Source organism: Pleurocapsa minor HA4230-MV1 (assembly GCA_019359095.1).
In the GTDB taxonomy this organism is placed as follows: Bacteria; Cyanobacteriota; Cyanobacteriia; order Cyanobacteriales; family Xenococcaceae; genus Waterburya; species Waterburya minor.
In genome coordinates this window covers 115,343-346,028 of sequence record JAHHHZ010000011.1, presented here as the reverse complement: position 1 = coordinate 346,028, position 230,686 = coordinate 115,343, and the positions used below count along the sequence as shown (strand labels likewise).

The following is a 230,686-nucleotide window of genomic DNA, read 5'->3' as shown; positions in this document are numbered from 1 at the left end:
ATGCTCGCCCTGAAGCGGTATCCAATCTACAAAAATCATTAATTCTCCAAGAAATAGCGAAAAAAGAAGCACTAGAACCCGATCAAGGGGCGATCGATGCCAAAATCACTGAAATAAGACCACAACTGGCAGGACAAGAAGTAGACGAGGAACGTTTACTAGAAATGGTCACAAGCGATTTACTCACTGAAAACACTTATAAGTTTTTACGCGATAAAGCTCAAATAGAGCTGGTTCCTGAAGGTTCTCTCCAAAAAGCTCAAGAAGCTCAAGCAGAACAAGAAGATTCTGAGACGGAAATAAAAACTGTTGAGGCAGAAGTGGTCGCTGATTCTGAGTAACGCTAAATGAGTTAAATTGCTAATGAAGAACTAAAAAAGCAGAATTATAATTAAGTTTTAAGTTGCCCTATTTTTTTTTCATTAGCATTCTTGGTTGGCAATCCCTACTATTCATCATTGTTAGTTGAGTCATAATAAATATAAGGAGCCTCAGCAATTAACTATAATTGTTTCCAGCCCATAACATATTCAAAATAGTGACAAATTTTTGGCAAAAACCTATGCTAGAATCGCATTCAGCCTATAGCTTCCTCGTTAGCAAAAACCTGCCTCAAGTTAGCTCAATGCTGACAGAAGTGAATGTCATACCGATGGTGGTAGAACAGTCAGGTCTAGGGGAACGCGCCTTTGATATCTACTCTCGTCTGTTACGAGAGCGCATTATCTTTTTAGGGACAGCTATTGACGATAAGGTGGCTGATTCTGTAGTTGCTCAGTTACTATATCTCGAAGCAGAAGATCCTGAAAAAGACATTCAAATTTACATTAACTCTCCTGGCGGTTCAGTCTACTCAGGGCTGGCGATGTATGACACCATGCAGCAAATTCAACCAGATGTGGTAACAATCTGTTATGGTATTGCTGCTAGCATGGGCGCTTTCTTGTTATCTGGTGGTACTAAAGGAAAGCGGATGGCTCTACCTAGCTCACGAATTATGATTCACCAACCTTTAGGGGGTGCGCAGGGGCAGGCTACTGATATTGAAATTCAGGCAAAAGAAATCCTTTATATTAAGCAAAGACTTAATGAACTGATCGCAGGACATACTGGTCAACCTTTTGATAAGATAGCTGCCGATACAGAGAGAGATTTCTATATGTCTTCCGAAGATGCTGTGGAATATGGCTTAATCGATAAAGTTATTACTAAATCGTCAGCGACTCTCACACCTACTACCTAAAAAGCTCTACTAGTCAGAGGTCTATATGTCTAAATACGACTCCCATCTAAAATGTTCGTTTTGCGGAAAATCTCAAGAACAGGTCAGAAAATTAATTGCTGGCCCTGGAGTATATATTTGTGACGAATGTGTCGAACTGTGCAACGAAATTCTAGATGAGGAGTTAATCGAAGAGGGGGCAATAGTCTCTTCTCCTGCTGTGTCTGGTAATTCAGAAGCCAAGCCACCCAAGAAACGAAAAGCTAGAGTGGGTGGTATTGCTTTTGGCGATATTCCCAAGCCAATTGAAATTAAGAAGTGTTTGGATGAACACGTCATTGGTCAGGAAGAAGCCAAGAAGGTTCTCTCAGTCGGGGTTTACAATCATTACAAGCGTCTGAGCATAGCAAATAAAGCTAAAGACGCAGAAGATTCTGTCGAACTACAGAAATCCAACGTCCTGTTAATTGGGCCTACTGGCTGCGGTAAGACTTTATTGGCACAGACTTTGGCTAAAGTTTTACAAGTTCCCTTTGCAGTAGCTGATGCCACTACTCTGACTGAAGCAGGATATGTAGGAGAAGATGTTGAGAATATCTTACTACGACTCTTGCAGGTAGCCGATTTAGATGTAGAAGAAGCCCAACGAGGTATTATCTATATTGACGAGATTGATAAGATTGCCCGTAAGAGTGAAAATGCCTCGATTACTCGCGATGTTTCGGGAGAAGGTGTACAGCAGGCGCTACTAAAAATGCTGGAAGGAACAGTGGCTAATGTACCGCCCCAAGGTGGTCGCAAGCATCCCTACCAAGATTGTATTCAGATAGATACTAAAAATATTCTGTTTATCTGTGGCGGTGCATTTGTTGGTCTAGATAAGGTGGTTGAGCGTCGTTTGGGTAAAAAGTCAATTGGGTTTATCCAGAAAGGAGAGCGATCTGGATTAAAAGAAAAGCGTACTGCCGACGTTTTACAGAAATTAGAGTTAGACGATCTAGTCAAGTTTGGCATGATTCCTGAATTTGTCGGACGAATTCCTGTTACCGCAGCCTTAGAGCCTCTGGATGAAGAAACTTTAGTCCAGATTTTGACTCAACCCCGTAACGCCATTGTCAAGCAATATCAAAAGCTGTTGAGAATGGACAACATTGAGCTAGAGTTCACTGAAGGAGCAATTAAAGCTTTAGCTAAAGAAGCTTTTCGTCGCAAGACTGGTGCTAGAGCCTTAAGAGGCATTGTTGAGGAATTGATGCTGGAGGTGATGTATGAGATTCCTTCCCGCGAAGATGTTTATCAATGTATTATTACCGAAGAAATGGTAGAAAAACGTTCTACGGCTGAATTGATTGTTCATCCTGCTTCCTATCGCAAGCCAGAATCGGCTTAGTTTGACGATCGGACTGTAGTTTTTCTTAGTTAATCAAAACCTTAGTTCATATTCAATCAGTCCTCTAGTGCCATCTTCTTGGAAATTACTCGAACCCCGCAGGACAAAGTTGTCGTTGAGGCGATAGCGAAAACCAAATTGAGCAGGAGTGTCATTGTTTAAAATTTTCAGCACAGAGAAAGAAAGATCTTTAATTAAGTCAAAGGCGATTTCTCCTGCTAGGCCATCTCCTTGATTATCTCGATTCTCATCAATGATGGGGGTAGGAAACAGCCTTAGTTCACCAATGGGAAAAATGTTATTAAATTCTGCATTTAAACTACCAAAGAGTGCTGAACCAGCTAAGGTAGCCAATCCAGCAGTACCATTGCTGTTTGCTAAAGCTTCGACAAAACCCCCTCCTAATAAGACCGCAATTTCATCTGGACTACGAGGCGGACTACTGGTAAGCTCAATTTTGTTATTGTTAGTGATTTGACTGGCAAGTCCCTTTACCTTGGCGGAGACTCGAATAGTTTCGAGGGTGGTTAAGCCAAAATCGGGAATTTCGGTTGGCGATAACTCACTAGGAATGTTGCGGTTGCTGGCTTCGATCGCTGAACCAATTAATAAAATATCTAAGAAAGGATCGATCCCATTATTGCTGGAAAAACGAGCCGTGTTTTGATAGTCTCGCGATAAGTTTAATTGAGTGGTAAAGAGGTTAAGCTGACCGCGTTTCAACCTAATCGTACCGTTGGGACTGGGTTGGAGAAAAGTACCATTGATGTCTAGATTTCCCGTAGCTGTGAAGGTAAAGAGTGGCTGTTGACTAATCTGAATGTCTTTACCTAAACGTAATTTAAGATTTTTATATTGAGTGATGGCGGCAATTCCCTGCTCGGCAGCATCAGGTCTGGCAATGGCATTGAGGCGATCGCTAAAATCCGTAGATTTAGATTTAGCTTCATCACTATCGCTGTCATCGTTCAGCAGAATTGTACCGTCAAAGAGAGTTAAATCACCAGTGACATTGGGTTCGGTTGCCTTACCTAATATTTGTAGGCTTCCTCTCACGCCTCCGTTATATAGTTTGGGGATTGCAACTGTTTGAATGTCATTGAAGTTGATGGTCAAAGGATTAAGGGGGACTGTTTCACTAAAGGGAATAGTGCCAGTTGCGGTAATTTTGCCCCCGCCAAAATCTCCTTCAAAGTTATTGACACGCACATTATCTAGATCGAAAAATACCTGACTGTTGATTTTGGTAAGCAAATTCTTGGGTAAACTCTTGGCTGAGATGGTCGCATTTTTAAGATTGACTATTCCCTGAGCCGATAACTTACGTGGTAGTTTTTGCTGTTGGTCGAGAATTCCTGTAATATCTAGGGCAATGTTGCCTGCACCGTCAATCCACTTGAGTTCTCCCCGCGAAAAGATATCTAGTAGAGCCAAGCCTTTATCTTTAACGTTAAGCTGTAGTTCTAGGCGATCGCTTTGGGGTTTAGCTTGGGCGAAAGGTAGTTGATAGGGAACGCTACCTCGAAGAATCAAAGGATCGGCATTGGTGGCAATTATGCTGCTGGCGGAAAATTCTAAACGAGATTGTTTATAGTTAAAGCTGCCTTTGGTTGATTGGATGGAGGTATCGTTTAACGAAGCATTATCAATGCTAATCTCTCCCCTGGCTTGAGGGTTATCTTTGCTGCCTGCAATACTGGCAGTAGCATTAATTAGACCATCTACAGCTGGTTCTGAAGGTAAGGAAAATAGCTGTTCGATTAATTTCATCGGCATGTCTACTAGTCTCAATTGTCCCGATTGGGTTGAACCACCAAAAGTACCTGTAAATAGAAGGGTTGGCGAAATATTATTTTGAACATTAGATTTAGTCAGATCTTGAAGTTGTACCGAAATAGGTAGTAAAGTCAAAATCCCTTCCCGCAGACTTCCCTGGGCGATAATTTTTTCACCAGTTAAATTACCCCAGCGCCATTCTTGACCGATGAAATCAAATTCTGAAGTGATGCCTTTTTTTAAAGAGCCAAACAGGTTAATTTCGCCATTGAAAGTTCCCCGTAGGTTTTTCAGGTCGGGAACTAAAGCCGTTTGTCTTTCTTCCTGTGCTGAGGCTAGCCAGGCTTGAATTGCAGCTAATAACTGAAGCTGGTCGATCACAGGCGCATTTTTTAAACCCAGATCGAATAAAGCTTGTTTCTGAGGGGAAGTTGCTGGCTGATATAGATCGGTAGCTTTACCATAAGCGCGATCGCTAAATATACGAGCAAAGTCCGTCAGTTCAAAAATTTGCAGGGCAACTAAGATATCCTGAATCTGTCCTCCATTAACGCTAACTTGACCATCTAGCTCTAGATCATCTGGTTTTTGACGTAGATTACCCGTTAGTTTATAAATGCTGTCTCTTTGCTTAAATTCAGCATCCTGAACGGCGAAATAACCATCAACGTATTGAAAATCTCCTGCTAAGCGATCGCCTCTGATACTGGCTAAAGCTGGGTTTTCAATGACCACATCTGTACCAGTAGTGGCTAAAGTCTTCAGATTAAAGGTAAAATCTCCCGACAGATTGCCTTTGACTGGTTGCAGCGCGAGATTTTTGGATACGGCAAACTCTTCGCTTTTTAGTGCCATAGTTTTGAGCAGTTCGATCGGCACATTCGCTGTAGTCAGGTTGAGAATGTCTTGTTCCCCTGTTCCCGTTACTTGAAAATAGTCTTGTGCGATCGCTAAACTCACAGGCGAAAAATCAGGATTTAAAACCAATTTAATCCGATCTAGAGGTCGAGATGGCTGATTAGAGTCGCCCGTAGCAGGTAATAATGGGGTAGTTAAAGCTTCTTGGAGATTAAGTTGCACCCCTTCAGGTGATACTTGGACGTTACCCGCGAGGAAAGGCGCAAAATCTAGACCCTCAACGCGAAAATCCTGAAGACCTAAATTACCGTTAATTTTCAGAGCAGAAGGCACTCCGCTAAGATTGCCTGAGAAGTCTGCTTTCCCTGTGTAGTCTAAGTTTGTTGCCCAACTAGGTAATGGTAGACGCAGCTTTTTCAGCTCGATCCTGCGGGCTTGGGGAACGTCAAATTCAAAATACTCTACCGCAGCCAACTTATCGGGAATAGTGCTAAAAAACGATTTGTTTAGCACTATATAGCCCTGAGCATCTAAACCATCACCTGTAGCTTGCAGTACGTTTAGGCGTTTCCCATCCCAAGCAATAGCCGTAGATAGAGGCTGTTCTAATAGATCAATTCCTTGACTAAAGCTCAGATTCCCCTTGGCGGTTACGGCGCTGGGAGTCAAATTATCTACTTTACCCGCAACTGTTAGATTGCCCCCCAGTTTTCCCTTAAGTTCGAGTTCATTAGAATTAGGATCGGCAAATAGACTCAAATCTACTTGTTGGGGCGTTACTTGAGCGTTAAATTTACCGTTGGCGATCGCCAGTTGTTGAGCTTGAAATACGCCTTCTGGTAGGGTCAAACTACCATTCCCTGTGGCTTTAATCCCTTCAGGGGTAATATTATCTGTCGTTCCAGCGAGCTTTACTCTACCGTTAACCAGTCCAGCAAACTGATCGGGAGTGCTTGAGCTTAATTCCTTCAGCTTAAGATTAGTACCTTGGGCGATCGCTGTCCAGTCTCGATCGACAATTTTTAAATCATCTACCTTAACTTGCCCCTGGGCTAAAGCTAAATCGCCAAAACCGTTAATCAAGGTTTGAGGCTGCGCCCGATCGGGAATATTACCCGTGAGATAAAATTTTCCGCTCAGGTTATCGTTAAATTCGTCAGGTAAGTCGGGAAATAAACGCTGTAGCTTTAAGTTCTTAGTCTTAGTATCTGCCGTCCATTTGCCCTGATTAATCGCAATTTTAGGTATAGAAACTTTTCCACCAACGGTATTAAGGTTTGCTTGACCCTTTGCTTTAACCTGATTTAAATTACCAAAATTTTTCGTTCCTGAAACGTCGAGGACACCAGTGACTAAACCTTGGGCAATAGTTGGCGCACTACCTTTGCCAATCGGCAAACTGCCAAACTCTACACTAGAAGCCGTCAGCTTTGATGACCAAACACCCTCGCCATAGTCTAGATTATCTACCTCAACTATACCGTTACCGAGGTCAAAATTAGCTTTGCCGTTACGAAAACGGAGAGTCGAGAGATCTGTTGCTTGGGCTGATATATTCGTTTGACCAGAAATTTGACCAATATCTACAGATAGCTGACTATTATAACCACGGGCGATCGCTTTAGCCGAAACTCCCGCTGCCTGGACGTTAAAGGCTAGGTTTTGCAATCCGTCTAGCTGAAACTGACCATTGCCGACAATTGTTCCCCCACCTTTAGGCGAGGAGGTAAACTGCCTAACGTTTAAAGTTGTACCGATTAACTCTAAATCAGCATTAATTGCTTGGAAATCTACTCGATCTATGCGACTAGGGCTAGTAGTAGCCAGATCGAACTGGACAACAGGAGCTTCTAGGCTACCTCTAACTGCTAAATTTCCGCCTATTTTGCCTTGAATTGGTACAGGAGCATCAAGTTCTAAAGCATCAATGACTTTTTGCGCTGTCACTGGCTTAACCTGCGTATCGATCTGGTAATTTCCTGCCTCTGCTAAATTTAACGAGCCAGAAGCAAGTCCTGAAACTTCACCAAAATTGGTCGCAATACGATTTAATTCAACCGTTGAACCCTTAAAACGCAGTTTGCCTTCACTACCGCTAAAAGGCTTAACTAAACCAGGGATTTGTAGGCTCACATTATCTAGATCTAATGCTCCTTGTAATTGAGGAATCGGCTCATCTTTTGTGAGAGTTATACCCAGCTTGCCATCAAGGTTACCCTGCTCCAACTCGATAGGTAACGCCAGCAAATTACTTACTTCAGATGCTTTTAACTGCCGTGCGATCAAATCTAAGTCAATAATTCCCGTCTTGCTATAACCTTTGCCATCAACCGTAAATTTGCCCCCTTGAATCAGTTCGGCTGTGGCATCAAACTTAATGGCATCATCCTGGGGACGAATAGTAATCTCGTCTATATTGGCAATTACCGCAGGATTTAAATTATTAGTCTGAGAATTATAGGCGACTAGAGAAAGCTGTCCTCCATCTAGTTGAATCGATTTAACCTCAACCTTAATTTTTCCCTTCGATTCTTTGCCTGAGCCAAAATCCGTAGGAGTCCACAGTTTAGATTCAGCTTGCTCTATATAGACATCAGGCTTAACTAGAGTCAGATCTAGTTTCAATTCCTTTTGACGGAGAAAATGCAAAGGTGCAAAATTAACCTTTACTTCCTGTGTTTTGACAAAATCAGGATTTTCTGAGGTAGAAGGTAAAGCACTCTTGCCAAAACTAGCTCCCGTGAAAGAGATGGATTTTAATTCCCCCAACTCTAGAGGACGATGGAGATAATCACCTGCTTCGGTTTCAATTAGAGGAATTAACTTACGCTGAATCAGATACCAACCATAGATTAAGCCCAATCCAGTACCACTCACAAGCAACAGAGAAACTGCCATGACTATCTCGCGCCATTTCCGATGAGACTTTACTGGGCGATCGCCAGAATTAGCTATTTTATCTGAATGATACTCAGAATCTTGGTTCATCTGATTGTTATGTTTTATAGCTGAAACTGCCAGTAAAGACAAAATTTTTCAGCTGTAGGCTGTAGTATCTTGGTTCAATCTATAGATATAGAAGAAAAGAGTTGCTAAATAGTTTCCTCTATTTAAGATTTTTTTAACAATGACCAGTATAACTATGATTTTATTTTATAGCGCTAAATAATAGTTAGATTGTTTATCTAATTAAATCTAATAAAAATGAAAATTTAGATTAAGGTTAAAGTAATTTCTAAGGAACACAAAATATTAGAGTTAAAAGATGGTGGCTGTGAACTTCTTACACGGATTCTTAAAAGTAAAAAAAGACTTAGTAGGTTGGGTTAAACGATAGTGCAACCCAACAAAAGTTATAGATGTTAGTTTTTGTGCCTCAACCCAACCTATACATTTCAAAGCTTATCTATTTAGCTAGTTTCGAGAAATAGTATTAGCTCTTTAAAGTTCAACTCATGTATTCTACTAAACTGCAAATTGCAGTAAAATATTGACAAAAAAATATCAAGTGACTCACGCTTAAATTCAGATTAAGTATGGTTTGACTAGTAAGCAAAAGCTAGTGATACCATTTCTTCTTAAGGTTGCACTTAATATTTTAAGTTTAAATCTCGCGCCAAGACGCAAAGACGCAAAGACGCAAAGGGAGCATCCCGCTTAGTTTGGGGCAAAGGGGTTAAATTAAATTTAGTGTCTTGTTATAGAGAATTGGTGTAAAAATTCACTAATTAGATTTTGTTGGTATTTAATCAGATGGTCGCAAATTCCGCTTAACTATTTTATGCTTTAGTAATAGCTTGTACTTGAGCAACTATTGTTTGATGAATCTGTTGCTGGTCTTGAGTTCCATCAATAGCGATCGCTTTACCCTCGTAAGCAGCAAATATCTGCTGATATTGTTCTTTAACTTTAGTTAATTTAGCTTTTGTCTCATATATTTCTTGTAAAGAACGTTCTTGTAATCTGGCTAAAGAAACTTCAATTGGGATGTCTAGATAAATTGTTAAATCTGGATTAGGAAAGCGATCGTTTAGTTTTTGAATAAAATTAAATTGTTTTACAGTATCGCAATTATATGCCAAAGAAGAGAAGTAATATCTAGTACTAATAACATGGTAATTATCTTTAATTAATTTAAAAACTCCATCTACATCATTATATAAATGATCGTGGCGATCGGCAGCGAATAGATAAGCCATTTGCCGATCAAATAAATCTTGTTCTTTACTAAAGATAATTCTTTTTTTTAAGGCTTGGCGAATTAAATTACCGATAATACCATTAGAAGGCTCTGGACTAATTACAGCTTGTTGTTGGTTGGCAATTAAGCTATTTTTTAACAACTCAGCCTGAGTAGTTTTACCTGAACTATCGATTCCTTCAAAAACAATAAACAATCTTTTATCCATTATTTAAAATAACAATAGTTAGTAATCAGTAATCAGTAATTAGTAATTAGTAATCATCGATGCCATTCTTGGCGGAGGGAAAACCAACTTCGGAGACGATTTAATAATCGCGGATGGCGCTGGAGTTTTTGCTGATAATAATTATTCCAGACGCGCTGCCAGATTTCAGACTGACTCAAATAAGTAGTTGGTAAGGATAAAGAAGTTAATCCGCGCATGGGGTTTTGCTCTAGTTTAATTTTATTCTGAATCATTAAGGCGATCGCCGTAATTAATTCTTCTGCGCGATCGCCTATTAAACTACAGCCGACAATTTCGCCATTTTCTCTAATTAACACCTTGCACATTCCCGTAGTATAGTTGGCTATTGGCGATCGCTCTAAATCAGCAAAATATTCTGTGACTAGATATAAATCTTTGCCGTATTGCTGTTGAGCTTGTTGAGTCGTTAAACCAACTCTAGCAAAATTAGGCTGAGTTGAAATTACCCAAGGTAGAGCATGATAATTCACCCGATACCAGGGCAAAAATAAGGTGTTTTTCAGAATTATATTAGCTTCATAGCGAGCAAAATTAGGCAGGCTATAACCACCAATGATATCCCCACAGGCGTAAATATTGGGGTTGGTTGTTTGCAATTTACGATTAACATAAACCCTCTGGCGATCGTATTTAACCCCTACCCCTGCTAAGTTCAAACCTGCAATATTAGGCTGTCGGACATCAGCGATAATAATTTGCTCGGCAGTCAAAGCGCGATCGCCTGCCTGTAACCATTTTTGTCCATCAATAGTTTTGATCTGACTCATCGGCGAATCTAAATAAAGCTTAATTCCTTCTGCTTCCAACTGCGCTTGTAGCAATAAAGCAAATTCAGGATCTTCTTGGGGTAAAATTCTCGACTGTGCCGTAACTAAAGTGATAGTTTTCTCAAACCTAGCTAAAGTTTGTGCTAATTCCAAAGCAGCAGGATCGCCACCCACAATAATAATCTTTTGCCCTAAACTTGCCAGATCTGTCTGCCATAAATCACGTAAAGTCAGGTAATTATTAACACCGTGCTGATCGACAAATTCTGAAGCATAATTAGCACCTGTAGCTAAGAGAAAAGCACGCGATCGCAATTTACGTTTAGCAGTCTGTAAAGCCAGGTGAGGCAAACGACAAAACTCTCCCTTCCCTGTAATCACATCAACCCCTAAAGCTGCTAAATTAGCCAACGAATTCTTGGTTTGGATTGTCGAAGTAACTCTGTTCAGGCAATCTTTAGCTGCTGTGAGAGAAATGGCTGAAACTTTAGTAACAGGATTATTTGCTAGTCGATCATTCCAGCATCCAACTTCACTAAGGATATTATTCACTAAGGCATCATTAGGCAAAAACAATTCATCACAGCTTGTCACCAAAGCAACCCGAGCCTGAAGTTGCACTGCCTTCTGCGCGGCATAAATACCCACCCAACTACTACCAATTACTACCAAGTCATAATCTACCGCCATGCTAATTTTTCACTATAGAAGATTGGGGGATTGGGGAATTGAGGAATTGGGGAATTGGGGAATTGGGGAATTAGGGAACATTAATAATTCATTTTTTTGTTAACATCCATTTATCGGCACTATTAATCATAGTGACAATTAATGCCAAAATTTGATTATATTGGCTATAGAGCTTTCTTCCCGAATCTATATTTAAATATTGGCATTTAACTGCAAACTTTAGCCAAACCTGAGTTTCTGCCGCTTTATGCGAAGCGGTATCCTTTAGGGCCGCCTCTGCATCATTCAACCTGAGTATAAATGAACCCTTATACCTTCTTCTTCGCCATGCTTCAGATAAATTAGCGCACACTGAACGAGAAGAACGTCTAATTTGATCGGTTAAAGAATATTTTTCCTCAAGAGGAAAATTTTTAGAAAGTTCAAATATTTCCATAGCAGTCTCGAAGGCAATTTTATAGACTTCTAAGTCTTCATGGTTACTAATAAATTTTGGTTGATTTCGCTGCATTTTCTATATTCCCTAATTCCCTAATTCCCTAATTCCCTAATAGCCTCGGTTAAAGCATCATTCTCTGGGGGTAAACGTACTGCAATTCGGAAATAGCGATCGCCCAATTCAGGAAAGCTGAGACAGTCGCGAATTACAATTTGATAATTTCTGAGCAATTGCTCTTGTAACTTGGTTGCTGAAAGTTCTGTCTTTACCAACAGATAATTTGCTACACCCTGTAGAGGATCGAGTCCAGGAATGGCCTCTAGCTGCTCAAATAAACGCGATCGCGCAGGAGTTAACCAATTCCAAGTTTGCTGCTGAAATTTCTTGTCTTGTAAGGCTGCTGCCGTTGCTGCTGCTGCTAGGGTATTAACTGACCAAGGATCGCGCCACTGCTGCCATTTTTTCAATCTATCGGGATGGGCGATCGCATAACCAATCCGTAGCCCAGGCAAACTATAAAACTTAGTCAAAGAGCGTAGAATTACCAAATTAGGATATTCGGCAACCCAAGGAATCAAGCTTTGCTCTTGAGCGGGCGTTAGAAAGTCCATAAAGGCTTCATCAATCACCACGAGGTTAAATTGCTTTAAATGAGGTAAAATCTCCTCTCTTGTCCACAATTTGCCCGTAGGGTTATGGGGATTGTTTAACAACAACCCTGATTGAGGCTGAGGTGACTGGGGAATGGGCAAGGAATCGAACAGTGTAGGGGCGAACTTGGTAAGGGCGAACGGCCGTTCGCCCCTACATGGTAATATTTTTCCGCCAAAGGCGTTTAATGCCCTGGCATAATCGCTAAAAGCGGGAGTAATTAGATACGTAAAATTTTGTTGTGCTAACTCTCTGCCTGCCCAGGTGAGCAACTCCGCTGAACCATTACCAGGCAAGATAAACTGAGGATCGATCTGATGATGGTTCGCTAAATGCGATCGCAATTCAGTATATTCAGGATCGGGATAAGCGCTTAGCTGGGGTGTATTGCTAATAATCGCGGCGATCGCACTTTGGGGAGTACCCAACGGGTTAATGCTGGCGGAAAAATCCGTTAAAGCAGAAACTGGGCAACCAGCAATTCTGGCCGCCCAATTCAAATTTCCACCGTGATGTGGTCGGTTCAAGATAAATTAGTTATCTAAAACTACTTCTTGCCAGGGGCTACTTTTTCTTTGAATAGTTTTCCTGCTGAGAAAGCGGGAACTTTAGTCGCGGGAATGGACATTTTTTCACCAGTTTTGGGGTTACGTCCTTCTCTTTCCTTGCGATCGCGACGTTCAAAAGAACCAAATCCTACTAGGGTTACTTTATCTCCATCAGAGACAGCTTCCATGATAGTTTCGATAGCTGCGGATAGTACAGCATCAGCTTGCTTCTTAGTTACAGTCGCTTTTTGTGAAATGCGATCGACTAGTTCTCCTTTGTTCATGGTAATTTCCTGATTATTATTTACTTATGGTTTGTGTGTTTTGTGTTTTGTTCTCCACAGGAGAGAACTTAGAATTTGCCTGAGAAGTCTTACTTTACTAGCTTTGATCCCCCCTAGCCCCCCTTATTTAAGGGGGGAATAAGTCTTAAAGTCCTCCTTATCAAGGGGGGAATAAGTCTTAAAGTCCTCCTTATTAAGGGGGGAATAAGTCTTAAAGTCCCCCTTATTAAGGGGGATTTAGGGGGATCTGGTACTTTTCAGACGTTCTCTTTAGATTTAGAAAATGGATTAACCAAGGTTCACAGGGATTTCCGCCATTAATGACGAAAATAATTTGTGACCAGCCTAATTTATAGCATCAGAGTTCAAAAACCCCACAACATTTTATAGACTTTTCTTTAGTTACAGTCACGGTATCGGTCACTGACCATAGCCAGATTAATCCGTGACTGCCTTATTCTAAGCTCTACTTGGCAAATATGGATCGTTGAAAGCATTAATTTATCTAGATTTCAACAATTTTTCCACTTTCGCCTCGCCAAAACCAGCCTAAAAACCAGTAAAATACTCTACTTACCAAGCGCTCCAACACCTTGTTTCTGAAGCATTTCACGGCTTTCCTTACTAGGCTTAAAGTTACTTGCCAACCCCGCATCCTCTTCCACAATTTCAGGAGTTAACAAAACTATTACTTCTGCCCTTTCGTTGGTCTTATCGGTACTTCTGAACAAAGAACCAAGTAAAGGAATATCTCCCAAGATAGGTACTTTAGAAATAGTAGTTCTCTCTTGGTCTTGAATAATCCCTGATAAAATTAAGGTTTGACCATCTCGTAAACGTACTAAACCAGAACTAACTTCCCGTTCACTCAATAGGTTGAGTATATTCTCTGCTCCACCGCCACTATCAAAGTTTTGGGTAGCGCCAACCGAACTAACCTTGGGGCTAACAGACATGGATATAAAGCCGTTGTCATCAATTCTTTCTACATTTACAGTTAATGAAAGTCCAGCTTCTCCTATTTGTGGTGTGATAGTTCTTGCTCCTGAATCTCCATCAATTTCCGTTTTGACGCTTTCTACAATTTTTTGTATTAGTTTAACCGTACCTTGTTGCCCTTCTTGAACCATCAAAGTTGGATCAGTCAAGATTTTGGCATTCCCACTAGTAACTTTTGCCTCTAGTAAAGCTAAGAATTTATCAGGATACTGAAAGAGACTTGGTAATCCAGAAGTAGCTGTACCATTTGTTCCAGCGACAGTATCTCTTGTTCCATCACTATTGATGGTAATTGTATCATCTGTTGCCAAAGTTACATCTGTGATTCCTGTTGTAAAAGGATCTCCAGAAACACCTGCAATTCGATTAAAAAATGTTATTGCACCTTTTTCGGAGTTTCTCGTAACATTTCCAGAAGCATCGATGGTTACTGTGCCTGGAGTAGTCCCTCCAATAGTTACTCCAGCACCGTCTATATCTAGAAATGTGTTGGCACTAGCAAACGGATTGTTAATAATAGGCGGATTAGAAATTCTTCCACCAGGACTATTTAACTCAGCATTCGTAGGAGGAGCTGATTCCCCAAATCTTAAAGATGCCGAACCTTTATCTTGGCTGAAAAAGCTATCATTTACGCCAAAGGAAAAGCTACTGTTAAAAATATCTTGATTAAGCAAGTTGACATCCAGAACCTTGACATTAACTGATACCTGACGGCGACGAGCATCTAGTTGAGTCAAAAACGAAGTTGCTACTTCCACTTTACGTGGTTCGCCTACCAAAGTAATTGAGTTCAATCTACCATCGGTGGAAACCTGTAATCCTGTAAGCATGAGTGCTTGAGTGCCAGTTTCATCTTCGCTGCCACCATCTAAATCGCTTAATTCTGGGTTGGTTTCTTTTCTCTGGACAACTTTACCAGTTTCAGGGTCAATAATTTCTTCAACTTCGTTAGTGAGCCTCTTACCTTTGGCACCTTGACTCGCTAGATACAAAGCTGCGTTTTCTGCTGTGACTTGATTTAAGCGAATAGTACGGCTAACCAAATTACGCGCTTGAGCAGGTAATTGTTCACCAACGTAGATGATATTTCCTCGGCGGTTAGCGTCTAAACCTGAAATAAGCAATACGGAGTTGAATACTTCCTGCACAGGTTGATTGTCTAAATCTAGGGAGATGGTTGGGCCAGTTTCTTCACCGCCATTGTCTTGATTGGCTTGATCGCCAGCGTTATCTCCACCCGCGTATACCAGGCTTAAATTGGCAGTCTTAGCGAGCATAGATAAGACTTCTCTAACAGGGGCATCGCGCAATACCAAGTTAGAAACTAAAGCGCTAGAACCAAGATCTACCATATCAGGCATGGTATTGATGTTAGAAACCGCCATATCCCCCACAGGAGGAGCAGCAGCACGGGGTAAAGTTGCTGGAGCGGTAGAATCGTTTAATTCGGTTTCGCTATTTTGAGCGGTGAAAACCTTTTCTTTGACTTCATTAACGCGATTGTCTTGAATTACGACTTCAGGATTAGGAATTAAGATATCTGAATCTGTGTCACCTTTGTTAGAATCTTCGTCTATTTTTTCGTTATCTTTGTCTTTTGTCTGACCCAATGCTGACTTATAAGTTTGCTTGAGATTAGTCACAGTTTTTTGACCAAACTCTTTGATTTCTTGTTTCAAAGTATCAGCTTTTGTTACTTGATTGAGAGTGAGAATTAAATCATCTCCCTCTTGTTTGAACAAGGATTTTACTGGGGTATTCGCTTCAGTAGAAATTAGAATTTGGGTATGTTCGTTGTCAATCTGATTAATTTCTAGAGCTTTAATCCCAGCCATCGGATTATCTTCTTTGAAAGAATTTCCTTCTGGTAAATCTAAACTAGTATTAAGTATATTAGCTTCAATCGTATTATCACCACGGAGAGTATAAAAAGAAGCATCAGCCTGATTAGTTGCTGATAGTTTCAATTCCAGTTGATTGTTACTTTTAGCAATTTTTAGATCGGTAATTTTATTCTCGGCAGCCATCGAAGGAGCTGCGGTTAACATAACCGTTAGTGCGGTCAAAAAACCAAGGCGATCACAATAATTTTTCACTGTTTAATCCTCAACCTATACAGTTAGTAAATAAAGTAAATAATATTTTGCTAGTAGGGGCGAACGGCCGTTCGCCCCTACTCACTTTTACGTTCACGTCTACCCTTACGCTGATCTGTTTGTTCATTTAACATTGCTTGCTCATCTGTCTTTTGCGCTTGTTCGAGTTCTCCTTGACTCATGGGCAAAATAGCATCCAGCTTGATCTGAGTTGTTAACACAGCCTCTTTCTGTGGCACGATTGAGCTATTGCCACCAGTTAAAATAGCTGTAGGCTTGTCTTTCACCGTCGAATTAATCGTCTGTACCATTAGTAATGGTTGTAAACGTTCTAAATCTTGAAGAATCTTTTTAGTTTCATTAAATGTTCCTTCAAAAGTCATCGCAATGCTTTTCTTTTTGAGTTTTCCTTGAATTTCTGCACCCAGGCTCGCATCACTCACAGTGATCACCTCAGCTTCAGGTTGAAACTGAGTTAAATTACCCTGATTTGTGGCGATAAAACCGTTTAAATCTATCAGTAATGTTTCGAGATCATTTTCACTAGTAAACATTGCCAAAACACGAGACTTAAGTACTTTTTCTGCTGCTAGATCGGACTCCACTTGAGCCAGTTTTAACTGCAAATCTCCAGTTTTAATACTGTTTAATTGTGCTTGTAAGGTTTCTTTTTGAGTCAAAGCCTCTTTATATGTTTTTTGAGCAGGCTGGACATATTTAACAAAACCATATATGGCTAAAGTAATCCCCGCAACGGCGATCGCTACACCCATAATTACAGGTGTAAAAGTAATCCCGAAGGCAGTAGGATAGTCTCCCTCCAGTGATTGTTCTTCCGTGGCAAAATCATCAGCAAAGGTCATTTAAAAGTCGCTCCTTTACGTTCTAAGGTGTTTAATCTCGTAGCTAAACCAATTGAGCCTTTTTTCTCAATTTCTTCTTTGAGTTGAGAAGCAGGGGCGTTGTTTAGTTGGGCGGAGATGGTAAATTTAATGCCTTCAGGAATTTCCAATGTGGCATTTTGGGGCAAGTTATCTTTGTTTTCAACTTCCACAGGAAAAGCAGTCAAACTGGCATCATTAATGCGAACTTGTTGACGATTAAAAAATGGCGATCGCTGAAGAAATAAGACAAAATCATTAACATCTTCATAGGAACGAGCCACTCCAGCCAAATTAATACCCAGATCTGAAGCAGTTGGTGCAGCTTGAGCAGCGGGGGCATCCTTATCCGTTGGTGCAGGTGCAGGTGCAGCTGTTGCAGTCGTACCAGTTTGTTGCATGGATTCAACCAAGACTCCTGGGGGAGTGCGATCGCTTACTTCCTGCATAATTGCTGCCCAAGGCTTAATTTTTTCAAATACGCCAACCAAAGCAGCGGTTTCTTTTTGGACTTTTGCTAGTTCTGCATTAGCAGCCTCAATTTTTTTGTTTTGATTACCTAAATCAGCAATTTCACTCTCAATTTGCTTAATTTCTGACTGTACAGTTACTGTACTTGCCTGCACATTTTTCAAGTACATAAAAGTAATTGCAGGAGTTAAAATAAAGACAAATGCCCCCAAAGCTAACGGAATTTTATCAGCTAAAGTGGGTTCTTTCTTTTGAGCAAAATCACGACTGAGATCGATAGATTGATTGGGATTTCTCTCTCGCAGAAAATTAATATCTAAGTTATACATAAAACCATACGAATTGGGAAATAACTAATATATTTATTGGCTATATTACAGTTCCCTGATGTACTAATAAATGCAACATCAGGCTTGATTTATTGCTCTCTCATTCCTAGCCCTAATACAATTCCTAAACCTGGACGATATTTAGGAGCTATTTCTTGACTAGTATCTAAACCTAAAGCAGCTACAGGGTCTATTTTTGCCGTGGGCAAATTAAGTTTTTGGGTGAAAAAATCATCAACCTGACTAATCCCAGCTCCTGGCCCTGCTAATAATAATTGGGCAATTTCTAAGTCTTCACTTTGATTAATATAAAAATTAATTGAACGACTCAACTCTTCAGTTAATTCTCCTAAAATTTTTAATAGTGCTGTTTGTCCAGATTCCATTTGCGACGCATCTATTTCCCCTGAGTCTTCAATTCCATCTAGTAAGTTTAAATCATGAAGCATTACCGAATCCCCAGTAGCTGGTAAATTCATGGCTTCAGATAAAGCAGACAGCATTTGATGAGTACCAATTGGCACAGTACGGGAAAACTGAGGCACTCCTTCCACCACGATCGCAATTTCGGTATTGTCGAATTCTAAATCGACTAAAACCACGGCTTCTTTAGAACCAAACTGACGTAATTGTTCTCTCAGGGTTCTAATTAAAGCAAAGCTATTAACTTCTAAAATATTAATTTCCAGATCTGCTTGCGCAAAAATTTCCGTATAAAGATCTGTAACTTCTTTTTTAGTTGCTACTAATAAGACATTGACTTTTTCAATACCATCTTCATCCATAAAATATCCTAGTTTGGCGTAGTCTAAATCAACTTCTTCTCTAGGATAAGGAAGATACATTCCTGCTTCATGAACCAAAACCATATCTTTTAGTTCAGCTTCGTCTAATTCTGCGGGAACAGGAATAACTCGAATAATAGCCTCCCGCATTGGTACGGCACTAGTGACTTTTTTGGCACTAATTTTATTAGTTTTAAGAGTATCTTTAATTAGCTCTGACAAAGCCAAAGAATCCACAATTTTGCTATCTTCATATATACCTTCAGGAATATCTGCTGACACATGTTTAATCAGCTTATATTGCTGTCCTTGTTTAGCTATTTGCGCAATATTTATCTTGTGAGCATTAATTTCAATGCCGACGCGATCGCCTTTTTTGGCAAATATATTAGTTAGATTTTTCAGCATACTCTTTCACCAAGTAGTATTTCAAAATTTGTACTCCACATTAGCGATAACAATCTATTTTTTAGATTCAGTTTTGTATCATGCCGAATAAATACTAGATATTTTTAATTGGGTTAATAGCTTAAAAATCTTTAATAAAATAGTTAAGCAAATTATTAATCATAAATTGATCGATATTAATCAATTTAACGGTGATCTTAGTCACATCGGATATTGTAGCTGCTACTAAGAGTTATCTTGATAAGTGGTAGTACCGAAAAAAGTAAATTCACTATTTAAAGAGTAGTTAAAATTACGGATGGATATTGCCATTTACATTCATTGGTAATATCTTTTGTTTGATTGTTTATTAATTGGCTAAGTTATGCAAAAAATCACCTCAATGACGAAGTTAAGTACAAAGTTAAGTCTGTGTCTCTTGCTAGGAATGATTTTAGGTGGACTCTCTGGCTGTAATCCGCAAAAAAAAGCTAACTCTAACCAGCTAGAATTTTGGACAATGCAGCTTAAACCCACCTTCGATCAATATTTCGCAGGCATCAATCAAACTTTTGAAGAGCAAAATAAAACAGTTAAGTTGCGCTGGATTGATGTTTCTTGGTCAGCGATGGAAAACAAAATCTTAACCTCAATCTCGGCTAAAACAGCACCAGATGTTGTTAATCTCAATCCTAAATTTGCTTCCCAGTTAGCGACGCGCAATGCTTGGTTGGATCTTGAGTCTAGTGTCACTCCTGAAGTAAAAGCTACCTACCTACCTAAAATCTGGCAGGCTAGCACGATTGAAGTGTGCCAAGAAAGTAAGTGTAATCAGCAAACCTTTGGTCTTCCCTGGTATCTCACAACTACGATCACTATTTATAATCAAGAACTTTTAACCGCAGCAAATCTGACTCAAGCACCTCAAACATATGCCGAGTTAGCTCAAGCAGCTCAAAAAATTAAAGCTCAAACAGGGAAGTATGCCTTTTTCATCTCCTTTGTTCCTAATGATTCAGCAGATGTTTTAGAATCTTTGGTCAAGATGGGCGTAAATTTAATCGATGAGTCGGGTAAGGCGGCTTTTAATACTCCTGAAGGTAAAGCTGCTTTTCAATATTGGGTCGATTTATATCAACAACAGCTGCTTCCTCCAGATGTCTTAACTCAAGGGCATCGTCGAGGAGTTGAGCTATATCAAGCGGGAGAAATTGCCCTGCTATCCTCTGGTGCTGAGTTTATTGACAGCATTAACAACAATGCGCCGACTGTAGCTCAAGTTTCTGCTGTTGCACCACAAATCACTGGTGAAAATGAGAAAAAGAGTGTTGCAGTCATGAATCTAGTTATTCCCCGTGATAGTGATAAATCTGCTGAGGCACTTAAGTATGCTTTGTTTGTCACTAATACCAAAAATCAACTAGCTTTTGCTCAAGAGTCGAATGTTCTTCCTTCTACCACTGAAGCAGTAGAGCAATATATCAAAAATATAGAACAGCAACCCAAGAGCTTAAAAGAACAAGCCAAAAAAGTTAGCGCCAGTCAGCTAGAGAATGCCGAAATTCTCATTCCTGTTACCAAGAATATACATATTTTGCAAAAAACAATCTATGAAAACCTACAAGCTGCTATGTTAAAAGAGAAAAGCGTCGAGCAAGCAGTTCAAGATGCTGCTGAAGAATGGAATAGTCTCAAAGATAATTGATCTATAGTATGTATATATAACTAAACTTTATTGCAAAGGCTGCTTAAAAATCTTATTATTGTCAATAAGCAGCAAACAATTGATAAAAGACTGGTATGGCTCACTACACGGCATCTTCTTTAAAAGCCGAACTTAACTCTAGGGGTTGGCGCATGACACCCCAAAGAGAAAAAATTCTGCACGTCTTCCAAAACTTACCTAAAGGTGATCACCTCAGCGCAGAAGAACTATACGATTTACTAGAGCAGCGCCGAGAATCTATTAGTCTATCTACTATCTACCGTAGCGTAAAACTAATGGCACGGATGGGTATTCTGCGTGAACTAGAACTGGCCGAAGGACATAAGCACTACGAACTAAATCAACCCTATCCCCACCATCATCATCACGTAGTTTGTATTCAATGCAATAATACAATCGAATTTAGAGATGATACAATTCTCAAACACAGTTTAAAGCAGTGCAAAAAAGAAGGCTTTCAGCTAATTGATTGTCAACTCACAGTAATGACTATTTGCCCTGAAGCAATTCGCATGGGTTGGCCATCAGCTTTACCCACTGACTGGTGCTGTACTCGCATCATCTCGGAACAAGCGACGAAAAAGAAAAGATAACAGTATTACAAATAAGCACAGTTGCCTTTGCTATCTACCTAATTTATTTAGCTTGATCTAAGTTAAAGTTTAAAGCCTTTTGCTTCATCATTTGAAAAATATTAAAGAAGCCATTGGCACGGGAAGGTGTGAGACTAACTTTCAAGCCAGTATCTTCGATGAAACTAGGTTCAATCTGGGCAATTTCTGCTGGTGGTAGATCGTTTAAGCCTTCAATCAAAAAAGCAACCAATCCTTTAACTAACTGAGCGTCAGCATCTCCTTGGTACTGAACTTTACCATCTTCTAAAGTAGCAGTAATATATACCTGAGAAACACAACCCTTGACTTTATTGGCTTCAGTTTTGTCAGCTTCGGACATAGCTGGTAATTTTTGCCCATACCACAGCAACTGCTTATATTTTTGTTTAGAGTCAGAACGGCGTTGAAAACGCTCAACGATCTTTGCTAACTTCGGTGGAAGAGAGGTTTCGGTTGATGACATTGAGTAATAAAAGTGGTTTTAAAATAACGATTTTTCTGGAAAATTAAGCTATCTCCAAGCTAGGCGTAAAGCATCGCTTATATTACATTCACTTAATACTTTAGCAAAAGTAATTCTTTTCCTTCTAATTTTGCTGAATCTGTCCCTCATTCGGATAAACTTTATTTTGAGAGGCACAGCCATTCACGAGGTTTTTAAGAAGTGAAAAGAGTATTAGGTATCATTCTAGGAGGCGGTGCAGGTACTCGTTTGTATCCCCTCACTAAGCTAAGAGCCAAACCAGCAGTCCCCTTAGCCGGTAAATATCGTTTAATCGATATTCCCGTCAGTAACTGTATTAATTCTGAGATTCTCAAAATATACGTTCTGACTCAGTTTAATTCTGCTTCTCTCAATCGTCATCTAAATCGCAGTTACAATTTTTCTGGCTTTAGAGAAGGGTTCGTAGAGGTACTGTCAGCACAGCAAACCAAAGATAACTCTGGTTGGTTTCAGGGAACGGCTGATGCGGTTCGTCAATATATTGACTCCATCAAGGCTTGGGATGTTGATGAGGTCATCATCCTTTCTGGCGATCACCTCTATCGTATGGATTACAGCAAGTTTATCGAGCATCATCGCGAAAGCAAGGCAGATATTACTTTGTCTGTAGTCCCAATTGACGACAAGAGAGCTTCCAGTTTTGGTCTAATGAAAATTGATGATCGAGGCAGAATTATCGACTTTGCGGAAAAGCCAAAAGGCGAAGAATTGAAGCAAATGCAGGTAGACACGACTGTATTAGGTTTAACTCCTGAACAAGCTAGACAAAGCCCTTACATAGCTTCTATGGGCATCTATGTGTTCAAAAAGGATGTTTTAATCAATCTATTAGAAAAGAACTTTGACCAGACTGATTTTGGCAACGAAATTATTCCTGGTGCAGCCAAAGATCATAATCTTCAGGCTTACTTATTCAAGGGTTACTGGGAAGACATTGGTACGATTGAATCATTTTATCAAGCAAATTTAGCCCTGACGAAGCAGCCATTGCCAGACTTTAGCTTCTATGACGAAAAAGCGCCAATTTATACGCGATCGCGCTATTTGCCACCTACAAAACTGCTTAATTGTCAAGTAAGTGAATCGATGATTGGAGAGGGCTGTATCTTAAAAGATTGTCGCATCAATCATTCTGTAATTGGTGTCAGGACTCGAATTGAAGAAAACTGTACCATAGAAGATAGTTTAATTATGGGAGCAGATTTTTACGAACCTTTTGCGGAAAGGCAGTCTGGGCTGCATAACGCAGCTGTTCCTGTTGGTATTGGTGAAGGATGTACAATTCGTCATGCTATTGTGGATAAAAATGCTCGTATTGGTCGTAATGTCCAAATTCTTAACAAGGAGCGAGTGGAAGAAGCTCAAAGAGAAGATGCAGGATTTTATATTCGTAGTGGCATTGTAGTTATTTTGAAAAATGCCTTGATTCAAGATAACACCTTGATCTAAACCGTTTATTATCTATTAGCTGACATTATCAAGGTTAATTTACCAAACACTAGCTTAAGATCACTTAACCTAAGATTAAAATTAAATATTCTCTGGGGGCTAGTTCAATTTACTAGCCCTTTTACTTTGACCATCTGTAACTAATTATTAGTATTTGAGCAAAGACTACAGATTAATTGCTTAAGCAAATTTTGGAGTGAAACTTTAAAGAAGATTGCTAAAATAATCTTCTGTTCCTTTCATTTTTATGATTAATCGGATTAAAATTAGCTAAACTTTTTAGGAAAATTTTTAATGTCTTCTGCCGAATTTAAAGATTACTACGCTACTTTAGGAGTTAGAAAAACAGCGAATATTAGCGAGATTAAAAAGAAGTTTCGTCAACTAGCTTTAAAGTATCATCCCGATCGCAATCAGGGAAATAAAGTTGCTGAGGCGAAATTCAAAGAAATTAGTGAAGCCTATGACGTGTTGTCTGATGAAGACAAGCGCACAAAATACCATCACTTTGGACAATATTGGCAAAAAGATGTAAGCACAGAACACACTACTGCTCGAAGTACTAATAATCACAGTAGTACTAACTCTAAAGTTGATTTCAACAGTACTGATTTTAGCCAATATGGTAATTTTGATGAATTTATCAATGAACTTTTAGGCCGTTTTTCTACTCCGAGTAGTAGCAGTACTTCATCAGCAAACTCATCTCAAGGTAGTAATTTTTCAGGTTTTAGTCAGGCTGAAACATCTAGTTTTGTTGATGATGAAACTAGCATCAATTTAACTTATGCTGAAGCTTTTAGAGGTATAACCAAAAAGCTTAACTTAGAACAAGAAATAGTGGAGATACGTATTCCTGCGGGAGTGAAACCTAATTCTCAGATTCGTGTAGCAGGGAAAGGAAAACCTAGTATTTCTGGAGTATCAAGCGATTTATATCTCAAAATCAAATTAAATCCTCATGCTTTTTTTAGTTTTGAGGGCGATGATTTACTTTGTGAAGTACCTATCACTCCTGATGAAGCAGTTTTAGGTTCATCAATTAATGTTCCTACTCCTGATGGGATGGTAAGCATGAAAATTCCTGCGGGTATAAATTCAGGTCAAGTATTGCGTTTGCGGGACAAAGGCTGGATTTCTCCTCAAGGAAACAGAACAGACCAATTAGTCAAAATTGTCGTGGAAACTCCACAAAAGATTAATGCTCAAGAAAGAGAATATTACGAAAAAATTCGCGATTTACGTCTGGAAAATCCTCGTAGTAACCTAGAGAGAATAAGCCTTTGAACAATGAACAATGAACAATGAGTAGTAATTAGTAATCAGTTAGCCAAATTTATTTTTTTTTGCCTGGTAAGTTACGGGGTGGAGTTTCTTTGCCCAAATAGAATTTCGATTCGATTTTGTTGAGTTGCCACCAAATTAAGCTAAACACTAGCAATGTGCCAGATAAGCCTACTGCGATTAAATTACTAGGTAAGGTGATAAATATCGACAGTAAAGGAATAATTGCCCAGGTTAAAATAGGAATGGCGATCGCAATTTGTTTAATTTGTTTAATCACCCCCAAAGCCTGACTACAGCTACGACAGTTTTTGGTATGGGAATGATAGCGATCTAGTAGTAGTTCTTTTGATAATGCGGGGGGTAGATCTTGATGGGGAAAAGGATCGGCATTGTAAAGATTGACCCACTGGCGTAACTCGGATACATATAAATCTGCTTTGGTGGGCAAGTAAAACGCTTTGCTATAGTTATCACTACCACCCAAAGCCTCAAGGTAGCGTTCTTGATGATGCAGAAAAATCTGATCGTCTTCCAATACGCCATTTTGATTGAGGTGAGAATACCAAGTTGGAGCAAGCTTAATCAAAAAGCGAGGCAAAGGAGATGCAAACTTAAAGGGGAAACGAGCAAATAAGCGACATTTTCCTTTACTAATCGGCGTAGCATAGACCACTGTTAGAGTGCGTCCAAACTGCTTGGAGGTCAAATCGTGCCAGATTAAGCAGGGAGCGGTAAAAGTTGTGTATTGCGTCCCTAATTGACCCTTGCGAGGGCCTTCTTGCCAGATACCTTTGAATCCTTGTTTACTCGACTCGGTGACCTCTAATTCCACAGGTGCAACATTGGAGCGATTTCCCACAGTCTTATGGTGAGTATAGGGAATGTGGCTGGCATCAATAACGTTTTCGAGTAGAGTATGAGCATCATAAGGAAGATCACGGAAGATATTCATGCAAACCCAAGCATCAGGATCTTCTTCCATCGGTTCAATAATCGGTACAGGAGTTATAGCAGCGTTTTCCTTAATACCAGGATAAACAAATAATAGTCCTTGGGCGATCGCCGTGGGATAAGATCTAACACAAGCTCTAGCAGAAGTATGAGCCATTCCTTCTGGTTGCTGTTGGGGAATTACTTCGCAGTCACCATTACCCGAAAATGCCCAGCCATGATAGGGACATTCTAAGAAACCGTCTTCGTTAACTCTGCCCTCACTCAAAGATGCCAGACGATGAGGACATTTATCCTCAAATACCTGCCAAGTCTCAGCGGATTTATCCCACCAGATAACTAAATCTGTATTGAGTAAAGTAAATCGAGTTAGTTTACGCCGAGCTAAATCATCAACAAAGTAGATAGGATACCAGGCTTCTTGCGGATCAAAAACAGTGGAGTCACTACCCCCAGGTAATATTGCTGTACTTGAACTATTTGAAGTTGTGGTCATACCCAGAAATCTTTAATTATTTGTTTTGTAAATAATTGTGACACAAGATTTTGGATAACTGCTGACCAAATGTTATTCAGCAGATTTTACTAGTTTTTCCTTAGATTGAATTTGCCAAGGAATCTCTTGATGATCTTGAGGCGCACCCCAAAATTGCTCTAATGTTGGGCCATTAGTAACACGCATTCAAATGTAATAAGTTTTCCAAAGCTAAGAAGCTAAAAGCTAAGAGCTGGTAAATTAGAACGAAGATAACTCACCTTAAGCATTAAATATTAACTTTAGCCAAACTTTAATAATCAAAGTGTTTTGATTAACTTTAGATTAATTGAGCTTAAAAATACCTCAAAAGCAAAAAATACGTATTATTCTAGGTAATAATATCTAAATGAATATACTGAAAAAACTTTTTAAGGTTTATGCTCGATCATATATTTTCTGCAAAACTGTTAAATGTAGTCATCGTTGAACCCAATCGACAACAGGGGAAGCAGCTATACCAACTGATTAAAACTCAAAGACCCAATCTTAATTTAATTTTGCTGGATAATTCCGAGCAGGTTTTCTCCTTAATGTATGGAGAGATGAAAATCGATCTTTTATTCTTTGATATTGAATCAGAATCAGATACTGATAACTTAGCTTTGTTCAAGGCGATCGCTCCTGATAGCAGTGTGATTCATTGGAGTGACTATCGGCATCCTGAAGTAATTGAGCTATTGTATTCGATGGGCGTAAATTCTTTTTGTACTAAAGAAAGTGATGCCGAGATAGTTTTAGAGGCGATCGATCTAGCCCTCAGCTATCCTCAGTCTCTTTATTTGGATCAAAAGCTGCATAAATGTCTTCCGTTGCTGCGAAGCTAGGATAATCAAAACCCGCGATAATATATAAGTTAAGTTACGTCTGCCGATCAATTATCATCATGAGCGATCTATTTGCCGAACATAAAAATAGACTGACTGAACTAATCTCTAAATATCGCGATCGCGTTGACTTTCTGACCATTCGTCTAGAACAAGCAGCAGAAACCAATATTTTCTTGCGTCAGAGTAAGATTGAAACTCTCAGTGAGAGCATCGCTTTGGGTGGACAGGTGAGAGCTTGTTACCGTGGAGGCTGGGGATTTTCGGCGTTTGACGACTTGAGCAGTTTGGTTGAGAGAATTGAAGAAGCGATCGCTGCTGCTAAAATAGTTGGCGATTCAGAAACAATCCTTGCAACCGTTGAGCCAATTCAAACGATTTGCCATGTCCCCTTGAAGGGAAGCGATCCCAGGAATATCTCTTTAGCCGATAAAAAAGCCTTGTGCGATCGCTATGATCAGATTCTGCGTGGTTATCATGACTGTCTGACCACTACTACCGTTAGCTATGGCGATAGCTCTCAAAGGATAATTCTGGCAACTTCTGAAGGTAGTTTAATTGAACAATCCTGGTCAGATATGGAAATGCGCTTTTCGGCAACAGCGAGAAAAGATGATGCGATTCAAACAGGAAGGGAAACTACAGGCTCTCGTCAGGCTTATGAAGATTTGACGAATTTAGATCGACAGGTAATTGGCGCTGCACAAAGAGCGGTTGATGCTCTATCTTTACCCAAAATTAAGGGTGATATCTACACCGTCGTGATCGATCCAATTTTAACTGGATTATTTGTCCACGAAGCTTTTGGACATCTATCGGAAGCAGATATGGCTTATGAAAACCCCGACTTATTAGAAGTGATGAGTATGGGTAAGCGTTTTGGCTCACCAGAGCTACAGATTTTTGATGGTGCTGCCCCAATTGCCTCAGAAGATAATTATGTTCATCGCGGTAGCTACTTCTATGATGACGAGGGGACTCCCGCCACTACTACCCAGTTAATTAAAGATGGTGTTTTGGTTGGTAGACTCCATTCGCGAGAAACAGCGGGCAAGTTAGAAGAAGCCCCGACAGGTAATGCTCGCTGTTTAGATTATCATCATTCTCCCATTGTGCGCATGACTAATACCTGGATTGCCAGAGGAAAAACTCCTGTAAAAGATTTAATCAAAGATGTTAGTGAGGGTGTATATGCTCGTAACTGGCTAGGAGGAATGACTAACGGCGAAATGTTTACCTTTAGCGCTGGGGAAGCTTGGATGATTTGGCAAGGTGAATTAGCCGAACCCGTTAAGGATGTAACTCTTTCAGGCAATGTATTTAAAACCCTGGCAAATATTGAAGCGATCGGCGATGATTTTTATTGGGATGAGTCAGGCGGTTGTGGTAAAGGAGGGCAGTCAGGACTAGCCGTTGGTTGCGGAGGGCCTAGTCTCAGAATCAAAGATGTGACTATTGGCGGCAATGCTGAGTAAAATATTAGGTTCGGTTGAACAGTTAAGTACTTGTAAGTATTTGGGGAATTAGGGAATTAGGGACAGCTTTATTCCAACTAATTACGCGAACTTGATGTAATTTAAACTCGCTTCGCGGTTAACCAGGCTTAGAGCTTAGAGCTTTTAAAAAGTCAGAAAAAAACCCAGTTGTATAACTGGGTTCTGGAGCAAGACTAGATATGATTAGCTAGAGGTGAAGTGATACCTTGGCTTCATCAGGAAATATTTTTATTATTTATTTAACTCTAAAATTAATCATCTCTTCAAAAAAGCTGAAGCACAACCGTATTTTTACTAAAATTTTGTTTTCATTAATTATGGGAACTCTTAGTTATTTCTACGGAAAAAAATCATCAGATCAAGAGCTAAAATTAGCCAGGATGTCACCAGGGGCAATCTAGCTTGAAACGATTGCTGTGTAAGGGTTTACAAATCAGATTTTAGCGATGACCGAAGATGATAATTTTTGCAGTCTTTGGCTAATCTCTGCAAAATTAGGAATTTTTTGGAAAAGAGCTAAATTCCTGGATTACTTGTGCTGCATAGATTATAGCGATTATGCTTTAAAAGCAATTTTAACTATCTCAAACACTAAAAGCTGCAATATTTTCGCTTACTACCTCGCATAACTTCTTCGTTAGTTTTAGTCCCACTAATTAGTTAGTAATACTTTTTGAACGAAAAAAAACCGCTCTTACTAGAAGCGATTTTTCACATAGCATATAAATAAATAATTTCATTTTTTAGTTAGAAATTATTCACATGCTTTAGCTATCAAATATATTCCTCCACCAATTAAAGCACCAGTAAGAGCCACTGGAGCGCAGGCAGCAATACAGGCTGTACCAAGAAAAGTACCACCAGCAGTAGCAGCAGTAGCAGCAGTGGTATGTATGATTCCTGTGGCTATACCCGCGTGTACCGCTGTATGAGCCAAAGCAGCAGAAGCACCAGATGTACTTACTGCTTCAACAACCGTTTTACCATAATCGGTTTGTCTATAATTAGATGCAAGAGTCATGTTCCTTCCCACATTATGTTGTGATAATAAGAATCATTATGAAAATGACACCATAAGTATATGACGTTTTAATGTTTTAACGGCACCATCGTAATATTATGTTACATAATAAGCAGTTTTAGCCTAGATTGCCCCTGGTGACAGCTTGGCTAGATCTCCCCCATCAAACCAAAAAATTTATTAATAACTTGAACTTTTATTACCATGACAGATATGCCTCAAGTTGGACAGACAGCCTCAGATTTCTCCGCCAAAGATCAACATGACTTAGTTGTTAGCCTGGCAGATTATTCAGGACGGTGGTTAGTGCTATATTTTTATCCCAAGGACAATACTCCTGGTTGCACTACCGAAGCGAAGGATTTTACCGCCTATGCCCAAGCTTTCCAGGAACTAGGGGCGGATATTCTCGGTGTGAGTCCAGATTCCCCCCAGTCTCACTGTAAGTTTATTGATAAGCAAGATTTATCTTTAAAGCTATTAAGCGATCCTCAGCATGTCGTGATTGAGGCTTATGGTGCATGGCGCTTAAAGAAATTCATGGGCAAAGAATATATGGGAGTCGTGCGTTCTACTTTTTTAATTTCCCCCGATCGCAAAATTGTTCAAGTTTGGGACAAAGTTCGAGTCAAAGCTCATGCTGAGAAGGTTTTGCAGGAATTAAAGACTCAGGTGAGTTAGGTAAGTTAATTGAGACTATTCCAGACTGGCTGATTTAATTCTTCTAAAGATTTTAAGATTAGATCGGCGATCGCCAACTGGGGATTCTTCTGCTGTATTGCTTCGGGAATAGCGATACACTTCATGTCGGCAGCTTTGGCAGCTAATACGCCGTTTAACGAGTCTTCTAAAGCCAGACAAGATTGAGGAGGAACATTCAATTTCTGGGCAGTAGTTAAGTAGACTCCTGGGTGAGGTTTGCCTAAAACTTCAAATTCTGCTGAATAGATCTCGGCAAACACTTCGGTTAAATTGAGCTTTTGTAAAGCAGCTTGAATAATTTTTAATGCTGAAGAAGAAGCTAAAGCAATTTTGACATTCTGGTTTTTGACGAAAGCGATTGCCTGATGGACTCCTGGAAGGGGTTGACCCTTGAGGTGAATTAATTCGATTACTTTGCTCACAATTAGCTTTTCAACTTCCAGCTTGCTTAAATTAGTCCAAGGATATTGACGATACCAATAGTCTACTACTTCATCTATTCTTAAACCTTGAGTTTGCCGACATAGTTCACTAGTCAGCAGCAAATTTACTTGTTTAAATACCAGGATCTCTGCTTCTTGCCACAGAGGTTCAGAATCGATTAATAAGCCATCGAGATCAAAAATTACGGCTTCAATCATTTTTAATTATTTTTCATCAGCTTAATTTCTCTTTTAATTCTGCTGGCGAGGCTTTAAACCCAACTAATACCGCCTGATTATCTTTAGTAAACAAAGGTCGTTTAAGCAACATAGCATCTTGAGCAAAAAGATCGATCCACTCTCGATCGCTAAAGGTGTTTCGTGATTCGCCTAAAGCGCGATAAGATTTCCCTGAAGTATTGCGCATTGCTTTACTACCTAATGCTTTGACCCAACTAGTAATCATTTTTCGATCGGGAGGATGATCTTTAGTATTAATAAATTCATATTCCAGATTATTTTCCTGTAGCCAGGCGATCGCTTTTTTACAAGTCCCACAATTAGGAATACCGTAAACTTTAATAGTCATATTTACCTCAGTCGGATTAAATATTCTCTTTCATCACCAAATTATTACGATGCACTACTGTATCTACGCTGTCGTAACCTAAGATTGCTGCAATCTTGGTTGAATGATGTCCTTTGATTTGTTCAATTTCACTATTGTTATAGTTAACCAAACCTCGACCTAATTCAATACCTTCTTGGTTACACAGCAGCACCGCATCGGTGGCTGAAAATTCTCCTTCAACCGCCACGATTCCCGCAGGAAGCAAGGATTTTCCTTTACTGATGATAGCTTTGACTGCACCACTATCTAAATAGAGCTTACCCATCGGAATCAAACCGTAGCTAATCCAGCGTTTGCGTGCATTATCAGTCTGGGGTTGGGGTTCAAACTGAGTTCCTAAATCTTTGCCTTGCAAGATCTCTAAAATATTTTGTGGCTCTTTCCCCTGAGTAATCACGGTTCTAACTCCCGTGCTTGTAGCAATACGTGCTGCGGCAAGTTTAGTTGCCATACCGCCAGTACCCCACTGTGAACCACTAGATCCTGCATCAACCTGAAGTTGATTAAGCTCGTCACTACTTACTAGTTTAATTGGTTGAGCATGGGGAAAAGTTTTGGGATCGGCCGAATACATGCGATCTACATCAGTTAAGAGAAATAACCAGTCTGCTTTAACTAAGCTCGCAACTAAAGCCGAAAGGGTATCGTTATCACCAAATTTTAGTTCGTCTACTGCCACGGTATCGTTTTCGTTGACGATGGGAATTACCCCTAAGTCTAGTAGTTCTCGAAAAGTATTGGAGACATTGACATAGGTGTTGCGTTCAACTAATTCCCGCCTGGTTAATAACACCTGAGCGATCGCCTGTTGTAAATTACTAAACAGATCGTCGTAGATGCGCATTAAACGTCCCTGTCCAACTGCTGCTACAGCCTGTTTTAAAGCCATTTTTCGCGGTCTTTCCGCTAAATTTAGTCTGGCACAGCCAATACCCACAGCACCAGAGGAAACTAAGACAACTCTGTGTCCCTGAGAGCGTAAATAACTTAAAGTTTCGACCAAAGAAGCAATAGTGGCGATCGCAATTTGCCCTGTCGGTTGCGTCAGACTAGAAGTGCCAATTTTAACGACGATGGTTTGAAAGTTGCTCATTAACTAAATATTATTTGTTCTAGACAAAATCAGGCTTTACTATGATCGATTTGCATTGATTCCATTCCCACTCTACATCTGCAAAGTTATTGGTGCTTTATGCTACCAGTATGAGTTGAAAATCAAATAATAATTAAAACTAGATTAAAGTTTTGAAAACTATTTTTTTTGAGCAATTTATAATTTTATTGATGGTGATAGCGATCGCGTGACTTATATTAAACCAGAAACAGCAGCGAATCAATCTTTGGTTAAAGTAATATTGGAACAGGCACTCAAGGCAGCACAAACACAAAATTGGTTAGAGGTAAGCAATCAGCTTCAACAACTACCACAAAGTAAATCTGCCAATCATAAGCAGTTAGTTTTAAACCCAGAGGATTGGCAGACGGTCTTTAATATTGCCTTAGAAATGTTAATTAAAGCCGATTTTCAGCATAAATGGTCAATTACTAAACTTTTTCCCCTCTTGGGTCACAAAATAATTACACCCCTCAATACTTTAGCTTTAGATGAAACAGTAGAAGCAGAAGTACGTTGGTTTATCTGTCAAATTCTCGGCAATTTTCCCGAACAGTCAGTTGTCTTAACTTTAGTGCAGCTACTACAGCAATCTAACGACAATGAATTAATTACTATCGCTGGCAAAACTTTAATTCAAATTGGCGATCGCGCTATTGATGCTTTAGTAGATTTATTATCAGAGCCAAAATATTGTTTTTTGGCAACTAATGCTTTATCTTACATTCGTTCTGCCTCGACTATTTCGCCACTGTTAACCATCACCACTCACGAGAAGGCAGAATTACGCGCCATTGCTATTAATGCTTTAGGTAGCTTCCACGATCGCCGTATCCCGCCTGTATTGATTACCGCCTTGCAAGATCGAGCCAGTACAGTTAGAAAAGAAGCGGCGATCGCTCTAGGTTTTCGTCCCGATCTCTGTCAATCAATGGACTTGGTTAAACACCTACAACCTCTACTCTACGATTTAAACCTCGAAGTTTGTAGCCAAGCAGCAATTTCTTTAGGCAGAATGCAGCAACCAAACGCTACTACTGCTCTGTTTGAAGTATTGCAAGTCGATACTACGCCTGTAGCCCTCAAATTAGATTTAGTCAAAGCTTTAGGCTGGAGCAAACTTAGTTCAGGAATCACTTATCTAGAACAGGCTCTAACCAACTCCAGTGAACTAATTATCCAGGAGATTATTATCATTTTGGGGCGAAATGGTACGTTAGAACTAAAGCATCAGTCAGCTCAGGTATTAATCGCTTTTTGGCAACGGCAACAATCATTGTCAGCCTCCATTAGACAAGCCTTAGCCACTTCTTTGGGTGAATTAGGCGATCGCTCTGCTATCCCAGTCTTAGAACAACTTGCCACAGATAGCGATCGCAAAGTCCAACTTCATGCTCTTTCTGCTTTGAAAAAATTAGCACAGTGATTACTGATTACTGATCATGCTACTTGCCGACAAAAAAAGCTCACCGCAGCGAGCCTCATTAGATTAAATCTTTTAGCTTAATTTATTAATTGATTAAATCGTCGATTGTGGAAACTTGAATTGTAGTTTTGGGTATTTCCTGAGTGATGACAGTCGAGTGTAGAATCGGCGTACTGGCAACTGAACTAGCACTTAAAGTAAACAGGGGATTGGATAAAATTCCAGCCAGAGAAGTAATAATTGCTGAAGCGACAATTCCTACCTGTAGAGGACGCATTCCTGGAAGCTTCCAGTTGATTTTGGGGTAGTTTTTGACGGATTCAGACATTTCTTGGGGTTCTTTGACTACCATCATTTTGACCACTCGAATGTAGTAGTAAATTGAGATGACACTGGTGATTAAGCCAAGTAATACGAGTCCATATAGTCCAGCTTGCCAACCTGCCCAAAATAGGTAAATTTTGCCGAAGAAGCCAGCCATGGGAGGAATACCACCGAGAGAAAGCAAACAAATACTTAAACACAGGGTAAGCAAGGGATCTTTTTGATATAAGCCCGCGTATTCACTAATTTGATCTGTTCCCGTACGTAGAGAGAAGAGAATAATACAGCTAAACGCTCCTAAGTTCATAAATAAGTAAATAAACAGATAGAAGATCATGCTGGAATAGCCATTATCTGTCCCTGCAATTAAACCAATCATCACAAACCCAGCTTGGGCGATGGAAGAATAAGCCAACATCCGCTTAATACTGGTTTGGGCGAGGGCTACTACGTTACCCAATACCATACTGAGAATTGCTAGGGCGGTAAAAATAAAGTGCCACTGTTCGGTAAGTGAACCAAAGGCAGTGGTCAAGAGACGGATTGCCAGGGCAAAACCCGCAGCTTTTGAGCCAACAGAGAGGAAAGCAACTACAGGAGTGGGAGAACCTTCGTAAACATCTGGTGTCCACTGGTGGAAAGGAACAGCCGAGATCTTAAAGGCAATACCCGCAATGATAAATACCAAAGAGATAGCTAAACCAAGAGACTCTACACCATTAACAGCCGTGACCTTAGCGGAGATACTGTTAAGATTTGTTTCTCCTCCCGACAAACCATAAAGTAAAGACATGCCATACAGGAAGATTGCCGAGCTAGAAGCTCCAATTAGTAGGTACTTGAGGGCAGCTTCATTAGAACGGGGATCGCGCTTCATGTAGCCCGTCATCAAGTAGGAAGAAATACTCAACATTTCTAGAGAGATAAACACCATCGTTAACTCATTCGCTCCACAGAGGAACATACCTCCTAGAGTAGCGGTGAGCATAATGGCAATAAATTCTGCCAAAGATGTTCCCGATTGCTGAATATAGCGAATAGACATGGGAATTGTAACCAGTGCCGAGAGGGCAACTATGCCCCGAAAGACAATGCTAAGATTATCTCCATTAAACGATCCCAAAAAAGCGATCGCATTGGGATTACTCCATTGAAAAAAGAGAGCTACAAGGGTATTGAATAATCCGAAGATAGCTAGATAGGGCAACCAGCGGGAGGAGCTACGCCCAAAGATTAAATCGCCAATGAGAACAGCTATGAGCGTCACGGTCACAATACCTTCGGGTACAATTGTCGCTGCATGAAGCTGAGAGGCTACAGTGCTAGAAAAATCCATAGATTTAGATACAGTCAGATATAAATACAGTTGAAAAATTGCTGTAGGAGCTATACAAAGGATTGTAACTCTCTATCCCGATCCTGTTTCAGCTTATTATGTTTTGGCTATTTAACAAACGGAAGATTAACTAGAGGTTAATTTAGGTTATGGTAAAAACCAGGCTAAAGCTGAGTAGGCTAATTGATTCACCAATTCTGCTCTGCAATCAATCAACAAAGATATTTGTCGTTTAAGGGAATATAACTATAGATTAGAAAAATAGATCAAAAAAATCTCTAGAGAAAATTCATCCCAGCTATCTTACTGCGTTAATCCCATCTCATATGTCAACATTAGTTATTGTCGAGTCTCCTACCAAAGCGCGTACTATTCGTAATTATCTGCCCTCTGGCTATCAGGTTGAGGCATCAATGGGTCATGTCCGAGATTTGCCCCCCTCAGCCAAAGAGATTCCTCCTGCCTTTAAAGATAAGAAGTGGGCTACTTTAGGCATCAACATCGAAGATGAGTTCCAACCGATCTACGTTGTGCCTGATAAGAAAAAGAAGGTAGTTAAAGAATTAAAGACCGCCCTGAAAAACGCAGACGAGCTAATTCTGGCGACGGATGAAGATCGTGAAGGGGAAAGCATTAGCTGGCATTTATTGGAGATTTTGAAGCCTAAAGTGCCAGTCAAACGCATGGTATTTCATGAGATTACCAAAGAGGCAATTCAAAAAGCTTTACTAGACTGTCGTGAGGTGGATCAAGATCTCGTACACGCTCAAGAAACACGCCGTATTTTAGACCGCCTGGTAGGTTATACTGTTTCCCCTCTATTGTGGAAAAAGATTTCTTGGGGTTTATCCGCAGGACGAGTTCAATCGGTAGCAGTGCGCTTAACTGTTCTCAGGGAAAGAGAACGTCGGGCGTTTCAGTCTGGAGGTTATTGGGATCTCAAAGCAGATTTGGAACAGAATAAAGAGCCGTTTGAAGCCAAACTAATTACTTTAGATGGCAAGAGATTAGCCACGGGTAGCGACTTCGACCCTGATACAGGCAAGATCGCCGAAGGTCGAGATGTGGTGCTGCTGAATGAGACAGAAGCCAACAAGCTCAAAGAGCGAGTGATCGACCAGACTTGGACAGTAACTAATCGAGAAGAAAAGGCTTCTAAGCGTAAGCCTTATGCTCCTTTTACCACTTCCACCCTACAGATTGACTCCAATCGTAAATTAGGTCTATCTGCCAGGGAAACCATGAGCGTAGCCCAAAAGCTCTATGAAAAAGGCTTTATTACCTATATGCGAACCGATTCAGTACATTTGTCCCAACAGGCGATCGCCGCTGCACGGGAATGTATTGAGCAGAAATATGGTAAGGAATATCTTAGCTCTAAGCCTCGTCAATACAGCACTAGCAGTAAGGGCGCACAGGAAGCCCACGAAGCCATCCGTCCTGCGGGAGAGTCTTTTCGTACTCCCAGCGAAACCAAGCTCAAAGATCGGGAATTTAAGCTTTACGACCTAATTTGGAAGCGTACTGTCGCCTGTCAAATGGCAGATGCGCGCTTGACCCAAATTGCCGTTGATGTCACGGTGGACAATGCTGTATTCCGCGCCAACGGTAAAAAAATTGATTTTCCTGGTTTCTTCCGCGCCTATGTCGAGGGTTCAGATAATCCTGATGTCGCTTTAGAAGATCAAGCCGTTCCTCTACCTCCTCTTAAAAAGGGAGACAAGCCTGAATGTAAAGAATTAGAAGCCATTGGACATGAAACCCAACCCCCTGCTAGATACACCGAAGCATCTTTGGTTAAAACTTTAGAAAAAGAAGGTATTGGTCGTCCAAGTACCTATGCTACCGTCATGGGAACGATTGTCGATCGCGGTTATGTTCAAATGCGGGGTAAAGCTTTAATTCCCACCTTTACTGCCTTTGCCGTGACGGCGCTGTTGGAAGAACACTTTCCCGATTTGGTCAACACCGAGTTTACTTCCAAAATGGAGCAGACTCTAGATGAAATTGCCCGTGGTGGTGCAGAATGGATTCCCTACCTCAAAAAGTTCTATCAGGGAGAAACAGGTCTAAAAACCCAAATTGATGTCAAAACAGAAGAGATCGAACCAGCGATCGCCAAGACAATTCATCTAGAAAATCTGGATGCGATCGTCCGTATTGGTAAATATGGCCCATACATCGAAATAATTGCCGAAGATGGAACCAGCGAAGTTATCAAGGTATCCATTCCCGACGATTTGACTCCAGCGGATCTCAATCCAGAGCAAATTGAAGCTTTAATTCGCCAGAAAAAAGAAGGGCCCGAAAAAGTTGGTCTTCACCCTGAAACTGGGGAACCAATCTACTTCAAGGTCGGTAAGTATGGCCCTTACGTCCAGTTGGGGGATAAAACTGAAGAGAATCCTAAGCCCAAAATGAGTTCGATCCCGAAAAAGGATAGTAAAACTGATGCCACTAAAGATGATGTGACTTTAGAAATGGCAGTTGGGTTATTATCTCTACCCCGCCTATTGGGACAGCACCCTGCAACAGAAGGGAAAATCAAAGCTGCTCTCGGTCGTTTTGGCCCTTATGTAGTTCACGAGTTTAAAGGCCCAGAGGACACCAAATTACAGCGAGACTACCGATCGCTTAAAGCAGAAGATGATGTGCTGACTGTTACCCTGGAACGTGCTTTGGAACTACTGGCACAACCTAAACGTGGTCGTGGTGGCAGCAAAAAGACTCCTTTACGGGAATTAGGTGTGCATCCAGGGGATAAAGAGCCAATTAACATCTATCAAGGGCCTTACGGTAACTATATCAAGTATGGCAAGATTAACGTCGGCTTACCTGAAGGGGAAACTGTAGAAGAAATAACTTTAGAAAAAGCGTTGGAGTTGTTGGACGAAAAAGCAGCAACGAAAAAGACTAGCACCACGAAAAAGAAAACTACCACAGCTAAGAAAAAGACTAGCACCACGAAAAAGAAAACTACTACAGCTAAGAAAAAAACTACTGCTAAAAAAGAAGCTTCTTAAATCCTGTTGGGATACAACATTTAAAAGTTGAGCAAAGGTAATGGGTAATAGGCATTGGTGACAAGTTAAGCAAAAGAGCTAGTTGTCAACTGAGTAACGAGTAACGAGTAACAAGTAACAAGTAACGATTGAATTGCTGACAACTAAAATATGGATTAAAGCTAGACTAAATTCGCGCTCGCCACTCTTTGAAGAAGCTTTCCTTCAAAATCCCTCAAAAGCTAGAGGCTAGAAGCTAGAAGCTAAAAACGATTGACAAACAACGTAGTCCCTTAACTTGTCACCAATGGGTAATGGGTAATGGGTAATAAAGTTTCAGCGGAATTAAACTGTTTACCACAAAGTTATTGTTGAGAATCGGATTTAGTATGAGATGGCGATCGCATTTTTATCTTGGCGATCGCCATTTTTTCTAGCTCGCGATCGAGGCTTAAAGCAACGATTTTCAACAATTTCAATTTATTAACATTAGTTGTGATAGCTTAATACAGTCTCAACAGCATGGTTGGATATGCGCGGTCAGCCCACGCATCCCCCAAGCTCAATTTCTGCGGTTATCTTGACAAGACTAGCAAAGCAATATCAAAGCAATATGGTACGTAGCTCCTTACAGTTAAACAGCGAATGGATACCGAAAGTCGAAGAATCTCTAGCAATCAAGCAATTAACTCAACGTTCTCTTGCCGAACGTCTAGAAGTATCCCGTTCTTCAGTTTCTAAATTTATCAACTGTAAGCCTGTAGCTCTAAATACCTTCATTCGCCTGTGTCAAGAATTAAATCTCGACTGGAATAGCGCTTCTCAACCAGAAAGAGAATGGAACGATCAAATTGAGAGCTTTAAGTTTAAACGAGAAGATTTTAAAGCCAATCCAGGGGGACAAATTGCTCCAGATGAAATTGTCGGCAGAGAAGAGTTAATTGAGCGTCTTTGGTCACATCTGCAACAGCAAAGTCTAATTTTTAGCGGTGAGCGCAGAATTGGGAAAAGCAGCATCCTCAAGAAAATGACGGCTGAAGCCAAAGCCGATATGCTGCCAATCTATCGAGACTTAGAAGGAATTAGAACACCGATTGAATTTGTCGAAGCAGTTTGGCAAGATACCGAGACATATTTGAGGGATGTTGGTACAGCCAGAAGAGTCCGAGAATATCTGAGTCAACTAACAGGAAGTTACTTTGACGGCTATCAATTTCCTGAAGTAGCAGCCGAACATTGGAAAATTCTCTTGACTAAAACTATTGAAGATTTAGTTACTCTCCAAGACAAACAAATTGTCTTAATTTGGGATGAGATGCCGCATATGTTGGGCAACTTTAGCGACGAAACAGCTATGGAAATTTTAGATAGTTTGCGATCGCTCCGTCAAACTTATCCCGATGTGCGGATGGTATTTTCTGGCTCAATTGGGTTGCACCATATTATTAAAAACCTTCAGAAAGCAGGTTATAGCAACGATCCGACTAACGATATGTATCCGATTGAGGGACAACCATTATCCCTGGAGGAAGCGACTCAACTGACTATTAATCTGTTGCAAGGGGAAGACATACCTGTAGTTGATTTACAGCAAACTGCTGAGAATATAGCCTTGGCTGCCGACTGTATTCCTTTTTACATCCATCACTTAATCAATCAATTTAAAGCTGTAGAGAGCGAAATTGACTCAGAAGTTATTGCCAGAACGGTCAATGAATGTCTGCGTAGCTCATTAAATCTCTGGAAAATGGATCACTATCGTGAGCGGATCGACAACTACTACAGTGAAGAGCAAAAACCTTACGCCTTAGAAATTTTAGATATCCTATCGATCAATCCTGCCACTTCTTTTTCGCGACTTTGGCAATATCTCAAAAGTGAACCCGAAACCAAAGATAAGGAAATGGCGCGCACAGTTTTACGCCTGTTGCTCAAAGACTATTATCTCGTGCAAGAAGATAATCTTTCAGGCAGTATGTATACTTTCCGCTATCAGTTGGTGCAAAAATACTGGCAAATATCGAGAGGATTATAAAGGGCTACTTTTGGAGCTATCAGCTATTAGCTACCTATAGCAGTCCTATTTGATTCATGAAACTACATTGATTGGTTTTTAGGTAGTAGAAATTTCTCATTTCATTTAGGATTGCTATAGCTGTTTACTGAGGTAATCTTTAGAGCTAAAAGCTAATAACTAAAAGCTCAAAGCTTTTTTGGTAAATTATTTTGCTCGTTTTACTCCCAACAGGGTTTTTAGTTTTGCTAGCTTCAAGCGGAAGGAGGAAATATTAGATTATTCGTTGTAAACTAGTCTTTGCTTACGATTAGAAGGGTAATTATGGAGATAGAATATCCAGAAGACTTAAAATATCTAGATAGTCACGAATATGTTCGTTTTGATGGCGAAGTTGCCACCATTGGAGTTAGTGCTTTTGCTCTCGATCAGTTAGGAGATGTCGTTTTTCTAGAGCTTCCTGAAGTTGGTGATGCAGTGGAAGTTGGCGAAACTATCGGCACTATCGAATCTGTTAAGGCAGTTGAAGATTTATATCCTCCCGTTTCAGGGACAGTTGTAGAGCGCAACGAAGTCGCCATTGATGCTCCAGAAACCCTTGCCCAAGATCCCTATGGCGAAGGTTGGTTAATCAAGGTCAAAGTTGACGATCCTGACGCTGAACTGGAAGATGCCCTTTCTGCTGCTGAATATCGCGCTCAGGTAGAAGGAGTGGAAGAATAAACTGTATGTTTTCAGTAGCACGGCAATAAATATTTGAATTATTGACAAATTGGCTACTCCTTAAAATGAGTAGAGTTTGTTACTATTTATTACAAATCGTTGTTAATAGTGGTTGAGCTAACTTATTGGCAATAAGCCACCCTTTTTTTATCTAAAAATCTAATTTTAAAGCTTGTATGGTTAACTTAAATTTGGCAGCAGAATCTCAAATTGCTACAGGTTCAGTAAATTCGAGCGCTCAAAGTGCTGTAAACCAATCTACTGCTATTTTTGCTCAACGGCATATTGGTGTAAATGAGCAGCAAATTAACCAGATGCTGCAAATATTGGGGGTTGATAGTTTAGACGCGCTGATTGAACAAACTGTCCCCGCAGCAATTCGCCTTAATAAACCATTACAGTTGCCAGTTGCCCAAAGTGAGTCTGCTGCTTTAGCTAGGTTAAAAGCGATCGCCAAGCAAAATCAAGTATACCGTTCTTTTATTGGCAGGGGTTACTCTAACTGCATTACTCCTGCGGTAATTTTACGTAACGTTTTAGAAAATCCTGGCTGGTACACTTCCTACACTCCCTACCAGGCGGAAATTGCCCAAGGAAGACTAGAAGCACTACTCAATTATCAGACGATGATTGTGGACTTGACTGGTTTAGAAATTGCCAACTCTTCTTTGCTGGATGAAGGGACAGCCGCCGCTGAAGCCATGAGCCTGAGTTATGGAGCGTGCAAAACTAAAGCTAATGCTTTCTTTATTGATGCAGGTTGCCATCCTCAAACTATCGAGGTCGTTAAAACTCGCGCCTTACCTCTAGGTATTCAGGTGATAATTGATAATTACACTAATTTTGACTTTTCTACGCCGATTTTTGGTGCTTTACTTCAGTATCCTGCTACAGATGGCACAATCAATGACTATGGTTCTTTTATCGAACAGGTTCATGAAGCTGGCGCATTAGCCACCGTAGCAGCAGATATTCTCAGTCTGACACTATTGACTCCTCCTGGAGAATTTGGCGCAGATATCGCTGTCGGCAGCACTCAAAGATTTGGTGTTCCCTTGGGTTATGGAGGGCCGCATGCAGCCTATTTTGCGACTAAAGAAAAATATCAGCGTCAAGTACCTGGTCGTATTGTCGGGGTTTCTCAAGACGTACACGGCAAGCCTGCATTACGTTTAGCACTACAGACCAGAGAGCAACATATCCGCCGAGAAAAAGCTACCAGTAACATCTGTACCGCTCAAGTTTTATTAGCAGTAATCGCCTCAATGTATGGAGTGTATCACGGTGCTGCGGGAATTAAGGCGATCGCCACCAGAATTCATCTACTCACGGCTACTTTAGCTACAGGTTTAAGGCAATTAGGTTATGAAGTTACCAACCAGTCTTTCTTTGATACCATTAGGGTCAATACAGGGGAAAACAGCGCAGCAGATCTGGTGCAAATTGCAGCGAGTAATCACATCAATTTACGCTGGCTTGATACCAATGCGATCGGTATTTCCCTAGATGAAACCACTACCGAGCAAGACTTGGTCGATCTTTGGCGGATCTTTGCTGGCAGTCAGGATTTACCTTTTGATTGTGAATTAATCGATGCTCAGTCCGTAACAATTAAACCAGAACAGCTACGCACCAGCTCGTATTTAACCGACGAGGTATTTAACCGCTATCATTCGGAAACAGAACTACTACGCTATTTACATCAGCTAGAAACCAAGGACTTATCTCTAACTACCTCGATGATTCCTTTGGGTTCATGTACGATGAAGCTTAACGCCACAGCAGAAATGATTCCCGTAACTTGGGCGGAATTTGGCAATATTCATCCCTTTGCGCCTTTAGAGCAAACTCAGGGTTATCAAAAGCTCTTTAATGAGCTGGAAACATGGCTGGGAGAAATTACAGGTTTTGCTGGGATCTCCTTACAGCCCAATGCTGGCTCACAAGGAGAGTATGCAGGACTACAGGTCATCCGCCAATATCATCTTTCCAGAGGAGAAGGACACCGCAATGTCTGTCTGATTCCCGAATCCGCTCACGGGACAAACCCTGCCAGTGCCGTAATGTGTGGGATGAAAGTTGTAGCAGTAAAATGCGATCGCGATGGCAATATCGACCTGAAAGACCTCCAGGCTAAAGCCGAGAAACACAAAGACAAGTTATCAGCCTTGATGGTGACTTATCCTTCAACTCATGGAGTATTTGAAGCAGAAATCAAAAGCATCTGTGCGATCGTGCATCAATATGACGGACAGGTTTACATGGACGGGGCAAACATGAATGCTCAAGTTGGCTTATGTCGTCCTGGAGACTTTGGTGCAGATGTCTGTCATTTAAATCTACATAAAACCTTCTGTATTCCCCACGGTGGCGGTGGGCCAGGAGTAGGCCCGATTGGTGTAATGCCTCATTTAGTACCCTTTTTACCTGCTACCCCTAGCACACCAAAAGATGCTCAACCAATTGGCGCTATTTCCGCTGCACCCTGGGGAAGTGCCAGTATTCTGGTGATCTCCTGGATGTATATTGCCATGATGGGAGAGGCTGGTTTAACTCAAGCGACTAAAGTTGCCATTCTCAACGCTAATTATATGGCAAAACGTCTTGAACCCTGTTACTCGGTACTGTTTAAAGGAGAATCAGGTTTTGTCGCTCACGAATGTATTATCGATTTGCGTCCCTTGAAAAAAATGGCGCGGGTAGAAGTAGACGACGTAGCCAAAAGACTAATGGACTTTGGTTTCCATGCGCCTACAGTATCTTGGCCCGTAATTGGTACGGTCATGATTGAACCTACCGAAAGCGAATCCAAAGAGCAACTAGACCGCTATTGTGATGCCATGCTAGCGATCTATCAAGAAGCACAAGCGATCGCCGATGGTTCGATTGACCCCGAAGATAATCCGCTCAAAAATGCCCCTCATACAGCAGAATCAATTATCTGTGGCGACTGGTCGCATCCCTATAGCCGTGAGCAGGCAGCTTATCCAGCACCCTGGACTAAAGAACACAAATTCTGGACTACTGTAGGTAGAATCAATAATGCCTATGGCGATCGCAACTTGATCTGTTCTTGTACAGGAATGGCGGCTTATAAATAGAAATAGGAAGTAGGAAATAGGAAATAGGAAGTTATACAACCTATTTCCTGTAGAATTGCTTTGACTATAATTCGATGATTCGGATGAATAATAATACCTATATACAAGACAGAACTAGAGCTTTTGGAGTTCGAGTAATTAAAGCTTATTGTGAGTTAAATAAAAGGCATTTTGATGACGCAGCAAAAGTTTTGTCAAAACAATTTCTTAGAAGCGGTACGAGCATTGGTGCGAACTGCGCAGAGGCTAGATTCGCTCAGTCAACAGCCGATTATCTTTCAAAATACTATATCGCCTTAAAAGAAGCCAGTGAAACATTTGGCGCAGCCAAATCGCCAGCGAAGCTGTCGGAATGCTCCAGCATTCACTGGATTAAGATAATGATTGAATCAGATGTTATTTCAAAGCAAAAATTCGACTTGCTTCTTCAAGAATTAAACGAAATAATTAGTATTTTGGTAGCCACCACACAAAAGATCAAAACCAAATCTAAATCTTAATTTCCTATTTCCTATTTCCTATTTCCTATTTTCTCCAGTCAATTTTGATATTTACTTAAAATTCCCTGGACAATAGATGCCACTTCATCAGGTGCTTCAATCATACCCAAGTGACCGCAATTATCAATTTGAAAGACATTGCTATCCTCCGAAGCAAATAAACTGTGAAAACTGGCAAGATGCTTGACATACTTAATTTCCATCACGCGATCGCGATCGCCAGCAATAAAATAAACTGGTTGTTGTAAACGAGAAACTAACTGAGGTAATAAATGTACTTCAGTCTCGGTAGTAGATTCGAGTAATGCCCCCATCGCAGCTTGTTCATCAGCCTGAATAAAATCCAGCACTCTTTGACGACCCCATTCCAGCGGGAGAGGACGTGCCACCATCATCCGAGAAAATATTAAGTTAAGAAAAGGAACATAAGACAGCCAGCGTGGGCGAAATTTAACTAGCTGTTGACCTGCATTGCGGAAACGCTCAAATTCTTCCTTAAGATAAATACCGCCACCCGCATTAAGACAAACTACCCCCTTAACTACTTCAGGATAAAGTTCGGCTGCCCACAAGGCGACACTTCCTCCCAATGAATGTCCTATTACCCAGGCATGTTTAATTGACAAACTTTCCAGTAAATAACCGAGATCTTCTGCATAAGCTCTCAAACTATATTTTTTAGGGTCTAACAACTCACCCGCAGTAACAGTAGAATGCTGAAGAGTGACAATTGACGGAGATTCAGCTAAATGGTTTAGTTGAGACTCCCCAAAGCCTCTAGCATCGTAAATTAAACATTGATATTCAGATTGTAAAAGATGTACCAACGGCTGCCAATAGCGACGACTGAGCAGCCAACCATGCACAAATACCAGTACAGGTCGTTTCGAGTCGACGACAGGTGCAGTTAGCTCATAGATATGAGGTGTCGTTAGTATGGTTATGGATGGCATTTTTCTATCGTATCATTACAGTCCAGCAGAATTCTAAATACAATCAGCTGGACATTGGCGAGATCAATTTCGACGGTTCAAATCTTTCTCTGCTTGTCAGTAAAAAACTTAGTTTACCTTTGTCATCATGAGTTTTTCTGCTCAGAAATGATTTTGCGTCAAAAAATAGATTAATATAACAGACATATCATATTAAAAACCACAAATCATTAAAGCCACATCGGCATGGTCTTTTGGAAAAAACTATTTAACAGTTCAGACGCAGTTAACACTGCTGAAAGTACTGGACTCAAAGAAGATTTATTTGACTTAGAAAACAATAATAGTTCTCAACCTCAAATTATTTTTAGTACAGATAAAGATATCGACTTTTATGAACTAGAAGAACTTTGCGATCGCGTTGGTTGGGCGCGTCGTCCTTTACGCAAGGTAAAAAAAGCGATTGAACATAGTTTTTTAGTGGTTTCAATGTGGGAAGTTACTGGCAAAAAACGCCGTTTAATTGGATTTGCTAGGGCTACTTCCGATCATGCTTTTAACGCGACGATTTGGGATGTGGTTGTTGACCCTAAGTTTCAAAGTCAAGGCTTGGGTAAAGCAATGATGAAATACGCGATCGCTCAGCTTCGTAGTGCAGACATTAGCAACATTACTCTGTTTGCCGATCCCCAAGTAGTCAAGTTTTATCAGAGACTGGGCTTTATCTTAGACCCTGAAGGAATCAAAGGCATGTTTTGGTATCCAGACTAGAGCAATGAACAATGAGCAGTGAGCAATGAGCAATGAGCAATGAGTAATGAGTAATCAGTCATCAGTAATTAGTAATCAGTCATTAGTAATCAGTCATCAGTAATCAGTAATCATAAAAATACGACTTTGGGCTGCTGAATAAAAAATCAAACCTGCGTTACAATCCGTAATCAAGGAATTATTTAGTTTTTAGGATTATGACAACGGCTTTAATTACTGGGGCATCAATGGGAATTGGCGAGAAATTTGCCAGAGAATTAGCATCTAGACAAACTAACTTGGTTTTAGTAGCGCGATCGCAAGCTAAGTTAGATAACTTAGCCACAGAATTAAGCAATCAATACCAAATCAAAACGACCGTAATTGCGCAAGATTTGACCACAGCAGGCGCAAGACAAGCCGTATTTGACAAGGTTCAGGCACAGGGTTTAACTATTGATTTATTGATTAATAATGCGGGATTTGGCGATTATGGTGCTTTTAGCGATCGCTCTTTAAGCAAGATGATGGACATGGTGCAGCTGAATATCGCTGCTGTAGTTGAACTGACAGGCTTGTTTTTACCTCTGATGCAAGAGAGAAGAGACGGGGCTATTATTAATGTCTCGTCGATCGCTGCTTTTCAGCCCATTCCCTATATGTCTGTTTATGCAGCAAGCAAAGCCTTTATCTTGAATTTTAGTGAGGCATTGTGGGCCGAAAACAAAGATTTGGGAGTCAAGGTTTTAGCGGTCTGTCCTGGCCCAACGGAATCAGAATTTTACGAGCGGGCAAATTTTCCTGATTCAGCAACAGCATTAAACAAAACGACCACGGCTTCGGCAGAGAGAGTTGTTCAAGAGAGCTTGAAAGCTTTGGCAAAAAATCATTCTACCGCTGTAGTAGGTGGCTTTACCAACCAAATTATTGTCAATTTACCCAGACTGATGCCAAGAGATTTGCTAGTCAATGTAGTGGGTAAGCAATTTAAAAATATTTGAGCTGAGGTAGGAAGTAGGAAGTAGGAAGTAGGAAGTAGGAGGTGGGGAGATAATTAATTATTGCCCCAAGTCCCTAAATTTTAAACAACAATTGTTAACTGAACAGCTTATACCAATCTACAGATTGTCAGGCTGATTAATTTTTCTCTAGAATTTTAAGAGAGAAGTTAAGAAAGAAGTATTTTTCCTGCTCATAGCTTATTACCGAGATCAAACAATAGGTGTATTAATGTATTTAGTTACTGGCGCAACGGGATCATTGGGACGTAGAATTGTCAGACAATTAAGAGAAGATGGAGAGCCAGTTAGAGCTTTTGTGCGTTTATCATCCCATTTTGGCGAATTGGAAGATCGTGGCGCGGAGATTTTTATTGGCGATCTCAAAATTGAACGAGACATTATTAAAGCCTGTGAAGGAGTCAAATACATCATTAGTAGTCATGGTGGTACTGATGCTCAAGCCATCGACTATCGAGCAAATATTGACTTAATCGATAGAGCGATCGCCAATAACGTCGAACATTTTGTCTTTATTTCGGTGTTGGGAGTAGATCGCGGTTATCAAGATTCAGCCACGTTTAAAGCCAAGCGAGAAGTTGAAAAATACTTAATCAATAGCGGTCTAAACTATACAATTTTACGCCCTTCTGGGTTTGCCAATAATTTAATCCCTTTAGCCGAGAGATTTCGTGATACGGGAATTTACTTTTCCATTGGTGAACAGGAAAATCGTTCTTCAATTATTAGTACAGATGACCTAGCTAAAATAGCGATCGCCTCTACTAAAATTGAGGCAGCTAAAAATCAGATCTTTGCTGTGGGTGGGCCAGATATTTTGAAGCGAGAAGATATTCCCCGTATTTTCGCTCGTTTATTTAACCAAGAGCCAGTTGTAATCAATCCTCCGCTGCAACTTTTTGATGGTTTACGGTTTACTGTTGGTTTGATTAATCCTCAGTTAAACAAATCCTTGGGAACTTTACGCACCCTATTAGCTCATGAATTTTTCTGCACTAGAGATGAAATTGCTCTTCTAGAATCTACCTTTAATCTCAAACTAGAATCATTAGAAAGTTTCTTACGGCGTTATGTAGGGCATTAAAGGGCTTCGCCCTAACTTTTTTTGGTAAAAAATTAATTGACTGTGAGCTAAATCTAACTGCTGTTAGCTGGTTTAATGTTTAAAATGTACTGGCGCTAATCAGTTTGCCGAGACATTTAATGAACATATTGCTCACTTCGATTAAAAAGTATTGGATATTCTCCAGTTTGTTTATCTTGACCTTAATTACTATTCTTTCACTTCGGCCCTTACCGACATTACCTCCTGTACCTGGGACAGATAAGACTCATCATTTGATCGCCTATGCTATCTTGATGCTGCCTACTGCTCTAAGACAACCGAAATATTGGCTCGCAATTGCTCTTTTCTTTATTGCCTGTAGTGGCGCGATCGAATTACTTCAACCCTACGTCAATCGATACTGTGAATTTAAAGATTTGTTGGCGAATATTGCTGGTTTAGTCTGTGGATTTATTATTGCTAAAATTTTAAAACGATTATTTTCCCTTGATACTCAGCAGTCTTAAAGTCAAAATAAAAGTCATCAGTAATTAGTAATTATTAGTAATCAGCACGCGAATAATTTTATAATCGATAAATTAGTTTTACTGATTTTTAAAAATAGCTAAAATGACCAAAGCCGTAGTTAAATTTTCTTCAGAAGACTGTGGAACGTGCCACAAGATGTCTTTTTATGATGCTAAGGTGGCACAAGAACTAGAGCTAGAATTTATTGATGTCAAGATGCAGGATACTGCTACCTATCGTAAGTATCGTCAAATTTTGATGGCGCAATATCCTGATAAGAAAGACATGGGATGGCCAACCTATATTGTCTGCGAATCTCCTGATGATGACTTTAAAATTATGGGAGAAGTTAAAGGAGGACATCCTAAAGGTGAGTTTCGTAAACGCTTACAGACAATACTGGAAGGATAAAGGTGTAAATCTAAATAACAGCTTATTAAGCTTATTAGTTGTTACTGCTCAACACCGCCAAGATTAAACAAAAAAGGAACACCTGCTTGCTCTTTTCCTCCCATTACTAAGACTTTGGGCATTTGAGAACCACCTTCTCTCCAGGCTTGAATTGCCTCTTTTTGCAATACTAGTTGACCACCTTCAGCTTTGAGGGTTTCAGCTAGTAACCTTTGAGCTTCAGCTCTTCCCGTAGCGCGGTTAATGTCAGCTTGTGCCGTTTGTTCTGCTTCTTGAGCCACATAAACAGCTCTTTTAGATCTTTGTTCGGCGATTTGTTTTTCTTCTACTGCTTTGGCAAACTCTGGGGAAAAGTCTAAATCGACTACACTGGTATCGAGTACGATAATTCCATATTTTTCAAGTCTTTCACTCAAAGCATCATCAAAGTCTTGCTTAAGTTCATTTCTTTTAGTGATAGCTTCTTCAACTGTTCTTCTGGCAGCAGCAATTTTAAAAGATTCTTGAGTTTGAGGGGCAATGATATTGGAGACAATATTAGCTAATGTTCCCTGTTTTCTAAGTATTTCAACTACCTGAATAGGATCGAGTCGAAAGTTAATTGCAAAACGCGCTGATAAATCCTGAAGATCTTTAGTGGAGCTTTGTCCTGGCACTTCAAATTTTTGCACTGTTAGATCGTAAGTGTCTACAGTGGAAACTAAAGGTGGTTTAAAATGAATTCCCTCAAGTAAAACTCCATCTTTGGCTTTTCCTAGGATGCTGATTACTCCAGCCTGTCCAGGATTGAGAATGACAAAGCTATTAAACCCAACGAAGAGGATCAATATGATCAAGCTGATGGGTATTATCAGTCGATCGCTTAGAGAAAATTGTTTTTTCAAGTTTTTCTTTCCAAAAGATTAATTGATGATCAGCAAAAATTTTCAGTAGTTAATATCTAGTTCTTAATGAGAATATCTTGAAGTAATTAACCGCAATCAATCGGATATTTAGCCTTTTTCCAAGCAGGTAAACCACCAAGTAGTTCAGAAACTTTTTGATAACCAGCCTGACGTAGTTTGGTTGCCGCTAAAGCAGTTTGCGCGTCTGTTTCTGCATAAACATAGATATCTCGGTTCAATTCGAGATTAGAAAGAGTGAGATAGGCAGGTTCATCTATTGGCATAGGAATAGAACCCGTTATATGAGTACTATTGAACAGTACTCTAGACCTAACATCAATGATAGTTAGGGCAGGTTTACCCCAATCAAGGCATTTTTTTAGAGTATTAACACTAGACTTATTCTGAATTGGTTCGGGAATGGGAATGAGTTGAGAAAATATAGTCATGAGTTTCCTGTCGCGATGTTTAGATAATGGCTAAACCTTAAATACTTGCAAAGTAGATTTAATTAGAAATTGCTTCAACATACACAAGCGTAAAGAAGGGTTTGTCCTTGTGTAATGTTGACTAAGACACTAAATGTCAAGCAGGGAAAAATTCTGTTTCATCTTCATTTAAAGACTTGTTTGAATTTAGGTTCCATTCTTGCTGGATCAGATGTTGATATATTTTTTCCTTAATGATCATTTGCCGATGAAGCTCAATTAAAAATTCCTGAGCTTGTGCTTGAGACATACGCTGCACTTGAGCAGCAAAGCTTTTGAGGTGAAATTCTTGTTCTATAGATAAGCTAGTTGATTGATTCATTCTTTGCTCCTTTGCTAATACTTACAAACGATATTCAGAACATTGTTGCTCCTAGCTAGATATTTTTAGATTGGAACGAAATATCTAGCTCTAGTTAGCTTTAGCTGACTGTAAATGCGATCGCTAATAAGACAGTAACAAACAACGTAGCCCCTATTCCTAGGAAGATATAACGTTTTTGCTGTTCTGGGGATGGATAGTTTGCTAAGGACGTATTAGGTTCGGCTGCATAGTTATTAATGATCCCTTCATCATCAACGGTATAACCAGCTTTCAATGATTTATTCTGACGTTGATTGAGTTCTTCTCTGGTACCTGCTCGTACCTCAGCGGGGATTAATTCACTTCCATCACTAGTATGATGCGCTATTACCTTATCTTCAAGGGTGATGGTATTGGAAATGTTTAATTTGTTCATGTTTAAATCTTAACATTCTTTAATAATTCTTGCCTAAAATACAAACATTTGATATAGCCGCTTTTCAGATGAGAAGATTGCTCAAGCTTGAAGAAGGTCAGCATTCTGAGGTTAGATAACATTCACATTACCTCTTACCTTGGAAAACCATAGGTACTCCCTTTTTTGGTGCAAGGGTAACACCTCGTCTGGCAGGAATTTCAGGGCGACCGCTATTTAATTCCAAATTATATTCAGTCACAATTGTTGCCAATACCAGCTTCAATTCCAACATGGCTAGAGCTTCGCCGATACAGCGACGTTTACCACCACCAAAGGGGAAAAACTCATAAGAGTCAAATTCTCGCTCTAAAAAGCGTTCTGGCTTAAACTGATGGTGTTCGGGATAAACATCTTCTCTATGGTGCATCAGATAAATACAACCCATCAATACCTGTCCTATTTCCAGCTTGTATCCCATCAGTTCTGTAGGTTCTAAGACAGTTCTGGGAAAGGTCAACATTGCCACAGGATATATTCTTAGGGTTTCTTGGCAAACGGCAGTGAGATAGGGTAATTTAGCGATCGCCATTGGGTCAGGATTTGCTCCCAAACTAGCTATTTCTGCCTGTAACTTCGCTTTAATCTCAGGATAACGATGTAACCAGTATAATCCCCAAGCGATCGCCGTAGCGGTGGTCTCATGTCCTGCCAGCATCAGGGTCATTAATTCATCCCGCAGTTCATAATCTTTCATCGCTTCCCCCGACTCATCCCGCGCCGACATCATCAGCGAAAGAATATCCTGACGTTGACTACAATCTTCCGTTCTTCTAGTGGCAATTTTCTGATAAATCGCTTCATCAATCGCTTTTTGCTGACGCATAAGATTACCCCAGGGACTCCAAGCACCTAAGTCTTTCTGTACCCAAGGAAAAAATAAAAAGGCGGAGGTGAGGGGGGATTCAAAAATATTAGCCAGCCTAGTAATGCGTTGCTTGAATTCTGAAGAGCGTAGCGAAGCCATGCCGTTAGGCTTATCGCTATCCTGCAAACCATAAACAGCTTCGAGAATTATTTGTAAGGATATTTCTTGAGTTACGTGTCTAGCAACAAAAGTTTGATTTGGTTCTAATCGATCGATAATCTTGCGAGTCAAATTACAGATTAACTCACCATAAGCCTGCATTCTTTCCCCATGAAAGGGAGGTAATAATAGTTTACGCCGTTGCTTATGGCGATCGCCTTCAATCATTAAGAGAGAATTATCTCCTACCAAAGGCTGTAACAGAGCGTTATCCTTGCTAGACGCAAAATATTTAGAGCGATCGCTAGTAACAATCTGTCGCATTGCTTCAGGATGATTAACAAAGACATACCCATCTCCCCCCGCAATATCCGCCAGAAATATATCAGGAGCTTGCTCAGCTGCCGAATCCATATATTTATCGGGTTGAGCGATCCACTGTAGTCTCTGCTTTAAAGACGATTGTTTGAGCCTGGGGATTAATTTCATGACCTTAGATTAAGAATAATTAAGCAAATTACTTATAGTTTAATGAGTTTTCTCTTAAACCTGCATACTGACATTGCACCCTTGGAGTATTAACGATTATCTTGGGTGCTTTAACCGTGGTAATCAGTAATTAGTAATCAGTAATCACTAATCACTACTACCCTTTAAACCGCTTACCAATTAATTCCCCGACAGCAATTCCCGACAATACTGCCCCCTCAATGTTAGGTGAGACAAAACCATCTCCTGCCATTAACAAAGGAATTTCCGACAAAGCCAAATAAGGTTCAGGATGAAAAGTTTTAGGCAGACTATAACGCCAGCGATGTACCTGATATTTAATTACGGGAGAATCTAAATAATCGGCTGCTGCGGACAGTAACTTATAAGCAATTTCTGCATCATCACTATCCCAATAATCATCGCTAAAACTAGGATTAGCGTGCAGGGTTACGGCATAACCATTAGGAGAAATGCCCTTTTGGTGATTATCAGCCAACCAAGTTAAATAGTTGTCTTCTAACGCTATTCCTCCAGGTGCAGGAATCTTACTGGGTTTTTCGAGCAAAGCCAACACAGTAATACAGCGATGGTAAGCAATATTTTCTAAAGCGAATCTCACATCTAATGGTAAAACCATTAAAGAAGCATCTAGTAAATCTAGAGTTTGAGGTATGGGAGGAGTCAGCAGCAACATCTCTGCTTGATATTGTTGTTCATCCTCTGTTTTGACTAACCAGACGCCATCATAGCCAATTTCAACTACTTTCGTATTGGTATGAACATTTAAACCTTGAGCTAGATATTCAGCAATACCGCGAGTGCCATTAACGCCACAATATCTTGGCTTACCGTCTATCTCGCCAAAACCCTGACACCACTCTTTAATTACGCCATGCTTTAACCAATCATTGACCCAAACCTGAAATTGGGGGTTTTTCGCGCTGAAATACTGAGTGCCATAATCAAACACGCCTTCCGTAGAATTTTCGTTACTTATACGCCGAGTTGCTAGACGCCCACCAATACCTTTGCCTTTATCTAGTACGGTGACATTAATTTCTCTGCGATGCAAAATCGTGGCGGCAATTAATCCCGTGATTCCTCCACCGACGATAATACAGGAGGTTATTGCTAAAGAGCGATCGCTACTATTAGTCATGCTTAAAGTTATTTATCAAGTTAATAGCTAACCCATTAAACCATCTTGGCATTCGTCTAGATCAGTCGATAGTTAAGATGGAAAATTATGGCATTGCGGATCTAAGCTACGAAACCAATGAGGAAACTGTTTATAGCTTTTAGCTCTTAGCTCTTAGCTCTTAGCTGTTTAAGAATTTTTAATAAATGATCTAAGTAGCGCAAAGTTGGGCAAAAAAACTTCCACCTAAAATGCGCATTTAATTTAATAGACGTTTAGTGCTAATTACTTGCCAAAGCCTTTAGCGCGATCGCTAGTTGGTAAACATACACAATTTTCGATTTGTTCTCTAATAGTTGCTTCATCGAGGTTTTGACCAATTAGAACCAGTTGATTTTTCTTTTCACCGCGCCACTCTTCGTCTTCTAGGGTAAAGCGTTTACCACTTAAATGGAATATATGACGTTGAGGACTTTCATCAAACCATAAAATTCCTTTGGCGCGGAAGATACTGTCTGAAAGCTGATTGTCTAAAAAGTACTGAAATTTACGAATGTTAAACGGTTTGTCAAACTGAAAAGAAATTGAGGTGAAACCATCGTTTTCTAAATGGTGGGAATGATCGTGATGTTCGTGATCGTGTCCATGATGGTCATGATTGTGGTGTTCATGCTCATGTTTATGCTCGTCGTGGTCATGATGTTCGTGCTGATGTTCGGTAGATTCTGTCTGCTCATAATATTTATCAGACTCAAATAAACCAACACTTAAAATCAAAGGTAGAGATACCTGTGACTTTTGTGTCCTTAGAATACGGGCATCTTTCTTGAGATCTCTGACTCGAACTTCTAGTGCATCAACATCAGCTTCGTCTACCAAATCGGTTTTGTTTAACACAATCACATCACCGTATTGGATCTGGCTTAAAGCTGCTTCACTATTAAACAAATCTAGACTAAAGTTAGCGCAGTCTACCATTGTGATAATTGAATCAAGACGAGTCATGTCGCGCAATTCTGTACCCAAAAAGGTCAAGGCTACAGGCAGGGGATCGGCTAATCCAGTGGTTTCTACCACCAAATAATCAATTTTTTCGCCTCGTTCCATAATTTTATAGACTGCATTGACCAAATCCTCATTGATGGTGCAGCAGATACAGCCGTTATTCAATTCCACCATGTTCTCGTCGGTAGAAACAATTAACTCATTATCAATACCTATTTCCCCAAACTCATTAACCAAAACTGCGGTTTTAATTCCTTCTTGGTTAGTCAAAATGTGGTTGAGTAGAGTAGTTTTACCGCTACCAAGAAAACCTGTGATGATAGTTACGGGTAGACCTTTTTTAGCAACATCCATTTCTGAGGATGCTGATGCTTGTTCAACAGTTGTCATGGCGATCGCTTTTATTGATGTTGTCAGACTGAATAGTTAATACTTATTGTAAATTATTACGTAATTAGTCCTAAAGGATAGCTTCGCAAATAATCAGTAATTAGTAATCAGTAATCAAACCACTTACTAACTTAGCTAATCTTTCGGCACTATCGTCAACGGCTAACGCCTTAGCTTTAACTGCCATGTCTTGTATTAATTCAGGCGATCGCAACCACTGAGAAACCTGTTCTCGTAATGTCTCCACCGTTAATTCTGCTTGTTGATAAACGACTCCTGCCCCCGCATCTTTGTATTCTTGAGCATTATAGGTTTGGTGATCTTCGGCGGCAAAGGGATAGGGAATTAGTACCGCAGGAGTGCCAGTAAAAGCTAGTTCGGTAATTGTGCCAGCACCCGCTCGACTAATGGCTAAATTTGCCCGTTGTAATAATCCCGCCATGTTATCGACAAAAGGCAAAGAGATATATTGCGGATGTTGTAAACTATCGGCTTCGGGATCGTTTTTCCCTGTCAGATGTACCACATAAGCACCAAGCTCGAACCAAGCAGGGGCAGCCTTACGGATCAGTTGATTAACTGCGATCGCTCCCTGTGAGCCACCTGCAACTAAAATTACCACGGCATCATCGGGAAGATCGAGATCTAAAGGCTGGGGGGTGAAAAATTGCGATCGCACTGGTGTACTAACATAAACTGTCTTGGCTTGAGGTAAATATTGGGCTGTTCCCGCAAAACCCAATGCCACAGCATCACACCAACGACTGAGAAACTTAGTCACTTTACCAGGAATATAGTTCGACTCATGAATGATGGCAGGTTTCTTTTGTAAACGGGCAGCTAAGATTGCTGGGGCAGCGATATAACCCCCTGTGGTGAACACTACATCAATTTGATGTTCTTTGATTAATTTTTGAGTCTGCCAGATCGACGTTAAAAAGCCCGCCATAATCTTGAGAGTGTTTAAGCTCAACTTCTGCTGAAATCCTTCGACAGAGATGGTATTGAGAGGATAGTCTTTGGGGACAAGACTGGTTTCTAAACGATTTGCCGTACCCAACCACTCTATTTTATAATCTGGTAGCTGTTGGGCTAAAGCGATCGCTGGAAATAAATGTCCCCCTGTACCACTAGCTGCTATCAATAGACGAGTTGGCGATCCCACAGATATTTGCTCCCAATTTTAACTAGACTGGAATCCCATAATAGATTAATTGTCTAAACCATTGGACATATAAATATTTAAAATAATTTAAAATAATATTTTATGACAATAAAAAGCTTCTGCATATTGTTCGGTCGCATTTGCTTCAATACCTCTTATTCTTAAAATTGCACTAAAAGTTTCTTCTGTAAACCACTGTTTGTTACTTTGAGTTTGAAAATAAGTCATAAGATGTTTAATTTTTTGTTGGCAGATAGACTTGCTCAAGTGAACAAAAAGATTGGGAGAACCCAAATCGCCATCATATTTAGGAATTTCATATTCCCAAATTGAATGATTGCGAAAAGTATTCCAAGTTAATTCTGAAATAATTCGATGATCTTGATGTAAATCTTTTCGGTAATGAGTCAAAATCAAATCGGGATTTACTTCTTTTTTGAGTTCTTCAAAGTAGTCTTTAATTTCGGCTCCAATATAGGGAAAAAAACCATCTTTAAATCCCTTAACAATGATCTTTTTTTTGGTAACAAAACTAAGAAAGTTTTCAGCACTTTTAAGCGCTTCTATTTCTCTTTCTCCTGTCGCACCAAAAACAACCCAAGTAATATTTACCATGGGATACATTTCTATTAGGTTTAAAATAGTACCACCACAACCAATCTCGATGTCATCACTATGCGCTCCAAGACATAAAACTTGTTGAAGTGAATTACCAAAATCAAGTTTAAGCATTTTCTCTTTTTAGAATGAATTAAATGAGCAAGTAACTAATAGAATTGTTGGCGCATAATCAATAAAAAAACTCTAAAAAAACTTTTTTATTTAAAATTTATAATTGCTCCAATTTTCTGAGTCAGATTGACATTAATTTTTTAATCCAATATACGAAGAACCATTTGGAGTAGTATAATATTTTGGATTTGACGATAATCTTTTATCTCGATCGGAGTTAGAATAAGATTCCCAAACAGCCCAAGGCATTTCTCCTTGCGTGTGCATCTCGTCAAACATCATTTTTTCTTTGAGAGTATCCATACATGCCCAAAAACCTGGATTTCTGTAGCCGATCAGTTCTTTTTTCGCGATTAAACGCTGAAAAGGTTCCATCACTAACTCCTCTCCAGGTTGAATATAATCAAAAATTTCTTTTTTGAAGACGAAAAAGCCGCCATTAATCCGCAAATCGGATTCGCTTGCAGGTTCGATTTTTTCTACTAGAGCATTATCTTCTACAGACACGACGTGAAAAGATTGGGAAGGTTGTACGCACAGAAAACTCGCAATCTTATTAGCCTTGTAGAAATGATCGAGATAGAGATTTAAATCTAAATCGGTTAACCCGTCGGCATAGTTAGCCATGAACACTTCTTCTTCTTCCAAATAAGGCTTCACTGCCATCAATCGCTGTCCGATATTATTTTGCAATCCTGTATCAATAAAGGAAATTCGCCAATCTTCGATGTCATTATTGTAAAGATGTATAGTTCTGCCACCATTTGAGAGAACAAAATTATTTGATAAACATTCGTTGTAATGAAGGAAATAGTTCTTGATATAGTCACCTCGATAACCCAGACACAAAATAAAATCTTTGTGTCCAAAATGAGCATAATAACGCATTAAATGCCAAATTACTGGTCTATAGCCGATATCTACCATCGGTTTGGGAATAGTTTCCGAATACTCTCTCAAGCGCGTTCCAAAACCACCACAAAACAGCACAACTTTCATCTGATTCTCCTCGTTTTAATTAAATTGCGGAAATTAATAAATTTTCACTTCAGGAATTGGTACGACAAATTGCCCGCCCCAGTCTCTAATTGATGACATTTGCTTGATAATTTCATCCTTAAAATTCCAAGGTAAAATCAAGACGTAATCGGGTTTAGTTTCTAAAATTTTGTCGGGATGATAGATGGGAATATGGGTTCCAGGCAAAAACTTGCCTTGTTTATAAGGGTTGCGATCGACTGTATAATCAATGAAATCAGCACGGATACCACAGTAGTTGAGTAAGGTGTTACCTTTACCTGGCGCTCCATAACCAACGACTGTTTTTCCTTCTCGTCTAACCTTAATTAAAAAATCTAATAATTTGCGTTTAGTTTCTTTTACCTGTTCGCCAAAGTTAGCATAGCAACTCATTTCAGTAAAACCAGCTTCTCGTTCACGTTTGAGTAACTCCATGGCGCGATCGCTAACTGTTTTGGATTTATCTTCTTGATGGCAGGCATAAATTCGCAATGAACCACCATGAGTTGATAGTTCTTCTACATCAAATAAAGTCAAACTATGAGCTGCAAAAATCTTTTGAGTGGTAATAAAACTAAAATAAGAAAAATGCTCGTGGTAGATCGTGTCAAACTGATTTTCTGCCATTAAGCACATCAGGTGAGGAAATTCTACGGTAATGACTCCTTCTGGTTTGAGGAGAATTTTCATACCAGCAACGAAGTCATTTACATCTGGAACTTGAGCTAAGACGTTATTACCTAATAACAAATCGGCTTGTTTTCCTTGCTCGACCAGTCTTAGAGCGCTTTTGACTCCAAAAAACTCGATTAAAGTAGGCACTCCTTTTTCGATCGCCACCTGGGCAACATTGGCTGCTGGTTCAATTCCCAAACAGGGAATCTGTTTTTCAACAAAATACTGCAATAGATAACCATCGTTACTAGCTAACTCAACAACATGACTTTGTTCGTTTAAGTGAAACCGTTCTATCATTAAATCTGTATAAGTTTTGGCGTGCTGTAACCAGGAGTCAGCATAAGAAGAAAAGTAAGCATATTCGGTAAAAATATGTTTTGGGGTTACATAGGCTTCCAGTTGCACCAGGAAACATCGATCGCATACATATACGTGAAGCGGATAAAACGGTTCCATCTGGTTGCGCTGTTCGGAACTTACGTAACTTTCACACAACGGCGACATGCCCAGATCGACAAACGTATGCTTGAGAGAAGTTCCGCAAAATCGACAATTCGAGCTGTGTTTTTGTGTGTTATCGCTTGTTGGGAATTCTTTGCTGTCTTTAATCGTTAGATCCATAAATTACCGATTTAGTAAATAAAATGTTCTTGCCAATCAAGGTTTAGCGATCGCCATAAGATGATGGCTTTCTAGTCCAAAAGAAATCGCGATCGATTTGCTGAGTGCGAATCAAATATTCTAATTGTTTTAAACGCGTAAACCCTTGGAAAAAGAAGGTTTCTTCAGACATATCAATTTGAGTAAACAGATCGAATAGTTGTTTTGCCCCGCGTTTAGCATCCCATTCGCACTTAAACCCAGGTAAAGTTTGGTTGATTTTCTCAAAGGAAACGCGATAACTGCGATTATCCGAGCCGTTATCGCCGAAACTAAGTTTACATCCTCTGAATACCTCAGCTACGATTTCCGCAATCTCTTTAACTTGATAGTTGTAAGCTGTGTCCCCCACATTAAAAATCTGATTGTGAACTAGATCGCGTGGCGATTCGAGTACGCAAACAATTGCTTTGCAAATATCTAATGCGTGAACTAATGGACGCCAAGGAGTACCGTCGCTAGTCATCTTGATTTCCTTAGTCGTCCAGGCATATCCCGCCAGATTGTTTAAAACAATGTCAAAACGCATTCTCGGAGAAGTGCCAAAAGCAGTTGCATTCCGCATAAAAGTTGGCGAAAAACTCTCATCCGCCATCAACTTAATATCCTTTTCTACCAAGGTTTTACAAATGGCATAAATGGTTTGGGGATTTACTGGAGAATCTTCAGTAATATCTCCTTCAGTGGCGACACCATAAACACTACAGGATGACATATAAACAAACCGACGCACGCCTGCTGCTTTTGCCAGATTTGCTAAGTAAACTGAGCCTTTGTGATTGATCTCGTAGGTAATATTAGGGGCTAGCTGTCCGACAGGATCGTTGGAAAGTTCAGCCATATGCACGACTGCATCAATTCCTTTGAGGTCTTCCGCCGTGAGTTGGCGGAGATCCTTATTCAGCGTTTTGGCAGTCAGTTCGGTGCCGTTGTACAACCAGCCTATTTTATAGAAGCCAGTATCTACCCCCAGGACTTCATATCCTTGCTCGATCAGAATTGGAGCTAGGAGCGATCCGAGATATCCTTCAGTTCCAGTAACTAACACTTTCATGATAATCTCTGCTCACAAAGAGGGCAAAAAAAATTTTTTATCTTGCTCCGTCTACTTCGCTGATTGGGCATAATATTTAAATTTTTAAATGCTCAAGTAAAAATGTTTGGTTTCCAATAAAAAACACCCTAAAAATTTATTTTTAAAGTATTTTATTTGAATATAAATTTTAAACTTTTTATTTATTTCAATCTTGATTTGTTTTAAAAATAAAGTTTGAAAAAAGAACAAAAGCTTACTTAACTAAAGCTATACTTATTGACCACAACAAATAGAAAAGTACAGTCTTAGTATTTTCTTCCTCATATTCATCGTAAATCAATTATATTGCTGCAAATGCTTCTATACGTAAATTTAATTTTATTACCTTAAAGCTATTATTTAGATGATTACATTATTGTATTTATAAAGTCAAGAAAAAATAACTTATAGTATGATAATAGTATATTTGTAAAGTTAAAAGAAAATACTATTGTATAAAAGTTGTTATTAAATCTGTAATTTACGTTACAAACTAAACAACTTTTAATATTATGAAGCAAAAATTACACCGCTTAGATTCTGAATCAGAATAAGATCGCCTTCTATAGCAGTCCTATTTGATTCATGAAACTACATTAATTTTTTAGGTAGTCCTAAAGGACGACGCGTAGCTAGTCCTAAAGGATAAGCTTCGCAAATAGGTAGTAGGTAGTAGAAATTTTTCATTTCATGTAGAATTAATATATACTACTTTTACTGTTTCCATTCGGGTTTAACAATCGAGATATAAGGTTGACTTAGATATTTATTAGCTACTTCCTGCACTTGTTCGGGAGTAATAGGCTCAATTGCGGCTTGAAAAGTACGATCAAACTCGACTCCTAGTCCAAGAGATTCATACCAACCATAGGTTTGAGCAATCTCGCTATTGGTTTGTTTTCCTAAAGCATATTGTCCTAATAGTTTATTTTTAGCCCCTTGAATTTCCTCAACGCTTAAAATTTCTTTAGTGAGTCTGGCGACTTCGGTACTCAAACCTTCAATGGCAATTTCCGTATTGCTTGGCGCTGTTCCCATGTAAGTAATAAACGGCGCTGTATCTAAACGAGTTGGGAAAAATGCCGAAACATCATAGGCTAGACCCCTTTTTTCTCGTAGTTCCACAAACAAACGGCTGGAAAGTCCACTGCCTAGATAAGTATTAATTAATTTTAAAACAGGGTAATCATCAAGATTTACTTTCGTGCCTAAATAACCCAGCATCACGATTGATTGTTGGGTGTCTTGAATAATTTCTTGTTGCGAGGGATTAAGCATCGGTGACTGTAGCTGAGAAATTGGTAAAGGTCGATCTGGGTTTTTCCAGTCGCCAAAGGCTCCAGCAATTAAATCTTGCCCTTGCGTTTGAGTAATCCTTCCTGATAGGCTGATGACTAAATTATCGGGGCGGAAATAAGTTTGATGATATTGCTGTAGCTGGTTGCAGGTTAAACTACTAACGCTCGCTTCTGTACCTAATACCGAGATCCCATAGGGATGTTGGGGATACATCTGCTGACGGAGTTGATTAAAAGCGACATTAAACGGCTGTTCTTTTTGAGAGCGAATACTCTGTAGGGTTAGCTTGCGCTCTAATTCTACTTCTGATTCGGGAAAAATTGGCGATCGCATAATCTCTCCCAAAAGCTGTAACATTGACGGGAAATCTGCCGATACAGTTTTTAAACTCAGAGAAAAATAGTCTGTTGAAGCATCTGTCCCCAAACTAGCTCCAATCGACTCGACTTTTTCGGCAATTTCTAAAGCTGATAAATTCTCCGTGCCTTTAGTGATTACTGCTGAGACTAAATTAGCTAATCCCGCTTGCTCTGGGGTTTCAATAATTGAGCCTGCACCTTTGAAAAAAAATCGACCTGAAATGATATCTGCTGCTTGGTTCTCGACAACTATAAGGGTAATGCCATTGGCTAATACTGAGCGATATAAGTTAGGAATAGCTAAAGTGGAATTGGAAGACATGTGTATATTATTAATGTGAATGTGGGATTGTATGGTCAGCCGATGAAACCCCCTCTATATTATCTAAGCAGCTTTTCTCTCGATGGATTAACCAGTTAAGAAAGAAATTAGCAACACTTCATTAATAAGTCACTGGTTTTATTGACTCCTCACCGCCCTAAAGGGATCGGTTAAGAGTAGGTTAAAGGTTAAAGGGAAAAGGGAAAAATTAATCCTTAGTAACACCACAACGTTACAACGTCAGTAATCAGTAATCAGTAATCAGTAATCATTTAGTATGTCTTCTTGGCGCAATATTGTTGGTTATTTTAGCAAGTATAAAGCGATCGCGATTTTTAGCATTGCTGCTTCTAGTCTGTTTGAAATTATCGATCTGATAGTTCCCTATACTATTGGACAAATTTTAAATGTACTGTCTTCACAGCCTTTAGATAAACCTTTGGCGCGTTTCATTACTGTGGTGCAAAACCTAGGGAATTTTCCGCCTGGCAAGTGGTTGTCCCTGGGTGTCTTGTTAGGCATAATTTTTGTGGTTACAGTAGTGCGATCGCCGATTCAGCCGTGGATTGGTGTGTGGCATCATTGGGCAATTGCCCTCAAAGCTAGGCGAGATAATTTTAATAAGGTGGTAGGCAAGATTCTCACCCTACCTCTAAGCTATTACGATGAGAATAATCCTGGGCGGATTGCAGGTAGAATTGCACGGGGAATCGAAAATCATACCTGGACGTATCCTGAAGTTGCGGGGCAGTTAATTCCCAAATTAGCGCGGATTCTGGGTATCTTTGTGATGATTTTATTTATTGACGCGAGAATTGCGATCGCTTTTTTTGCTTCTTTTGTCGTAATTTTGACCTACACCTTAAAAGATTTACGGGTTCTGATTGCCAAAGAAGAATTATTAGACAAACATCAGGAGAATACTGAAAGCCGTACCTCGGAAATTATTACCAATATTAAAACTGTTAAGTCTTTCGCTACGGAGGCTCAAGAGTATCAACGACAGCAACAACGTTTGGAGCGCGAGTTTAAATATGTCACCTATCGTATTCATCGGGGTTATGTTAATCTAATTACTTGGTCACGCACCGTAATTCAAACTTGTGTCTTTTTAATTTTGCTATTTACGCTGATCCCCACCGTGAGAGGCAATATTACCCTGGGACACTTTGTTACTACCCTGACGGTTTCCAGTATGGCTTATGCGGAACTTGAACCTATTAGCCAGTTAGCCGAAATATTTGCCCGTCGTTATGCCTCCATGCGCAGATTACACGACTTTATGCAGCTTGATGTTGGGGCAGATGCCGCCAGTTTAGTAATAGAAGATGCAGCAGATAATCCTTATCAGTTTGATGGCAAATTAGAATTTAGTCATCTTAGCTTTGGTTACAATCGCGATCGCCCAATTTTGCACGATATTAACCTATTAATAGAACCCTATCAAACTGTTGCTCTAGTGGGTCGTTCTGGCTCAGGAAAGTCTACTCTGGTTAAATTGCTATTTCGCTATTTTGAACCCCATCAGGGAGCGATTAAAATTGATGGCGAGAATATTGGCAACCTTGATATTGCTCGTTATCGTCGCCGTCTAGCAATTGTCCATCAGGACGTGGATATTTTTAACGGTACAGTTTGGGATAATCTCACCTATGGTAATCCCCAGGTAGATCGCGAACAGGTAAAACAAGCTTGTCTAATTGCCCGAGTTGATGAATTTATCCACGATCTACCTCAAGGTTACCTAACAATAGTTGGCGAACGTGGAGTCAGACTTTCGGGGGGACAAAAGCAGCGACTGGGTATTGCTAGAGCCTTAATCGTCGATCCTGATATTTTGATTTTTGATGAGGCGACATCTAGCTTAGATTACGAGTCGGAGCGTTCAATTCAGCTAGCAATGAAGTCAATTCTAGGTACTCGCACCACCATAATTATTGCTCATCGTCTTAGTACAATTCGCGAAGCAGATAAAATCGTGGTGTTGGATGCAGGTAAAATTATCGAAGTTGGCAGCCACGCCGAATTATTAAGTCAGGGTGGCATTTATCACCGTCTTCATTCTTTACAAGAGACAGGAGAAGTTTTTAACTAGTCACTAGCTTTGTTGTTCCCCAGAATCATCTTTACTATTTACCTTGGGTACAATATCAGGACGTTCCATATTTTCCCAACCCGCAGGACGTTTCGAGTTATACCAAGCAATTGAACCGATGGTAACCGCAGCGATAAATCCAACTGCATAAACTGCTACAAAATAGGTGGGAAATTCACCCGCTACTGCAAATAATAAATTCATATCTGGAAAAATAATTTTTAGCTATAATGCTCTGCAATCTTATCAAAGATCGCTGCATTCTTAAATACTAGCGCTCAAGTCTTCGATCGATTGCTGGATTATGACTTTGATGAAGCACAAATATTAGTCATTACATCCAAACTAAAAATTTTCTGTAGCAAAAGAATTCCAGCTAGCGATCGTCAAAGGAATAGCGACTAAAACCAACTTTAATAGCCAAGGAGCGCAAAGTAAGGCAACTAAAGAAAATGTTAACGCTGTAAACCGCATTGCTGCTTGAAAAACATCGTCATTAATTATGTAACTGACATATAGCGCGATCGCTGCTACGAACAGAGTGACCAATGAAAGAGTGAGCATGTTGTTATTCTTCTTGTGATTAGATTATGGCGTAGTTTCCACTTTTAATAAAAGTAGATTTGCCTAACCAAAAATATGCTTAAACAAAAATTAACCATAACTAATAAGATATTATAACTTTATTTTTTTTTGTCAATTCATAAGTAAACTTAAACATTCAAATTAGTTGAGTAATTATGATTGATGATTATTTTGCCGACTAAGGACAACCAAGGCTGATATTTAGTTCAGTTAAAACAATTAAATCATGACGCGATCGCAGATCATTTTTCCAGTATTGTCAAATAAGACAATTAAATAACCAATTAAAACATATGACTATATTTCTGACATTAGGTGTGGTGGTAGCCGCCTTAATTTGCTTTATTACTGAATGGCTACCAGTAGATATTACGGCTCTCTGTATCGCAGTAGTTCTAATTGTCTTGGGGTTGGTTACTCCTGATGAAGGTATTGCAGGATTTGGTAATTCTGCCACTATTACCGTGATGGCAATGTTTATTCTGAGCGCTGGCATTACGCGTACTGGAGTAGTTCAAGTTTTTCGCGATTTACTCCTAAAGTGGGGCGGGAAAAGTGTTACTCGTCAGATTCTAGTCATGGGGATACTGGTCGGGCCTATCTCAGCCTTTATTAACAATACGGCAGTAGTAGCGATCTTTCTGCCGATTGTCGAAGAATGGTGTAAAAAACGGGGTATATCTCCTTCTAAACTTTTAATGCCCTTATCTTTTGTCACAGTTTTAGGCGGGATGATTACTGTGATCGGAACATCAACTAACGTTTTAGCCAGTGGTATTGCTAAAGATTTGGGCTATGGAGAATTCGGTCTCTTTCAGTTTAGCGCCCTAGGTATTATCACCTTTCTCATCGGTTTAGCTTATCTGGCTTTGATTGCCCCACGTCTATTACCCAATCGCAAAAATCTGACAAGTGATTTGGTTAGTGAAGGTTATGGCTTAGAAGACTATGTAACTGAAGTGATTGTTTCTCCTACTTCTAAATTGATTGGTCAAACCTTTCGCTCGGCGCAATTACAGCGGGATTCTCAGGTAGATGTATTAGAAATCATTCGAGATCGAGAGCGTTTGCCTCAACCTGTAACCAGTCGAACTATTCGCGCCGAGGATATTCTGTTGGTGCGAGGTAAGACCGATGATGTGCTGAAAATTAGAGCAGAGCAAGGATTAGATATCTTACCCGATGTTAAATTCAATCAAAAAACCTTAGCCACAGAGTTAAATTCAAGTGATGAAGGAGTTGCCGAGGTTTTGATCTTGTCTAACTCTCGTTTGATCGGTTCAACTCTCAAAGATTTACGTTTTCGTCAGCGTTACAACCTGACAGTCTTAGCTCTGCGTCGTGGAGAAGAATTACTTAGAGAGAGATTAGGTAGAGTCCCACTAAAATTTGGCGATTTATTATTAGTCCAAGGAGACAAACAAAGTTTACTCGGTTTACAAACTACCAGAGAACTATTAGTTATCGAACAAAAAGAGCCAGAAGCAATTCGTCGTGATAAAGCCTGGCTGGCGATCGCGATCATTTTGGGAGTAGTTTTAATCGCTGCGTTTGACTTATTACCAATCTTGGTCAGTGCTTTAATGGGAGTTGTATTGATGATTGTAACAGGAGTTATCAAGCCTGGGGAAGTTTATGGTGCTGTACGTTGGGACGTAATTTTTCTCTTGGCTGGATTAATTCCTTTGGGTACAGCAATGGAAAACTCTGGGGCAACAAAATGGCTAGCGGATAATTTGATGGTATTAGGTGGTAATTTTAGCGGTTATTGGATTTTATTATTTTTCTATATAATTACTTCTTTGTTGACAGAAATACTTTCTAATAATGCCACTGTAGTGCTATTACTGCCGATCGCTGCCGAAGTAGCCAAAGCTCTCAGTCTTAGTCCGATATCATTGATGTTTGCCGTAACGTTTGCCGCTTCTAATAGCTTTATGACTCCTATTGGTTACCAGACCAATACTATGGTTTATGGCCCTGGTGGTTATAAATTTTGGGACTTTTTCCGCGTTGGCGCACCTTTGAATTTGCTCATGACAATTTTCACACCTTTACTAATTATGTGGCTCTATGGGCTGTAATAGTCAAAGTTAAATAAGCCTCGGGATGTATGCACTTTTATTGATAAGGCAATAGACTGTCTAAAGCGGCTAGTCACTCGTTTGTCTCAACTCTTGCCCCTCATTAATACATGGAATCCATCTCGGAAACGATACGAGAACCGATCTTTACCTTTGCTCTACTGTTAGCAATTATCTTAGTAGTACCACCAATTTTTGAAAAAATTAAGCTGCCTGGGCTAGTGGGCTTATTGGCGGCGGGAGTATTATTTGGCTCTAGTGGCTTGGGTTTACTCGACAGTAAATCAGAAACTATGATTTTGTTGGCAGACATCGGTAAAATTTATCTGATGTTTGTGGCAGGATTAGAAATTGACTTGGAACAGTTTCGACGTACCAAAAATCGCTCCCTAACCTTTGGTTTCGCTACCTTTGCCGTTCCTTTGATTGGAGGTATTTTAGTCGGACGAGTATTTGGTTTTAGTTGGAATACCGCTGTTTTAATCGGTTCTTTGTTGGCTTCTCATACCCTGCTGGCGTATCCCATTGTCAGGCGTTTAGGGGTAGTGAATAATGAAGCTGTTACGGTCACTATCGGCGCAACAATTTTTACCGATATCGGTGCGTTATTGGTTTTGGCGATCTGTTTGGGCGTAAATCAAGGAGATTTCAGCGCAGTAGATCTAGGCATCTTATTAGGCTCTTTGGCACTCTATACGTTAGTGGTGTTATTTGGCTTAGATCGTTTAGGAAGAGAGTTCTTCCGCCGTTCTAAAAATGACCAGAGTAATCAGTTTCTGTTTATCTTATTATCTTTATTTGTAGCTTCAGTAGGAGCAGAAGCGATCGGCATTGAGAAAATTGTCGGCGCATTTTTAACTGGTTTGGCAGTTAACGATGTGATTGGAGATGGTCCTGTAAAAGAAAAGGTGGAGTTTGTCGGTACGGTCTTATTTATTCCCATTTTCTTTGTTGATATGGGCTTGCTGCTCGATCTTAAGGCATTTAAAGATATTTTAGGAGCGATTGAGATTCCTCTGGCAATTTTGGCTGCTTTATTGCTGTGTAAATTTTTGGCAGCCTGTATCGCTAAATTAGTCTTTCGCTATAGTTGGACTGAGACTATAACCATGTGGTCGCTATCTTTGCCCCAAGTGGCTGCTACTTTGGCTGCTGCTTTAATTGCTTTTCAGGCAGAAATCATCAATGAACAGGTTTTTAACAGCGTTATTCTCTTAATGCTGGTGACTTCAATCGCTGGCCCTTTAATTACTGCTCGTTTTGCGCCTCAGTTAACTACTGGCGATCTGCCAGAGGCTGAACCAGAACCTGATTTGGCTCTCAAAATAAAAGACAAATATCGAGTTGTCGTCCCAATTTATAATCCGCAAACACAGCGTTATTTAATCGAGCTGGCATCTTTACTAGCCAAGAAAAATCAGGGCAAAATTGTCCCTCTAGCGATCGCCAAAGCAGAATCTCATCTAGATTCTCCACAACTTGAGCTTGATTTCCAGCGTTGCACTAAGCTACTAACTCAAGCAGAGTCAATCGCCGCCGAGCTTAATATTTCCGTTCAGCCTGAGTTAAGGGTGGAATATGATATTGCCCAGGGAATTACCCACGCTAGTCGCGAAGTCAACGCTGATTTAATTATTTTAGGATTTAGCCGTTTAACTGGTTTTCGTTCTCGCTTTTTTGGTTCGGTGACCGACAGTATCCTCTGGTCGGCTCACTGTTCCGTAGTTGTCGCTCGTTTTCAAACTTCACCCCTAGCCATTAGACGTATCCTTGTACCAGTAGAAAGTATTAATCCTGTTGGTTTACGTCCAGTACATTTTGTTAAAAACTTAATTATTAGCAAAGAAACCGAAATAACTCTACTTCATGTTTGTCCTGCTCGTACTGCTAAAGAGCGTAAAGCTAATCTTCACCAGCGTTTAGAGACAGTGGCAGACAAGTTTTTGGCACAAGCAACGGTCGATGTCAAAGTTACTGCGCAAAACAATTTTGTGAGAGAAATCTTGACTGCTAGTCGTACTCATGAACTAGTAATTTTGCGATCGCAGCGTCAGCGTGTTGGTGTAGATAGTTTGGCTTTGGGTGCGACAACTAAACCTTTGCTAGAGAATTTAAACTGCTCAATTATTTTATTAGGAGAACTCTAGAAGATCTAGTAACATTGCGATCGCTTTGTTTACTTTGATTTGAATTGACTCAGCTTGCTATAATGATCGAATGCTTTACCTAACTTTACATTTAACGAGTCTCAACTCAATATATGAAATGCACTATTAATCGCCGCGCTCAGTTTTCCGCGAGTCATCGCTACTGGTTGCCAGAATTAGACGAAGCTGAAAATAAGCGTCTTTTTGGCGCTTGTAGTCGTTTTCCTGGACATGGACATAATTATGTCATGTACGCATCTTTAGAAGGAGATTTGGACAAATATGGCATGGTAGAAAACTTATCTGTAGTAAAACAGGTAATCAAACGAGAAGTTACTAGCCAACTGAATTATTCTTATCTCAATGATGCTTGGCCAGAGTTTCAAACCACTTTGCCCACAACGGAAAATATCTCGCGGATTATTTGGCAAAGACTTGCCCCTCATCTACCTTTAGTCAACGTTAGATTATTTGAGCATCCCCAGCTTTGGACAGATTATCAAGGAAACAACATGGAAGCTACTTTAACAGTCAAAACTCACTTTAGCGCAGCTCATCGTTTGGCAATTCCTAGCCTGAGCTTTGAAGAAAATCAAGAAATTTACGGTAAGTGCGCTCGTCCGAATGGTCACGGACATAATTATCATTTAGAAGTCACTGTAGCGGGAGAAATCGATGCTCGTACAGGAATGCTAGTAGATTTGGGTGCGTTGCAAAATGTAATTGATGAATATGTTGTCGAGCCTTTCGATCACACTTTCTTAAATAAAGATATTGCCTATTTTGCTGAGGTTGTACCCACGGCGGAAAATATTGCCGTGAGAATTGCTGATTTATTGCGATCGCCAATTAAAGAAATTGGGGCTGAGTTAGATAAAATTAAGTTGATTGAAAGTCCTAATAACTCTTGTGAGATTAACTGTCGCACTTCTCAAGCCATAGTTGAACCAGCGAGTCAAGAAACGGTAATGGCATCCTAATCTTAAAATCAGCTAATTAAATCTTCTGGTTGATTTAATTTCCAATTAGTCGAGATACCTTATTAATTAGGAATAGGGTATCTTTTTTTTAATTGAGCTAGAATTACGGCTCAATATTGAGTAATCATTACCTCAATATTAAGGTGAAATTAAGATTAATCGACTATATCAGGTCTGTTAATGGTAGATAATATCCTTAATCTGCCTAAAATTAGCAATATATCGAATTAATCTCTATAATCTGACCTAGACCGACTACTATACTGTGAGAAGATATTTCGAGACTGTCAGTCATTGCTTTGAATAATCAGATCAACTGTAAAAAGTGTTTGATACTATGAGCAAAAGTATAGTCGTCATAATAGGTAACAGCAGTAGCTGACTAATACTCATATAAACAACAGGAGAGCAGAAAATATGGAATCAAATACTCCAGAAGTCATTGAAACTCAAGAAACCACTACAGGTTTAAATGGTGAATCCGCAGGCGTCATCACCCCTAATCCTGCTTTAAAACCATCACCAACAGATAATGCAGTGCAAGAATATTTAAACGTTGGGTCGAGATTTTTGAGTCAAATTTTTGATTATCTCAAAGAGTTTGTCGACAGCAATCAAAAATCACTAATTAACCTACTGTTAATATTTTTAGGCATTATTGCAGTCAAAGTAACTTTAGCCATCATTTCAGCGATTAACGATATTCCTCTGCTTGCGCCTACTTTCGAGCTAGTAGGTTTAGGTTACACTGGCTGGTTTGTTTATCGCTATCTGCTCACTAACTCTTCTCGCCAAGAGTTGGGTCAAGAATTCCAAGCTCTAAAAAATCAGGTTATGGGTCAAGAATAACTAGCCCAAATGACTTGAATATTCAGGTCTGATCTAGAGGTGCTGTAGCTTAAAATTAATAAATTAACAGGGTGGGCAATGCTCACCTTATTTTGTATCTGACTTCTTTATATATTTAATTGACCGAAAAAAAAGGGACATTCTAGTTTTGAACATCCCTAAACATTTTAATTTGAGTTGACTGCTTAAATTATTTAACAGTAACTTTAGCTCCAGCTTCTTCCAGCTTAGCTTTAGTTTCTTCTGCGTCTTCTTTAGCCACGCCTTCTTTCAAAGCTTTGGGTGTAGATTCAACCATTTCTTTAGCTTCTTTTAGACCTAAGCCAGTAATGGTACGTACCACTTTAAGAATGGCGATTTTCTTGTCTTTGGGTACATCTTCAAGAATAACGTCAAATTCAGTTTTCTCTTCAGCAGGTTCCCCAGCAGCAGCGCCAGGAGCAGCCATAACCACACCAGCAGAAGCAGCAGCACTTACGCCAAATGTTTCTTCAATTTGAGAAACAAGTTCAGAAGCTTCTAAAAGACTTAGAGACTTCAACTTTTCGAGAATTTCATCAGTTGCAGCAGACATATTTTACTCCGTGTATAGATAGATAATTAGTTGTGTAGATAGTTCCTAGCTATTTATTGTTCTCTTGCTCAGAAACAGCCTTGATCCCTCTGGCAAGTCCACTGGGAACTTCTTTAATACCCACAGCAAGCTTGGTTGCCAGAGCATTAATTGAGCCAGCAATTCTTGCATATAGCTCATCTTTGGTAGGCAAGTCACCTAACGCCTCAACCTGTTCTTTGGTTAAAGCTCGACCTTCCATTACGCCACCGCGCACCTCGGTTTTTTTGGTTTCTTTTTGGAATCCTTTATAGGCTTTGACAGCTGCACCAATCTCTTCTCCTGTGAGTAGAAAAGCGGTGGCAGTGCTTAAGAATTCTTCCATCGGCTGCCAATTTTCATCGCCACTAATGGCAATATTCATGAGGGTGTTTTTCGTAATTTTGCAGCTAGCACCAATAGGACGCAAGCGATTACGTAAATCAGTAATTTCTGCTACTGACAAACCCTCATAGTTAATGACGAAAGCCAACTGAGCATCACCAAGGCTTTCCTTAAGCTCAGCTACTATTTCTTGTTTATTGGCGAGGGTTCTCCCCATTGTGTATCACCTCCTATTGAATTTGGATCTTTTGGGTCTAACACGACAAAACCTCCAGCTTCTTGCCAGAGGTTGCCTATGTTTACGACCATTACCAACCGAAGAGGGTAAAGATCAAAAACAGATAGACATTGACCTCGGCAGGAAATTAAGTGAATTAACACACCCACTGTCTTCGGTGTTAGTCGTCTATGGATTCGATATTTGTTTGTAGTGTTCTTTGAGGAATTTTCGTTTAGGCTAGGTTAGTCAAACTTAAATCTTGTAAAGCACTGATATCAATCTGAATTGATGGACCCATCGAAGCGGAGACATAAAGAGTACGCCAGTAACGACCTTTCGCGCCAGAAGGGCGATTTCGTTCAATGGTTTCCTGCAAAGCTTTGAGATTTGCTAACAAATCTTCCGCTGAAAAAGATGCCTTACCAAACATAACATGAACGATGCCTGCTTTGTCAGCTCTAAATTCTAATTTACCAGCTTTAAAGGCTTCTACTGCTGATTGTAGATCGGTTGTAACCGTTCCTCCTTTTGGGGAAGGCATTAAACCTTTGGGGCCCAAAACGCGCCCTAGCTTTGCTACTTTGGGCATCATATCAGGAGTTGCAATTAGGATATCAAAATCCATCATGCCTTTTTGGATATCTTCAATTAGTTCTTCTGAACCATAAATTTCTGCTCCAGCCTCTTCTGCTTCTTTAACTTGTTCGCCACGAGCAATTACAGCAACTCTCACACTTTGCCCTGTCCCTTTGGGTAGGCTAACTGTAGTTCTTAACTGTTGGTCGGTGTATTTGGGGTCGATACCAAGCTTAATATGAGCTTCGGCAGTTTCATCAAATTTTGCTGTAGCTGTCTCTTTGAGAAGGTTTAGAGCTTCTAGAGGTTGATAAACTTGGTCTTGGTCTACTTTCTTAACTAGCTCGCGCATACGGCGAGACATTTTTGTTGCCATGATATTTTCCTTGGGTAACTAGCGAAGCAAATTGCTTCTCCCCATTAAAGTACTGAGTAATTGAGTAATGTTGGCTAATTTAATTCTGAGCCAGATTTTGCATCAGAACCACTGCTTATTCAGCGATCGCTACACCCATGTTTTTAGCGGTGCCAGCCACAATTTTCATGGCTGCCTCTAGGTCATTGGCATTGAGATCGGGCATTTTGGTTTGAGCAATCTCTTTAAGCTGATCTCTGGTGATGGTCGCAACTTTTTGTTTGTTGGGTTCATTTGCTCCTTTTTCGATGCCTGCTGCCTTCTTAATCAAGACAGATGCAGGAGGAGTTTTGAGAATAAAGGTAAAACTTCTATCTTCAAAGACAGAAATTTCGACAGGAATTACTAATCCTACTTTATCTGCTGTTTTGGCATTGTATTCTTTACAGAATGCCATGATGTTCACACCATGTTGACCCAATGCTGGGCCGACAGGAGGCGCTGGGTTAGCTTTCCCCGCAGGTAGAGCTAATTTGATTAAGGCTACAACTTTTCTAGGCATTTTTTAGTTTTGTTTTTCGACTTGATTGAACTCCAATTCTACAGGAGTATCCCGCCCAAAAATAGATAATAAAGCCTTAAGCTTACTTCTTTCTGGACTAACTTCAATTACTTCCCCTTCAAACTCTTTAAATGGGCCGGAGAGTACAGCAATTTTATCACCAATTTCCATGTCGATTTTAATGACTGGCTCTTGCTCTTCAGCTTGCTTAAAGATTCTTTCCACCTCAGTTCGGGATAGAGGCAATGGCTTTACGTGTCCCCGACCTCGACCGTAGCGACGCTTCTGCTCTGAGCCAACAAAGTTGATCACGTTGGGGGTGTTTTTGACCACCTGCCAAGCATCATCATCCATCAGCATCTTAACTAGAACATAGCCAGGAAAGACTTTTTCGTCACTGGTATAGCGAGAGCCATCTTTACGAATTTTGACGCTAGGGGTTTGAGGTATTCGCACCTGAATAATGCGATCGCTAAGATCGAGAGTCTGAATCCGCATATCAATATCGGTTTTGACGCGCTTTTCACAACCAGAAGCCACCTGTACCGCGTACCAACGAGCATTCCCTTTGGCTTTGACGTTTACCTGTACTTGTTCTGGTTGATTATTATCTTCAAACTGCCGAGCATCATTTTCAAAATCTTCAAACTGCTCTTCTTCTGGTATGTCTGCGGTATTAGTCATAGTTCATAGTTTAAAACACTTTTCCTGCTCCCCAGGCAAAGAATTTATCAATCAAATAAATAACTGTAGACACTAAAATAACCATCAAAATTACGGCTGCCGATTCACTAATTAACTGCTGGCGGGAGGGCCAGACAACCTTGCCTAATTCTTCCTTGGTCTCAATCGCAAACTCAGCAGCACTATTAGTCTTTACTGCTTCTTTGGTTACGGATTGTTCTTTATTTACTATATCTTTTTTAGCCAAAACTATTGCCTCGCGCGAGTATCCGCTTTGTATAATCTAAATGTTGCCTTCGTCGAAAAATGCCAACTACTATATGATTAGCTTAACTCTTTACTAATTATTAAGTAAATACCAACAGCTTATAAGATCGACCAAGATTTATCTGCTGGTTGCAGGTGGCAAAAGCAAATCAGATAGAGCAGTAAACCGTCAACGGACTAGACTGCCACGGTATAAGCTGCGCCTATGAGTAAGATTTGATAACGCGCCTTGAAGGACTTGAACCCTCGACATCCGGTTTTGGAGACCGACGTTCTACCAACTGAACTAAAGACGCACGCTGGCTTCGATTAAACTAATAAGTCAAAGCCTTATGTATTATACCGCATCATGGCATTTTTAGGGCATTTTTCCCGAAGTGATTTCTGGAAAAAGTTTTAAGTTATTTAATTGGCCGATCAAAACGTTGTTTGATTCTGGTAGCTTTACCAACGCGATCGCGAAGATAGTATAGTTTTGCACGACGCACCTTACCACGACGTTCGACTTTAATTTTATCAATCATGGGCGAGTGTAATAAAAATATTCTTTCTACTCCCACACCCTGAAAAACTTTACGTACAGTAATGGTTTCATTAATGCCACCGTTTTGTCTGGCGATTACAGTACCTTTGTAGGGCTGGATTCGCTCTTTATTTCCTTCGGTGATTCTGACTCCTACTTCTACCGTATCCCCTACATAAATGTTAGGGAGGTCGGATTTAAGATGTTCCGATTCTATCGAACGTATAATTGCTTCAGCATTCATGGCTAATATAAAAACTCACGATTTATCATAATAGCTTTTTTCCTGGCAATATTAAAGAAAAACTTTGGACACTTGCTATTTAATTGCTTATTGATAGTTATTTGAGCTGGCTTAAAATATAACCGAAACAAGCTATATTTCTGGAGTAGTTAGTCAATCGAGCAGCATAACTTTGACGGATTCCCCTGCTGGAATTAATTTTTGACCAACAGGTACGATCGCCAGTCCATTAGTTTGTGCCAGATTAATTAAATTCCCCGAACTATGACTACCCCCAGCTAAAGCAAATTCATAGTTGCCATCAGCTAAGTGTAATTGTCCCCAAAGATAAGTTTCCCTGCTACCTCCCGCTGATAAATTATGGCGAGTGGTGGCGTTGAGCAGATGGGGTTGGTAGTTGGTTTGTCCTGAAAGCTTTTTCAGGGCGGGTTGCACAAAGCGCCAGCAGCTAACCAGTGCTGATACAGGATTACCTGGAATGCCGAAATACAAACAGTTATTGTGATTAAAAGTAGCTACGGTTAAGGGTTTTCCTGGCTTTACGGCTACGCTACGAATGTGCAGCGTACCGCCTAATTCGGTCAGAATCCGATCCACATAGTCATAGTCACCGACAGATACCCCACCTGTAGATAAAACTAGATCGGCTGAGGTAATAGCTTCGGCGATCGCTTCAGTTAATTTTTGCGGATCATCAGGGACAATGCCTAACTTAATTGGGATTCCCCCGTTGTTTGCCACAAAACTAGCTAAAGCATATTGATTAGAATCGACAATTTGTCCTGGCTGCAAAGCTTGTTCTGGCGTGACTAACTCATCTCCTGTCGAGAGGATCGCCACCCTAGGGCGACGATAAACTGATAGCCGAGTACATTGGGCGGTAGCTAACACGGCAATTTCCGCTGCCCCGATTTTGATCCCTGGCTCTAGTAAAGGTGTTCCCGCTTGATAAAAAGCCCCTTGATGGCGCACAAATTCTTGTGATGCTGGTGCTTGGACAATGGAAATGCGATCGCGAAGCGTACCCGAAGGGTAATCGCCTTCTCTGTGGACATTTTCCTGGATTACAATCGTATCTGTCCCTGGCGGTAACATTGCTCCAGTAAAGATTCGGGCAGCTTGTCCTGAATTAATCTCAATTTGCGGGCGATCGCCTGCGGCAATTTCGCTCACCACCTCTAAAGTCACAGGATGTTCTGCGCTACAGTTTTTTACGTCTTGATAACGCACTGCATAACCATCCATTGCCGAATTATCCCAGTGAGGAATATCAAGTTTGCCAGTCACAGGCTGAGAGAGAATTCTACCGTTGACAGCTTCTAGCTCGACTATTTCTAAATCTTGATTAGAATTTAGACTTCTAACTAAATTGAGAATGATTGATTCAGCTTCTTTAACTGACAACATAAATTTAACAATGAGCAGTGAGCAGTAATCATTTTAAAGCCTTTGGCGATCGAGATATAGCAATACTAGACAATGTTAGGACTACCTATTACCTACTACCTACTACCTATATGCGAAGCGGTATCCTTTAGGACTACCTATAAAGCCGATCCTATCGCTAATGTTCGTACGGCTATACTGATACTTCTATCGCTCAAAAGTTAGAATAATATTGCCAATAGCCTCAAGCTGGGAGCTGAAGACTCGCAATATACTTAGTCTATATTCCTATGAGAATCAAACGTACATATTATGTATGACGATTACAAACCTGAATCTAATTTAAGAAGATATCCTAAAGTGCCGATGGATAGAAGAGTTGGCGCATTTGCGATCGACTTTCTGGTTGTCTGGTTTATTAGTGCTTTTTTTGCTTCTAACTTATTTGTTCAATGGATCGTATTTCTGTCTGTTTGGATCATTTGTCGGGTAGTAGTTGCCGAGAAAAATCACGGTCAAAGCTTGGGACGCTGGGCATTAGATACTCAAGTGATCGATTCTCGCTTCTCTCGTTTACCCGATCTGATGGCTTTAGGCAAGAGAGAACTGATTCTGGGTGGTGGTGCAGCTTTGGCGATCGCTGGTTTACAAATTAATTTTAGTAATGGTTTATCGATGCTATTACTCCTTGCTCCCTTGCTCATTGATTGCTCTTTGGCTTTGTTAGATGAAGAGAACAATTTGGCATTTCATGACCGCGTGGCTGAGACTTTAATGATCCAGACGGACAGAGGTTTTTCACTCGATTTAAGACTAAAAAAAATATTTGGTCAAATCCAGCGGAATATGCGAAGATAGTAAGCTGCGTGTCAATATAAGTATACGCACAAGTAATCCTGAGCAAAAGTTATGGCAAGCAAGAAAGGCGTTCGTATCGTTATCACATTGGAATGTACCGAGTGTCGCACTAACACCAATAAGCGTTCCCCTGGGGTATCTCGTTATACCACCATGAAAAACCGTCGCAATACCACTGGCAGAATGGAACTGAAGAAATTCTGTACACATTGCAATACCCACACTGTCCACAAAGAAATCAAGTAATAAAAGTAATCTCCAATCATGGCATATTATCGTAAGCGTCTTTCCCCCATTAAACCTAGCGATCCTATCGACTACAAAGATATTGAATTGCTACGTAAATTTATTACCGAGAGAGGCAAAATTTTACCTCGTCGCATCACTGGTTTAACTGCTCAACAGCAGCGAGATTTAACTGTAGCGGTTAAAAGAGCAAGAGCGATCGCTTTATTGCCTTTTGTGAATGCAGAAGGTTAAATAAAACACTATTTTTATAGTTCGGTGGAGATAATCAGCCAGCGAAAAGTAGACTGTAAGATAATGTTGTAAGCAATCGAGTGCAAAGCTGGTGGAACAAGGAAAGCTGATTGAATTCAGAGTGCAAGGAGAACGTCGTCTTGCAGTTGCCGACAGACCAGAAGGAAAAAAAGACTGGATCGTAATTGATGCAGGGGGACAGTCCCATAAGGTACGCCCCCAAAGAGTTGATTACACCGTTGAAGGTACTTATGAGTCTTTGGAAATTAATGGCTTTCTAGCAGAAGTTGAGTCTTATTTAGACCCCAGCAGCTTAGAAATCGCCTGGGAAATGTTAATTGAAGATAATGATACCGTCACTCCACAACAAATGGCGGAATTATTATTTTCAGAGCAAAGTCCTGTGGCTTGTTATGCGGCTCATTGTCTTCTGAGTCAGGACAAAATTTATTTCAAGCAAAAATCTGAGCATTACGAGCCTCGTCCTGCTGCCCAAGTAGAAGAAATTAAGCATCAGCTAGAAGTTCAAGCAGAGAAAGAATCAGAAAAAACTCAGTTTATTGTTCATCTCAAACAGGCGTTAGCAGGGGAGAAGATTCAATGGAGTGAAAGCGATCGCTTAAGATTAGAAGCGATCGAAAAAGTAGCTCTTGGGGGCAATAACGCTGGTAAACTAGCTCAAGAAATATTACAGTCAGCAGGCCGAAATTTTGATGCTCAAGGAGCTTGGCAACTACTAGTAGATATAGGATGGTGGAGCAGGCACGAAAATCTATTTTTGCGTCGCAGCTCTTATCCAACAACATTTTCTAAAAAGGTGCTTGATGTGGTGCAACCCCGTCTTCAATTCGATCCTGCTGAAGCTAATGATAACCGTTTAGATCTGACTCACCTCAAAGTTTGTACAATTGACGACGAAAGTACTACCGAGATTGACGATGGTTTGAGCGTTGAATATCTAAAAGACGGTACGGCTAAAATCTGGATTCATATCGCCGATCCCACTCGCCTAGTCGCTCCAGGAGACGAATTAGATTTAGAGGCTCGTCGTCGTAGTACTAGCTTGTACTTGCCCACAGGAATGGTTCCGATGTTTCCCCCAGAATTAGCGACAGGGCCGATGAGCCTAGTTGAAGGAAAAACCTGTTCTGCTCTTAGCTTTGGGGTTATTTTGGATCAGTCTGGAGCTATTCAAGAGTACGAAATCCACCCTAGTTTGATTAAGCCTACTTACCGTCTTACCTATGATGATGTAGATGAGATGTTGCAGTTGGGAGTGCAGAACGAACCCGAAATTGCCGATCTAGCTAAAAGTTCTTATCTGAGAAGAAGCTGGCGCAAAGACCAAGGAGCGATTCAAATTAAGATGCCTGAGTCGGTAATTAAGGTTCAGGATGAAGAAGTAACTATTGAACTGATTGATAGCTCTCCTTCCCGTCAGTTGGTGGCGGAAATGATGATTTTAGCTGGTCAGATTGGCGGCAGATACGGCACAGAAAATAATTTACCCCTACCTTATAGAGGTCAACCGCAACCAGAATTACCACCCGAAGAAGAATTACTCCAGTTGCCTGCTGGGCCTACTCGTTTTTGCGCTATCCGTAGCTGTATGCCTCGTAGCGAAATGAGCATGTCTCCAATTCGCCATGCCAGTTTAGGCTTAGAAAGTTATGTTCAAGTAACATCTCCCATTCGCCGTTACACAGATTTACTTTCCCATTTCCAAATTAAGGCTCATCTCAAAGGGTCAGAATTACCCTTTTCCCGCGAAGAACTTCAAGAGATCGTCTACAGCGTTAGTAGCTCATCTTATGAAGCAACTTTAGTCGAACGTCAAACAAACCGCTACTGGGGATTAGAATACCTCAGACGTAATTCTAAATGCGTGTGGGATGTAGTTGTTCTACGTTGGCTGAGAGAAGACGAAGATTTAGGCTTGATTTTAATTGAAGATCTGGGTATGGAATTGCCCCACCGCTTCGATCGCCCTGTAACTTTAGGGGAAAGGATGGAAATGCAAGTAACCCACGCCGATCCTCAACGGGATGAAGTGCGCTTAAGAGAGATAACTGAAGCAGAAATTCAGGCAACAACTTTTTAGTCTAGGAGAGTAGTAATCTGTCAAATATTAATTGATGGGTTGAGGTTATGTAGTAGGTAGTAGGTCAAAAACTCATTACTTATTACTCTCAACTTGCTCACCCATCATTAATTAATTGACAAAGTATTAGGTCAATTCTGCTAACCAAGGGTGAAACTTCCCATACCCTATTTTGCTATGTAGCGATCGCACTCATTAGACAGATAAGAAATAAACTCTGCTATAGATCCTTGGGCAAAAATGATCCCTGATGAGTTCTATACTGAGACTATAAAATAAACATATTTTAGTCAAAAAGTCAAAATTTAGTCCCAAAGTAACTAAATTCTGGCTTAAATGATTGGGGTTTGAGGAGCGATAAAATTTCGGTGTTTTTAGTAAAAATCGGAGGTGAAGATATGAATCTAACCGTGCAAACAGTTTTGCTTGTTGATGACTGTGTGGAAGACCGAATAACTTACCGTCGCTATTTATCCCGCGATCGACATCACTCTTATAGCATTTTAGAAGCCGAGACTGGAGAAGAGGCTCTTTTATTATGTAGGCAAAAGTTTCCTGATGTAATTTTGCTAGATTACTTGCTACCAGATATGGATGGACTAGAGTTTTTAGGCGAATTGAAAATTCAGTTTGGGCAAGCTAATTTTCCAGTTGTAATGTTAACAGGTCAGGGCAATGAACAGATAGCAGTACAGGCGCTCAAAAATGGTGCTGCTGAATATTTAATTAAACAAGATCTCATCCCAGAGAGTCTGCGTCTGGTGATTGAAAATGTGCGGGAAAAACAAGCTGCGCTAGATGCTCGCAAGCAGGCAGAGTCAGCTATGCAAGTTTATGCAGCAGAGTTAAAAATACGAGTAGAGGAACGCACGGCGGAGTTAGTTCAAGCAAATTTACAATTACAACAGGAAATTAAAGAACGTCAACAAGCAGAAGTAGCAGTGCAAGAGAGTGAGCGGAGACTGTCTACCTTGATTAATAACCTACCTGGTTATGTGTATAGAGTCGCTAACGATCGCAATTACACCCCAGAATTTATTAGTCAAGGTGTTTTTGCCATCACTGAATATAAGCAGGAAGAATATCTGGTTGAGCGCACTATTTCTTGTGGACAGGAGATCCACCCAGATGATGCTAATTGGCTTTGGGATAAAATTCAGCAAGCGATCGCAGCTCACAAGCCCTATGAATGTGAATATCGCATTATCACTAAATCGGGAACTCAAAAATGGCTTTGGGAACGCGGACAGGGGGTTTATGCAGAAGATAGGGAACAAGTATTTTTAGAAGGGTTTGTAACAGATATTAGCGATCGCAAAAGTGCAGAAATTGAACTGCGAGAAATGAGTGCTGTTTTAAGCAATGCCGTGGACGGAATTTCGCAGTTAAACTCTCAGGGTCGTTATCTGATGGTCAATCAAGCTTACGCTCAGGCAGTTGGTTATCAACCTGAAGAAATGATCGGTATGGAATGGCAGCGAACTGTCCATCCCGAAGACATCGAAATGGTGACGGCTGCCTATCAACAAATGCTGAATACAGGCAAAGTGGAAGTTGAGGCGAGGGGAATTCGTCAAGATGGCTCAATTTTTTACAAGCAACTTAACATGATTGCTGTATATAAAGAACAAGGGCAATTGACTGGACACTATTGCTTTATGAAAGATATCAGCGATCGCAAAAGTGCAGAACAGAAAATCCGCGAACAGGCAGCTTTACTCGATATCGCCTCTGATGCTATCTATGTCCGCGATCTAGAACATCGGGTCTTATTTTGGAACTCTGGAGCAGAACGTTTATATGGTTGGACAGTAGCAGAAACCCTTGGCAAGAAAACCAGCGAACTTATGTGCCGCCCAAACTCCTTTGAAATCCAAAAAGCTATCAAAACTGTCCTCGAAGTTGGTTTGTGGCAAGGAGAATTACAAAAATTAACCAAGTCTGGTCAAGAAGCGATCGTCAGTAGCAGAATGACCTTAGTGCGAGATGAAGCTGGACAATCAAAATCGATCCTCACCGTTGATACTGACATTACTGAGAAAAAACAAATTGAAGCACAGTTTTATCGGGCGCAACGCTTAGAGAGCCTTGGTACTCTAGCCAGCGGTATTGCTCATGACATCAATAATATCTTGACACCAATTATCGGATTCGCTCAACTGCTTCCTCTCCAACTTCCAAATCTAGATGCACGAAATAGGCAGATGTTAGAAATCATCGCAGATAACGCTAAACGCGGTGGAGAATTAGTCAAGCAAATTCTCTTATTTGCCCAGGGAGAGCCTGAAAAGCGAGTTGTGATACAGCTAAAAAACTTACTTAAAGAAATCGAGCATATTGCTAGGGAAACATTTCCCAATTCGATTGAAATCATCAGCAGTAAAGGGATTTCAGAGCTTTGGACAATTTCGGCAGATCCCACCCAAATATATCAGGTGTTAATCAACCTGTGTGTTAATGCTCGTGATGCCATGCCTGATGGAGGTATTTTAACTATTGCTGCTGAGAATCAATTTTTTGATCGAAACTACGTCAGAAAGAATTTGGAGGCAAAAATTGGTAACTATGTAGTTATCACTATATCAGATACGGGTTGTGGTATACCGCAAGAAATTAAAGAACGCATTTTTGAACCCTTTTTTACGACCAAAGGATCGGGCAAAGGTACTGGTTTAGGACTTTCTACAGTGATCGGCATCGTCAGAAACCACGATGGCTTTGTCAATCTTAAGAGTGAGATCGGCAAAGGTAGTCAATTTCAAGTGTGTTTACCAGCTATTGATATAAAAACAACCCAGTCAAATTTTGTTTCTCATTGACATACTCCCGCCACTCAACTTTTAGCCACGGAAAAGCCAAACAAACTTCGATCGCTTTCTGGGCATAGGAGTTGCGATCCATAAAATTAGTTCTAGCAGCCAGGGTGCAAAACGCTGACACAACAAAGCTATATAACTCTGCCAGCCAACATAAATTTCTTCTTTGCCTCGTTTTAACCCTGCAACCAAAGCCAAGGCAACTTTTTGGGCGGTCATCGGTTTTACTAGGCGAAATAGTTTGAGTCCCCGCACCATATCAGTATCGGTTAAGGTCGGCAGCAAAGAAACTACCTGCACATTTTCAGGAGCTAATTCGGCTCTTAATGCTTGGGTAAATCCGACTAAAGCAAATTTGGTAGCTGAATAAGTAGCCATTGTGGGGGCAGCAATTTTTCCCATCAGGCTAGAAACATTGACTATCGTTCCTTCTTGTTGATGAACCATGCGTTTGGCAATTAAACGAGTGATAGTATAAGTTCCCATTAAGTTAAGAGAAACCTCTGCCTCAATCTGTGCAGGGTTGGTTTGCAAAAAGCTACTTTGGTGTGCCACTCCTGCACAGTTAATTAGCAACTGAATTGGGCCATGTTGTCGCCAAGCTTTGATTACAGTCATATTTACTGCCTTAATTTGAGTTAAATCTAAAGGCAGGACAACAACTTCGATGCTGGATAAAGCTTGAATTTCTGTAGCTAATTCTGCTAATTTAGCGCGATCGCGAGCGACTAAGATTAGTGTTTTAAGTTCTTGTTGGGCTAAAGCTAGAGCGATCGCTCGCCCAATCCCGCGAGAAGCTCCAGTGATTAGAGCCGTTTTCTGTGATAACTTCATAGCAAAAATCTCTAATTAATAATGGTTGCAGTGATGTTTGAAAAGATAATGTGCAGCAGGTAAATCAGCGTAAAGACGTGAGCAAAAGAATTAAATTTTATGAAGAACAATTGACAAAAAACTTTCGCTTCGGTCGTAGCTTAACAAATATAATTTACAATTGGCAATATTTTTTTAGCTTACAAACTACTCAAAACGGGGATCACGCCTAACTGATTCAGTTTGCAGAGTCAAAATTTAAAATAAAAATCATCAGAAAAATCACAGTCATGCAACTTTCATTAAAACGACACACCAAAGTCATACAACATTATTATCTTAAAAAAATATTCTATAGTTTCTTTTTATAAAATTCACGGTGCAAGTTTATGTCAACTTCTCCCCAATATGATCGCGATCGCGATGTAATCATCAATAATTCTTCGCCTCGTCGTCGCCAAATATCTCGCAAATCAGTCACAGCTTTGGCTTTAGTTTTATTTGGTGCAGGACTTGGTGTAGGAGCAGACTATCTGTTGGCTCATAATAGTTTACTTTTAGGAACTTCCGCCGTGGCTGAATCTAATTCAGCTACACAATCAGCTACAGAATCAGTCACAGAAGCTAATAACCAAGTTACTGCCCAATCATCAGCGACTGCGACGAGCAATCCGATCGCGGCGATCGTTAAAGAGGTAGGGTCAGCGGTAGTACGCATTGATTCATCTCGCACAGTCGAGAATCCTAATGCTGAGATGTTTAATGACCCTTTTTTCCGTGACTTTTTTGGTTCTCAAGGGCCTCAAATGCCAGATACACGAGTTCAAAGGGGAATGGGATCTGGATTTATTATTAATAACAATGGCACGATTTTAACTAACGCCCATGTTGTCGCTGGGGCCCAAAAGGTTACGGTCACTCTCAAAGATGGTCGTACTTTTGAAGGTAGAGTAATGGGTAGAGATCCCGTTACCGATGTGGCAGTGGTTAAGGTAGATGCCCAAAATTTACCTGTAGTCAGAGTTGGTGATAGTCAAGCTCTACAGCCAGGGGAAACGGCGATCGCCATTGGTAATCCTTTGGGATTAGATAATACAGTTACAGAAGGTATTATTAGTGCTACGGGTCGTTCTTCGGGACAGGTGGGCATTCCCGATAAACGAGTTAATTTCATTCAAACCGATGCAGCCATTAATCCTGGTAATTCTGGTGGCCCTTTGCTCAACCAGCGAGGAGAAGTAATTGGGATCAATACCGCAATCATTCAAGGGGCGCAAGGACTGGGTTTTGCGATTCCGATCGATACCGCTCAAAGAATTTCTGACCAGTTAATTGCTTCAGGTAAAGTAGAACATCCTTTTTTAGGTATTCAAATGGCTACCCTTACTCCAGAGGTCAAACAAGAGATTAACTCGAACCCTAACAGTGGTTTAGTTGTAAATGATGACCAAGGAGTTTTGGTGATTAGAGTAGTACCAGATTCTCCTGCGGACAGAGCTGGCTTGAGAGCTGGGGACGTTATCAGCCAAATTAATGGTCAAGCAGTTAAAGACGCTGATACCTTGCAGCAAGTAGTAGAAAATAGCCAAGTGGGTAAAAATCTTCAGTTAGATTTAAAGCGCAATGGACAGGAGCTAAATTTAGCCGTTAAAGCAGGGGTATATCCCACCGCTCAAGCCGATCTAGAAAATCAAATACCTTAAAAACATTATCCTCTCTGGACTTGGGACTTATTTTTAACATTCTCATACCAAGCCATGAGAGGATACGCACTGATCCCATAAATAATGATCGACAACACTACAACTGTATAGGTAATCCAAGCAATTTGCTCGGCAGTTTCACCAGTAACTCCTTCGCCTAAAGCATAAGTTAGATAGTAAATTGAGCCTAAACCTTTGATCCCAAACCAACCCATGAGGTTGCGAGTATTTTTCGGTAAACCGCTTCCCAGCGTACTTAACCAGACTCCCAGAGGACGAATAACTAAAAATAATAATGCGGCAACGAGTAAAGATTGTCCTGCATACTTGAAGATCGGCTCAAATAGCAAAACAGTACCTAAGATGACAATTGCCGTAATTTCTAATAGCTTTTCCATCTGCTCGGTAAACTCCATCTGGGCAATGTGCTTTTCACGCTGAACCAAATGACTACGATGCACTACTATTCCAGCCACAAACACCGCCAAAAAACCATAGCCGTTAACTAATTCAGTTAGCGAGTAGGTAAGTAGGATAATGCTGAGGGCGACAAAATCTTTCATCAAATCGTCGACGGAACGTCGTTTTTGTGACTGATGATCAATCCAAACGACAACATTTGCCACTACAACACCCATGACGATTCCTGAAGCGATCGCCCACAGTAAATCTATCCCCACCCAGCTTTTCAGCCAATTATCCCAGTTAGAATCTTTGATGGCATAAATGCCAAAATAGACAAAAGGAAATGCTAAAGCGTCATTTAAACCTCCTTCAGAAGTTAGGGCAAAGCGCAACTCATCTTGATCTTCCACATCGCCCATCTGCACTTCAGAAGCTAACACAGGATCTGTGGGAGCCAGGATTGCTCCTAACAGGATCGCAGCACCCCAACCCATACCTAATGCATAGTGACCGATCACAGCTAAGGCGAAGATCGAAATCGGCATTAATAACCCAATTAATCTAATCGTCGATTGCCATGCCCAAAGCTTGAGCGGACGATTCATTTTTAGTCCACAGCCAAATACCGAAACAATGACCACAAATTCGCTTAATCTTTGCAAAAATTCAGCATCTGGTCTAATTTTGACTAAACCCATGCCATATGAACCTAATAAAACACCAACTACTAGATAAATTAAGGCATAGGAAAGAGGTAGGCGTTCAATCCAACCAGAACCCAATGTCACCCCCAGCAACAATGTTCCAATAACTAAAAGGCTGAGAATATAACTATCCATTATTTTTTTTTTTGATTGAGGCTGCCTCAATTTACCGCAACTACGCTGAAGGTAAAATCTATTAATAGTTGCATCGTGCTATTCAAACGATTAGTAGAAGAGTGTATCTTCAGCAGGATGCCAACAAATATTAAATCTTGAGTTAATAGTAAATTGAAATGTTAGTAAAGTCTTATATATAACAATGTCTTTTTTATCAAAAACTCAGCTTCGTAAGCTTGTGACTATTAGCTTAATTTTCTTAAGCGTATTTTTTGGTTTTACTTTAGGAATCGGTCATAGCGATCGCGTTTTGGCAGAGGTATTAAAAAGAGATGCAGTTGGTATTACCGAAGAAGGTTCTTTAAGTGAAGCCGAATATGAATCAGCTAAGGCAAATCGTAATCAAATTCAAGCAGAAAGATCTAAACAAGCCGCAGAAGATTTAGACAATAAAAAAGCAGCAGACAAACTTAATTTAGAGGAAATTGTTGTGCCTCCAGTAATTGAAAAAGCTTTAGATTTAGACGACTAGTACCGCTTCGCGGAAGTCAAAAGTCAAAAGTACCATATCCGAAGGTGTATCCTTTAGGACAAGGATATATAGTCATTCCAAATAAAAAACATACGATTTTGTAGTAGGGGCGATTCGCGAATCGCCCCTACGAGGATTATCGCTTTTCGCATCATCTACTAGCATACGGAAATTAATTGGAATGACTATAACATCAAAAGTTAAAAGCAATTAATCTTAAGGCTTTGCCATAAAAGTAATCACAGCAGTTGGCAACCAGGCGACCCGATTGTTGAACCTCAAGGAGCTTATCGTCTTGCTAATGGTAAGTTGGTGTTGAGCTTATTTACTGAGGTAAGAAGTTATGAATGCTTCAGTATAAGGGTTAACTAAATTCAAAACTTAGTACCTTTTGAAACAGAGAAATTATGGCAAGTAAAGAGAATTATTCGTTAATTGAGGCAATGCTAAAACGGCGATCGCGTCGCTTTGGCAAAGGAATGAAGCTAGGTGGAGCTTTAGATTATCAAAGTCAACATCAACCGCAGCCACTAACTCTCGAACAAGAAGCACTTTTAGGCTTTGCTGCTTCAGGAGTAACGGGTTATGCTTTAGCTGAGTTACCCTACGCAACCGCAGTTGAAAATTCGATAGGTAGCGGTGGCAATATTATGGTTAACTTTATCGGTCGTACTGTTGCCAGTGCGGATGCGATTCATGGGGTGGTTGTTTTTGTGATGAACGACCAAGGGACGTGGATGCTCAAGCGTCCTCAAGATTATCCTCGTACCGATATCCCTAGTTTAATCGATCTGTCCCAAAAGCAACAGTTTGTCGAGCTTTACGAGTGCAGTCGCGTAAAAATTGCCGACCGCCGAGTCGATCTTCCCCGACAACTTCCCTATTTGATGCCGTTTAATACCTGGGCTGCCAATATACTTGGTACTACCTATTTTTTGGCAGTTAATGACTTATCTGGCTTATATATTAATATTATGCTGGCAATGTTTAGTGAAGACATTGGCTTTTTTATGGTAGATGATCGCAACGGTTATAAACCGGCGGGAGTAGAAAAGTTTGGCAAATCTAAAGGCGGACATCTCGAAGATGACTTGACCAAAGAGTCATTTATGTACATAAGTGCAGCAGAAACTTTGCTGGCAGAATTTATCGCCTGGGAACAGGGTTCTATCCATCAGAATTTGGGCTTAATGGCTTCTATGTTAGGTTTAGGTGGCTATCCTCACTTCGCTGCCCACCCCTACATTTGGTTTGAGTCATTAGGCTTCCGTATGAATAAAATCCCCTTTACCAAGCTAAATGGAATGAATCCCTTGATGAGTAAAATCGTGCGATTGATGGGCAAAGACACCAATGTTCCCAACGCTGTCGGCTTAGAAAAAGATGGTGAGGTGCTGCTCAAAAATTACGCCCCCCCCTATTATCAGAATATGGAAGAAGCGGTACTTGCTTTTATCGACCATAAATACAATGCCAAACAGGGAACGTTTCGCGATGGAGGAGAGATAACAGGCTGGCAAGACGGTAAAGCAATACAGGCAGCAATTCCCCAATATTCCGACAGCGCGATCGCAGCTACTATCGCCTGCTGCGAATATATTTACAATCGTTACGGTCGTTTTCCTGCCACTACTGGCGCATTTCGCACTCTGCTAGCTTATCAGGCGCATCAACTCGATCTTGAGTTTTATCAGCGTTATTACCGTCCCGAAGCAGTTAATCTTCCTTGAATTACGGACAATGTGGTTCTGTTGCAAAAAATAGGAGTCGTCGTGTAGTATTTTATGCGTTAGCAATTAGACTCACAGCTTCGAGCCTAGTTCATGAATCAAATAGGACTGCTATAGACGGTTTAATTCTGACTGTTGAGCCGACTTAGGAAACTTTTTAGGCGATCGCATTGAGGATTGGTCAATATTTCTTTAGCGTCGCCTTCTTCTTCTACTACTCCTTGGTTGAGAAAAATTACGCGGTTGGCAACTTCACGGGCAAACTGCATCTCATGAGTAACTACCACCATTGTCATTCCTTCCTCAGCCAACTGTTTCATTACGCTTAAAACTTCCCCGACTAATTCTGGATCGAGTGCGCTAGTAGGTTCATCAAAGAGCATTATTTCAGGTTTCATACAGAGACTTCTGGCGATCGCTACTCGCTGTTTTTGCCCCCCAGAAAGCTGTTCGGGATAGGCATTCGCTTTACTACTCAAGCCTACTTTATCTAAATAGTGTAAGGCGCGATCGCGACACTCTAATTTTGATTCTTTTAATACTTGAGCAGGAGCTAACATCAAATTTTGCAATACATTCAGGTGCGGGAATAAATTAAACTGCTGAAAAACCATCCCTACTTTGGTTCTTAACTGCTTGAGCTTGTGTGAACTAATTTTTGCTTCAGATAAGTCAATATCCATTACCTTTAGCTTGCCACCATTAATAGTTTCCAAGCGATTGCAGCAGCGCAATAGAGTACTTTTTCCACAGCCAGAAGCACCAATTATAGAAACAACATCCTGTTTATAAAGTGAAGCAGTAATGCCTCTTAATACTTCTAAGGTACCGTAACTTTTTTTTAAATTATCAAAGGAAATAACAGGGGTAGAGGTAGACATAATTATGTATTTCATTTAGCTAATCTTTAGCTAAAATAAATGGGTTTTTCTTGTATATCTGTTAGATTGATTACATTAATTATCTTTGTTTGTAGTCATAATCTTTTCAACGGTAAAATAATATTATTAATCTTATAACTACCGATTCATCTTGTCTATATCTATAGATATACATCGCTAGATATATTTTAAAAAATAGCGTAAATTTTGTCTTGCGCAGCTAATTGAAATTGAATTAAATGAAATTTGCTCGAAGTTTACTATTGATAGTTTGAGCATATTTCTGTCGATCAAATTAATAATTATTGACATATTTAAACAATATTATGATTTTCAATTTTATTTTTTACTAGATAGTTTCAATTAAATACAATTTACAGATCAATTATGAATCAGAAAAAAATTCAATTTTGGTTGCAAAGGCTGAGCTTATGTTTAGTCGGGTTATTACTAGTAACCGGCCTCAACCATTATCTAATTTCTCCTTTAAATGCCCAAGGAGTTTTAAGAGTTGGCACAGAACCAGCCTTTCCGCCTTTTGAAATGCAGGCACCAGATGGCAAAGGTTTTACTGGGTTTGATATCGATTTATTTAAGGCAATTGGTGAAGAAGCGGGTTTAGAAATTCAATTTAAAAGTATGCCTTTTGATGGCTTAATTCCCGCATTACAATCAAAAACTATTGATGCAGCCATTAGCGGAATGACTATTACCGCCGAACGAGGACAGACAGTAGATTTTTCCCGTCCGTATTTCCAGTCTGGTTTAGCGATCGCTGTAAGAAAAGAGAACAAAGGAGAAATCACAAGTTTTGCTGATTTAGAAAACAAAAAAGTTGCCGTGGCGATCGGAACAACTGGCGCACAGGAAGCTGCAAAAATACCAGGAGTAGAATTATTTACTTTTGATAACTCGGCACTGGCTTTACAAGAGCTAAGTAATGGCAAGGTTGATGCCGTAGTTAACGATTCACCTGTAACTCTTTATGCAATTAAAGTTGGTAACCTGAATAATGTTGAAGTGGTGGGCGAGCTATTAACCGAAGAATATTATGGGATAGCATTTCCCAAAGGCTCCCCCAACGTTGCCAAAGTAAATGATGCCCTAGATGAACTACTCAAAACTGACAGATATCGCGATCTTTACCAAAAATGGTTCTCTGGAGAGCCGCCCAAACTACCGTTAGTTGCTCCAGCTTTAGAAGGAGAAACTGCTGCCTTTAGTATTGTTTCAATGTTCCCCACTTTATTGTATGGAGCAACCATCACCATCTTGCTGACAGCGTTTTCAGTCTTTTTTGGCACGATTGGCGGAACTTTATTGGCTACTGCCTCAATTTCAGATTTTAAGCCTTTGGGCTGGCTCTGTCGTATCTATGTCGATTTCTTTCGCGGTACGCCTCTATTGGTTCAAATCTTTATGATTTACTTTGGTTTACCATCGCTTTTGCAGGAAATAGGCGTAGATTTTAGCTTTAATCGTTTTGCTGCTGCGGTTACAGCTCTTAGTCTTAATTCTGCTGCTTATTTAGCTGAAATTATTCGCGGTGGTATTCAATCGATTGACCAAGGACAGTGGGAAGCTTCTCAATCGATGGGTATGGGATGGGTGCAAACCATGCGTCATATTATTTTTCCCCAGGCTTTTCGTCGCATGTTACCACCACTGGGTAATGAGTTTATCACCATGATTAAAGATACTAGCTTGGTGGCAATTATCGGTTTTGAAGAACTATTTCGTCAGGGACAGCTGATGGTAGCAACTACCTATCGCGCCTTTGAAATTTATGCAGCAGTGGCATTAATCTATCTATTTTTAACTTTTATCGCTTCTAGAGTCTTTAGCTGGTTGGAAAAACGTCTTAACCCAATGCGCCGTTCTCCTAAAAAAGCTGTAGCTCAAATAGATTCAACTCCAGAACAAATAGCAAGCTAACCAACTCAACAATTTTAAACACCAGAAATCAATTTAAAGTGAGGGGATAATGTCCAATTGTGTAATCAACTTGCTCCCTATGGGTGCAATAACTTGTGGTGTAATTTTTTGCTATTGTACTGAAGCGATCGCCCAGTCTACAAGTAGTTATCCTAATGATCTAGGTCAGGTCACAAACGTCAATCAATTGAGAGATATCGTCCCTACAGATTGGGCTTACGAAGCCTTGAGAAGCTTGGTAAATCGCTATGGTTGTATTTCAGGGTTTCCCGATCGAACCTATAAAGGTGGTCAACCTTTATCTCGTTATGAATTTGCAGCAGGTTTAAATAGCTGCTTAAATCAGATGGAACGTCTAATTGCTAGCTCAGAATCAGTATCCACCGAGGATCTGGCCACCATCGAAAGATTGAATCAGGAGTTTGCAGCGGAATTAACTACTTTGAGAGGTCGAGTTGATGAAATTGAAAGTCGGACGGCTGCATTAGAAGACAGTTCTTTTTCGACTACTACTAAGCTCAATGCAGAAATTGTCAACTATGTGTTGGGAACATTTGGCGATGCTAAGCCAGACGGTAGCGACATTGACAACGAAATAACTTTTAGCAGTCGGGTACGGCTTAATTTTGACAGTAGCTTTACGGGAGAAGATCGCTTAAGAGTTCGTTTACAGGCAAGAAACGTTACTAGTCCTGCAACCTCTGGCGGTACTAATTCCCTGGCGCTTAACTTTGAGGGAAATAATGACAATAATATTGAAATTAATGATCTGTATTATACTTTTCCTGTTACCGAAAAAATTTCCGCTTTAGTTGGTACTAATGGCGTAGATGTTGATGATTTCTTTAACGTTGTACCTACCATGGGAGTAACTTATGATAGTCTCTCGCTTTTTAGTGCCTACAACAACTTAATTTACAACAATGCTAATGGTGGTGGTGCTGCTCTCGGTCTGGATTACGATCTGTTAGAGTCGGTTAATTTAGCCGTGGGTTACTGGGCAACTAATCCCGCAGATCCTAGTGCTGGCAATGGTTTATTTAATGGTAACTATGCTGCTGGGGCAAACTTAAATATTGCCTTATTAGATGAGCGCTTAAACTTTGCTCTGGCTTATCTTCGCGCATATCAGGGTGCAGGAAGTGGCTATGATTTAGCTGGCTTTGCTGGGACTGATGCAGCGACAGATCCCTTTGATGATCGAGCCAATTCGGCGAATAATTATGGTCTTGCCAGTAGTTTTCAGGTTTTAGAAAAACTTGCTGTTGGAGGTTATGCAGGCTACACTACCGCGACCACAATTGATGATAATGCTGATGCCGATATTTTTAACTGGAGTGCTTATGCAACCTATATCGATCTATTAAAAGAAGGCTCGACTTTTATTGTTAGCTTTGGTCAACCACCTACTCTAGTAGGTTCTGGCGGAAACGCTGTAGCTGACGATCCTGATACACCCTATCTATTAAACGTGGAATATCAATATAGCTTCAACGATTTTATTCAGTTGACCCCTGGCGGCTATGCTTTATTTGATCCTAATGGTGATTCAGATAATAGCACTATCTATGTAGGCACTTTGCGAACTATTTTTAGATTTTAGTTATAGCAGTCGAAGTAAAGGTTAGGATAATAAAAATTTTATCTCGCGCAAAGACGCAAAGGCGCAAAGACGGACGCGAAGCTGACGCGAGCTTGCGAGCTAACCCTTTAGGGAATTTTTTAGGACAAAGACGTTTATCCCGCTTAGTTTGCGGCAAAGGCGCAAAGGGATTAGGAGTTAAAGCGGATATGCCAGTAGGTTGGGTTTAGGCACGAAACCCAACGATTAAAAGATTTTGTTGGGTTTCACTATCGTTCTACCCAACCTACTTAAATGAACTAATTAAAAACGTAGTCTATTCAAATGAAAATGGCTGTGATAGTGCCAATTTTATCTAGTAGGAGCTTCGTTCAGCGCTCTAGCAACTGCTTTCCAGGCTGGCTTTTGGTTATATTGACGATCGCGCAGTAAAGGACGTACCGGGGCCCCATCTTTTCTGGGAGCAAAATCGCTCAACCAAGTATAGCGGTCAGTTAATCCCCAATTAACTACGGTAGTGACAGCAGGCTCATCTAACACCACAGAAAGATATTCATAGTATGATTCCGCTACAATGCGATCGCGCACTTCAATGTTTTGTGGTAATTCTATATCGCTGACATCCAACTCAGTAATAATAATTTTTAAGCCCAAGCTGGCAACATCGCTCAAAAATTTACGGAACTTATTACCATCAAAATCTTTATTCAATCGAGCTAATAAATGGCTTTGAAGACCTAAAGCGTGAATTGGTGTTCCGTTAGCCTTTAATTTAGTCAGTAAAGCCAATAAGGCACTCCGTCGTTTTTCCCAATAGCTGTTTCCCAAAGCATTGCTATATTCTAGAGCGGTTTCATTTAAAATTAGCTTAGCACCAGGATCTGCTTCGTGGGCGAGGACAAAAGCTCGTTGAATATAGCCTGGGCCTAAAAACTTGAGCCAGGTAGGATATTTATCACCATTAAAACCACTCACCATCGTATCTCTTAAGCCATCTGGTCTACCATCTTCGACATTGATTACTTCATTAACCACATCCCAGGAATTTACCCTGCCTGCATATTTTTTGCCTAGAGTTGAAATATGAGTAGCAAAAATCTGCTCAATCTCCGCATTAGTAGTGTTAGCAGACTTAAACTTTTCTACTAACCAAGGGGAATTAAATTGATTCCAAATCATCGGATGACCACGGAAAGCCAAATTATTTTGTTGAGCAAAATTAAAGAAAGGGTCTATTTCATTAAAATTGTAATTGTCTGCACCAAATGGCCCTACTGTTACGCCAAAAAAACCACCTACTATTAGACCATAATCTTCAAGAAATGTACGCTGAAACTTTAGATCTTGGGCGAAATCACTAGGCGATCGCTGATGGAATCCACCATATAAGATCCCTTTACTAGCAGCTATTTGGCGTAAACTTTCTATGTCATTGGCTTTATTACTCTTACTGTTCAAATATTTACTATCCTGTTGGGCAAATACTGATTCACTGTTTAATTTGTGTAGCAGAGTGCCTATTCCTAAACCGCCTAAACTACCCAAACCAAGCAAAAAAGATCTTCGTCCACTGCTAGTTTTTTTTATACTCATAACACTACTAATAATTAATAATAAGGTTCAAATATCAACCTTCATCTTAACTTCACATCAATCTAGATGTCATAGATCTAAATCCAATTGAGATTTCAAGTAGGGATATTAATACGCTTAAAATAACTTCCTAAATACTCAACCTCATCGCCGAAATTGATGAATTTAAAGGGTTTTGGAAGGCTTTAGGAATGTTGGCCCCTGAACGGTTAGTAGCATTAATAAAAGTAACAACCATTGAAAGCATTGGTTGCTCAACTCGGATTGAAGGTGCCAGACTTAGCGATCGCCATTCCATCAAATCAGACTCATACCGCTTAGTTGAGGAAAAAATTGTTGCCACCTACCTAAATTAAGTAAATGTTTGATTTTGTCTGTTGGCAAAAGGGCGATCGCGTCGAGCAATTTAATGAGTATGTATGCTATGAAACCTAAGATTTATTTAGGATGTTCTTGCTCTGCATAAACCGTTAACGCCCTCGCTAGCGAATCAACCTTACAATCCTGACCAGGACATTGTTGCGTCACTTCCAATACTTTTCCCCAATTTTTCAGACTGGCTTCGGCTTCGGCGATCGCACTTAAGGCATAGGTTTTGTTAGTGGAATCTTGAATCTGGTTGGCAGAAGTTAGTGCTTTTGCCAGTAAATCAACCGCTTTTTCTGGTTGGTTAAGCTTGCTATAAGCTTCGGCGATCGCACTTAAGGCATAGGTTTTGTTAGTGGAATCTTGAATCTGGTTGGCAGAAGTTAGTGCTTTTGCCAGTAAATCAGCCGCTTTTTCTGGTTGGTTAAGCTTGCCAATAGCTTCGGCGATCGCACTTAAGGCATCGGCTTTGTCAGAGGAATCTTCAATCTGGTTGGCAGAGGTTAGTGCTTTTGCCAGTAAATCAGCCGCTTTTTCTGGTTGCTTAAGCTTGCCAATAGCTTCGGCGATCGCACTTAAGGTATTGGCTTTGAAATAGGAATCTTCAATCTGGTTGGCAGAGGTTAGTGCTTTTGCCAGCAAGTCAGCCGCTTTTTCTGGTTGGTTAAGCTTGCTATAAGCTTCGGCGATCGCACTTAAGGCAGAGGCTTTGTTAGAGGAATCCTTAATCTGGTTGGCAGAGGTTAGTGCTTTTGCCAGTAAATCAGCCGCTTTTTCTGGTTGGTTAAGCTTGCTAATAGCTTCGGCGATCGCTCTTAATGCAGAGGCTTTGTCAGAGGCTTTGTTAGAGGAATCTTCAATCTGGTTGGCAGAGGTTAGTGCTTTTGCCAGTAAATCAGCCGCTTTTTCTGGTTGCTTAAGCTTGCCAATAGCTTCGGCGATCGCACTTAAGGTATTGGTTTTGTCAGAGGAATCTTCAATCTGGTTGGCAGAGGTTAGTGCTTTTGCCAGTAAATCAGCCGCTTTTTCTGGTTGCTTAAGCTTGCCAATAGCTTCGGCGATCGCACTTAAGGCAGAGACTTTGAAATAGGAATTTTCAATCTGGTTGGCAGAGGTTAGTGTTTTTGCCAGCAAGTCAGCCGCTTTTTCTGGTTGGTTAAGCTTGCTATAAGCTTCGGCGATCGCACTTAAGGCAGAGACTTTGTCAGAGGCTTTGTTAGAGGAATCTTCAATCTGGTTGGCAGAAGTTAGTGCTTTTGCCAGTAAATCAGCCGCTTTTTCTGGTTGGTTAAGCTTGCCAATAGCTTCGGCGATCGCACTTAAGGCATCGGCTTTGTCAGAGGAATCTTCAATCTGGTTGGCAGAGGTTAGTGCTTTTGCCAGTAAATCAGCCGCTTTTTCTGGTTGCTTAAGCTTGCCAATAGCTTCGGCGATCGCACTTAAGGTATTGGCTTTGAAATAGGAATTTTCAATCTGGTTGGCAGAGGTTAGTGTTTTTGCCAGCAAGTCAGCCGCTTTTTCTGGTTGGTTAAGCTTGCTATAAGCTTCGGCGATCGCACTTAAGGCAGAGGCTTTGTTAGAGGAATCCTTAATCTGGTTGGCAGAGGTTAATGCTTTTGCCAGCAAGTCAGCCGCTTTTTCTGGTTGGTTAAGCTTGCTATAAGCTTCGGCGATCGCTCTTAAGGCAGAGTAATCCTTAATCTGGTTGGCAAGTTTAGAGGCTTGAGAGAAATTTTCATCTTTGGCAAAGGCTGCAACTGCTATAACTTTGTGTTCAGCATTACTGATTTGCTGGCTCACATCAGCCAACCTCCAACGAATTTGCGTCAGTTGTCCCCAAGGCGTATAGTTCAACCCTCCCCAAATTCCCATCCCCAACAACAGAACCCCGCCAAAACTTCCATATCTCCCATAAATTCGCCGTTTACTCTGTTCTAATAATTTTTGCTTTTGCTGTCTTTTACTTCCCCAAATTAAATAGGGTTTCTGCTGCTCGATCGACCACAATTCCTTAAGATTAAAAAGATAGCGAGAACTGCGATTGTTTCCCAGCCACTCATTCACCCGACGCTCTAATAACTGATTGGCGCGATATGCTTTGTCTTGTATTTGTTCTCCAGATCGAATAACAGCAGAAATCATTCCTTCGTGTGCTAATTCATAGCCTTTAATTCCATCTCTTTCGACAGCAGAAATTAATCCCACTCCTTGTAAATAAATGACTAAACTTTCTACTTCATTGGATGATACAATTCCTTTTACTTTGTCCTGTAATTGTGCCAAAGTTTTTACTTCAGCACGGGTTTGCTGCTCTAAATTGGTGAGGGAAACTAACACCTGAACGGCTAATTTTTTTCTTTCTGTACCCAAATCTTCGAGAATGCTTTCTAAAAAGCTGCGACGCAAGCCTTCAATTCCACCTAATCTTTGCAATGCTTTACGGTTGAACGATCGCGTTTCCGAAGTATTTTGCTGTTTAATTGTCTCGGCAATAATCTGCAAATCTACAGGAGAAATTAAGCGATCTGTCGGACTAGCTAAGTCTCGTTCTAGTATTTCTTGAATATAGGGACTATCAAAGCGTTCAACATCATTTTCTTCGATACCTAAATCTTCTTTTGCCATCACCGCTAGAATTATGCTTGCTTCTTCGGCAGAGAAGTTTTTGAGATAAAAAGAATTGCCTCCCATGTGGCTACCAGTTCTCAGGGTATAGTCTAAACTCTGCTGAATTTCGTCCATTCGAGCAAACCAATCTTCCCGAATCGATATCAAAATTTTGATTTTGTCTGTTAGTTCGTCATTGTTGTACCAAGTAGCTAAATCTTGAATAAATGCTTCTCGCCTTGCTTGGTCATCGGTATAGATAAAAAACTGTTCAAACTGATCGAAGATTAAGATCAGAGATTTAAAATTTTGGCAACTTTGAGAAGCTGCTTCCATCGCTTTATTTAGGAGTTCTAAAAAATTGAGGCTTTCGATTTCTTGTTTCGGTAAATTTAATGAATCAATAAAAGCTTCCCGAATTGTTTGCAGAGAATCTAGGTTAGAAAATTTGATATAAACTCCTCGATGGGTTTCTGTTTTTGCCAATTCTGCTAAAAGTCCTGCTTTTAAATAAGAACTTTTCCCACAGCCAGATTTTCCCTTGAGAATGCCAAAATTAAAGTCAGGATGAACAATATTTTCTAATATCACCTCCAAATCTCGATATCCTCGCAAACGAGCAAAAATTTCTGCATCTTCCTGTTCAAAAGAACTTAAAAACTTAATTGCCTTGCGCTTGCCAACATCTCGCGAGACAAATTTAAGAGGCGGTTTTTTCCGCGATTCAATAATTACAGCAAGGAAAAAAACTAACACGATTGCACCGAAAACATAATCAAAGTAAGGAATACCATTTTTGAAATAATGGTCAATCGCAGCTTTAAATAACAAGAAAAGAACTGCGATCGCAACTACCAACATCAACAGTTCCAACCACTGTCGCTTACGAATCCACCCTGCTATATCTCTCACAAAAGTTGATAACTTGCTAGGAAGAGTAGTGAACAGATTGACTCCCTTTTCAACGCGATCAAAGTCAGGAGGCGGAGGAGAACTCGAACTCATGGCTAGTCCTAAAAATGTTAGGAGATATGTTATCTAGAATTATTCCGTAATTTTTTTTGTATTAATTTGTTATACAGAATATTTTAAGCTTTGATTAAATGGTTTATTAAATACGTTTAATGTGAATTAAAAATTATAGTGATTCATTTTTAGCTTTAAGCTCTAAGCTCTAAGCTCTAAGCTTTTTAAGTAAACCCCCAAGCATTCGATTTACTTCTAAAATCTTCGATTCAAACATTTCACATTTACTAGTTTCCAGATAACCCAAGTCTCTAGCTATCAATATTTGGCATCGTAACTCAAAAGAGCTACCCATTGCTATGTCAACAAATCTTGCCATTTCCTTATCGCTATCTCTACCAGCTCCCTCAGCTAAATTACTTTCTATTGACACAGCAGAACGACGTATCTGACTTGTTAATCCATATTTCTCTTCGACAGGCATATTAGCTGTTAATTTGTAAATATTGATTGTTATATTGTGAGCTTTTTGCCAGACTAATAACTTGGTAAAATCTTGCATATTTTTCTTAAAAAAGCTTATGGCTTATAGCTTATAGCTTACGGCTACGAATTAGTTTATTTGAACGAAGCTAACCCACATTAGACGTATTAAATAGTTTAGGGTGAAAGAATTGACGACAGCTGCTAAAAATATAGATTTTGAGAATAGCGATCGCTATTTTGGTAATTTTTCCTGGTAACTAGTGACTGAATTACCCAATATTTGAACCTCGATAGCGCATTTTTCCTTTCATCTCATTAAAAGCGAACTGAGGAATATCACCATGATGTCCCATAACAATGACTGTATCCCCTGGTTGTAAGATGACACTGCGATCGGGATTTTTGACCACGGTTTGATCCGCGCGACGGATAGCAACAATAATGAAAGTACCTTTGCCCCGTACTTCTATTTGACCAACACTTTTATTGGCTAAAGCCGAACTTTGTTTAATCAATAATTCATCAATTTGAACATTAATTTGACTCAATAATTCTTCAAGATAAAAGCGATCGCTTTTACTTTTAAGAAATTCCGTAGCTGCGGGACGAGTAATCAAATTTGCCATCCGCATACCGCCAATAATCGCTGGTAAAACTACGCGATCTGCCCCTGCTAACTTCAATTTCTTCTCTGTAGTTGGCAATTCTCCTCGTGCGAGAATGATTAAACCTTGGTTCAAACCACGGGCTGTTAGAGTAATAAATACATTAGCAGCATCATCTGGTAAGACTGTAGCTAAGACTCTGGCTTTTTCGATCCCCGCCAAGATTAATAAGCTTTCGTCAGTAGCATTTCCCATGGTAGCCAAAAAGCCCATTTGTTCAGCTTGGGCAACGCGATCGCTTTCTCGATCGATAATGACAAACTTTTGGCGATCTTTAAGCAACTGTTGAGCGATTATTTGCCCCATGCGTCCAAAACCGCAGATGATAGCGTGGTTATCTAAGCTTTTGATCTCCCTATCCAACCGATGACTATCTAAAGCCTTGTGAATTTCCCCTTCTGCAACCATTTGTACAAAACCTCCGACGATATAGATTGCCGATGTTGTCCCAGCCATAATTACCATGATGGTAAAAATTTTCTCTGATGGAGTTGTCAAAGGGTTTACCTCCCCATAGCCCACACCAAAAATGGTAATTACCACCATGTAAACTGAGTCTAATAACGTCCAACCAAATGAAATATAACCAATTACAGCAATTACAAATGTAGAAACAAGAATGATTGTTCCTGTAAGAATACGCCTAAACGAATTTTGCATCTTTGGCTAGTACCTGAAACTCAATAAGTTAACGATTAATGGACTCCAGTTAATTTAATCTCAGCATTACACTTGAGTTTAGTAGTCGAAGGTACTGAATACGTTAAATACTTATCAATTTCTGATTAATCGTAATGCAATATTATCTGTAACCTAATTCAGCCCGAAAGCGATCGCGAATAATTTGTGGAGGAAGATCGCTTAAGCAAGCATATTCGCTACTAGCAAGATTAAGCAGACGTTCATAACGTTCGCGATCGTAAACATCATTACTATAATTTAAACCTAGGTGCGCAATAGCTCGTATTTCTTCAAGTAGTTTCAGCATATAAAAAAATCTAAAAACTGTCTTTTGTAACAAAATAACACTTGCTCATGTACCTCTTAGTCCTCAACGCTGGCTCAAGTAGCCAAAAGAGTTCCCTTTACAGATTAGGAACAGAATTACCGCAACAGCCACCCGAACCTTTATGGTTAGGGCATATAGATTGGACTGCTTCAGATTTGGGTAGCCTAACGATTAAAAGTAATGGCGTTCAACAACAGACTGATTTAGCCAACCGCGATCGAGCTTTAGAGACAATGCTCAATACTCTCGTTGAGGGAGAAACTAAAGTTTTAGATCGCTTAGAACAAATAGATCTCGTCGGTCATCGGGTAGTTCATGGAGGCGCGAAATATTGCCAACCGACTATAATTACAACTGAAGTTAAAAATGCGATCGCTGATTTAATTCCTCTAGCTCCTAATCATAATCCTGCTCATCTTGAAGGGATAGAAGCGATCGCCAGAATTCTCCCCGAAGTTACACAAATCGCCGTATTCGATACCGCTTTTCACAGTCAAATCCCCGAACCTGCTAAAGTTTATCCTCTACCCTATGAATGGTTTGAACGGGGTATTCAACGTTATGGTTTTCATGGGATTAGTCATCAATATTGCGCCACCAAAACAGCTCAAATTCTCGAGCGATCCCTAGATTCTTTGAAAATAATTACCTGTCACTTAGGAAACGGTTGTTCATTAGCTGCAATTGCTAATGGTATCTGTATCGACACGACAATGGGCTTTTCTCCCTTGGAAGGCTTAATGATGGGGACGCGCTGCGGTTCAATTGACCCCCAAATTTTGCTGTATCTAATGCGAGAATACGGTTTAAATGGAGATGAATTAAATCAATTATTAACTAAAGAATCTGGTTTACTGGGAGTTTCTGGTATATCCGCCGACATGAGGGCAATTGTCGCAGCCAGTGCTGAAGGACAAAAGCGATTGGGCGTAGCCCACGCTTCGCGATCGCAACTAGCTTTTGATATTTATATCCATCGTCTCAGAAGTGGTATTGGGGCAATGATCGCATCTTTGGGAGGATTAGATGTTTTGGTGTTTACCGCAGGTGTGGGCGAAAATACAGCCAAGCTAAGAGCCGAAACCTGTGAGCAATTTACTTTTTTAGGATTATACCTGGACATAGATAAAAATAATGCTCGTCCGATTAATGAAGATATTGCTACTGAAGATTCTCAAGTTAGGGTGTTAGTTATTCATACAGAAGAAGATTGGGCGATCGCTACTCAGTGCTGGCAGTTACAGTCGGTTTCATTTGAATAGACTACGTTTTTAATTAGTTAGTTTTTAGCTTTTAGCTTTTAGCTTTTAGCTCTTAGCTTTTTTGAAAAGCGGACTAACATTAATTAAAGGCAGTTAAAAATTTCTATCGCTGCTTCTTGTTCTATTTCATCGTAACTCTGAAACTCTTCACTCCAGAAACTTACTATGGTTACAACACCAATCACTAATAATCTTGCCTCAGAATCAGTTTTAACTCCCGAAGAACTCCGAAAAATTCATGCTTATTGGCGTGCCTGTAACTATCTTGCCATTGGCATGATTTATCTTCGAGATAATCCATTACTGAAAGAACCTTTAAAACCAGAACATATCAAACATAGATTACTAGGACATTGGGGATCGTCTCCTGCCCTCAGTTTTACCTACATTCATCTCAATCGACTGATTAAAAAATACGACCTCAATGCTCTTTATATCGCAGGGCCTGGACATGGTGCGCCAGGGGTATTAGGGCCCGTTTATCTAGAAGGTACTTATTCGGAAATCTATCCCGATAAAAGCGAAGACACAGAAGGAATGCAAAAATTCTTCAAGCAATTTTCCTTCCCTGGTCATATTGGTAGCCATTGTACTCCTGAAACTCCAGGCTCAATTCACGAAGGAGGCGAACTTGGTTACAGTCTTTCCCATGCCTTCGGTGCAGTGTATGACAACCCCGATTTAATTGCAGCTTGTGTCGTGGGTGATGGAGAAGCCGAAACAGGCCCTCTAGCAACTGCTTGGCATTCCAATAAATTCCTCAATCCCGTCCGTGATGGGGCAGTGTTACCTATACTCAACCTTAACGGTTATAAAATAGCTAACCCGACGATTCTGTCTCGCATTAGCCCAGAAGAACTCGATAGCTTATTTCGCGGTTATGGCTATACTCCCTATGTAGTCGAAGGCTCAGATCCAGAACTAATGCACCAACAAATGGCAGCCACCATGGAGGAGTGTATTGTCAAAATTCGGGAGATTCAGCAAGAAGCCCGTAGTCAAAATAAAGCCTTCCGCCCCCGTTGGCCCATGATTATCCTGCGTACCCCTAAAGGTTGGACAGGCCCGAAAGATGTCGATGGTCATAAAGTTGAAGGATTTTGGCGATCGCACCAAGTTCCAATGGGAGAAATGCATTCTAATCTGGAACACGTCAAATTGTTAGAAGCATGGATGAAGAGTTATCGACCTGAAGAACTTTTTGATGACAATGGTACTTTAATCCCCGAATTAAAAGAACTCGCTCCTGTTGGGTTACGCCGTATGAGTGCTAATCCCATCACTAACGGTGGTCTAGTGCGTAAAGACCTTCAACTTCCCGATTTTCGCAACTATGCCGTGGCAATGGACAAGCCTGGTACTGTGCAGGTTGAAAATACGGCGGTATTAGGGCAATTTTTACGGGATGTGATGGGCAACAACATGAATAATTTCCGTGTTTTTGGTCCCGATGAAACCGCTTCTAATCGTCTCTCTGCTATCTATGAAGTCACTAAAAAAACTTGGTTGGCAGATTATTTACCTGAAGATGAGGATGGTAGTCAATTATCTCCTGACGGTCGAGTGATGGAAATGTTGAGTGAACATACCCTCGAAGGATGGCTAGAAGGATATTTATTGACAGGAAGACACGGCTTATTTCACACTTACGAAGCTTTTGTCCACGTTATTGACTCGATGTTTAACCAACACGCTAAATGGTTAGATATCTGCAAACATCATGTGCCTTGGCGGACTTCGCTTTCTTCTCTCAATATCTTGTTGTCTTCTTTGGTTTGGCGACAAGATCATAATGGCTTTTCTCACCAAGATCCAGGTTTTGTCGATCTGGTAACGAATAAGAGTGCTTATGTTACCCGTGTTTATTTTCCCCCCGATGCCAATTGTTTGCTTTCAGTTGCCGATCACTGTTTGCGCAGCAAGGACTATGTAAATGTGATTATTTCTGACAAACAGATGCACCTGCAATATTTAACAATGGAAGAAGCCATCAAGCATTGCACTAAAGGAATTGGTATCTGGTCATGGGCGAGCAACGACGATTGTGGGACAAAACCAGATGAGCCTGACGTAATTATGGCTTGTTGTGGTGACATTCCTACTAAGGAATCTTTGGCAGCGACAGCTATTCTACGAGAAGAGTTTCCCGACTTAAAAGTTCGCTTTATCAACGTAGTGGATTTATATCGTCTACAAAGCGAAAGTGAACATCCTCATGGTTTATCTAACAAGGAATTTGACATTCTTTTTACTGCCAATAAACCTATAATCTTTAACTTTCACGGCTATCCCTGGCTGATTCACAAGTTAGCTTATCGCCGTACCAATCAAGAACGAATTCACGTTCGCGGTTACAAGGAACAGGGCAATATCAATACGCCTCTAGAACTAGCAATTCTTAACCAGATTGATCGCTTTAATTTAGTCATTGATGTAATCGATCGCGTTCCTAATTTAGGTTCTCGTGCTGCTTATGTTAGAGAACGGATGAGAGATGAGATTATCGATAATCTTGCTTATGCTCATTCTGAGGGTATGGATAAACCTGAAGTAACGAATTGGAAGTGGATTTATTAATGATTAATTGCCAACACCAATTTACCCAATAAATTAAACTAGACGCGCCAGTAGCTAGTAGGTTGGGTAGAACGAAAGTGAAACCCAACAAAATGTTATTAATGTTGGGTTTCGTACCTCAACCCAACCTACAATTTTATATTTATAGATCGTCTTTCCAGCTAATGCATGAAAATTGGTATAAAATCAACGATCAAAGCGATCGCCTTATAAATTCTGAGTTCGACGAAAAATATTTTTGAGGCATTTTGAAAAGATCGAGCTTAATTTCATTCTTGGCAATTCTTAAATTTTCATATTCAATTAATTCACATCAGACGTTAAAAAATGCCGATGTTATAGTGATTAATTAACCAACTTAAAATTTGGCTGTTTATCTCCAACTAGTATACTTAAAGCATATTTCGTCGATTTTGTTGTCCTTCATCCTTCATCCCTCATTTCCCATTCTGATTAATGAAACTCGATCCTAAAATTCCTGCTGGTAGACTACAAGACAAATGGGACAATTATAAAGATCACTGTAAATTAGTCAGTCCTGCCAATAAGAAAAAGCACACCATCTTAATTGTCGGAACAGGATTAGCAGGGGCTTCCGCAGCAGCTACCCTAGCGGAATTAGGTTACAACGTCAAAAGTTTTTGCATCCAAGATTCTCCTCGTCGCGCCCATAGTATCGCTGCTCAAGGAGGCATTAACGGGGCGAAAAACTATCCTAATGATGGGGATACTGTCTGGCGGTTATTTTACGACACGATCAAGGGTGGGGACTATCGTTCCCGTGAGGCTAATGTACATCGCTTGGCGCAGATTAGTAATCAGATTATCGATCAATGTGTGGCGCAGGGTGTTCCTTTTGCGCGGGAATATGGCGGACTATTAGCCAATCGTTCTTTTGGTGGGGCGCAGGTATCCCGTACCTTTTACGCTCAAGGGCAAACAGGACAACAACTTTTACTAGGGGCATATAGTGCCATGTCTCGTCAGATTGCTGAAGGGAAGATAGAAATGTTTCCTCGTCGAGAAATGCTAGATTTGGTCTTAGTTGACGGGAAAGCACGAGGTATTATTGTTCGTAACCTGATTACGGGGGAAATTGAACGCTACGCAGGAGATGCAGTGCTACTTTGTACTGGGGGCTATAGCAATGTCTATTATCTTTCGACTAATGCCCGCAACTCTAACGTCACGGCTGCTTGGCGATGCTACAAACGGGGGGCTTTATTTGCCAATCCTTGCTATACCCAGATTCATCCTACCTGTATTCCTGTGTCGGGAGAGTATCAGTCTAAGTTAACTTTGATGAGTGAAGGCTTACGCAATGATGGGCGGGTATGGGTGCCAAAACAGCCTGGCGATCAGCGCCATCCCAGTCAAATTCCTGAAACAGAAAGAGATTATTATCTAGAAACCAGATATCCTAGCTTTGGTAATCTTGTCCCTCGTGATGTGGCTTCTCGTAACGCCAAGCAGGTTACAGATGAAGGTCGAGGCGTTGGTGAAACTGGACTAGCAGTATATTTAGACTTTAGGGATGCGATCGCCAAATTAGGCAAAGAATTAATTGCCGAACGTTACGGTAATCTGTTCGATATGTATCAACGCATCACGGGAGAAAACCCCTACGAAGTCCCGATGCGAATTTATCCCGCCGTTCACTATATTATGGGTGGCTTGTGGGTAGACTATAACCTGATGAGTACTATTCCTGGCTTACACGTTTTAGGCGAAGCCAATTTTTCCGATCACGGGGCAAACCGTCTCGGTGCTAGTGCCTTGATGCAAGGATTATCTGATGGCTATTTTGTCATTCCCTACACTTTGGGTAACTATATTGCGACGAGCGATTTACCACCTGTAAAGTTAACTCATCCTGCCTTTGAAGAAGCAGAAGCGACGGTCAATACTAAAGTTAATAAACTGTTGAGTATCAACGGTAATAAGACGGCGACTGAGTTTCATCGTCAGCTAGGTAAAATCCTCTGGGATCGAGTAGGCATGTCTCGCGATCGCTCAGGATTAGAACAGGCGATCGCCCAAATAGCAGAATTAAGACAGGAATATTGGTCAAATGTGATAATTCCTCAAGACAAGCAGACTTTTAATAAGCACTTGGAGTTTGCGGGTAGAGTTGCTGATTTCTTAGAGTTGGGAGAATTAATGGCGCGAGATGCTCTAGATCGCGAAGAATCCTGTGGCGCGCACTTTCGCGAAGAATGTCAGACTCCAGAAGGAGAAGCCCAACGCAATGATGAGGATTATGCTTATGTTGCTGCATGGCAATATCAAGGAGATGAACAAACTCCTGTCTTACACCAAGAAAAATTAGAGTTTGACAATGTTGAATTGACCCAACGTAGTTATAAGTAAATAGGAAGTAGGAAATAGGAAGTAGGAAATAGGAAGTAGGAAGTAGGAAGTAGGAAAAGCGATAAAGATTATTCTACCATTTCAGATTGAAAATCTTTCCTATTTCTTCCCGATCGCCTGTCAGGATAAAAAAACAACTAAGAACAATAGCTTTACCTAAATATAAATTTTTGATGAATATCTTATTTTAATCTAGCAAGATTTTTAAAAATGTGACAATATGTTTTGGATCTAATACAAATATTTAGTTAGTATTTTAGTATTAATGATCGAAAACTATTGAAAAATTCTAAATAAACTCTATATTTAATTACATATGAAGCAAAATTAAGTAAATTCAGCATTTATAAAATTAATACTTAAAATCACTATTTTTACTTGCTATAGCAATTATTTTACTTCAATATATCAAGAGCTAATAATAATTATAAAAGATAATTATAAAAGTACAATCAAGCTCAAATACTGGTTGCGTGACGTATTTATATAAACCCTAGTATTTTCATAAAAATTGAATTTTTAAGATACAATTCATCAACGCTTTTAAGCGATCGCATAATAACAAAATAGCCTTTTTGCATAAAAAACAAAATTTATACATAACATAATAAAGATAAGAGAAACTTGTCTCAGGCAGTCAGGCTGAAATACTAGAAAAGTAATATTTTCTTGGAAATTTTTTGCTGCCTATAAATATAAATACTCTAAAAATTAATTTATTTCAGAAATATTAAATAAAATAACAATAACTTACATCATGATTGAAAAAGAGCAGGCACTTAAAACAAGAAATCCGATTCAAATCAATGGCTTTGATTTTATCGAGTTTGCTACTAAATTCCCTCAAGAAATTATTGATATTTTTACTAAATTTGGATTTATTTTAACTGGTCGTCATCACCTCAAAAACATTTTCTTACTAGAGCAAGGCAATATGAAATTTATTGTCAATGCAGAAGCGGATACGGATGCTGCTGCTTTTGAGTCTATTCATGGTTCTGGTGTTTGTGGTATCAGTTTTAGAGTCAAAGATTCTAACTTTGCACTCCAAGAAGCGGTGAAGCGTGGTGCTAAAGCAGTAATTTGTTCGGATTATAACTTGCCTGCAATTGAAGGTGTTGGAGGCTCGAAGATTTATTTAATCGATCGCCAGACTTCTAAACAATTTTTGGATAGCTTTTTTGAACCTACTGGTCAGCTTCCTTTGGCTAAACCTAAAGTTACTTATATCGATCATGTTACTCAAAATGTATTTAAGGGAAACATGGATGCTTGGGCTAAATTTTATGAATGTATTTTCAATTTTCAAGAAATTCGTTTCTTTGATATTAAAGGTAAAAAAACAGGTTTACGTAGCAAAGCCTTAATTAGTCCCTGTGGCAAAATTCGGCTTCCGTTAAATGAATCTCAAGACGACTTTTCGCAGATTGCTGAATTCTTAGAAAAATACAATGGGGAAGGTATTCAACATATTGCTTTGGGTTGTCATGATATCTACTCGGTAGTAGGTCAAATCAAAGAAGAAAAAATCTTGTTTCAAGACACTCCTGCAAGCTATTACGAATTAATAGATAAACGTATTTCCAGCCACGAAGAAAATGTAATTGCTCTCAAAAAACTAAAAGTTTTAATTGATGGTGGCAAAAAAGAAGACGGTATTTTACTCCAAATCTTCACTAAAGAAATTATCGGGCCAATCTTTTTTGAGTTTATTGAAAGAAAGGGTAATAAAGGCTTTGGAGAAGGTAATTTTCAGGCTTTATTTGAATCTATTGAACTCGATCAGATACGTCGTGGTGTTCTGGGAGAATTTGATCCTGATTTTGAACAGTTAGCCAAAACTAAACTCAAACACCCCATGTTATTTGACAGCGAATCTTTGCCAATCAAAGAAGAATTTCCCATCACTGTTTAGAGCGATCGCGAAGCGGACCTAGTCCTTTAGGGGAGCCTAATCGCATTTATTAAAAATCTTTTGGGAATTAATTAACGTGAATCAAAGTTTTGTAACTTTATCAGCTTCAACACATATTACAAGTACTCCAATAAAAAGCGATCGCTCTTCTCTTGCTAGTGGTTATAGTAATCTGCCGATCTATCGTCATTTTGAACGGTATGCCCAAGAGTTTCCCGAGTCGATAGCTGTCACTTTTGGCGAGGTACAAATCAGCTATGGAGAATTAAATGCTCAAGCGAATCAATTAGCCAACTATTTAATTGCGCAGAATGTAAAACCTCAAGACTGCGTGGCGGTATTTATCGATCCTGGGTTAGAAATTTTAATTGCGATCCTGGCAATTCATAAAATCAATGCGGTATACGTCCCTATAGATACAGAGTATCCTTTAGGCAGAATTAAAACTATGATCGAACAAGTAGCACCCGTAGCTATTGTTTGTGCCAGCGATCGCTTTAGGGAAATTGATGATAACTTCGATCTTAATACTATAAATCTGTTTAGATTAGATTTATCATCAGGCGATCGCTCTAATCTCGATTATTTTTGTTCCCCTGATAGTGTATCCCACATCTTCTTTACCTCTGGTACGACTGGGACACCGAAGGGTGTGGTTTCGTCTCATAGTAATCTAATTCATTATATTTTTGCAGCCCAAGAAAAATACTGTTTTGGTGTCGAAGATAGTTTTTTAGCTGCTGCGCGATTTACCTTTAGTATCAGCCTTTTGATGCTGTTGTTACCTCTAGTCTGTGGTGGACGAGTAAATATTATCACTCTCAAGCAATTACTTGAGCCAAACTTACTAGCAAAAGCAATAGAGCGATCGAGTTTCTTTCATTTAAGCCCTAGTCTGTTAAAAATGTTGCTTGATTATCTCGATCGAGTTCAAGAATTGGAGCGATTTAAGCATGTCAAGCACGCTTCTTCTGGTGGGGATATGATTCCCGCTGCAATACTCAACCGATTAAATAAAACATTTACTCAGGCGCAAGTATACGCTATTTATGGCTCAAGTGAAATTAGTTGTATGGGCTGTAGCTATTTTGTACCTAAAGATCTTGAGATTGAGCAAACTCTGGTTGGCAAGCCTTTCAATAACGTTCAGCTACGAGTATTAGATCGGCAGCAAAGAATTGTACCTGTTGGCGTTAAGGGTGAGATTTATTTCTCTGGTCAAGGTGTTACTCAGGGTTACCTCAATCTACCCAGCCTAACTGAAGAAAAATACATTCTGCTAGATGGCGATCGTTTTTATCGTACAGGAGATCTTGGTCGCTTAAACCCTCAAGGCGACTTACAAATGTTAGGAAGGGAGGATAATCAAGTCCAAATTCGCGGAATGCGGGTTGAATTGGGGGAAATTGAATCTTGTCTTAGCCTGCATCCAGCTATAAGTGACTGTATAGTAATAGCCAAAGAAGATCGATTAGGGGAAAAGCAGTTAATCGCCTATCTAATTGCTCAAAACGAGCTGATTGCATCCCAGGAGTTGCGAAATTTTCTCCAGACAACTTTACCCCAATATATGATTCCGTCTTGTTTTACTTTTGTTGCCGAATTTCCTCTCAACCTCAATGGCAAAGTAGATCGTCGTGCCTTATCTGCTCTCCCACTTCCAGTAGATAACCAAATAAAGATTGCTCCCCGAACAGCGACTGAACAGCAACTAGCTACTATTTGGCAAGAGGTTTTAGGTCTTGAGTCTATTAGTATTAACGATAACTTCTTCTATTTAGGCGGACATTCCCTATTAGCTGTCACCTTATCTAATCAGCTTGAACAAACTTTTGCGATCGAGTTACCTTTTGGCATGGTCTTTCAAATGTCCACTATCGAACAACAAGCTAGTTTCCTAGAGCAGCAAGAAAATAAAAAACCTTGCTCTACATTAGCGCCCATTCAACCAAAAGGAACAAAACCGCCCCTGTTCTTATTTCAAGGTATTGGTATTTATTATCCTCTATCATCTCAGTTAGGTGAAGATCAACCAGTCTATGGCTTGGCAATAGAAATGATTGATGATTCTGAGCATTGGTTAGAGCAGGTTGCAGATTTAGTAGCTCTCTACATTCAAGAAATCAAGACTCTTCAGCCTCAAGGGCCATACTATCTAGGCGGTTTATCTTTTGGTGGGATGGTAGCTTTTGAAGCTGCTCAACAACTTCAAGCTCAAGGTGAAGAAGTGGCTCTTCTAGCTTTATTCGATACTTGGGATCCCAAGGCTTATACGATATATCCTCTGCCTAAGAGATTGTTGACTCATTTACGTAAATTTTGCCACTCTCCTGTTAAGTATCTATGTTCAAAATTGACCAAGATAAATAAATTTCTCAAGCTGAAACAAGAGACTCGCTTAAACCATGTTCCCCAAATATATTTGGAAGCACAACAAAATTATATTCCCCAGACATATTCAGGTAAGGTCACTGTATTTAAAGCCATGGAAGAGTATGAGGTGATGTCAGCATTTGGCGACTTTGAAGATCAATTCGGCTGGGGTAATTTAGTGACTGGAGGATTAGAAATTATTTATATTCCTGGAGATCATTTTGGAATTTTAAAAGAACCTTATGTAGAAACATTAGCTAAAGAATTAAAACGTTGCTTGGTTGTGTCGCAAAAACGTTAGTGTTCTAGAAATAGGTCAGATGAAGTCCGTTTTGACAATTTTAATTAAAACTCGCGCCAAGACGGACGCGAAGCTAATCCTTTAGGACAAAGACGCAAAGGCGTTGATCCCGCTTAGACTTGGTAGGTTGGGTAGAACGATAGTGAAACCCAACAAAATCTTTTAATCGTTGGGTTTCGTGCCTCAACCCAACCTACACTACTACACTCGCGCCAAGACGCTAAGGCGCAAAGGAGCAAAAGAGCAAAGATTTTATATATAAATATCACATAGCAATCCTAAATGAAATGAGAAATTTCTACTACCTATATGCCCTAAAGGATTTCCTACGGTCACGAAGCTTATGCTAAAGCCCTAAAGGATTCCCTTCGGTCTCATTTGCGAAGCTTATCCTTTAGGACTAGCTACGCGTCGTCCTTTAGGACTACCTAAAAACCAATCAATGTAGTTTCATGAATCAAATAGGACTGCTATATTTTGATCTAACTTAAAAATCGGCACTCAACGGAGTTCTGGGGAAAGGAATTACATCACGAATATTAGTCATTCCCGTCATGAACTGGACTAATCTTTCAAAACCCAAACCAAATCCCGCATGGGGTACTGTGCCATAACGGCGTAGATCTAAATACCACCAAATATCCTCAGCTTCGATATTCATCTCTTTGATTCGCCTTTCTAAGACATCAAGACGCTCTTCTCTTTGTGAACCGCCAATAATTTCGCCAATCCCAGGGGCGAGGACATCCATTGCCGAGACGGTTTTTTCGCCTTCATCTAGGCGCATATAAAAGGCTTTAATATCTTTAGGGTAGTTGGTCACGATCACGGGCTTTTTAAACAGCTTTTCCGCTAGATAACGTTCATGTTCCGACTGAAGATCGATACCCCACTCAACAGGATATTCAAATTGCCGATCTGCTTGTTCCAATAATTCCACCGCTTTGGTGTAGGTGACTCGTTCAAACTCATTATTAATAATATTATCGGCGTTTGCCAAGACAGATTTATCTACCCACTTGTTAAAGAATTCCAAGTCGTCAGCACAATGTTCTAAGACATACTGGAAAATATATTTGAGAAATTCTTCCGCCAGATTTTGATCCCCTTCCAAGTCGCAAAAAGCCATTTCGGGTTCGATCATCCAAAATTCTGCCAAGTGACGGGAAGTATTAGAATTTTCCGCGCGAAAAGTAGGGCCAAAAGTATAGACATTTTGAAACGCCATTGCCATTACTTCTGCCTGTAGCTGTCCACTCACCGTCAGGTAGGCTGGTTTACCAAAAAAATCTTGAGTATAATCTACTTCGCCCTGGTCGTTTTTCGGCAAGTTGTTAAGGTCAAAATTAGTTACAGTAAATAATTCCCCTGCACCTTCACAGTCACTAGCGGTAATAATCGGGCTATGAACCCAAAGAAAGTTTTTCTCTTGAAAAAACTGATGAATTGCCGTGGCACAGGCATTTCTGACCCGAAAGACCGCCCCTAAAGTATTAGTGCGCGATCGCAAATGACCGATAGTACGTAAAAACTCAAAAGAGTGACGTTTTTTTTGTAGAGGATAAGTTTCAGGATCGGCTGTACCGTAGACAATTACCGAATCCCCTTTTAGCTCAATTTTTTGTCCTTTCCCTGGCGACTCCACTAGCTTGCCCGTAATTTCCACAGAAGCCCCTGTAGCAAGTTGTTTGAGAACGTTCTCATAATCGGGTAAATCGGCATCGAGAACCGCTTGTAAACCCGCTAAAGACGAGCCATCATTAACCTCAATGAAAGCAAAGCCCTTTAATTCTCTTTTGGTGCGTACCCAACCTTTGATCGTTACTGGTTCATCTGGTTGACCATTTTTTAAAATGTCTGCAACTCGTCTAGTTACCATATAGCCTCAAATTTATGGATGATATCAGGATTATTTTATCAATAAAGCTTTTAGCTCTTAGCTTTTAGCTTTTAGCTTTTAGCTTTTAGTTGGTTAGTTTAGCGCGGAGTTCCGATTTGAGGCGGTTGAGGATTGATTTTTCGTCGAGAGAATCGAGAATTTTCTGCACTACTACTTTAGGGCTTTGTTCTCCCCAGGATGCGCCGTTAGCCAAATAGGTTTTGGTTACTTGCCCAATAGCATAGGAAGATACTCCAGCCACTGCTCCTTGAGCGATCGCCACCGATAAATAGGGTGCTAAAGATAAACCGCCTGTAGCGGGAATAGTCAAGCCCAAAAGTCCTTTAACCGAGCTTAAACCCAAAGTTGCTAATAATTCGCTGGCACTAATTCCCCCCATGCTGAGAGCGATATTTTTCAAGAGCTTTACCGCCCCAGATTGAGTCATATTAATGCCATAAAGACGGGATAGAGACAGGATAATACCGACATCAATAACTGCTCCAGAAAATAGGTCGATCGCCGTTACAGGATTCAGTGCCACCGTCATCGCCTTGAGCATCATACCCTGATTAATTAAGGCATTGGCAGCGCGATCGCGAATCGCCAGCTTACGCTGTACTAGCTGTTCGTTAACTTCATCGGCAAACAGCATACTGTTAAGTGCCACCAAAGATTTACCTTCACGTTCTAATAATTCTAAGATTTTCAGCTTGAGGGTTTCTACCTGAGCTACTCCTCTGACTCTTTCTACTTTAAGTTTTCCCATGCGATCTTTAACTCCGCGCACTTCAACTGGGGAGGCAGCCACCATAATAATTTCGTCAGGAGAAATCAATTCTCGGACTCTTTCTTCCTTGATCTTATGATAAATTGCCAGGCGATCGGCTTCAGGATACTGGTCGATCTTGTTGAATACCAACAGCATCGGCTTACCTGCCTCTCGTAGTTTAGACAAAGCGCGATACTCAACCTGGGTAATGTCTCCTGAAACAATAAACAAAATCAAATCGACTCTGTGAGCTAAATCACAAGCCAAAGCCTCTCTTGCCTCCCCGTTAACTTCGTCAATCCCTGGAGTATCTAATAGCTGAATTTCTCCACCTTGACCTGTTATGGTCAGACGTTGCAAATTTTCTGAAGTATCAGCAATTTGTTCGGGGGTCAATTTCCAGTTAGCCCGATCGATGGTGCGAGTAACACCATGCAGCGCTCCTGTAGGGAAAATATCCTGCCCCACTAAAGCATTGAGCAGAGAAGATTTACCTCGCCCTACCATACCAAAAGCAGCAATCTGCACTACCGACTGCTCCAATTTATCCAGCATTTGTGTCAGGCGATCGATCTCGGACTCCAAACCCTCTTGTTCTTCAGCAGTTAGGTCAAGATTGCTGATTAAACTGCGAAGAGAATTTTGCGCCTGACGGTAATTTAGCTCGGCAGTAATTTCCTCAAAGCCAATCAGCGCCTCTTCTAGCTCTAAGCGATCGCGCAGCGTGGGCTGCGCCCAATCGCCTGTTTCTTCTTTTGACAACACAGAATACCTCTTGATGACTTACTCTTTTTTTGTTGACCCTTAATTATTTATAGTGTGTCTTATTTGTGCAATTTTGGTATTTTACTTAACTAAAAAAATTAGCCCCATTATCATCAACCATAGTTAGATTGATTCATCAATTCTAGAGTCGCTATATTATTTAATAAAACTCGCTCTTATTTACTGAATAAACTTACCTGTCATAAATTGTGAATCGTAGTTATCTACCAGAAACAGTCGCCCATGTCCGTATTACTCAACAATCAATCTCAATGGGCAAAATCGAAGGCGAAGTCCAAGCTGCTCAGTATGAGTGGCAATTTAGATGGCGTTTTCGTCACAGACAGTTATCAGTGCAACCTTCCCTTGGTAGAGCCTTAATTCAAGAACCTTTAGAGCGCTTCCTTGAACGTTGCGATCATCAGTTAGAAGCAGGTGGTGATTACACTTTTACGGTTAGGACAAAGATGTGATTACTAATTACTGATTACTGATTACTGATTACTGATTCAAGATATCGTTCAATTAAAATGATTGCCACAAGATCATCTACTGGACGAGGAGGTGTTCGTAAACCTTGGGGGATTAAACGCTGTAGTCCTTGTGGAGGGTACATAATCCAGTAGCGATCGCGAGCTTCTAGGGTGCTGTTGGTCTCATTTACGGTAATTACTGACAGATTTAATAAATTAGACTCAAGCTGCTGCTGCCAAGCTTTAGAAGTCGTACCATCGCCCATTACGATTAGATCGATGGCGTACTTTTGGGCTAGCTGTTTAATCGTCGCGATCGCTTTAACTGAATCAATCACCTGATGGTAAATTACTGCCTGCTGACTATTTATTACAGCTATGCCACATTTATCCCGACCAGGATCTAAACCAAGTATGTTTTGAGAGTTCAAATTTGATTACTGATTACTGTACTGTTCATTGTTCAAGTGCTATAAATAATTTTGCCATTGCGCATCACCACAAAATCAATTTTTAATGGCCCAGCAGTATAGGTATTTTCGGCAACTATAGCTCTAATTTCTCTAACAGGTTCGGGAGATTGAGTAAGTTGATCGATAAAATCAACTAGATTTTCGATCTGATCATCGCCTATTTCAATTTCGCCTAATGTTCCTGCTCGTTGAGCGCGAAATTTGGACACCGCCAAAAGCCAATTTAATCTTTCCTGCACTTCTTGACGAGTAACATTTTGAGAGTCTATCGACACGGTAGCAATTTCTGCCCCTGCTTTAAATATTTGTTGATTGAGAGCTACATCAGCAAATACCCTAACTTCTTTTTCTCCTTGAACATAATTACCTGCTGAAATAATTCTAATCACATAGTCTCGACCATCTTGGATCTGTGATTCGAGCTGTTCTACCTGTGATCTAGTGATTTTGACGATTTCTTGTTCGGATTTTGCTCCACTAAACTGAGTTGCTTGAACGGCGTTGGTGTTTGCCTGTCTCAATAAACTATTGATCGCCGATTTGGCGGCATTAGGATCGATAATTCTGACTACTGCTGAAGATAGTACTTGGTTCTTTACTACGGCAATTTTTTTCTCTCTCAATTCAAAATAAGACTTTTCTAAAGCTGCCACATCGTTTGATAATATGGCTAATTGAGATTCCAACTGTTCGAGTCTTTTGGTTCTAAGTTTTAAACCGAGTTCGGCTGTGGCGATCGCTCGATCTAATTCCACAATGGAGCGATCTCTTTGTTGTACTTGGGTTTGCAGTAATTGCTGTTGCTGTTCCAAATCTTGAAGCTGAACTTCTTTTTCCGAGAGAATCTGATCTTGGTGGCTAATTTTCTGCTCCCGCTGCTGTAGCTGGGTTTGTAATTCCTGGCTTTGCTGCTGTAGTTGGTCTAGTTGTTCCTGCCGTTTTGCACGTTCGCTCAACAAACTGTCTAACTCCTGTTGGAGTTTTTTGGCTTGAGCCGAAATTTTTTTGACCTGCTGTTTTGAGCGCGCGAAATTTTGATTGGTAGTATTTAGATTAACTACTGCTTGAGTTTGTTGTTGTTTAACTTTAAATAGCTGTTTTTGTACCTGTCGTTGTTCCTGTTGTGCCGTGGCTAATTCCGCCTCAGTTTGTCTTTTCTCCTTGAGAATATCGTCAAGCTCAAAGATACCTCTTCTCAAAGAGCCACTTAAACCAAACAGAATTCCTAAAGTAAGAGCTGAAATTGACATCCCTGTAATCCAGGTGATAATCATGGCTGTTTGGCGAGGACGCAGATTAAATAATCTGAGTCTGGCTTTACCTATTTTAGTGCCAACGCGATCGCCAAATACTGCAACAATACCGCCTAGAAGAAAAATTGCTGCAATCAGAATATAACCGCTGGTCATGAAAGGTACTTAGGTAGTTTAGTCCAAAAATCAGCTTGGACAAGCTGTTATGAGTTAGTTAACTATTTAGTTGTCAGTAATGCCGTTAGTTAGGTCATTTATAATTTAAACAAAATTTAAGCAAATTGTTGACTTAAAGCTACAGGATTATGTACGGTGATTTTCTTTTTATGAATTGAGACTAATTCTTTTTCCCGCAGATCTCCTAATAGTCTGGTGACAGTAACTCTAGTCGAGCCAATAGCTTCAGCGATCGCCTGATGAGATAACTTGAGATCGATCTTAATTCCTTCGGTCGTTGGTGTGCCAAAATCACGACACAGAATCAATAAGAAACTAACTAAACGAGAACCCATATCTCGATGAGCGAGGGTTTCAATCATCATTTCTGTTTGCAAAATGCGGGAAGATAATCCCCGTAGCATTAGCATGGACAACTCAGGATTTTCTTGTAGAGCTTTTTCCACCTGTTCAATCGGTGCTGATAAGAGTTCTACAGGAGTAAAGGCTACCGCATGATAAAAGCGATCGCTTTTTTGACCAGTAATTAAAGAAAGCACCCCAAATACGGTATTTTCTCTGAGCAAAGCTACGGTAATTTCTTCTCCTGCTTCATAAACACGAGACAGCTTAACTGCTCCTTTCAACAGAAAATAAACTCTTTCGGCTGGATCTCCAGGAAAGAAGATAGTTTTGCCCCGCTCAAAACTCTCCACAATGGGAGGAAAAGAACCACGACCAAGTTTGCGAAAGACGGATGCTAGAGGTTGATTTTGTGTCAATGGTAGTTCCATAGGGCCTGAGCCTAAGATTAAATTACGATGTGTTAAATGTTGTATTAACTTAAATAGTCATATTATTCTCACAATACATTAATACATTCTTTGTCTTACTTATATGCTTAACTCTCCTAACTTTAATTAGTACTATTTTTTAATCTAAATCAATTTTAATACGGTTATGTCACTTCCCCAGGCAGTTGTAGGATAGATAATTGCAGCTAAAAATTTGGGAAAAAACCGTGCTAGATTTAACTGGAAAAAATGCTTTGGTTACAGGAATAGCCAATAATCGTTCGATCGCCTGGGGAATTGCCCAGCAGCTACACAAAGCTGGAGCAAATATTGGGGTTAATTATCTTCCTGATGAGCGAGGACGTTTTGAAAAAAAGGTGAGAGAGTTGGTTGAACCTCTCAATCCTAGTATTGTTGTTCCCTGTGATGTTCAAAACGATGAACTGATGGATTCCATGTTTGACACCATCAAAGAGAAGTGGGGCAAATTAGATATCTTAGTTCACTGTCTAGCATTTGCCGAACGGGAAGATTTAACTGGCGATTTCTCTGCCACCTCTAGAGCAGGTTTTGCCAAAGCTTTAGATATCAGTAGTTTTTCCCTTAACTGTCTTGCTGTGAGGGCTAAACCTCTAATGACGGAAGGAGGCGCGATCGTTACCCTATCTTATTTAGGAGGGGTCAAAGTGATTCCGAACTACAATGTAATGGGAGTCGCAAAATCAGCTTTAGAAATGAGTGTACGTTATTTAGCTGCTGAGTTAGGTCAAGACAATATTCGAGTTAATGCTATCTCGGCTGGGCCAATTCGCACTTTAGCTTCTTCGGCGGTAGGCGGCATTCTCGATATGATCCGTCATGTTGAAGCGACTGCTCCTTTACGCCGTACCGTAACTCAAACAGAAGTTGGCAACACCGCAGCCTTTTTGTGTAGCGATCTTGCTAGCGGTATTACGGGACAAGTGATCTATGTTGATTCTGGATATGAGATCATGGGGATGTAGATTTTTTAAGCTATTAGCTCTTAGCTTTTAGCTCTAGATTGACAGTGAACTCGTAGATTAACATTAATTAGGAGTAATCATGCAAATTAGCGATCGCGAAGCGTATCTGGAAGATAATCGCCAAACTCTCAAGAACAATCAGCATAATGCTTTAGAGCAAATAAATGCCAGAACTGCTGCTGTCAGCCGTACTACAGGAGAAACAGACGTACAGGTCGCCATAAATATCGATGGAACTGGTCAATGTCAGGCGGATACAGGGATTCCTTTTCTCGACCATATGCTGCACCAAATTTCCTCTCATGGCATGTTTGACCTTCAGGTCAAAGCTACTGGCGATATCGAGATCGACGATCACCACACCAACGAGGATGTAGGAATTACTTTAGGTATGGCGTTAGCTCAAGCTTTAGGAGATCGCCAAGGGATTGTGCGTTTTGGTCATTTTAGCGCGCCTCTAGATGAGGCTCTGGTTCAGGTAACCTTAGACTTTTCTGGTAGACCTCATCTTAGTTATGGCTTAGAAATTCCCACTCAAAGAGTTGGTACTTATGATACTCAACTAGTTAGAGAGTTTTTTGTCGCCGTAATTAATCATGCTCAAATGACCTTACATATTCGTCAGTTAGATGGAATTAATTCTCACCATATTATTGAGGCAACTTTTAAAGCTTTTGCTCGCGCCATGCGTATGGCAACGGAAATAGACCCCCGTCGTGCTGGCAATATTCCCAGTTCTAAAGGAGTCCTTTAGCAGTGAACAATGAGCAATGAGCAATGTAGGGTGGGCGACGCGAAGCTAGTGCTTTAGTGCATCGCCAATAATCAGAATAAAGACCGATCGCCTAAAATAATGCCCACCAATTGATCGATAATCAGTCCGAAAGGACGACGCGTAGCTAGTGCTTTAGCATAAGCTTCGTGACCAGAGGGAATCCTTTAGGGCAAATAAACAGTCATCAGTAATCAAACAGTGAAAGTATCTAGTCAATGGGTCAAAATAAATAATCAAGGCTTAGAGATTGATGCTTATTTAGCAATGCCCGAAACGGCGGGGATTTATCCAGGGGTAATTGTTATTCAAGAGATCTTTGGGGTAAATAAACATATTCAAGAAGTCACTGAGAAATTAGCTAGTGAAGGTTATCTTGCGATCGCTCCTGCAATTTATCAGCGTCAAGCACCTGGATTTGCCGTGGGTTATTCTGATGATGAGGTGAAACAAGGCAGGGAATATAAGATGCAAACTCAGGCTAAGGAGTTACTTATCGATATTCAAGCTTGTATCGCCTATCTTTATAGTCAACCGCAGGTTAAACAGTCGGGAGTTGGCGCAATTGGCTTTTGCTTTGGGGGTCATGTGGCATATTTAGCAGCTACCCTGGCAGATGTTACGGCGATCGCCTCTTTTTATGGCGCGCAAATTGCTACTTGGTGTCCTGGCGAAGATGAACCAACGATTAACCGTACCAAAGATATTAAAGGGACAATTTATGCTTTTTTTGGCACAGAAGATCCGTTGATCCCCAATGAGCAAACTGAGCAGATCGAACAAGCATTGATTCAAGCGCAGATCGAGCATCAAGTGTTCCGTTATCAAGGGGCAACTCACGGATTTATGTGCGATTATCGTCCTCAAAGTTATAATTCTGATGCGGCTCAAGATGCCTGGAAAAAAGTGCTAGACTTGTTTAGCCAAAAGTTGTGAGTAGTATCAAAGTTACTCGGTTTGTGCGTTAATATTCACCATATACACTACTATGTCTGATTCAACCTCCGTTCCCAACTCATCTCAAGCTTTCTCCATGGCAGATTTTGAGAATGCGCTTCAGGAATATGATTATGAGTTTACGAGAGGACAGAAAATACAGGGAACGGTAGTAGAAATTACCTCTGAAGGAGCATATGTTGACATTGGTGGTAAATCTCCTGCTTTTGTCCCTACTAACGAAGCAGCTTTGGGTTTTGTGAATAATTTAGCCGCAATTTTGCCTATCGGTGAAACTAAAGAATTTTTAATCATTCGCGAACAAGATGATGATGGACAGGTAACTCTTTCTCTGCGTCAACTGGCATTAGATGAAGCTTGGGCTGATATTAAGGAAATGGCAGAAACAGGCAAATCCACTCAGATACGGGTGACGGGAGTTAACAAAGGCGGAGTAATGGGTGAAGTTGCGGGCTTAAAAGCTTTTATCCCGCGATCGCATTTGCAACAGCGCGACAGTCTAGATTCTTTAGTTGGGCAGCTTTTGACCGCTACTTTTTTGGAAGTTAACCAAGAAAATCGCAAGTTAGTTCTCTCTCAACGGGATGCTATGCGCGCAGTGGCGATGAATAGCATTGAAGAAGGTGTCTTGATGCCAGGGAAAATTGTCAATATTAAACCCTATGGTGTGTTTGTCGATCTCGATGGCGCTACAGGTTTGCTCCACGTTAAGGAAATTAGCGGTGCTAGGGTTGAATCTCTCAATAATCTCTTTGAAGTTGGGCAAAAGATCAAAGTTGTGATTAAGCAAATTGACGAGCATCAAAACCGTATGTCTTTATCGATTAAAGCTTTAGAATCATATCCTGGGGAAAATCTCGAAAAGTTAGAGGAAGTGATGGCAAATGCTGAGTCCAGATGGGAGCAAGCACAGCGCCCTAGTGCTGATGTGTCTTCACCCCCTGAGGAAGTAGGGGAGATAGGGAAGTAGGGAGATAGGGAGATAATAGTTGACCTAAGTCCCCAAGTCCCCAAGTCCCCAAGTCCCCAAAAGACCTCAAGACTCTAAAATGATCCATGTCAATCGATAGCCAGTGGCATATTCAACGAAGTCAAGATATATTACGCCAGTATCCTGCAATTAAAGAATACTTTGGCAACTATCCTCTATCGATCTTGCCGATTGCTTTGTTAGTTGCTGGGCAATGGTCGATCGCTTTGTTAGTTAGAGATTTGCCTTGGTTTGCTGTCGGCGCGATCGCTTTTTTGGTCGGGCAGTTTATTCTTCATTCTTTGGGAATTTTTGTTCACGAAGCTGCCCATAATTTAATTTTTAAATCTCAGCTGGGTTCTCGGTTTGCCCTCTGGTTAATCGTTTGTGGCTCTCTTTCTTTTGGGGAATCTCTAACCTACATTGGGGTACATGGTAAAACCCATCATCTTCAACTCAATGATTATCAATACGATCATGAGCTATGGGATCGTAATCGTGCCGAATTTGCTACTAATCATCTCTCTTGGCGCATTTTAGAAAGTCTGCTGCATCTTCTACCTGGAGGCTTAATTGTTAGCGAGCTAATCATCTCTAGTTTGGTTAAGGTTGATCTGCGTCAGGTAAAGTCGGCAACCATTGACCCAAAATTCAATCTGCTACTAATTGTCACCAGTATACTGCTCTACGCTCTTGCCTATTTAGCGATCGCACCGCAAGCTGCACTTTATCTTTTCTGGAGTTTGACAATAATGGCAAGCAATTGGGGGATAACTTTTCGTGGGCAATCAATTGCCGAACATCATATCTATCACCAAGGAAAAACCTACTCTACCTACAGCTGGACTAATATTCCTTTTTTTAATACTGGCTACCACGACGAACACCATACCTTTCCCCAAGTGCCGTGGATCCATCTACCTAAAATCAAACGTCTTGCTCCTGAATATTTTACTAACGACAATCCCTATTCTTACTTGCAGTGGTGGTGGCGTTGGGCAAAATCCATCTTTGCTCCTGCTGGATATAACCGCTATATATATAGGAAATTAGGAAGTAGGAAGTAGGAAGTAGGAAGTAGGAAGTAGGAAGTAGGAAGTAGGAAGTAGGAAGTAGGAAGTAGGAAGTAGGAAGTAGGAAGTAGTATTTCCAAGATGTCCTAACGTTTTTACGTAGGGCTGTACCTGATTTGACAACGGCGATCAAACCTTAGCTTAGAGCTTAGAGCTTTTTAATAAATATAATTCAGCCAGAGATTTTTTAACTTCACAGATCTTGTTGCATTTCGTTACATTTTTTGTTAATTTTGGTAACAGATAGATCGGTGGAGTTTCATTCTTGTTGGAAGCGATGAATATTAAGTGGAAGAAATTAATATTTCAAGTTGGTATTTGGTTAGCTCTAGAAGTTTTCTTTAGTTATGTAGGGGTAGATACCATCGCTGACTACAGTGAATATGTTTTCGATCGCACTATGATTACTGCCAGTTATTAAAGCAACAATTGAGCTTCGTCTAAAGTTAGAAACTGATCATTGGCTAAAGTAAATCAAAAGTTTGTCTAGCAAAAGTAACTAAACTAAATCTAAAATAACCTTTAACTATGACTGCTGTTGCCACTAAATCTAGCGATTGTCCATCAGTAAAACCGACTTGGAAAATTAAACTTCTATACGATGGAGAATGCCCTCTGTGTGTGCGGGAAGTCAACTTTCTCACCAAAAAAGATGCAGGCAGGGGAATTGTGAAATTTGTCGATATCTCCAGTCTCGATTATGACCCGCAAGATAATGCTGGAATTGACTTTGCTACGGCAATGGGAGTAATTCATGCAGTGTTACCCAACGGCACAATCGTTAAGAATGTCGAGGTTTTCAGACAAGTTTATGAACAGCTGGGGATGGGTTGGGTCTATGCTATAACCAAGATAAAAATTATTGGGGCGATCGCTGATTGGCTCTATAAAATTTGGGCAGACTGGCGTTTAAAAATCACGGGAAGACCAGAGATAGACAAGATTATTGCTGCAAGAGAACAAAAGCTTAATAATGTCAACAATGTCAACTCAATCAGATGTAAATTAAATTAATGATTAGTAAACTGGCAATAATTATTAGTTAAAGATTAATAACAGTCGAATCAAAGCCGTTGTCGATGTTATTATCAATGTGCCAGTGATTATTATAGGGTAACAATTATGGTTCAACTACCTGTATCTCCAGTGGTGTTAGCTATCTTAGATGGTTGGGGTCATCGCGAATCAACAGAAGCCAATGCTATTGCAACAGCTAAAACTCCAATATTTAGTAGCTTACAGTACGCATATCCTCATACGTTAATTAATACCTCGGGCAAGGCAGTAGGATTACCCGATGGTCAGATGGGGAATTCGGAAGTTGGACATTTGAACTTGGGCGCGGGAAGAGTAGTTCCGCAAGAATTAGTCAGAATTTCTGATGCGGTTGAAGATGGCTCTTTGCTCGACAATCAAGTATTAATTGATGCCTGCACCAAGGTTAACGCTACGGGGGGCAAGCTACACCTATTGGGACTTTGTTCTGAAGGAGGAGTGCATTCTCACCTCAAACACTTAACTGGCTTACTGAATTTAGCTAAGGCTAATGATGTTCAAGATGTTTGTATTCATGCAATTACTGATGGACGAGATACTTACACTACAGAAGGTATCAAGGCACTAAGTAAGATACAAGAGGCAATCGATCGAGTTGGCGTTGGTCGGATTGTGACCATTAGTGGTCGTTATTACGCCATGGATCGCGATCGCCGTTGGGATCGAATCCAGTTAGCCTACAACGTCATGACTCGCAATGAAAAGATTGATTCTCGTTCCGCCACCGAAGTTTTAGAAAGCTTTTATAGTTCAGATATTACCGACGAATTTATTATCCCCACGAGAATCGCCACAGGGGCTGTGGAACCTGGTGATGCAGTTATTTTCTTTAACTTCCGTCCCGACCGCTCAAGACAGCTAACCTATGCCTTTGTTAATAGTAATTTTGATGGGTTTGAACGCCACAAAATTGATCGGCTACATTTTGTTACCTTTACTCAATACGATCCTAATGCACCTGTCGAGGTAGTTTTCAAACCCCAAAATTTAACTAATATTTTGGGAGAAGTAATCGCTAACCAAGGTTTGCGCCAGTTCCGTACCGCCGAAACCGAAAAATATCCCCATGTTACCTATTTTTTCAACGGTGGTTTAGAATTGCCCTTTGAAGGGGAAGACCAAAAGTTGATTCAAAGCCCGATGGTGGCGACCTACGATCGCGCGCCCGAAATGTCTGCTCAAGCGGTAACTGACGAGGTTTGCAAGGCTGTCAAACAAGGAGTTTATACTCTAATTGTAGTTAACTATGCTAACCCTGATATGGTTGGGCATACGGGAAATTTAGATGCAGCAGTTAAGGCGATCGAAACTGTAGATCGCTGTTTGGGTAGAGTGATTGAAACTGTTAACCAAGCAGGCGGTACTTTACTGATTACAGCAGATCATGGGAATGCTGAGTATATGCGGGATCAAGATGGAAATCCTTGGACAGCCCACACAACTAACCCAGTTCCTTTTATCCTAGTTGAAGGAGAAGCCAGAAAAATTATTGGACATGGCGCAGATGTTCCTCTAAGAGAAAATGGCTGTTTGGCGGATGTTGCCCCCACTATCTTAGAAATATTGCAAATCCCTCAACCAGAGGAAATGACTGGAAAGTCTTTGATTGAGCCAGCAATTTATGAAGCCAAACCAAATCGGACGCCAATTAAAATCTCCAGGTGACCATAGCTAGCAACTTTATTTGTTTGAATATAGCTCTGTCGGCAGCATACAATAGTGATCATTAAATTTTTTAGAGCATAAAAGTTAGATTTTTATTATGAACCTATATCAAATAGTACAGATTATCTGGGCAGCTTGTGGCTTTCTCATAATTGTTTTCATTCTGCTACACAGCCCTAAAGGTGACGGTTTAGGCGGTATTGGCGGACAATCACAAATGTTTACGAGTACTAAGAGTGCAGAGAATGCCTTGAATCGGATTACCTGGGGTTTGGGAATTGGTTTTATAACCTTAACTGTAATGTTAAGTGCTGGCTGGATCGGTTAGATTTTTAGTTCGTCCTTTAGGGCATATAGTTTTTAGTCTTTTTCAGTTATAGTCATTCCAATTAGCTTCCGCATTTTAAAATTTCGCATCCAATTCAATTAATCGTAGGGGCGAATGGCCATTCGCCCTTACATAATCGTGTGGATTTTATTTGGAATGACTATAAAAGCGATCGTTCTTCTCACTTTAAAGAGCGATCGCTTTTTTGATGGAAAAATACTTCTTCATAAAGATAATTTAGCCTTAACTGTGGGGAGTTTTACCTCGATTTAAAACGACTGTCAACACAAATTTATTGCTCGATTATGGATTAGCTAGTGATTTTGGGAACAATAAATGAGTTAAGTTGATTTTTATCATTATGACAACAACTTCAAAACTCAATTCACAACATTTACTATCGCAACTAGCAGCAGCTAAAAATTCAGGCTGTCTTAAGCTTAGAGGCGAATCGGTTGTTTGGGAAATTTATTTGCAAATGGGAAGTTTACGATATGTTTACTGCTCGGCACAATCCCTAGATCAGCTCAAGTACCATTTACATTTTTTGGGATTGAGACAAGCTCTAGCTGCTCTAAAACAGCTACCCCAATCCTTGCAGGAAGAACAATTATCTAAACTAGATCAGTCGAAACAGTCTAGTGATTTAGATATTTACAGCAAGATTATTCTCTGGTTAATAGCGGAAAAACAGCTTAACTCAGATGAAAGCTCCAAACTAATTGAAAGTATCACTAAAGACGAATTGCAGTCTTGTCTCTGGCTCGAGCAAGGCGATTCCTTATGGCAAGAAAATGTTTTAGTTCCTACCTGGATTACTTCACAAATTCAAGTCTCTATATCGTTGAGTATTGCCGAATGTTTAAATGAAGCAGAAATTAAGATAAAACAATGGCAAAAATGCAGTGAAGAATTACTTTCGATTCATCAATGTCCTTCTTTTACTCCTGGCTGGGAAACAAAAACTCTGCCAGATTCAGGTTTCTTAAATCACGATATTTTAATAGAACTAAGCAAGATATTAAGAGGTAATACTAGTATTCGTCAACTGTCAATACTATTAAATAAAAAGGAGTTTCAAGTAGCACAAATTCTATCTCCATATATTGACAAAAAAATAATTGATTTACACTGTCCTCAAGAGCCTTTAAATAAAATTCCTTCTATATCTCGAAAATTAGATGATATTGATCGAGAAATAAAACTAACAACAAATAATAAATTAGATAAAGCGACAAAAACATGGAAAATCGTCTGTATTGATGATAGTCCTACGATCTTACAAGAAATCAAACGTTTTCTCGACCCAAATAAATTTCAAGTAACAGCCCTTGATGATCCTATAAAAGCTGCATCTCAAATTTTTGTCATCATTCCTCATCTAATCTTGTTGGATATTACTATGCCAAAAATTAATGGCTATAAACTATGTGGACTACTACGAAGTAGTGGCAACTGCAACCATATACCGATTATCATGGTATCTGGAAATACGGGAATAATTGACAAAACTAGAGCAAAACTTGCGGGAGCAACAGATTATCTAACCAAACCTTTTACCAAAGAAGGTTTGAATCAAGTTGTAAATAAGTATCTTCAATAATTTATCTTTGAAGATTACTTGTTCTACTAAATTAATCAATTATATTCACTGCAAAAAATCTAAAATCTAAAATCATGAAAACTATCCTAATTGTTGACGACGTAAAATCTGAATTAGATATGATGGCAAACTATTTAACCAAAGCTGGTTATAACATCATTGTTGCCAAAGACGGAGAAGATGCGATCGCCCAAACTATAGCCAAAAAACCTGATGCTGTGGTTACTGATTGGATGATGCCTGAAATGGGTGGATTAGATGTCTGTCGTAAAATCAGAAAAAATCCTGAAACCCAAGGTATTCCCGTCATTGCCTGTACTGCCAAAAGTAGCGATGTAGACAAAATGTGGGCAAAAAAACAGGGGATTAATGCTTATGTGACTAAGCCTTGTACCCAAGATGAATTGGTCAAAGCCGTTCACGAAGTTTTAATGTAACTTTTGATTGATAAAAGAGTTTAGGGACTTGGGGACTTGGGGACAAGTGATGCCTTAACTTCCCTACCTCCCTACCTCCCTACCTCCCTATCTCCCTATCTCCCCAACCGACAAGCATAGTTAACATTAATGAAACAAGTATGTCTACATCTAGTCCAGCTTCTAGAATTCAAGCCAACTTACAAGAGCTATTTCAAGGTAATGTCGCATCGGGAGATGCCTATATCAAATTCCAACTGACACCAGAAATTAATGCTTTGTTATCGATGGCACAGGTGCAGGAATCATTAATCGTGGAGGCGGAGCAAATTACCTCTTTGCCGACCATGCCCAACTCGTTTGTGGGCATGATGAATTCGCGCGATCGCGTATTTTGTGTGTTCGATTTAGCTCAATTGTTAGCCTTGCCTTCGGAGTTAATCAATTCTCGGCAATATCAAGTAATTGTCTTGCAAACCATGAATCAGCCATCTGAACCAGCAATTTTGATTGGCTTGGCGGTGACGCAACTTCAAGGGATTGTCCGTTTGCCCATTGAGCAAATTCAATCATCTCTTGAGGACGCTCCTGCTAATCTTGCCGATTTTATGGCGGGGATGGCACTGGAAAAAGGGAATAAGATTCCCATCCTAGAATTAAATCGCCTTTTGGCTAGCTTAAAGTAATTAATTTTCTAAACCTAACTAACTATTTCTAACTATTAAATTAAATTAGAATCCAAAATGAGTATAGATAAATCTAATCAAACGAAGTCAGACAACGCTGGTATGGGGAAATCCTTAAGCCTCAAAACCAAAGCGACATTATTGGCGATCGCCCTTGGTACAATTCCAGTATTAGCTACAGGGGGAACGGCTTATTATTTCGCGAACAAGTCGATTACCAAAGAAACTATTGCCACAGAAGAACTTCAAGCAAGTGAGCTACAAGATAAAGTTGGTCGATTCATGCAAGAACGACGGGGTGATATTACGGTAATTTCGAGTTTGAAAGTTCTTGCTAACCCCGAAAAATTTACCTTCGAGGAAAGATCGGAAATTCTGAAACGTTTTTACGAGGCTTATAGTTCTTATGAGAGTATCGCTGCTTTTGACTTAAAAGGAAATGTAATTGCCCAATCCGACGAAGGGCAAAAACTTGAGAATCACCTCGATCGTCCTTATGTGCAGGAAGCCTTAAAAACCAATGCAATTGTGGTTAGCCAGCCGACTATTTCTAAATCTACGGGTACTTATAGTATTTATACTGCTTCAGTAATTAAAGATCCTCGAACTGGTAAGCCCATTGGTTTTGCTCGCGCCCGCTTGCCTGTTAGTACTTTTACGGATATTGTGGAAAATTATCAAGCTAAAGGGCAGCAATATTACCTGGTCAATAGTACAGGAGAAATTTTCCTGGGTGGAGAAAAAGAAGCCGGCAAGAACCAACAGGAAGGATTAATGCTGAAGGACGTTTTTGCTGATTTAGCCTTAGCCACTGGTAAAGACGGAAATAGAACTAAGTCCACGACCAATAAACTCAGCAAAACTTCACAGCTAGTATCCATTGCGCCCCCAACTGAGCTAAAAGGAATCAAAGAACTTAATTGGCAAACCCTGATTGCTAAAGATACAGATGTTGCCTTTGCAGCTCAGAAAAACTTAGGTTTGACTCTGGCAATTGGTATTGGTGTGACCACCCTATTAGTATCAGCGATCGCTGCTTATCTAGCCAACCGTGCCACTATGCCCCTACTAGATGCGGTGAAGGCGGTGAAGAAAATTGGGAGTGGCGACCTGGATACTCGTTTGGCGGTGGATAGCCAAGATGAGTTGGGAGAATTGAACAGTAATATCAACTTGATGACGGCACAGATTCAAAACTCCCTGGAAGAACAAAAAGGATTCGCGCAACAACAGCGCCAAGAAAAAGAAAAGCTAGAAATGGCAATCTATACCCTGTTAGAAGAGGTAGGAGCTGCTGTCGATGGAGATTTAACCGTCCGAGCTGGCTTGGATTCGATGGAAATTAGTACGGTTGCCGATCTATTTAACGCGATTATTGGTAACCTCCAAGACATTGCGATTGAAGCCAAACAGTCCACCAGTCAAGTAGGTTCATCCCTCAAGGCAAATGAGTCAGAAATTCGCGCTTTAGCAGAACAGGCGATCGCTGAAACCAAAGAAGCCCGTGAGACGTTAATCTCTGTTCAACAGATGTCGCAGTCCATTCAGGCAGTAGCAGCCAACGCTAACCAAGCAGAAAAAATTACCGATGATACTTACAACACGATTGTTAGTAGTACCGCCAACATGGATTCAACGGTAGCCAGTATTCTCCAACTACGGACTACTGTCGGAGAAACCGCCAAGAAAATGAAGCGTTTAGGGGAATCATCCCAGAAAATTTCGCAGGTGGTATCCTTTATCGAAGAAATTGCCCTTAAAACCAACGTACTTGCAATTAACGCTTCGGTTGAGGCGGGACGTGCAGGGGAATATGGTCAAGGTTTCACGATTGTAGCGGAACAAGTGGGTGCCCTGGCAGAACAATCCGCCGCAGCGACCAAAGAAATCGCCAATATTGTGGCAGCGATTCAAGCAGAAACCCAAGAAGTTAACCAAGCCATGGAATCAGGGACAAGCCAGGTAGTAGAAACCACTCGTCTAGTGGAATCCACCAAGCAAAGTTTGGGTCTAGTACTGGAAAAATCCCAAGAAGTTAACCAACTAATGGGGTCAATTTCTCAAAGTACCGTATCTCAAGCCAGTACGTCTCAAACCATTACCAACCTGATGCAAAAAATTGCTGAATTATCAGCCAATACCTCCGAGTCTTCCAGTAAGGTAGCCCAATCCATTGTGGAAACAGCCGAGGTAGCTCAAAGATTGGAAGCTACTGTAGGACAGTTTAAGGTGGCTGGCTAATAGGTAGGGGCGTTTCGCGAAACGCCCCTACATCGATCTGTCTTACCTAAAAACTAAAACGATATTACTTACTAAACTGCAACCAAGATGGATACAGAACAACAGATTCGCCTGAATTTTCTGGATGAGGCAGAGGAATACTTCGATCTTATGGAATCTAATCTGGTCGGATTAGCTAATGCTGAAGTTGATCCTGCCAAGATCGATAATGTTTTGCGTTCTGCTCACTCAATTAAGGGTGGCGCAGGCATGATGAGCTTTACTAACTTAAGTCAAGTTGCCCATCGTCTAGAAGATTTCTTGAAAATTCTACGGGTGCGCTATGCTTCCAGCATGATTGATATTGCGGTGGAAACCCTGCTGCTGCAAAGTGTTGATTCTCTACGTCATCTTGGTAGTTTAAACCGTTTAGCCGTAGCGGGGGGCGATCCTCAAACTGAAGCACAGATGGTCGTAACTATCGATCGCCTGCAACCAGTTTTTGAAGAATTGCGATCGCTTTTGGGGGATTTGGAAGTAGCAGATGAAAATGCTCTACTGGCACAAGATGAAGATAGCGACCCTGCTCTCTTGATTTTTGAAGAAGGGGTGGAGGAAATTTTAACCCGCTTTGAAGAGGAATTATCAAACTTAGATCTGACTGAACTGGCGGAAAAGCTCTCGGTCACAGCTCAAGAATTGATTGGCTTTGGCAACATGGCAAGCCTCGATCCATTTATTCAACTTTGTGAATCAATTCAACACCAGGCAGCAAGTGTTTCTGAGCCAGAAATTACAGCTTTAGCTAACCAAGCTCTCAAAACTTGGAAGAAATCTCACGCATTGGTTCTTTTAGGTAGTGTCGAAAAAATTCCCTCTTATTTAGAAGGTTATGAGACTGTTAATCAGGCTAGTTTTATTGAGGAATTCGAGGAGGAAGTCGAGCCTTTTGATCTAGATGCTCTAGAATTGAGCGGATTACAGTCTGCCTTTGAATTAGAAGTTCCTGAAGACTCATCAAAACCCGAACTTTTTGGGGAGAATTCTGTTGAATTAAGTAAATTACAGTCCGCCTTTGAATTAGAAGTTCCTGAAGACTCATCAAAACCCGAACTTTTTGGGGAGAATTCTGTTGAATTAAGTAAATTACAGTCCGTCTTTGAATTAGATAGTCCCGAAGTAGAATCAACAGCAGAATCAACACCTGAAGCTTTAAATACTGAGTTAAATACTGGATTAACAAATCTCAGTGGCTTAACCCCAACTGTTGAGTTAACTAATATTAAACAGACAGTAACGGAAATTCAATTACAAGCTCAAAACCAAGCTCAAAAATCATCAGCTTTTAGTTCCCTCAAAACCCCGTCAAATCCAACTCCATCCGTGGAGCAGGTTGACAAGATGGTCAGAGTTCCTGCATCTCAACTTAAACAGTTCAACAACCTGTTCGAGCAGTTAGTTTTAAACCGAAATAGTATCACCTTGCGACTCGAACAATTGCAAGGAGTAATTGCCCTGATGAGTCAGCGAATGTCTCAGATGGAACGTTCTAATACTCAACTCAAACAATGGTATGACCGAGCGTCTGTGGAAGGACTATTGAGCGATAAAGAACAGTTAGTTGCTAGCGGTGGAACATTAACTAGCAATAAACATCCTGGCTTTGACAGTTTAGAAATGGATCGCTACAGTGACATTCATCTCATCTGTCAAGAACAAATTGAAACCATCGTTCAGCTGCAAGAGGTAGCAACGGATATTGAACTGGGATTACAACAGGTTCATCAATCCGCCAGAGATCTCCACTACACCACCAGATCGATGCAGGGGAACGTGACCCGCACTCAAATGTTGCCTTTTGCCGATGCTGTAAAACGATTCCCCAGGGTAATTCGTGACCTCAATCTTCAGTTTGCTAAAAAAGTAGAGCTAAAGATTATTGGCGAAAGAACTCTCTTGGATCGTTTGGTAATTGAAACCTTAAGCGATCCTTTGATGCACTTGTTGCGTAACTCCTTTGACCACGGGATTGAAACTCCTCAAGCTCGTATTGCTGCGGGGAAACCAGAGGCAGGTACTATTACGATCCAAGCTAATAATCAAGGTACTTATAGTGTCATTACCATCAGTGATGATGGTGGGGGAATTCCCCTCGAAAAAATTCGCGATCGCGTTCATCAAATGGGTTTTTCCCAAGCAGAAGTGTCCCGAATCAGCGAAGCCGAATTACTCAACTTTATTTTTGAACCTGGCTTTAGTACGGCAAGTCAAGTTACGGAACTATCGGGTCGAGGAGTGGGTATGGACGTGGTGCGAACTAATCTCCAAGAGATTCGCGGTGATATTCGGGTGGATACCAAACTAGGTCAAGGTACTACGTTTAAACTTAGAATTCCCTTTACTTTGTCGATTTTGCGGGTAGCGATCGTGGAACAAGGGGGGATTGTTTTTGCCATTCCTGCCAATAGCATTAGAGAATTAATATCTGGTGAGCCACAAGAAGAATTAACGCCAGAAGACACCAAGATCGTCCCTTGGCAGCAAACAAAAATTCCTTTAATCGAAATAGAAAAGATTTTAGTTTATAACCGTTTGTATAATGCGGTCGGTTTAACTGGTACGCCGACTATTAATCAAACTATGACTCTAGTGGTGGGGGATGATCAATTTTTCGCCGCCTTGAAAATTAGCCGTTTCTGGGACGAACAAGAATCCACGATTCGAGCAATTGATAGTCCTGTTCCTTTACCGCCTGGGGTCATTAGTTCTGTAGTGTTTGGGGATGGAAAAGTTATTCCTTTGATCGATCCTCTCGCCTTGGCGGAACGTTATGCCAGCGATCGCCTCAACCCTAATTCAGCTGATGTAGATTTGGGTGCTGCTAATGATCTTCCTGTCACCAAAACTATTCTAATAGTAGATGATTCCATCAATGTCCGTCGTTATCTAAGTTTGACTTTAGAAAAAGCTGGCTATCGTGTAGAACAAGCAAAAGATGGTTTAGAGGCTCTGGATAAATTGACGAGTGGATTAGTGGTTCAGGGGGTTATTTCGGATGTGGAAATGCCTCGACTAGATGGTTATGGGTTCTTGATAGCAGTCAAGGAAAAACCAGAACTGGCTAATTTACCCGTGGCGATGCTGACCTCTCGCAATAATGATAAACATCGTAAACTAGCAATGGATCTAGGCGCATCAGCTTATTTCTCCAAACCTTATAACGAACAAGAGCTATTACAACAATTAGCAGAAATCTTAGTTTAGGTTTAGTTTAGGTGAGTTCGGACTTTCCCTAGTTGCTAGTCGCCAGTCACTTATAATCAGTACATAGGCAAGATTAAAGTTAGATATAAACAAATAATGACCGTAGTTGTCTTTGGCAGTATCAATTTAGATTTAGTAGTTGAAGTACCTCATTTACCAGCAAAGGGAGAAACAGTGATTGGCGATCGCTTTTTTTCCTCAGCTGGAGGGAAAGGAGCAAATCAAGCAGTGGCGATCGCTAAATTAGGCATTCCTGTATCTTTAGTTGGTCAGGTAGGAAATGATACTTTTGGTCAAACTTTAATCAACAGTTTGCAATCTTCTGGGGTCAATACAGACGGCATTAACATCAATTCCCATACCTATTCAGGCATCGCTTCCATTGTGGTGGATCGATACGGTGCCAATACTATTGCTTGTGCTGGCGGTGCTAATAACTTAGTGCGTGAGGCAGAAATTAAGCAGTTTATCAAACTACTACCCCAGGCTAAAATTGTGTTGTTAGAACTAGGTATTCCTCTAGCCACAGTCTTGACCGCAGCCCGAGAAGCAAAAGCCCATGATTGCCTGCTAATTTTAGATCCTGCTCCAGTCACCGCCAATTTACCCGAAGAACTATACAGCCTGGTAGATATCATTACTCCCAATGAAATCGAAGCTAGTCAGCTAGTAGGCTTTACAGTGGATGGAGTTACTACCGCCAGACAAGCAGCCTCTTCTCTACATCAAATGGGCATCAAAAATGTCATTATCACTTTGGGAAGTCAAGGCTCTCTTTACAGTAATGAACTTGAGAGCTATTGGCTCAAACCAATTGATGTTCCTGTGGTAGATACAGTAGCTGCGGGAGATGCTTTCAATGGAGCTTTAGCCGCAGGGTTAGCATCAGGGAAAAAAATCAAGGAAGCGGTACAGTGGGCAACAGTAGGAGCTGCTTTATCCGTAACTAAAAATGGCGCTCAGTCTTCTCTACCCAATAAGAAAAGTTTTCAGCAGCTATTAGACCAACAAACATTATTAGATTAACTTTCAAAAAACAAATTATTCTGCTGAGGGTGGAAAAAGGCAAAAAGCAAAAGTAGCTCAGTGAAATAGATTAAATAACTTTCCATTGCCAAAAGTTAGTATTCATGCTCCAATAGGGCAAATAATATCTAGGGATTAGCTAGAATAAATTTAGAGAAATTACTTAATGCTAATCTCAGCAATTATAAAATTATAAGCTTGGCAGCTTTTATGGCATTATTTTGAAACAAAGGCTTATTTAATAAAAATACTAGATAAATAGCAGGTGCGAGCAGTAGCTTACATTAACCAAACAGCAACATGACAACTGAAAACATACATTTACGCTCTGAATTTATTAACACTCAAGTCATTGCCCGTAACACAGGTAAAAGATTAGGAGTGGTAAAAGAGGTCTTGGTAGATATAGACCGCAGAGAAATAGTGGCTTTGGGACTACGAGACAATTTCTTGTCAGTCTCTGGGATACCAAAATATATGTATCTTGATAGTATTCGTCAAACTGGAGATGTAATTCTAGTGGAAGACGAAAACGTCATTGAAGATATTGACGTTGAAATTTATAGTAAGTTAGTCAACTGTGAGGTCATTACCGAAGCTGGCGAACCTTTGGGTAAAGTTAGAGATTTTCAGTTTGACGCGGAAAATGGTGCAGTTAATTCCATTGTGATTGCTTCTTTGGGCATTCCCCAAATTCCTGAGCAGTTTATTAGTACCTATGAGCTATCCATCGAAGAAGTTGTTAGCAGTGGCCCTAATCGTCTAATTGTTTTTGAAGGTTCGGAAGAGCGGATCGAGCAGATTTCCGTCGGACTACTTGAGCGTTTAGGAATTGGTCGTCCTCCTTGGGAAAAAGACGATGTGGGTTATTATCCTCAAACTATTAAGGCGGAAAACCAGTTACCTACAGGTACTCCTCTGCGCACTCCCATCCCAACAAACCTAGACACTAGAGAACCAGTCATGGAAGAACGCTGGGATGAAGATGAATGGCAGGAATCTCGTACTGCACCCCCGCCTATGAGACAACAAGCCGAAGCAATTCCTTATGAGGATGATGACGAAGAGAATAACTGGGAAGACGCTGATCCTGAAGTCTACGATGCGCAAGTATATGAAGCGCCACCAGTGAAAAAATATGAATATGAAGAAATCTCTAATGATGATGTTTGGGATGATGATACTGAACCAAAAGCTTATAATCCTCCTCCCGTAAATATTCCTGAAAAGCAAAAAGCGCCTGAATACGAGGAAGAGCCAGGTTAATAGAAGTCAAAAGTCAAAAGTCAAAAGTCAAAAGTCAAAAGTCAAAAGTCAAGGAGTTAACTGCCGTTTGCCCTTATAAGTAGAGATTAAAGGCGGGTGTTAAAGCTCGTCTTTTTTGGTTGGGTAAAATGATCTAGCGATCGCCATTTCCGTAAGCAGGTCAAGATTACATTTAAAGAACCTAATCTTGTGCGATAAAGTCATAGTAGTAATAAATCCTGATTGATAGAGATTCATGTCATCTGAGAAGCATCATAAAACAGAGCGAAACATCATTACTGATTGTCGCAACATTGATAAATCAAAGCTTTCACCGATGTATCAACATTATGTGGAAGTGAAAGAACAATATCCTAATGCGCTGTTGCTCTATCGGGTAGGGGATTTTTTTGAATGCTTTTTTCAGGATGCTGTGACGATCGCTAGAGAACTCGAACTGGTGCAAACTAGTAAAGAGGGGGGCAAAGAATTAGGGCGAGTGGCGATGACTGGTGTGCCTCACCATGCTTTAGAGCGCTATAGTACGATGCTGGTAGAAAAAGGCTATGCGGTGGCAATCTGCGATCAGGTTGAGGATGCTGCTACTGCTAGTGCGGAAAAACGCAACTTAGTTAAAAGAGAAATTCAAAAGCTGCTTACCCCTGGTACTTTAACCGATGATGGGATGCTGCGATCGCGTCAGAATAACTTCCTGGCTGCTATTGTCGTTGCGGGGGAGCATTGGGGATTGGCTTATGCAGATATCTCTACAGGGGAATTTTTTACCACTCAGTCTAGTGAACTTAGCTCTTTAACTTTAGAATTATTGCGTTTACAGCCTTCTGAAGTCTTAATTCCTGCTAATGCACCAGATGTTAACGGTTTACTTCGTCCAGGAGAGAAATCTGAGTATTTAGCCGATTATTTGCCCGATAGCTTTTGTTATTCTTTGCGATCGCAACAACCTTTTACTTTAGTCGAAGCCAGTCAAAGACTTAGGGATACCTTTGATGTCAGTTCCTTAGAAGGAATGGGTTGTGGGGATATTCCTCTGGGAGTTCGAGCAGCGGGAGGTTTGTTAGAATATGTCGCAGATACTCAAAAAGCCTATCAAGTGCCATTGCAACCGCTACGCACCTATAGTTTGGCTGATTATTTGGTTCTCGATCATCAGACTCGACGCAATTTAGAAATTACGCAAACAATACGCGACGGTACGTTTCACGGTTCACTACTCTGGGCATTAGATCGCACCAGTACGGCAATGGGAGGTAGAGCCTTACGACGCTGGGTATTGCAACCATTAATCGATCTTAAAGGTATTGCAGCCAGACAAGAGACGATCGCGGAGCTAGTAGCCAATATTTCTCTACGCCAGGATTTACGCTCAATGCTGCGTAAAATATACGATCTGGAAAGATTATCGGGTAGAGTGGCTTCTGGTACGGCAAATGCGCGAGATTTACTAGCTCTAGCGGAATCTTTGCTCAAATTAAGCGACTTATCGGCGATCGCTTCCTATGGTAACGCACCTTTTTTGAAAGCCCTGCATAAGATGCCACCAGAGTTGGAACAGTTAGGGGTATATGTCACCGAGCGTTTAGTAGAATCTCCCCCTCAGCTGCTTAAGGAAGGGGGGATGATTAAAGACGGTGTTGATACTCGACTAGATGAAATTCGCCAGCGGTTAGAAGATGATAAACAGTGGCTGACGAATTTAGAGGTAACAGAAAGAGAACGAGTGGGAGTAGCTAATATTAAGGTGGGCTACAACAAAACCTTTGGCTACTATATTAGTATGCCCCGTTCTAAAGCTAGTCAAGCTCCCGACAACTATCAGCGGAAGCAGACTTTAACCAATGAAGAAAGGTATATTACCTCGGAGTTAAAAGAGCGGGAAACGAGAATCCTGACGGCGAAAGATGATTTAAGCAACCTCGAATACGATATTTTTACCGAATTAAGAGCCACTGTTGCCGAAAAATCCCAGTTAATTCGTAGTATCTCCAAAGCTGTGGCGGCGATCGATGTTTTAGCAGGATTGGCAGAAATCGCTGTTTATCAAAACTATTGCTGTCCTGAAATGATTCAAGGACGAGAAATTGACATAGTTGAGGGTAGACATCCTGTAGTAGAGCAGTCTTTGGGAGAAGGGTTTTTTGTCCCTAATTCTGCGCAAATGGGTAATCCCCCCCAACCTCCCTTAGACAAGGGGGGAGAATATCCAGATTTGATTATTTTGACTGGCCCTAATGCTAGTGGTAAAAGCTGTTATTTACGTCAGATTGGTTTGATTCAGTTAATTGCTCAAATTGGGAGTTTTGTTCCAGCCACAGAGGCGAGATTGGCAATTTGCGATCGCATTTTTACCCGCGTGGGTGCAGTAGACGATCTTGCCACAGGACAATCTACTTTTATGGTGGAGATGAACGAAACCGCGAATATCCTCAATCATGCTACTCCTAAATCGCTGATTCTCCTGGATGAAATTGGTCGAGGTACCGCAACTTTTGATGGACTTTCTATAGCTTGGGCGGTAGCGGAATATTTAGCCACAGATATTCAAGGGAGAACTATTTTTGCCACTCACTACCATGAATTAAATGAACTAGCTTCCATCTTAACTAACGTAGCTAACTACCAAGTAACCGTTAAAGAAATGGCAGACAAAATTATCTTTCTCCATCAGGTGTGTGCGGGTGGTGCTAGCAAATCCTACGGTATTGAAGCAGGGAGACTAGCTGGTTTGCCTTCTTCGGTGATATCTAGAGCTAGACAGGTGATGGGACAAATTGAAAAGCACAGCAAAATTGCCTTGGGTTTACGCCAAGGAATCGAACAGGTGCAGCCTCAGAAAGATCCTGACGGGAATATGGAACAGCTTGATATTTTTGAGAAATAGGAAGTAGGAAGTAGGAAGTAGGAAGTAGTATTTCAAAGATATCCTCGTGTTTTTACATAGAGCTATATCTATCTAAGATCAATTAAGCTTGACTAAGCTAATGTGTATTTAAATTGCAGATTGTTTAATTAGGAAATAAACCGTCAAATTATCTCCCTATCTCCCTATTTACCTATTTCCTTCCATAGTTAAACTAAATTTTAATAGCTTACTTGTCTGTTTTCGCTATCATTTTCTACAAATGACTTAATAAATTCTTAATTAAGATAAATATTTAAAGTTAAATTATTTCTTATTTTATCTTCATTATGAATATAGTAATTTTTACGTAAATAAGTAAATAATCTTAAATCAAAGTCATCTAAAAATTAAATTATATGAGAAAATTAGAGGATAAAGTTATTTTTATTGTTTGTGCAAGCTATTAATTCGACTGTCAAAATTTTATTGATAGACAATCACCAAGCTGGTAGCGTGCAAATCGAACGTCACCTAGCTCAGATTAAATCTGACTTGATGATGCAATTAACTAAAATTACAGATCTTGATGATATTGCAAATTTAATTCAACTAGAGCATCCCGATCTAATCTTTTTTATTTTTAATCAGCCAGAAACTAGTCATTTGATTTTTTTATCAAGAATTAAAGAAGTAAATATATATGATATTCCGATTATATTTTGTACTACTAAAACAAGTATAGATTTAGCATGTTTACCAGTTGTATGTAATAATTGCTTGATCCTGTCTAAGATTTCTCCTACTTTATTAGCTAAAACTATTTTCTTGGCACTCGAAAAATCAAAACAAAATCAAGAGCTAAATTCTCTTAGACAAGAAAATGCCGAACTTAGTTCTCAGCTCATAGCGACTAAAAATTTATTCCAAACTATCATAGATAATACCTCTACTTTAGTTTGGATGTGCGATGCAATTGGCAATACTACCTTTTTTAATCAAGCTTGGAGTCGGGTTTTAGGTCAAGAGAATAATATTAGATTAAATAACAATTGGATGCTAAATATTCATCCTCAAGATTTAGCTGATTGTCAATCTAAGTTTAATCAAGCCTTAGCTGAAGCCAAAGGATTTACGATTAATTATCGCTTAAAAATAGTCAATCAAAAATCTCGTTGGATCTCTAATTATGCTGTGCCACAATTTTCTTTAAAGGGAGAATTTCAAGGATTAGTTGGCTATTGTTTTGATATCACCTCACTCAAAAAAACTGAACAAAAATTAATTCAGCGAGCAGCAAGCGATCGCCTTTTAACTCAGATTACGCAAAAAATTCATGCATCTCTAGAGCTAGAGCAAATTTTACAGACTACGGTAGATGAAGTTAAGCAATTTCTTTTGGCTGAAAAAATTCAAATAAATCGAGTGGAGGAGACAGAAAAGTTAACTTTATTAGTTGAATCTAGGCTAGTTGATTCACCCTTAAGCTGTGACATTTCTGAGCCGAAACAAGTCCCCGAAACCCTGTTTCAAAATAATCTGCCTCAGTTGTCTTCTGGTGAAAGTGTTACTCAAGATTTTGTTGAATCATCGCCTCATTTTCCTAGATCCTGTTCGACATTACTGATCCCAATTACTGCTGAAAAAGATCTCTGGGGACTAATCTGTATTGAGAATTGTTCGATAGCTAGACAGTGGAATCCTGAAGAAATCAATCTTTTAGAGCGAGTTGCCCTGGAGCTTTCCGTAGCGATTAAACAGGCAAAACTTTATCAACAGCTAGAACAAGCCAATCAAGAGCTAGAACAACTATCTGTCATGGATAGTTTGACTCAAATTGCTAACCGTCGTAAATTCGATCGCTATATTGCCCAAGAGTGGACTAGACTATCTAGAGAACAAAGTCCTTTAGCGTTAATTCTTTGTGATATTGACCATTTCAAGCTTTATAACGATACCTATGGTCATCCCGCAGGCGATCGCTGTTTAATCGAAGTCGCTCAAGCAATTAGCAAAGTGATTAAACGTCCTAGCGATCTAGTTGCTCGTTATGGAGGAGAAGAATTTGTCTTGGTACTACCTGGAACTTCCATGGCAGGAGCAAAATATTTAGCCCAACAGATTCGTTTGCAGGTTGAAGCCCTCAAAATTCCTCACCTGCGTTCGTCTGTCGATCTTTATGTCACCATCTCTTTAGGCGTATCCTCCTGTATTCCGCATCCTGACTTTAATTTTGAGGTATTGATTGCAGCAGCGGATCAAGGTTTATATCAAGCAAAAGAAATGGGCCGTAACCAAGCTGTAGAATGTGAGATTAAGCTCTATTAACTAGAACCAATCTATGTCCCCTGGATATACTCTTCCTGTCTTCGCCTGTGCCAGTGCGATCGCAGCTTTGCGCCATCTTCAGCAGCAATGTTCCCCTGCGCAGGTGACAGTCAATCTAATTAAGCCAGCAGAACAAGCAATAATTGACATTGAACAGGTAGCCACAATCGATCGTAACTGTGCGATCGCCATTACCCGCAGCGATCCTGGCGATCATTTAGATTTGACTCGCAATACTCCTATTTGGGCAAAAGTAAGTCTAAGTTTTAATTCAGATGACCCTAAACAAGTCACCATCCAAGGAGGAGAAGGTATTGGCAAGCAACAAGATAACCAAAACCAAGCAGCAATCTATAGTTATGCTCAAGAATTAATTCAGGCAAATCTGCAACCTTTATTAGAGCAAAATCAAAACATCACCGTAACCATAATTTTACCCGCAGGAGTGCAATTAGCTAAACGCACCTCTAATGAAGCTTTTGGCGTAGTTGAAGGGCTTTCTCTATTAGGAACTACAGGCATAGTCCAGCCACTAACAGCACCTAGTCAACTATCAGCATATCAAGCAGAGATTAAAACCAAAGCAAAGCTGTTTGATGCTCTAGTATTTTGTATTGGCGAGAACGGCATCGATTTAGCGCAAAAATCGGGCATAGATCCCCAAAGAATTATTAAAACTGCCAACTGGCTCGGCTCAATGTTAGTTACTGCTGCTGCTGCTGAGGTTAAATCAATCTTACTGTTTGGTTATCACGGCAAATTAATTAAGCTAGCGGGAGGAATTTTTCATACCCACAATCATCTTGCTGATGGCAGATTAGAGATCCTGACCGCCTATTGCGCCAAGCTGGGATTAGCAACTTCTCAAACTCAACAAATTTTTAACTGTGCCACTACCGAAGCTGCCCTAAATTTATTACGAGAATTTGATGTAACAGAAGTAGATAATTCTCATTGGGTAGACTTAGTTTATCAAGAACTAACTCAGGCGATCGACACCAAATGCCAGGACTATATTTACAAGTATACAGAACAGAAACTTTGTGTGGGTTCAATACTATTTGACCGCAGTAGAGAAGTGATCAAAAGAAGCGATAATGCTCTTTTGTTACTGCCTAAATTATGTTAACCTATGAAGATATTTACCGTAATTTCTCTTAATAAAGGGTTTCCCGCTAAAATCATAACTCTCCAAATATAAATTTGGTATCAAAAACTCAAGTTTCTTTACACTTTGTTACCTAATTACTTACATAGACTTCCTAGAGTATAGTGACTATTCAAACACAACCAATCTCTTCTCCCAGCAGCGATACTTTCGCTTCTGACTCTTTAGTCAATCAAGTCAATCGTCAAACAATTATTATCATCGATTTTGGTTCTCAGTACTCCGAGTTAATTGCTCGTAGAATTCGAGAAACTCAAGTATATTCAGAAGTCTTATCTTACAGAACGAGTGCTGAAGAACTGCGGAAAATAGATCCTCGCGGGATTATTCTTTCTGGCGGGCCTAACTCGGTATACGATGACCAGGCACCCAAATGCGATCCTGAAATTTGGAATCTGGGTATTCCGATTTTAGGTGTGTGCTACGGGATGCAGTTAATGGTGAAGCAGCTTGGGGGAACGGTCGAAAAAGTTAAGCTAGGAGAATACGGTAAAGCACAGCTATTTATTGAAGATCCCACAGACTTACTAACCAACGTCGAAAATGGTGCAACCATGTGGATGAGTCATGGAGACTCCTGCACCGATTTACCAGAGGGTTTTTCGATCTTAGCCTACACCAAAAATACTCCCTGTGCAGCAATATCTAATCCCGAACGAAAACTATTTGGGGTACAGTTTCATCCCGAAGTAGTTCACTCAGAAGGCGGAATTGCCTTAATTCGCAATTTTGTTTACCATGTTTGCCAATGTGAACCCACCTGGACAACCGAAGCTTTTGTGGAAGAGTCGATTCGCGATATTCGAGCGAAAGTTGGTGATAAACGTGTTCTGCTGGCTCTTTCAGGAGGTGTAGATTCCTCGACTCTAGCTTTTCTGCTCCATCGAGCCATCGGCAATCAATTGACCTGTATGTTTATCGATCAGGGGTTCATGCGCAAGGGTGAACCAGAAAAACTGGTAGAAATATTTAAAAATCAATTTCATATCCCTGTTGAATATGTCATGGCGCGCGATCGCTTTTTAAAGCAGGTGGAGGGAGTAATCGATCCTGAATTGAAACGCCGTCGGATCGGACATGAGTTTATTCAGGTTTTTGAAGCAGAATCTAAGAAACTAGGCCCTTTTGACTATCTAGCTCAAGGAACTTTATATCCTGACGTAATTGAGTCCGCAGATAGTAACGTCGATCCTCAAACTGGAGAACGAGTAGCGGTAAAAATCAAGAGTCATCACAATGTTGGTGGTTTACCAAAAGATCTACGTTTCAAACTAGTAGAGCCTTTAAGAAAACTCTTTAAAGATGAGGTACGCAACGTGGCTCGCGCGATTGGGCTACCAGAAGAAATTGTCCGTCGCCATCCTTTCCCTGGCCCTGGTTTAGCCATCAGAATTGTGGGAGAAGTTACCGCCGAAAGATTAAATATCCTGCGGGATGCTGATTTTATTGTGCGGGATGAAATTAGCAAGCAGGGAGTATACCACGACTACTGGCAGGCTTTTGCCGTCTTGTTACCCATTCGTAGTGTTGGGGTGATGGGAGACAAGCGCACCTATGCTCATCCAATTGTCCTGCGTTTTATTAACAGTGAAGATGGCATGACCGCAGATTGGGCAAGAGTTCCTTACGATATGTTAGAAACCATCTCGAACCGTATTGTTAATGAGGTTAAGGGAGTCAATCGGGTAGTGTACGATATTACCTCCAAACCCCCTGGAACAATTGAGTGGGAATAATAGAGTTATTGCTGATGTGAATTAATTTGTCAGCAATAGGGAAATAGGGAAATAGGGAAATAGGGAAGTTGGGTGTATAAAGTTAATTTATCCCCGACGCGAAGCTAGTCCCTAAGTCCCCAAATCCCCAAGTCCCCAAACCCCAAATCTTTAAGGGGAAAACTTTTTAGTTCTAGTTAATGATCGCTTTTTCCTGTTCTTGAGCCGATTTAATGGCAGCTTTGTCTTTGATATCTTCTTGTTCAGTCATTAATTTAATGATTGAAGCTTTTTCTAGCAACCCCAGAACTTTGCCCGCTGCACCAATGACCACTAGCTCACGAGCTTCGGTAGTCTCAAACAGCTTTGCTACTTCCAATAAAGAAGTATCCGCAGCAATAGTATCGACTTCGGGAACAGGTTTAACTAACTCAGTCAGATAAATATCGTTCCAATCAGAGGTGTGGATCTGTTTCAAATCTTCAGTAGTAATAAAACCAAGTAACTGTTGATTTTCATCCACCACTAAAAACTTTTTCCAGCGCTCTTTACCAATCACGTAGTTGTTCACGAACTCTCGAATTGAAAGACTGCTGCTGACAATCGGGCTATCAGCAATCACCGCATCTTCTGCTGTATATTGACTTAACTTGTCCTGTACAGTGGCAGATTGAGCAGCAAAACCAGCATTTTGTAATAAGAAAGTACCAATTAAGAGAGTCCAAATGCTCCCTACTTGACTAACACCAATTACGGAAAGTATACCTAGAGCGATCGCGATCCAGCCGATTACCTGACCAACTCGACCTGCAATAATTACGCCCTTGTTAGGATTACCTGTAATCTTCCAAACAATCGCTTTTAAGACATTCCCACCATCCAGGGGTAAGCCAGGGATCATGTTAAATACTGCCAAGACTAAGTTGATATAAGCGACTAAAGAAATAATTGCCTGCATCGGTGTAGTCAAAGGTGCTGTTGTGGCAACGAAGGTAAACAGACCAAATAATAGCAGGCTAACTAATGGCCCAGCGATCGCTACTGAAAATGCCTGTAAAGGGGTTTCCGATTCTTTTTCGAGGGTAGCTAAACCACCAAAGATAAAGAGGGTGATTGACTTAACGGAGATTCCCTGAGAAATAGCGACAAAGCTATGTCCTAATTCATGGGCTAATACGGAAGAGAACAGCAACAAGGCAGTAACTAAACCTAGCAGCCAAGGTGTGACCCCAGTTAATTCAGGAAATTGAGTTAGTCCCGAGCCATAGCTCCAGGTAACTAAAGCTAAAACAAAAAACCAAGAAGGGTTAATAAAAAAAGGTATACCGAATAAGTTACCGACGCGAATGTTGCCGTTCATGGCACGCTCCTGTTTGAATTACGAGATCATAATTCCAATATTATTAAAGGGAATTATGGTTATTTTTAGGCTTTTTAATTATTAAAATTGTAACGAACAGTAAACCACAAAACATCTATCTGACCTACAGTAAAAACCGTCCCCAAGTTTACGGTAGCAACTCATCACATTTTGAGCATAATAATAATAGAGAGTTGCTGAAATAATATGCCATGCCAGATATAACCCCTAACTATCCCGATTCCTATCGTCAAGAAGATATTCAAGCAATTTTAAATTTGGCGATCGCCAATCACCATACTGACGAAGAACTGAGCCGACAACAACTGTGGGAAATTGCTGCGGAGTTAGACATCAGCAATAGCATGATTCAAGCTGCTGAGAAAAGCTGGTTAGAACAAAAGACGATTGACCGTCAGCGTAGTGCCTTTAATCTAGTCCGCCGTCAAAAATTTCAGCGGAAACTGACTAAATATGCGATCGTCAATACTTTCTTAGTTTCCTTCAACTTCATTTTAGTAGGGACGCTGTCTTGGTCGTTGTATATCCTGCTATTTTGGGGATTGGGAGTAGCGTTGAATGGATGGAAAGCCTATCAATCTAGTGGTGAAGAATACGAACGAGCTTTTCAAAGATGGAGCTTTCAAAATGAGGTCAAGCAAACCGTCGCTACTGTCTGGACAAAGGTTCAGCAAGTCTGGCAAGCCTGAAGTAACAAACCATCAATAATTAAATAGTTTGAGATAGTTTGAGTCAATCAGGGTATTTCATTGATTTTCAACACTAAAGGATACACTTCGTTATCAATTGTTCAATGATCAATGTTCACTGATCATTGATAAAGTGGAGCCGAGCAGAGTCGAACTGCTGTCCAAGCCAGCTATTCACTTGCCCATTCGTTCACAGGTTTAGCTCTTTTTACCCTTAGAGCGGGGGTCATCAATTATCCCTGATGGCAGGATTCTTTGATAAAGTCTTTTCTGAATAATCTACCAAAGAAAATTATTCAGAGCATCCGTTGGGGTTTTGTCTTTAGTCCTTAACGGAGTCAAACTAGAGACGAGCAAATCTGAAAGCGCGACATTGCGGTCTTGTTGCCTTGCAGCAAAGAGCAAATGTCGCAAGAAGTTTTTCTAGATTTAGGCAGCTACTGCCTGACGCTCAAATTTTACGATGTTATTTGCATCTATATTTAGTTTGAGTCTGATTTACGAGATGGTACTCACTCTCGACCTGAATCACGGATTAGTTTTTACTAACCTGTCGAAACCTTTACGGCCCCATGTTTTTTAAAAGCTGTTAGCTTTTAGCTGTTAGCTCTTAGCTTTTGAAAAGCGCAGTTAATAACTATGCTTTACATGATTATTCTAGCTAACTTTGAGTTAGATAGCTATAAAGTACCAAAGCTTAAACATTACAAAACATTGAGTTGTCTACTAGCTAATACTTTGACGGCGATATTCATTTTAAACTAGTAAATCATACCTAATCTAGATAGTTAAATCTTGAGGAAAAAAAAATATTTAGATTAGTGCATTGCCCTATAAAACAGAACTCCCAACTTTAGTACTTTAGTATAAAAAATCCTATGTTCCCCACTAATCGCCCTCGCCGCTTGCGCCAACATCCCCAACTACGTCGGATGGTGCAGGAAACTCTAGTTACGGCTAATGATTTGATCTATCCTCTATTCGCCGTGCCTGGAACATCTGTGGCTAACGAAGTGAGATCGATGCCTGGAGTTTACCAACTTTCGGTAGATAAAATTGTGGAAGAAGCCAAAGAAGTTTATGGCTTGGGTATTCCTGCGGTAATTTTATTCGGCATTCCCGAAGATAAGGATCTTGAAGCCACTGGTGCATGGCACGATTGCGGGATAGTACAAAAGGCCGCCACTGCCATTAAGCAAGCTGTACCTGACTTACTAGTAATTGCCGATACCTGTCTTTGTGAATACACTACCCACGGACACTGTGGATATTTGGAAACAGGCGATCTAACAGGAAGAGTACTCAACGATCCAACTTTAGAATTACTCAAGAAAACTGCCGTAGCTCAAGCGCAAGCGGGGGCGGATATTATTGCTCCTTCAGGCATGATGGATGGTTTTGTCAAGGCAATTAGAGAAGGGTTAGATGCAGCTGGGTTTCAAGATACTCCTATTCTTTCCTATGCTGCTAAATATGCCTCGGCTTATTATGGCCCTTTTCGTGACGCAGCCGATTCTGCTCCTAGTTTTGGCGATCGCCGTACCTATCAAATGGATCCTGCCAACGGTACAGAAGCCCTTAAGGAGATTGAATTAGATATCGCCGAAGGTGCAGATATGCTGATGGTGAAACCCGCCTTGTCATATATGGATATTATTTGGCGCGTCAAGGAAGCGACTAATTTACCTGTAGCTGCTTATAATGTTTCTGGGGAATATTCCATGGTTAAAGCTGCTGCTTTAAATGGCTGGATTGATGAGAAAAAGGTAACTTTAGAAACCCTAACTAGCTTTAAACGAGCTGGTGCGGATTTGATTTTGACTTACCATGCCAAAGATGCAGTACGTTGGTTAGCTGAATAAACTGTTTAGATATCTGAAGGGCGATCGCGTTGAGAAATATAGTGCGATCGCGCCTTCGTAGGGTGGGCGACGCGAAGCTAGTACTTTAGTGCAAAAATTAAAAAGACAAAAAAACATTTCAGCAAGAGTAATGTTGCCCACCACAAATCACTCTCCCACCTGCTGCGATATTCTTTTAAAATCCAATAAATTCAAAGATTTTCCACCACATATACAACCACAATCTTGAGCATATCTGCCTTGGCTAACCCATTTAGAAAAACTCGAATACTCCCATAGATGAGGGCAAGAAACTAATCCATGCTTAACGGGATTGTAATGAACATAATCCAAATACTGGTGCAAAGCGGCTTCCTCTTTAATGGTGTGTTCCCAAAAACGTCGTTGCCAAACATCGCTCTCCCTATGTTTAAGCCGTGAAGCAGAAACCTGATTAGATAAAGGATAATTAGCCTTAAAAGCACGAGTAAATAAAACTTTTAATCTCGATATCTTTTGAGAATAATCAGAGTCATTAGGAGATAATTGCCACACAAAATGAATATGGTCTGGCAAAACTACAGCAGCCAGAATCTCAAATGGTTTTTTGGCTTTAATTTGGGCAGTAGCAGCACGCAAAAGCTCAACATTAGCTGGATCTTTAAACAAAGGACGACGGCAATATGTAACCAAGGTAAAAAAATAAATACCACCTGGAAGATAAACTCGTCGATAATTAGGCATTGAAACTGAATTCGGTGGGCATAGTCAGAACATCACTATCTTAAATATATTTTTTGCCGATGCCCACCCTACACAAGGATAATCGCTTGCAGTTTAAGTTTTTGGTTACGAGCGATCGCATTTCCAGGCGATCGCTTTTTTCCCAGTGGCAAGCTATAATAAAATGAGTATTTAGAAACAGCCTCTCTCTTCAGAAGCAAGGAACAATGAATATCTAGCTCCAGCCGTTTGTTATGAATCGCCTACAATAATTCTCTAGGCTAGATTTTAAGCAAACAGTCTAATTTAGGCAAAAGCGATCGATTGTATCTATTTTCTCTGTAACAATTAACGGCTGTCTGATTTCTACAAGCTTGTTTTTAATGATTCATTAAGCAATAAATCGCTGGTATCTTTGCAGTTAAATTCGGTAATTACCAATGTCAGTATGGGTAATCTCTAGCCATACATAGCGCGATATATCTTATCATTAATTAACAATTGGCATTATAATAAGCATCGTTGCCATCAGAAATTAGATTGGCTGCATAACGTTTAACAGACGATTGAAATCTAAACCTAAGACGGATTAGATCTGCAACAATCAATGACCTCACCACCTAGCTATCTAAAAGATAATTACCCGTCGGTAAACTCCGCGAACGTGAGGTCAAGTATTAATCATCAAAATATAGACAAAAATGAAAGACCTTTCTCGATATCGGAACATAGGCATCTTCGCTCACGTGGATGCTGGTAAAACAACCACTACAGAAAGAATCCTCAAGCTTACTGGTAAAAGTCACAAGATCGGTGAGGTACATGATGGAGAAGCAACAACTGACTTCATGGATCAGGAAAAAGAACGTGGTATTACGATCCAGTCGGCTGCCACTAGCTGTTTCTGGAAAGATCATCAGCTAAATATCATTGATACTCCTGGTCACGTTGATTTTACAATTGAAGTTTACCGTTCTCTCAAAGTTCTTGACGGTGGGATTGGTGTGTTCTGTGGTTCGGGTGGGGTTGAACCTCAGTCTGAAACTAACTGGCGTTACGCTAACGATTCTAAGGTTGCTCGGGTAATCTACGTTAATAAACTAGACCGTACTGGAGCCGACTTTTTTAGTGTAGTTAAGCAAGTTAAAGAAATTCTGGCGGCGACTCCTCTAGTTATGGTTTTACCTATCGGGGTGGAAAATGATTTTAAAGGCGTAGTCGATTTATTGACTCGCAAAGCTTGGATCTGGGATGATTCTGGTCTACCAGAAAATTATGAAATCCAAGATGTTCCTGCGGATATGGTTGACGACGTGGAAACTTACCGCGAACAGCTAATTGAAACTGCGGTAGAACAAGATGATGAATTGATGGAAAAATACCTTGAGGGTGAAGAGCTTTCCATCGATGAAATCAAGGGTTGTATCCGTAAAGGTACGCGCGAATTAGCTTTCTTCCCTACTTACTGTGGTTCTTCCTTTAAAAATAAAGGGGTTCAGTTAGTATTGGATGCGGTAGTTGACTATCTACCTAACCCTACTGAAGTTCCACCCCAGCCTGAAGTTGACTTGGATGGTAATGAAACTGGTAAATATGCGATCGTTGACCCAGAAGGGCCTTTCCGTGCTTTAGCTTTTAAAATCATGGATGACCGCTATGGTGCATTAACCTTTACTCGAATCTACTCAGGTACGTTAAACAAAGGCGAATCTGTGCTGGATACTGCTACAGGTAAAACTGAGCGTGTAGGACGGATGGTTGAAATGCACGCCGATTCTCGTGAAGAAATTGATTTTGCTCAAGCAGGAGATATTATTGCGATCGTTGGTCTGAAAAACATTCAAACTGGACATACTCTCTGCGATCCTAAAAACCCAGCGACTCTTGAGCCGATGGTCTTCCCCGATCCTGTAATCTCGATCGCCGTAACACCGATGAATAAGGGTGCGTCAGAGAAAATGGGTATTGCTTTAAGTAAGATGGTGCAAGAAGATCCTTCTTTCTATGTAGAAACTGATTTTGAAAGCGGCGAAACTATCATCAAAGGAATGGGAGAACTACACTTAGACATTAAGGTAGACATCCTCAAGCGTACTCATGGTGTGGAAGTTGAAGTAGGTAAGCCTCAAGTAGCTTATCGAGAGTCGATCACTAAAGCCGTTACTGATAGTTATACCCATAAGAAACAGTCTGGTGGTTCTGGTCAGTTTGGCAAAATTGACTACACGATCGAGCCTGGAGAACCAGGTTCTGGCTTTGAGTTTGAGTCCAAAGTTACTGGTGGTAACGTTCCTCGTGAATTCTGGCCCGCAGTCGAAAAAGGTTTTGCCAGCAGTATTGAAAAAGGTGTCTTAGCAGGTTTCCCTTGTGTGGATTTAAAAGTAACCCTCACTGACGGTTCTTTCCACCCTGTCGATTCTAGTGCGATCGCTTTTGAAATTGCCGCTAAATCTGGTTATCGTCAAACACTACCTAAAGCTGGCCCACAAATTCTAGAGCCTATTATGAACGTGGATGTATTTACTCCTGACGATCATATGGGTGATGTTATTGGGGACTTGAATCGTCGTCGTGGCATGATTAAATCGCAAAACTCAACGCCGATGGGGGTTCGCATCAAAGCTGACGTACCTTTAAGTGAAATGTTTGGTTATATCGGTGACTTACGTACGATGACTTCTGGCCGTGGTCAGTTTTCGATGGAATTTAATTACTACTCACCTTGTCCGAAGAATGTGGCAGAAGAAGTTATTGCTGAAGCCAAAGAACGTCAAGCAGCTAAGTAAGTAATAGTTACAAGCTAAAGATTATCTTGAGCATTGTTTTAGCTCAAGCTGTAAGTTATAAAATCTAGTCTCGTTTAGTATTTTTTACTAAGCGAGATTTTTTTTGAGAGCTAATTAATAGCCTCTTTCACTTGCTTTGTAGTTGATATTTGACAAATCTTATTTTACCAAATAGACTATATGTGAAATAAAAACTTAAAATTATAGTTTTATTTTACTTGTATGAAATAAGATAATTATTCCTCGAGTCTTATTATGCGATCTGGTCAGTTTGTAAAACAAGTTGAAGGTTACACTGCATTTATTCCTGCACCACTGCCACCAAAACCAGAAGTAAAGATGGATGCAGAACTGACTCGTTTACTTTCTCAAGCAGATCGTTCTCTTGGGAGATTGGATGGTGCTACCTCCATTTTGCCCAATCCCGATTTATTTGTCGCCATGTATGTTCGTCAAGAGGCAGTATTGAGTTCTCAAATTGAAGGTACTCAAAGCACTCTTGAAGATGTATTACAGTATGAAATCGATGTTAAAGGACAAGAACGACCAAAAGACATAGAAGAGGTTGTCAATTATGTTAATGCTTTGCAATATGGTTTAGAGCGTCTCAAAGAATTACCGTTATGTTTACGTCTGATTCGAGAAATTCATGAGAAACTGCTTGATGGAGTTAGAGGAAGCGATCGCACTCCTGGAGAATTTCGTAAAACGCAAAACTGGATTGGTTCATCAGGTAGCACCTTGGCACAAGCAACTTTTGTTCCTCCGCCAGTTGTGGAAATGCATAATGCTCTTAATAATTTAGAGCAATTTTTGCATCAACAGGACTCGCTTCCTGCATTAATCCACTGTGGTTTAGCTCATGCTCAATTTGAAACGATTCACCCTTTCTTAGATGGAAATGGTCGCATTGGTAGACTGTTAATTACATTCTTACTATGTCAAAGAGAAATATTACAGAAACCATTACTTTATCTCAGTCATTACCTTAAGTTTCATCGTGCAGAATACTATGACAGATTGATGGCAGTACGAACAGAAGGTAACTGGGAAGGATGGTTAAAGTTTTTTCTCAAAGGGATTTTTGAGGTAAGTAAGTCAGCCACCTCTACAGCTAGATCTATTCTTAATCTGCGAGAACAACATCGAGAGTTAATTGGTAGAGAAATTAATAACAGTGGCTATGGGTTACGGTTACTAGATTTACTGTTTGAAAAACCGATAATTAATATTCCATTGGTAGAGGAATATCTGGAATGCTCCTATGGAACAGCTAATAAAACTGTCAAACAATTAGAAAAATTAAGTTTAATCAGGGAAATCACAGGCTGGCAACGTAATCGTCTTTATCGATATGAACCCTACTTAACTCTTTTCGATAGTAGCGATCGCAATTAAGTTAGTAAATATATTATTTAGGATAACATTGCTTATGGATGGAAGGCGATCGCTTATCTACATCTTGGTGCGATCTCTCATTATATCTTCTCGATCATCTGAACAGTTATACAAAAAACATTTACACTTAAAATGAATTAGCTACAGTTTAATGATGAAATGAATACTCAACTTGTTGAATCTATATATCAAGTTATTCAATCTCTCTCCGATGAGGAAAGATTGCTTTTAGAACAAAAGTTATTTACCGATTTGCCTTATCCTTCTCAGAAAGAAATTATTAGTTTAGCTGAAGCAAGTAATGTTTTTGATTTTCTCAATGATGAACCAGATATTTATAGCTTAGAGGATGGAGAACCTGTCTAATGGCTTTGAGTAAAGGAGATATTGTGTTGCTTCAGCTTCCATTTAGCGATCTTAGTCAATAAAATTGTTAATACAAAGTGATATCTATCACTATATTTAATATTCAAAAAATTATCATAGTAATATCCTATTTATTATGAGCTATGTCTTTAACTTTAAAATTAGAATTGAAATCTGACAATCAAGTATTAGTTACTAATCTTTTAACTAATGAATATAAGCAAGTATTAGTTAGTTTTTTACAAGAAGCTGCTGCTGACTCTTTAATGATGTTATTTCAGTACAAATACTATGAATTAATAATTAATGCTGAAGAAATATGGCATAAAGTTAAGTGTTTTAATCCTGAAATAGAAGGAATAAAAGCAGTTTACATAGAGCAAGAATTTAAAAGAATTATGTCGAATAATGAATGGATGAAAATTACAGATTATGATCTAAAAATGTATAATAAAGCTTTATCTTCTTGGACAAATTCATATAATTCTCAACCAAATAAACAGAATTTTGATAAATTTGTCTTTGTTCCTGTTGCTGGTGGCGCAATGGCTGGTGCATTAACATATAGTGCCATTGGCGGAGTGGGTATAGTTGCTTCTGGAAGTGCTTTAGGAATTGGAGCTTTGGGTTTAACTGCTTTAGGAACAATCGGAGGTTTAGCTGCTTATGGTGTAAGCAAAGCCATTTATTGAAAGCTAGATAACTCTTTTGCTAGTTTTATGATCGCAACTGAAACAAATCTTTCTACTCAGTTAAATCTCTTGATTGTTCTAATAAAATTTTCCAATCATTAGGAGGATTCCCACTTTCTAGGATCTTTTTAAATACTTGATAAGCATCAGTCTTACTTTCATACGCACGCTTAGACTTTTCATCATTAACCCAAGCATAGACAATAATTTTTTGTTGCTGATGATATCGAAAGAACAAACGATATTGCTGAAAAAACTTGGCTCGAAACCAATGTTTATATTCACTGCCAAGAGTATTTCCCTGACGATATTCTGGACGAGTTGGATCTTGAGGGATGATTTCAAAAGCCAGTTTATTTATTGCTGCCAATCGTTTAGTTGCATTTTTCTGGTGATAGTCTTGCGGGTATTTCTGGCGTAAACGTTCTACTTGCTCAGTTAATTCTTCTACCTGACTGATAAATAATGGATGAGCATAAATACACCATCCGTTAATAATTAAGGCTTGACCTGCTGACAAAGTTACTCATCCTCATCAGATAAAGGTGCATCTAGATCGATATCGAGATCGGCTACTAAAGATTGAACTCTCTCTAAAGTTTGTGTCGTAATAGGTTGTATTTGTTGTGAATTTTTTTCCATGTCTTGAGCGAGAAAATCAAGAAATTTGCTTAATACTGGATCTTCCTCGAATACTTCGCTGCGGGAAATAGTTACTGTTCCATCGGAGTTAATAACGTAAGCAATTTTATCTTTCTTGCTTAAACCTAAAGTTTTTCTAACTATATCTGGAATGGTGGTTTGATATCGATCAGTTAGAGTAGATTCTGCTTGTAATATTTTAGTCATAGTCTATTTTATGAGGGCTAAACCGATTTTAGCTCAATTAGTAATGCAGTTGCATTGTGTGGTAAAGTCGCTCTACTTTCAGTGTCTTTAAGATAACGAGATCGCTTTTTATATTTGATGACAACATTAATTGTAGTGTTTGACTTGCGTAAGCGCGATCGCACAGCTAGCTATATGCATCGTTCTTTTTTTCTTTTCAATCATCTGAACGTTTACACAAAAAATATTTAAACTTAAGATATAGGGTCTAAGTATTAGAATATTTGAAAGCTTACAACCAAGCTAAGGTTATATGTTCTCGACAATTAAACTAGAAGATTATTTTGATTTTCAGTCTGCTGATGATATTCGCATCAAAGGACATCGAATTGGTATTGAAGATGTACTTAATTATTATTTAGAAGGATTTACTCCAGAAGAAATTCAAGCTAATTTACCTACATTAAGTTTGGAAGAAATACACGCAACTATTACTTATTATTTACACAAAAGATCACAGGTTAATAAGTATTTAACTCGGTTAAGAGAATACCAAGCAAAACGCTATCAAAAATTTAAAGATAACCCTCCAGCCATCATACAAAAATTGCAAGCTGAAAAAATTAGACGTACTGCCACAAACTTAGAGAAAGAATGAAAGTACGCTTTTTGTTGGATGAAAACCTAGCACCAAGGTTTAAGTTAGCAATATTACGTCTAAATCCTCAAATTGATATCTTGCGTGTAGGAGATGCAGGCGCACCAACTTCGGGGACATTAGATCCAGATATATTAATCTATTTACAGCGATCGCAACGTATATTGTTGACTGATAATCGTAAAAGTATGCCTGAGCATTTAGAAGCACATTGGGATAATGGTAGTTTTATTTGGGGCTTGTTTTGGCTTAAACCTCAAGCAACAATTAGAGAGTTAGCCGAAGATGTAGTGTTAATTTGGGAAACTACAGAAGCAGAGGAATGGAAAAACCAACTGATTTGGATTCCATTGTAAAGGCGATCGCACTTAAACTAAACCCATCATAATGAAACTAGATTAGGCTAAAACTAACTTAGCGACTGGCAAAGATTTACCTTCTGCTTGTAAATGTAAAATTAATTCTTCCATGACTTCTAAGCCATGTTGCAAAGCTTCCTGATAAGTATCTCCATGACTAACAGGCTGCATAACTTCTTCAGCAAAATCGGGGAGATAAGCTAAATAACATTCATCTTCTTGACTCCAAGCAATGGTAATTTGATACTTATGATTCATTTTGTATTCTTTTAATAGCTTCTTTCACTTGCTTTTCTGAATATGCTTTGGCATCCGCTCCATCTTTTCCAGGTAAGTTTACTCTTATTGTAGTTCCTGGATATTGATATATGGCATGACTGCCTTTACCGCGTTTAGGCATCAACTCAAAACCTGCTTTAAGTAGTATTGCTTTTAATTCTCGTATTTTCTGAGGCAAATTTGTTCTCTATTTATGAACTGGACATTCTCAGGATAATCTATAAAATAATTTTTAAGGCGATCGCTTATCTACATGTCAGTGCGATTGCGCAGCTAGCCTTAGGCATCGCTCTTTTTATCTTTTCGCTCATTTGAACACTTACACAAAAAACATTTACACTTAAAATGAATTAGTTACAGTGTAATGATGAAATGAATACCCAACTTGTTGGATCTATATCAAGCTATTCAATCTCTTCTTCAATAAAAGTACGATCTCTCTTAGAGCAAAAGTTATTTACATCTAGTACGTTTTAAAATAAACAATGTATTCTTCAAAAAGAAAGCAAGAAATGCTAGCTCTCGAAAAATTATTAAATGATTTTATATATAAAAGTAAAAAAAACAAGCAAAAAAAAGGAGTACAAAATATGGAAAAATACTTTCGCTCACTATTATCTAGCAAAGCACTACAATGGTTTGGATTAATGTATATAATATCTTGTGCTGTTTACATAATAATATTTCGGTTACCTTATGAAAATTACTCTCACGTTACTAGGGAAGTTGGTGTATTTATTGGCTTTGTTGCTAAAACAGCATCAATATTATTAACTTCAAAATATTTTAAACTATTTTTAACAGGAGCAATTGAAATTTTACCAATATGTTTCCTAATACTGTATATATATCGAGTATATAAAGAAATAAAAACTTCCTCTTTTTTTTGGAAATTTAAAAATACAAATAAAATAATCCAGATATCAGAAATAGATCAAAGTGATATGATAATAGAAGAAATTAACAAAATATCCCAAAAGTCAGTTGCTCGTTTTGAAGAAAAGTTGAAATTCAAAATAGACAATTTAAGTGAAAATATAAAAGACTTAGATTTATATCTACCTTTATTTGTTGTATTCTTAGTTTTCTCTATGAGATATATAATTGGATTTGATATAGGTATTTTAGGGAAAAATATTGCTTCTATTACTGGAGGATTAGGCTTAGCTGCTTCAGTTGTAATGGTAAGCAAAGTTTTACTGATAAATTCTCCAAAAACAACAGTAAGACATTACCAAGAGTTTTTATTGATTTTAAAAGAGGCGCAGATAGAAAGGGTTAATCCAGCGGAATCAGCCTATTAAATTTTAAGAACTTTTCTGTAAATATTTACAATTCTTTTGATCGCCCTACCTGCCTAACTACTTCGTCCCAATAACCAATTAGCAAGAGTGACGGCAATGAATATACAATAAATAATTGCTTTAACTACTCACACCTCTGCTAGTCACATGACCGCAACCGAAACGAACCTCTCTACTCAATACGATCCTAAGCAAACCGAAGCCAAGTGGCAGCAATACTGGGCGGAAAAGGAAGTATTTAAAGCCGATCCTAACCATCCTGGTGAACCCTATTGCATTGTTATTCCCCCACCGAATGTTACAGGGAGTCTGCATATGGGACATGCTTTTGAGAGTGCGTTGATCGATACTTTGATTCGGTATCATCGGATGATTGGACGGAATACGCTGTGGTTGCCTGGGACGGATCACGCCAGTATTGCGGTGAGTACGATTGTTGATAAGCAGATTAAAGCGGAAGGTAAAAGCCGTCAGGATTTGGGAAGGGAAGAGTATTTAAAACGGGCTTGGGCTTGGAAAGAGGAGTCTGGCACGACGATTATTAATCAGTTAAAGAGTCTGGGGGTATCGGCAGACTGGACAAGGGAAAGATTTACCATGGATGAGGGGTTGTCTCAGGCGGTGAAGACAGCCTTTGTTAAGCTTTACAAGGAAGGGTTGATTTATCGTGGTAATTATTTAGTTAACTGGTGTCCTGAGTCGCTTTCAGCCGTATCGGATTTAGAAGCGGAGAATCAAGAAGTAGATGGGCATCTTTGGCACTTCCGTTATCCTTTGACGGATGGCAGTGGTTATTTGGAAGTGGCTACTACTCGCCCTGAGACGATGTTAGGGGATACGGGAGTGGCGGTTAATCCTGAAGATGAAAGGTATCAAGCTTATATTGGTAAGACTGTTACTCTACCCATAGTTGGGCGTGAGATTCCCATCATTGGTGATGAGTTTGTGGAACAGGAGTTTGGCACAGGCTGCGTTAAGGTAACACCAGCCCACGATCCTAATGACTTTGAGATGGGTAAACGGCATAACCTGCCCATGATTAACATCATGAATAAAGATGGCAGTCTCAATGAAAATGCAGGGGAGTTTCAGGGACAGGATCGTTTTCTTGCCCGTAAGAATGTAGTTAAAAAACTAGATGAACTTGGCAATCTAGTTAAGATTGAAGACTATCGCCATAGCGTTCCCTATAGCGATCGCGGTAAAGTACCCATAGAACCTTTATTATCAACCCAGTGGTTTGTCAAAATTGACCCGTTGTCCCAAAAGGCTTTAGCTTGCCTAGATAATGAGAATTCTCCGAATTATGTTCCTGAAAGATGGAAGAAGGTATATCGGGACTGGTTAGTTAAATTAAAAGACTGGTGTATCTCTCGTCAGTTATGGTGGGGTCATCAAATTCCTGCTTGGTATGTGGTTTCGGAAACTGGAGGCGAAATTCAAGATCACACGCCTTTTGTCGTGGCTTTTGATGAGGCGCAAGCATTAACTCAGGCGAAACAATACGGAGACAATATTCAGCTAGAGCAAGATCCTGATGTCCTAGATACTTGGTTTTCCTCTGGACTGTGGCCGTTTTCGACTATGGGTTGGCCTAACGAAACTGCCGACTTAGAGAAATATTATCCTACCAGTACTCTAGTTACAGGTTTTGATATTATCTTTTTCTGGGTTGCCCGTATGACTATGATGGCGGGACACTTTACCGACCAAATGCCCTTTGATGATGTTTATATTCACGGCTTAGTTTTGGATGAAAATGGGCAAAAGATGTCCAAGTCGAAAAATAACGGGATCGATCCTTTATTAATGATCGATAAATATGGCGCAGATGCCTTGCGTTACACCCTAATTACAAAGGTTGTTGGTGCGGGACAAAATATTAGCTTTGACTATGATCGTAAAAAACAAGAATCATCTTCGGTAGAGACTTCCCGTAACTTTGCTAACAAGCTGTGGAATGCTTCAAGGTTTGTGATGATGAACTTGAAGGGGAAAACTCCTCAAGAATTAGGACAGCCAGATACGGCATCTTTAGAGTTAGTCGATCGATGGTTACTGTCGCGTTTTTATCAGACTGTTAAACAAACTAAAGCTAATATTGAGTCCTATAGCTTGGGAGAAGCAGCTAAAGGCTTATATGAGTTTATTTGGAATGATTTTTGTGATTGGTATATCGAGTTAGTCAAAACCCGTTTGTGGCAAGACGAGACTTCTACTTCTCGCCTGGTGGCACAGCAAACATTAGGTTATATTCTCGAAGGAATACTAAAACTGTTGCATCCTTTTATGCCTCATATTACTGAAGAAATTTGGCAGACTCTAACTCAATCAGAAGGTCAACTAAGTCTAGCTTCTCAGAATTATCCTGAAGTTAGAGAAGATCTCATCGATACTGAATTAGAACAAAGCTTTGATTTACTGTTTAATACCATCAGTACTATTCGTAACCTGCGTGCCGAATCGGTAATTAAGCCAGGAGAAAAAATCAAGGTAATTTTGCAAACTCAAAGCCAGAAAGAGAGTGATATTTTAAAATCAACCCAAGGCTATATTCAAGATATTGCTAATGTAAGTGAGCTAATAATTACCACTACCCTCACAGAAGATCCAGGGCAGGTGATTGCTGGAGTAACAGGAACAATACAGGTTTTAATTCCCCTGACTGGTTTAATCGATGTGGCTGCATTAGAGGCGAAGTTGCAGAAAAAACTAGACAAAGTGCAACAAGATATTAAATCTCTAACTGGACGCTTGAATAACCCAGGTTTTGTCAATAAAGCCCCCGCAGAGGTAATTCAAGGAGCGAATAATGACTTGGCAGAAGCGCAAAAGCAAGCTGAAATATTGCAAGAGCGTTTAGATCGTCTAAAGTAACAGTATTATTGATGTGTTCCGCTAGATTAATTGATTTAGTTGGCTAGATCAATGTTTTATGTCTATCATTATGCTGATAGAAATTATTCTGTTTGGTAAAGCTACTTGGTGTGAGTCTAACTAATAAGTGATCGGTGATTATAAGTAATGTTATACCTAGCTCAAGTTGAGATTGACCCAAATTCAGCAGAAATACAGCTTCAAGTACTTGCTCGTCAAGAATCAGAGTATGTTTGGTCAGTAGACAATTCTCAGACTTTGTTGTTAACCAAAGAAAGTTCTCTCTGTGGAGGCGTATTAGTATTGGTAGAAATAGGGCAAGAGCAGCAAATAATTAGCATTCAAGATGCTAAGGAGTGGATTTTGAGCATTTTACAGCAGTATTTAACTAAAAATGCCATTAATCCCCACTTTATTGAAGTCGAACAAAGTAAGGTAGAAAAGTGGCGACAAGAAATTACTGCTCAGAATCTGGATTTAAACCGTCGTGCCTTGGAAATTGAAACTCGTCGGGAACAATTACAGGAATTGGAACAAGAATTAAAACGCGATCGCGAAGAGTTGGCTAAATTAAAAGAAAAATTAAGTTAATTGACTTATTAACCAGTATATCCTCGATCAATTATGAGGTTGCTACCATGGGCTGCGGCTACTGCTAGGCGATCGCATCTTTCATTTTCGGCGATACCTGCGTGAGCTTTTACCCAGACAAACTCGACATCATGTATCTTGCACAGATCGAGTAATTCTTGCCAAAGATCGGGATTTTTCGCCATTTCCTTACTATTTCTGCGCCAGCCATTAGCCTGCCATTTTTTTGCCCAACCTTTGACCATCGCATCAACTATATATTTGGAGTCACTATGTAGCTTTACTTTAGAATTAGATTTAAGCGATTCCAGAGCAGCGATCGCCCCCATCATTTCCATACGGTTGTTGGTAGTCAGTTTATAGCCAGCAGAAAGCTCTTCTCGGCGATCGCCATCGATAATTACTGCGCCATATCCTCCCTTGCCAGGATTCCCCGTACAAGCACCATCGGTATAGATAATAATGGTGTTGCCTGCAACAGAAGTTGGAAATTGAGATTTTGGTTTAATCGTTAGCTTTGATTTAGTAGGTGCTGCTACTTTAGGTTGAAGAGTTTTGACATAGGTAAATAATTCAGGCAATAAAGATTCAGGTAGTGCCTCAACTTCTGTCATGATTTTGCTTTTGTAATCCATTGCCTATCTCAATCAATTAATTTACAGAAATGACGGGAGCGAGAAAGTCAACGTACTTTTAGCCGTTGGACGGGGCATTTAAACGTTTGAGGTTTTCTCAAAAGCCAGTCCCTCATGAATCGCCCTAAAAAATACACCTTATCTCGTTTTTATGACAACTGCAAGCAAAAATCCCACGTTTCTAACATACTAAAAACGTGGGAGTATCAACTACTAATTATTACTAAATTGACCCGATCTAAGCGATCTACTTACTAAATTCAATTTGAGAAACTAAGGCCTGAACTTCACCAGGCTCTTTAATTGGTGCTGCTGGTGGTTCAATTGATGGCCACGCTGTTTTTAATTCAGCCAAGCTCTCAGTAATGGTTTTATGGCCTTCTGGATCTGTTTGACTTTTTTGTTCTGCCACAGTCTGATACAGTTGATCGGCATAGTCGACAAATCCTTTGGAATCTTGATATTTCGTAACTTCTACAAACTGATTATTGGCGATCGCCCCTTGGTATTCCGTAGCAGCAGTGTTGAGCATCTCCACCACGACATCTAAGACAAATTCTGGGGAGTTTCTTTGTTCTTCGGGAATAACGGCGATCGCGCCATCAATAGATGCTAGGGATTCATCAAGTAGAGTCTGTACTTCAGGCGATTCTGGGGAAGATTTAATTAAATCGTGGAGTTGAGTCAAGGTAGGTTTAAAATCCTCTACCCCTTTTTGGGGTAGAACAGTGGCTATTTGTCCATATAATTCTTTAATCGGTTGTCCAATATGGGGTTCCGCTTCTGCATAATTTTTAGCAGCAATGAGTTCTTGAGCAGCATTTAAATTACCTTTCATTAAACCAAGAACTGTCATATAGTCTACATCAGGGTTTCCAGTATCAATTGTAGCTTCACCGCCTTCACCGCCTTCACCACCTTCACCGCCTTCGCCACCTTCACCGCCTTGGGCAGCTTCGCCTCCTTGGGCAGCTTCGCCTCCTTGGGCAGCTTCGCCTCCTTGGGCAGCTTCGCCACCTTGAGCAGCTTCACCACCTTGGGCAGCTTCACCACCTTGAGCAGCTTCGCCACCTTCACCACCTTGCGCCATCAGCGAATAATTGGTAGTGGCTTGAGCTTCCGTCATGGCATCGGATTCATGGGCATTGGCAGCTAAAACCTGTGTGCCAACAGCGGTAGCAAAACCCAAAGCGAGAAATAATTCTATAGTTTTAATACGAGTAGACATAGATTTATTGATATTAATTCTTAATTATCCTGATCTTGAATTAGTACTTTACTAGTATCAATAATTTAAGTCAATAATTTTAATAATCAGTAATTTTTATCGACAATTAAGCGAAATTATGCATGTTCGGCATTATAGTTAGGAAAACCATAAAAGCATATAAGTAGGTAGGCAAAATAATTGATCAAACCCCTACCCTTAGAGCTATTTGTTACTCGTCCTAAAGGACTTGTCTCGCATAGTTTCCGTCGCGTTTTGGGTAGGAAGATTCCCACCCAAAAGCCGACGGGGAGATACCGCTCCGCATAATTACTCGTTACTCGTTACTTGTTACTCCTTAACCTCATTTCCAATTTAATTACACCCACCTACTTAGCTCATTTACACCATCAGTCTCTAAATCGTATACACCCATTACCATCACCATTTCATCGGCAGGAGGATGATAGATCGCCTTTTTTTCCTCTTAAGGTTGTTGCGGGGAGGCGATCGTTTAAATTCCGACTCATGTAGTAATCGCACTATTTAGTTGTAAAGTGGAAATACCTCCCCACAGTAAACCCCACTGAAGAAACTGGTGACGAGTATTGTTATAAAGTATACTTCTTGCTCGAATCATATCTGATATTAACCGCGCAAAAAAAAAGAGAAAAAAAGATTAATTTTTTTATAAATAAATAAGAATAATTTGCAGCAATTATATAATTTTAAAATCAAGAGACTCTCATATAGATTGCACTTAATCCATAAATTTAGTATTAGTACAGTGAAAAAGTTTAATAAAATAATATCCGCTCCCAGTATTTATACTCAATGGCAAAGTTACTTTTATGCATCGTTATTGTTGGGAACAATGACTATAGGAACTGGTTGCAGTAATAATGTTGCTTCCCTTCAGACTTCTTCAGCAAATGAAACATCAACTTCAGCCAACGAAACTGTCGTCTTAACTGATTTTGTCGATCGCTTGGTGATTCCGACATATCAAGAATTAATTGCTAAATCAACTCAATTAGAGCAAGCTGTGGCAACATTTGTCAAAACTCCCAACGAACAAAACCTAAAAGCTGCTCAATCAGCTTGGCAAGCTACCCGTACTCCTTGGGAACAAAGTGAAGCCTTTGCTTTTGGCCCTGCCGAATCATTGGGTTACGATGCAAATCTAGATGATTGGCCAGTTAACCAGACTGATGTAACTGGTTTAATTAAAAGTCAAGAAAAGTTAGATCAAAATTACGTTGAGACCAAGCTGCAAAGTACCCAGAAGGGTTTCCATACCATTGAGTACTTTTTGTTTGGAGAAAATAATAATCGTCAAGCGAACGAACTATCTAAGCGAGAATTAGAATTATTACAATTATTGACAACTGATTTCCACAAGACAGCAGAAGCACTCAAAGAAAGTTGGGTTGCGGGGGTTGATGGTCAGCCAGCTTTTCGGGAAGTGTTTACTACCGCAGGTGATAGTAGTAATACTACTTATCCCACAGTTGAAGCTGCTTTAACAGAAATTGTTAGTGGTATTGTCGGCTGCGTCGAAGAAGTCGGAGAAGTAAAAATCGGCAAGCCAATTGAAACTAAACAAGATTTGGATTTTGAAAGTCGTTTTAGTCATAACTCCCTTACTGATTTTAAAAACAACCTGATCAGCGCTCGTAATGCCTATATGGGTGAAGCAAAAGATACCGAAGGACAAGGTGTTAGTGATTTAGTCGCGAAGAAAGATCCAGCTTTGGATCGAGAAATTAGAACGCAACTGGACACAGCTTTAAAAGCCTTAGAAACAGTCCCCGCACCTATTGAAACTAAATTTAGCGATGCAGCTACTTTGGAGAAATTGAAAACCGCTCAAAGCGAAATATTGACAACTTACCAAACTATTCAAGAGAAAGTAGTACCTTTGTTTGCTGAAAGTACAGAAAGTTGATTATTTTTGTCTAAATCGTTAATTTTTTCTTCTCACTGTAAATATGACTATATCTTCCTTCCGCTTGCCCAGCAAACATCTTCTTTACGTCGCCTTATTTAGTTTGACAGCAATTCTCGGTATTGGTTTGTCCAATATATTAGGGTTCACTCCAGAATCAAATCCTTTAGCTGCGGGAAATTTAACTATTTTAAGTCGAAGTTCAGGTGCTTTTGAGCAAGCAGCAGAAAGTTTAACAGGAAAAGATTTAAAAAGACATCGCGATGGCGATAGTAACTTTGAGGCAGTCTTTGTCACTCCGCCAGCCAAAGTTCAAGCTGGGTTAGGGCCTCTGTTTAATAATGTTTCCTGTGCTGCTTGTCATCTTAAAGATGGTCGGGGTTTACCAGAAACAGGACAATTACTGGTTAGAGTTAGCAATCCAGAAAAAACAGCTAATCTAGAGGTGGCTGGGAGACAATATAGTCTTGAGGCAACTATTGACTCTGAAAATACGCCACCTGTGCCTGGTATGGGCAACCAAATTCAAGATCAAGCAGTTTTTGGTAATCATCCTGAAGCGACAGTAGCAATTAACTGGTCAGAAAAAACAGGACAATATAAAGATGGAACGACGTATAAATTGCGATCGCCACAGGCAAAAATAACTCTTTTTGACGGGCAATCATTACCAGCTAATGTCTTAACTTCTCTACGCATACCACCCCCAGTTTTTGGTTTAGGCTTACTCGAAGCCATACCCGAAAAGACAATTAGAAATTTAGCCGATCCTGAAGACAAAAATAAAGATGGTATTTCTGGTCGTCCTAACGAAGTTTGGGATGGAGTCAAGAAACAAACGACTTTAGGACGTTTTGGTTTAAAAGCTAATAATCCCAACTTATTACAACAAAGCGCAGGTGCTTATGTAAATGATATGGGGGTAACTAATCCTTTATTTCCTGCTGCTGATGGGTCGATGGATATTAACGAAAAAACCTTGAAAGATAACGTGTTTTACGTCCAAACTTTAGGTGTTCCCAACCGTACTCTATTAAATCGTCCTGAAGTAAAAAAAGGAGAAAAACTCTTTACGCAAGCAAACTGTAATGCTTGCCATATTTCTGAACTCAAAACAGGAGATCATGAAGTTAAAATTTTAGCTAACCAAACAATTCATCCTTACACAGACTTGCTGTTACACGACATGGGAAATGAATTAGCTGATGGTCGTCCCGATTTTCAGGCAAATGGTAAGGAATGGCGGACATCGCCTCTGTGGGGATTAGGTTTAACTCAAACTGTGCTACCTAATGCTGGCTATCTCCATGACGGACGCGCTCGTACTATCGAAGAAGCAATTCTCTGGCATGATGGAGAAGCAAAAAACGCCAAAGAAACATTTCAGAATTTATCAATAAGCGATCGCACTGCGATGATTCAGTTCTTACAATCTCTTTAACTGGGAGCATGCCACTTTTGCAGTAAGCAAAAATGCTTAATCCGCATTATTTCAGCTAGGAAGGCAACTAAATATGAGCAGAAAACCTATTTCGAGCAAATCTGAAACAGACTGGGAAAAACTTGATGCGATGAGCGATCGAGAAATCGATCTATCTGATTGTCCTGAAATTATGCCAGAACAATTTGCTAAAGCAGTAGTTCGCCAAGGTTTACCCGCGAACAAGAATAAGTCTCAAGTTACTTTGCGAATCGACAGCGATGTTCTAGAGTAGTTCAAATCCCAAGGAAAAGGCTATCAAACTCAGATTAATAGTTTACTGCGAGCGTATATGGAAGCTCATCATTAACTAAAGAAATAAGCGATAGCCGTCTTACAAGACATTATTACCCACTGTCAATCATTAGAAGTAGGAGGCTACACCCCTTCTGATTTTCCCCAAGCAAAATTAAAGAAACATTTCAGAATTTATTAACGAGCGATCGCACTGCGATGATTCAGTTTTTGCAATCTCTTTAACTAGCTATAAGCTGTAAGCTGTAAGCTATAAGCCAGGTGTTAGTTTTAACTTTTCCTGTCAAGCAGGATATCCGAAGGTGTATGCTTTAGCGCAATGTGACTTTTAATTTTTTTGCTTCCACTGTCTAGCTCGCACTTTAGGCAGTTTCTGAATACGTTTTAACCAATTTTGAATCACTTTCGGATCTGGTTGAGTTGCTTGCCAACTTGGACGTTGCATTAATTGGTTTGACCAGAGTTCTACATTTGGATAATTTGATAGAGGTATATTTAAATACGGTAACCAAATAATAATTGAACCTGCCACAATTTCGGCTAAACTAAACTGCTCTCCAGCAATATAGGTTTTACCAGTTAGATGCTTTTCTAAAAAACTAAGCATTGCGGTTATTTGTCGATTAGCTTGCTCAATAGCATTTTGGTTATCAGTTACACGTATGAGAGTGAGCATTGCTGGAATCAACTCATGTAGCGCCAACATTTCGCTCATGCGGACAATTGTTGAAATTTTGCTCTCTTTAGGTAACAAGGCGGGAGTTGGATACTGGAGTTCCAGATAATCCAGAATGCTTAAGCATTCATAAATTACAAAATCATCATCTATCAATACGGGAATACGCCCAAAAGGATTAATTGCTATAAACTCTTGCTGCCACTGATCGCCGTTTAGGTTTAATTCTATAGACTCAAAAGATAGCTGTTTTTCCAATAGAGCAATCCATACAGGACGGGAATACAGCGATAATTTTTTATAATAAAATTTCAGCAAAACTAATTTCTCAGCCTATTTCTAGCTTCTATCCAGTAGAAGTTAAACAACTCTGCTTAAAAGTGTATCTCAATGGAAAATATCTAAAATATGGAGAAGCAAAAAACGCCAAAGAAACATTTCAGAATTTATCAATAAGCGATCGCACTGCGATGATTCAGTTTTTGCAATCTCTCTAGTTTTTGAAACCTAACTACCTAGATCTAATTTCCGTATATTTTCGATTAGACTAATTAGCATATAGAGAGTAGATTAGATTCGACTTAAACAATGCGTTATTAGTTTCTGCGGAGCGAAATATTACAGTGGGTTTTTTTAATCGTTTTAAACTTTCGCGGGACATGGGTATCGATCTCGGTACTGCGAATACTTTGGTCTATGTATCTAGCAAAGGAATTGTTTTGGAAGAACCTTCTGTAGTGGCGATCGAACGCAAAACAGAATACCCCAGAGCATTCGGTAAAGAAGCAAAATTACTCCTAGGACGCTCTCCCGAAAATATTCAAGCCTTGCGTCCCCTCAAAGATGGGGTAATCGCTGATTTTGACGCGACAGAAGCCATGATCCACGAATTTGTTAAACGGGCTTTTGAAGGTAATCCTTTAGTTCATCCGCGCATGGTGATTGGCATTCCTAGCGGTGTCACCAAGTTAGAACGTCGTGCGGTGATTGAAGCTGCCACGAATGCAGGAGCAAGGGAAGTCAACTTAATTGAAGAACCGATCGCCGCAGCAATTGGAGCAGGTTTACCTGTATGTGAAGCTACAGGCAATATGATTGTCGATATTGGTGGTGGAACTACTGAGGTAGCCGTAATTAGCTCTCAGGGCAAAGTAATTAGTGAGTCTATTCGTATTGCTGGGGATGAATTGACCGAAGCGATCTCCAATCAAATTAAGCGAGAGCATAAATTAGCGATCGGCGAAAATACAGCGGAAAATATTAAGTTTAAAATCGGTTCGGCTTATCCTATTGATGAGAGCGATCGCACGATGGAAGTAAGAGGTTTGCACTTGCTTTCAGGGTTACCCAGTACGGTGGAAGTGAGCGAATCAGAAATTAGGGAATGTCTCAAAGATTCGGTAAGAAGTATCATTGAGGCGGTTAAACGTACTCTAGAGCAAACTCCTCCAGATTTGGCTGCGGATATTATCGATCGTGGCATCATGTTGGCAGGAGGAGGTGCATTGCTGCGGGGTATTGATATTTTAATCAGTCATGAAACAGGTATTGTGACTCATATTGCAGCCGATCCTTTGAAATGTGTAGTGTTGGGGACAGGAAAGGTTTTAGAAGACAAAACTTTCGATCGCGTCTTTAGCGATACTTCTATCCTGAGATAATAGTTGCGATCGCGCTTTAAACAATCTTGAATACTGTCAGAAAATTAATTGGGACAACTGTCGTATGAGTCGCTGGTGGGACAGATATGGGTTTCGTACAATCATAGTTATAGTCGCTCTAATTATTGCTCTAGGGATCAAACAAACTCAGGCTGCATTTCTCTCCGAAGCTTATTACTTTGTAGTTAAACCATTTCAATCTCAAGCACAGTTTACTTTAGAAGAGCGGCTGACTAATGCCAAAATTTTAGAGCTAGAGCAAAACTTAGCGGAGTTAGAACAGCAGAATCGGCAGTTGAAGCAATCGTTAGCTTATGCTGAAGCTCAACCAGTGAAAACTATTGCTGCACCTGTAATTGCTCGTAGTCGCGATCGCTGGTGGAACAGAGTTACTCTGGGTAAGGGAAGCAAAGATGGGGTTAAACCTGGCTATATTGTCACGGGTATCGGTGGTTTAGTGGGGCGAGTTACTCACGTTACGCCTCATACCAGCAAGGTATTATTAATCAGTGATAGTACCAGTCGAGTTGGGGCAATTCTCAGTCGTAATCGTCAGTTTGGCTATGTTCGAGGCAAAAGTTCATCTATAGTTGTGATGCAGTTTTTTAATCAGGTAGCAGACATTAAACCTGGAGATGAGATTGCGACTTCTCCCCTGAGTAAGCTTTATCCTCCTGGTTTAGCAATTGGGAAGGTCAAATCTATCAAGAAAAATCAAGGTGCTACCATTGAGGTTGAATTAAGTGCGCCAATTGATGTTTTAGAATGGGTAGTGATTCAGCCATTTGCATCTAAGTTAGCTGATAATCAGTAATCAGTAATCAGTAATCAGTAATCAGTAATAATGCAGCGTCAAAAACAGAGATCACTTAATATTTTAACGGTAATTAATTTACTGTTTGTTACTGCCTCGATCGCTGTTTGCATTATTTTAATGCTGGTCGATCTTCCAGGGATGGAGCTATTAGAAGTAAATCCAAACTGGTTATTAATTTGGGTTGTGGCTTGGAGTCTCAATAGAACGGCATGGCAAGGGGCGATCGCTGGTTTGATGATCGGCTGTATCTATGATGGTATTACTATTAGCAATCCCTCACATATTCTCAGTTTTGTAGTGATAGGGGTTTTAACTTCCAGTCTCAAGACGCAAAAGTATCTAGGTGAAGATTTTATTTCTGTCGCTTTTATCGTGTTTTTTATGACATTTTTATCTGAAGCCATTTTTGCTTTACAGTATGCTGGAGAACATTCAATTGGCATGACTGATTTAAGGCAGAAATATCAGCAGGTAGTTATTATTTCAGCAATTATTACTAGCCTTTGGAGTCCTGCTTTTTATTATCCTATGAATCTGTGGCAAAAACGACTGGGATTATGGAGAAGAAAATTAAGCTAACGTAAGATTAACTGAAATCTACAAATGTTTGCTACAAATGGAAGACTTGGTAACTATCTATCTATATCATTCTTATTTATATTTGAGATCAGATAGACAATTCAGCAATATATTTTCTAAATCTAATCCGCCCAATCAGGTTAATGTTATAGCTTAGACGGTATAGTTGCCCATCGGTACCCGACACCGCAACGTCAACTTGTAGTCCAGTAAATATTTTGTTGATTGCAGCGTTTGTCCTAGCATCTTTACTAACGTCAGAAGGGTTGAGGCGCCAAAGATCGACAGCATAGCCATAATTTACGGCAGAATTACCATGATAGGTCGAGCCGATCGTCGCATGTGGCGCATATTGTTCAACCTGAAATACCGTTTCAGGCACATCGCCACCATATGAAGCTGGAGGAATCGGAATATCATACTGCCCAATTGCAAACCGCATCGCTGAACCGACATGTGGTCTAAAAAGTAATGTTTCACGTAAAAACTCTCCCCCAGCGCCTTTCAAATTAACATTAACCACCCCTGTCAAAACTATGTTCCATCTTTGATCGGCTATAGTACTTGGCGTTTCCTTGCCTGCTAATCCAACTGGTGTAATAGTCCAATTTTGAGTGGCAAAATCTTTAATTTCAAGCACTTTGATACTCCCTGTATATTCTACTTTGTTGATTGCATAACTATACAATATATTATTGCGAGCAAATTTCTGGATCTTAACCCTAATTGAGTGCCTGCGATCGCACTACAAAAGTTAAGTCTGTCCTGAGTCAACTCCAATTTGACCACATAATTAATTTAGGTAGTAATAAAGCATTTGATTCAAAGAAAAGAATAATCTGTATAGCCAACTTTTGCGTTTTCAGTATCACCTCTACCGTAAAAAGTTCTGGGATCAGGTTCATTTAAAGGAGCATTAGCAACAAATCTCTTGACCAAATCAGGATTAGCTAGATATGGTCTACCGTAAGAAACTAACTCGGCATTTCCAGAAGCGATCGCGCTATTTCCTGTCTCTTTGTTATAACCACCATTGGTAATAATATTTCCCTGATAAAGAGGACGAAAAATGGGTAAAACAGGATTAATAACCTGACGAGTCTTTAGGTCAACTTCATTGGCTTCCATTAGATGAATATATGCCAACTTAAAATTATTCAAGGCTTTGATTACGTAGCTAAAAGTGGCTTGAGAATCGGAGTCAACCATGCCATAAAAAGTATTACTAGGAGATAATCTAATCCCAACACAGTCATCTCTCCAAACTTGAGTTACTGCTTCAACTACTTCTAGTAAAAAACGAGCGCGATTTTCTATCGAACCGCCATACTTATCCTGGCGTTGATTTGAACCATCCTGTAAAAATTGATCGATTAAATAACCAAAGGCGCCGTGTAACTCTACTCCATCAAAACCAGCCTGTTTTGCATTGATTGCTGCTTGACGAAATTGAGCAATAATTTCTGAGATTTCTGAGGTTTCTAAAGCACGGGGAGTTTCTATCTCTACCTTACCAATAGGAGTATGTAATTGACCTGTAGCTGCAATTTCGCTGGGTGCAACTGGTTTTTCTCCATTAAGTAAAGCTGAATGAGCTACTCTGCCACTATGCCAAATTTGTAAAAATATTTTACCGCCTTGAGCGTGAACTGCATTAGTAACTAATTTCCAACCTTGAATTTGCTCCTCGTTATAAATACCAGGTACATTCATATATCCTTGACTGAGGGGAGATATCATGGTGCATTCAGTAATAATTAAACCAGCAGTAGCACGTTGAGCATAATATTCTGCCATTAACTGAGTGGGAATTGTCCCATTAGCACGTAAGCGAGTCATGGGAGCCATCACCATACGGTTGTCTAAATTATTTGAGCCTAATTGAAAAAAGTCAAAAAGATTAGAGTTCATAATTTGGATTTAGTTAATTTTTGCTTGAGTAGTAAATACCCTACTGATATCATTAAGCCTATCCCTACCATCAATCAAGAAGGTACTTAAAAGTAAGATACATACCAAATGGTGCGTAAATTAATCCGTAATCGTCCAGAACCCGAAATATTTACTCTTGATTGTCCTACTCAACAAGTTTTGGATATTATCGGCAATAAATGGAGTGTAATTATTATTTATTGTCTTGCTTATCAAACCAGACGTTATAAACAATTGGAACGTAAAATAGAAGGAATTTCTCAAAAAGTTTTAACTCAAACTCTTCGTAAATTAGAACAGAATGGCTTGGTCAAAAGAAAAGTTTATCCAGCAGTTCCTGCACAGGTTGAATATTCTCTCACGCCTTTGGGTGAAACCCTAGTCGAACCTTTATCTTTACTGGCAGAATGGAGCGAACAAAACATATCAAAAATAAATTAAGAAATTAAACTTATGCTTGAAAACCCTACTGGAACTATCTAAAAAGCGATCGCAAACCTTTCCGCATTCTTTTTTAGATTTTAGATAGTCTTTTTTTTAGGAAATGTCAGATTGCTGCTCGAAAACAATTTCTTCATAGAACTGCTCGATCGCCAAACTTAAACTAATACTTTTAAACTCTACGCGATCGCCCTCTCGATAGCTCAAAATCAACCAATCTCCCCCATCGTTTCTGTGATAAATGTCAATTGCAATCTCATCAAAACTCACTAAAACATAATCAATCAAATTTGGATTGCGGCGATATTTTTTAAACTTCTTGCCTCGGTCATAAGCCTCAGTGCTATCGGATAAAACCTCAACAATCAAACAGGGATAAGTAATATATTGAGGGCTAGAATTATCTCGCGGATCGCAAGTGACACTGAGATCGGGATAGGTATAGTTGTGAGTATTAAAAATATTAACCTTTAAGTCTGAATTAAAAACTCTACATTTGCTTCCTCTCAGATGAGATCTGATCGATAACAAGCAATTTATAGCGATCGCACTATGATTTTTTGTACCCCCACTGATCGCATACACGCGACCATCGATTAGCTCATGCTTTTCTAATTGTTGCTCTTCCCAAACAAAATATTCTTCAGGTGTAAAGTGTCGCTCTTGCTCTCTAGCTACAATCATAACCATCTCCTATTTAAAAGTAGTGATACCAACTGAAAGTTCATACCCTAATCCTCATAAATTCTCTCGAATTGCCACCTCTAACTTAGCCGATTCTTTAAAGATTTTTACTGGCAGAATGGAGCGAACAAAATAGATCAAAAATAAATTAAGACATCAAACTTATGCTTGAAGACTCTGCTGCAACTATCCAAGAAGCGATTAGGCGACTCCTAGCCTTTGGATCGCGAATCTATTTTTAAATAACTCCAGGAGGAAGTCCTTCAAAACTTGGTATACCTTCATAGGGCTGACACCAACTTGCTTTTGATTCAATATTTACATGGGCAACTGGTTTTAAATTCGTCGGAGTGTCTACAGTTGCTAACACAATGCATAGCCAGATATTTTTATCGTCAGCATAATTCATCAGCCGTGAACCGCAATTGACACAAAAAGCTCTGTACCCACCGATTGCATTTTTATATTCTTTTAATGAACCTGATTCGTCAAAAATCTCCAACGTACTTGCTTTGGCAAGGGCGACAGTCGCATAGTCGGCTCCGTGTGCTTTTCTGCAAAACTTACAGTGGCAATTAAATATTTTCTCTGGAATTAGCTCCACCTTATACTTAACTGAACCACAGAGACAACTTCCTTCAACCATTTCGTTTTCCTCTATGTATAAATATTTATTATACGGAATTGTTCCGTATAACTATCCTTTTGGTAAGTAATATACAGAATTTGTCGAACCTTGATCTTTACTGGCAAAATGGAGCGAACAAAATACGTCAAAAATAAATTAAGAAATCAAACTTATGCTTGAAGACTCTGCTGAAACTATCCAAGAAGCGATCGCGAATCTACCGATGTTTCTTGACTTTAGGTGATGATATTGACATAATTGGTCGGTAAAATAAAGGCAAATAAAGCAGCTTGTAGACACCCGCATGAATTCAACAACTGGCTTGCTCACTCGTATTACCCAAACCCCTGGGCAATGTGGTGGTCGTCCCTGTATTCGAGGGATGCGAATTCGAGTGACCGATATTTTAGAGATGTTAGCTGAAAATGTTAGCGTGACTGAAATATTGGAAGATTTTCCCGATCTGGAACTTGCCGATATCCAAGCTTGCTTGCTCTTCGCTGCACGACGCACGGACTTTCCTAGGCTGACGGCATGAAGATCTGGGTTGATGCTTTGGAGCAACTACGGCAAGGTGAAATGATTGTAGAAATTAGCAATATTGCCTAAATTACGACAGTCTTTTTTTTATTGTCTTACTTATCAAACCAGATATTAATCAACAATATGCTTGAAGACTCTGCTGTAACTATCCAAAAAGCGATCGCTAAATTGCGTCAGCTAGTGCGACTAGAGGTACAAGCTAGTTGGCGTGACTTGGGTAATGATGCAACATTAATAGATTCCTTTCAGTCTCCCACTGTCATCCTCAATGAGAAGGGCTATGTAGTTTTTTCTTCAGGGAAAGAGGTTAAATGGCTAGGACAGCAGATTGTTATCCCTCAAACACTACAGGGTTATCCCATAGAGGGGATGAGTTTACGTTTAGTTTTAACTTGGTGGGCAGCAGATGCTCAAATATTTATTAACGGGGAGTTGGTGCAACAGGGAGATTTATTTGATTCTTCGGCGCGGGTATTAATTACGGATTATGCTCAACCAGGACAAGAATATGTGGTGACTATTCGCCTTGTTAGTCCGAGTCATGACATTGGGGCATTAATGCGATCGCATTTGATTTATGAACAAGTAAATACTCCCCAAAAGATTGACCCTGGTTTGGTAGCGGATGAAATCACTGTCTTAAGCAAGTATCTGTCTCAATTTAAACCCGCAGATCTAGATATATTAGCGACAGAATTAGATGGGTTTAACTGGCACAATCTGGAACAGGCTGATAAGTTTACAGAAGATTTGGCGCAGTTGCGATCGCTTTTGTTACCCCTGGCACAGGATATTAAACAACGTCGTTTTAATTTACTCGGTCATGCCCACTTGGACATGGCTTGGTTATGGACAACTGACGAAACCTACGAAGTCGCGGAACGAACTTTTAAGTCTGTTCTGGAGCTACAGCAAGATTTTCCTGCTCTTACCTTTGGTCATACTAGTCCAGCCTTGTATGAATGGATTGAGCATAATCGCCCTGAATTGTTTGAGTTAATTCAAAATGCTGTCAGGGACAATAGGTGGGAAATATTAGGCGGGATGTGGGTTGAACCTGAAACTAATTTGGTTTGTGGTGAGTCGTTAATTCGGCAATTAATCTATGGACAGCGATATTATCAGGAGAAGTTTGGCGAGATAGCAAAAGTTGCTTGGCTACCCGATAGCTTCGGTTTTACTTGGCAACTACCCCAAATTATGCAGCAATGCGGGATTGAATCTTTTGTCACGGGAAAATTGCACTGGAATGATACGACCAAGTTTCCTCATGGCTGTTTCTGGTGGGAGTCTCCCGACGGAACGCAGTTATTAACTTTGATGTCTCCCCCTAACGTGACGGGAGTGATGGATACTAACCCGATTACCATGGCTAACTATGCAGTTGATTGGGAAGTGCAGACGGGTTTACAGGAGATATTTTGGCTACCAGGAGTAGGCGATCATGGCGGAGGGCCAACTAGAGATATGTTGGAGGTTGCTGCTAAATGGCAGGACTCGCCGTTTTTTCCGCAGATTGAGTTTGTTACGACTGGGGATTATTTGAGGAGGATTGGGGGTACTGGAGAAAGCAATGAAAGTTTCGCGCAAAGTCGTTTATCCCGCTTAGTTTGGGGCCAAGACGCAAAGGGGGATAAGGAGAAAAAGCAAGGGATTCTTCGGCATCAGTTGCCGATATGGCAAGATGAGCTATATCTAGAGTTGCACCGTGGTTGTTATACCGTTCATGCCGATCAGAAAAGATATAATCGCCGTTGTGAAAGATTACTTTATGAAGCGGAATTGTGGTCAACTTTAGCAACTTTGCTTTGTGGAGACAGGTTTGATATCCAGCCACTATTTCCCAATATAAAAAATATAATTGAAAAAGAAGGTTTTTGTCAAGCAAATCCTCAGCAGCTGATCGAAATTGCCTGGAAGAAAGTTCTATTTAATCAGTTTCATGACATTTTGCCAGGGACATCGATCGCCGAAGTTTTTAGGGAAGCTAATCGAGACTGGGAGACAGCGCTGACCATCGGCGCAAATCTTCTGCAACATGCTCTAAGTACCATTGCTGCCAGTATCAAGTTACCAGATCCACCTCAAGCAGATGCTGTACCAATAGTTGTGTTTAATTCTCTTAATTGGTCGCGATCGCAAGTAGTAACTTTAGAAGATTCTCGATTTGAGGATAACAATTTATTTTGGCTTTGGGATGATCGGGGAAATAAAATTACTACTCATAGCGATCGAGCAGGTACATTAAGTTTTCTAGCGCAAAATATTCCAGGGGTAGGCTACAGTTTTTATTGGTTGTGTCAAGAATCAGGAATAAGATCGCGGGATGAATTTAAAGCTGATTACCTGTTAGAAAATAATTATTTAAAGGTAATTGTCAATCCGCAAACAGGTGATTTAGATAGTATTTTTGATAAGAACAACGAGCGAGAAATATTGCGATTACCTGGTAATAAACTACAGGCTTTTACAGACCAAGGGCAGTATTGGGATGCTTGGAATATCGATCCAGAATATGCACAAAAGCAATTATCTGACACCCAACTAAAATCAATTGAGTGGTTAGAAAATAGCGAATTAAGACAGGTAATTAGGGTAGTTAAACAATTTAATAGTTCCGAGTTTATTCAAGACTATATTTTAGCAAAACAGGCAAATCTCTTAACGATAGAAAATACCGTAGATTGGCAAGAAACCCATGTAATGATCAAGGTTGCATTTCCCTTAAATCTCACCAGCGATTATGTTACTTGCGAAATTCCCTGTAGCACAATTAAGCGCACCACGAAACCTGAAACAGCAGCAGAGAGAGCGCAATGGGAAGTATCAGCCTTAAACTGGGCAGATTTAACCGACATAAAAGCAGATTACGGAGTTAGTTTACTTAATGATTGCAAATATGGTTATGATGCTCAACCAAATCAATTACGCTTAACTTTATTACGGGCGGCTACTTGGCCAGATCCCCAAAGCGATCGCGGCATTCATCATTTTACCTATAGTATTTATCCCCATAAACATAGCTGGCAAGAAGCGAATACTGTTCGCCAAGGTTATGAGTTAAATACCAACCTGCACACCATAATTCTGACTCAACCAGAGCAAAAGAAGCAAAATAGTCAGCAATTACCAACCAGAAGCGAACTATTAAACCTATCCGCCGACAACTTAATCTTAATGGCGTTACAGCTATCTAATCAGCAAAACTTAACTATGCGTTGCTATGAAGCATGGGGAACAGAAGCTAAAATCAAGCTTAGAAGTGACGTAAATTTGGAGTTAGCCGATCAAATTGATTGCTTAGATAGAAAACAGGTTGAAAATGAACAACTCCAGCGCGTTAAACCTCATAAAATTATTAATTTTAAGCTCAAACAACATCTTCCATCAAAGCCAATCTAAATTAGGCATGTAAGCTAATAATTGCTCATATAATCATCAATAATTAGCAATTTTAAATAAATAGTTGATCAGAAAAATATCAATAACTAATCTTGAATTTTACTTAAATTGATTTAAACTTGACTATGCTGTTGCAATGCAGTCAGATGATCATCTGTCGATCTCGCCTACCTCTGAATTTATCCCTATAAGAGGAGAAGTTCCCCAATGGCTGCCAGAGACAGATTTATTCAGCAATACTGATATAGCAATCCTAAATGAAATGAGAAATTTCTACTACCTATATGCGAAGCGGTATGCTAAAGCCCTAAAGGATTCCCTTCGGTCTCATTTGCGGAGCTTATCCTTTAGGACTAGCTGCGCGTCGTCCTTTAAGACTACCTATTACCTAAAAACCAATTAATGTAGTTTCATAAATCAAATAGGACTGCTATAACAGGTAACTATTAGCTAAAAAATAGGTAAAAAGCTTCATGGAAGTTATTCACACCAAAATTTACGATGTTTTAATTATTGAACCTAAAGTCTTCGGTGATGAGCGCGGTTTTTTTCTGGAAAGCTTTAATGAAAAAACCTTTAGAGAGAAAACTGGCGTAATGGCTAGTTTCGTCCAAGATAACCATTCTCGTTCGGCGCAAAATGTCTTGCGAGGTCTACATTATCAGATTCAAAACCCTCAAGGAAAGCTGGTGCGCGTTACTTCAGGTTCAGTATATGACGTGGCGCTAGATATTCGTAAAAGTTCACCCACTTTTGGTCAATGGACAGGATGTATTTTGAGTGAAACTAATCACAGACAATTGTGGGTTCCGCCTGGATTCGCTCATGGATTTGTCGTCTTGTCGGAAGTGGCAGACTTTTTATATAAAACAACTGATTATTACTCACCAGAATATGAACGTTGTATTTTGTGGAACGATCCTGCCCTTGATATAGACTGGAAAATCGTGGGTGAACCAGTGCTATCGGCGAAAGATCGCTCTGGCCTACCGCTAGAAAAAGCTGAGGTGTTTGCATGACCAAAATATTGTTGATTGGTATTACAGGACAGATAGGACAAGAACTACAGCAGACTTTACCTAGTATCGGCGAAGTGATCGGTGTCGATCGTCAATCACTAGATCTAAGTCAACCTGAACAAATCCAGCAGCGAATTGCAGAGATAAAGCCCAATATGATTGTTAATGCTGCTGCTTATACCGCCGTAGATAAGTCAGAGAGCGAATCTGAACTAGCAATGACTATTAATGCCACTGCCCCAAAAGCGATCGCCATTGCTGCTCAAGATATTAATGCAAAAGTACTACATATTTCCAGCGACTATGTATTTAATGGACAAAACCATACTCCTTATCTAGAGGACGATCGCCCCGATCCTTTGGGAGTATACGGCAAGTCTAAACTACTAGGAGAAATTGGGGTAAGAGAAAATTGCGATCGCCATTTAATTCTGCGTACTGCTTGGGTATATGGTTCGAGGGGTCACGGTAATTTTGTCAAAACCATGCTGCGCTTGGGTGCAGAACGAACTGAGTTAAAAATAGTCGCCGATCAAATTGGTAGTCCTAGTTGGTCTTATGATATTGCGATCGCAATTACTCATTTACTCGCCAAATCTTTGACGGATGAAAGTATTAACGGGATCTATCACTTTACTAATAGTGGTGTTGCTAGCTGGTACGATTTAGCCTTAGCTACCTTCGATGAAGCCAAACAGCTTGGTTTTCCTTTAAAAGTTGAACAGGTTATACCGATTACTACCGCCGAGTTTCCCACCCCCACCCAACGTCCAGCCTATTCCGTCTTAGCCAAAACTAAAATCACCGCAGCTTTGGGAACACATCCCCCCTACTGGCGGGATTCCCTGTCTAAGATGTTAACCGAATGGCAATCTTTAGCTGATAGCTGATAGCTGATAGCTGATAGCCAAAAAAGACTAACCAAAACCAAGCTAGCCAATTAAAAACAACAATGAAAGCAATTATTTTATCTGGTGGGAAAGGTACGAGATTACGTCCTCTAACCTATACAGGTGCTAAACAGTTAGTTCCTGTCGCCAATAAACCGATCCTGTGGTACGGCATTGAATCGATCGTCGCCGCAGGAATCACTGAAATCGGCATTATTATTAGCCCAGAAACGGGAGGGGAAGTACAGGCTAAAACAGGGAATGGCGATCGCTTTGGCGCAAAAATTACTTATATTCCCCAAGATCGGCCATTAGGATTAGCCCACGCAGTTAAGGTAGCGCAACCCTTTTTAGGCGACTCTCCTTTTGTGATGTATTTAGGAGACAACCTAGTACAGAGTAAACTCGATCTATTTATTGACAAGTTCAAAACTCAACATTTAGATGCTCTGACCTTACTTTGTGCAGTAGAAAACCCCAGTGCTTTTGGTGTGGCGCGAGTCGATGAGGCGGGAAAAGTTTTAGAGTTAATTGAAAAACCACAAGATCCACCGTCTAATTTAGCGTTGGTAGGAGTTTACTTATTCTCCCCTAAAATTCATCAGGCGATCGCCAATATTCAGCCATCTCCCAGAGGAGAGTTAGAAATCACCGATGCAATTCAGTATTTAATTGACCAAAAACAAGGGGTAGCATCTCACCGATTAGAAGGCTGGTGGCTCGATACAGGCAAAAAAGACGACCTCTTGGCTGCTAACCAGATTATTCTCGATACTTGTCTAGAATCTACCCGTGAAGGGGCGATCGATGACCAGAGTAAAATTAGTGGTCGAGTTCATGTTGGGGAAAGCTCACAGGTAACTAATTCGATGATTCGTGGCCCTGTGACGATTGGTAAAAACTGCCAGATCCAAAACTGCTTTATCGGCCCTTATACCAGCATTGCGGATGATACTACTTTGATTGATATTGATATTGAACATAGCGTAGTGCTTAAAGGAGCAACTATAGAAGGAATTAGCTCTCGGATTGTCGATAGTTTAATTGGCGAAAGAGCGCACCTTAAAGTTGCACCTCAGCGTCCTAAAGCATTACGGTTTATGATTGGTGACGACTCACAGATTGAATTAACCTAATTAGCATATATGCAGCAAGACAATAGTAGAACACCTCGACACATTTTAATTACAGGAGGAGCAGGATTTATTGGCTCTAACTTTGTCCATCATTGGAGTAAGAATTATCCAGACGATCGCATTGTGGTCTTAGATGCTTTGACCTATGCAGGAAATAGAAGCACCCTAGCTAGTTTAGAAGATAAGCCTCAGTTTAAGTTTGTTCAAGGGGATATTTGCGATCGCACTTTGATCGACAATTTGTTAGCAGAGGAAAATATTGATACCGTCGCTCATTTTGCAGCAGAGTCCCATGTAGACCGTTCTATCTTAGGGCCTGGAGCCTTTGTTCAGACTAACGTGGTGGGAACTTTTACCCTCTTAGAAGCCTTTCGCCAACGCTGGAACAAAAGAGAGCAACCTCAAAGCGATTGCTTTTTACACGTTTCTACCGATGAAGTTTATGGCAGCCTGGAAGCAGACGATCCTGCTTTTACTGAAACAACTCCCTACACCCCCAATAGTCCATATTCCGCCTCCAAAGCGGGGAGCGATCATCTAGCGCGGGCATATTTCCATACTTACGGTATGCCTACCATAATTACCAACTGTTCTAATAATTATGGCCCATTTCATTTTCCCGAAAAGTTGATTCCGCTGATGTGTATTAATATCCTTTTGGGCAAACCCCTGCCTGTATACGGTGATGGGCAGAATATTCGGGATTGGCTCTATGTTGAAGATCACTGTCGAGCATTAGACGTGGTGATTAATCGTGGTACGCCAGGAGAAACCTATAATGTTGGCGGGAATAATGAAGTAAAAAATCTCGATCTAGTGGAACAACTGTGTAAGTTGATGGATGAACTAGCGCCAAATCTACCTGTACGTCCTTCAAAAGACCTAATTACCTTTGTTAAAGACCGCGCAGGACACGATCGCCGTTATGCGATCGACGCTAGTAAAATTAAGCGAGAATTAGGCTGGAGTCCCCAATTAACTGTCGAGGAAGGCTTACGACGCACCGTAGTCTGGTATTTGGAGAATCAGGATTGGTGGCAACCTTTACTTAGTGATGAGTATAAAAATTACTACGACCAAGTATATGCCTAACTAGCTATAAGCTATAAGCTATAAGTTAAACTACCAAACTCTTTTTGGTAGGGATCTTAAACCCGTTTAGCGATCGCCTTTAAGCTTTAACGATGCAAAATAAACTCATGACATAAACTCGTTACATCCTGAAGATAAGTTGCGTCACTATATTTGTCCCATTGCTCCTGTGGCCAATTGTGATTGTGCATTGTAGCTTCTTGGACTTTTTCGACTACAGGACGACGCAGCTGTTCATATTTACTAAACTGTCGATCGATCATTTCTTGTTTGTCCAAGTCATGATGCTGAATAATATTGGCGATCGCCGTACCGATAATAGCAGCATCTGTTAAACCCTGATTAGCTCCTTGAGCAGCAAAGGGAGGCATTCCATGAGCAGCATCACCCACCAAGACTAAGCGATCTTTACTCCAGATTGCTGGTTCGGAGATATCAGCAGGGTGAATGTAGTAGGGTCGATGGATTAGTGTTTGAGGAACGGATAATTTAACTACCTCGGCAAAAATAGTCGGGAAATCTGCTCTCTCTAAAATCTCTACTGCTAAGTCGATCATTGCTTCAGGGGATTTATTTTGTAGGCGATCGAAGTTTAAAGCAGTATGAAATAGATAACCCAGAGTATTTGCACCTTTTTTGATCATGATTAGTCTTGGCGAATCAAGGTTTTGCGCTTTTAATTCAGGGGAATCATTTTGCAGGGTCACTACCATATCCCCTCGAAAATATTCCTTTTCAAGTTGCTGCATCATCTCCTGGGAAACATACTCGATTTGTAAGCAACCAATTGCAGCAAAACCAGAATACTGAGGCTTTGCCCACTGACTCAAATTTGAATCAGCATAAACCAACTGGCGTACAGTAGAATTAATCCCGTCTGCTGCAACAACTAGCTTGGCTTTAAATTGATGTTCGTTAGTAGGTTGAGGCGATACAGCATCGGTTTGCTCCTCTGTAGCGGTATTTTCCCAGTGAGCAAAGGGATTAGCCGTAATTTCGCGATCGCTGATACAGTTTACAGTGACACAGCTGGCATTTTGAGTAACAGCGACACAACGATGATTAGCTTTAACTATTTCTGCTGGTAATAAGCTTCGTAACTCAGTTTGTAGTTGATACCAAGGAATTGAGACTCGTCCTTCTCCATAGCGCTCATGCCAAAAGTCAAAATCTAAAGGAGTCGAACGAATAACTTCTCCTTGGAGGTTTTTTTGACACCAAAATCTTTTTTTTACTGCCTGTTGGCGATCGCCTTCACTCCGTTGGCGACGAGCTTGAGTAAATTTTAAACCAACTGTTTTAATCTGCTGATAAGCATCCTCACTAATACATTTGAGTGCTTTTAAACCATTGGGTAAAATATCAACTACCTGTCCAACTTGACGAAAGCTGCGAGTTTGATCGATTACCAGAATATTATCAATGCCACGCTGATGTAGAGCGATCGCCGTAGCTAAACCTACTGGCCCAGCACCAACAATTAAAACATCTAAAATACCATAGACTTTCTCTTTCCCATCTAAATTCATTAAATTTTACTCAACTAACTTCTTCCCAAGATGCTATCAAAGAAAGCAGTCACAACTATCAAGATAATTATTTAGCGATCGCTGTACCCAATATGCAGGTTCGCTCCATACTCGCACCATCCAGATTGCTGCCTTCTAATTCCGCACAGAGCAAGTTTGCCCCAGTTAAGTTTGCCCCAGCTAAGTTGGCCCCGCGCAAATCAGCTTCTTCGAGGTTAGTCTCGCTAAGATTTGCCCCCTGAAGATCTGCCTGAGATAGATTAGCTCCTTTAAGGTTGGCACTGTTAAGATTAACACCCCGCAGATCTGTCCCTCTTAAGTCAACTCCTTTAAGATTAACCCCAGTTAAGTTTGCTCCACTCAAAAATGCTCCTGATAAAGAAGCTTGGGCTAATTTTGCGCCCATTAGGTTTGCCCCACGCAGATTACTACCTCGCAAGTCAGCATGACTAAGATCCGCCTGCATTAAATTTGCCCCTAACAAGTTTGCCCGCAGATCCGTAAGCTGTAGATCTGCCTGCATTAAGTTTGCTCCATCTAGCCTTGCCCCCTTGAGATTAGAGCGAGAAAAATCTGCCCCAACTAAATTAGCTCCTGCTAGATTAATCTTCTCTAGTTGACAATCAGCCAAATCTTCATCTTCTAAATCTATCCCTGGAAAATGCTTCTCTTGTCCTGCGCGAATTGTCTCTACGGTCATTATCTGTGTTTTAGGTTTTGATTGAAAATTGATTAAAAATAAATTTAAAGTCAAAGGTTAGCTGACTTTTAGTGGTGAGATAGTTTAAGAAAATGGTGTTTTGTTCTGATTCACACTACCCGAATCTACTAGCCACATTCCTGTAGCAATTTTTGGTCGATAAGCCTGAAGAGTCATTCCCTGCTGCATTCCCATCACCAGGAGCGATAAAGCATCTAGTAACTTGGGATCGTATCGTTTACCAGCTAGTGCCTGACAGTCTTTTAAAGCCTGGGCGCTTGGGTTTTTATCAGCAGAATATTGCTTATAAGCCTTCATTTTCTGCTGAAAATCTGCTAGCAGGCAAATAATCCGAGACTCTAAAGGAATTTCATCGTAGGATAATCCTGCGGGAATACCTGAGCCATCCCAGGCTTCTCTTTGATGGGTCAAGATTTGCGAAATGGCTTCTAACTGGGGCATAACTCGCAAGACTGAGGCTTTGGGCGCAGATTGATTAGCCAAAGTTTCTGTTTGAACTTGCGATCGCGAAGCGTAGGGGGACGCGCTAGCTAATCCTTTAGGAGAGCCTAATCGCCTATTACGTCTAGTTACGTCTGGTAAACCCACCCGATGTAGTAAGCCAGATAAATACAACCTTTTAGTCTGCCAGGCAGGTAAATCGAGCAACTGTGACATAGCTTCTGCCATTGATGCTACTTCTGAGGCTGCCATCGGGTTGCTAACGTCGGTAGCATCCAATAATTGAGCCATCCGCAGGAACGCCTGCATCTCATTAGAAACAATATTTTCGCTTAAATCTTGGAAACCTTTAAAGTTACCTGTTTGTTGTGGTTGATTTAGGGTTTTATGGGAGTCTTGGAGATACTTAATGACTTGAGAAACTACTGCATCCAAATCGTCTCTTTGTCTGGTGGCAGATTCAGCAGTCATCTTGGCGACTTTACTGGTCATCATCTGGGCCAGTTTAGAGTCATATTTACTCATATGATCGATCGCCAGCTCTACAGTTTCCTTCACTAATTCTGGTTCAAATGTCCAAAAGCCATAGAATTTGCGTTCTAAATCTGTTTTAGGCTTATTGTTTCCATAATCTTCAGGGGATAACTCTTGACACAACACCATTGCCGTATAGGTTGGCGAGAAAATTATCAAATGCCATTCTTCGGCGACAGGATCTTCTGGCTTAAGCTGCACCAGCGACACGTTTTCCTTCTTGCTAGTAGGGTGGCTATCAAATCCTGCATCAGGGGCTGCCATTAGTACGACATGCTCTGATTTGTCTGCCAAATCGCTATAACGATCTGCTTCTTCCAGATACCATTTGCCACGCTGAAAAGCCGTCACCATTAAAGGCGCACTGTGGGAATCTAAGATGAAATCTTCCAAAGCATGACACAGAGCAACCAAGGTATTTTTATAGTAAACACCCAGGTTTAAAGGTCGCACACTTTGGCGATGAGCCTCATCCAATCTTTGTAATATCGAACCTTCCAGCATAGTAGATAGTTAGTTAGTTAAATTTTTGGTGCGATCCCCTCAGGATACACCGATGGTTAATTTATATTTGTTTTTAAACGAAAGCTGTAATTTTCTGCTGTTCTGATTTTACAGGAGCAGTCAAGGCTTCTTCGAGAGAAGCTTTACCTAACTTATTTTCTAGAATTTGCATTACTTCTCGTCCAAAATCGTTAGGGTTTTGATTCCAAGCCTGGAGACATACTTCACCAAAGAACGAACCAAATGGCTCAGGATTCCATAACAGCTTTTTAGCTGTCCAAGGCATTAAACTCATGGGGTTATATCCAGGTTTGAGAACTTGATGCTCGAAGGCATATTCTTCTAAATGAGTATGTGGCTGTAAACCAATAAAGAAAATTGCTGGCTCGACCTTATCTTGCCCAAAAATTGCTTCTAGCTCCCGATGATAAGCAATGGTCTGTTTAATTGTCTCGTAAGTTTCATCAATCACATTAAACGAGTAATTGACTGACACTAGATCATTAAACCCTGCTGCTTTTAAATCACGGCAATTTTGTAAGACAGTACGTAGGTTATACCCCATCCTCATTTTACGCACCAACTCTTGTGAACCACTAGTGATGCCAATTTCAAAGTAGTTCATCCCTGTTTTGACCATTAATTCTGCCAATTCAGGAGTCACGTTATCAGCGCGAATATAGGCTGCCCAATGAATGTCTTTCATGCCCGAATCAACAATCTTTTGGAGTAAAGCGATCGCATCAGGAATATACTTTTTAGCAGGAATGAATTGAGCATCTGTAAACCAGAAGTTGCGAATCCCCCTGTCATAAAGCTGACGCATTTCTTTAACTACTTCATCAGCAGGATTAATCCGTACCTGTTTGCCTTCTACCACGGTATAAACGCAGTAGCAGCAGTTATGAGGACAGCCTCTTTTAGTTTGTACCCCAATATAGAAATCATTTTCTTGGAGATAATAGTCAAATTCTGACCAAACTGTAGCAATATAATCGTAATTACAAGCGCTTTTTTCAATCGGCGTAGGCCATTCATGAATTAGCTTTTCTCTAATCTGGTTTTCGCCCACTACATAGCAGCGTTCGTCGCGAAACTCTTGATTATTGAGGATCTTGGTTAATAATTGTTCTCCTTCACCAACTGAAACAATTGTGCCATCAGGTAACGATTCTTGTAGCTGCTCATAAAATACGCTAACTGCACCCCCGCCCACAATCACACGGGCTTCTGGATTATACTGCTTGGCTCTATTTAATCCTCGTTTAATCAGATTATTGTTGCGCCACAGTTCTCCATAGTAGGCAGACGCTACCTTTAGCCCCCCCAATGCTCCTCTCAATCGAATCAAGGGGTTTTTAGCATAGTAAAATTCAAAGGCGTTTTGCAGCGGATTTCCTCCTCTACCACCAACAGGGGCATAAATCTGAATATCTCGCCAGGAAAATACCAGCAAAGATGGCTTAAATTCATCAACACAGCGATCCAAGGCTGGATTAAAATCTAGCGGGGGAACTGTTCCTAGATCGAAGATTTTTTGCTCAACTTCAGGAAATAATTTGTGTACATGATCTGCTAGATACACCACCCCAATCGGAAATATGGGGTTGCAGGGTAAACGAACATAGAGGATACGCTGAGTCATAAGTGAGAACTATTGTTAAATTTTACAATTTTTATGAGTTTGCTGGAGGAGATTAGCTAGTTTCCTGCCAGAGACGATAATAAATTAGTTATATAACTTAACTTTAGCGAGATTATCTTCCACAATCAACTAAGTTCAAATCATATTTTACATTTTCCTCACCTCAACTAAGAATTAATCGCGATGTAACCAAGGGGAAAAGTCAAATTTGTATAGATTGATCCTTAATCGTTTTAGAAATTTTAGTTAAGATCGAAAAGTTATTTAAAAATAAAATTTTTATGATGCAATAAAGTCATCAAAAGCAGTTGAACAAAAGATTATTTAATCTATTTATCGGTAGCTTGGTTTACAAATTACTGGGATCGGGAAATGCTAGATTAGATTTAGCAGCAAAAACCTTTTTTTACACAATATTTTTAAATAGTTATGTCTCAAACATTAGATCCTTTTCCAAGCGATCAAAGCGATAGCATTTTGTGTTGTTATGTAAATGCTACAAGTCAAATTCAGATAGCTCGCATCACTAATATTCCTAACTGGTATTTTGAAAGAGTAGTGTTCCCTGGTCAGCGATTAGTCTTTGAAGCTCATGAAAAAGCCGTCTTAGAAATCCATTCGGGAATGATGGCGAGTGCTATCTTGTCGGATACAATTCCTTGCATTAAGCTCAAGCTGAAAAATGCACAAGAAGATCCAGATCATTTTAAAGTTCAACAAGTGTTAGAGGACGAACAGACTGGTAGTATTTCTATTGGTAGAATGGATATTGGAGCATCAGTTAATTTTGCTATTTAAAACATCAATAAAGCATCAAGTTTTCACCAATATTGAAGACAATTATTTGGGGTTAGTTAAAGATAATAGCTCCATTTTTTGTGCTAAGTTAAAATAAATAAATGTCGTTAGCATAAAACAATACTCGGTTAGTAAACTTGAATTTACCTTCGTTTCTTTGGCTTTGGAAAATTGCTGCTTGGGCAATGGGAGGAGCGATCGCTTTTTATCTTCTGCTTTTCGCTTCAGGAGCATTAATGTTTTATGGTCGTGTAGCCAGAATTGGTCGTCCAGCTTGGCTGAGAAATGCTCACTATACTGGAGGCATCATCATTATCTTTTTAGTGCTGTTGTTATTGGCGATCGGTGTTGTAGGTACAGTGGGTTACTACGGCAGCCTAGGGCATTCTACTCATCTTTGGTCGGGCTTATTTGTGGTAGGGTTAATCTGCCTTTCTGCCTGGAGTGCCAATCAAATAGATGCTCATAATCATTGGGCGCGATCGCTCCATACTACGATCAACGCTATTTTATTTGTCGGATTAGCCTACGTATCTTGGACTGGTTGGTTAGTGGTGCAGAAATATTTATAAAAGATTTTAATTTTAATTTATATGAAATACAAATAAGAATGATACAGATAAATAGTCCCTAAGTCCCTAAGTCCCCAAATCTTTTATTTGTAGCAAACATTTGCAGATTTCAAATTATTTGCCCATCATCCAGACAAGAAAGAGTTTGAAACTCAATACCTAAAAAATAGCAAAAGGCGAACTAGGAAATATTCCTGTCGCCTCCATTTACAGTTAAATTTAGTTACTGTCTGTAACAATCACTAATTAACAAACTAGAAATTATATTGCGCTCCAATCTGTATGCCGAATGCATCTAAACCTTTGCTCTCACTTTCCCCTTGAACGACGTTACCATTTTCGCCAACTTCGGGTACATCGACAACACCAAAAATGTTTGTGTATCGAGCCTGTCCGATAATATCGATTTTATCTGATACAGGATAACCAACTCCAGCTTTCGCTTGCAAAGCAAATCCAGTTCCCGAATCGTCATCACCTAATGCATCGCCGAGATCGCCACCAAAGTTAACATTACCTACGCCAATACCAGGGCTGGCGAATATGTAGAGACTTTGATCGTTAGTTTCGTCTAAAGTATAGGTAAATTTGGGGCCAACAAAAAAGCCAAAAGAACTATAGGATCCATCGAGAGGATCGGCATTACCGAAATAAAGAACTCCTTCTGCATCTGCACTAATCAGCTCGCTAAATTTATACCCACCATAGATACTGCCACCAAATCCAGTACCAGGATCGACTTGCTGTAACGTAGTATCTCCAGCTGCTGTTACTGCCACGTTAAAATCATCAATTTCGCTAGGAAAGAATACACCCAGAGTTCCTCCAACATAATACTTGCTGTCGACGGTACTACTGCTACGAGTGCGCCGAGTTCTGGTTCTTCTGGTTTGAGCAATTTCATCGCCTTGCTCTTGAAAATTAACCTTAAAATTATTACATTCAACGCCAGATTGACAAGAGACTTTCAGACTTTCATAGTCTTGTGTATCTTGTGCCTGAGCAGCTAAGGGGAAACCTGTAGCCAAAATAATTGCTAAAGCAGCAGTTTTAATATTCATACTTTTCACACCACATATAAATTGTTGCTAGCTAGACATAAACATAATTAGGCTAACTATGAATGTTATATTATGCGATATTCCCGATCAAAAACTCATACATTAGACAGATATTAAACTGTTTATTGTTGTTGTAGTAACAGAGTTTTTGAGACAATAGTTGGGTTATTTATAGCTATTTTATAGTTAAGCAAATCTTAATGAATCTAGACTTTACTATTCGTCAGGCTAACGTGGCTGATGTTCCACAAATCTTCAGTTTAATTAAAGCATTGGCAGAATATGAAAAATTGAGTCATCAGGTAACAGGAACCATCGAGCAGCTACAGGAGCATTTATTTGGCAGTCGTATTTATGCCGAGGCAATTATCACCGAAATTAATGATAAAACCGTTGGGTTTGCCCTATTTATTCCTAATTACTCTACTTTTTTAACCAAACCAGGAATTTATCTTGAAGATCTATTTGTTTTGCCAGAATACCGCCGTCAGGGAATAGGAAAAGCAATGTTGTCTTATTTAGGCAGGTTAGCCATTGAGAGAGATGCAGGAAGATTAGAGTGGAGCGTTTTAGACTGGAATGAAAGTGCGATCGCCTTTTATCAAAGCATAGGAGCAAAAGTATTGCCTGACTGGCGTATTTGTCGTGTCACTGATAATGCACTAAAAGCCTTGGCAACAATCTATTAAACATCATGGAAATTAAACGCATCCCTGTCTTGTCAGACAACTATGTTTTTGTGCTGTGGGATACTCAACAGAAAATTGCTGCGGTAGTCGATCCTGCTGTAGCATCACCAGTAATAGAATATCTTCAGTCAATTGATGCCAAATTAGTTGCCATTTTTAATACTCATCATCATGGGGATCATGTTGGTGGAAATCAACAGCTAGTTAAACAGTTTCCCGATCTTCGTGTTTATGGTGGCGCAGAAGATCGAGGCAGAATACCCCAGCAACAAGTCTATCTTACAGAAGGAGATACCGTACAGTTTGCTGACAGGATAGCTCAGGTATTTTTTGTTCCAGGACATACTCGCGCTCATATTGCTTACTATTTTCCGCCGACAGTAGCTAATGAGATCGGTGAATTATTTTGTGGTGATACAATCTTTGCTGGAGGATGTGGCAGATTATTTGAGGGAACTCCCGCACAAATGCTCAATTCCCTGGCTAAACTGCGCCAGCTTCCCGATCAGACTCGTGTTTGGTGCGCTCATGAGTATACCTTAAGCAATCTCCAGTTTGCCTTGACGGTAGATCCTGATAATCGAGACTTAGCAACTAGATATGAAAAAGTACAGCAAGCTCGAAGTCAAGGTTTAGCTACTATACCTTCTCTACTGGGTGAGGAAAAGCAGACCAATCCTTTTTTGCGATGGGATACTTCTGCTTTACAAGCTACCGCCAAGATTAATGAGCCTGTAAGGGTTTTTGGGCGTATTCGCGGTATGAAAGACCAGTTTTAGTTTTAGTTTTAAGTTAAGTATTTTAACTATTAAGCATTAAACATCTACCTGATAGTTCAGTTCCAGCTCATCTCCAGGAATACCTCGAATACCCCAATTGCCTTGAGGAGTCTCAAAAATGGTAATTTCTACATCTTGTGGCTTAATATCAGCGGTTTCAGCAATCTTTTGATATAGAATACGAATCAAATTCTTTTTGGCTTCAGCAGAACGACCTTCAAACATACTAATTTCAATAATTGTATAGTCACTACTGCGATCCCGAAGGGTAGGCGGAGCCTAATCGCTAGGAAAAATCAAGTTTTCTGGCTCTAGCACAATAAACCGCTGGAATTTTTTATTATTTGGGGTGCCAATCGCCTCCACTAATGCTGTATAAATAGCATGGGACAAAGCAAAACGCTTTGCTTCAAGATTTTTTTGTAGTCCGTAAATTTTAATCTGTGGCATTTAAGCAAGTAGGTCAAATTAATTAGAAGATAGTCTGGTAGGGAATTAGGGAATTAGGGAATTTAGGGAGAGATAACTAATTACCATTAAAATCTATCTTGTTTTTGGTTTTATATTTAATTCCGCCTAGCTACTTAGCTATCTACCTATCAAGTAGTATTTAATCATCGAGAATTAATTGAGCAAATTGAAGTAAATAGCTACAGGTAAAGCAATAAAGCCCAGTGCAATCAAAATAGCTAAAATAAGAGCGATCGCATAAACTACAGGACTAATTTTCGAGTTAAGCACGCCAATTGATTGCCAAGCACTCCAGATTCCGTGGCGCAAATGCAAAGCTAACACGATCATTACTCCAGCATAACCAAAGGCATAAACAGGGTCGTGAAACTTTTCCATCACCAAACTTGATAGATCTCGCATCTCCACTCCATTAATCATCGTGGAGTAATATACGCCAAATTTAAAAGTTGCTAGATGTAAGACTAAAAATCCCAATAGCACCATGCCAGTAATCAACATGCTGCGAGAACTAATTGACTGTTTACTAGGTGTTCCTACGCTTTTTAACTGGCTATAGGCAACTGGTCGAGCTTTAAGGGTGTTTAGCCGAATGCTAATGCCAACTACTACGTGAAAAATGGCGATCGCCAATAAGCTAAACTCAATTAGATAGAGTAGAATACCCAAGCTATCGATAAAATGAGCCAGCTGGTTATAGGCTTTGCTGCCAGCAAATAGAGTCAGGTTTCCCACCAGATGAACGAGGACAAATAAAGTTAAACCTAGTCCTGTAATCCCTGTAATAATTTTTTTACCGATAGGAGAAGTATAAAAGTTAACTAGTTTTGGGCGATCGCTACTGATAGTCATGAAGCTCTATTTTAAAGACTCAATATAAAACTAAATCTTATTGTATTGCCAAATAAAAAGAGGACACAGGTTTTGATGTCCTCTTGAGTTAAATTATAGTTAAATTATGAGTCGGATTTAATCAGCTTATAGCTTATAGCTTAAACAGAAGTCAAAGTTTTAGACTCAGTTACTTCTGGGCTATCTGCTTCTGAAGGGGGTACTACCTGCCAGAATTGACCGAGATAATAATCCCAATCTTTTAAAATAGCCTGACCTTTAGGACTACCAGTTTTAGCAACGTGCTGTTCAATCATCTCTTGAAGTTGTTTTGCTCCCGCCTCAGATTCGACTCGCTGCACCTTGACGATTTCGGGGTTTACCTTGCTGGGGAAACTATTATTTTCATCGAGGAAATAGCCCAAACCACCAGTCATCCCTGCACCGACGTTGCGACCAACTTCACCCAAGACGACAACTAAACCACCTGTCATGTATTCACAACAGTGATCTCCTGCACCTTCGATAACTGCTTTGCCCATGGAGTTACGCACAGCAAATCTTTCTCCTGCTCGTCCATTGGCATAAAGTACGCCGCCAGTTGCTCCATAAAGACAGGTATTACCGATAATTACATTAGTACCAGCGTCATAGGTAGATTTGCTACTAGGGGCAATAATAATTTCGCCACCGTGCATTCCTTTGCCAACATAATCGTTAGCTTCACCAGCAATAATCAGCTTCATGCCAGGTAGATTAAAAGCACCGAAACTTTGACCAGCAGAGCCTTTAAATATTAGGGTAATTTCACCAGCAAAACCACTATTACCATACTGGGAAGCGATCGCTCCAGAAATTCTCCCGCCAACACTACGGTCAGTGTTCAAAATAATTAAGTCTTTAGCTACTTTACTCTGATTAGCGATCGCAGCTTGAATTGCCTCATCGGCTAAGATTTCATCGTCTAATACTGCGTCATTGGTATGAGCATCTTGATGTTGTAACCAGCTACGATCTGATTTGACGTTTGGTAAATCGATTAGGCAATTTAAATCCAAACTCTTAGTTTTAGCAACGGTGACATTAGGATTGGGCATTAATAGATCGGTACGTCCAATAATCTCATCCAGACTGCAATAGCCTAGTTTTGCTAAGAGCGATCGCACTTCTTGCGCCACAAAGAAAAAGAAATTAACTACATTTTCGGGGATACCTTTAAACCGATCTCTCAGGTGTTGTTGTTGAGTTGCCACCCCAACAGGACAGGTATTCATGTGACAAACTCTTGCCATAATACAGCCTTCAGCAATCATAGCGATCGAACCAAAGCCATATTCTTCTGCCCCCATTAAAGCTGCCATAATTACGTCCCAACCAGTTTTTAGACCACCATCAGCACGGAGTAAAACGCGATCGCGCAGTTGATTCTGTAAAAGCACTCGATGTACTTCTGTCAGACCTAATTCCCAGGGTACTCCCGCATGTTTGATCGAGCTTAGAGGTGATGCTCCTGTTCCCCCATCATGACCCGAAATTTGGATGACATCGGCATTGGCTTTAGCTACTCCTGCGGCAATTGTACCGATACCAATCTCGGCCACTAGCTTAACCGACACTTTGGCTTGAGGATTGATTTGGTGGAGATCGAAAATTAACTGAGCCAAATCTTCAATGGAATAGATATCGTGGTGGGGAGGAGGCGAGATTAAAGTCACTCCTGGCTTAGACCGTCTTAAGGAAGCAATATAAGGGCTGACTTTTTTCCCTGGTAGTTGTCCCCCTTCTCCTGGTTTTGCCCCTTGAGCCAGCTTAATTTCTAGCTGCTGGGCGCTCATGAGATATTCTGGCGTGACCCCAAAACGTCCTGATGCAACCTGTTTAATTGCCGAGCTGGCAGTGTCGCCATTGATCAACCCATTGAGATGAGGTAATGTCGGGGATTTACCATCTGCGCCCACATCGTCTAATACTTTAAAGCGGATGGTGTCTTCACCGCCTTCTCCAGAGTTAGACTTACCCCCAATACGGTTCATGGCGACAGCAAGGGTTTCATGAGCCTCTCGAGATAGCGAACCCAAAGACATCCCACCAGTACAAAAGCGTTTAAAGATACTTTCCACCGATTCCACCTCGTCTAGAGAAATTGATGGGCGATCGCTTTTGAAGTCTAATAAATCTCTAAGAGCCGTTGCTGGTCTACCATGAAGCTGCTGTTTATATAGCTCGTAATGGTCATAATCCTTACTTTCCACCGCCTTATGCAAAGCCTTAGACATTTCAGGGGAGTTCATATGATATTCTCCACCTTTTTTGTACTTAACAAAGCCGTAGTTTTCCAGCTTTTTATCCAAAAGTTCAGGAAAAGCTTTGTGATGGAAAGCAATCACTTCTTGAGCTAACTCCGCTACAGTCAAACCACCCAAGCGAGAAGTCGTCCCCGTAAAAGCAAGATTGACTAAATCTACGCCTAAGCCTAATGCTTCAAAAATTTGCGCTCCATGATAGGAAGACAGCAGAGAAATTCCCATTTTAGAGAGAATCTTCAATAACCCTGCTTCAATCGACTGACGATAGTTTTGCTGTGCTTGAGCCAGGCTAACGGCTTCAATGCGTTCATTCTCCATCAGTTTTTGGGTCTTGGGATTATTCCACCACTGGCGCACACTTTCTAAAGTCAGATAAGGACAGACGGCTGATGCACCATAACCAATTAGACAAGCAAAATGGTGCGTACTCCAACACTGAGCGGTATCTACCACTAATGAAGTTCTCAAGCGTAATCCTTGCTGAATCAGGTGATGATGTACTGCTCCTATAGCTAACAATGGGGGAATATAGCTATATTCAGTGCCAATATTTTGTGACGCAGGGCGATCGCTTAAAACAATAATTTCTACTCCCGCTTTAACCGCAGTAGTTGCTTCTGCACACAATTGAGTTACGGCATCTTTTAGGCCATCAGGGCCACTGGCAATTCGATACAGAGTTGATAGGGTCTGAGTCTTAAAACCAGAGGAGGCGATCGCTGCTAATTCTTCATCATTTAAAACAGGAGACTCTAACTTGAGCAACCTTGCATCTTCAGCTTTCAAATTAAGAATATTGCCTTTAGCCCCCAGCTGCATGGACAAAGACATAACTAAGCTTTCCCGTAAAGGATCGATCGCTGGGTTAGTTACCTGAGCAAATCTTTGTTTGAAGTAGTCATAGAGCAGCCTTGGTTTATCGGAGAGTACAGCTAAGGGAATATCATCTCCCATACAGAAGGTTGGTTCTTTCCCGCTAATCGCCATCGACTGAATAATCAGTTCAAGATCCTCTGCGGTATAGCCAAAAGCAGTTTGACAACTCAACAGTTGCTCCGCACTCAACAAGTTTTCTCCGCTAAATTCTTGAGCAGCGATTGTTTGGCGATGCTGTTCAATCCATTTTCCATAGGGATTAGCCTGAGCAACTCTTTGTTTTACTTCCCAATTACGTAATACTTCCTTAGTTTTGAGATCGACCACTATGGTTTGACCTGGGCCAAGCCGACCTTTTTCGACTATTTCCTCATCAGGGATATTTACCACTCCTGTTTCTGAACCTACCACCACATAACCATCTTTAGTGATCGTGTAGCGAGCAGGGCGCAAACCATTACGATCCAAGGCTGCGCCCACAGTTTTGCCATCACTAAATACTAATAAAGCTGGCCCATCCCAAGCTTCTTGCTGACCACTGTGGTATTCATAAAAATCCACAATTTCTGGATACTCTTTGAGTGAAGGCTGATTTTGATAAGCTTCTGGCACTAGAATCATGGCTGCTTCGGTCACACTCCGACCCGTCCGCACCAGTAATTCCATCGCGCTATCTAAGTTATAAGAATCACTGTTATCGTTGTTAACAATTGGCGTTAACCCCTCAATCTCATCGTGAGTCCAGCCTGGTAAAGTTATCTCATTATTGGCGATTAATTCTTTTTCTCGGTTGGACATCCAGTTGATATTACCCAACAGAGTATTAATTTCACCGTTATGACCCAAGATCCTCATTGGTTGTGCAAAGGGCCATTTGGGCATGGTATTCGTACTAAAGCGACGATGATAGACGGCAAAAGTACTCTCATAATCTGAATTGGCTAGATCCTGATAAAAATCACCCAAAATAACCGCACGCACCATGCCTTTATAGACAACAGTACGACAGGAAAAAGAGCAAATATAAAAATCATCAGCGAGTTTTTTGCCAATCCGCGATCGCGCAATATACAATTTACGCTCTAAATCATCTCCGACTAAGCCATCAGGTGAACTAACCACAATTTGCTCAATATGAGGTTGGTTATCTCTAGCCTGTTGTCCCAACACTTCAGGACGCACGGGAACTTCTCGCCAACCTAATACCTGTAAACCTTCTGCTGTGACTAATTTATCGACATATTGCTTTAATTCAATAATTTTCTCACTAGCTTGCGGTAAAAACACCATTCCCACTCCCCAAGCTTCTGCTTCAGGCTGAGCAAGATTATTTTGAGCAAACCAGTCAGCAAAGATCTTTTCAGGCAAGGCGGTCATAATACCTGCACCATCTCCCGAATCGCGATCGGCACTACACCCACCACGATGTTCCATACATCCCAGTGCCTTTAAAGCCTGTCTGACAATTTTATTACTCTGACGACCATCTTGATAGGCAATAAAACCTACTCCACAAGCATCTCTTTCTTCTACTAGCCATCGTTGACCCTGAAATGGCTCAGTCGATCTAGTCGATAAATCTTGCTGAGATTCTATATTAATACTGCTATTTAAAAATTTCATTTCTTGCTTGCTCATACAGAGGTAATAAATTGTTAGAGATAACCTGTTGCAGAATGGGTGCTATGTTAAACTTTTCTGGAGTAAATTAAAGACTCTTTAATAACTTTTTGCTCGTCATTGTGATTAGATACACTTAATTTTTAGACTATTGATGAGGGCGACAAACTATCGGTATAAAATTATACAGATAGCATGTTGGTGATTTGCAGGGAGTGGATACGCTCAATGTGAACTAAAAAATACCGCAAACCAAGAGATAGTGGAGATTGAATCGAGACGGCTAGCCAATATTTTAATATTTTTAAGCTTAGATAGCTTTATATAAAGTAAATATACAAAAATTTCAAATGATTATCTGACAAGCAATTTAATCAATATTTAGGGTGAGTATCTGTATAAATGTCTGTATAAATGCTGAAAACCTGCGTCTCGATTTCATAGGATATTATTGTAGCGGAACTAACATCCAATAAAAAGCTCGATCTATTACAGTTTCGACACAATAATTAATTAAGGCGAGTCTCCCACAAATCCCTAATATTTTGTTGACATTTATAGATTAGATATTTTGGCTGAGAAAAAGCAACTTCAAACAAACTTTAAGTCAGTCTCAGTTTTTGGTGCGTTCAAGCTTTTTTATATAAAGATTCGATGTAGATGGGGGGTTTGCTGAAGCTTAATCTTCAATTTTGCGACAATTGTTTGTTATCTTTTGGATAAGTTGACTCTTCTTCAGCATGACAAGAGCAAATTACAGATATAAATTAAATTAAGTTCACATCATATTTGTCGTCACTAAGTCAAGCAATTATGTCTCAATCTACAAAAATAAAATCAATTTCTAACGTAACTGAAGCAAAATTTTTGCCCACTGCTGCATCAGGAGTGGCTGCTACTGAAATTCGCCCTTGGGGTTCGTTTACCACCTTGGAAGAAGGAGCAGGATATAAAATTAAGCGTATTGAAGTAAATCCTGGTCATCGTCTTAGCTTACAAATGCACCATCACCGCAGTGAGCATTGGATTGTGGTTTCAGGTACAGCTAAAGTTACCTGTGGCGATCGAGAAATGATCCTAGGCAGTAATCAATCTACTTATGTTCCTCAATGTACCACCCATAGACTCGAAAATCCTGGGGTGATTAATTTGGTATTGATTGAAGTGCAAAATGGTCAATATTTGGGAGAAGACGATATTATTCGCTTTAGCGATGATTATGCGCGCCAATAGTTAGCTTTTCTGCTAAATAACGCCAGAATTGATTATTTTTTATAACCAGCCTGAACCATACCAGCTTAATTAAGAAGCATTGCAGTCAAAAGATTTTACTGTAGCATAGCTTTAAGAAACAAGTTTAGTTAAAGCAGGCTTTTTTTTATGGTTAATATTAGTCCCGCAGCAGTAGCGGAAATTAAGCGCATTAAGCTTAATCGCAAGATTCCAGATGCTTACCTGAGACTCGTTGTTAAGTCAGGGGGGTGTCTGGATTTTTTTTACGATTTGCAATTTGAATCTGGAGTTGAAATAGATCATCAAACTAACAAAAGCGATCGCCTAATCGAAATCGATGGCATCAGTTTGGTGGTCGATACTCAGTCTTGGAAATATGTAGAATTTTTAAAACTGGACTATGCAGAAGATTTGATGGGGGGAGGTTTTCGCTTTAACAATCCGCAAAACCACAAAACTTGTGGCTGTGGAATTTCTTTCCCCAAACCTGTTAGCAATTCGCCTGTGGAAAAAGTTAGCTAGAGTGATAGGGAAACCTGTTTTAAGCTCAACCATGAGTTTTAAAACATGAGTTTTAAAATAGCTAAGGAATGAACTATCTTGAGGTGATGTCATGAGCATTGACGAAACACCAAATACAGGAGGTGGCATACCCGTAATTCGCTATTGGGCAGAAAAAACCGTTTCCCCAGATGGCGTAAAAATTTGGCAAAAATTGCTCCACAAAAGTGCTTGTCTTTCTTGTGCTTGGGGAACAGGGGGGCAAAAAGGGAGTTTCGTTAACGAAGAGGGGGAAATATTACAGCGTTGTGCCAAAAGTGTCGAAGCGATCGCCTCAGAACTACAGCCAGCGACTGATTTCGACGAAAAATATACCCTAAAAGAGCTTCAGGAATTAACCTCCCAAGCAGCCAATAATTTGGGTAGATTAACTCATCCTTTAATTTTGCGTGCTGGAAGTAATCGCTACACCAAAATTTCTTGGAACGAAGTATATGACATTGCCGAAAAAGCATTTAATCAACCAGCTCAAAGGATTGCATCTTATAGTTCTGGTAGGTCATCGAACGAAGCAGCATTTTTACTACAGATAATGGTGCGAGCGATCGGTTCTAATAATCTGGCAGACTGTTCCGACTTGTGCCACGCAGCCTCTACAGTGGGGTTGAAACAGATGTTTGGTTCTGGAACATCAATGGTCAGTTTAGCTAGCCTAAAAGGAGCAGATTGCCTAGTTTTAATTGGTTCTAACGCACCAGCTAACCATCCTCGATTGTTGAACGAGTTAATTAAACTGCGCGATCGCGGGGGGAAAGTGATTATCATTAATCCGATGATTGAGGTTGGGTTGGTCAAATTTGCCTCTCCAGCTTTCCCTCTTAAATCTATGCTGGCTGGCGGTTCGGCAATCTCTTCTCTATATCTACAACCAATTCCTGGTAGCGATGTAGCTTTATTTGTGGGTATTCAGAAATCCGTAATTGAACAAAATTTAGTCAAATTCGATTTTTTGCAAAACTACAGCGAAAATTGGCAAAGTATTGTTCAACAAGCCCAAACTACTTCTTGGGAAACCATCACCTCTACCTGTGGTATTTCGCAAGCTGAAATCACTATCGCTGCTCAAATAATCGGGACATCTTCGGCGGTAGTATTTGCCTGGGCGATGGGAGTCACCCAACAGGAAAACGGTGTCGATAATATTTTTAGTATTGCCAATACTGCTCTGTTAACGGGCAACGTGGGCAAACCAGGAGCGGGAACTATGCCAATTCGCGGACATTCTAATGTTCAGGGATTTGGTTCGATGGGAGTCACTGTTAACCTCAAACAAGAGATTCAGCAAGCTTTAGAGCAGCTTTTTGAACGTCCTTTAAGTAGAGTTAATGGATATGATACCAGGGCATTAATTACAGCTGCGGAGCGGGCAAATGTGGATACTTTGTTTTGTTTAGGGGGAAATCTCTACGCAGCCAACCCAGATTTAAAGCAAGCACAACGAGCTTTGGGACAAATTGAAACCATTTTTTATGTAGCAACGAAACCGAATCTAGGTCATTTTCACGGTTTAGCACAGCAGAATACGCTTATTTTGCCTGTCTTTACGCGGTTTGAAAATCCCCATAAAACAACTACAGAATCGGGTAATAATTTTGTCCGTCTCAATGAGCCAGGAAGAACCCACCTGCGCCAGGGAAATTTGATTTCCGAGGTGGAGTTGATTACTCAAATTGCCCAGCGAGTTTTAGGAGAACATCCTGTAGATTGGCGCCAACTTCAGAATCCAAAATACATTCGCCAACTAATTGCCAAGACAATTCCTGGATACGAAAAAATTGGCGAAATCGATCGTACTGGAGAAGAATTTACGATCGCAGGGAGGATTTTTGATCGACCTCAATTTGCCACACCTACAGGTAAAGCCAAGATGTTTGTGACAACTTTACCTAAATTAAATGTACCCACTAAGACAGATTTTGGTGTAGCAGAATCAACCCCAGGAATTATCTTAATTTTGGGTACAGGCAGAAGTTATGCTCAGCATAATACTGTAGTTTACCAACCTGGAGATTACTATCGCGGAATGCCTCACCGCAATTGCATTTTAATCAATTGCCAAGATGCTCAAGCAGCCAGATTCTCAGAACATCAACGGGTTACAGTACAAGGTGATGCGGGTAAATTGACAGATGTGGAAGTGATTTTTGGCCAGATTCGCCAGGGAGCAGCAATGATGTTCTATCCCGAAGTTAATGCCATTTTTAAAGCTAAAATCGATCGACATTCTGGTACACCAGCTTATAAAAGAGTGCCTGTATTTGTTTACTCAGAAAATAATCAATAGTGACAAGCAATTCTAGCTAAAAATTGACGCACGAGCTGAAATTAATCTATAATCAGAATTTGTCTGCTATTGTGCTATATCTTTTTGACATTAAGCAATTCAGGAGACCAAAAATCACACAAGCCAATAACTCATGCCCACTATTCAGCAGCTCATCCGTAGCGAAAGATCAAAAGCCCAGAAAAAGACCAAATCTCCTGCGCTCAAAGAATGCCCTCAACGCCGAGGAGTATGTACTAGAGTTTATACCACCACTCCTAAAAAGCCCAACTCAGCTTTGAGAAAGGTAGCTAGGGTTAGATTGACTTCAGGATTTGAAGTCACAGCCTATATTCCTGGAATTGGACATAACTTGCAGGAACACTCCGTAGTTCTCATTCGAGGAGGTCGTGTCAAAGATCTTCCAGGGGTTAGATATCATATAGTTCGCGGTACTTTGGATACAACTGGAGTAAAGGATAGAACTCAAAGTCGCTCCAAGTATGGTACTAAACGTCCTAAGTCATAAGCTAACTCAATTTCCAACTGTTGAAGTTAAATAACTAGAATACATTCATATTTTTAAGAGTTGCAGTTAAAAAGTATGGTGTTTTTAGATAGCAAGCCCATGATGACTTCAGGCAGTAACAGTAATGGTTGTAATTAATCAGTATTCTCCGCACAAAACTAACTAAGCCCATTAGATTAGATTTTGCTGACAGATAATTCTGTTTTTGATTGGTTAATTTTTTAAGCGATCGCCTCTAATGATCAAGGCGCGGTCAATCTTGAAATTAACTCATATTTATATATTCTCTAACTTAAAGTAACAAGCAAATGTCTCGTCGTTCTAGCAATAAAAAACGCCCAGTTCCCCCAGATCCCGTCTACAATAGTCGCCTACTCAGCATGACAATCAGAAGAATTATGCGCAGTGGCAAACAGTCTTTGGCAGCCCGCATCATTTATGATGCCATGGAGATTATTGGGGAGAGAACTGGGAATGCTCCAATTGAAGTGTTTGAGCAAGCCATCAAAAATCTTACTCCTTTAGTAGAGGTCAAGGCACGCCGAGTTGGTGGTGCAACTTATCAAGTCCCCATGGAGGTTAGACAGGGTAGAGGAACAACTTTAGCTTTACGCTGGTTGATTCAGTTTTCCCGCTCAAGAGGTGGACGTACTATGGCGACTAAGCTTGCCAGTGAAATTATGGACGCTGCTAATGAAACAGGTGGCGCAATGAAAAAAAGAGATGAGACTCATCGGATGGCAGAAGCAAATAAAGCTTTTGCTCACTATCGCTATTAAGTATTAGTCAAACAAGCTTGTGTCTAGTTTTGAAGACGCTGATGCCCAAATTTCTTTGGCTATTTATCTGAAGTAAAAGTTATTTAGCTAGAGGATTTCCTGGTCATCAGCAAGATTTGTTTGAGGGTAAATTTGATTAAAACCTAGACTGTATATTTAGTGATTGTGTTGCTGACTTAATCAAAAGCCTATCCTGCTTTAAATTAGTGGGAAAATTAATTAAAATAGAATATTACTGCCTAAAATATTTTAAGACTGCTACCTTAATTATTTGATAAAAGTATAGAATTATAAATGGAGCTAAATATTAATACTTATTTAGCAGTTTCATCCTGCAAGATGCAAGGAGGTATTTGTGGGACGTAACATCCCTCTTGAGCGAGTACGAAATATTGGTATTGCAGCTCATATAGATGCGGGTAAAACAACAACAACAGAACGGATTCTTTTCTACACTGGCATCGCCTATAAAATGGGCGAGGTTCATGATGGTGCTGCGACAATGGATTGGATGCAGCAAGAGCAGGAGAGAGGAATCACAATAACTGCCGCTGCGATCAGCACTAGCTGGAAAGACTACAAGATTAACATTATTGACACTCCTGGACATGTAGACTTCACGATTGAAGTGGAGCGTTCGATGCGAGTTCTTGATGGTGTAATTGCTGTTTTTTGTTCTGTTGGTGGTGTGCAACCTCAGTCTGAAACCGTATGGCGACAGGCAAATAGGTACAATGTGCCAAGAATTGCTTTCATTAATAAAATGGATCGCACGGGAGCAAACTTTTTTAAAGTTCATGAGCAAATTAGAGAGCGGCTTCAGGCAAACGCAGTTCCAATTCAAATTCCTGTTGGTAACGAAGCTGAATTTGCGGGAATTGTCGATCTTGTGCGGATGAAAGCGATTATCTACAAAGATGACCTGGGCAAAGAAATTGAAGAAACCGATATTCCTGAGCAGCTTGAAGCTCAAGCCAAAGAATATAGAGCGATGTTAATTGAGTCGCTGGCAGAAACAAACGAAGCACTTCTCGAAAAGTTCATGATGGAGGAGGAGTTTAGCGAAGCCGAAATCAAGTCGGCAATTCGTCAGGGAACTATTGACGGTTCGATTATGCCAGTATTATGTGGCTCTGCATTTAAAAATAAAGGAGTGCAAGATCTATTAGACGCGGTAGTAGATTACTTACCTGCTCCTCCAGAAGTTCCAGCGATTACTGGTCATCTACCTAATGGAGAGCAAGCTGTCAGACATTCTGATGACAATGAGCCTTTCGCTGCATTAGCTTTTAAAATTGCTAGCGATAAATTTGGTCGTTTGACTTTTATTCGAGTATACTCAGGAGTTTTAGCCAAAGGAACTTACGTTTATAATTCGACCAAGCAAAAGAAAGAGCGAATTTCTCGCTTAGTAGTATTGAAATCTAATGAGCGTATTGAAGTTGATGAGCTGAGAGCAGGAGATCTAGGGGCAATAGTCGGACTTAAGCTAGCAACCACAGGTGACACTTTGTGCGATGATGAAAATCCGATTATTTTAGAGTCTCTATATGTTCCTGAACCAGTAATTTCGGTCGCAGTTGAACCTCAAACCAAGAGTGATGTAGAAAAGCTGTCAAAAGCTTTACAAACTCTCTCTGATGAAGATCCTACCTTTCGCGTTAGCACTAATCCTGAAACTAATCAGACTGTGATTGCGGGAATGGGTGAACTTCATTTAGAAATCTTAGTAGATCGTATGCTAAGAGAATTCAGCGTTGAGGCTACCGTCGGAAAACCTCAAGTCGCCTATCGAGAAACAATTCGTCGTAGCGGCAAAGGAGTTGGAAAATACATCAAGCAAAGTGGCGGGAAAGGCCAATATGGTCATGCCGTCTTAGAAGTAGAACCCGCAGAACCAGGTTCGGGGTTTGAGTTTGTTTCTAAAATTGTTGGTGGTACAATTCCCAAGGAATTTATTCCGCCAATTGAGCAAGGGGTGAAACAAACCTGCGAATCTGGTATCTTGTCAGGATACCCTTTGATTGATATCAAGGTGACATTAGTTGATGGTTCTTACCACGATGTAGACTCTAACGAGATGGCTTTCAAGGTGGCTGGCTCTATGGCAGTTAGGGATGCAGTCAATCAGGCTGCTCCTGTGGTGTTGGAGCCGATGATGAAAGTTGAAGTCGAAGTTCCCGAAGATTATTTGGGAGACGTAATTGGCGACTTGAACTCACGTCGAGGCAACATTGAAGGCATGAATTCTGACAGTGGCATAGCCAAAATTGATGCTCAAGTTCCTTTAGCAAAAATGTTTGGTTATGCTACAGATATCCGTTCCAAAACCCAAGGACGAGGTATCTTCTCAATGGAGTTCAGCGAATATAGTGATGTTCCTCAGAATGAAGCTGAGGCAATTATCGCCAGAAATAAAGGGAACACTTTTGTTTAAATAAGGAAAAAATAAATTAATGGCACGCGCAAAGTTTGAACGTAATAAAGAACACGCTAATATTGGTACTGTAGGTCATGTAGACCATGGTAAAACTACTTTAACAGCAGCTATTACTCTAGCTTTGGCTGCTATGGGTGGTGCTAAAGCCAGAAACTACGAAGATATTGATGCTGCTCCTGAAGAAAAAGCTCGTGGGATCACGATTAATACTGCTCACGTTGAGTACGAAACTGAAAATCGTCATTATGCTCACGTAGACTGTCCTGGACACGCTGATTATGTCAAAAACATGATTACTGGTGCTGCTCAAATGGACGGCGGTATTTTGGTAGTATCTGCTGCTGATGGCCCTATGCCTCAAACTCGCGAACACATTCTATTAGCTAAACAAGTTGGTGTTCCTAGTTTGGTAGTTTTCATGAATAAAGAAGACCAAGTAGATGACGAAGAGCTACTAGAATTGGTTGAGCTAGAAATTCGTGAGCTATTGAGCGAATATGATTTTCCTGGTGATGATATTCCAATCGTTTCTGGTTCTGCTTTAAAAGCAGTGGAAGCTCTGGCTGCCAACCCTAAACTTCAAAAAGGAGAAGATAAGTGGGTTGATAAAATTCACGCTTTAATGGAACAGGTTGATACTTATATCCCAACTCCAGAACGTGAAGTTGACAAGCCTTTCTTGATGGCGGTAGAAGATGTGTTCTCCATTACTGGTCGTGGTACTGTGGCAACTGGACGTATTGAGCGCGGTGTTGTTAAGGTGGGTGAAACGATCGCTATTATCGGTATCAGAGACACTCGCACTGCTGCTGTCACTGGCGTAGAAATGTTCCAAAAAACCTTGGATCAAGGTATGGCTGGAGACAATGTTGGTGTGCTTCTTCGTGGTATTGCCAAGGAAGATATCGAACGTGGTATGGTTTTGGCTAAACCTGGTTCAATTACTCCTCACACCGAGTTTGAAGGAGAAGTGTATGTCCTAACTAAAGAAGAAGGTGGTCGTCATACTCCTTTCTTCAAAAACTATCGTCCTCAGTTTTACGTTCGTACTACTGACGTAACTGGTACGATTACTGACTACACTTCTGATGATGGTAGCGCAGTAGAAATGGTCATGCCTGGCGATCGCATTAAAATGAGTGTAGAGCTAATCAATCCCATTGCGATCGAACAAGGAATGCGTTTTGCAATTCGTGAAGGTGGTCGTACTATTGGTGCTGGTGTAGTTTCCAAGATTATTAAGTAGTCTTAGGGACAACCTAGATAGAACGAACAACCTAATCCTACGGGGGGAAATCTTGTTAGTCATTTACTAAGCTAAATCGCTGACATTGTTTTCTCCCCTAGTTTTTGTGAGACAATACAGATTGGCAGACAGCATTTTATGCCAGCCTTGAGCTAACCTTTTATTCCGTACCTGTACCTCGACAATCAATCATGGCAACGATCCAACAACAGAAAATCCGCATTCGTCTCAAAGCCTTTGACCAGCGCTTACTAGATACTTCTTGTGACAAAATAGTTGATACGGCAAATAGAACTAACGCTTCTGCCGTTGGGCCAATTCCTCTACCAACTAAAAGAAAAATTTATTGTGTTTTGCGATCGCCTCACGTCGATAAAGACTCTCGCGAACATTTTGAAACTCGTACTCACCGTCGTATTATTGATATTTACAAACCTTCTTCCAAGACAATTGATGCTTTGATGAAGTTAGATTTACCTGCTGGTGTTGATATTGAAGTTAAGCTTTAAGCATACTTGATAAATATTACAGCTAATTTTTTTTTGCCCTTTAGGTTTACTTCTAAAGGGTAATTTTGTGAGAATGAAAGTTAAAATGACTAGATCGTATAAATAAATATGTTTTTTTTCAATCAGTTTAAAATCGTAACTATAGTATCTCTGTTAGCTGTTGGATCGATACCAGCGATCGCTCATAATGTTGAAATATCTGGGCAAGTAGCTGCCACATTTCACATTGAACCTAATCATAATCCCCAGGCAAATCAACCAACTACGGCCTGGTTTGCTTTGACTCGTCGTGGTGGGAATAGTATCCCTTTATCTCAATGCAATTGTACCCTTCGGGTGTATAGCCTTCCTCGCACTAATAATGCTCAACCTTTATTGAAGCCTAAATTAATTCCCCTCAATGTCGAAAAATTTCAAGAAATACCTGGTGCCAAAATAACTTTTCCTCAGGCAGGAACATATGAGCTAGAAATTAGTGGTAGAGCTAAAGATGAAAGTTTTTCACCCTTCAAACTAGCCTACACTGTTAATGTAGTACAATAATACTGTTGCTCAAATCTAACAGATTAACCTAACAGAGTTTTTATCTGGCTTTAATGGTGTTGCTAAAAACTGAAAATTAGGCGATCGCGAAGCTTATGCTAAAGCATTTGCGAAGCTTATCCTTTAGGACTAGCTACGCGTCGTCCTTTAGGGGAGTCCAATCGCAACCTGATATTTAATTCTATTTAAGAATTATGATTAAGTAGAATTATGCACATAATACACAGAAGTCGAAACTATTATGGGTAGAAAAGCCAAGCTTAAAAAATCCAGACAGCAAGCCACTGCTAAATCGCATCAAAAATATAGTGCAACAGAGTTTGTCGAACAGTTTAAACACATGGGCTATCAAGTTAAGATAGATCTTCAGTCACAGCCGAAAACTAACCGTGTAAACATGGCTCCAGAGCTTCCTCAAACAAAAATTGAACCCCAGCTATAGCAAAATATTATTTAAACTCTTACGGCTTAATTCCCAGCTAGATATTGGTAACACAATTGGCCAAAATAGAGGCGCAATTAAAAGAACACACCAAGAGATTAGATCGAATTTAGAGGTGCTGAGATCTGAATAAAAAAGACCAAACCAATAGACAAATACCATGAAGCAGATTATCCAATACCAAGTAACTATGCTTGCTGACATTATTAATAAGCCAAAGTAAAATTTTTGACTTAATTATCGTTGACAATTTGAAAAAATGTAAGGAGTAAAAATACTTAAATTAGCTAATTAAGCATTGGGCTACTAGATGAAATCATGTTTATTATCTAAATTAAAGCGTTTTGTTTAGAGCAAACAAATTAAATAAAACGCTTTAAATAACCTATTATAATTTGATTTTTTCTTAGTAATGCTACTGTGTATGGCATAGTGATATCAACTTAAATTTGTTGTTTTCCAGTACAACTTAAAAGCCATATGTCTGCTTTTTCACTTCTTTTACTTTAATAATATTTACCATTTATAAAATATCTTTCTAGCTGACAGTATTAGGGCGTGTCATCAATTAAGCCAAACAACAGAGGCAGCAAGATCAATAGAACATAAGAAATTAATGGCTCTTTTATCATATAGTTTCCAAATCTTGAGGGCAAGTCTCTCCAAGGAATTCCTACACGATACCGATAAAGTACTGCTTCAACAAATAACCTATTATCCTTAGCCGTTACTCCCACTGTCTCCTCTCTTCCAGGAAGCAAGTCTTTAATCTTTTTCCATTGCGACGCGAAGAACGGACGCGCCAGCTTATACTAAAGCATTTGCCCTAAAGGATTCCCTTTGGTCACGAAGCTTATCCTTTAGGACTCGCTGACGCAAAGCTAACCCCTTTAGGGTCGCATCGTCCGAAGGTGTATACCGCAAGGGTACTAACTCCGTGTCGCCCTTTAGGGAATCCTTTAGGACGAGCTTGTTAGCTAATGGTAAACCACATTGTACCCTTGTGGTATACCGCTTCGCGACGCGAAGGACGCGAGCTTGCGAGCTTATCCGAAGGTGTATACCGCAAGGGTACTAACTCCGTGTCGCCCTTTAGGGAATCCTTTAGGGCATATCCTTTAGGGATCATCTCTGAGGGCGTATCTTCCTGTCATCTTTTGATTTTTATGAGAATTTTACCATTTTTATCTAGCGATCGCTTTGTTCTTTTTAATTGATGACACGCCCTAATACTGTCAGCAACTAAGCAATTCCTAGAGAAAAGAAACTTAATATACGCTCTCATAAAATATCTGCCAAGATAAAAATATAGTCCTCAAACGGTAGTTTTCGATCCACCGTAATTCACTAACAATAAGTCCAAAAATCTCAGATTTTATACTTATTAAAATTTAAAAAATGGCAGATTTAGGTAAATACTGCTGAACTTTTCAATGGTAAATTTTCATAGGTTACTGGAGAAAAATGAAAGCGAATAAAATAGCGATCTCTGCTGTCATTCTTGGTGGAAGTAGCTTTACAGGCGGTATTGGTACTATTGTCGTTACTCTTTTTGGGGCGTTAATTATTGCTGTTCTCAGCAATGGTTTGACTTTATTAAATATATCCTACTTCTAGCAATTAGTTGTTAAGGGAATAGTAATTATTGTGGCGATGATCGTTGATCGGCTGTGCAAACGTTTTAGAAAATAAATTTTACTTTTTTGAATTTGTTATCCAAAGTTTCTCGCTACTACGTAACCTAATAGCTCTGGGCAATTTTGTAAGAACCAAAAACTATCTACAAAATATATTTTAGTTTTATGTCACATATCTCTTCTCGTCGTAAATCCAATACGTTGTATGTAATTTTAATTGCTGGTGTTGCTGCTCTCGGGGGTTTTTTGTTTGGTTTTGACACCGCAGTAATTAACGGAGCAGTTGCAGCTTTGACTACAGACTTTAACGCTAACAGTGTGTACATCGGTCTGGCTGTATCCCTAGCCTTGTTAGGTTCTGCCTTCGGAGCTTTTTATGCAGGGAGTGTTGCTGATCGCTATGGTCGTGTCAAGGCAATGATCGCTGCTTCAGTATTGTTTACCATCAGTGCAATTGGCTCTGGAGTTGCGTTTGGGATCTGGGATTTTACCTTTTGGCGGTTATTGGGTGGAATCGCCGTAGGTGCAGCGAGCGTCATTGCACCAGCTTATATCGCTGAATGTTCTCCTACCCATTTACGGGGAAGACTAGGCTCGCTTCAACAATTAGCAATTGTGATTGGTATTTTTATTGCTCTACTATGCGACTATTTTATTGCCGTATCAGCGGGTTCAGCAGAGTCGCCATTTTTGTTTGGTATAGCTGCTTGGCGTTGGATGTTTTGGACAGAAATTCCCCCAGCCGTTCTTTATGGAATGGCGGCTTTTATGATTCCTGAATCACCACGATACTTGGTTGCCCAAGGAAAAGAACAAGAAGCAATTAAAGTTCTGGGCAAAATTTTGGGCGGTGACGTTAGACAAAAAGTCAAGGAAATTCGGCAGACAGTTTTACGAGAACGTCCACCTAAGCTTTCCGACCTTGTGACAAGAAGTGGCGGACTCCTGCCCATAGTTTGGTTCGGTATCGGCTTATCCGTACTTCAGCAATTTGTTGGTATTAATGTCATCTTCTACTACAGCAGCATTTTATGGCGTGCAGTCGGTTTTTCCGAAGCAGATTCCCTAACAATTACGGTAATTACGGCCGCCGTGAATATTGTGACTACCTTAATTGCGATCGCCTTTGTCGATAAATTTGGTCGTAAACCTTTGCTAGTTCTAGGTTCGATCGGTATGACCATTACCCTAGGTACGATGGCATATGTTTTTGGTAATGCTGCTTTAGATGCTGCGGGAAATCCTACTTTAACTGGAACACCAGGTGTTGTTGCCTTGGTAGCAGCCAACCTCTATGTATTTTGTTTTGGATTTTCCTGGGGACCAGTGGTCTGGGTATTGTTAGGAGAAATGTTTAATAACAAAATTCGTGGTGCTGCTCTTTCAGTTGCTGCATGCGCTCAGTGGATAGCCAATTTCGCTATTTCCACTACTTTTCCGCCCATATTGGAATATTTTGGCTTGGGTGCTGCCTACGGTCTTTATACAATTGCAGCCGCTATTTCCTTATTTTTCGTTCTCTTTTTTATTAAGGAAACCAAAGGTATTGAATTGGAGGATATGTAATTAATGTAAGGGCGTTTCCCCTAAAGGACTAGCTCTCTACTTCTCGTCGCGAAACGTCCCTACCTTACCTAATTACTTTTGCAAAGGTTACTGGCTTGTTCTTTCGCATCCTAATATTTAAACCTAATGCTAAAAAGTTTATTCTTTAGTTTCCCTATTTTATTATTCATATCTTCGTTAGCCTCGGCAGAATCTTTGAGTGATAATAATAATTCGACTCTGGTTGCACAAGTCCCTTCAGTTTCTCAACTATCTGATGTAAGACCGACTGACTGGGCATATCAGGCTTTACAATCATTGACCGAACGCTATGGCTGTATTGCAGGTTATCCTGATTCTACCTATCGTGGCGATCGCACTTTGAGTCGTTATGAGTTTGCTGCCAGTTTAAATGCCTGTCTTAACCAAATTAATCAGTTAATTGCCACCAGCACCAGCAATCGAGTCGAGGGAGAAGACTTGTCGGTATTGCAAAGATTACAGACAGATTTTGCCGCCGAACTAGCAACCCTAGGTGGAAGAGTTGATGAGTTGGAGACACGCACATCAACCTTAGAGGTACAACAGTTTACAACTACTACCAAACTAAATGCTCAAATTATTACTGCCGTCAGCGATAGCTTTGGTAATAGTGTAGGGCAAGATAGCGATCGCTCGGAAGTTTATTTAGCCAATCGTGGTCGTCTTAATTTTGAAAGTAGCTTTACAGGCAAAGATTTGTTACGAGTTCGTTTGGAATTTGGTAACTTTTTTGATGCTGAGGGCAACAGTCAAATTGCTACCGCCACGGGTACAGGCATGTCACGTCTGAATTTCGACAATGATACCGATAATAATCTTATTATTCCCCATGTCCGTTACTATTTTCCTGTCAGTGATTCTCTTTCCTTCGTAGTTGGCCCAGTCGGTATTGGCTACACCGATATTACCGCCACTGTTACCCCAGCACTGATCGCCGATGACGGTAATGGAGTTCCCTCGCTATTTGGGTCGTATAATCCTCTGTTTCGTCGGGGAGGCGGTGGCGCAGCTACTAACTGGGAAATGACTGACGATTTAACTTTAACCCTCGGTTACTTGGCAAATAATGCCGATTCTCCCAATCAAAGCAATGGTTTATTTAATGGTGGTTACAACGCCTTGGCTCATTTAGTCTATCTAGGCGAGCAAGGTGGTATTGGGCTTGCTTACTCTCATGGTTATAGTCCTGGTGGGGAAGTTAATCTGACTGGTGGTACGGGGAGTATTCTGGCTATATCTCCCTTTGGGGATAACATTGCCACTTCCAATCATATTATTGCCACCCAAGGATTTTACCAGTTTTCCGAGCAATTTCAAATTCATGCTTGGGGTGGATATACTTGGGCAAATGCTGAAAACTCTAATTTGAGTAATCTTGATAACGGAATAGGTGAAACAGATTCTTTTTTTGTCAACCAGGGTGATAATGCTCAGAGTTGGTATGGCGCAGTTGGTCTTTCTTTTCCTGATTTTGGAGGTGAAGGTAATTTACCAGGAATTCTGGTTGGTGTGCCACCACACGTAAATTCTAGTGATGTGCGTAAAGAAAATAATAATGCCTACCATATCGAAGCGTTTTATCGCTTGCGGGTCAACGATAATATCTCAGTAACCCCAAGTTTCTGGACGATTTTTAATCCAGAAAATAACAGCAATAATGACACACTTTATGTAGGAGCATTACGTACTACTTTTGATTTTTAATCAATAATTTTGCGTTTAGATACACTAGTGTTCTTAAGCGAATATTTGTTATGCTATAGCACCGTATGTAGCGCATTATTTAAATAATAAATCAAAAACTTTTATGACTTCATTTTTATCTCAGCACGAACATCTTGAGGAGGTGCCAGAGCTTCTCCCTTCTCCTCCTCGAAACACTATGTCAGCTAACCCCATTTTTAATCCAGGGGGAGACGATCGCGTAGAGAACCGTTCGATCTGGTTTGGCAATACTACTAACCTAATGCAGCTTAACGATGTACGTTATTCTTGGGCGACTGGTTTATATCAGCAGATGCGCGAAAACTTTTGGATTCCTCAAAAGCTGGACTTGACTCAAGATGTTACCGATTATTGGAATTTAACTAAAGAAGAACGTCGTGCCTACGATGGCATTTTGAGCTATTTAACCTTCTTAGATTCAGTACAAACCTGCAACATTCCTCATATCAAAAGCTGCGTTACTGCACCAGAAGTCAGCGTCTGTATGGCAGAACAAATTTCCCAAGAAGGAATGCATAACCAAAGTTATCAGTATATTATCGAAACTGTAATTCCAGGCGATCGCCGTAGCAGTGTTTATGAGTTTTGGCGTACTGATAAAATACTTTCAGACCGTTGTGAGTTTATCGCTTCAATTTATCAAAAGTATATAGATAATCCGACTCCCGAAAACTACTTCGTCTCTTTGCTGGCAGATTACTTACTCGAAGGCATTTATTTTTATAACGGTTTTATCTACTTCTATAATCTAGCCTCGCGGATGCTGATGCCAGGTAGCGCGGATATCTTCAAGATGATCAACCGCGATGAACTTTCTCATGTTCGACTCTATCAAAAACTTCTACCAGAAGCGATGCAGCTATTCCCTCACTCTCTCGAGCAAATTTATGAAATGTTTGATACCGCAGTGCAGCATGAATGCCTGTGGACAAATCATATTGTTGGTGACAGTGTATTGGGTATTACCGAAAGTAGTACCGCACATTATACGAAGTATATGGCAAATATGCGTCTGCGTTCCATTGGTTTAGAGCCTCTATACAATGATGAACAATATAAGAAGAGTCCTTATCGACACCTAGAAAGATTTTCCGACACCAAAAAAGAAGGTCACACGAAAGCTAACTTCTTTGAGGCTGGAGTTACTAGTTACGTCATGTCTTCTGGCGTTGGCGGCTGGGATGAAATTTAATTAATCTATAAAAGCGATCGCTTGATTAATACGCGGCAGGGTGGGTATAGCCGTACAAAATTAGCTTAGGGCAATTAGGGTGATCGGCTCGTAGGTAGTAGGTAGTAGGTAGTAGTAAAAAAACGTCCTAACATTGTCTAGTATTGCTATATTTTAAAATTGATCGTGGTAGGACATCAGTGTAGGTTGGGTAGAGCGAAGCGAAACCCAACGGCAAACATCCAAGGCTATCATGGAATATCGTCGCTCAAGATCCCCAGGAAGTAGCTATTTCTTTACTCTTGTTACTCATAATCGTCGTCCTATTCTGTGCCAACCAGAAAACATTAATTTGTTACGAGATTCATTCAAAAGAGTAATCACAAAACACCCTTTTACAATTGATGCCATTGTAATTTTACCCGATCATCTTCATTGTTTATGGACGTTACCACCAGAGGATGCAGATTTTTCAACTCGTTGGCGTTTGATTAAAAGTTGGTTTAGCCGTCGATGCGATCTCCAATATCAAGGACAACTTTCGGCTTCGAGACAAAGCAAACAGGAAAAGGCAATCTGGCAAAGGCGTTTTTGAGAACATTTAATCCGAGATGAGCAGGATTTTAACCGTCATCAGAAATTTGGGTAGAAACCCCGTCCTAAAAGGACGGCTTTAGATTGATTTTTGGTATAATAGCATTGGTCAACGACCCACCCGTGACGATGGATCAGACAGCCTACACGAGCGAAGTTCAGCCCTGTGCTGGCGGCGCAGCAAAATCGGTAGACCGGGAAAAGAGGACGGGGCAATGGAGACAACCTTGGAATCAACAAAACACATAGATATTTCTTTGTAACTATCGACACGTAAGAACCGCTGGGCTAGCGGGAATAGTCTGTGGAGCGAACGTAAGACCATAAAACTCCTTGCGGGTAGAGGCAGTTGCTATGAAACAGAAACTCAAATCGTGAGGTTTGGGAATCACCGTGGGTTTACCCCGGTGAGGATGTCAAGTGGATTATATTCATTACAACCCTGTAAAGCATGGGTTGGTTTTGTCCCCTAAAGATTGGCAATATTCCAGTTTTCATCGTTATGTGCAGCGTGGTGTTTACGATCCTGACTGGGGAAGTTCTCCTTTGGTTTTTGATTTTCTTATTGGTATGGAATAAGTTGATATTATTGATATTTGTTGGGTTTCGCGGACTCTACCCAACCTACAAGATCGGAGATCGCTCTAGCTTAATCTTGGATGACATTAGTAACGATTTCGCCATCGGGCAAACTAGTTTGGGTCAAATAACAACCACGAAGTTCGTTGATATCTACAATAGCATCACCGAAAACACATCTAGTGAAAAACGTTTCGCCGAATATAACACCTCTAAGATTAGCTTCATCGATCCGAGAGTCGTCCATTCCAGTTCTTACAAAAATAGCATTCTCGAAGTTGGCTTTTTCCATGGAGGATCTTCTAATTTGAGTGCCATCCAGATTGGCTCCACATAAATTAGCCCCTCTCAGATCGACATCTTCAATGATGGTATCAGCCAGATTGGCTCCACACAAATTAGCCCCTCTCAGATCGATACGAAACAAACGAGCTTCAGACAAATCGACTCCACTGAGATTAATTCCACTCAAACTGACATATTGCAACTCGACACGTCGCAGATTGGCACTAGTAAAATCTCTTTCGCCAGCAGCATACCTTCTGAGCAATTCTTCTCTATCCATAATTCAACTCCTCAAATAATTGATGAACTAAATAATAGCGCAACCAAGATCTGGTCAGACTTACTCAAATCACAAACATCGCTAGATGTCGATTTCCAAATCACCGACCTCCCTCAAGGACAACTAGCCGAAGCAAGCATAACAGTGTGATCGCTGACCTTGTAGTAGCGCGTCTAGGCTAAAGTACTGGGTTCATTTAAGTAGGGTGGGCAATGCCCACTCTACGGATTTTGATTATTTTAACCCAACAAATTAAAGTGGACGCGCTAGTAGGTTGGGTAGAGTCCGCGAAACCCAACAAAAACTTACTTCGCACCAATTAATGAATCTCGTAACAAATTATTGTTTTCTGGTTAGCACAGAAGAGGACGACGATTATGAGTCACAAGAGTAAAAAATAAGTGCTTCCTGGAGATCTTGAGCGACGGTATTCCATCAGTCCACGAGCGCTTTGTCTATCTGTTGTTGGGTTTCGCTTTGCTCTACCCAACCTACGAGATCGGCGATCTCCCTAGTAGTCCACAAGCTTCACTACTCACTGTCCCAGAAACCAGTTCTTCCCTCGGCGATAGCTCGGTCTCTTCCAGGATCGCTACAGGTATCAATACTTCCGTCGGGCAGAATAGTTTTGTAGGTATATCCACCAGCAGGGACATATCCAGCACCAATAGCTCCCTTGAAGTTGGCTCGAATCAAAGTAGTTTCGACAATAATACAGTTTCTGAGATTAGCTCCACGAAAATCAGCCCCTTCGAGGTGGGCAAGCATAAAATTGGCATTTTCCAGGTTGGCGTTCCTGAAAATAGCTCTATCCAGAAGAGACCATTTGAATTTAGTGCCTCGCAGGATAGCATTTTCAAAGATAATATCTTCCAAAGCGACTTCCATCAAGTTAGCTCCACTCAAGTCAACCCCAGTAAAATCTCTTTCCCCAGCAGCATATCTTTTGAGCAATTCTTCTCTATCCATAATTCAACACCTGAAATTAAGCTCCCTGATAACATTACCGAAGGAGAAAAAGTTACATTAAATGCGATCGCCAATCAGCGAAAAAAGTGATTGTTTAGACTTTATTTTTTGGGTTTAATTTTGTAATTGAGCTAGTTCAAAATGGCTCAATTGTATGCTAACGAGTGTTTTTAGCCTAAACTCCAGATATTAACCAAAAGTGGACTCATTCCAACCCCACATATAACCCTTGGCATCGGCAAATTCAAGATAAATGCGGTTAACAGGAATAGCTAATTGATCGCTAATTTGACCACAAAAATCTTGACTCATTGCCTTAGTTTGGTCTGGACTCATACTGCCAATACTTTTAATTTCTACATAACAGGCAGGTTCAAATGTGCCACCAAAGGTCATGGTCGCATCACTTTCAAAAGCAGTCATGACGTAAGATTCTGGTTTACTCAGATGTTTTGCCAAACTACTAGATAAGCTAGTTAATAAGCTTTTGACCGTGGCTTCGGATGGGGAGACAGAGGACTGAATTTTAATTAGAGGCATAATTATTTTTTAATCTCAATCAGGATTTTTAGCGATCTATATCTACTAATATATGGTGTTGGCGCGTGAATCTCTCTGGGCAAAATTTAACTACCCATCATAAATTTGGTTTTAACTATGCAAACGATTAATACTATTGATTGGCAAAAGTTACAAAATGGCTCGGATATCCGTGGCGTGGCTTTAGCAGGGGTTGCTGATGAAGCGGTTAATTTAACTCCTGAAGTGGTGAAAATCCTCGGTAATGCTTTTGTCCAGTGGCTCACGCAACAAGGTAATCAACCCGCTACAGATTTAACTATTGCTATTGGTAGGGATAGTCGCCTTTCGGGGGAAAGCTTAAGCCAAGCTGTGATTGAGGGAATTGCGATCGCAGGTTGTCAAGTTTATAATTTCGACCTTGCTTCCACTCCCGCCATGTTTATGAGTACGGTAACCCCAGGATTTAACTGTGATGGGGCAATTATGTTAACCGCTAGCCATCTACCTTTTAACCGTAATGGTCTGAAGTTTTTTACTCCTCAAGGAGGTTTGGGTAAGTCTGATATTACTGAGATTCTCAATATTGCTTTAAATATTGCAGCTACAGGAAACTTTCTGAGCAACGTTAATCAGGGAAAAATTAGCAGTCGAGACTTTATCTCCATCTATGCAGCTAGATTAGTCGATACGGTACGTCAAGGGGTTAACCATCCCGATCATTTTGAGCAACCTTTAACTGGCTTGAAAATAGTCGTTGATGCTGGCAATGGTGCAGGAGGGTTTTATGCTGACAAAGTGTTGCAACCTCTAGGTGCGGATATTACAGGGAGTCAATTTCTCGATCCTGACGGCATGTTTCCCAATCATATTCCTAACCCTGAAAATCAAGAGGCGATGACATCAATTTGCCAAGCGGTAGTTCATCATCAAGCTGATTTTGGCATTATTTTTGATACGGATGTCGATCGCGTGGCTGCCGTAGATCACCAGGGAAATGAGCTAAATCGTAATCGGCTGATTGCTTTAATTTCAGCGATCGTTTTACAGCAATATCCAGGCTCTACTGTAGTTACGGATTCGATTACTTCTGATGGTTTAACCCAGTTTATCGAGCATTTGGGGGGTAAGCATCATCGTTTTAAACGTGGTTATAAAAATGTCATTGAAGAGTCAATTCGCTTAAATGATTCTGGAGTTGAATCCTGGCTGGCGATCGAAACTTCTGGACATGGGGCAATGAAAGAGAATTATTTCCTCGATGATGGAGCATATTTGGCCACTAAGCTACTGGTTGAACTAGCTAAAACTAAGCAGCAGGGAAAATTATTAACAGATTTAATTACCGATTTAAAAGAGCCAGTGACAAGTGAAGAATTTCGCTTAAAGATTAAGGCTGAGGATTTTCAAGCCTATGGCGATCGAGTAATTGCCCAACTTCAGGAGTTTGCTAGTTCCCAATCTGATTGGACAGTGGTACCCAACAACTACGAAGGAGTTAGAATATCCTGTAATTCTCCCACAGAAGATGGCTGGTTTTTATTGCGCCTTTCCCTACACGATCCAGTTATACCGCTAAATATTGAATCTAACGCACCACAAGGAGTAGACAGTATTGCAACTCGTTTACTGGAGTTTCTGCAAGATTTTGAGGCATTAGACCTCTCTGCGTTGAAGAATTAATAATGATCGTAACCAAGTAAATTAGTTTAGATACTGACTTAGAAACTTAGTGGTTTTATTCCAGGCTTTTTCGGCTGCTTCTGGAACATAGTTTTGACCAGAGGGATTGGCAAAAGCGTGTCCTGCATTTTCATACACTAGAATCTCTGCCTTTTTATCTAGCTTTTTGAGAGTCGATCGCAATTGGTCTACTGTTTCTAGAGGAATAGAGCTATCTTCCGCGCCAAAGATGCCTAAAATGGGCATTTCTAGGGTACTGAGTTCCTCAGCCGTTTTTTCTCCCACCTCTCCACCATAGTAAATCACCGCAGCATCTAATTCTTGGGGAAATAATAAAGCAGTTTCTAGAGACCAACTACCGCCAAAACACCAGCCAATCGAAGCTACAGAAGTAGCTTTTTTCTTGCTTACTAAATAGTCATAGGCTTTAGCAATATTTGCTTCAGCACCAAAGGGATTATTGGCTACCTCTTTAACTAATTGACTAGCTTGTTCGGGAGTATCGGCTATTTGTCCCTGATACAAATCTACTGCTAGCACTTGATAACCTTCCCCTGCCAAGCGACGAGCCATTGCTTCGATATTTTCATTTAATCCCCACCATTCATGAATAGCTAAGATTCCAGGCAGAGGCTTGGTCATATTTTGAGGATAGGCATAATAACCTTTGATTGCCTGTCCGTCTATAGTGACATATTCGACTGATTCGGTAGTTACAGGAACTTGCGGTTCGATTAAAGCGATCGCTGTAGGAGTCGGATAGTCGTGACGATGTAATGCCAGCATTTGGTTGACATTTGGTTTTGCCCAGGATGTTCTGGCGCTCAATAGCAGCGTAATTAGAAATATACTCGCTAAAACTAGTCTGTGCTGTGTAATTTTATTCATAGTTATTTCTCTCACGCAAACATTAGGTATTTTAAATGTTTTTTGCCTGAGAAAACAGCTATCTTGTATCACAGCTAAAAGTTAGCTATTCTAATTTAAGCTGCCCGATCCTATTCAGGATTGAGTCTTTATTCTCAGCTGAATAGATGCGTATTCAATTTTGCCCAACGCTTTAATAAATAAAGAACCTGTAGCGTGGTAATTCTTCTTTATTCCATTGGGTTCGCTCTAACTTGAGTTTGATATGTTAACTGAGGAACGGGTTGCGCATTACTTCCCGACGGTGAATAGGAGGCAATCATGATCAAAGGAAGAGTGAGGGTGACAATTGCCACGCTTGTTCCTAAAATTCCTGCCCACCTATGACCAGGAGGTTCGTCTACTGGCCCTGAGCGCTGGCTGACTTCCATGTGTGAATCTGATAAATTCAGCTAAGTTATAGTTGATATATATGAAGTAGAGACAATTAAGCAAAGCTCGATCATCCTACACACTGTTTATTGTACCCGCAAATTCTAATTAAGTTAGCATCTGGCACAACTTAGGTTATAAAATCTTAATTAAGATTTTCAGGAGACAAATACTGTGGATGCACAGAAACTAGCCACATTTAAGCACCTTTCTGTGCTGAGTCGCGAATTAATTGCTGGATTAGATATTTTGCCAGCAGGAAAATATTTGGATGCTACGGCAGGAGGAGGGGGACATAGTGAGTTAATTCTCAATCAGGGTCAACAAATCCAGCTAATCGCCATCGATCGAGACGAAACGGCGATCGCCGCAGTTAAAGCAAGACTAGCTAATTATTATCCTCAGCAGCTAGAATTTTGGCAGGGTAACTTTGCAGATTATCAACCAAAAGATATTTTATTTGACGGTATTATTGCTGATTTAGGTGTAAGTTCCCCTCAGCTAGATCTGGCTGAACGAGGCTTTAGTTTTCGTAATACTGCTCCTCTAGATATGCGCATGGATCGCTCTCAAAGAACTACCGCAGCCGAGATTGTGAATCACTGGAAAGAAGTATCCCTCGCAGATCTGATCTATGAATATGGCGAGGAAAGATTCTCTCGTCGCATTGCTAAAAAAATTGTCCAGCAACGCCCTTTCCAAACTACCACCGAATTAGCTGAGGCGATCGCCAGCACTGTTCCAGGCAAGTATCGTCATGGGAGGATACATCCTGCTACTCGTACGTTTCAGGCGTTAAGAATTGAGGTCAATCAAGAATTAAAGTCGTTAGAGAAATTTATTGCCCAAGCTCCGAATTGGCTGAAACCAGGCGGTAAAATTGGAATTATTAGTTTCCATAGCCTCGAAGATCGGATCGTCAAACACTGCTTTCGTAACAGCGAACTATTAGAGGTAATCACCAAAAAACCCATTACCGCAGACAGAGATGAACAAAGAGCTAATCCGCGATCGCGATCGGCTAAACTCAGATTTGCTCAAAGGAAAGAAAATTAGTAGGTAGTAGGTAGTAGGTAGTGGGTAGTCCTAAAGGACTTGTCTACCGAACTAAGCGGCACAAGTCGCATAGTTGGAGATACCGCTTCGCATATAGGTAGTAGGTAGTAGAGTCATTGCAAAATGTTCTAACGTTTTTACGTCTGGCTATAAGTAGGTAGGCAAAATAATTTATCCTAAAGGATACACTTCGTTATCAAACCCTTACCCTTAGAGCTATTTGTTACTTGTTACTCGTTACTCGTTACTCGTTACTTGTTACTCCCTAACCTCATTTCCAATTTAATTACACCCACCTACTTACTTTGTCTAAACAGTGTAAATAAATTGTGATATTGCGATCGCAAGTTGGAAAAACTATTTAAGGTTAAAACAAGATACCCCTAGTCTTGAACTTAAAACAGCGATGATTTCGGTGATTTACTCTCCAGAATTTCTAGAACACGACACAGGTTATGGACATCCAGAAAAAGCAAAACGACTAACAGCGATCGCTGAGGCTTTAAAAGCGGTTGAATGGGAAGATCGGCTTGAATGGCGATTGCCTACTCCAGTTAACTCGCGAAATGTACTAGCTTATGTCCAGCAAATTCATACCCTAGAACATATTCAACGAATTCAACGAGTTGCTGAACAGGGTGGGGGATATTTAGACGGGGATACACCAATATCGGCAAGAAGTTATGATGTGGCTCTATTAGCGGTGAGTGCTTGGTTAGATGGAGTCGATCGGGTTTTAAATCAGCAGCCTGCTTTTGTGCTGGCACGTCCTCCAGGACATCATGCTACCAGGGATACAGCAATGGGTTTTTGTCTATTTTCTAATGCGGCGATCGCTGCTCATTATGCTTTAAGCAAACCGCAAATTCAACGAGTCGGTATTTTAGACTGGGATGTCCATCATGGTAACGGCACTGAGGCGATCGTTAGAGATAACCCCAATATTGCTTATTGTTCGCTGCATCAACATCCTTGCTATCCAGGTACAGGTACAGAAAAAGCCATTAGTGGCGAATATCAGAACATCCTCAATCTTCCCCTCAAGACAGGCAGTGCGATCGCCGATTATCAACGCTTATTTGAACAAGAAGTTATGCCATTTTTTAACAATTGGCAACCAGATTTGCTAATTGTCAGCGCAGGTTATGACGCCAATGATAGTGACCCCTTAGCTGGGATCATGCTACAGCCTGAAGATTACCAAATACTCACAGAATATGTGTTAAATATTACCAAATATCCTCTGTTTGGATTAGAAGGTGGCTATCATCTAGCAGCTTTAGCTCGTTCAGTAGTTGCCACTTTAAGCACTTGTCTGTAATAGTTGTTGATTATTGTTGGCTCATCTTATTGAAATTATTTTCCTAGTCTAAACCTAAATATTTATCAGTATCTGTATTTCTTCCTTTTGTTTGATCAGCAATATAATTGCTCTTAATAATATGAATATTGCCACTTCGGAACCATCTTTGTATCAGTTAACTCAGGACTTAGATGAGCCTCTGGTGTCCCTTTCAGTGGGAGCGGAGACACTCAAATCTTATGTTAGTAGTATTATTGATTTATTAATTGGAGAACAAATTCGAGCTACAGTTTGGGTTAAGTTACCACAAACTCAAAGCTGGGTCAATCAGATTCAGCGATTGCAGAGAGAGGGTAATGTTGAACAAATCTTTGTTTGTAGTAATCAACGTCACCAACTTAGTTCAGCTTGGCAGCAGAATGTCGCTAAAACTCCCATCGTTTCTGTCAAGTTCCATCAAAGCTCAATTCTACAACGAGAATGTTGCCTAATTGTTTCAGCGCCAGATTTTTGCTCTTTAATCTTAGCTCAGTGGCAAAAAAGTAAAATTCAAATTGATGATTCGGGTAAAAGATTGCAGCAACCATATCTAAAGATGGTTTCTAGTTTTGTGCCCCAGGAAATTAGGCTGATTTTAGCGGGAATTAGGCAAAATATTGCTTTTGATGGTATTCAAGCCGATCAAGCTTTAGCATTTAATTTACCCGCAGTAGTTAAAGCAAATTTATTTAGTAAGCTAATTGCTTTACAAGTTAGTCAACAGGAAAAAATTCAGGGTGCTTTAAATATATATTGCTCCAGAAGTAACAATCAGCCTCCACCTACATCTAGTATCTTAGGCTCGCAAGAAAGCTTTCTCAACAACTTAGTTCAGGAATTGCGATCGCCAATTACTCATATGAAAACGGCTCTAAGTCTGTTGGAATCCAAACAAATCAAGGGAGAGCAGCGACAACTATATCTCCAGATGGTGAGTAACGAATGCGATCGCCAAAACTCCCTGGTGAGCGGTTTACTGGGTTTATTGCAGTTGGATAGTCCCGCCGAAGCCGAATATCTGCGCTTAGACGATCTTGTGCCAGGAATAGTCAGCACCTATCAACCTTTAGCCGAAGAAAAGGAAATTCAGTTGGGCTACACAATTCCCGCCAATTTACCCCCTATTTCTTGTCCTAAACCCTGGTTTAGACAAATTATTATTAATTTACTCAACAATAGTTTACAATTTACTCCGCCCAAAGGAAAAGTCTTTGTGCAGGCATCATTTAAAAAAGAAAGACAGCAGATTGAAATCTTGGTAACAGATACAGGGGTGGGTATTGCCAGTAAAGAAATCAATCGAATTTTTGATAGCTTTTATCGTACTAAACCTTCGGATAAATCGCAATCTGCGGGCGCTGGCTTAGGATTAACTCTAGTTAAGCAATCTATTCAACGCAGTGGTGGAGAGATTTCTGTTAGTAGCCAGCCAAATAAGGGAACAGTATTTAAAATACTTATGCCTGCTGTTCCCCCAGAGCTTATTTAATCGTCAATCTTCCTTCTCTAGCTATGATTTTGGGAAGACTAAGATCTTATCTTGTGCTGGTTAAAAAACTAAACGGCTTTTATTAAAGATGGCGATCGCTTTAATTCAGTTACATTAGCATTACCAGTACAGAATAAAACAGTTTTAAGCTCGCTAATTAGTAATTCAATCAACTCATCAATAGCCGCTTGCGACTCTGATGCTGCTTGTAGGAAAGGAAAAGCCAACCCTGCTAAATCTGCTCCTAAAGCGATCGCTTTGGCTACTTCCATGCCGTTGCGTAAGCCTCCTGAAGCAATTAAAGGTAAATTTGGATGTTGCTCGCGAATTTGAACAATGCAGTCGGCGGTAGAAATTCCCCAGTCAGCAAAAGTTTCCCCTAGTCGTCGCTGGAGATTATTTTCGGCTCTTTCACTCTCTACCTTCGCCCAGGATGTTCCCCCAGCACCAGCTACGTCAATGACATCTACCCCAGCCTCAATCAGTTTGGTTGCCATCTCTTGAGAAATACCATTACCTACTTCTTTCGCAATTACGGGTACATCTACTTGTTTACATAACTGTTTAATTTTAGCGAGTAAGCCTTTGAAATTCGTATCGCCGTGGGGTTGGATACATTCTTGAAGAGGATTGAGATGCAAAATTAGGGCATCGGCTTCTAAAATATCCACTACCCGCAAGCACTGTTCTAAACCATAGGTATAGTTAAGCTGTACTGCCCCTAAATTAGCAAATAGCATAGCATCAGGTGCCAGCGATCTCATAGCAAAAGTATGGGCTACATTCGGATTTTCCACGGCAATACGTTGCGATCCTACCCCCATCGCTAATCCATATTGTTGTGCTGCCACTGCTAAACGAGAGTTGATCATTTTGGCTTGCTCTGTTCCCCCTGTCATCGAAGAAATCAATAGAGGTGCTTTTAAAGTCTTACCCAGAAACTGAGTGCTGAGATCGACTTCACTTAAATTAAGCTCTGGTAGGCAAGAGTGAGTAAAACGATATTGCTCTAATCCGTTGGTTAGGCGAAACTGTACGTCATCTTCTAGACAAATACGCAGATGGTCAGCTTTTCTAGTTTGCGTATTAGTCATTAATTTTTTACTCCTTATTTAGCAGGTTTAATTTTGTTAGCTTAATCTTGGCTATCCCTAAAGATCGTAAAGCAGTTTTTATGATGTCTAGCAAAAAGCCCAAAAAATGAGGTGAACTGTAACAATTCACCTCAGATCGATTATTTTGCCTTATTCACCCACAAAATTAGGCAAGCGATCGATTAAATCGCCATTATTTTCTGCCTATATTTTTAGCCATATTGCGGAACATGTCCATGCTGTCACCAGATGGACGACGCTTCTCAGCAGAAGGTTTAGGGGCATCAAAACTGGATCGAGACAGTGGTTTTATTTCAGGCGTAAACTCTCTAACTGGATTAGTTTGAGTGACTGCTGAACCGCCAGTAATTCCAGGTTGAGACTGAGAGCTAGGAGTAGGATTGAAAATAGTGTTTACGGTAGTGTCTTGGTTAGTGTTGCTACCTTTGTAAAGGTTGTTTCTGTTTTCTATCGAGGAAACTTCATTTTCAAACGCAAAACCATCTTTGTTTTTGAGGGTTTTGGGAAAAGTTCTTCTAGTTCTTCTGCTAGTTCTCATGTAGTTGATGTCGCCCATAGTCATTGCGTCATCAGGATCTAAGAAAAAATCTTTGTCTCCCATTGGTATTTATGTCTCCTATTTGTTAATAGTTATTTAATGATGCTGATAATTATCTGAGGTTAAAAACCCTTAGTATTGAGTTAAGGAAAGTAACCAAGAATTAATTATAGTTAAGTATTATTTTACACATAAGCAACCCTGATAGTCAATGAAATTGCGTAGCTTGTTAAGTAAAAACGCACAAATAACTCTAGTTATAAATACCTAAAGATTGGCTAAATCTAACAAAATAGTTAAACATACCTGACACAAAAATAGCCTAGTGGTGTGTCAAGATTGTTTTGCGAACGGGCGCAATGACGCGACGTTAGGAGTTTATACTAAAGCACTCGCTTCGCATCGTCCGAAGGTGTACCCTTATGCGAAGCGGTCCCCTTTAGGGTTAGGGAATCCTTTAGGACTTGGGGGTTTCCACCCAACTAAGCGGTGCGACACGAAGTTAATACCACAAGGGTATAACATCCTTTAGGGCAAGCCCCATGAGCGACCTGTTCAAGAAAAGGGATAGTAAGTATAGAAGTCACGCATTACCTACTACCTATTTGCGAAGCTTATCCTTTAGGACTACCTAATCTCAACTCATCAATTCAAACTTGACGATCTACTAGGCTAATGCACCATGCTTTTTCTCTCTTGATATTGGTGGATAATTTTCTGCGAGACACTTGAAGGCATCCGCTTGATTCCAGAAGTGATCTGCATTACGCGATCTTCTGGCTTGGCTATCTTTAAAAAGTCTAAAATACGATTAATCTCTGCTGGAACGTCGTCTAAAATATCTTCATATACTACTACTAAAGGTTGTATTTGATGCTCTGCTAAGATTTTTTTAAGGCGAGCTTCTTGCTGCTCAATAAAGATAACTTTCTGCTCTACATCATTGAGTAAATGATCATCAATTTTAATACTTTCTAATTCAGACTGATAGCTAGTTTTTTTGGCATCACTATGAAGATGCCAGACTTCAGTTTTTTGCGCTAGAACTAATGATATGGCTTGGGCTAGCTTGTCTTTTCTAATCAACAAAATAAACTGCTCGATAGATTGAAAAATTTGCTGAAAATCAGGCTTTGTTCGTTGTAGTTCAAACAAAAAATGGGAAATTAGCTTAGTACCAAATACGCCATTACTAGTAGTACGATACTCCAGTAAATTATCAAGCAACTTAAGATAATTAAAATTACAGTGACGAGCTAATTCTTGAGTTGCTAACCGCAGATGTTCTGAAGGATGCCCAGCGATCGCCGTGGAGTTTAGGAGGTCGCAGAGATAGGTAGAACCTGAGCGAGGAGTGGTTAAAATAGCATAGGCTGTCTTTGGCTTGTGGTTATTTTGGGGAGCAGTTTGTAATAGGTCGCGATCGCACAACAAATTGATAAATATATCAGCAAATAATTGCAAGATTATAGGATGAGCAACAGTACTTAATTGCTGATTAACGGCAGACAACAAAGAGGCTTCATTTTCTAAGGAAACTACGATAATTGCTCGATACAAATTTAAGTCGGGAACGTTATTTAGTTCTGCTATTGTCTGGGTAGACAAATCATAATAGTAGTTGTAATCGATATTTTGCTGGTCAGCTAAAAAGTTTTTAATGTATGCTAAAGGTGCAGCATCTCCAATCAAAAACAATTTTGATTGTGTTGATAGTTGTTTTAAAAGTCGTGTTTCTTCAATAGCTTGAAATATTTGGGCTAATTCCATATTTATATGGTGGTAAGATTTTATTTGAACTAAATTTATCTACTTCTCGAAATTTTTAATTTTACTAATATTTTAGATAAGAAATGAATTCTTAATCGACTAGGCGATCGCCAAAGCTATTTTTAGTTTCATCAAACTAACTTATTTCTGTCAACAAATCAACTTATTTAAGCTGAAGTTGAGTTTTACATAATATATCTCCACAAAATTCAGTACAACTAAGCTACAATCTGCTGCAAGAATACAGTTAACAGCTTGAAAATCTAATGGTTGGTTATTTAGTTTTCCTGACAATCTATGTGGGATTATATGCCTTGTTTGCTTTAGGCTTAAATTTGCAATGGGGTTACGCGGGATTAATTAACTTTGGTCACGTAGCCTTTATGACTGTAGGAGCATATACAACAGTTCTTTTAAGTTCCCAAGGTGTACCACTCGTCTTAGCAGTGATAGCAGGAATTGCGATCGCTACCTTACTGGGATTATTAATTGGCATGTCCACCTTAAGACTGCGAGAAGATTATTTAGCGATCGTCACCATTGGAGTTTCTGAAATGTTACGTTTAGTAGCACTCAATGAGGATTGGCTAACTAAAGGGTCTTTTGGCGTTCGCGGGTTTCCTCTACCTCTAGAACGTTTTGACCCCAATTTGATGCAAAAATATCTTTTGATTGCGCTGTTAACTTTGCTGGCTATATTTGCTGCTGGACAACTATGGCGTGGTTTGCGATCGCAATGGCAAGAAGGGAAAGAAATTCAGGGTAGCAGCTATCAACCCACTAAAATATTTAGTTTGGTTATCTGGGGAATTATTGGCTTGGGAGTAATTTTGACTATTTATCTTAACGGCTGTGCTGCCTTATTGGACTATAACTATAAAGCAGGTTTAATGCTCTTGGTTTTATGGACGGTAGCGATCGTTTACTGGGGCTTAGAGCTACTAGCCAAATCACCTTGGGGTAGGGTACTAAAAGCGATTCGCGAAGATGAAGAAATCGCCACAGCGTTGGGTAAAAACGTCTTTTGGTATAAGCTTCAGGCATTTATGCTGGGTGGGGCGATCGCTGGTATTGCTGGGGCATTTTACGCTTGGCAGTTAACTACTATTTATCCGAGTAACTTTGAAACCCTTGTTACCTTTAACGTCTGGACAATGGTGGTTTTAGGTGGAGCGGGTAAAAATCCTGGGGCATTGTTGGGCGCAATTATTTTTTGGGCTTATGATGCTTTAACTCGTTTTTATTTACCTAAATTAGGCTGGTTTGATAGTTCACAAGAAGGTGCTTTTCGCATCATGATTATTGGTCTAATTTTAATGCTCTTAATGGTGTGGCGACCACAGGGAATTTTGGGCAAAAAAGAAGAGTTAACCTTGGGAAGATAGAGCAATGAACAAGGAGCAATGAACAAGGAGCAATGAGTCCTAAAGGATTAGCTCGCAAGCTCGCGTCACAATGAGCAATGAGCAATGAGTCCTAAAGGATTAGCTTCCCTAAAGGATATGCGTCACAATGATCAGTTACCTCTTTTGAAAAAAAGAATTTTTGTTTATCCTAAAGGATTCACTAAAGTACTAGCTTCGCGTCGCCCTAAAGGGTTAGCTTCGCGTCAGCTTGCGCGTCCGTCCTTCGCGTCCTAAAGGACTTGTCTCGCATAGTTGGAGATACCGCTCCGCGACACGAAGTTAGTCCTTTAGGGCATATCGCACTTCGTTATCAATTGTTCAATGTTCAATGTTCACTGCTCATTGATAAAAAACCTCTCCTGGGATTGCAAGAGAGGTTGGGAACTATTGATTGACTTGACTAATTGACGTTGCATAATTGAGATTTGAAAATTAAACGCTTAAATCAACAACACCGATTAATTCAACCATCCTTTGAGACGACGAGCTA

At 40.2% G+C, this 230,686-nt stretch carries 197 protein-coding genes, 1 tRNA gene, 1 other RNA gene, 2 pseudogenes and 1 other annotated feature (2 of these 202 cut by a window edge); of the genes and pseudogenes, 112 read left to right on the top strand and 89 right to left on the bottom strand.

The annotated features are described in order from the left end of the window. From tig to clpX, 3 genes are all read left to right on the top strand, one after another. A protein-coding gene (gene tig / locus KME09_03955) for a trigger factor (protein ID MBW4533069.1) crosses the window boundary here: on the top strand, positions 1-341 show its 3' end. Its footprint begins 1,066 nt before the window's first position; only the last 341 of its 1,407 coding nucleotides appear in the window; the start codon falls outside the window, past its left edge; the stop codon is at positions 339-341. A 221-nt stretch (positions 342-562) separates the two neighbouring features. After that, the gene (clpP, locus tag KME09_03950; GenBank protein ID MBW4533068.1) at positions 563-1,243 is read left to right on the top strand and encodes an ATP-dependent Clp endopeptidase proteolytic subunit ClpP; all 681 of its coding nucleotides are present in this window, start codon (positions 563-565) and stop codon (positions 1,241-1,243) included. 25 nt (positions 1,244-1,268) lie between these two features. Next, positions 1,269-2,612 (top strand): ATP-dependent protease ATP-binding subunit ClpX, encoded by a 1,344-nt coding sequence (gene clpX / locus KME09_03945; GenBank protein ID MBW4533067.1) that lies wholly within the window; start codon positions 1,269-1,271, stop codon positions 2,610-2,612. Between the two features lie 33 nt (positions 2,613-2,645). Here the strand turns inward: clpX and KME09_03940 are convergent, their stop codons facing one another. The 10 genes from KME09_03940 to pilM form a co-directional block, all read right to left on the bottom strand. Further along, complete coding sequence (locus tag KME09_03940; GenBank protein ID MBW4533066.1) at positions 2,646-8,267, bottom strand: translocation/assembly module TamB domain-containing protein; 5,622 nt, start codon at positions 8,265-8,267, stop codon at positions 2,646-2,648. Between the two features lie 758 nt (positions 8,268-9,025). Then, complete coding sequence (gene tmk, locus KME09_03935; GenBank protein MBW4533065.1) at positions 9,026-9,655, bottom strand: dTMP kinase; 630 nt, start codon at positions 9,653-9,655, stop codon at positions 9,026-9,028. Positions 9,656-9,708: 53 nt separating this feature from the next. Continuing rightward, positions 9,709-11,154: an NAD(P)/FAD-dependent oxidoreductase gene (locus KME09_03930; protein ID MBW4533064.1), complete on the bottom strand. Its 1,446-nt coding sequence runs from the start codon at positions 11,152-11,154 to the stop codon at positions 9,709-9,711. Between the two features lie 88 nt (positions 11,155-11,242). Then, the gene (locus KME09_03925) at positions 11,243-11,665 is read right to left on the bottom strand and encodes a four helix bundle protein (protein MBW4533063.1); all 423 of its coding nucleotides are present in this window, start codon (positions 11,663-11,665) and stop codon (positions 11,243-11,245) included. A gap of 20 nt (positions 11,666-11,685) precedes the next feature. After that, positions 11,686-12,771: a threonine-phosphate decarboxylase CobD gene (gene cobD, locus KME09_03920; protein MBW4533062.1), complete on the bottom strand. Its 1,086-nt coding sequence runs from the start codon at positions 12,769-12,771 to the stop codon at positions 11,686-11,688. A gap of 20 nt (positions 12,772-12,791) precedes the next feature. Then, positions 12,792-13,076 (bottom strand): HU family DNA-binding protein, encoded by a 285-nt coding sequence (locus KME09_03915; GenBank protein ID MBW4533061.1) that lies wholly within the window; start codon positions 13,074-13,076, stop codon positions 12,792-12,794. A gap of 569 nt (positions 13,077-13,645) precedes the next feature. Beyond that, positions 13,646-16,174, bottom strand: a complete 2,529-nt coding sequence (locus KME09_03910) for a type II and III secretion system protein (GenBank protein MBW4533060.1) — start codon at positions 16,172-16,174, stop codon at positions 13,646-13,648. A gap of 77 nt (positions 16,175-16,251) precedes the next feature. Further along, positions 16,252-17,037: a type II and III secretion system protein gene (locus KME09_03905; protein ID MBW4533059.1), complete on the bottom strand. Its 786-nt coding sequence runs from the start codon at positions 17,035-17,037 to the stop codon at positions 16,252-16,254. Then, positions 17,034-17,855, bottom strand: coding sequence for a PilN domain-containing protein (locus KME09_03900; GenBank protein ID MBW4533058.1), 822 nt, complete (start codon positions 17,853-17,855; stop codon positions 17,034-17,036). Before KME09_03900 ends, KME09_03905 begins: the two co-directional genes overlap by 4 nt. A gap of 89 nt (positions 17,856-17,944) precedes the next feature. After that, a complete protein-coding gene (pilM, locus tag KME09_03895; protein MBW4533057.1) occupies positions 17,945-19,048 on the bottom strand; it encodes a type IV pilus assembly protein PilM in 1,104 nt (367 codons plus the stop codon). A 382-nt stretch (positions 19,049-19,430) separates the two neighbouring features. On the opposite strand from pilM, the gene KME09_03890 reads away from it, so the two are divergent. Together KME09_03890 and KME09_03885 are read left to right on the top strand one after the other, a co-directional pair. After that, positions 19,431-20,732: a sugar ABC transporter substrate-binding protein gene (locus KME09_03890; GenBank protein MBW4533056.1), complete on the top strand. Its 1,302-nt coding sequence runs from the start codon at positions 19,431-19,433 to the stop codon at positions 20,730-20,732. A gap of 95 nt (positions 20,733-20,827) precedes the next feature. After that, positions 20,828-21,346: a transcriptional repressor gene (locus KME09_03885; GenBank protein MBW4533055.1), complete on the top strand. Its 519-nt coding sequence runs from the start codon at positions 20,828-20,830 to the stop codon at positions 21,344-21,346. A gap of 43 nt (positions 21,347-21,389) precedes the next feature. Here the strand turns inward: KME09_03885 and KME09_03880 are convergent, their stop codons facing one another. After that, on the bottom strand, positions 21,390-21,830 hold the full coding sequence (locus KME09_03880; GenBank protein MBW4533054.1) for a SufE family protein: 441 nt from the start codon (positions 21,828-21,830) through the stop codon (positions 21,390-21,392). Between the two features lie 201 nt (positions 21,831-22,031). On the opposite strand from KME09_03880, the gene KME09_03875 reads away from it, so the two are divergent. Both KME09_03875 and KME09_03870 read left to right on the top strand, forming a co-directional pair. Then, entirely contained in the window at positions 22,032-23,321 is a 1,290-nt protein-coding gene (locus KME09_03875; GenBank protein ID MBW4533053.1) for a glucose-1-phosphate adenylyltransferase, read from the top strand. 294 nt (positions 23,322-23,615) lie between these two features. Continuing rightward, positions 23,616-24,608: a DnaJ domain-containing protein gene (locus tag KME09_03870; protein MBW4533052.1), complete on the top strand. Its 993-nt coding sequence runs from the start codon at positions 23,616-23,618 to the stop codon at positions 24,606-24,608. Between the two features lie 49 nt (positions 24,609-24,657). On the opposite strand, the gene KME09_03865 is transcribed toward KME09_03870, so the two are convergent. Then, the gene (locus KME09_03865) at positions 24,658-26,055 is read right to left on the bottom strand and encodes a Rieske 2Fe-2S domain-containing protein (GenBank protein ID MBW4533051.1); all 1,398 of its coding nucleotides are present in this window, start codon (positions 26,053-26,055) and stop codon (positions 24,658-24,660) included. Positions 26,056-26,474: 419 nt separating this feature from the next. Between KME09_03865 and KME09_03860 the strand changes: the two genes are divergently transcribed. Beyond that, entirely contained in the window at positions 26,475-26,921 is a 447-nt protein-coding gene (locus KME09_03860) for a DNA-binding response regulator (protein MBW4533050.1), read from the top strand. A gap of 59 nt (positions 26,922-26,980) precedes the next feature. Beyond that, positions 26,981-28,396, top strand: a complete 1,416-nt coding sequence (locus tag KME09_03855; GenBank protein ID MBW4533049.1) for a TldD/PmbA family protein — start codon at positions 26,981-26,983, stop codon at positions 28,394-28,396. Between the two features lie 775 nt (positions 28,397-29,171). Here KME09_03855 and KME09_03850 read toward each other — a convergent pair. After that, complete coding sequence (locus tag KME09_03850) at positions 29,172-29,438, bottom strand: hypothetical protein (protein MBW4533048.1); 267 nt, start codon at positions 29,436-29,438, stop codon at positions 29,172-29,174. 204 nt (positions 29,439-29,642) lie between these two features. On the opposite strand from KME09_03850, the gene bcp reads away from it, so the two are divergent. Beyond that, a complete protein-coding gene (gene bcp, locus KME09_03845; GenBank protein MBW4533047.1) occupies positions 29,643-30,119 on the top strand; it encodes a thioredoxin-dependent thiol peroxidase in 477 nt (158 codons plus the stop codon). Between the two features lie 5 nt (positions 30,120-30,124). On the opposite strand, the gene hxpB is transcribed toward bcp, so the two are convergent. Genes hxpB through proB form a run of 3 tightly spaced genes read right to left on the bottom strand, consistent with a single transcriptional unit; the run spans position 30,125 to position 32,286 of the window. Beyond that, on the bottom strand, positions 30,125-30,781 hold the full coding sequence (gene hxpB / locus KME09_03840) for a hexitol phosphatase HxpB (GenBank protein MBW4533046.1): 657 nt from the start codon (positions 30,779-30,781) through the stop codon (positions 30,125-30,127). 16 nt (positions 30,782-30,797) lie between these two features. Further along, positions 30,798-31,151 carry a Spx/MgsR family RNA polymerase-binding regulatory protein gene (locus KME09_03835; GenBank protein ID MBW4533045.1) on the bottom strand — a complete coding sequence of 118 codons (354 nt, stop codon included), beginning with the start codon at positions 31,149-31,151 and terminating at the stop codon, positions 30,798-30,800. A gap of 16 nt (positions 31,152-31,167) precedes the next feature. Beyond that, the gene (gene proB / locus KME09_03830; protein MBW4533044.1) at positions 31,168-32,286 is read right to left on the bottom strand and encodes a glutamate 5-kinase; all 1,119 of its coding nucleotides are present in this window, start codon (positions 32,284-32,286) and stop codon (positions 31,168-31,170) included. Positions 32,287-32,494: 208 nt separating this feature from the next. On the opposite strand from proB, the gene KME09_03825 reads away from it, so the two are divergent. After that, positions 32,495-33,733 (top strand): HEAT repeat domain-containing protein, encoded by a 1,239-nt coding sequence (locus KME09_03825; GenBank protein ID MBW4533043.1) that lies wholly within the window; start codon positions 32,495-32,497, stop codon positions 33,731-33,733. A gap of 85 nt (positions 33,734-33,818) precedes the next feature. Here KME09_03825 and KME09_03820 read toward each other — a convergent pair whose 3' ends face one another. Next, entirely contained in the window at positions 33,819-35,393 is a 1,575-nt protein-coding gene (locus tag KME09_03820; protein MBW4533042.1) for an NAD(P)H-quinone oxidoreductase subunit N, read from the bottom strand. Positions 35,394-35,719: 326 nt separating this feature from the next. Here KME09_03820 and topA point away from each other — a divergent pair, with 326 nt between their 5' ends. From topA to KME09_03795, 5 genes are all read left to right on the top strand, one after another. Beyond that, positions 35,720-38,416 carry a type I DNA topoisomerase gene (gene topA / locus KME09_03815; GenBank protein ID MBW4533041.1) on the top strand — a complete coding sequence of 899 codons (2,697 nt, stop codon included), beginning with the start codon at positions 35,720-35,722 and terminating at the stop codon, positions 38,414-38,416. Between the two features lie 592 nt (positions 38,417-39,008). Continuing rightward, the gene (locus tag KME09_03810; GenBank protein MBW4533040.1) at positions 39,009-40,430 is read left to right on the top strand and encodes an ATP-binding protein; all 1,422 of its coding nucleotides are present in this window, start codon (positions 39,009-39,011) and stop codon (positions 40,428-40,430) included. Between the two features lie 303 nt (positions 40,431-40,733). After that, a complete protein-coding gene (gene gcvH / locus KME09_03805) occupies positions 40,734-41,132 on the top strand; it encodes a glycine cleavage system protein GcvH (GenBank protein MBW4533039.1) in 399 nt (132 codons plus the stop codon). A 176-nt stretch (positions 41,133-41,308) separates the two neighbouring features. Further along, entirely contained in the window at positions 41,309-44,233 is a 2,925-nt protein-coding gene (gene gcvP / locus KME09_03800) for an aminomethyl-transferring glycine dehydrogenase (protein MBW4533038.1), read from the top strand. Positions 44,234-44,316: 83 nt separating this feature from the next. Then, a complete protein-coding gene (locus KME09_03795) occupies positions 44,317-44,733 on the top strand; it encodes a four helix bundle protein (protein ID MBW4533037.1) in 417 nt (138 codons plus the stop codon). 38 nt (positions 44,734-44,771) lie between these two features. Here KME09_03795 and KME09_03790 read toward each other — a convergent pair whose 3' ends face one another. Continuing rightward, positions 44,772-45,686, bottom strand: a complete 915-nt coding sequence (locus KME09_03790) for an alpha/beta hydrolase (protein MBW4533036.1) — start codon at positions 45,684-45,686, stop codon at positions 44,772-44,774. 225 nt (positions 45,687-45,911) lie between these two features. On the opposite strand from KME09_03790, the gene KME09_03785 reads away from it, so the two are divergent. The 5 genes from KME09_03785 (at position 45,912) to KME09_03765 (ending at position 49,418) form a co-directional block, all read left to right on the top strand. Continuing rightward, positions 45,912-46,436, top strand: a complete 525-nt coding sequence (locus KME09_03785) for a GNAT family N-acetyltransferase (GenBank protein MBW4533035.1) — start codon at positions 45,912-45,914, stop codon at positions 46,434-46,436. Positions 46,437-46,633: 197 nt separating this feature from the next. Beyond that, entirely contained in the window at positions 46,634-47,416 is a 783-nt protein-coding gene (locus KME09_03780; protein MBW4533034.1) for an SDR family oxidoreductase, read from the top strand. A 229-nt stretch (positions 47,417-47,645) separates the two neighbouring features. Next, positions 47,646-48,518 carry an SDR family oxidoreductase gene (locus tag KME09_03775; protein ID MBW4533033.1) on the top strand — a complete coding sequence of 291 codons (873 nt, stop codon included), beginning with the start codon at positions 47,646-47,648 and terminating at the stop codon, positions 48,516-48,518. A 119-nt stretch (positions 48,519-48,637) separates the two neighbouring features. Beyond that, a complete protein-coding gene (locus KME09_03770; protein ID MBW4533032.1) occupies positions 48,638-49,006 on the top strand; it encodes a VanZ family protein in 369 nt (122 codons plus the stop codon). A 103-nt stretch (positions 49,007-49,109) separates the two neighbouring features. Then, complete coding sequence (locus KME09_03765) at positions 49,110-49,418, top strand: thioredoxin family protein (GenBank protein MBW4533031.1); 309 nt, start codon at positions 49,110-49,112, stop codon at positions 49,416-49,418. A gap of 41 nt (positions 49,419-49,459) precedes the next feature. Here the strand turns inward: KME09_03765 and KME09_03760 are convergent, their stop codons facing one another. The 13 genes from KME09_03760 to KME09_03700 all read right to left on the bottom strand — a co-directional run bounded on the left by KME09_03760 (position 49,460) and on the right by KME09_03700 (position 62,871). Then, positions 49,460-50,302, bottom strand: coding sequence for a prohibitin family protein (locus tag KME09_03760; GenBank protein ID MBW4533030.1), 843 nt, complete (start codon positions 50,300-50,302; stop codon positions 49,460-49,462). An 86-nt stretch (positions 50,303-50,388) separates the two neighbouring features. After that, entirely contained in the window at positions 50,389-50,751 is a 363-nt protein-coding gene (locus tag KME09_03755; protein MBW4533029.1) for a rhodanese-like domain-containing protein, read from the bottom strand. A 136-nt stretch (positions 50,752-50,887) separates the two neighbouring features. Continuing rightward, positions 50,888-51,112, bottom strand: coding sequence for an NblA/ycf18 family protein (locus KME09_03750; GenBank protein ID MBW4533028.1), 225 nt, complete (start codon positions 51,110-51,112; stop codon positions 50,888-50,890). 100 nt (positions 51,113-51,212) lie between these two features. Beyond that, positions 51,213-51,530 (bottom strand): ssl1498 family light-harvesting-like protein, encoded by a 318-nt coding sequence (locus KME09_03745; protein ID MBW4533027.1) that lies wholly within the window; start codon positions 51,528-51,530, stop codon positions 51,213-51,215. Between the two features lie 127 nt (positions 51,531-51,657). After that, the gene (locus KME09_03740) at positions 51,658-53,025 is read right to left on the bottom strand and encodes a cytochrome P450 (GenBank protein ID MBW4533026.1); all 1,368 of its coding nucleotides are present in this window, start codon (positions 53,023-53,025) and stop codon (positions 51,658-51,660) included. Between the two features lie 157 nt (positions 53,026-53,182). Next, a complete protein-coding gene (locus KME09_03735; GenBank protein MBW4533025.1) occupies positions 53,183-54,187 on the bottom strand; it encodes an FAD-dependent oxidoreductase in 1,005 nt (334 codons plus the stop codon). Positions 54,188-54,451: 264 nt separating this feature from the next. Next, positions 54,452-55,561: a GTP-binding protein gene (locus KME09_03730; protein ID MBW4533024.1), complete on the bottom strand. Its 1,110-nt coding sequence runs from the start codon at positions 55,559-55,561 to the stop codon at positions 54,452-54,454. Positions 55,562-55,661: 100 nt separating this feature from the next. After that, positions 55,662-56,726, bottom strand: a complete 1,065-nt coding sequence (gene murG, locus KME09_03725) for an undecaprenyldiphospho-muramoylpentapeptide beta-N-acetylglucosaminyltransferase (GenBank protein MBW4533023.1) — start codon at positions 56,724-56,726, stop codon at positions 55,662-55,664. Positions 56,727-56,813: 87 nt separating this feature from the next. Next, positions 56,814-57,458 (bottom strand): PIG-L family deacetylase, encoded by a 645-nt coding sequence (locus KME09_03720; protein ID MBW4533022.1) that lies wholly within the window; start codon positions 57,456-57,458, stop codon positions 56,814-56,816. A gap of 132 nt (positions 57,459-57,590) precedes the next feature. Then, a complete protein-coding gene (locus tag KME09_03715) occupies positions 57,591-58,457 on the bottom strand; it encodes a hypothetical protein (GenBank protein MBW4533021.1) in 867 nt (288 codons plus the stop codon). 33 nt (positions 58,458-58,490) lie between these two features. Then, positions 58,491-59,777 carry a class I SAM-dependent methyltransferase gene (locus KME09_03710; protein ID MBW4533020.1) on the bottom strand — a complete coding sequence of 429 codons (1,287 nt, stop codon included), beginning with the start codon at positions 59,775-59,777 and terminating at the stop codon, positions 58,491-58,493. A gap of 43 nt (positions 59,778-59,820) precedes the next feature. Beyond that, entirely contained in the window at positions 59,821-60,870 is a 1,050-nt protein-coding gene (locus KME09_03705; GenBank protein MBW4533019.1) for an SDR family oxidoreductase, read from the bottom strand. A 735-nt stretch (positions 60,871-61,605) separates the two neighbouring features. Then, entirely contained in the window at positions 61,606-62,871 is a 1,266-nt protein-coding gene (locus KME09_03700) for an insulinase family protein (protein ID MBW4533018.1), read from the bottom strand. A 277-nt stretch (positions 62,872-63,148) separates the two neighbouring features. Between KME09_03700 and KME09_03695 the strand changes: the two genes are divergently transcribed. Beyond that, positions 63,149-64,966 carry an ABC transporter ATP-binding protein/permease gene (locus KME09_03695; GenBank protein MBW4533017.1) on the top strand — a complete coding sequence of 606 codons (1,818 nt, stop codon included), beginning with the start codon at positions 63,149-63,151 and terminating at the stop codon, positions 64,964-64,966. A gap of 3 nt (positions 64,967-64,969) precedes the next feature. Here KME09_03695 and KME09_03690 read toward each other — a convergent pair whose 3' ends face one another. Together KME09_03690 and KME09_03685 are read right to left on the bottom strand one after the other, a co-directional pair. Beyond that, positions 64,970-65,170, bottom strand: coding sequence for a hypothetical protein (locus tag KME09_03690; protein ID MBW4533016.1), 201 nt, complete (start codon positions 65,168-65,170; stop codon positions 64,970-64,972). 141 nt (positions 65,171-65,311) lie between these two features. Further along, positions 65,312-65,530: a hypothetical protein gene (locus tag KME09_03685; GenBank protein ID MBW4533015.1), complete on the bottom strand. Its 219-nt coding sequence runs from the start codon at positions 65,528-65,530 to the stop codon at positions 65,312-65,314. 314 nt (positions 65,531-65,844) lie between these two features. Here KME09_03685 and KME09_03680 point away from each other — a divergent pair, with 314 nt between their 5' ends. The 4 genes from KME09_03680 (at position 65,845) to KME09_03665 (ending at position 71,611) form a co-directional block, all read left to right on the top strand. Next, a complete protein-coding gene (locus tag KME09_03680) occupies positions 65,845-67,635 on the top strand; it encodes an SLC13 family permease (GenBank protein ID MBW4533014.1) in 1,791 nt (596 codons plus the stop codon). A 110-nt stretch (positions 67,636-67,745) separates the two neighbouring features. Continuing rightward, positions 67,746-69,782, top strand: a complete 2,037-nt coding sequence (locus tag KME09_03675; GenBank protein MBW4533013.1) for a cation:proton antiporter — start codon at positions 67,746-67,748, stop codon at positions 69,780-69,782. Positions 69,783-69,895: 113 nt separating this feature from the next. Then, positions 69,896-70,762 (top strand): 6-carboxytetrahydropterin synthase, encoded by an 867-nt coding sequence (locus KME09_03670; GenBank protein ID MBW4533012.1) that lies wholly within the window; start codon positions 69,896-69,898, stop codon positions 70,760-70,762. A gap of 417 nt (positions 70,763-71,179) precedes the next feature. After that, on the top strand, positions 71,180-71,611 hold the full coding sequence (locus KME09_03665) for a CAAD domain-containing protein (GenBank protein ID MBW4533011.1): 432 nt from the start codon (positions 71,180-71,182) through the stop codon (positions 71,609-71,611). 190 nt (positions 71,612-71,801) lie between these two features. On the opposite strand, the gene rplL is transcribed toward KME09_03665, so the two are convergent. The 9 genes from rplL to KME09_03620 form a co-directional block, all read right to left on the bottom strand. Continuing rightward, a complete protein-coding gene (gene rplL, locus KME09_03660; GenBank protein MBW4533010.1) occupies positions 71,802-72,185 on the bottom strand; it encodes a 50S ribosomal protein L7/L12 in 384 nt (127 codons plus the stop codon). Positions 72,186-72,234: 49 nt separating this feature from the next. Beyond that, complete coding sequence (gene rplJ, locus KME09_03655) at positions 72,235-72,765, bottom strand: 50S ribosomal protein L10 (protein MBW4533009.1); 531 nt, start codon at positions 72,763-72,765, stop codon at positions 72,235-72,237. A gap of 36 nt (positions 72,766-72,801) precedes the next feature. Then, positions 72,802-72,962 (bottom strand) — a sequence feature (ribosomal protein L10 leader region). Positions 72,963-73,000: 38 nt separating this feature from the next. Beyond that, the gene (rplA, locus tag KME09_03650; protein MBW4533008.1) at positions 73,001-73,720 is read right to left on the bottom strand and encodes a 50S ribosomal protein L1; all 720 of its coding nucleotides are present in this window, start codon (positions 73,718-73,720) and stop codon (positions 73,001-73,003) included. Between the two features lie 115 nt (positions 73,721-73,835). Beyond that, a complete protein-coding gene (rplK, locus tag KME09_03645) occupies positions 73,836-74,261 on the bottom strand; it encodes a 50S ribosomal protein L11 (GenBank protein MBW4533007.1) in 426 nt (141 codons plus the stop codon). 3 nt (positions 74,262-74,264) lie between these two features. Beyond that, the gene (gene nusG / locus KME09_03640) at positions 74,265-74,945 is read right to left on the bottom strand and encodes a transcription termination/antitermination protein NusG (protein ID MBW4533006.1); all 681 of its coding nucleotides are present in this window, start codon (positions 74,943-74,945) and stop codon (positions 74,265-74,267) included. Positions 74,946-74,955: 10 nt separating this feature from the next. Next, complete coding sequence (gene secE / locus KME09_03635; GenBank protein ID MBW4533005.1) at positions 74,956-75,192, bottom strand: preprotein translocase subunit SecE; 237 nt, start codon at positions 75,190-75,192, stop codon at positions 74,956-74,958. Positions 75,193-75,435: 243 nt separating this feature from the next. Beyond that, positions 75,436-75,508 (bottom strand) — tRNA-Trp (locus KME09_03630). 105 nt (positions 75,509-75,613) lie between these two features. Beyond that, positions 75,614-75,979, bottom strand: a complete 366-nt coding sequence (gene rplS / locus KME09_03625) for a 50S ribosomal protein L19 (GenBank protein MBW4533004.1) — start codon at positions 75,977-75,979, stop codon at positions 75,614-75,616. A 153-nt stretch (positions 75,980-76,132) separates the two neighbouring features. After that, positions 76,133-77,386 carry a molybdopterin molybdotransferase MoeA gene (locus KME09_03620; GenBank protein ID MBW4533003.1) on the bottom strand — a complete coding sequence of 418 codons (1,254 nt, stop codon included), beginning with the start codon at positions 77,384-77,386 and terminating at the stop codon, positions 76,133-76,135. Positions 77,387-77,677: 291 nt separating this feature from the next. Between KME09_03620 and KME09_03615 the strand changes: the two genes are divergently transcribed. The 5 genes from KME09_03615 (at position 77,678) to KME09_03595 (ending at position 83,623) form a co-directional block, all read left to right on the top strand. Further along, on the top strand, positions 77,678-78,223 hold the full coding sequence (locus tag KME09_03615) for an RDD family protein (GenBank protein ID MBW4533002.1): 546 nt from the start codon (positions 77,678-77,680) through the stop codon (positions 78,221-78,223). A gap of 51 nt (positions 78,224-78,274) precedes the next feature. Continuing rightward, positions 78,275-78,469 (top strand): 50S ribosomal protein L33, encoded by a 195-nt coding sequence (gene rpmG, locus KME09_03610; protein MBW4533001.1) that lies wholly within the window; start codon positions 78,275-78,277, stop codon positions 78,467-78,469. Positions 78,470-78,487: 18 nt separating this feature from the next. Then, the gene (gene rpsR, locus KME09_03605) at positions 78,488-78,703 is read left to right on the top strand and encodes a 30S ribosomal protein S18 (protein ID MBW4533000.1); all 216 of its coding nucleotides are present in this window, start codon (positions 78,488-78,490) and stop codon (positions 78,701-78,703) included. Between the two features lie 91 nt (positions 78,704-78,794). Then, complete coding sequence (locus tag KME09_03600) at positions 78,795-80,804, top strand: ribonuclease R (protein MBW4532999.1); 2,010 nt, start codon at positions 78,795-78,797, stop codon at positions 80,802-80,804. A 398-nt stretch (positions 80,805-81,202) separates the two neighbouring features. Continuing rightward, complete coding sequence (locus KME09_03595) at positions 81,203-83,623, top strand: PAS domain S-box protein (GenBank protein MBW4532998.1); 2,421 nt, start codon at positions 81,203-81,205, stop codon at positions 83,621-83,623. A 21-nt stretch (positions 83,624-83,644) separates the two neighbouring features. On the opposite strand, the gene KME09_03590 is transcribed toward KME09_03595, so the two are convergent. Beyond that, on the bottom strand, positions 83,645-84,454 hold the full coding sequence (locus tag KME09_03590) for an SDR family NAD(P)-dependent oxidoreductase (protein ID MBW4532997.1): 810 nt from the start codon (positions 84,452-84,454) through the stop codon (positions 83,645-83,647). A gap of 368 nt (positions 84,455-84,822) precedes the next feature. On the opposite strand from KME09_03590, the gene KME09_03585 reads away from it, so the two are divergent. Further along, entirely contained in the window at positions 84,823-86,136 is a 1,314-nt protein-coding gene (locus KME09_03585; protein ID MBW4532996.1) for a trypsin-like peptidase domain-containing protein, read from the top strand. A 5-nt stretch (positions 86,137-86,141) separates the two neighbouring features. Here the strand turns inward: KME09_03585 and KME09_03580 are convergent, their stop codons facing one another. Beyond that, positions 86,142-87,380 carry a sodium:proton antiporter gene (locus tag KME09_03580; protein ID MBW4532995.1) on the bottom strand — a complete coding sequence of 413 codons (1,239 nt, stop codon included), beginning with the start codon at positions 87,378-87,380 and terminating at the stop codon, positions 86,142-86,144. Positions 87,381-87,564: 184 nt separating this feature from the next. Here KME09_03580 and KME09_03575 point away from each other — a divergent pair, with 184 nt between their 5' ends. Together KME09_03575 and KME09_03570 are read left to right on the top strand one after the other, a co-directional pair. Further along, a complete protein-coding gene (locus KME09_03575; protein MBW4532994.1) occupies positions 87,565-87,894 on the top strand; it encodes a hypothetical protein in 330 nt (109 codons plus the stop codon). Between the two features lie 407 nt (positions 87,895-88,301). After that, positions 88,302-89,624: a hypothetical protein gene (locus KME09_03570; GenBank protein ID MBW4532993.1), complete on the top strand. Its 1,323-nt coding sequence runs from the start codon at positions 88,302-88,304 to the stop codon at positions 89,622-89,624. A 122-nt stretch (positions 89,625-89,746) separates the two neighbouring features. Here the strand turns inward: KME09_03570 and KME09_03565 are convergent, their stop codons facing one another. Then, positions 89,747-90,505 carry an amino acid ABC transporter ATP-binding protein gene (locus KME09_03565; GenBank protein ID MBW4532992.1) on the bottom strand — a complete coding sequence of 253 codons (759 nt, stop codon included), beginning with the start codon at positions 90,503-90,505 and terminating at the stop codon, positions 89,747-89,749. 387 nt (positions 90,506-90,892) lie between these two features. On the opposite strand from KME09_03565, the gene KME09_03560 reads away from it, so the two are divergent. Together KME09_03560 and KME09_03555 are read left to right on the top strand one after the other, a co-directional pair. Next, positions 90,893-92,440 carry an ABC transporter permease subunit gene (locus KME09_03560; GenBank protein ID MBW4532991.1) on the top strand — a complete coding sequence of 516 codons (1,548 nt, stop codon included), beginning with the start codon at positions 90,893-90,895 and terminating at the stop codon, positions 92,438-92,440. A gap of 79 nt (positions 92,441-92,519) precedes the next feature. After that, positions 92,520-94,043 (top strand): iron uptake porin, encoded by a 1,524-nt coding sequence (locus KME09_03555; protein MBW4532990.1) that lies wholly within the window; start codon positions 92,520-92,522, stop codon positions 94,041-94,043. Positions 94,044-94,373: 330 nt separating this feature from the next. Here KME09_03555 and KME09_03550 read toward each other — a convergent pair whose 3' ends face one another. From KME09_03550 to KME09_03525, 6 genes are all read right to left on the bottom strand, one after another. After that, complete coding sequence (locus tag KME09_03550) at positions 94,374-95,615, bottom strand: endo-1,4-beta-xylanase (protein ID MBW4532989.1); 1,242 nt, start codon at positions 95,613-95,615, stop codon at positions 94,374-94,376. A 130-nt stretch (positions 95,616-95,745) separates the two neighbouring features. After that, positions 95,746-95,958 carry a hypothetical protein gene (locus KME09_03545; protein ID MBW4532988.1) on the bottom strand — a complete coding sequence of 71 codons (213 nt, stop codon included), beginning with the start codon at positions 95,956-95,958 and terminating at the stop codon, positions 95,746-95,748. Positions 95,959-96,053: 95 nt separating this feature from the next. After that, a complete protein-coding gene (locus KME09_03540; GenBank protein MBW4532987.1) occupies positions 96,054-99,593 on the bottom strand; it encodes a tetratricopeptide repeat protein in 3,540 nt (1,179 codons plus the stop codon). A 169-nt stretch (positions 99,594-99,762) separates the two neighbouring features. Beyond that, entirely contained in the window at positions 99,763-100,116 is a 354-nt protein-coding gene (locus KME09_03535) for a four helix bundle protein (protein MBW4532986.1), read from the bottom strand. A 193-nt stretch (positions 100,117-100,309) separates the two neighbouring features. Next, positions 100,310-101,365, bottom strand: coding sequence for a potassium channel protein (locus KME09_03530; protein ID MBW4532985.1), 1,056 nt, complete (start codon positions 101,363-101,365; stop codon positions 100,310-100,312). A gap of 142 nt (positions 101,366-101,507) precedes the next feature. Then, on the bottom strand, positions 101,508-101,693 hold the full coding sequence (locus KME09_03525) for an NUDIX hydrolase N-terminal domain-containing protein (GenBank protein ID MBW4532984.1): 186 nt from the start codon (positions 101,691-101,693) through the stop codon (positions 101,508-101,510). A 47-nt stretch (positions 101,694-101,740) separates the two neighbouring features. Between KME09_03525 and KME09_03520 the strand changes: the two genes are divergently transcribed. The 5 genes from KME09_03520 (at position 101,741) to KME09_03500 (ending at position 112,512) form a co-directional block, all read left to right on the top strand. Next, positions 101,741-102,976 carry an acetate kinase gene (locus tag KME09_03520; GenBank protein ID MBW4532983.1) on the top strand — a complete coding sequence of 412 codons (1,236 nt, stop codon included), beginning with the start codon at positions 101,741-101,743 and terminating at the stop codon, positions 102,974-102,976. Positions 102,977-103,141: 165 nt separating this feature from the next. Further along, positions 103,142-105,553, top strand: coding sequence for a phosphoketolase family protein (locus KME09_03515; GenBank protein MBW4532982.1), 2,412 nt, complete (start codon positions 103,142-103,144; stop codon positions 105,551-105,553). A 456-nt stretch (positions 105,554-106,009) separates the two neighbouring features. Further along, positions 106,010-107,923: a fumarate reductase/succinate dehydrogenase flavoprotein subunit gene (locus KME09_03510; protein MBW4532981.1), complete on the top strand. Its 1,914-nt coding sequence runs from the start codon at positions 106,010-106,012 to the stop codon at positions 107,921-107,923. A gap of 757 nt (positions 107,924-108,680) precedes the next feature. Further along, complete coding sequence (gene hppD, locus KME09_03505; GenBank protein MBW4532980.1) at positions 108,681-109,838, top strand: 4-hydroxyphenylpyruvate dioxygenase; 1,158 nt, start codon at positions 108,681-108,683, stop codon at positions 109,836-109,838. Positions 109,839-109,914: 76 nt separating this feature from the next. After that, a complete protein-coding gene (locus KME09_03500) occupies positions 109,915-112,512 on the top strand; it encodes an amino acid adenylation domain-containing protein (GenBank protein ID MBW4532979.1) in 2,598 nt (865 codons plus the stop codon). A gap of 487 nt (positions 112,513-112,999) precedes the next feature. Here the strand turns inward: KME09_03500 and asnS are convergent, their stop codons facing one another. Together asnS and KME09_03490 are read right to left on the bottom strand one after the other, a co-directional pair. Next, positions 113,000-114,391, bottom strand: a complete 1,392-nt coding sequence (asnS, locus tag KME09_03495) for an asparagine--tRNA ligase (protein ID MBW4532978.1) — start codon at positions 114,389-114,391, stop codon at positions 113,000-113,002. Positions 114,392-114,476: 85 nt separating this feature from the next. After that, on the bottom strand, positions 114,477-115,886 hold the full coding sequence (locus KME09_03490; GenBank protein ID MBW4532977.1) for a GTP-binding protein: 1,410 nt from the start codon (positions 115,884-115,886) through the stop codon (positions 114,477-114,479). Between the two features lie 251 nt (positions 115,887-116,137). Between KME09_03490 and KME09_03485 the strand changes: the two genes are divergently transcribed. Then, the gene (locus tag KME09_03485; protein ID MBW4532976.1) at positions 116,138-116,401 is read left to right on the top strand and encodes a DUF3146 family protein; all 264 of its coding nucleotides are present in this window, start codon (positions 116,138-116,140) and stop codon (positions 116,399-116,401) included. A 14-nt stretch (positions 116,402-116,415) separates the two neighbouring features. Here the strand turns inward: KME09_03485 and KME09_03480 are convergent, their stop codons facing one another. The 3 genes from KME09_03480 to ntcA form a co-directional block, all read right to left on the bottom strand. Further along, positions 116,416-116,817 carry a pre-16S rRNA-processing nuclease YqgF gene (locus KME09_03480; GenBank protein MBW4532975.1) on the bottom strand — a complete coding sequence of 134 codons (402 nt, stop codon included), beginning with the start codon at positions 116,815-116,817 and terminating at the stop codon, positions 116,416-116,418. A gap of 47 nt (positions 116,818-116,864) precedes the next feature. Beyond that, the gene (locus KME09_03475) at positions 116,865-118,283 is read right to left on the bottom strand and encodes a DUF3084 domain-containing protein (protein ID MBW4532974.1); all 1,419 of its coding nucleotides are present in this window, start codon (positions 118,281-118,283) and stop codon (positions 116,865-116,867) included. Between the two features lie 116 nt (positions 118,284-118,399). Beyond that, positions 118,400-119,077 carry a global nitrogen regulator NtcA gene (ntcA, locus tag KME09_03470; GenBank protein ID MBW4532973.1) on the bottom strand — a complete coding sequence of 226 codons (678 nt, stop codon included), beginning with the start codon at positions 119,075-119,077 and terminating at the stop codon, positions 118,400-118,402. 227 nt (positions 119,078-119,304) lie between these two features. On the opposite strand from ntcA, the gene fabI reads away from it, so the two are divergent. The 20 genes from fabI to guaA all read left to right on the top strand — a co-directional run bounded on the left by fabI (position 119,305) and on the right by guaA (position 145,454). After that, the gene (gene fabI / locus KME09_03465; GenBank protein ID MBW4532972.1) at positions 119,305-120,081 is read left to right on the top strand and encodes an enoyl-ACP reductase FabI; all 777 of its coding nucleotides are present in this window, start codon (positions 119,305-119,307) and stop codon (positions 120,079-120,081) included. A 79-nt stretch (positions 120,082-120,160) separates the two neighbouring features. After that, positions 120,161-120,835: an imidazoleglycerol-phosphate dehydratase HisB gene (gene hisB / locus KME09_03460; GenBank protein MBW4532971.1), complete on the top strand. Its 675-nt coding sequence runs from the start codon at positions 120,161-120,163 to the stop codon at positions 120,833-120,835. Between the two features lie 285 nt (positions 120,836-121,120). Further along, the gene (locus KME09_03455) at positions 121,121-121,789 is read left to right on the top strand and encodes a dienelactone hydrolase family protein (GenBank protein ID MBW4532970.1); all 669 of its coding nucleotides are present in this window, start codon (positions 121,121-121,123) and stop codon (positions 121,787-121,789) included. A gap of 97 nt (positions 121,790-121,886) precedes the next feature. After that, entirely contained in the window at positions 121,887-122,780 is an 894-nt protein-coding gene (locus KME09_03450) for a S1 RNA-binding domain-containing protein (GenBank protein ID MBW4532969.1), read from the top strand. A gap of 86 nt (positions 122,781-122,866) precedes the next feature. Then, positions 122,867-123,847 (top strand): fatty acid desaturase, encoded by a 981-nt coding sequence (locus KME09_03445; GenBank protein ID MBW4532968.1) that lies wholly within the window; start codon positions 122,867-122,869, stop codon positions 123,845-123,847. 283 nt (positions 123,848-124,130) lie between these two features. Then, complete coding sequence (locus KME09_03440) at positions 124,131-124,274, top strand: hypothetical protein (protein MBW4532967.1); 144 nt, start codon at positions 124,131-124,133, stop codon at positions 124,272-124,274. A gap of 107 nt (positions 124,275-124,381) precedes the next feature. Further along, positions 124,382-124,867: a DUF393 domain-containing protein gene (locus KME09_03435; protein MBW4532966.1), complete on the top strand. Its 486-nt coding sequence runs from the start codon at positions 124,382-124,384 to the stop codon at positions 124,865-124,867. 108 nt (positions 124,868-124,975) lie between these two features. Beyond that, entirely contained in the window at positions 124,976-126,574 is a 1,599-nt protein-coding gene (gene gpmI / locus KME09_03430) for a 2,3-bisphosphoglycerate-independent phosphoglycerate mutase (GenBank protein ID MBW4532965.1), read from the top strand. A 97-nt stretch (positions 126,575-126,671) separates the two neighbouring features. Further along, positions 126,672-126,902: a preprotein translocase subunit SecG gene (gene secG, locus KME09_03425; GenBank protein MBW4532964.1), complete on the top strand. Its 231-nt coding sequence runs from the start codon at positions 126,672-126,674 to the stop codon at positions 126,900-126,902. Between the two features lie 361 nt (positions 126,903-127,263). After that, entirely contained in the window at positions 127,264-128,505 is a 1,242-nt protein-coding gene (locus KME09_03420; protein MBW4532963.1) for a response regulator, read from the top strand. 74 nt (positions 128,506-128,579) lie between these two features. Continuing rightward, complete coding sequence (locus KME09_03415) at positions 128,580-128,942, top strand: response regulator (protein MBW4532962.1); 363 nt, start codon at positions 128,580-128,582, stop codon at positions 128,940-128,942. A 140-nt stretch (positions 128,943-129,082) separates the two neighbouring features. Next, positions 129,083-129,607, top strand: coding sequence for a chemotaxis protein CheW (locus KME09_03410; GenBank protein ID MBW4532961.1), 525 nt, complete (start codon positions 129,083-129,085; stop codon positions 129,605-129,607). A gap of 102 nt (positions 129,608-129,709) precedes the next feature. Then, positions 129,710-131,848 (top strand): HAMP domain-containing protein, encoded by a 2,139-nt coding sequence (locus KME09_03405; protein MBW4532960.1) that lies wholly within the window; start codon positions 129,710-129,712, stop codon positions 131,846-131,848. 87 nt (positions 131,849-131,935) lie between these two features. Continuing rightward, a complete protein-coding gene (locus tag KME09_03400) occupies positions 131,936-135,091 on the top strand; it encodes a hybrid sensor histidine kinase/response regulator (protein MBW4532959.1) in 3,156 nt (1,051 codons plus the stop codon). Positions 135,092-135,187: 96 nt separating this feature from the next. After that, positions 135,188-136,117: a ribokinase gene (gene rbsK, locus KME09_03395; GenBank protein MBW4532958.1), complete on the top strand. Its 930-nt coding sequence runs from the start codon at positions 135,188-135,190 to the stop codon at positions 136,115-136,117. 300 nt (positions 136,118-136,417) lie between these two features. After that, positions 136,418-137,383 (top strand): PRC-barrel domain-containing protein, encoded by a 966-nt coding sequence (locus tag KME09_03390; GenBank protein ID MBW4532957.1) that lies wholly within the window; start codon positions 136,418-136,420, stop codon positions 137,381-137,383. A 316-nt stretch (positions 137,384-137,699) separates the two neighbouring features. Beyond that, on the top strand, positions 137,700-140,264 hold the full coding sequence (mutS, locus tag KME09_03385; GenBank protein ID MBW4532956.1) for a DNA mismatch repair protein MutS: 2,565 nt from the start codon (positions 137,700-137,702) through the stop codon (positions 140,262-140,264). A gap of 414 nt (positions 140,265-140,678) precedes the next feature. Continuing rightward, positions 140,679-142,550 (top strand): diguanylate cyclase, encoded by a 1,872-nt coding sequence (locus KME09_03380; protein ID MBW4532955.1) that lies wholly within the window; start codon positions 140,679-140,681, stop codon positions 142,548-142,550. Positions 142,551-142,563: 13 nt separating this feature from the next. Further along, entirely contained in the window at positions 142,564-143,679 is a 1,116-nt protein-coding gene (gene cbiD / locus KME09_03375; protein ID MBW4532954.1) for a cobalt-precorrin-5B (C(1))-methyltransferase CbiD, read from the top strand. A 230-nt stretch (positions 143,680-143,909) separates the two neighbouring features. Next, positions 143,910-145,454 carry a glutamine-hydrolyzing GMP synthase gene (guaA, locus tag KME09_03370; GenBank protein MBW4532953.1) on the top strand — a complete coding sequence of 515 codons (1,545 nt, stop codon included), beginning with the start codon at positions 143,910-143,912 and terminating at the stop codon, positions 145,452-145,454. A 172-nt stretch (positions 145,455-145,626) separates the two neighbouring features. On the opposite strand, the gene KME09_03365 is transcribed toward guaA, so the two are convergent. Beyond that, positions 145,627-146,793 (bottom strand): site-2 protease family protein, encoded by a 1,167-nt coding sequence (locus KME09_03365; protein MBW4532952.1) that lies wholly within the window; start codon positions 146,791-146,793, stop codon positions 145,627-145,629. Between the two features lie 212 nt (positions 146,794-147,005). On the opposite strand from KME09_03365, the gene KME09_03360 reads away from it, so the two are divergent. Next, positions 147,006-147,503 (top strand): 2TM domain-containing protein, encoded by a 498-nt coding sequence (locus KME09_03360; protein ID MBW4532951.1) that lies wholly within the window; start codon positions 147,006-147,008, stop codon positions 147,501-147,503. A 131-nt stretch (positions 147,504-147,634) separates the two neighbouring features. Here KME09_03360 and ssrA read toward each other — a convergent pair. Then, positions 147,635-148,075, bottom strand: a transfer-messenger RNA (tmRNA) gene (gene ssrA / locus KME09_03355). A 306-nt stretch (positions 148,076-148,381) separates the two neighbouring features. Here ssrA and hemB point away from each other — a divergent pair. Then, complete coding sequence (gene hemB, locus KME09_03350; protein MBW4532950.1) at positions 148,382-149,365, top strand: porphobilinogen synthase; 984 nt, start codon at positions 148,382-148,384, stop codon at positions 149,363-149,365. A 147-nt stretch (positions 149,366-149,512) separates the two neighbouring features. Here hemB and KME09_03345 read toward each other — a convergent pair whose 3' ends face one another. After that, a complete protein-coding gene (locus KME09_03345; GenBank protein ID MBW4532949.1) occupies positions 149,513-150,088 on the bottom strand; it encodes a transposase in 576 nt (191 codons plus the stop codon). Positions 150,089-150,768: 680 nt separating this feature from the next. Here KME09_03345 and fusA (KME09_03340) point away from each other — a divergent pair. The 4 genes from fusA (KME09_03340) (at position 150,769) to KME09_03325 (ending at position 155,309) form a co-directional block, all read left to right on the top strand. Then, the gene (gene fusA, locus KME09_03340; protein MBW4532948.1) at positions 150,769-152,853 is read left to right on the top strand and encodes an elongation factor G; all 2,085 of its coding nucleotides are present in this window, start codon (positions 150,769-150,771) and stop codon (positions 152,851-152,853) included. Positions 152,854-153,108: 255 nt separating this feature from the next. Continuing rightward, complete coding sequence (locus KME09_03335) at positions 153,109-154,251, top strand: Fic family protein (protein MBW4532947.1); 1,143 nt, start codon at positions 153,109-153,111, stop codon at positions 154,249-154,251. A 159-nt stretch (positions 154,252-154,410) separates the two neighbouring features. Continuing rightward, the gene (locus KME09_03330) at positions 154,411-154,617 is read left to right on the top strand and encodes a hypothetical protein (protein ID MBW4532946.1); all 207 of its coding nucleotides are present in this window, start codon (positions 154,411-154,413) and stop codon (positions 154,615-154,617) included. 143 nt (positions 154,618-154,760) lie between these two features. Further along, complete coding sequence (locus KME09_03325; GenBank protein ID MBW4532945.1) at positions 154,761-155,309, top strand: hypothetical protein; 549 nt, start codon at positions 154,761-154,763, stop codon at positions 155,307-155,309. A gap of 52 nt (positions 155,310-155,361) precedes the next feature. Here KME09_03325 and KME09_03320 read toward each other — a convergent pair whose 3' ends face one another. Continuing rightward, positions 155,362-155,829 (bottom strand): type II toxin-antitoxin system YhaV family toxin, encoded by a 468-nt coding sequence (locus KME09_03320; protein ID MBW4532944.1) that lies wholly within the window; start codon positions 155,827-155,829, stop codon positions 155,362-155,364. Positions 155,830-155,831: 2 nt separating this feature from the next. Then, entirely contained in the window at positions 155,832-156,158 is a 327-nt protein-coding gene (locus KME09_03315; GenBank protein MBW4532943.1) for a type II toxin-antitoxin system PrlF family antitoxin, read from the bottom strand. 292 nt (positions 156,159-156,450) lie between these two features. Here KME09_03315 and KME09_03310 point away from each other — a divergent pair, with 292 nt between their 5' ends. Both KME09_03310 and KME09_03305 read left to right on the top strand, forming a co-directional pair. After that, positions 156,451-156,795 carry a DUF433 domain-containing protein gene (locus KME09_03310; GenBank protein ID MBW4532942.1) on the top strand — a complete coding sequence of 115 codons (345 nt, stop codon included), beginning with the start codon at positions 156,451-156,453 and terminating at the stop codon, positions 156,793-156,795. Next, complete coding sequence (locus KME09_03305) at positions 156,792-157,151, top strand: DUF5615 family PIN-like protein (GenBank protein ID MBW4532941.1); 360 nt, start codon at positions 156,792-156,794, stop codon at positions 157,149-157,151. Before KME09_03310 ends, KME09_03305 begins: the two co-directional genes overlap by 4 nt. A 42-nt stretch (positions 157,152-157,193) precedes the next feature. Here the strand turns inward: KME09_03305 and KME09_03300 are convergent, their stop codons facing one another. Then, the gene (locus tag KME09_03300) at positions 157,194-157,412 is read right to left on the bottom strand and encodes a type II toxin-antitoxin system HicB family antitoxin (GenBank protein ID MBW4532940.1); all 219 of its coding nucleotides are present in this window, start codon (positions 157,410-157,412) and stop codon (positions 157,194-157,196) included. Continuing rightward, positions 157,402-157,611, bottom strand: coding sequence for a type II toxin-antitoxin system HicA family toxin (locus KME09_03295; protein ID MBW4532939.1), 210 nt, complete (start codon positions 157,609-157,611; stop codon positions 157,402-157,404). Before KME09_03295 ends, KME09_03300 begins: the two co-directional genes overlap by 11 nt. A 307-nt stretch (positions 157,612-157,918) precedes the next feature. Here KME09_03295 and KME09_03290 point away from each other — a divergent pair, with 307 nt between their 5' ends. The 3 genes from KME09_03290 (at position 157,919) to KME09_03280 (ending at position 162,205) form a co-directional block, all read left to right on the top strand. After that, positions 157,919-158,737 carry a hypothetical protein gene (locus KME09_03290; protein MBW4532938.1) on the top strand — a complete coding sequence of 273 codons (819 nt, stop codon included), beginning with the start codon at positions 157,919-157,921 and terminating at the stop codon, positions 158,735-158,737. A 147-nt stretch (positions 158,738-158,884) separates the two neighbouring features. Beyond that, positions 158,885-161,614 (top strand): valine--tRNA ligase, encoded by a 2,730-nt coding sequence (locus tag KME09_03285; protein MBW4532937.1) that lies wholly within the window; start codon positions 158,885-158,887, stop codon positions 161,612-161,614. A 147-nt stretch (positions 161,615-161,761) separates the two neighbouring features. Continuing rightward, on the top strand, positions 161,762-162,205 hold the full coding sequence (locus tag KME09_03280) for a hypothetical protein (protein ID MBW4532936.1): 444 nt from the start codon (positions 161,762-161,764) through the stop codon (positions 162,203-162,205). A gap of 8 nt (positions 162,206-162,213) precedes the next feature. On the opposite strand, the gene rnhA is transcribed toward KME09_03280, so the two are convergent. Together rnhA and KME09_03270 are read right to left on the bottom strand one after the other, a co-directional pair. Next, positions 162,214-162,840 carry a ribonuclease HI gene (rnhA, locus tag KME09_03275; protein ID MBW4532935.1) on the bottom strand — a complete coding sequence of 209 codons (627 nt, stop codon included), beginning with the start codon at positions 162,838-162,840 and terminating at the stop codon, positions 162,214-162,216. A gap of 247 nt (positions 162,841-163,087) precedes the next feature. Then, positions 163,088-164,068 carry a hypothetical protein gene (locus KME09_03270; protein ID MBW4532934.1) on the bottom strand — a complete coding sequence of 327 codons (981 nt, stop codon included), beginning with the start codon at positions 164,066-164,068 and terminating at the stop codon, positions 163,088-163,090. 853 nt (positions 164,069-164,921) lie between these two features. Here KME09_03270 and KME09_03265 point away from each other — a divergent pair. The 3 genes and pseudogenes from KME09_03265 (at position 164,922) to KME09_03255 (ending at position 167,785) form a co-directional block, all read left to right on the top strand. Continuing rightward, complete coding sequence (locus KME09_03265; GenBank protein ID MBW4532933.1) at positions 164,922-165,995, top strand: peptidase M75; 1,074 nt, start codon at positions 164,922-164,924, stop codon at positions 165,993-165,995. A 43-nt stretch (positions 165,996-166,038) separates the two neighbouring features. After that, positions 166,039-167,436 carry a c-type cytochrome gene (locus KME09_03260; protein ID MBW4532932.1) on the top strand — a complete coding sequence of 466 codons (1,398 nt, stop codon included), beginning with the start codon at positions 166,039-166,041 and terminating at the stop codon, positions 167,434-167,436. A 73-nt stretch (positions 167,437-167,509) separates the two neighbouring features. Next, positions 167,510-167,785 (top strand): annotated as a pseudogene (locus KME09_03255) (BrnA antitoxin family protein). Positions 167,786-168,058: 273 nt separating this feature from the next. Here KME09_03255 and KME09_03250 read toward each other — a convergent pair. Beyond that, positions 168,059-168,724, bottom strand: coding sequence for a glutathione S-transferase family protein (locus tag KME09_03250; GenBank protein ID MBW4532931.1), 666 nt, complete (start codon positions 168,722-168,724; stop codon positions 168,059-168,061). Positions 168,725-169,065: 341 nt separating this feature from the next. On the opposite strand from KME09_03250, the gene KME09_03245 reads away from it, so the two are divergent. From KME09_03245 to mreD, 3 genes are all read left to right on the top strand, one after another. Then, entirely contained in the window at positions 169,066-170,067 is a 1,002-nt protein-coding gene (locus KME09_03245; GenBank protein MBW4532930.1) for a rod shape-determining protein, read from the top strand. A 64-nt stretch (positions 170,068-170,131) separates the two neighbouring features. Then, positions 170,132-170,881: a rod shape-determining protein MreC gene (gene mreC, locus KME09_03240; GenBank protein MBW4532929.1), complete on the top strand. Its 750-nt coding sequence runs from the start codon at positions 170,132-170,134 to the stop codon at positions 170,879-170,881. Positions 170,882-170,911: 30 nt separating this feature from the next. Continuing rightward, positions 170,912-171,463, top strand: coding sequence for a rod shape-determining protein MreD (gene mreD / locus KME09_03235; GenBank protein MBW4532928.1), 552 nt, complete (start codon positions 170,912-170,914; stop codon positions 171,461-171,463). An 88-nt stretch (positions 171,464-171,551) separates the two neighbouring features. On the opposite strand, the gene KME09_03230 is transcribed toward mreD, so the two are convergent. Then, the gene (locus tag KME09_03230; protein ID MBW4532927.1) at positions 171,552-172,103 is read right to left on the bottom strand and encodes a hypothetical protein; all 552 of its coding nucleotides are present in this window, start codon (positions 172,101-172,103) and stop codon (positions 171,552-171,554) included. A gap of 182 nt (positions 172,104-172,285) precedes the next feature. After that, positions 172,286-173,374 carry an alkene reductase gene (locus KME09_03225; protein ID MBW4532926.1) on the bottom strand — a complete coding sequence of 363 codons (1,089 nt, stop codon included), beginning with the start codon at positions 173,372-173,374 and terminating at the stop codon, positions 172,286-172,288. A gap of 108 nt (positions 173,375-173,482) precedes the next feature. On the opposite strand from KME09_03225, the gene KME09_03220 reads away from it, so the two are divergent. Then, positions 173,483-173,836, top strand: coding sequence for a helix-turn-helix transcriptional regulator (locus KME09_03220; protein ID MBW4532925.1), 354 nt, complete (start codon positions 173,483-173,485; stop codon positions 173,834-173,836). A 96-nt stretch (positions 173,837-173,932) separates the two neighbouring features. On the opposite strand, the gene KME09_03215 is transcribed toward KME09_03220, so the two are convergent. Together KME09_03215 and KME09_03210 are read right to left on the bottom strand one after the other, a co-directional pair. Beyond that, positions 173,933-174,520, bottom strand: coding sequence for a Uma2 family endonuclease (locus tag KME09_03215; protein MBW4532924.1), 588 nt, complete (start codon positions 174,518-174,520; stop codon positions 173,933-173,935). A 238-nt stretch (positions 174,521-174,758) separates the two neighbouring features. Next, positions 174,759-175,166: a GFA family protein gene (locus tag KME09_03210; GenBank protein ID MBW4532923.1), complete on the bottom strand. Its 408-nt coding sequence runs from the start codon at positions 175,164-175,166 to the stop codon at positions 174,759-174,761. Between the two features lie 286 nt (positions 175,167-175,452). On the opposite strand from KME09_03210, the gene KME09_03205 reads away from it, so the two are divergent. The 6 genes from KME09_03205 (at position 175,453) to rfbB (ending at position 183,230) form a co-directional block, all read left to right on the top strand. Beyond that, positions 175,453-175,686 carry a DUF433 domain-containing protein gene (locus KME09_03205; protein ID MBW4532922.1) on the top strand — a complete coding sequence of 78 codons (234 nt, stop codon included), beginning with the start codon at positions 175,453-175,455 and terminating at the stop codon, positions 175,684-175,686. 128 nt (positions 175,687-175,814) lie between these two features. Continuing rightward, entirely contained in the window at positions 175,815-179,093 is a 3,279-nt protein-coding gene (locus tag KME09_03200; protein MBW4532921.1) for an alpha-mannosidase, read from the top strand. A 473-nt stretch (positions 179,094-179,566) separates the two neighbouring features. After that, positions 179,567-180,112 (top strand): dTDP-4-dehydrorhamnose 3,5-epimerase, encoded by a 546-nt coding sequence (gene rfbC, locus KME09_03195; GenBank protein MBW4532920.1) that lies wholly within the window; start codon positions 179,567-179,569, stop codon positions 180,110-180,112. Beyond that, positions 180,109-181,002, top strand: coding sequence for a dTDP-4-dehydrorhamnose reductase (gene rfbD, locus KME09_03190; protein ID MBW4532919.1), 894 nt, complete (start codon positions 180,109-180,111; stop codon positions 181,000-181,002). Before rfbC ends, rfbD begins: the two co-directional genes overlap by 4 nt. Positions 181,003-181,064: 62 nt before the next feature. Continuing rightward, positions 181,065-182,138 (top strand): glucose-1-phosphate thymidylyltransferase, encoded by a 1,074-nt coding sequence (locus KME09_03185; protein MBW4532918.1) that lies wholly within the window; start codon positions 181,065-181,067, stop codon positions 182,136-182,138. A 9-nt stretch (positions 182,139-182,147) separates the two neighbouring features. Next, entirely contained in the window at positions 182,148-183,230 is a 1,083-nt protein-coding gene (gene rfbB, locus KME09_03180; protein ID MBW4532917.1) for a dTDP-glucose 4,6-dehydratase, read from the top strand. 86 nt (positions 183,231-183,316) lie between these two features. Here the strand turns inward: rfbB and KME09_03175 are convergent, their stop codons facing one another. From KME09_03175 to KME09_03160, 4 genes are all read right to left on the bottom strand, one after another. After that, positions 183,317-184,759 carry an FAD-dependent monooxygenase gene (locus KME09_03175; GenBank protein ID MBW4532916.1) on the bottom strand — a complete coding sequence of 481 codons (1,443 nt, stop codon included), beginning with the start codon at positions 184,757-184,759 and terminating at the stop codon, positions 183,317-183,319. A gap of 67 nt (positions 184,760-184,826) precedes the next feature. Continuing rightward, positions 184,827-185,459, bottom strand: a complete 633-nt coding sequence (locus KME09_03170) for a pentapeptide repeat-containing protein (GenBank protein MBW4532915.1) — start codon at positions 185,457-185,459, stop codon at positions 184,827-184,829. Between the two features lie 84 nt (positions 185,460-185,543). Then, positions 185,544-186,959, bottom strand: coding sequence for a metal-dependent phosphohydrolase (locus KME09_03165; GenBank protein MBW4532914.1), 1,416 nt, complete (start codon positions 186,957-186,959; stop codon positions 185,544-185,546). Between the two features lie 73 nt (positions 186,960-187,032). Continuing rightward, entirely contained in the window at positions 187,033-188,604 is a 1,572-nt protein-coding gene (locus KME09_03160) for a B12-binding domain-containing radical SAM protein (GenBank protein MBW4532913.1), read from the bottom strand. A gap of 429 nt (positions 188,605-189,033) precedes the next feature. On the opposite strand from KME09_03160, the gene KME09_03155 reads away from it, so the two are divergent. Continuing rightward, the gene (locus KME09_03155) at positions 189,034-189,402 is read left to right on the top strand and encodes a DUF1830 domain-containing protein (protein MBW4532912.1); all 369 of its coding nucleotides are present in this window, start codon (positions 189,034-189,036) and stop codon (positions 189,400-189,402) included. Between the two features lie 137 nt (positions 189,403-189,539). Then, entirely contained in the window at positions 189,540-189,974 is a 435-nt protein-coding gene (locus KME09_03150; protein ID MBW4532911.1) for a DUF4079 domain-containing protein, read from the top strand. 254 nt (positions 189,975-190,228) lie between these two features. On the opposite strand, the gene KME09_03145 is transcribed toward KME09_03150, so the two are convergent. Next, positions 190,229-191,035 (bottom strand): porin family protein, encoded by an 807-nt coding sequence (locus KME09_03145; GenBank protein MBW4532910.1) that lies wholly within the window; start codon positions 191,033-191,035, stop codon positions 190,229-190,231. Between the two features lie 200 nt (positions 191,036-191,235). On the opposite strand from KME09_03145, the gene KME09_03140 reads away from it, so the two are divergent. Together KME09_03140 and gloB are read left to right on the top strand one after the other, a co-directional pair. Beyond that, a complete protein-coding gene (locus KME09_03140) occupies positions 191,236-191,724 on the top strand; it encodes a GNAT family N-acetyltransferase (GenBank protein ID MBW4532909.1) in 489 nt (162 codons plus the stop codon). A gap of 5 nt (positions 191,725-191,729) precedes the next feature. After that, entirely contained in the window at positions 191,730-192,503 is a 774-nt protein-coding gene (gene gloB / locus KME09_03135; GenBank protein ID MBW4532908.1) for a hydroxyacylglutathione hydrolase, read from the top strand. A gap of 36 nt (positions 192,504-192,539) precedes the next feature. On the opposite strand, the gene KME09_03130 is transcribed toward gloB, so the two are convergent. The 4 genes from KME09_03130 to gltB all read right to left on the bottom strand — a co-directional run bounded on the left by KME09_03130 (position 192,540) and on the right by gltB (position 198,610). Beyond that, complete coding sequence (locus tag KME09_03130) at positions 192,540-192,728, bottom strand: tautomerase family protein (protein ID MBW4532907.1); 189 nt, start codon at positions 192,726-192,728, stop codon at positions 192,540-192,542. 54 nt (positions 192,729-192,782) lie between these two features. After that, positions 192,783-192,953 carry a hypothetical protein gene (locus KME09_03125; protein MBW4532906.1) on the bottom strand — a complete coding sequence of 57 codons (171 nt, stop codon included), beginning with the start codon at positions 192,951-192,953 and terminating at the stop codon, positions 192,783-192,785. A 174-nt stretch (positions 192,954-193,127) separates the two neighbouring features. Continuing rightward, a complete protein-coding gene (locus KME09_03120) occupies positions 193,128-193,826 on the bottom strand; it encodes a succinate dehydrogenase cytochrome b subunit (protein MBW4532905.1) in 699 nt (232 codons plus the stop codon). A gap of 140 nt (positions 193,827-193,966) precedes the next feature. Then, entirely contained in the window at positions 193,967-198,610 is a 4,644-nt protein-coding gene (gltB, locus tag KME09_03115; protein ID MBW4532904.1) for a glutamate synthase large subunit, read from the bottom strand. A gap of 810 nt (positions 198,611-199,420) precedes the next feature. Here gltB and KME09_03110 point away from each other — a divergent pair. From KME09_03110 to KME09_03065, 10 genes are all read left to right on the top strand, one after another. Further along, positions 199,421-199,840, top strand: a complete 420-nt coding sequence (locus KME09_03110) for a phosphomannose isomerase type II C-terminal cupin domain (GenBank protein ID MBW4532903.1) — start codon at positions 199,421-199,423, stop codon at positions 199,838-199,840. A gap of 147 nt (positions 199,841-199,987) precedes the next feature. Then, complete coding sequence (locus KME09_03105; protein MBW4532902.1) at positions 199,988-200,362, top strand: iron-sulfur cluster assembly accessory protein; 375 nt, start codon at positions 199,988-199,990, stop codon at positions 200,360-200,362. A gap of 91 nt (positions 200,363-200,453) precedes the next feature. After that, positions 200,454-202,685, top strand: a complete 2,232-nt coding sequence (locus KME09_03100; GenBank protein ID MBW4532901.1) for an FdhF/YdeP family oxidoreductase — start codon at positions 200,454-200,456, stop codon at positions 202,683-202,685. Positions 202,686-202,818: 133 nt separating this feature from the next. Then, positions 202,819-203,193: a 30S ribosomal protein S12 gene (rpsL, locus tag KME09_03095; GenBank protein MBW4532900.1), complete on the top strand. Its 375-nt coding sequence runs from the start codon at positions 202,819-202,821 to the stop codon at positions 203,191-203,193. Between the two features lie 308 nt (positions 203,194-203,501). Continuing rightward, complete coding sequence (rpsG, locus tag KME09_03090) at positions 203,502-203,972, top strand: 30S ribosomal protein S7 (GenBank protein MBW4532899.1); 471 nt, start codon at positions 203,502-203,504, stop codon at positions 203,970-203,972. Between the two features lie 355 nt (positions 203,973-204,327). After that, on the top strand, positions 204,328-206,409 hold the full coding sequence (fusA, locus tag KME09_03085) for an elongation factor G (protein MBW4532898.1): 2,082 nt from the start codon (positions 204,328-204,330) through the stop codon (positions 206,407-206,409). Positions 206,410-206,428: 19 nt separating this feature from the next. Continuing rightward, positions 206,429-207,658, top strand: a complete 1,230-nt coding sequence (gene tuf / locus KME09_03080) for an elongation factor Tu (protein ID MBW4532897.1) — start codon at positions 206,429-206,431, stop codon at positions 207,656-207,658. Positions 207,659-207,858: 200 nt separating this feature from the next. Continuing rightward, positions 207,859-208,167, top strand: coding sequence for a 30S ribosomal protein S10 (gene rpsJ, locus KME09_03075; GenBank protein ID MBW4532896.1), 309 nt, complete (start codon positions 207,859-207,861; stop codon positions 208,165-208,167). Between the two features lie 108 nt (positions 208,168-208,275). Beyond that, positions 208,276-208,710 (top strand): hypothetical protein, encoded by a 435-nt coding sequence (locus KME09_03070; protein ID MBW4532895.1) that lies wholly within the window; start codon positions 208,276-208,278, stop codon positions 208,708-208,710. Positions 208,711-208,951: 241 nt separating this feature from the next. Further along, on the top strand, positions 208,952-209,152 hold the full coding sequence (locus tag KME09_03065; GenBank protein ID MBW4532894.1) for a hypothetical protein: 201 nt from the start codon (positions 208,952-208,954) through the stop codon (positions 209,150-209,152). Positions 209,153-209,784: 632 nt separating this feature from the next. Here the strand turns inward: KME09_03065 and KME09_03060 are convergent. Beyond that, a pseudogene (locus KME09_03060) lies at positions 209,785-209,958 on the bottom strand (transposase). Positions 209,959-210,616: 658 nt separating this feature from the next. Between KME09_03060 and KME09_03055 the strand changes: the two are divergent. From KME09_03055 to KME09_03025, 7 genes are all read left to right on the top strand, one after another. Further along, entirely contained in the window at positions 210,617-210,769 is a 153-nt protein-coding gene (locus KME09_03055; protein ID MBW4532893.1) for a hypothetical protein, read from the top strand. Between the two features lie 185 nt (positions 210,770-210,954). Beyond that, the gene (locus KME09_03050; protein ID MBW4532892.1) at positions 210,955-212,355 is read left to right on the top strand and encodes a sugar porter family MFS transporter; all 1,401 of its coding nucleotides are present in this window, start codon (positions 210,955-210,957) and stop codon (positions 212,353-212,355) included. A gap of 126 nt (positions 212,356-212,481) precedes the next feature. After that, positions 212,482-214,080, top strand: coding sequence for an iron uptake porin (locus KME09_03045; GenBank protein ID MBW4532891.1), 1,599 nt, complete (start codon positions 212,482-212,484; stop codon positions 214,078-214,080). A 178-nt stretch (positions 214,081-214,258) separates the two neighbouring features. Further along, positions 214,259-215,293: a ribonucleotide-diphosphate reductase subunit beta gene (locus KME09_03040; protein MBW4532890.1), complete on the top strand. Its 1,035-nt coding sequence runs from the start codon at positions 214,259-214,261 to the stop codon at positions 215,291-215,293. Positions 215,294-215,525: 232 nt separating this feature from the next. Further along, entirely contained in the window at positions 215,526-215,867 is a 342-nt protein-coding gene (locus KME09_03035) for a transposase (protein MBW4532889.1), read from the top strand. Between the two features lie 104 nt (positions 215,868-215,971). Continuing rightward, the gene (locus KME09_03030) at positions 215,972-216,115 is read left to right on the top strand and encodes a hypothetical protein (protein ID MBW4532888.1); all 144 of its coding nucleotides are present in this window, start codon (positions 215,972-215,974) and stop codon (positions 216,113-216,115) included. A 171-nt stretch (positions 216,116-216,286) separates the two neighbouring features. Continuing rightward, entirely contained in the window at positions 216,287-216,445 is a 159-nt protein-coding gene (locus KME09_03025) for a hypothetical protein (protein ID MBW4532887.1), read from the top strand. Positions 216,446-216,515: 70 nt separating this feature from the next. On the opposite strand, the gene KME09_03020 is transcribed toward KME09_03025, so the two are convergent. The 3 genes from KME09_03020 to KME09_03010 all read right to left on the bottom strand — a co-directional run bounded on the left by KME09_03020 (position 216,516) and on the right by KME09_03010 (position 218,519). Further along, on the bottom strand, positions 216,516-217,010 hold the full coding sequence (locus tag KME09_03020; GenBank protein MBW4532886.1) for a pentapeptide repeat-containing protein: 495 nt from the start codon (positions 217,008-217,010) through the stop codon (positions 216,516-216,518). A 531-nt stretch (positions 217,011-217,541) separates the two neighbouring features. Beyond that, complete coding sequence (locus KME09_03015) at positions 217,542-217,979, bottom strand: pentapeptide repeat-containing protein (protein MBW4532885.1); 438 nt, start codon at positions 217,977-217,979, stop codon at positions 217,542-217,544. Between the two features lie 189 nt (positions 217,980-218,168). Next, positions 218,169-218,519, bottom strand: coding sequence for a hypothetical protein (locus KME09_03010; protein MBW4532884.1), 351 nt, complete (start codon positions 218,517-218,519; stop codon positions 218,169-218,171). Between the two features lie 126 nt (positions 218,520-218,645). On the opposite strand from KME09_03010, the gene KME09_03005 reads away from it, so the two are divergent. After that, the gene (locus KME09_03005) at positions 218,646-220,181 is read left to right on the top strand and encodes a phosphomannomutase/phosphoglucomutase (protein MBW4532883.1); all 1,536 of its coding nucleotides are present in this window, start codon (positions 218,646-218,648) and stop codon (positions 220,179-220,181) included. A 21-nt stretch (positions 220,182-220,202) separates the two neighbouring features. Here KME09_03005 and KME09_03000 read toward each other — a convergent pair whose 3' ends face one another. Continuing rightward, positions 220,203-221,069 (bottom strand): dienelactone hydrolase family protein, encoded by an 867-nt coding sequence (locus KME09_03000; GenBank protein ID MBW4532882.1) that lies wholly within the window; start codon positions 221,067-221,069, stop codon positions 220,203-220,205. 209 nt (positions 221,070-221,278) lie between these two features. Next, complete coding sequence (locus tag KME09_02995) at positions 221,279-221,479, bottom strand: hypothetical protein (GenBank protein MBW4532881.1); 201 nt, start codon at positions 221,477-221,479, stop codon at positions 221,279-221,281. Positions 221,480-221,654: 175 nt separating this feature from the next. Here KME09_02995 and rsmH point away from each other — a divergent pair, with 175 nt between their 5' ends. From rsmH to KME09_02980, 3 genes are all read left to right on the top strand, one after another. Then, entirely contained in the window at positions 221,655-222,536 is an 882-nt protein-coding gene (gene rsmH, locus KME09_02990) for a 16S rRNA (cytosine(1402)-N(4))-methyltransferase RsmH (GenBank protein ID MBW4532880.1), read from the top strand. 406 nt (positions 222,537-222,942) lie between these two features. Continuing rightward, positions 222,943-223,857, top strand: coding sequence for a histone deacetylase (locus KME09_02985; GenBank protein MBW4532879.1), 915 nt, complete (start codon positions 222,943-222,945; stop codon positions 223,855-223,857). Positions 223,858-223,978: 121 nt separating this feature from the next. Next, positions 223,979-225,367 carry a signal transduction histidine kinase gene (locus tag KME09_02980; GenBank protein ID MBW4532878.1) on the top strand — a complete coding sequence of 463 codons (1,389 nt, stop codon included), beginning with the start codon at positions 223,979-223,981 and terminating at the stop codon, positions 225,365-225,367. A 68-nt stretch (positions 225,368-225,435) separates the two neighbouring features. Here the strand turns inward: KME09_02980 and fni are convergent, their stop codons facing one another. The 3 genes from fni to KME09_02965 form a co-directional block, all read right to left on the bottom strand. Further along, positions 225,436-226,461, bottom strand: a complete 1,026-nt coding sequence (gene fni / locus KME09_02975; protein MBW4532877.1) for a type 2 isopentenyl-diphosphate Delta-isomerase — start codon at positions 226,459-226,461, stop codon at positions 225,436-225,438. Between the two features lie 193 nt (positions 226,462-226,654). Then, the gene (locus tag KME09_02970) at positions 226,655-227,083 is read right to left on the bottom strand and encodes a hypothetical protein (protein MBW4532876.1); all 429 of its coding nucleotides are present in this window, start codon (positions 227,081-227,083) and stop codon (positions 226,655-226,657) included. 609 nt (positions 227,084-227,692) lie between these two features. Then, on the bottom strand, positions 227,693-228,790 hold the full coding sequence (locus tag KME09_02965) for a sulfotransferase domain-containing protein (protein MBW4532875.1): 1,098 nt from the start codon (positions 228,788-228,790) through the stop codon (positions 227,693-227,695). Between the two features lie 266 nt (positions 228,791-229,056). On the opposite strand from KME09_02965, the gene KME09_02960 reads away from it, so the two are divergent. Beyond that, positions 229,057-230,175, top strand: a complete 1,119-nt coding sequence (locus KME09_02960; GenBank protein MBW4532874.1) for a branched-chain amino acid ABC transporter permease — start codon at positions 229,057-229,059, stop codon at positions 230,173-230,175. Between the two features lie 479 nt (positions 230,176-230,654). On the opposite strand, the gene KME09_02955 is transcribed toward KME09_02960, so the two are convergent. After that, positions 230,655-230,686, bottom strand: partial view of an RNA polymerase sigma factor, RpoD/SigA family gene (locus KME09_02955; GenBank protein MBW4532873.1) — the final stretch only. Its footprint extends 1,075 nt past the window's final position; 32 of the gene's 1,107 nt are visible here — the last part of the coding sequence; the start codon falls outside the window, past its right edge — the gene reads right to left on this strand; its stop codon occupies positions 230,655-230,657.

Coding starts and splice junctions, on each gene's coding strand:
- KME09_03390 (MBW4532957.1), top strand. CDS start 136,418: ATGACAACTGAAAACATACATTTACGCTCTGAATTTATTAACACTCAA.
- KME09_03100 (MBW4532901.1), top strand. CDS start 200,454: ATGAGCATTGACGAAACACCAAATACAGGAGGTGGCATACCCGTAATT.
- KME09_03225 (MBW4532926.1), bottom strand. CDS start 173,374: ATGAACTCTAATCTTTTTGACTTTTTTCAATTAGGCTCAAATAATTTA.
- KME09_03710 (MBW4533020.1), bottom strand. CDS start 59,777: ATGGATCTAACGATTAAAGACAGCAAAGAATTCCCAACAAGCGATAAC.
- KME09_03475 (MBW4532974.1), bottom strand. CDS start 118,283: ATGACCAGCGGTTATATTCTGATTGCAGCAATTTTTCTTCTAGGCGGT.
- ntcA (MBW4532973.1), bottom strand. CDS start 119,077: ATGGAACTACCATTGACACAAAATCAACCTCTAGCATCCGTCTTTCGC.
- KME09_03440 (MBW4532967.1), top strand. CDS start 124,131: ATGAATATTAAGTGGAAGAAATTAATATTTCAAGTTGGTATTTGGTTA.
- KME09_03885 (MBW4533055.1), top strand. CDS start 20,828: ATGGCTCACTACACGGCATCTTCTTTAAAAGCCGAACTTAACTCTAGG.
- KME09_03765 (MBW4533031.1), top strand. CDS start 49,110: ATGACCAAAGCCGTAGTTAAATTTTCTTCAGAAGACTGTGGAACGTGC.
- KME09_03185 (MBW4532918.1), top strand. CDS start 181,065: ATGAAAGCAATTATTTTATCTGGTGGGAAAGGTACGAGATTACGTCCT.
- KME09_03930 (MBW4533064.1), bottom strand. CDS start 11,154: ATGGCGGTAGATTATGACTTGGTAGTAATTGGTAGTAGTTGGGTGGGT.
- mreC (MBW4532929.1), top strand. CDS start 170,132: ATGAGTCGCTGGTGGGACAGATATGGGTTTCGTACAATCATAGTTATA.
- KME09_03560 (MBW4532991.1), top strand. CDS start 90,893: ATGAATCAGAAAAAAATTCAATTTTGGTTGCAAAGGCTGAGCTTATGT.
- KME09_02970 (MBW4532876.1), bottom strand. CDS start 227,083: ATGGGAGACAAAGATTTTTTCTTAGATCCTGATGACGCAATGACTATG.
- KME09_03850 (MBW4533048.1), bottom strand. CDS start 29,438: ATGACTCTTGCATCTAATTATAGACAAACCGATTATGGTAAAACGGTT.
- bcp (MBW4533047.1), top strand. CDS start 29,643: ATGACAGATATGCCTCAAGTTGGACAGACAGCCTCAGATTTCTCCGCC.
- KME09_03125 (MBW4532906.1), bottom strand. CDS start 192,953: ATGCCACAGATTAAAATTTACGGACTACAAAAAAATCTTGAAGCAAAG.
- KME09_03555 (MBW4532990.1), top strand. CDS start 92,520: ATGGGTGCAATAACTTGTGGTGTAATTTTTTGCTATTGTACTGAAGCG.
- KME09_03870 (MBW4533052.1), top strand. CDS start 23,616: ATGTCTTCTGCCGAATTTAAAGATTACTACGCTACTTTAGGAGTTAGA.
- KME09_03310 (MBW4532942.1), top strand. CDS start 156,451: ATGTTCTCGACAATTAAACTAGAAGATTATTTTGATTTTCAGTCTGCT.
- KME09_03550 (MBW4532989.1), bottom strand. CDS start 95,615: ATGAGTATAAAAAAAACTAGCAGTGGACGAAGATCTTTTTTGCTTGGT.
- secG (MBW4532964.1), top strand. CDS start 126,672: ATGAACCTATATCAAATAGTACAGATTATCTGGGCAGCTTGTGGCTTT.
- KME09_03270 (MBW4532934.1), bottom strand. CDS start 164,068: ATGTCTACTCGTATTAAAACTATAGAATTATTTCTCGCTTTGGGTTTT.
- fusA (MBW4532948.1), top strand. CDS start 150,769: ATGAAAGACCTTTCTCGATATCGGAACATAGGCATCTTCGCTCACGTG.
- rpmG (MBW4533001.1), top strand. CDS start 78,275: ATGGCAAGCAAGAAAGGCGTTCGTATCGTTATCACATTGGAATGTACC.
- KME09_03245 (MBW4532930.1), top strand. CDS start 169,066: ATGGGTATCGATCTCGGTACTGCGAATACTTTGGTCTATGTATCTAGC.
- KME09_03755 (MBW4533029.1), bottom strand. CDS start 50,751: ATGACTATATTTTCTCAACTCATTCCCATTCCCGAACCAATTCAGAAT.
- pilM (MBW4533057.1), bottom strand. CDS start 19,048: ATGCTGAAAAATCTAACTAATATATTTGCCAAAAAAGGCGATCGCGTC.
- KME09_03785 (MBW4533035.1), top strand. CDS start 45,912: ATGGTCTTTTGGAAAAAACTATTTAACAGTTCAGACGCAGTTAACACT.
- asnS (MBW4532978.1), bottom strand. CDS start 114,391: ATGGTAACTAGACGAGTTGCAGACATTTTAAAAAATGGTCAACCAGAT.
- KME09_03035 (MBW4532889.1), top strand. CDS start 215,526: ATGGAATATCGTCGCTCAAGATCCCCAGGAAGTAGCTATTTCTTTACT.
- KME09_03835 (MBW4533045.1), bottom strand. CDS start 31,151: ATGACTATTAAAGTTTACGGTATTCCTAATTGTGGGACTTGTAAAAAA.
- KME09_03415 (MBW4532962.1), top strand. CDS start 128,580: ATGAAAACTATCCTAATTGTTGACGACGTAAAATCTGAATTAGATATG.
- KME09_03695 (MBW4533017.1), top strand. CDS start 63,149: ATGTCTTCTTGGCGCAATATTGTTGGTTATTTTAGCAAGTATAAAGCG.
- KME09_03410 (MBW4532961.1), top strand. CDS start 129,083: ATGTCTACATCTAGTCCAGCTTCTAGAATTCAAGCCAACTTACAAGAG.
- KME09_03595 (MBW4532998.1), top strand. CDS start 81,203: ATGAATCTAACCGTGCAAACAGTTTTGCTTGTTGATGACTGTGTGGAA.
- KME09_02960 (MBW4532874.1), top strand. CDS start 229,057: ATGGTTGGTTATTTAGTTTTCCTGACAATCTATGTGGGATTATATGCC.
- KME09_03325 (MBW4532945.1), top strand. CDS start 154,761: ATGTCTTTAACTTTAAAATTAGAATTGAAATCTGACAATCAAGTATTA.
- KME09_03570 (MBW4532993.1), top strand. CDS start 88,302: ATGGCAAGTAAAGAGAATTATTCGTTAATTGAGGCAATGCTAAAACGG.
- KME09_03790 (MBW4533036.1), bottom strand. CDS start 45,686: ATGCCATCCATAACCATACTAACGACACCTCATATCTATGAGCTAACT.
- gltB (MBW4532904.1), bottom strand. CDS start 198,610: ATGAAATTTTTAAATAGCAGTATTAATATAGAATCTCAGCAAGATTTA.
- rpsR (MBW4533000.1), top strand. CDS start 78,488: ATGGCATATTATCGTAAGCGTCTTTCCCCCATTAAACCTAGCGATCCT.
- KME09_03315 (MBW4532943.1), bottom strand. CDS start 156,158: ATGACTAAAATATTACAAGCAGAATCTACTCTAACTGATCGATATCAA.
- KME09_03795 (MBW4533037.1), top strand. CDS start 44,317: ATGAATAATAATACCTATATACAAGACAGAACTAGAGCTTTTGGAGTT.
- rfbD (MBW4532919.1), top strand. CDS start 180,109: ATGACCAAAATATTGTTGATTGGTATTACAGGACAGATAGGACAAGAA.
- KME09_03435 (MBW4532966.1), top strand. CDS start 124,382: ATGACTGCTGTTGCCACTAAATCTAGCGATTGTCCATCAGTAAAACCG.
- KME09_03860 (MBW4533050.1), top strand. CDS start 26,475: ATGCTCGATCATATATTTTCTGCAAAACTGTTAAATGTAGTCATCGTT.
- KME09_03580 (MBW4532995.1), bottom strand. CDS start 87,380: ATGGATAGTTATATTCTCAGCCTTTTAGTTATTGGAACATTGTTGCTG.
- KME09_03215 (MBW4532924.1), bottom strand. CDS start 174,520: ATGATTGTAGCTAGAGAGCAAGAGCGACACTTTACACCTGAAGAATAT.
- rpsL (MBW4532900.1), top strand. CDS start 202,819: ATGCCCACTATTCAGCAGCTCATCCGTAGCGAAAGATCAAAAGCCCAG.
- KME09_03175 (MBW4532916.1), bottom strand. CDS start 184,759: ATGAATTTAGATGGGAAAGAGAAAGTCTATGGTATTTTAGATGTTTTA.
- hxpB (MBW4533046.1), bottom strand. CDS start 30,781: ATGATTGAAGCCGTAATTTTTGATCTCGATGGCTTATTAATCGATTCT.
- rfbB (MBW4532917.1), top strand. CDS start 182,148: ATGCAGCAAGACAATAGTAGAACACCTCGACACATTTTAATTACAGGA.
- KME09_03775 (MBW4533033.1), top strand. CDS start 47,646: ATGTATTTAGTTACTGGCGCAACGGGATCATTGGGACGTAGAATTGTC.
- clpX (MBW4533067.1), top strand. CDS start 1,269: ATGTCTAAATACGACTCCCATCTAAAATGTTCGTTTTGCGGAAAATCT.
- KME09_03360 (MBW4532951.1), top strand. CDS start 147,006: ATGCCAGATATAACCCCTAACTATCCCGATTCCTATCGTCAAGAAGAT.
- KME09_03740 (MBW4533026.1), bottom strand. CDS start 53,025: ATGAAATTAATCCCCAGGCTCAAACAATCGTCTTTAAAGCAGAGACTA.
- clpP (MBW4533068.1), top strand. CDS start 563: ATGCTAGAATCGCATTCAGCCTATAGCTTCCTCGTTAGCAAAAACCTG.
- rplS (MBW4533004.1), bottom strand. CDS start 75,979: ATGAATGCTGAAGCAATTATACGTTCGATAGAATCGGAACATCTTAAA.
- KME09_03675 (MBW4533013.1), top strand. CDS start 67,746: ATGGAATCCATCTCGGAAACGATACGAGAACCGATCTTTACCTTTGCT.
- KME09_02985 (MBW4532879.1), top strand. CDS start 222,943: ATGATTTCGGTGATTTACTCTCCAGAATTTCTAGAACACGACACAGGT.
- KME09_03285 (MBW4532937.1), top strand. CDS start 158,885: ATGACCGCAACCGAAACGAACCTCTCTACTCAATACGATCCTAAGCAA.
- fni (MBW4532877.1), bottom strand. CDS start 226,461: ATGACTAATACGCAAACTAGAAAAGCTGACCATCTGCGTATTTGTCTA.
- KME09_03685 (MBW4533015.1), bottom strand. CDS start 65,530: ATGCTCACTCTTTCATTGGTCACTCTGTTCGTAGCAGCGATCGCGCTA.
- tmk (MBW4533065.1), bottom strand. CDS start 9,655: ATGGATAAAAGATTGTTTATTGTTTTTGAAGGAATCGATAGTTCAGGT.
- mreD (MBW4532928.1), top strand. CDS start 170,912: ATGCAGCGTCAAAAACAGAGATCACTTAATATTTTAACGGTAATTAAT.
- topA (MBW4533041.1), top strand. CDS start 35,720: ATGTCAACATTAGTTATTGTCGAGTCTCCTACCAAAGCGCGTACTATT.
- KME09_03130 (MBW4532907.1), bottom strand. CDS start 192,728: ATGTTTGAAGGTCGTTCTGCTGAAGCCAAAAAGAATTTGATTCGTATT.
- cbiD (MBW4532954.1), top strand. CDS start 142,564: ATGTCCCCTGGATATACTCTTCCTGTCTTCGCCTGTGCCAGTGCGATC.
- rpsG (MBW4532899.1), top strand. CDS start 203,502: ATGTCTCGTCGTTCTAGCAATAAAAAACGCCCAGTTCCCCCAGATCCC.
- KME09_03145 (MBW4532910.1), bottom strand. CDS start 191,035: ATGAATATTAAAACTGCTGCTTTAGCAATTATTTTGGCTACAGGTTTC.
- KME09_03615 (MBW4533002.1), top strand. CDS start 77,678: ATGTATGACGATTACAAACCTGAATCTAATTTAAGAAGATATCCTAAA.
- rbsK (MBW4532958.1), top strand. CDS start 135,188: ATGACCGTAGTTGTCTTTGGCAGTATCAATTTAGATTTAGTAGTTGAA.
- KME09_03730 (MBW4533024.1), bottom strand. CDS start 55,561: ATGACAACTGTTGAACAAGCATCAGCATCCTCAGAAATGGATGTTGCT.
- KME09_03445 (MBW4532968.1), top strand. CDS start 122,867: ATGTCAATCGATAGCCAGTGGCATATTCAACGAAGTCAAGATATATTA.
- KME09_03000 (MBW4532882.1), bottom strand. CDS start 221,069: ATGAATAAAATTACACAGCACAGACTAGTTTTAGCGAGTATATTTCTA.
- KME09_03220 (MBW4532925.1), top strand. CDS start 173,483: ATGGTGCGTAAATTAATCCGTAATCGTCCAGAACCCGAAATATTTACT.
- KME09_03400 (MBW4532959.1), top strand. CDS start 131,936: ATGGATACAGAACAACAGATTCGCCTGAATTTTCTGGATGAGGCAGAG.
- gpmI (MBW4532965.1), top strand. CDS start 124,976: ATGGTTCAACTACCTGTATCTCCAGTGGTGTTAGCTATCTTAGATGGT.
- rfbC (MBW4532920.1), top strand. CDS start 179,567: ATGGAAGTTATTCACACCAAAATTTACGATGTTTTAATTATTGAACCT.
- KME09_03040 (MBW4532890.1), top strand. CDS start 214,259: ATGTCAGCTAACCCCATTTTTAATCCAGGGGGAGACGATCGCGTAGAG.
- tuf (MBW4532897.1), top strand. CDS start 206,429: ATGGCACGCGCAAAGTTTGAACGTAATAAAGAACACGCTAATATTGGT.
- KME09_03590 (MBW4532997.1), bottom strand. CDS start 84,454: ATGAAGTTATCACAGAAAACGGCTCTAATCACTGGAGCTTCTCGCGGG.
- KME09_03670 (MBW4533012.1), top strand. CDS start 69,896: ATGAAATGCACTATTAATCGCCGCGCTCAGTTTTCCGCGAGTCATCGC.
- KME09_02965 (MBW4532875.1), bottom strand. CDS start 228,790: ATGGAATTAGCCCAAATATTTCAAGCTATTGAAGAAACACGACTTTTA.
- KME09_03535 (MBW4532986.1), bottom strand. CDS start 100,116: ATGCAAGATTTTACCAAGTTATTAGTCTGGCAAAAAGCTCACAATATA.
- KME09_03140 (MBW4532909.1), top strand. CDS start 191,236: ATGAATCTAGACTTTACTATTCGTCAGGCTAACGTGGCTGATGTTCCA.
- hisB (MBW4532971.1), top strand. CDS start 120,161: ATGCAAATTAGCGATCGCGAAGCGTATCTGGAAGATAATCGCCAAACT.
- KME09_03720 (MBW4533022.1), bottom strand. CDS start 57,458: ATGCTTAAACTTGATTTTGGTAATTCACTTCAACAAGTTTTATGTCTT.
- KME09_03585 (MBW4532996.1), top strand. CDS start 84,823: ATGTCAACTTCTCCCCAATATGATCGCGATCGCGATGTAATCATCAAT.
- KME09_03105 (MBW4532902.1), top strand. CDS start 199,988: ATGGTTAATATTAGTCCCGCAGCAGTAGCGGAAATTAAGCGCATTAAG.
- nusG (MBW4533006.1), bottom strand. CDS start 74,945: ATGACTAATACCGCAGACATACCAGAAGAAGAGCAGTTTGAAGATTTT.
- KME09_03865 (MBW4533051.1), bottom strand. CDS start 26,055: ATGACCACAACTTCAAATAGTTCAAGTACAGCAATATTACCTGGGGGT.
- KME09_03420 (MBW4532963.1), top strand. CDS start 127,264: ATGACAACAACTTCAAAACTCAATTCACAACATTTACTATCGCAACTA.
- KME09_03735 (MBW4533025.1), bottom strand. CDS start 54,187: ATGACTAATAGTAGCGATCGCTCTTTAGCAATAACCTCCTGTATTATC.
- KME09_03745 (MBW4533027.1), bottom strand. CDS start 51,530: ATGAACAAATTAAACATTTCCAATACCATCACCCTTGAAGATAAGGTA.
- KME09_03855 (MBW4533049.1), top strand. CDS start 26,981: ATGAGCGATCTATTTGCCGAACATAAAAATAGACTGACTGAACTAATC.
- KME09_03200 (MBW4532921.1), top strand. CDS start 175,815: ATGCTTGAAGACTCTGCTGTAACTATCCAAAAAGCGATCGCTAAATTG.
- KME09_03070 (MBW4532895.1), top strand. CDS start 208,276: ATGTTTTTTTTCAATCAGTTTAAAATCGTAACTATAGTATCTCTGTTA.
- KME09_03365 (MBW4532952.1), bottom strand. CDS start 146,793: ATGAACGGCAACATTCGCGTCGGTAACTTATTCGGTATACCTTTTTTT.
- KME09_03620 (MBW4533003.1), bottom strand. CDS start 77,386: ATGTTGTCAGTTAAAGAAGCTGAATCAATCATTCTCAATTTAGTTAGA.
- KME09_03680 (MBW4533014.1), top strand. CDS start 65,845: ATGACTATATTTCTGACATTAGGTGTGGTGGTAGCCGCCTTAATTTGC.
- KME09_03015 (MBW4532885.1), bottom strand. CDS start 217,979: ATGGATAGAGAAGAATTGCTCAAAAGATATGCTGCTGGGGAAAGAGAT.
- KME09_03520 (MBW4532983.1), top strand. CDS start 101,741: ATGTACCTCTTAGTCCTCAACGCTGGCTCAAGTAGCCAAAAGAGTTCC.
- KME09_03510 (MBW4532981.1), top strand. CDS start 106,010: ATGAAACTCGATCCTAAAATTCCTGCTGGTAGACTACAAGACAAATGG.
- KME09_03880 (MBW4533054.1), bottom strand. CDS start 21,830: ATGTCATCAACCGAAACCTCTCTTCCACCGAAGTTAGCAAAGATCGTT.
- KME09_03900 (MBW4533058.1), bottom strand. CDS start 17,855: ATGTATAACTTAGATATTAATTTTCTGCGAGAGAGAAATCCCAATCAA.
- KME09_03810 (MBW4533040.1), top strand. CDS start 39,009: ATGGTACGTAGCTCCTTACAGTTAAACAGCGAATGGATACCGAAAGTC.
- rplA (MBW4533008.1), bottom strand. CDS start 73,720: ATGGCAACAAAAATGTCTCGCCGTATGCGCGAGCTAGTTAAGAAAGTA.
- KME09_03450 (MBW4532969.1), top strand. CDS start 121,887: ATGGCAGATTTTGAGAATGCGCTTCAGGAATATGATTATGAGTTTACG.
- rplL (MBW4533010.1), bottom strand. CDS start 72,185: ATGTCTGCTGCAACTGATGAAATTCTCGAAAAGTTGAAGTCTCTAAGT.
- KME09_03160 (MBW4532913.1), bottom strand. CDS start 188,604: ATGACTCAGCGTATCCTCTATGTTCGTTTACCCTGCAACCCCATATTT.
- rnhA (MBW4532935.1), bottom strand. CDS start 162,840: ATGGATTACAAAAGCAAAATCATGACAGAAGTTGAGGCACTACCTGAA.
- KME09_03525 (MBW4532984.1), bottom strand. CDS start 101,693: ATGCTGAAACTACTTGAAGAAATACGAGCTATTGCGCACCTAGGTTTA.
- proB (MBW4533044.1), bottom strand. CDS start 32,286: ATGAGCAACTTTCAAACCATCGTCGTTAAAATTGGCACTTCTAGTCTG.
- KME09_03715 (MBW4533021.1), bottom strand. CDS start 58,457: ATGAAAGTTGTGCTGTTTTGTGGTGGTTTTGGAACGCGCTTGAGAGAG.
- KME09_03665 (MBW4533011.1), top strand. CDS start 71,180: ATGGAATCAAATACTCCAGAAGTCATTGAAACTCAAGAAACCACTACA.
- KME09_03700 (MBW4533018.1), bottom strand. CDS start 62,871: ATGTCTTCCAATTCCACTTTAGCTATTCCTAACTTATATCGCTCAGTA.
- KME09_03455 (MBW4532970.1), top strand. CDS start 121,121: ATGCCCGAAACGGCGGGGATTTATCCAGGGGTAATTGTTATTCAAGAG.
- rplJ (MBW4533009.1), bottom strand. CDS start 72,765: ATGGGGAGAACCCTCGCCAATAAACAAGAAATAGTAGCTGAGCTTAAG.
- KME09_03925 (MBW4533063.1), bottom strand. CDS start 11,665: ATGCAGCGAAATCAACCAAAATTTATTAGTAACCATGAAGACTTAGAA.
- gcvP (MBW4533038.1), top strand. CDS start 41,309: ATGGTTAACTTAAATTTGGCAGCAGAATCTCAAATTGCTACAGGTTCA.
- KME09_03010 (MBW4532884.1), bottom strand. CDS start 218,519: ATGCCTCTAATTAAAATTCAGTCCTCTGTCTCCCCATCCGAAGCCACG.
- KME09_03540 (MBW4532987.1), bottom strand. CDS start 99,593: ATGAGTTCGAGTTCTCCTCCGCCTCCTGACTTTGATCGCGTTGAAAAG.
- KME09_03065 (MBW4532894.1), top strand. CDS start 208,952: ATGGGTAGAAAAGCCAAGCTTAAAAAATCCAGACAGCAAGCCACTGCT.
- KME09_03120 (MBW4532905.1), bottom strand. CDS start 193,826: ATGACTATCAGTAGCGATCGCCCAAAACTAGTTAACTTTTATACTTCT.
- KME09_03020 (MBW4532886.1), bottom strand. CDS start 217,010: ATGGATAGAGAAGAATTGCTCAGAAGGTATGCTGCTGGCGAAAGAGAT.
- KME09_03515 (MBW4532982.1), top strand. CDS start 103,142: ATGGTTACAACACCAATCACTAATAATCTTGCCTCAGAATCAGTTTTA.
- KME09_03280 (MBW4532936.1), top strand. CDS start 161,762: ATGTTATACCTAGCTCAAGTTGAGATTGACCCAAATTCAGCAGAAATA.
- KME09_03575 (MBW4532994.1), top strand. CDS start 87,565: ATGTCTTTTTTATCAAAAACTCAGCTTCGTAAGCTTGTGACTATTAGC.
- KME09_03290 (MBW4532938.1), top strand. CDS start 157,919: ATGTATTCTTCAAAAAGAAAGCAAGAAATGCTAGCTCTCGAAAAATTA.
- KME09_03110 (MBW4532903.1), top strand. CDS start 199,421: ATGTCTCAATCTACAAAAATAAAATCAATTTCTAACGTAACTGAAGCA.
- KME09_03305 (MBW4532941.1), top strand. CDS start 156,792: ATGAAAGTACGCTTTTTGTTGGATGAAAACCTAGCACCAAGGTTTAAG.
- KME09_03770 (MBW4533032.1), top strand. CDS start 48,638: ATGAACATATTGCTCACTTCGATTAAAAAGTATTGGATATTCTCCAGT.
- KME09_03820 (MBW4533042.1), bottom strand. CDS start 35,393: ATGGATTTTTCTAGCACTGTAGCCTCTCAGCTTCATGCAGCGACAATT.
- KME09_03265 (MBW4532933.1), top strand. CDS start 164,922: ATGACTATAGGAACTGGTTGCAGTAATAATGTTGCTTCCCTTCAGACT.
- KME09_03330 (MBW4532946.1), top strand. CDS start 154,411: ATGAATACTCAACTTGTTGAATCTATATATCAAGTTATTCAATCTCTC.
- KME09_03165 (MBW4532914.1), bottom strand. CDS start 186,959: ATGCTGGAAGGTTCGATATTACAAAGATTGGATGAGGCTCATCGCCAA.
- hppD (MBW4532980.1), top strand. CDS start 108,681: ATGATTGAAAAAGAGCAGGCACTTAAAACAAGAAATCCGATTCAAATC.
- hemB (MBW4532950.1), top strand. CDS start 148,382: ATGTTCCCCACTAATCGCCCTCGCCGCTTGCGCCAACATCCCCAACTA.
- gcvH (MBW4533039.1), top strand. CDS start 40,734: ATGGAGATAGAATATCCAGAAGACTTAAAATATCTAGATAGTCACGAA.
- KME09_03750 (MBW4533028.1), bottom strand. CDS start 51,112: ATGAATCAATCAACTAGCTTATCTATAGAACAAGAATTTCACCTCAAA.
- KME09_02980 (MBW4532878.1), top strand. CDS start 223,979: ATGAATATTGCCACTTCGGAACCATCTTTGTATCAGTTAACTCAGGAC.
- KME09_03405 (MBW4532960.1), top strand. CDS start 129,710: ATGGGGAAATCCTTAAGCCTCAAAACCAAAGCGACATTATTGGCGATC.
- KME09_03705 (MBW4533019.1), bottom strand. CDS start 60,870: ATGAAAGTGTTAGTTACTGGAACTGAAGGATATCTCGGATCGCTCCTA.
- KME09_03045 (MBW4532891.1), top strand. CDS start 212,482: ATGCTAAAAAGTTTATTCTTTAGTTTCCCTATTTTATTATTCATATCT.
- gloB (MBW4532908.1), top strand. CDS start 191,730: ATGGAAATTAAACGCATCCCTGTCTTGTCAGACAACTATGTTTTTGTG.
- KME09_03170 (MBW4532915.1), bottom strand. CDS start 185,459: ATGACCGTAGAGACAATTCGCGCAGGACAAGAGAAGCATTTTCCAGGG.
- KME09_03205 (MBW4532922.1), top strand. CDS start 175,453: ATGAATTCAACAACTGGCTTGCTCACTCGTATTACCCAAACCCCTGGG.
- rplK (MBW4533007.1), bottom strand. CDS start 74,261: ATGCCTAGAAAAGTTGTAGCCTTAATCAAATTAGCTCTACCTGCGGGG.
- KME09_03915 (MBW4533061.1), bottom strand. CDS start 13,076: ATGAACAAAGGAGAACTAGTCGATCGCATTTCACAAAAAGCGACTGTA.
- KME09_03210 (MBW4532923.1), bottom strand. CDS start 175,166: ATGGTTGAAGGAAGTTGTCTCTGTGGTTCAGTTAAGTATAAGGTGGAG.
- KME09_03890 (MBW4533056.1), top strand. CDS start 19,431: ATGACGAAGTTAAGTACAAAGTTAAGTCTGTGTCTCTTGCTAGGAATG.
- KME09_03055 (MBW4532893.1), top strand. CDS start 210,617: ATGAAAGCGAATAAAATAGCGATCTCTGCTGTCATTCTTGGTGGAAGT.
- KME09_03260 (MBW4532932.1), top strand. CDS start 166,039: ATGACTATATCTTCCTTCCGCTTGCCCAGCAAACATCTTCTTTACGTC.
- mutS (MBW4532956.1), top strand. CDS start 137,700: ATGTATCAACATTATGTGGAAGTGAAAGAACAATATCCTAATGCGCTG.
- KME09_03690 (MBW4533016.1), bottom strand. CDS start 65,170: ATGAATTTATTATTTGCAGTAGCGGGTGAATTTCCCACCTATTTTGTA.
- KME09_03530 (MBW4532985.1), bottom strand. CDS start 101,365: ATGCAAAATTCGTTTAGGCGTATTCTTACAGGAACAATCATTCTTGTT.
- KME09_03300 (MBW4532940.1), bottom strand. CDS start 157,412: ATGAATCATAAGTATCAAATTACCATTGCTTGGAGTCAAGAAGATGAA.
- KME09_03905 (MBW4533059.1), bottom strand. CDS start 17,037: ATGACCTTTGCTGATGATTTTGCCACGGAAGAACAATCACTGGAGGGA.
- KME09_02995 (MBW4532881.1), bottom strand. CDS start 221,479: ATGGAAGTCAGCCAGCGCTCAGGGCCAGTAGACGAACCTCCTGGTCAT.
- KME09_03780 (MBW4533034.1), top strand. CDS start 46,634: ATGACAACGGCTTTAATTACTGGGGCATCAATGGGAATTGGCGAGAAA.
- KME09_03345 (MBW4532949.1), bottom strand. CDS start 150,088: ATGCCTAATTATCGACGAGTTTATCTTCCAGGTGGTATTTATTTTTTT.
- KME09_03155 (MBW4532912.1), top strand. CDS start 189,034: ATGTCTCAAACATTAGATCCTTTTCCAAGCGATCAAAGCGATAGCATT.
- KME09_03050 (MBW4532892.1), top strand. CDS start 210,955: ATGTCACATATCTCTTCTCGTCGTAAATCCAATACGTTGTATGTAATT.
- KME09_03565 (MBW4532992.1), bottom strand. CDS start 90,505: ATGTCTACCTCTACCCCTGTTATTTCCTTTGATAATTTAAAAAAAAGT.
- KME09_03335 (MBW4532947.1), top strand. CDS start 153,109: ATGCGATCTGGTCAGTTTGTAAAACAAGTTGAAGGTTACACTGCATTT.